Source organism: Shewanella sp. Pdp11 (assembly GCF_002838165.1).
In the GTDB taxonomy this organism is placed as follows: domain Bacteria; phylum Pseudomonadota; class Gammaproteobacteria; order Enterobacterales; family Shewanellaceae; genus Shewanella; species Shewanella hafniensis.
The window spans coordinates 3,855,954-4,086,639 of the sequence record NZ_CP015194.1 but is presented as its reverse complement, the minus strand read 5'-3'; the positions used below and the strand labels follow the sequence as shown (position 1 = coordinate 4,086,639).

Annotated in this window: 192 protein-coding genes, 1 tRNA gene, 1 other RNA gene and 1 pseudogene (2 of these 195 only partly in view); 144 read left to right on the top strand and 51 right to left on the bottom strand. The window is 44.8% G+C overall.

Annotation, left to right across the window (positions count from 1 at the left end; genetic code table 11):
• The 4 genes from AYJ58_RS18015 to darG all read left to right on the top strand — a co-directional run.
• Positions 1–410, top strand: the end of a protein-coding gene (locus AYJ58_RS18015) for a type I restriction endonuclease subunit R (protein WP_106651172.1). The gene continues 3,577 nt to the left of window position 1, outside the view; the window shows 410 of its 3,987 coding nt (coding positions 3,578–3,987); its start codon lies off the left edge, out of view; its stop codon occupies positions 408–410.
• Positions 410–1,090 carry a M48 family metallopeptidase gene (locus AYJ58_RS18010; protein WP_106651171.1) on the top strand — a complete coding sequence of 227 codons (681 nt, stop codon included), beginning with the start codon at positions 410–412 and terminating at the stop codon, positions 1,088–1,090. Before AYJ58_RS18015 ends, AYJ58_RS18010 begins: the two co-directional genes overlap by 1 nt.
• 154 nt (positions 1,091–1,244) lie before the next feature.
• Positions 1,245–1,850, top strand: a complete 606-nt coding sequence (gene darT / locus AYJ58_RS18005) for a type II toxin-antitoxin system toxin DNA ADP-ribosyl transferase DarT (protein WP_106651170.1) — start codon at positions 1,245–1,247, stop codon at positions 1,848–1,850.
• Between the two features lie 8 nt (positions 1,851–1,858).
• The gene (gene darG / locus AYJ58_RS18000) at positions 1,859–2,920 is read left to right on the top strand and encodes a type II toxin-antitoxin system antitoxin DNA ADP-ribosyl glycohydrolase DarG (protein ID WP_106651169.1); all 1,062 of its coding nucleotides are present in this window, start codon (positions 1,859–1,861) and stop codon (positions 2,918–2,920) included.
• Positions 2,921–2,971: 51 nt separating this feature from the next.
• Here darG and AYJ58_RS17995 read toward each other — a convergent pair whose 3' ends face one another.
• From AYJ58_RS17995 to smpB, 3 genes are all read right to left on the bottom strand, one after another.
• The gene (locus tag AYJ58_RS17995) at positions 2,972–4,219 is read right to left on the bottom strand and encodes an integrase domain-containing protein (protein WP_106651168.1); all 1,248 of its coding nucleotides are present in this window, start codon (positions 4,217–4,219) and stop codon (positions 2,972–2,974) included.
• Between the two features lie 268 nt (positions 4,220–4,487).
• Positions 4,488–4,843: a transfer-messenger RNA gene (gene ssrA / locus AYJ58_RS17990) on the bottom strand.
• 71 nt (positions 4,844–4,914) lie between these two features.
• Positions 4,915–5,406 (bottom strand): SsrA-binding protein SmpB, encoded by a 492-nt coding sequence (gene smpB, locus AYJ58_RS17985; RefSeq protein ID WP_011790147.1) that lies wholly within the window; start codon positions 5,404–5,406, stop codon positions 4,915–4,917.
• Between the two features lie 278 nt (positions 5,407–5,684).
• Between smpB and AYJ58_RS17980 the strand changes: the two genes are divergently transcribed.
• On the top strand, positions 5,685–6,122 hold the full coding sequence (locus tag AYJ58_RS17980; protein WP_028760728.1) for a type II toxin-antitoxin system RatA family toxin: 438 nt from the start codon (positions 5,685–5,687) through the stop codon (positions 6,120–6,122).
• Positions 6,112–6,444 (top strand): RnfH family protein, encoded by a 333-nt coding sequence (locus AYJ58_RS17975; protein ID WP_106651167.1) that lies wholly within the window; start codon positions 6,112–6,114, stop codon positions 6,442–6,444. The genes AYJ58_RS17980 and AYJ58_RS17975 overlap by 11 nt, the downstream gene beginning before the upstream one ends.
• A gap of 114 nt (positions 6,445–6,558) precedes the next feature.
• On the opposite strand, the gene AYJ58_RS17970 is transcribed toward AYJ58_RS17975, so the two are convergent.
• Positions 6,559–7,050, bottom strand: coding sequence for an outer membrane protein assembly factor BamE (locus AYJ58_RS17970; protein WP_106651861.1), 492 nt, complete (start codon positions 7,048–7,050; stop codon positions 6,559–6,561).
• 418 nt (positions 7,051–7,468) lie between these two features.
• Between AYJ58_RS17970 and AYJ58_RS17965 the strand changes: the two genes are divergently transcribed.
• The 4 genes from AYJ58_RS17965 to AYJ58_RS17950 all read left to right on the top strand — a co-directional run bounded on the left by AYJ58_RS17965 (position 7,469) and on the right by AYJ58_RS17950 (position 12,438).
• Complete coding sequence (locus AYJ58_RS17965; protein ID WP_106651166.1) at positions 7,469–8,260, top strand: SAM-dependent methyltransferase; 792 nt, start codon at positions 7,469–7,471, stop codon at positions 8,258–8,260.
• Positions 8,261–8,318: 58 nt separating this feature from the next.
• Positions 8,319–8,534, top strand: coding sequence for a hypothetical protein (locus AYJ58_RS17960; protein WP_063882706.1), 216 nt, complete (start codon positions 8,319–8,321; stop codon positions 8,532–8,534).
• 48 nt (positions 8,535–8,582) lie between these two features.
• Positions 8,583–10,328: a GGDEF domain-containing protein gene (locus AYJ58_RS17955; RefSeq protein WP_106651165.1), complete on the top strand. Its 1,746-nt coding sequence runs from the start codon at positions 8,583–8,585 to the stop codon at positions 10,326–10,328.
• Between the two features lie 340 nt (positions 10,329–10,668).
• On the top strand, positions 10,669–12,438 hold the full coding sequence (locus AYJ58_RS17950; RefSeq protein ID WP_106651164.1) for a monovalent cation:proton antiporter-2 (CPA2) family protein: 1,770 nt from the start codon (positions 10,669–10,671) through the stop codon (positions 12,436–12,438).
• Positions 12,439–12,529: 91 nt separating this feature from the next.
• Here the strand turns inward: AYJ58_RS17950 and AYJ58_RS17945 are convergent, their stop codons facing one another.
• Positions 12,530–14,971 (bottom strand): TonB-dependent receptor, encoded by a 2,442-nt coding sequence (locus AYJ58_RS17945; protein WP_106651163.1) that lies wholly within the window; start codon positions 14,969–14,971, stop codon positions 12,530–12,532.
• 860 nt (positions 14,972–15,831) lie between these two features.
• Here AYJ58_RS17945 and aceB point away from each other — a divergent pair.
• The 3 genes from aceB to AYJ58_RS17930 all read left to right on the top strand — a co-directional run bounded on the left by aceB (position 15,832) and on the right by AYJ58_RS17930 (position 19,864).
• The gene (aceB, locus tag AYJ58_RS17940; RefSeq protein WP_106651162.1) at positions 15,832–17,481 is read left to right on the top strand and encodes a malate synthase A; all 1,650 of its coding nucleotides are present in this window, start codon (positions 15,832–15,834) and stop codon (positions 17,479–17,481) included.
• 140 nt (positions 17,482–17,621) lie between these two features.
• On the top strand, positions 17,622–18,947 hold the full coding sequence (aceA, locus tag AYJ58_RS17935) for an isocitrate lyase (protein ID WP_012588215.1): 1,326 nt from the start codon (positions 17,622–17,624) through the stop codon (positions 18,945–18,947).
• A gap of 548 nt (positions 18,948–19,495) precedes the next feature.
• Entirely contained in the window at positions 19,496–19,864 is a 369-nt protein-coding gene (locus AYJ58_RS17930) for an acyl-CoA thioesterase (RefSeq protein ID WP_006080843.1), read from the top strand.
• A gap of 80 nt (positions 19,865–19,944) precedes the next feature.
• On the opposite strand, the gene AYJ58_RS17925 is transcribed toward AYJ58_RS17930, so the two are convergent.
• The 3 genes from AYJ58_RS17925 to yiaY form a co-directional block, all read right to left on the bottom strand.
• Positions 19,945–20,151 carry a hypothetical protein gene (locus AYJ58_RS17925; RefSeq protein ID WP_106651161.1) on the bottom strand — a complete coding sequence of 69 codons (207 nt, stop codon included), beginning with the start codon at positions 20,149–20,151 and terminating at the stop codon, positions 19,945–19,947.
• Between the two features lie 287 nt (positions 20,152–20,438).
• Complete coding sequence (locus tag AYJ58_RS17920) at positions 20,439–20,804, bottom strand: hypothetical protein (protein WP_028760718.1); 366 nt, start codon at positions 20,802–20,804, stop codon at positions 20,439–20,441.
• An 848-nt stretch (positions 20,805–21,652) separates the two neighbouring features.
• The gene (yiaY, locus tag AYJ58_RS17915) at positions 21,653–22,801 is read right to left on the bottom strand and encodes an L-threonine dehydrogenase (RefSeq protein WP_106651160.1); all 1,149 of its coding nucleotides are present in this window, start codon (positions 22,799–22,801) and stop codon (positions 21,653–21,655) included.
• 610 nt (positions 22,802–23,411) lie between these two features.
• Between yiaY and betI the strand changes: the two genes are divergently transcribed.
• The 6 genes from betI (at position 23,412) to AYJ58_RS17885 (ending at position 30,057) form a co-directional block, all read left to right on the top strand.
• A complete protein-coding gene (betI, locus tag AYJ58_RS17910; RefSeq protein ID WP_006080847.1) occupies positions 23,412–24,017 on the top strand; it encodes a transcriptional regulator BetI in 606 nt (201 codons plus the stop codon).
• Positions 24,008–25,471 (top strand): betaine-aldehyde dehydrogenase, encoded by a 1,464-nt coding sequence (gene betB / locus AYJ58_RS17905; RefSeq protein WP_106651159.1) that lies wholly within the window; start codon positions 24,008–24,010, stop codon positions 25,469–25,471. Before betI ends, betB begins: the two co-directional genes overlap by 10 nt.
• Before the next feature lie 9 nt (positions 25,472–25,480).
• Positions 25,481–27,166 carry a choline dehydrogenase gene (gene betA / locus AYJ58_RS17900; protein WP_106651158.1) on the top strand — a complete coding sequence of 562 codons (1,686 nt, stop codon included), beginning with the start codon at positions 25,481–25,483 and terminating at the stop codon, positions 27,164–27,166.
• 375 nt (positions 27,167–27,541) lie between these two features.
• A complete protein-coding gene (locus AYJ58_RS17895) occupies positions 27,542–28,759 on the top strand; it encodes a choline transporter (RefSeq protein ID WP_106651157.1) in 1,218 nt (405 codons plus the stop codon).
• A 14-nt stretch (positions 28,760–28,773) separates the two neighbouring features.
• The gene (locus tag AYJ58_RS17890) at positions 28,774–29,478 is read left to right on the top strand and encodes a TorF family putative porin (protein WP_106651156.1); all 705 of its coding nucleotides are present in this window, start codon (positions 28,774–28,776) and stop codon (positions 29,476–29,478) included.
• Positions 29,479–29,580: 102 nt separating this feature from the next.
• Entirely contained in the window at positions 29,581–30,057 is a 477-nt protein-coding gene (locus AYJ58_RS17885; protein ID WP_006080852.1) for a MarR family winged helix-turn-helix transcriptional regulator, read from the top strand.
• 127 nt (positions 30,058–30,184) lie between these two features.
• Here the strand turns inward: AYJ58_RS17885 and AYJ58_RS17880 are convergent, their stop codons facing one another.
• Positions 30,185–30,814 carry a peptidylprolyl isomerase gene (locus AYJ58_RS17880; RefSeq protein ID WP_106651155.1) on the bottom strand — a complete coding sequence of 210 codons (630 nt, stop codon included), beginning with the start codon at positions 30,812–30,814 and terminating at the stop codon, positions 30,185–30,187.
• Between the two features lie 565 nt (positions 30,815–31,379).
• On the opposite strand from AYJ58_RS17880, the gene malQ reads away from it, so the two are divergent.
• The 9 genes from malQ (at position 31,380) to AYJ58_RS17835 (ending at position 50,133) form a co-directional block, all read left to right on the top strand.
• Positions 31,380–33,806 (top strand): 4-alpha-glucanotransferase, encoded by a 2,427-nt coding sequence (malQ, locus tag AYJ58_RS17875; RefSeq protein ID WP_106651154.1) that lies wholly within the window; start codon positions 31,380–31,382, stop codon positions 33,804–33,806.
• A 130-nt stretch (positions 33,807–33,936) separates the two neighbouring features.
• Positions 33,937–36,168: a 1,4-alpha-glucan branching protein GlgB gene (glgB, locus tag AYJ58_RS17870; RefSeq protein WP_198555504.1), complete on the top strand. Its 2,232-nt coding sequence runs from the start codon at positions 33,937–33,939 to the stop codon at positions 36,166–36,168.
• A gap of 1 nt (position 36,169) precedes the next feature.
• Positions 36,170–38,371 (top strand): glycogen debranching protein GlgX, encoded by a 2,202-nt coding sequence (gene glgX / locus AYJ58_RS17865; RefSeq protein ID WP_198555502.1) that lies wholly within the window; start codon positions 36,170–36,172, stop codon positions 38,369–38,371.
• 11 nt (positions 38,372–38,382) lie between these two features.
• Complete coding sequence (locus tag AYJ58_RS17860; protein ID WP_106651153.1) at positions 38,383–40,914, top strand: glycogen/starch/alpha-glucan phosphorylase; 2,532 nt, start codon at positions 38,383–38,385, stop codon at positions 40,912–40,914.
• A gap of 190 nt (positions 40,915–41,104) precedes the next feature.
• Positions 41,105–42,367, top strand: coding sequence for a glucose-1-phosphate adenylyltransferase (gene glgC / locus AYJ58_RS17855; protein WP_006080859.1), 1,263 nt, complete (start codon positions 41,105–41,107; stop codon positions 42,365–42,367).
• An 86-nt stretch (positions 42,368–42,453) separates the two neighbouring features.
• The gene (locus tag AYJ58_RS17850) at positions 42,454–44,067 is read left to right on the top strand and encodes a glycogen synthase (RefSeq protein ID WP_106651152.1); all 1,614 of its coding nucleotides are present in this window, start codon (positions 42,454–42,456) and stop codon (positions 44,065–44,067) included.
• A gap of 136 nt (positions 44,068–44,203) precedes the next feature.
• Positions 44,204–47,251: an EAL domain-containing protein gene (locus AYJ58_RS17845; RefSeq protein ID WP_106651151.1), complete on the top strand. Its 3,048-nt coding sequence runs from the start codon at positions 44,204–44,206 to the stop codon at positions 47,249–47,251.
• A 129-nt stretch (positions 47,252–47,380) separates the two neighbouring features.
• Complete coding sequence (locus tag AYJ58_RS17840) at positions 47,381–48,799, top strand: DEAD/DEAH box helicase (protein WP_106651150.1); 1,419 nt, start codon at positions 47,381–47,383, stop codon at positions 48,797–48,799.
• A 227-nt stretch (positions 48,800–49,026) separates the two neighbouring features.
• A complete protein-coding gene (locus tag AYJ58_RS17835) occupies positions 49,027–50,133 on the top strand; it encodes a CobW family GTP-binding protein (protein WP_106651149.1) in 1,107 nt (368 codons plus the stop codon).
• 126 nt (positions 50,134–50,259) lie between these two features.
• On the opposite strand, the gene AYJ58_RS17830 is transcribed toward AYJ58_RS17835, so the two are convergent.
• Positions 50,260–51,021, bottom strand: coding sequence for a substrate-binding periplasmic protein (locus tag AYJ58_RS17830; protein WP_106651148.1), 762 nt, complete (start codon positions 51,019–51,021; stop codon positions 50,260–50,262).
• Between the two features lie 391 nt (positions 51,022–51,412).
• On the opposite strand from AYJ58_RS17830, the gene AYJ58_RS17825 reads away from it, so the two are divergent.
• Positions 51,413–51,937 carry a DUF3087 family protein gene (locus AYJ58_RS17825; RefSeq protein WP_106651147.1) on the top strand — a complete coding sequence of 175 codons (525 nt, stop codon included), beginning with the start codon at positions 51,413–51,415 and terminating at the stop codon, positions 51,935–51,937.
• 101 nt (positions 51,938–52,038) lie between these two features.
• Here AYJ58_RS17825 and AYJ58_RS17820 read toward each other — a convergent pair whose 3' ends face one another.
• The gene (locus tag AYJ58_RS17820; protein ID WP_106651146.1) at positions 52,039–53,580 is read right to left on the bottom strand and encodes an MFS transporter; all 1,542 of its coding nucleotides are present in this window, start codon (positions 53,578–53,580) and stop codon (positions 52,039–52,041) included.
• Positions 53,581–53,980: 400 nt separating this feature from the next.
• Here AYJ58_RS17820 and AYJ58_RS17815 point away from each other — a divergent pair, with 400 nt between their 5' ends.
• The 3 genes from AYJ58_RS17815 to AYJ58_RS17800 all read left to right on the top strand — a co-directional run bounded on the left by AYJ58_RS17815 (position 53,981) and on the right by AYJ58_RS17800 (position 58,451).
• Positions 53,981–55,336 carry an MATE family efflux transporter gene (locus tag AYJ58_RS17815; RefSeq protein WP_106651145.1) on the top strand — a complete coding sequence of 452 codons (1,356 nt, stop codon included), beginning with the start codon at positions 53,981–53,983 and terminating at the stop codon, positions 55,334–55,336.
• Between the two features lie 477 nt (positions 55,337–55,813).
• A complete protein-coding gene (gene bdpA, locus AYJ58_RS17805; protein ID WP_106651144.1) occupies positions 55,814–57,325 on the top strand; it encodes a BAR domain-like protein A BdpA in 1,512 nt (503 codons plus the stop codon).
• Positions 57,326–57,785: 460 nt separating this feature from the next.
• Entirely contained in the window at positions 57,786–58,451 is a 666-nt protein-coding gene (locus AYJ58_RS17800) for a hypothetical protein (protein WP_106651143.1), read from the top strand.
• 50 nt (positions 58,452–58,501) lie between these two features.
• Here AYJ58_RS17800 and AYJ58_RS17795 read toward each other — a convergent pair whose 3' ends face one another.
• The 8 genes from AYJ58_RS17795 to nadK all read right to left on the bottom strand — a co-directional run bounded on the left by AYJ58_RS17795 (position 58,502) and on the right by nadK (position 70,809).
• A complete protein-coding gene (locus AYJ58_RS17795; RefSeq protein ID WP_001206290.1) occupies positions 58,502–59,710 on the bottom strand; it encodes an IS4-like element IS10A family transposase in 1,209 nt (402 codons plus the stop codon).
• Positions 59,711–60,026: 316 nt separating this feature from the next.
• A complete protein-coding gene (locus AYJ58_RS17790) occupies positions 60,027–61,205 on the bottom strand; it encodes an AAA family ATPase (protein ID WP_106651142.1) in 1,179 nt (392 codons plus the stop codon).
• A gap of 349 nt (positions 61,206–61,554) precedes the next feature.
• Positions 61,555–62,124, bottom strand: coding sequence for a LutC/YkgG family protein (locus AYJ58_RS17785; protein WP_106651141.1), 570 nt, complete (start codon positions 62,122–62,124; stop codon positions 61,555–61,557).
• 1 nt (position 62,125) lies between these two features.
• Positions 62,126–63,523, bottom strand: coding sequence for a lactate utilization protein B (locus AYJ58_RS17780; RefSeq protein WP_006085147.1), 1,398 nt, complete (start codon positions 63,521–63,523; stop codon positions 62,126–62,128).
• Between the two features lie 10 nt (positions 63,524–63,533).
• On the bottom strand, positions 63,534–64,277 hold the full coding sequence (locus AYJ58_RS17775) for a (Fe-S)-binding protein (protein WP_006085148.1): 744 nt from the start codon (positions 64,275–64,277) through the stop codon (positions 63,534–63,536).
• 301 nt (positions 64,278–64,578) lie between these two features.
• A complete protein-coding gene (locus tag AYJ58_RS17770) occupies positions 64,579–67,383 on the bottom strand; it encodes an FAD-binding and (Fe-S)-binding domain-containing protein (RefSeq protein WP_106651140.1) in 2,805 nt (934 codons plus the stop codon).
• A gap of 76 nt (positions 67,384–67,459) precedes the next feature.
• Positions 67,460–69,103 carry an L-lactate permease gene (locus AYJ58_RS17765; protein WP_106651139.1) on the bottom strand — a complete coding sequence of 548 codons (1,644 nt, stop codon included), beginning with the start codon at positions 69,101–69,103 and terminating at the stop codon, positions 67,460–67,462.
• An 827-nt stretch (positions 69,104–69,930) separates the two neighbouring features.
• On the bottom strand, positions 69,931–70,809 hold the full coding sequence (gene nadK / locus AYJ58_RS17760) for an NAD(+) kinase (protein ID WP_106651138.1): 879 nt from the start codon (positions 70,807–70,809) through the stop codon (positions 69,931–69,933).
• Between the two features lie 100 nt (positions 70,810–70,909).
• On the opposite strand from nadK, the gene grpE reads away from it, so the two are divergent.
• A complete protein-coding gene (gene grpE / locus AYJ58_RS17755) occupies positions 70,910–71,530 on the top strand; it encodes a nucleotide exchange factor GrpE (RefSeq protein WP_028760692.1) in 621 nt (206 codons plus the stop codon).
• Between the two features lie 151 nt (positions 71,531–71,681).
• Here the strand turns inward: grpE and dxs are convergent, their stop codons facing one another.
• Genes dxs through xseB form a run of 3 tightly spaced genes read right to left on the bottom strand, consistent with a single transcriptional unit; the run spans position 71,682 to position 74,695 of the window.
• Positions 71,682–73,550: a 1-deoxy-D-xylulose-5-phosphate synthase gene (gene dxs / locus AYJ58_RS17750; RefSeq protein WP_106651137.1), complete on the bottom strand. Its 1,869-nt coding sequence runs from the start codon at positions 73,548–73,550 to the stop codon at positions 71,682–71,684.
• A 21-nt stretch (positions 73,551–73,571) separates the two neighbouring features.
• A complete protein-coding gene (gene ispA / locus AYJ58_RS17745) occupies positions 73,572–74,453 on the bottom strand; it encodes a (2E,6E)-farnesyl diphosphate synthase (RefSeq protein WP_106651136.1) in 882 nt (293 codons plus the stop codon).
• A gap of 2 nt (positions 74,454–74,455) precedes the next feature.
• On the bottom strand, positions 74,456–74,695 hold the full coding sequence (xseB, locus tag AYJ58_RS17740) for an exodeoxyribonuclease VII small subunit (protein ID WP_006080884.1): 240 nt from the start codon (positions 74,693–74,695) through the stop codon (positions 74,456–74,458).
• A 314-nt stretch (positions 74,696–75,009) separates the two neighbouring features.
• Here xseB and pomA point away from each other — a divergent pair, with 314 nt between their 5' ends.
• The 3 genes from pomA to thiI all read left to right on the top strand — a co-directional run bounded on the left by pomA (position 75,010) and on the right by thiI (position 78,326).
• The gene (pomA, locus tag AYJ58_RS17735; RefSeq protein WP_106651135.1) at positions 75,010–75,777 is read left to right on the top strand and encodes a flagellar motor protein PomA; all 768 of its coding nucleotides are present in this window, start codon (positions 75,010–75,012) and stop codon (positions 75,775–75,777) included.
• Between the two features lie 3 nt (positions 75,778–75,780).
• Positions 75,781–76,713, top strand: a complete 933-nt coding sequence (locus tag AYJ58_RS17730) for a flagellar motor protein MotB (RefSeq protein WP_106651134.1) — start codon at positions 75,781–75,783, stop codon at positions 76,711–76,713.
• A 158-nt stretch (positions 76,714–76,871) separates the two neighbouring features.
• Positions 76,872–78,326 carry a tRNA uracil 4-sulfurtransferase ThiI gene (gene thiI, locus AYJ58_RS17725; protein WP_106651133.1) on the top strand — a complete coding sequence of 485 codons (1,455 nt, stop codon included), beginning with the start codon at positions 76,872–76,874 and terminating at the stop codon, positions 78,324–78,326.
• A 128-nt stretch (positions 78,327–78,454) separates the two neighbouring features.
• Here the strand turns inward: thiI and AYJ58_RS17720 are convergent, their stop codons facing one another.
• Entirely contained in the window at positions 78,455–78,697 is a 243-nt protein-coding gene (locus AYJ58_RS17720; RefSeq protein ID WP_106651132.1) for a hypothetical protein, read from the bottom strand.
• 211 nt (positions 78,698–78,908) lie between these two features.
• Here AYJ58_RS17720 and AYJ58_RS17715 point away from each other — a divergent pair, with 211 nt between their 5' ends.
• From AYJ58_RS17715 to rlmM, 4 genes are all read left to right on the top strand, one after another.
• Entirely contained in the window at positions 78,909–79,820 is a 912-nt protein-coding gene (locus AYJ58_RS17715; protein ID WP_006080889.1) for a transcriptional regulator GcvA, read from the top strand.
• Entirely contained in the window at positions 79,801–80,445 is a 645-nt protein-coding gene (locus AYJ58_RS17710; RefSeq protein WP_106651131.1) for an alpha/beta family hydrolase, read from the top strand. Before AYJ58_RS17715 ends, AYJ58_RS17710 begins: the two co-directional genes overlap by 20 nt.
• A 57-nt stretch (positions 80,446–80,502) precedes the next feature.
• Complete coding sequence (locus AYJ58_RS17705) at positions 80,503–80,895, top strand: DUF423 domain-containing protein (protein ID WP_106651130.1); 393 nt, start codon at positions 80,503–80,505, stop codon at positions 80,893–80,895.
• Between the two features lie 176 nt (positions 80,896–81,071).
• The gene (gene rlmM, locus AYJ58_RS17700) at positions 81,072–82,157 is read left to right on the top strand and encodes a 23S rRNA (cytidine(2498)-2'-O)-methyltransferase RlmM (protein ID WP_106651129.1); all 1,086 of its coding nucleotides are present in this window, start codon (positions 81,072–81,074) and stop codon (positions 82,155–82,157) included.
• Positions 82,158–82,410: 253 nt separating this feature from the next.
• Here the strand turns inward: rlmM and AYJ58_RS17695 are convergent, their stop codons facing one another.
• Positions 82,411–83,418: an isocitrate dehydrogenase gene (locus tag AYJ58_RS17695; RefSeq protein ID WP_106651128.1), complete on the bottom strand. Its 1,008-nt coding sequence runs from the start codon at positions 83,416–83,418 to the stop codon at positions 82,411–82,413.
• Positions 83,419–83,673: 255 nt separating this feature from the next.
• Between AYJ58_RS17695 and AYJ58_RS17690 the strand changes: the two genes are divergently transcribed.
• Positions 83,674–86,508: a S9 family peptidase gene (locus tag AYJ58_RS17690; protein ID WP_106651127.1), complete on the top strand. Its 2,835-nt coding sequence runs from the start codon at positions 83,674–83,676 to the stop codon at positions 86,506–86,508.
• A gap of 129 nt (positions 86,509–86,637) precedes the next feature.
• On the opposite strand, the gene AYJ58_RS17685 is transcribed toward AYJ58_RS17690, so the two are convergent.
• The 5 genes from AYJ58_RS17685 to AYJ58_RS17665 all read right to left on the bottom strand — a co-directional run bounded on the left by AYJ58_RS17685 (position 86,638) and on the right by AYJ58_RS17665 (position 93,263).
• Positions 86,638–87,060: a DUF3192 domain-containing protein gene (locus AYJ58_RS17685; RefSeq protein ID WP_106651126.1), complete on the bottom strand. Its 423-nt coding sequence runs from the start codon at positions 87,058–87,060 to the stop codon at positions 86,638–86,640.
• A 110-nt stretch (positions 87,061–87,170) separates the two neighbouring features.
• Positions 87,171–87,959: a flap endonuclease Xni gene (gene xni / locus AYJ58_RS17680; protein WP_106651125.1), complete on the bottom strand. Its 789-nt coding sequence runs from the start codon at positions 87,957–87,959 to the stop codon at positions 87,171–87,173.
• Between the two features lie 21 nt (positions 87,960–87,980).
• Positions 87,981–89,336 carry a nucleotide 5'-monophosphate nucleosidase PpnN gene (gene ppnN / locus AYJ58_RS17675; RefSeq protein ID WP_106651124.1) on the bottom strand — a complete coding sequence of 452 codons (1,356 nt, stop codon included), beginning with the start codon at positions 89,334–89,336 and terminating at the stop codon, positions 87,981–87,983.
• Positions 89,337–89,392: 56 nt separating this feature from the next.
• Entirely contained in the window at positions 89,393–90,949 is a 1,557-nt protein-coding gene (locus AYJ58_RS17670) for a GGDEF domain-containing protein (protein ID WP_006080899.1), read from the bottom strand.
• Between the two features lie 151 nt (positions 90,950–91,100).
• Positions 91,101–93,263 (bottom strand): tetratricopeptide repeat protein, encoded by a 2,163-nt coding sequence (locus AYJ58_RS17665; protein ID WP_106651123.1) that lies wholly within the window; start codon positions 93,261–93,263, stop codon positions 91,101–91,103.
• Positions 93,264–93,397: 134 nt separating this feature from the next.
• Between AYJ58_RS17665 and AYJ58_RS17660 the strand changes: the two genes are divergently transcribed.
• Positions 93,398–95,215, top strand: coding sequence for a M61 family metallopeptidase (locus AYJ58_RS17660; protein WP_106651122.1), 1,818 nt, complete (start codon positions 93,398–93,400; stop codon positions 95,213–95,215).
• Between the two features lie 202 nt (positions 95,216–95,417).
• Here AYJ58_RS17660 and rdgC read toward each other — a convergent pair whose 3' ends face one another.
• Positions 95,418–96,332, bottom strand: a complete 915-nt coding sequence (gene rdgC, locus AYJ58_RS17655; protein ID WP_006085165.1) for a recombination-associated protein RdgC — start codon at positions 96,330–96,332, stop codon at positions 95,418–95,420.
• Positions 96,333–96,623: 291 nt separating this feature from the next.
• Between rdgC and AYJ58_RS17650 the strand changes: the two genes are divergently transcribed.
• From AYJ58_RS17650 to AYJ58_RS17635, 4 genes are all read left to right on the top strand, one after another.
• A complete protein-coding gene (locus AYJ58_RS17650) occupies positions 96,624–97,568 on the top strand; it encodes a porin (protein ID WP_012196809.1) in 945 nt (314 codons plus the stop codon).
• 186 nt (positions 97,569–97,754) lie between these two features.
• Positions 97,755–98,444 carry a phosphate regulon transcriptional regulator PhoB gene (gene phoB, locus AYJ58_RS17645; protein ID WP_006085167.1) on the top strand — a complete coding sequence of 230 codons (690 nt, stop codon included), beginning with the start codon at positions 97,755–97,757 and terminating at the stop codon, positions 98,442–98,444.
• Between the two features lie 80 nt (positions 98,445–98,524).
• The gene (gene phoR / locus AYJ58_RS17640; RefSeq protein WP_106651121.1) at positions 98,525–99,823 is read left to right on the top strand and encodes a phosphate regulon sensor histidine kinase PhoR; all 1,299 of its coding nucleotides are present in this window, start codon (positions 98,525–98,527) and stop codon (positions 99,821–99,823) included.
• Positions 99,824–100,054: 231 nt separating this feature from the next.
• Positions 100,055–101,026: a PstS family phosphate ABC transporter substrate-binding protein gene (locus AYJ58_RS17635; RefSeq protein ID WP_106651120.1), complete on the top strand. Its 972-nt coding sequence runs from the start codon at positions 100,055–100,057 to the stop codon at positions 101,024–101,026.
• 259 nt (positions 101,027–101,285) lie between these two features.
• Here AYJ58_RS17635 and AYJ58_RS17630 read toward each other — a convergent pair whose 3' ends face one another.
• Positions 101,286–101,483: a hypothetical protein gene (locus AYJ58_RS17630; RefSeq protein ID WP_157825786.1), complete on the bottom strand. Its 198-nt coding sequence runs from the start codon at positions 101,481–101,483 to the stop codon at positions 101,286–101,288.
• Between the two features lie 305 nt (positions 101,484–101,788).
• Between AYJ58_RS17630 and AYJ58_RS17625 the strand changes: the two genes are divergently transcribed.
• On the top strand, positions 101,789–103,648 hold the full coding sequence (locus tag AYJ58_RS17625; RefSeq protein WP_106651118.1) for a M1 family metallopeptidase: 1,860 nt from the start codon (positions 101,789–101,791) through the stop codon (positions 103,646–103,648).
• 615 nt (positions 103,649–104,263) lie between these two features.
• On the opposite strand, the gene AYJ58_RS17620 is transcribed toward AYJ58_RS17625, so the two are convergent.
• Entirely contained in the window at positions 104,264–104,749 is a 486-nt protein-coding gene (locus AYJ58_RS17620; protein ID WP_106651117.1) for a glutathione peroxidase, read from the bottom strand.
• A gap of 151 nt (positions 104,750–104,900) precedes the next feature.
• Here AYJ58_RS17620 and AYJ58_RS17615 point away from each other — a divergent pair, with 151 nt between their 5' ends.
• From AYJ58_RS17615 to AYJ58_RS17605, 3 genes are all read left to right on the top strand, one after another.
• Positions 104,901–106,271: a magnesium transporter gene (locus AYJ58_RS17615; protein ID WP_011846297.1), complete on the top strand. Its 1,371-nt coding sequence runs from the start codon at positions 104,901–104,903 to the stop codon at positions 106,269–106,271.
• Positions 106,272–106,410: 139 nt separating this feature from the next.
• Entirely contained in the window at positions 106,411–106,914 is a 504-nt protein-coding gene (locus AYJ58_RS17610; RefSeq protein WP_106651116.1) for a GNAT family N-acetyltransferase, read from the top strand.
• Positions 106,915–107,079: 165 nt separating this feature from the next.
• Positions 107,080–107,619, top strand: a complete 540-nt coding sequence (locus AYJ58_RS17605) for a YfaZ family outer membrane protein (protein ID WP_106651115.1) — start codon at positions 107,080–107,082, stop codon at positions 107,617–107,619.
• 60 nt (positions 107,620–107,679) lie between these two features.
• Here AYJ58_RS17605 and AYJ58_RS17600 read toward each other — a convergent pair whose 3' ends face one another.
• Positions 107,680–108,531 (bottom strand): DMT family transporter, encoded by an 852-nt coding sequence (locus AYJ58_RS17600; RefSeq protein ID WP_106651114.1) that lies wholly within the window; start codon positions 108,529–108,531, stop codon positions 107,680–107,682.
• 246 nt (positions 108,532–108,777) lie between these two features.
• Between AYJ58_RS17600 and AYJ58_RS17595 the strand changes: the two genes are divergently transcribed.
• A complete protein-coding gene (locus tag AYJ58_RS17595; RefSeq protein ID WP_106651113.1) occupies positions 108,778–110,451 on the top strand; it encodes a diguanylate cyclase in 1,674 nt (557 codons plus the stop codon).
• A gap of 153 nt (positions 110,452–110,604) precedes the next feature.
• On the opposite strand, the gene xseA is transcribed toward AYJ58_RS17595, so the two are convergent.
• Positions 110,605–111,951 (bottom strand): exodeoxyribonuclease VII large subunit, encoded by a 1,347-nt coding sequence (xseA, locus tag AYJ58_RS17590; RefSeq protein WP_106651112.1) that lies wholly within the window; start codon positions 111,949–111,951, stop codon positions 110,605–110,607.
• 120 nt (positions 111,952–112,071) lie between these two features.
• On the opposite strand from xseA, the gene guaB reads away from it, so the two are divergent.
• Positions 112,072–113,538 (top strand): IMP dehydrogenase, encoded by a 1,467-nt coding sequence (gene guaB, locus AYJ58_RS17585; RefSeq protein WP_106651111.1) that lies wholly within the window; start codon positions 112,072–112,074, stop codon positions 113,536–113,538.
• A gap of 119 nt (positions 113,539–113,657) precedes the next feature.
• On the top strand, positions 113,658–115,235 hold the full coding sequence (gene guaA, locus AYJ58_RS17580; RefSeq protein ID WP_106651110.1) for a glutamine-hydrolyzing GMP synthase: 1,578 nt from the start codon (positions 113,658–113,660) through the stop codon (positions 115,233–115,235).
• A 49-nt stretch (positions 115,236–115,284) separates the two neighbouring features.
• Here guaA and AYJ58_RS17575 read toward each other — a convergent pair whose 3' ends face one another.
• Positions 115,285–115,932, bottom strand: a complete 648-nt coding sequence (locus AYJ58_RS17575; RefSeq protein WP_157825785.1) for a GGDEF domain-containing protein — start codon at positions 115,930–115,932, stop codon at positions 115,285–115,287.
• Between the two features lie 393 nt (positions 115,933–116,325).
• On the opposite strand from AYJ58_RS17575, the gene tadA reads away from it, so the two are divergent.
• A complete protein-coding gene (tadA, locus tag AYJ58_RS17570) occupies positions 116,326–116,844 on the top strand; it encodes a tRNA adenosine(34) deaminase TadA (RefSeq protein ID WP_106651858.1) in 519 nt (172 codons plus the stop codon).
• A gap of 418 nt (positions 116,845–117,262) precedes the next feature.
• On the opposite strand, the gene mltF is transcribed toward tadA, so the two are convergent.
• Complete coding sequence (gene mltF, locus AYJ58_RS17565) at positions 117,263–118,693, bottom strand: membrane-bound lytic murein transglycosylase MltF (protein WP_106651108.1); 1,431 nt, start codon at positions 118,691–118,693, stop codon at positions 117,263–117,265.
• Between the two features lie 280 nt (positions 118,694–118,973).
• Between mltF and purL the strand changes: the two genes are divergently transcribed.
• From purL to cydX, 4 genes are all read left to right on the top strand, one after another.
• Entirely contained in the window at positions 118,974–122,855 is a 3,882-nt protein-coding gene (gene purL, locus AYJ58_RS17560; RefSeq protein ID WP_106651107.1) for a phosphoribosylformylglycinamidine synthase, read from the top strand.
• Between the two features lie 1,271 nt (positions 122,856–124,126).
• Positions 124,127–125,683, top strand: a complete 1,557-nt coding sequence (locus tag AYJ58_RS17555) for a cytochrome ubiquinol oxidase subunit I (protein WP_106651106.1) — start codon at positions 124,127–124,129, stop codon at positions 125,681–125,683.
• A gap of 15 nt (positions 125,684–125,698) precedes the next feature.
• A complete protein-coding gene (gene cydB / locus AYJ58_RS17550; RefSeq protein WP_106651105.1) occupies positions 125,699–126,838 on the top strand; it encodes a cytochrome d ubiquinol oxidase subunit II in 1,140 nt (379 codons plus the stop codon).
• Between the two features lie 19 nt (positions 126,839–126,857).
• Complete coding sequence (cydX, locus tag AYJ58_RS17545) at positions 126,858–126,974, top strand: cytochrome bd-I oxidase subunit CydX (RefSeq protein ID WP_006082469.1); 117 nt, start codon at positions 126,858–126,860, stop codon at positions 126,972–126,974.
• Between the two features lie 262 nt (positions 126,975–127,236).
• Here cydX and AYJ58_RS17540 read toward each other — a convergent pair whose 3' ends face one another.
• Complete coding sequence (locus tag AYJ58_RS17540; protein WP_106651104.1) at positions 127,237–129,240, bottom strand: methyl-accepting chemotaxis protein; 2,004 nt, start codon at positions 129,238–129,240, stop codon at positions 127,237–127,239.
• A gap of 259 nt (positions 129,241–129,499) precedes the next feature.
• On the opposite strand from AYJ58_RS17540, the gene AYJ58_RS17535 reads away from it, so the two are divergent.
• Positions 129,500–129,745: a YdcH family protein gene (locus tag AYJ58_RS17535; protein WP_006082467.1), complete on the top strand. Its 246-nt coding sequence runs from the start codon at positions 129,500–129,502 to the stop codon at positions 129,743–129,745.
• Here the strand turns inward: AYJ58_RS17535 and AYJ58_RS17530 are convergent.
• Together AYJ58_RS17530 and AYJ58_RS17525 are read right to left on the bottom strand one after the other, a co-directional pair.
• The gene (locus AYJ58_RS17530) at positions 129,742–132,810 is read right to left on the bottom strand and encodes an efflux RND transporter permease subunit (protein WP_106651103.1); all 3,069 of its coding nucleotides are present in this window, start codon (positions 132,808–132,810) and stop codon (positions 129,742–129,744) included. The two genes, AYJ58_RS17535 and AYJ58_RS17530, sit on opposite strands and share 4 nt — an antisense overlap.
• Before the next feature lie 2 nt (positions 132,811–132,812).
• Positions 132,813–133,919 carry an efflux RND transporter periplasmic adaptor subunit gene (locus tag AYJ58_RS17525; protein ID WP_106651102.1) on the bottom strand — a complete coding sequence of 369 codons (1,107 nt, stop codon included), beginning with the start codon at positions 133,917–133,919 and terminating at the stop codon, positions 132,813–132,815.
• Positions 133,920–134,058: 139 nt separating this feature from the next.
• Between AYJ58_RS17525 and AYJ58_RS17520 the strand changes: the two genes are divergently transcribed.
• Complete coding sequence (locus AYJ58_RS17520; RefSeq protein ID WP_106651101.1) at positions 134,059–134,688, top strand: TetR/AcrR family transcriptional regulator; 630 nt, start codon at positions 134,059–134,061, stop codon at positions 134,686–134,688.
• Between the two features lie 119 nt (positions 134,689–134,807).
• Positions 134,808–135,752 carry a DUF6268 family outer membrane beta-barrel protein gene (locus AYJ58_RS17515; protein ID WP_106651100.1) on the top strand — a complete coding sequence of 315 codons (945 nt, stop codon included), beginning with the start codon at positions 134,808–134,810 and terminating at the stop codon, positions 135,750–135,752.
• A gap of 12 nt (positions 135,753–135,764) precedes the next feature.
• Here the strand turns inward: AYJ58_RS17515 and AYJ58_RS17510 are convergent, their stop codons facing one another.
• The 4 genes from AYJ58_RS17510 to AYJ58_RS17495 all read right to left on the bottom strand — a co-directional run bounded on the left by AYJ58_RS17510 (position 135,765) and on the right by AYJ58_RS17495 (position 138,635).
• Positions 135,765–136,325 (bottom strand): chalcone isomerase family protein, encoded by a 561-nt coding sequence (locus AYJ58_RS17510; RefSeq protein ID WP_106651099.1) that lies wholly within the window; start codon positions 136,323–136,325, stop codon positions 135,765–135,767.
• A 292-nt stretch (positions 136,326–136,617) separates the two neighbouring features.
• Complete coding sequence (locus tag AYJ58_RS17505; protein WP_106651098.1) at positions 136,618–137,097, bottom strand: DUF2947 domain-containing protein; 480 nt, start codon at positions 137,095–137,097, stop codon at positions 136,618–136,620.
• A 240-nt stretch (positions 137,098–137,337) separates the two neighbouring features.
• Positions 137,338–137,413: transfer RNA gene (locus AYJ58_RS17500), tRNA-Arg, on the bottom strand.
• Between the two features lie 55 nt (positions 137,414–137,468).
• On the bottom strand, positions 137,469–138,635 hold the full coding sequence (locus tag AYJ58_RS17495; protein WP_106651097.1) for a flagellar assembly protein FlgT: 1,167 nt from the start codon (positions 138,633–138,635) through the stop codon (positions 137,469–137,471).
• Positions 138,636–138,915: 280 nt separating this feature from the next.
• Here AYJ58_RS17495 and AYJ58_RS17490 point away from each other — a divergent pair, with 280 nt between their 5' ends.
• The gene (locus AYJ58_RS17490) at positions 138,916–139,548 is read left to right on the top strand and encodes a FlgO family outer membrane protein (RefSeq protein WP_106651096.1); all 633 of its coding nucleotides are present in this window, start codon (positions 138,916–138,918) and stop codon (positions 139,546–139,548) included.
• Positions 139,545–139,994 (top strand): LPP20 family lipoprotein, encoded by a 450-nt coding sequence (locus tag AYJ58_RS17485; RefSeq protein ID WP_106651095.1) that lies wholly within the window; start codon positions 139,545–139,547, stop codon positions 139,992–139,994. The genes AYJ58_RS17490 and AYJ58_RS17485 overlap by 4 nt, the downstream gene beginning before the upstream one ends.
• Positions 139,995–140,134: 140 nt before the next feature.
• On the opposite strand, the gene AYJ58_RS17480 is transcribed toward AYJ58_RS17485, so the two are convergent.
• From AYJ58_RS17480 to flgA, 3 genes are all read right to left on the bottom strand, one after another.
• Entirely contained in the window at positions 140,135–140,560 is a 426-nt protein-coding gene (locus AYJ58_RS17480; RefSeq protein ID WP_106651094.1) for a flagella synthesis protein FlgN, read from the bottom strand.
• Positions 140,561–140,562: 2 nt separating this feature from the next.
• The gene (gene flgM, locus AYJ58_RS17475; RefSeq protein ID WP_106651093.1) at positions 140,563–140,886 is read right to left on the bottom strand and encodes a flagellar biosynthesis anti-sigma factor FlgM; all 324 of its coding nucleotides are present in this window, start codon (positions 140,884–140,886) and stop codon (positions 140,563–140,565) included.
• Positions 140,887–140,961: 75 nt separating this feature from the next.
• Entirely contained in the window at positions 140,962–141,669 is a 708-nt protein-coding gene (flgA, locus tag AYJ58_RS17470; RefSeq protein WP_106651092.1) for a flagellar basal body P-ring formation chaperone FlgA, read from the bottom strand.
• 205 nt (positions 141,670–141,874) lie between these two features.
• Between flgA and AYJ58_RS17465 the strand changes: the two genes are divergently transcribed.
• The 50 genes from AYJ58_RS17465 to AYJ58_RS17220 all read left to right on the top strand — a co-directional run bounded on the left by AYJ58_RS17465 (position 141,875) and on the right by AYJ58_RS17220 (position 192,549).
• Positions 141,875–142,795: a chemotaxis protein CheV gene (locus AYJ58_RS17465; protein ID WP_006082431.1), complete on the top strand. Its 921-nt coding sequence runs from the start codon at positions 141,875–141,877 to the stop codon at positions 142,793–142,795.
• A gap of 99 nt (positions 142,796–142,894) precedes the next feature.
• A complete protein-coding gene (locus tag AYJ58_RS17460) occupies positions 142,895–143,734 on the top strand; it encodes a CheR family methyltransferase (protein ID WP_006082430.1) in 840 nt (279 codons plus the stop codon).
• Between the two features lie 143 nt (positions 143,735–143,877).
• The gene (flgB, locus tag AYJ58_RS17455; RefSeq protein WP_011847319.1) at positions 143,878–144,282 is read left to right on the top strand and encodes a flagellar basal body rod protein FlgB; all 405 of its coding nucleotides are present in this window, start codon (positions 143,878–143,880) and stop codon (positions 144,280–144,282) included.
• Positions 144,283–144,284: 2 nt separating this feature from the next.
• Positions 144,285–144,701 (top strand): flagellar basal body rod protein FlgC, encoded by a 417-nt coding sequence (gene flgC / locus AYJ58_RS17450; protein ID WP_006085646.1) that lies wholly within the window; start codon positions 144,285–144,287, stop codon positions 144,699–144,701.
• Between the two features lie 24 nt (positions 144,702–144,725).
• Complete coding sequence (gene flgD / locus AYJ58_RS17445) at positions 144,726–145,496, top strand: flagellar hook assembly protein FlgD (protein ID WP_106651091.1); 771 nt, start codon at positions 144,726–144,728, stop codon at positions 145,494–145,496.
• Between the two features lie 81 nt (positions 145,497–145,577).
• Entirely contained in the window at positions 145,578–146,939 is a 1,362-nt protein-coding gene (gene flgE, locus AYJ58_RS17440) for a flagellar hook protein FlgE (RefSeq protein ID WP_106651090.1), read from the top strand.
• A 172-nt stretch (positions 146,940–147,111) separates the two neighbouring features.
• Positions 147,112–147,855: a flagellar basal-body rod protein FlgF gene (flgF, locus tag AYJ58_RS17435; RefSeq protein WP_106651089.1), complete on the top strand. Its 744-nt coding sequence runs from the start codon at positions 147,112–147,114 to the stop codon at positions 147,853–147,855.
• A gap of 10 nt (positions 147,856–147,865) precedes the next feature.
• Positions 147,866–148,654 carry a flagellar basal-body rod protein FlgG gene (flgG, locus tag AYJ58_RS17430; RefSeq protein ID WP_006085642.1) on the top strand — a complete coding sequence of 263 codons (789 nt, stop codon included), beginning with the start codon at positions 147,866–147,868 and terminating at the stop codon, positions 148,652–148,654.
• A gap of 11 nt (positions 148,655–148,665) precedes the next feature.
• Complete coding sequence (gene flgH, locus AYJ58_RS17425; RefSeq protein ID WP_106651088.1) at positions 148,666–149,340, top strand: flagellar basal body L-ring protein FlgH; 675 nt, start codon at positions 148,666–148,668, stop codon at positions 149,338–149,340.
• Between the two features lie 11 nt (positions 149,341–149,351).
• Entirely contained in the window at positions 149,352–150,443 is a 1,092-nt protein-coding gene (locus tag AYJ58_RS17420) for a flagellar basal body P-ring protein FlgI (RefSeq protein ID WP_106651087.1), read from the top strand.
• Positions 150,444–150,460: 17 nt separating this feature from the next.
• The gene (gene flgJ, locus AYJ58_RS17415; protein ID WP_106651086.1) at positions 150,461–151,603 is read left to right on the top strand and encodes a flagellar assembly peptidoglycan hydrolase FlgJ; all 1,143 of its coding nucleotides are present in this window, start codon (positions 150,461–150,463) and stop codon (positions 151,601–151,603) included.
• 40 nt (positions 151,604–151,643) lie between these two features.
• The gene (flgK, locus tag AYJ58_RS17410) at positions 151,644–153,569 is read left to right on the top strand and encodes a flagellar hook-associated protein FlgK (RefSeq protein WP_106651085.1); all 1,926 of its coding nucleotides are present in this window, start codon (positions 151,644–151,646) and stop codon (positions 153,567–153,569) included.
• Between the two features lie 11 nt (positions 153,570–153,580).
• A complete protein-coding gene (gene flgL / locus AYJ58_RS17405) occupies positions 153,581–154,789 on the top strand; it encodes a flagellar hook-associated protein FlgL (protein ID WP_106651084.1) in 1,209 nt (402 codons plus the stop codon).
• A 193-nt stretch (positions 154,790–154,982) separates the two neighbouring features.
• Positions 154,983–156,434: a flagellin gene (locus AYJ58_RS17400; RefSeq protein ID WP_106651083.1), complete on the top strand. Its 1,452-nt coding sequence runs from the start codon at positions 154,983–154,985 to the stop codon at positions 156,432–156,434.
• A gap of 218 nt (positions 156,435–156,652) precedes the next feature.
• Positions 156,653–158,101: a flagellin gene (locus AYJ58_RS17395; protein WP_106651082.1), complete on the top strand. Its 1,449-nt coding sequence runs from the start codon at positions 156,653–156,655 to the stop codon at positions 158,099–158,101.
• Positions 158,102–158,275: 174 nt separating this feature from the next.
• Positions 158,276–158,686 carry a flagellar protein FlaG gene (locus AYJ58_RS17390; protein ID WP_232790832.1) on the top strand — a complete coding sequence of 137 codons (411 nt, stop codon included), beginning with the start codon at positions 158,276–158,278 and terminating at the stop codon, positions 158,684–158,686.
• A gap of 68 nt (positions 158,687–158,754) precedes the next feature.
• Positions 158,755–160,122, top strand: coding sequence for a flagellar filament capping protein FliD (gene fliD / locus AYJ58_RS17385; protein ID WP_106651081.1), 1,368 nt, complete (start codon positions 158,755–158,757; stop codon positions 160,120–160,122).
• A 55-nt stretch (positions 160,123–160,177) separates the two neighbouring features.
• Positions 160,178–160,510: a hypothetical protein gene (locus AYJ58_RS17380; protein WP_106651080.1), complete on the top strand. Its 333-nt coding sequence runs from the start codon at positions 160,178–160,180 to the stop codon at positions 160,508–160,510.
• 6 nt (positions 160,511–160,516) lie between these two features.
• Complete coding sequence (gene fliS, locus AYJ58_RS17375; protein WP_106651079.1) at positions 160,517–160,921, top strand: flagellar export chaperone FliS; 405 nt, start codon at positions 160,517–160,519, stop codon at positions 160,919–160,921.
• A 295-nt stretch (positions 160,922–161,216) separates the two neighbouring features.
• The gene (locus AYJ58_RS17370; protein ID WP_106651078.1) at positions 161,217–162,650 is read left to right on the top strand and encodes a sigma-54 dependent transcriptional regulator; all 1,434 of its coding nucleotides are present in this window, start codon (positions 161,217–161,219) and stop codon (positions 162,648–162,650) included.
• Between the two features lie 109 nt (positions 162,651–162,759).
• Positions 162,760–163,842 (top strand): sensor histidine kinase, encoded by a 1,083-nt coding sequence (locus AYJ58_RS17365; protein ID WP_106651077.1) that lies wholly within the window; start codon positions 162,760–162,762, stop codon positions 163,840–163,842.
• Entirely contained in the window at positions 163,835–165,178 is a 1,344-nt protein-coding gene (locus tag AYJ58_RS17360) for a sigma-54-dependent transcriptional regulator (protein ID WP_106651076.1), read from the top strand. The genes AYJ58_RS17365 and AYJ58_RS17360 overlap by 8 nt, the downstream gene beginning before the upstream one ends.
• A gap of 229 nt (positions 165,179–165,407) precedes the next feature.
• Positions 165,408–165,743 carry a flagellar hook-basal body complex protein FliE gene (fliE, locus tag AYJ58_RS17355; RefSeq protein WP_006082407.1) on the top strand — a complete coding sequence of 112 codons (336 nt, stop codon included), beginning with the start codon at positions 165,408–165,410 and terminating at the stop codon, positions 165,741–165,743.
• A 45-nt stretch (positions 165,744–165,788) separates the two neighbouring features.
• Positions 165,789–167,471, top strand: a complete 1,683-nt coding sequence (gene fliF, locus AYJ58_RS17350; protein WP_198555691.1) for a flagellar basal-body MS-ring/collar protein FliF — start codon at positions 165,789–165,791, stop codon at positions 167,469–167,471.
• Complete coding sequence (fliG, locus tag AYJ58_RS17345) at positions 167,464–168,516, top strand: flagellar motor switch protein FliG (RefSeq protein ID WP_028761189.1); 1,053 nt, start codon at positions 167,464–167,466, stop codon at positions 168,514–168,516. Before fliF ends, fliG begins: the two co-directional genes overlap by 8 nt.
• Positions 168,503–169,519 (top strand): flagellar assembly protein FliH, encoded by a 1,017-nt coding sequence (gene fliH, locus AYJ58_RS17340; RefSeq protein ID WP_106651856.1) that lies wholly within the window; start codon positions 168,503–168,505, stop codon positions 169,517–169,519. The genes fliG and fliH overlap by 14 nt, the downstream gene beginning before the upstream one ends.
• Positions 169,488–170,825, top strand: a complete 1,338-nt coding sequence (gene fliI, locus AYJ58_RS17335; RefSeq protein WP_106651074.1) for a flagellar protein export ATPase FliI — start codon at positions 169,488–169,490, stop codon at positions 170,823–170,825. Before fliH ends, fliI begins: the two co-directional genes overlap by 32 nt.
• A 29-nt stretch (positions 170,826–170,854) precedes the next feature.
• Positions 170,855–171,301, top strand: a complete 447-nt coding sequence (gene fliJ / locus AYJ58_RS17330; RefSeq protein WP_006082402.1) for a flagellar export protein FliJ — start codon at positions 170,855–170,857, stop codon at positions 171,299–171,301.
• Between the two features lie 261 nt (positions 171,302–171,562).
• Positions 171,563–173,719, top strand: coding sequence for a flagellar hook-length control protein FliK (locus AYJ58_RS17325; RefSeq protein ID WP_106651073.1), 2,157 nt, complete (start codon positions 171,563–171,565; stop codon positions 173,717–173,719).
• An 88-nt stretch (positions 173,720–173,807) separates the two neighbouring features.
• Positions 173,808–174,335, top strand: coding sequence for a flagellar basal body-associated protein FliL (gene fliL / locus AYJ58_RS17320; protein ID WP_106651072.1), 528 nt, complete (start codon positions 173,808–173,810; stop codon positions 174,333–174,335).
• 48 nt (positions 174,336–174,383) lie between these two features.
• Entirely contained in the window at positions 174,384–175,415 is a 1,032-nt protein-coding gene (gene fliM, locus AYJ58_RS17315; protein ID WP_063884842.1) for a flagellar motor switch protein FliM, read from the top strand.
• A gap of 11 nt (positions 175,416–175,426) precedes the next feature.
• Complete coding sequence (gene fliN / locus AYJ58_RS17310) at positions 175,427–175,807, top strand: flagellar motor switch protein FliN (RefSeq protein WP_028761182.1); 381 nt, start codon at positions 175,427–175,429, stop codon at positions 175,805–175,807.
• Between the two features lie 29 nt (positions 175,808–175,836).
• Positions 175,837–176,265 carry a flagellar biosynthetic protein FliO gene (fliO, locus tag AYJ58_RS17305; protein WP_106651071.1) on the top strand — a complete coding sequence of 143 codons (429 nt, stop codon included), beginning with the start codon at positions 175,837–175,839 and terminating at the stop codon, positions 176,263–176,265.
• A complete protein-coding gene (fliP, locus tag AYJ58_RS17300) occupies positions 176,262–177,008 on the top strand; it encodes a flagellar type III secretion system pore protein FliP (RefSeq protein WP_106651070.1) in 747 nt (248 codons plus the stop codon). The genes fliO and fliP overlap by 4 nt, the downstream gene beginning before the upstream one ends.
• An 18-nt stretch (positions 177,009–177,026) precedes the next feature.
• On the top strand, positions 177,027–177,296 hold the full coding sequence (gene fliQ, locus AYJ58_RS17295) for a flagellar biosynthesis protein FliQ (protein WP_106651069.1): 270 nt from the start codon (positions 177,027–177,029) through the stop codon (positions 177,294–177,296).
• Between the two features lie 4 nt (positions 177,297–177,300).
• Positions 177,301–178,098, top strand: a complete 798-nt coding sequence (gene fliR, locus AYJ58_RS17290) for a flagellar biosynthetic protein FliR (RefSeq protein WP_106651068.1) — start codon at positions 177,301–177,303, stop codon at positions 178,096–178,098.
• Positions 178,099–178,116: 18 nt separating this feature from the next.
• Positions 178,117–179,247, top strand: coding sequence for a flagellar biosynthesis protein FlhB (flhB, locus tag AYJ58_RS17285; protein ID WP_106651067.1), 1,131 nt, complete (start codon positions 178,117–178,119; stop codon positions 179,245–179,247).
• Positions 179,248–179,355: 108 nt separating this feature from the next.
• Complete coding sequence (gene flhA / locus AYJ58_RS17280; RefSeq protein ID WP_106651066.1) at positions 179,356–181,455, top strand: flagellar biosynthesis protein FlhA; 2,100 nt, start codon at positions 179,356–179,358, stop codon at positions 181,453–181,455.
• A gap of 11 nt (positions 181,456–181,466) precedes the next feature.
• Positions 181,467–182,849, top strand: coding sequence for a flagellar biosynthesis protein FlhF (flhF, locus tag AYJ58_RS17275; RefSeq protein WP_106651065.1), 1,383 nt, complete (start codon positions 181,467–181,469; stop codon positions 182,847–182,849).
• A 4-nt stretch (positions 182,850–182,853) separates the two neighbouring features.
• On the top strand, positions 182,854–183,735 hold the full coding sequence (locus AYJ58_RS17270; protein WP_006082389.1) for a MinD/ParA family protein: 882 nt from the start codon (positions 182,854–182,856) through the stop codon (positions 183,733–183,735).
• The gene (locus AYJ58_RS17265; protein WP_028761175.1) at positions 183,728–184,441 is read left to right on the top strand and encodes an RNA polymerase sigma factor FliA; all 714 of its coding nucleotides are present in this window, start codon (positions 183,728–183,730) and stop codon (positions 184,439–184,441) included. The genes AYJ58_RS17270 and AYJ58_RS17265 overlap by 8 nt, the downstream gene beginning before the upstream one ends.
• 47 nt (positions 184,442–184,488) lie before the next feature.
• The gene (gene cheY, locus AYJ58_RS17260; RefSeq protein WP_007649667.1) at positions 184,489–184,872 is read left to right on the top strand and encodes a chemotaxis response regulator CheY; all 384 of its coding nucleotides are present in this window, start codon (positions 184,489–184,491) and stop codon (positions 184,870–184,872) included.
• Between the two features lie 13 nt (positions 184,873–184,885).
• Entirely contained in the window at positions 184,886–185,623 is a 738-nt protein-coding gene (locus AYJ58_RS17255; RefSeq protein WP_106651064.1) for a protein phosphatase CheZ, read from the top strand.
• 15 nt (positions 185,624–185,638) lie between these two features.
• A complete protein-coding gene (locus tag AYJ58_RS17250; RefSeq protein ID WP_106651063.1) occupies positions 185,639–187,870 on the top strand; it encodes a chemotaxis protein CheA in 2,232 nt (743 codons plus the stop codon).
• A gap of 20 nt (positions 187,871–187,890) precedes the next feature.
• Positions 187,891–189,018 carry a protein-glutamate methylesterase/protein-glutamine glutaminase gene (locus AYJ58_RS17245; protein ID WP_106651062.1) on the top strand — a complete coding sequence of 376 codons (1,128 nt, stop codon included), beginning with the start codon at positions 187,891–187,893 and terminating at the stop codon, positions 189,016–189,018.
• 13 nt (positions 189,019–189,031) lie between these two features.
• A complete protein-coding gene (locus tag AYJ58_RS17240) occupies positions 189,032–189,571 on the top strand; it encodes a membrane anchored protein in chemotaxis locus (protein ID WP_106651061.1) in 540 nt (179 codons plus the stop codon).
• Positions 189,572–189,637: 66 nt separating this feature from the next.
• Positions 189,638–190,429 carry a ParA family protein gene (locus tag AYJ58_RS17235; protein WP_106651060.1) on the top strand — a complete coding sequence of 264 codons (792 nt, stop codon included), beginning with the start codon at positions 189,638–189,640 and terminating at the stop codon, positions 190,427–190,429.
• Positions 190,413–191,420 (top strand): chemotaxis protein CheW, encoded by a 1,008-nt coding sequence (locus AYJ58_RS17230; protein ID WP_106651059.1) that lies wholly within the window; start codon positions 190,413–190,415, stop codon positions 191,418–191,420. Before AYJ58_RS17235 ends, AYJ58_RS17230 begins: the two co-directional genes overlap by 17 nt.
• Before the next feature lie 7 nt (positions 191,421–191,427).
• Positions 191,428–191,922, top strand: a complete 495-nt coding sequence (locus tag AYJ58_RS17225; RefSeq protein ID WP_006082380.1) for a chemotaxis protein CheW — start codon at positions 191,428–191,430, stop codon at positions 191,920–191,922.
• A gap of 228 nt (positions 191,923–192,150) precedes the next feature.
• Complete coding sequence (locus AYJ58_RS17220) at positions 192,151–192,549, top strand: DUF2802 domain-containing protein (protein ID WP_006082379.1); 399 nt, start codon at positions 192,151–192,153, stop codon at positions 192,547–192,549.
• Between the two features lie 79 nt (positions 192,550–192,628).
• On the opposite strand, the gene AYJ58_RS17215 is transcribed toward AYJ58_RS17220, so the two are convergent.
• Positions 192,629–192,937 (bottom strand): EscU/YscU/HrcU family type III secretion system export apparatus switch protein, encoded by a 309-nt coding sequence (locus AYJ58_RS17215; protein ID WP_106651058.1) that lies wholly within the window; start codon positions 192,935–192,937, stop codon positions 192,629–192,631.
• A 42-nt stretch (positions 192,938–192,979) separates the two neighbouring features.
• A complete protein-coding gene (locus AYJ58_RS22065) occupies positions 192,980–195,439 on the bottom strand; it encodes a flagellar hook-length control protein FliK (RefSeq protein WP_232790831.1) in 2,460 nt (819 codons plus the stop codon).
• 219 nt (positions 195,440–195,658) lie between these two features.
• On the opposite strand from AYJ58_RS22065, the gene AYJ58_RS17195 reads away from it, so the two are divergent.
• Positions 195,659–196,444 (top strand): MlaA family lipoprotein, encoded by a 786-nt coding sequence (locus tag AYJ58_RS17195; protein WP_106651057.1) that lies wholly within the window; start codon positions 195,659–195,661, stop codon positions 196,442–196,444.
• Positions 196,445–196,564: 120 nt separating this feature from the next.
• Positions 196,565–197,668, top strand: a complete 1,104-nt coding sequence (locus AYJ58_RS17190) for a response regulator (RefSeq protein ID WP_106651056.1) — start codon at positions 196,565–196,567, stop codon at positions 197,666–197,668.
• Between the two features lie 99 nt (positions 197,669–197,767).
• Here the strand turns inward: AYJ58_RS17190 and AYJ58_RS17185 are convergent, their stop codons facing one another.
• Positions 197,768–199,273 carry a peptide MFS transporter gene (locus AYJ58_RS17185; RefSeq protein WP_106651055.1) on the bottom strand — a complete coding sequence of 502 codons (1,506 nt, stop codon included), beginning with the start codon at positions 199,271–199,273 and terminating at the stop codon, positions 197,768–197,770.
• Positions 199,274–199,749: 476 nt separating this feature from the next.
• Between AYJ58_RS17185 and rfaH the strand changes: the two genes are divergently transcribed.
• From rfaH to AYJ58_RS17065, 25 genes and pseudogenes are all read left to right on the top strand, one after another.
• Positions 199,750–200,256, top strand: a complete 507-nt coding sequence (rfaH, locus tag AYJ58_RS17180; RefSeq protein ID WP_106651054.1) for a transcription/translation regulatory transformer protein RfaH — start codon at positions 199,750–199,752, stop codon at positions 200,254–200,256.
• A gap of 910 nt (positions 200,257–201,166) precedes the next feature.
• Positions 201,167–203,653 carry an SLBB domain-containing protein gene (locus AYJ58_RS17175; RefSeq protein ID WP_106651053.1) on the top strand — a complete coding sequence of 829 codons (2,487 nt, stop codon included), beginning with the start codon at positions 201,167–201,169 and terminating at the stop codon, positions 203,651–203,653.
• A 114-nt stretch (positions 203,654–203,767) separates the two neighbouring features.
• Positions 203,768–204,187 (top strand): type VII toxin-antitoxin system MntA family adenylyltransferase antitoxin, encoded by a 420-nt coding sequence (gene mntA / locus AYJ58_RS17170; protein WP_106651052.1) that lies wholly within the window; start codon positions 203,768–203,770, stop codon positions 204,185–204,187.
• On the top strand, positions 204,184–204,348 hold the full coding sequence (locus AYJ58_RS21885; RefSeq protein ID WP_157825784.1) for a hypothetical protein: 165 nt from the start codon (positions 204,184–204,186) through the stop codon (positions 204,346–204,348). The genes mntA and AYJ58_RS21885 overlap by 4 nt, the downstream gene beginning before the upstream one ends.
• Positions 204,345–204,524, top strand: coding sequence for a hypothetical protein (locus AYJ58_RS22165; RefSeq protein ID WP_332871447.1), 180 nt, complete (start codon positions 204,345–204,347; stop codon positions 204,522–204,524). Before AYJ58_RS21885 ends, AYJ58_RS22165 begins: the two co-directional genes overlap by 4 nt.
• Positions 204,525–204,733: 209 nt before the next feature.
• Complete coding sequence (locus tag AYJ58_RS17160; protein WP_106651050.1) at positions 204,734–205,717, top strand: Wzz/FepE/Etk N-terminal domain-containing protein; 984 nt, start codon at positions 204,734–204,736, stop codon at positions 205,715–205,717.
• Between the two features lie 177 nt (positions 205,718–205,894).
• Positions 205,895–206,974, top strand: coding sequence for a dTDP-glucose 4,6-dehydratase (rfbB, locus tag AYJ58_RS17155; protein ID WP_106651049.1), 1,080 nt, complete (start codon positions 205,895–205,897; stop codon positions 206,972–206,974).
• A 76-nt stretch (positions 206,975–207,050) separates the two neighbouring features.
• On the top strand, positions 207,051–207,920 hold the full coding sequence (gene rfbA, locus AYJ58_RS17150; RefSeq protein ID WP_106651048.1) for a glucose-1-phosphate thymidylyltransferase RfbA: 870 nt from the start codon (positions 207,051–207,053) through the stop codon (positions 207,918–207,920).
• A complete protein-coding gene (gene rfbD / locus AYJ58_RS17145) occupies positions 207,917–208,792 on the top strand; it encodes a dTDP-4-dehydrorhamnose reductase (protein WP_106651047.1) in 876 nt (291 codons plus the stop codon). The genes rfbA and rfbD overlap by 4 nt, the downstream gene beginning before the upstream one ends.
• A gap of 96 nt (positions 208,793–208,888) precedes the next feature.
• The gene (gene rfbC, locus AYJ58_RS17140; RefSeq protein ID WP_106651046.1) at positions 208,889–209,437 is read left to right on the top strand and encodes a dTDP-4-dehydrorhamnose 3,5-epimerase; all 549 of its coding nucleotides are present in this window, start codon (positions 208,889–208,891) and stop codon (positions 209,435–209,437) included.
• 8 nt (positions 209,438–209,445) lie between these two features.
• Positions 209,446–210,132 carry an acylneuraminate cytidylyltransferase family protein gene (locus AYJ58_RS17135; RefSeq protein WP_106651045.1) on the top strand — a complete coding sequence of 229 codons (687 nt, stop codon included), beginning with the start codon at positions 209,446–209,448 and terminating at the stop codon, positions 210,130–210,132.
• Entirely contained in the window at positions 210,129–211,172 is a 1,044-nt protein-coding gene (locus tag AYJ58_RS17130; protein ID WP_106651044.1) for an N-acetylneuraminate synthase family protein, read from the top strand. The genes AYJ58_RS17135 and AYJ58_RS17130 overlap by 4 nt, the downstream gene beginning before the upstream one ends.
• A 1-nt stretch (position 211,173) precedes the next feature.
• Positions 211,174–212,304 (top strand): UDP-N-acetylglucosamine 2-epimerase, encoded by a 1,131-nt coding sequence (gene neuC, locus AYJ58_RS17125; RefSeq protein ID WP_106651043.1) that lies wholly within the window; start codon positions 211,174–211,176, stop codon positions 212,302–212,304.
• A gap of 6 nt (positions 212,305–212,310) precedes the next feature.
• The gene (locus AYJ58_RS17120) at positions 212,311–212,805 is read left to right on the top strand and encodes an acyltransferase (protein ID WP_106651042.1); all 495 of its coding nucleotides are present in this window, start codon (positions 212,311–212,313) and stop codon (positions 212,803–212,805) included.
• 56 nt (positions 212,806–212,861) lie between these two features.
• The gene (locus AYJ58_RS17115; protein WP_106651041.1) at positions 212,862–214,022 is read left to right on the top strand and encodes a hypothetical protein; all 1,161 of its coding nucleotides are present in this window, start codon (positions 212,862–212,864) and stop codon (positions 214,020–214,022) included.
• The gene (locus tag AYJ58_RS17110; protein ID WP_106651040.1) at positions 214,019–215,056 is read left to right on the top strand and encodes an acyltransferase family protein; all 1,038 of its coding nucleotides are present in this window, start codon (positions 214,019–214,021) and stop codon (positions 215,054–215,056) included. Before AYJ58_RS17115 ends, AYJ58_RS17110 begins: the two co-directional genes overlap by 4 nt.
• Before the next feature lie 2 nt (positions 215,057–215,058).
• A complete protein-coding gene (locus tag AYJ58_RS17105) occupies positions 215,059–216,327 on the top strand; it encodes a hypothetical protein (protein WP_106651039.1) in 1,269 nt (422 codons plus the stop codon).
• Positions 216,324–217,535 (top strand): oligosaccharide flippase family protein, encoded by a 1,212-nt coding sequence (locus tag AYJ58_RS17100; protein WP_106651038.1) that lies wholly within the window; start codon positions 216,324–216,326, stop codon positions 217,533–217,535. The genes AYJ58_RS17105 and AYJ58_RS17100 overlap by 4 nt, the downstream gene beginning before the upstream one ends.
• A complete protein-coding gene (locus AYJ58_RS17095) occupies positions 217,519–218,601 on the top strand; it encodes a glycosyltransferase (RefSeq protein ID WP_106651037.1) in 1,083 nt (360 codons plus the stop codon). Before AYJ58_RS17100 ends, AYJ58_RS17095 begins: the two co-directional genes overlap by 17 nt.
• A gap of 14 nt (positions 218,602–218,615) precedes the next feature.
• Complete coding sequence (locus AYJ58_RS17090) at positions 218,616–219,410, top strand: glycosyltransferase family 2 protein (protein WP_106651036.1); 795 nt, start codon at positions 218,616–218,618, stop codon at positions 219,408–219,410.
• Positions 219,410–220,576 (top strand): nucleotide sugar dehydrogenase, encoded by a 1,167-nt coding sequence (locus AYJ58_RS17085; RefSeq protein WP_106651035.1) that lies wholly within the window; start codon positions 219,410–219,412, stop codon positions 220,574–220,576. The genes AYJ58_RS17090 and AYJ58_RS17085 overlap by 1 nt, the downstream gene beginning before the upstream one ends.
• Before the next feature lie 309 nt (positions 220,577–220,885).
• Positions 220,886–221,959: a UDP-N-acetylglucosamine--undecaprenyl-phosphate N-acetylglucosaminephosphotransferase gene (wecA, locus tag AYJ58_RS17080; RefSeq protein ID WP_106651034.1), complete on the top strand. Its 1,074-nt coding sequence runs from the start codon at positions 220,886–220,888 to the stop codon at positions 221,957–221,959.
• 144 nt (positions 221,960–222,103) lie between these two features.
• Complete coding sequence (gene wecA / locus AYJ58_RS17075) at positions 222,104–223,144, top strand: UDP-N-acetylglucosamine--undecaprenyl-phosphate N-acetylglucosaminephosphotransferase (RefSeq protein ID WP_106651033.1); 1,041 nt, start codon at positions 222,104–222,106, stop codon at positions 223,142–223,144.
• 83 nt (positions 223,145–223,227) lie between these two features.
• Positions 223,228–224,580, top strand: coding sequence for a phosphoglucosamine mutase (glmM, locus tag AYJ58_RS17070; protein WP_106651032.1), 1,353 nt, complete (start codon positions 223,228–223,230; stop codon positions 224,578–224,580).
• Positions 224,581–224,710: 130 nt separating this feature from the next.
• A pseudogene (locus AYJ58_RS17065) lies at positions 224,711–224,884 on the top strand (NAD-dependent epimerase/dehydratase family protein); the annotation flags it as partial.
• 37 nt (positions 224,885–224,921) lie between these two features.
• Here AYJ58_RS17065 and AYJ58_RS17060 read toward each other — a convergent pair.
• A complete protein-coding gene (locus AYJ58_RS17060; RefSeq protein WP_106651031.1) occupies positions 224,922–225,626 on the bottom strand; it encodes a HutD/Ves family protein in 705 nt (234 codons plus the stop codon).
• Positions 225,627–225,697: 71 nt separating this feature from the next.
• Positions 225,698–226,147 (bottom strand): copper resistance protein NlpE, encoded by a 450-nt coding sequence (locus tag AYJ58_RS17055; RefSeq protein ID WP_106651030.1) that lies wholly within the window; start codon positions 226,145–226,147, stop codon positions 225,698–225,700.
• A 451-nt stretch (positions 226,148–226,598) separates the two neighbouring features.
• On the opposite strand from AYJ58_RS17055, the gene istA reads away from it, so the two are divergent.
• The 4 genes from istA to AYJ58_RS17035 form a co-directional block, all read left to right on the top strand.
• Positions 226,599–228,161, top strand: a complete 1,563-nt coding sequence (gene istA, locus AYJ58_RS17050) for an IS21 family transposase (RefSeq protein WP_106650296.1) — start codon at positions 226,599–226,601, stop codon at positions 228,159–228,161.
• Between the two features lie 26 nt (positions 228,162–228,187).
• Positions 228,188–228,943, top strand: coding sequence for an IS21-like element helper ATPase IstB (gene istB / locus AYJ58_RS17045; RefSeq protein ID WP_088586649.1), 756 nt, complete (start codon positions 228,188–228,190; stop codon positions 228,941–228,943).
• A 98-nt stretch (positions 228,944–229,041) separates the two neighbouring features.
• Positions 229,042–230,583 carry a DUF3369 domain-containing protein gene (locus AYJ58_RS17040; protein WP_106651029.1) on the top strand — a complete coding sequence of 514 codons (1,542 nt, stop codon included), beginning with the start codon at positions 229,042–229,044 and terminating at the stop codon, positions 230,581–230,583.
• A protein-coding gene (locus tag AYJ58_RS17035) for a sensor histidine kinase (RefSeq protein WP_106651028.1) crosses the window boundary here: on the top strand, positions 230,580–230,686 show its 5' portion. 1,270 nt of this gene lie beyond the right edge of the window; the window shows 107 of its 1,377 coding nt (coding positions 1–107); the start codon lies at positions 230,580–230,582; its stop codon lies beyond the right edge, outside the window. The genes AYJ58_RS17040 and AYJ58_RS17035 overlap by 4 nt, the downstream gene beginning before the upstream one ends.

Genomic DNA, 230,686 nt, shown 5'->3' with positions numbered 1-230,686 from the left:
TTTTACTTAATGCTGAAGATGTTCGAGAAGCTCTTGCCGATATAATTCTATCAATTCAATCAGAGCTAACTTTCCCTGATTTTGAACATAAGCCTATAGTTGCCTTAAAAGAGACAGCAAAAGGAAGTTTGTTCATAACTGTTGTCGTGGGGCTAATGACCAATTTTATCTACGATGTCATTAAAACGACTGCCTTGCAGGGACGGCAACCGATAAAAGACATAGTTGCAAAAGGTGGTCGAGTTAAAAGTGAGTTACCTGCATTGGTTGAACGAAATCGAGCAGAGCGCGGGCTTAATGAATCAAATTATCGGATTTCTTATACCGAAGAAAGAAACTTAGTTGATGATGCACTAAAACAACTGCGTGACCGCAATTTATCAAACCAAGATAAGAATAAACATCACTAATGCAATACAAAGATATCAAATACAGCTTGAAACAAAGCAAGCGAAAGACCACCAGCATTCTTATTGAACGGGATGGGAGTGTTACCGTGCTTGCGCCTGAAAGCTACGATATTGAAAAAGTAGAGAGCATCGTTGAGGAAAAACGGAGCTGGATTTATCGCAACCTAGCAGAGTGGGAAGATCTTAACCGCACCAAAGTCGAACGTGAGTTCGTGAGCGGTGAGGGCTTCCCCTACCTGGGCTGTAATTATCGCTTAAAGCTGGTGGACGAGCAGAAAGAAGACTTGATCCTGAAAAATGGTTACTTCCTGATGCGCCGAGATAAAGCTGAATACGGTAGCGAGCTATTCAAGCACTTCTATCGCACCAAAGGGCTCTCTCGTATTAGTCATCGCGTAGAGAACTTTGCCCCAAAGCTAGGGGTGGATTATCGCGCAATCCGCGTAATGGAGCTCCAGCACCATTGGGCCTCCTGCTCACCAAAAGGTGACCTGAACTTTCACTGGCGCTGTTTGATGGCACCTCTCGCGGTTATAGATTACATCGTGGTTCATGAGTTAGCTCACCGCATTGAGCCCAATCATAGTGCTGCATTTTGGAACCTTGTTGATAAAATCATGCCTGACTACCAAAAAAATGTTTCTTGGTTGAAGCATAATGGGGCAGGGATGGATCTTTAGCTAATACAGATGAACTGACTATGAAATTAATCGCCAATGGTCTCAATAAGCAGTTTTTTAGGTCTTGGGCAACTGAGTAAATCCAAGTAAGCAGACTTATGAGTAAGAAGGCAAGAGTGCTTGTTTACGCTAATGAATTGATTTGCAGGTAAAAATGACAGTCAAAGTATCTCATATCACTCACATTGATAATCTGATCAGCATTCTCACCCAAGGATGCTTGTGGTCCGATCATAAGCGCATTGAACTTGGTTTAGTTAACCAGAATATTGGCTATAGCCACATTAAACAGCGTCGTTTAGTTCGCCCTGTGAACGTGGCGACTGGTGGGACTATTGGGCAATATGTGCCGTTTAATTTTTGCCCTCGATCCGTGATGTTATTTGTGATCCATAAAGGCCATGATGACTATCAAGGTGGACAAGAACGTGTATTACATTTGATTAGTGATATCGACACCATTCGATTGACTAACGATAATTGCTTTTTTACCGATATACATGCAGATTTGGACTATGCCGAACAAATAGATGATTTCACTCGTATTAATGAGTTGGACCTTAAACGAATCAATGAACGCTATTGGTCAGACTTTAAAGAGGAGAAGCAGGCAGAATTTTTGGCATTCGAATCTGTTGCATGGCACACTATCCGACAAATTGGGGTAAAGACCCAAGCGATAGCAGAAGAAGTGAGCGTATTACTACAAGCTGTACAGCATAAGCCTGAGGTTGTTGTACGGCCACAGTGGTATTACTAGAGGTTAAAATGATTACTTATCACAAAGGCAACATATTGCACGATCAAGCTGATGCAATCATCAATACTGTTAATACAGTAGGCGTGATGGGGAAGGGCTTGGCTTTGCAATTTAAAAAAGCCTTTCCTGACAACTTCAAAGTGTACAAAAAAGCCTGTGACGATAAGTCTTTGGTGACAGGAAAAGTGCTGCCCGTTTCACTTGATTCAATCAACTCGCCTTTTTATATTATTAATTTCCCCACTAAAGCGCACTGGAAGGGCCAATCTAAGCTCGAATACATAGAGTCAGGTTTGGAGAGCCTTAAAGCTGAAGTTCGCCGTCTTGACTTAAAGTCAGTCGCTATTCCTGCTCTAGGCAGTGGATTGGGTGGTTTGCCCTGGCATGAGGTTGAGCAAGTCATACATACTTCCCTAGCTGAGTTGCCTGATGTTGATTGGCGCATTTATCCACCACAAACAGCGCCTAGTGCTGAGCTTATGTCCAATCAAACTCGACGCCCACGAATGACCATTGGTAGAGCTGCAGTTCTAGGTTTGATCGATCGCTATGTATCTACCGGTTTTGGCTACAGATTGTCATTACTTGAAGTGCAAAAGTTAGTTTACTTTTTGACTGTGGTGGGCGAGCCATTAAATAAGGTTGTTTTTAAAAAGCATCATTATGGGCCTTACGCTGATGTACTCCGTCACGTACTTGATAAGATGGAAGGTCACTTTATTTCTGGTTATGCCGATGGTTTGAATAAGCCAGAGACACCTATTGATCTCAAAGATGATGCAGCCAAGGAGGCTTTAGGTTTCCTAGAGCAACACTCAGAGACTAAGCAACGTTTTGATAAAGTCGCTAAGCTAATTGAAGGGTATGAGTCTCAGAACGGCATGGAACTACTGTCAACGGTTCATTGGGTTGTTACACAAGAGTCAAATCCTGCACTGTCTGCTGATGAGTTGGTTCAGCGGGTTCACAGCTGGAATGCGAGAAAGGCTACAATGAAACCCGCTCATATTCTTGCAGCGTGGAACAGATTAAGTGAGCAAGACTGGTTACAGTTACGAGCCTCAGTTTAATGATTTATTAACAGATAATAAGCCTCTTAATTGAGGCTTTTTTTGCGCTTTTTATTGAGCTACAAGTCGTAAGTTTTTGGCATTATGCGCAAGACTCACGTTCCCTTTAGCTGCTTCCATAATGTATTCACTCCACCATGTCATCATCACTCGACGGCGCTCAAGGTAAATACTGCGGTTATAGGCACTACGTACTTGGTTTTTATCAGTATGGGCAAGGGCAGCTTCTATTACGTCAGGATCAAAGCCTTGCTCATTTAGTGTTGTACTGGCAAGAGATCTAAAGCCATGGGCGGTTGTTCTGTCTTTTAATCCCATTCGTTTTAAAGCGGCATTGGCGGTTTGTACATTACAGTGAGTTTTTGGGTCTCTATCTGCTGGAAAGATAAATTCCCTATGTCCGGTTATTGGTTTAATGGCTTGTAATAGGGCTAATGTTTGCTCTGTGAGCGGAATGAGGTGATCGCGTCTCATTTTCATTCTAGCAGCAGGGATAAGCCAAACACCTTCCTCAAAATTAATTTCATCCCAACGAGCGCGGGCGGCTTCATTAGGTCTAGTCATGGTGTGCAACTGCCATTCAATTAAAAAGCGAGTTACTTTTTTAATACTAGCATTTGCAACTGCTTGCATTAACTCCGGTAGCTCACTTGGTTGCATTGCTGCTAAGTGTTCTTTACGAGGCTTTTTGAAAATAGCCTTTATTCCCGATAGTGGATTAGCGTGGATAATTCCGATATTAACAGCATAAATCATCACTTCATTGAGTCGTTGCGTTAATCGTTTAACTGTCTCTAAATTACCTCTTGCTTCTATTGGCCTTAAATATTCAATGACCATAGGCGCTGTAATTTGAGTAACAGGAATATCTTCCAATGAAGGGAGTAGGTGAAGTTTGAAGGAGCGCCAAGTCGCAGCGGCATGATCCTCTGTGATAGCATCTTTTTTCTGTTCAAACCATTCCGCGGCAATTTTACCAAATGTGTGCTCGATAATTGCGACTTTAGCGGCAAGTTGCTCTTCTCTATTTGCCTTAGGGTCTGTTCCATGGGCAATAAGAGTTCGTGCTTCTTGTGTGAGCTTACGTGCAGATGCGAGTGATATATCTGGATAAGAGCCTAAGCTAAGGTTTTGACGTTTTTTAGTGATAGGGTGCGAGTAGTTTAATAACCAGAGTTTGGAACCATTTGGTTTAATTCTGATTTGCAGTCCACCACCATCAGCAAGGTTATACTCCTTGTCTTTTGGTTTAGCTGTTTTGATTTCTGTATCAGATAGAGGCTTAGCTAGTCTTGCCATAACAACACCTTAGCAGCATTACTTTGTAGACACTCAGTGTTACTAACGTAGTTATTTAGATAACGTGTTGATTTACATTAGATAACGCCATTTTTAGTAACACCGACTATCGAGAACAAGCATTGGTGTTACATCCGATGTTACTAAAAATTGTGGATGTTACCAAACACTATTAGACGTCTATAGACATGATTTGCAGCTAAGTCATTGAGTTTGATTTATTTAAGGCAATAAAAAAGACGTCCTGAGACGTCTTAGTTACTTCATTTGGTGGAGGCGGCGGGACTTGAACCCGCGTCCAGAACACCTACATCCAAGGCACTACATGCTTAGTCTCTCTTTTAATTAACCCGAATAAACTCCGAAAGACAGGATTTCATCGGGCGAGTCCGGTACTATTTCGCGGTTCACCCCCGGACGGAGTTCCCTCGCTATCAAATGTAAGATGACCATCTGTATACACTGCCCATTTGAGAGACCTGTGTCAGATGGCTAGCTAGCCTAAGCTGCTAGAGCGTAGTTATCGTCGTTTGCAACTATAACTTTGCGGCTTTTTACGAGGCCAACCGCCCCTCGGCATGCTCCCAGGGTTTCGTGAATCCTGTCGAATCCAGAATCGCCCCCAAGAATTTGATTGTAACCCGTAGCATAATGATTACCTAGCATCATTTGCTTCAAGTTCAATCGTTTGTTCATTATCCGTGCGTTTTTTCTTTTTTCATCACACGGGCTTTTTCAACTTCCCATTCACGCGCTTTAGTATCTTCGCGCTTATCGTGATCTTTCTTACCTTTACCTAGGCCAATTTCCACTTTTACCCATGCACCTTTACGCCAGTACATTGAGATAGGAATGATAGAGTAGCCTTGGCGCTCGACTAAGCCAGCCAGTTTATCTAGCTCTTTACGGCTGAGTAGCAATTTTTTTAAGCGTAGTGGGTCGCAGACAACGTGTGTCGAGGCCGTATTCAAGGGAATAATGGTGCAGCCATGCATAAAGGCTTCGCCATTTTTCAGGAATACGTAACAGTCAGACAAGTTGACTTTACCCATACGGATAGATTTAACTTCCCATCCCATGAGGGATAGGCCAGCTTCCATTTTTTCTTCGAAACGGTATTCGAAGGTTGCGCGCTTATTACGTGCGATAGTCGCAGGCGCGGCTTTGCTTGATTTTTTCTTTACCATAGTGACGCCATTATACGCACGGTTAATCAATTTGGTATTGATATAAGGTTTTATTTAGCTAATTTCAAGCCTCTATCGCGTTGTTGCTGTTTTTTTGAACGCGATTAGGCTGTTGAGTATCAACCTAAGTGCACAAGGGGTGCGTTTTTTACGTATCGTGATAAAATCCGTGCAAATTTTGATTGCTTGCCTAAGTTGTTCATCTTGCGTGCGTTCTTTTTGTGCGTACGAGTTTGTTTAGGTCGCTGTGAATACGTTAGTGAAGAGTGCTAAGTCCTATGCCGCAAATTTCTCGAAGTGTGTTAGTCCGTTTTAGTGCGATGCAAATGTATGACTTAGTGAATGATGTCGAGTCGTATAAAGAGTTTTTACCCGGTTGTGTGGGTGGCAAAGTCTTAGAATTTGACGGCAAAACTATGCTGGCATCTGTGGATGTGAGTAAAGCGGGGATCCGTAAGACCTTTACGACTCGCAACCAAGTGGTTCCTGGTAAGAGTATTGATTTAACATTGGAAAATGGACCCTTTAAGCATTTATTGGGGCAGTGGCGTTTTACTGAGCTGACTGAAGAAGCCTGCAAGGTAGAATTCGAGCTGAGTTTTGAGTTTTCAAGCTCGTTAGCCGATATGGCCTTTGGTAAAGTGTTTAATGATCTTATGGTATCAATGGTGACGGCATTTACGAGTCGCGCTAAGGTAATTTACAGTGACAAATGAGACAGATAAGTTTGTAGTTGATGTGGTTTACGCCTTACCTACACAGCAAAAAGTGATTTCGGTGAATGTGAATCCTGGCACGTCAGCGATAGAGGTGGTGCGTTTAAGTAACATAGTGAGCTTTTTCCCTGAAATCGATTTAGAGACGGTTAAGCTCGGTGTGTTTAGTAATGTGGTCAAACATGACCAAGTGATTTTACCTGGCCAAAGGGTTGAGATTTATCGTCCTTTGATTGCTGATCCTAAGGATGTGCGTCGCCGCCGTGCGGATAAAGCTAAAGATGAAGGCCGAGCGAATAAAGTGACGGGTGGACGAGCTTAATACGATTGGTATTAAGACTGATATCAGTTTGCCATCATTGCTCAATAAAAAAGCGCCCTAAGGCGCTTTTTGTATTTCATTTGACTGAAAAGAGCATAAGCAAAGTTTAGGATTTTACTTAATTGGTTTTTGAACCTGCACTTCTGCTTGGTTTTCTTTTACTAAGGGCTTGGCATCGGGACGCTGTGCAGGAATTTGTGGCACTAGCTCAGTTTTATTCCCCGTAGGTAAACTACTTTGCTCAAGTGGCGTATCAAATTCTTTGCTTAGCTCATAATCGCCATTTACTGCGGTCAGTTTATCACCCGTAAAGTGCAAAATGAGTTCTTTATGCGTAATGCTGGCATCGCGTCCACTCTTGTAGTGATACACATAGTACCAAGTATCGTCGGCGAAACTATCGCGTAATACTGGACGGCCGAGAATGTATTCGGCTTGTTCTTTGGTCATGTCAATGCGCAACTTTTCGACTTGTTGCGGTTCCATGTAGTTACCCTGTGGAATGTCGGGCTTATAAATCAACCAATCGAACACACTACAAGCACTGAGCGAAACAGAGAGCGCCACAGCGCTCAGCAGGGTAAGACTTTGCTTTTTATTGATCATTGTATGCGCTACTTCTGAAAATCTGGCGGCCATAATACCCAAGCATTCCCCCTCATGACAAGGGCAATCGGGCTTTGCTGCCGTCATAGATCGAATTGTGTGACTTTTCGACCCGCGATGTTGGCTTTAGTTCTCAATCTTTAAGGATATTTATTACTGGAAGTCATGTGGCAACTGTGGAGGTGTTTTTAGCCTCTTAAGCGTGCTGACAGGATTGTATAAAAGGAAATGAGGGCCAGATTTTTTCTTTAAAGCCAAGCAATTAGTCAGTAAGTCAATAAACAGTTTGTGTGGCGATAAACATAGTAATCTTGCTTAAATCAGATTAAAGTTGCAGATATGTTTTTATTATGTTTTTGCGCTGTGATTTTTAGCTTTAAGTTCGCAGTGTTTGAAATAAAGTATTGGGATAGATGCTTTGGAGTCATTAGTTTGTGTAGGCACGGGCTTGCAGCTGGCTGGACAAATTTGTGTGATGAGTCGCAGTTATATTGAACATGCCGATGTGGTGTTTTCACTCCTGCCCGATGGTTTTTCCCAGTGTTGGATCGAGAACATTAATCCCAATGTCATCAATTTACAGTCGTTTTATGCTCAAAATGGCGAAGTGAAAAATCGCCGAGAAACCTATGAACAAATGGTTAATGCTATATTGGAGGCTGTGAGGGCTGGCAAGAAAACTGTTTGTGCGCTTTATGGTCATCCAGGAATTTTTGCCTGTGTTTCCCATATGGCGATTACGCGGGCTAGGGCAGAAGGGTTTTCAGCGAAGATGGAGCCGGGGATTTCGGCCGAGGCGTGTTTATGGGCTGATCTGGGCATTGACCCCGGCAGCTCTGGGCATCAAAGCTTTGAAGCTAGCCAGTTTATGTTTTTTAATCATGTGCCCGATCCGACAACCCATTTATTGTTATGGCAAATTGCGATTGCTGGTGAACATACCTTAACTCAGTTTCATACTACGAGTGACAGGCTGCAGATTTTGGTTGAACAACTGAATCAATGGTATCCGCGAGATCATCAAGTGGTGATCTACGAAGCTGCTAATCTGCCAGTTCAAGCCCCTAGAATTGAGTATTTGCCGTTGAGTAAGCTGCCTGAGGCAAACTTATCTCCGATCAGTACCTTACTGATCCCGCCAGCAAAAAAACTCGAATACAACTATGCTATTTTAAGCAAATTAGGCATTAGACCTGAAGATTTAGGCTAATGGTGAGTGCTGTACTTCTGAGCTGAATTCGGGAGTCATCATATAAATAAGGAAAGGTATGTCTGCATTATCGGATTTTTTTACCCAGTTAGGCCAAGATGCACAGCTGATGGAAGCGTATCAACAGGATCCTGAGGCCGTTATGCGTGCCCATGGGTTAACTGATGAAGAAATTGCAGCCGTCATGTCGGGAGATATGGAAAAACTGAAAAGCTTGAGTGGCGATGGTGATTATCAGTCCTACTTAGTTATTTCCCATGGTAACGGTGAGTAATTGAAACTCCTGCGCGCTTTTTTGTGGTTATGTTCGGGTATATTTTGTATGCCCTTAATGGCTGCAACTATCAATTTTGATGAGGCGTTAGCAGAGCTAGAACAACTGCAACATACCGATCTATCCATTGCCATTACTAAGCTCCATGAACTTGAAGCTGATTTCGAGCATATGACGCGTTTTCAACAAGGGCGCTTATTAGTATTTAAAGGGACTTCATTTATTTATTCAGGTCAATATCAAGAAGCCCTAGATAATTTAATTCAATCAGAAAATTTAGTTCAAAATAGCGATTATTTATTTTCTGCCTATAGCTATGAGGCAACGGCGTACATCGCACTTAGGAACTTTAAAGATGCTTTTGTTGTAATGAGCAAAAGTCTAGGATTAATAGATCGAATTGATAATATAGATATCAAACGTGCTGCATATCTACGTTTAGCCAGTTTGTACTCTGCAATGGGCATAAAAGAAGAGGTGGGGACCTACGCGGCTAAGGCACTATCACTTGCTGCAGCTGATAATGTAAAAGATATTTGTACTGCAAAGTTGTATTTATCAGTTTATCAATTAGAGCTTGAAATATATGACAAGGCATTTGATGAATTCCAGAACACACACGATTTTTGTGAGTCGAATGGCTTTCCATTGATTTCGTTTATTGCATTGAAAGGAATGGGGGAGTCTAAGTTAAGGTTGCAAGAATACACCTCTGCAGTTGCTTTACTTTTGAAAGCGTTAAAGGGGTACGAGTCTTTTAACTTTCAATTAGAAATTAATAGTGCCCATTCTTTGTTAGCCGAAGCATATTTTTCACTGGAGCAATTTGCAAATGCGGTCGAGCATGCCAAGTTCGTTACGTCATTACCTAATGAAACTAGTTATACCGAGTTAAAGCATAATGTCTTTAAAGTGTTAGCTGGCTTAAATGCTGAGAATAAACAGTTTGAACAAGCCTATGAGTATTCGAAAAAAGAGCAGTATTACAATCAGCTGATGTTTGATGAAGCGAAAATGAAAACGTTAGCGTATCAGGCCGCTAAATTTAATGCCGATGAACAGGCGCGTGAGATCAATCTACTCAATAAAGAGCGAGAGCTTTATATCGCTCAGCAAACGGTAAAAGAGCGCGAATACACTAATATGCTGATGTTTATCACTATTTTAGTGGGTGGATTGTTCTTCCTCGGCATTTTGTTAGCGGTAGGCCAGATGCAGAAGCGCAAGTTTATGCGTATGGCGAGAATGGATGCATTGACAGGTATTTTGAATCGCGGGGCAGGGCAAGAGTTAGGAGAAAACCTTTTTGTGCAAGCCACGGCCCGCGGCGGGGATTTTTGTGTCATTTTATTCGATTTAGATTTCTTTAAGCGCATTAACGATTCTTTTGGCCATGGTACTGGCGATTGGGCGCTTAAAAAGGTGGTTGATTCCCTTAAATCTCATATCCGAAATGGTGATGTTTTTGCTCGTATCGGCGGTGAGGAGTTTGCGCTTTTATTACCCTATGCCGATGAAGAGAAAGGTATGGAAGTGGCAGAGCAATGTCGAGCCCGTATTGAGGCCATTGATACCCAACATTCAGGGCATAAGTTCGTCATTACGGCGAGTTTTGGCGTGAGTGGTTTAATGGCTGATGATCTGAGTTTGGATCCATTATTCCACCGAGCCGACATGGCGCTCTATGCCGCTAAGGCCAATGGTCGCAACACAGTAGTACGCTATTCTGACATATTAAAATGTGACAAGCAGGCAACAGATTTACGGCGTCATATCGCATCGCCATCAGTGTAATGCCAGTCCTGTGAGCCATGTTGTCTTATCCAGAGTTGGCAAGCCCTTAGTGGTTCTATCCTTCCTTAGTTTATTGCTCGTTTTATATTTTGCAGCCACTCAGTAACATGCAGCAACAGTCTAAGGTGTTTCTAAGTACCTAACTTCGTTTACTCAGCACTGTTGCTGCAGTTTTCTTTCACAGTGCTTAAGTGATTTCACATCAAAAATTTCTCATTTTTAATGAATTGCCTTGACCTTGTTAATAAGTAAATGGGATATCATAGCTGTTAATTTGCCGAGCTGCGGCGGGGCAAATATATATGGAACACTGCGCATTCCTTTTTCCGTTGGAGCCTTCATGGAACAGTCGAGTTTACTCACGTCGGTGCTGCTATTTTTATTGGCGGCGGTTATTTTTGTTCCTTTAGGTAAACGTTTTGGCGCTGGCCCGATCCTTTCCTATCTAGCTGCAGGCATCATTTTAGGCCCTGGTGGCATGGCCTTAGTTTCTGATCCTGCTGCTGTGTTGCATTTTGCCGAGTTAGGTGTGGTACTTATGCTGTTTGTACTTGGACTCGAATTGAATCCAAGTAAATTATGGGAACTTCGCAGTGCTATCTTTGGTTTAGGCAGTGGTCAGCTGTTGTTGTCATGGGCTGCGATTGGAGGTTTGGCTTGGGGCTTTGGCTTGTCTATTGAGGCGGCTTTAGTGGTTGGCGCCGCGCTATCTTTATCATCGACAGCCTTTGCCGTGCAGTTAATGAGTGAGCATAGGTTGCTCACAACCCCACTTGGACGTGATGCTTTTGGGGTCTTGTTAATGCAAGATCTTGCGGTTATCCCTATGTTGCTGCTGACAGCATATTTGGCGCCCAATTCTGCTCAGATTGAACATCATGCGGTGCCTTGGTACTGGACGTGTCTTGCGCTCGTTGGTTTTGTGTTAGTTGGAAAATATTTACTGCCTAAATTCCTTAAACTAGTGGCAAGCAGTGGGGTGCGTGAAGTGCTCACCGCTTTTGCATTATTGCTGGTGATGGGCAGCGCTGAGTTAATGGAGTGGTTGGGACTTTCTGCGGGCATGGGGGCATTTTTGGCGGGTATTATGCTCGCTAACTCAAGTTATCGGCACCAGCTCGAAACTGACATAGAACCTTTTAAAGGCTTATTGCTTGGGCTGTTTTTCATGGCGGTCGGTATGAGTATGGATTTGAAGTTATTACTATCAGATCCGTTACTTATCTTAGGAATTTTAATGGCGATGTTGCTGATTAAAACCTTTGTGCTGATGGTGTTGGGCCGTATTCGGCACCACAAATGGCGACCGAGTATTGCACTAGGGTTGATCCTTGCAGAAGGCGGTGAATTTGCCTTTGTGCTGTTATCTCAGGCGCAGCTATCTGGTATTGTCGGCGATAAAATTGCGCAAGTCCTTGTGCTTGCTATTGGTTTGTCTATGGCGGTGACGCCGATATTGTTTACCCTGTTTCGCGCAACTAAAGCCAAAGTGGTGGATACTCGCTTGCCAGATACGATTAATGTCACCGAATCTGAAGTGGTGATTGCTGGATTTGGTCGAGTAGGCCAGATCACCGGGCGTATTTTGGCCTCATCAGGTATCCCTTTTGTCGCCTTGGATAAGGATGCGAGTCATGTGGATGTGATTCGTAAATACGGTGGTGAAGTGTATTTTGGTGATGCCAGACGCTTAGACATGTTGATGTCGGCGGGGATTGCTCGCTCGCGTTTACTATTGCTTGCCGTGGACAGTGTTGAAGATTCTATTGAAATTGCTCAGCAAGTGAAAACGCATTTTCCCCATATCAACATAGTCGCGCGGGCGAGGGACCGTAACCATGCTTATCGTTTGATGAGCCTTGGGGTGACAGATGTCTTTCGTGAGACCTTTGGCTCGGCGCTGTCGGCCAGCGAGAAGATCCTTCAAGGTCTAGGTTTATCTCAGGTACAAGCCAACGAGCGGGTAAAAATCTTTGCTGAGCATGATAAGAAACTGGTGATTGCCAGTGCGGCTCATCAGAATGATTTAGCGACGTTAATCAATCTATCGAACAAGGGTAAGGCAGAGTTAGAATCCCTTATGCGCGGCGATAGGGAGAATGTGAGCTAATGTTGTCACTCTGATTTGGATATAAAAAGAGAGCATAAATGCTCTCTTTTTATTGGTTTAAAACATCAAATTTAACGCTGATGTTTAGGTGTTAAAAGCTATAGCTGTATTGCAGTTTGACGTTGCGTTCTTCACCCGGCATACCACCGAGGAACATGGCTTTACTGTAATAGTCTTTATTGAAAAGGTTATTGATGTTCAGCTGGATTTTCCAAGAATCCGCGTTGAAGCTCACCGCCGAGTCGACAACGGTATAGCTAGGCACATAACCGTCTGGAATACCAAATGAGCTAGAGTGTGTACTACGATCATCGACAAATTTAGCACCAAGGCTTAATTCGATTGGGCTTGATAAGCTAAACCAATCGGCGCCATAGGTCACCCAAGCACTGGCAGTGACATAAGGTACGCCTTTTTGTCGGCTATTATAGGTTAAAGTATTTGGATTTTGTTTATCCCTTGCATCTTGGTACATGCCGTTGAGGTTAACGCGCCATTGATCATTAAGATGGGCATTGAGATCGAGTTCGACCCCCTGAGTATCTTCGCTGCCATCGTAAAAGTACACGGGTACTTCTGGTCCTGATACGCCTACTTTATATTCTTCATTCGTATAAGGCACATTGGTTCGTGAGCTTTTAAAGAGCACCAATGATGCGAGCATTTGATCATCAAAGGCTTTAAAGCGCATACCCAGATCATTGCTTACCGATTCTGAATCTTCACGGTCAGTATTTTTGCCGGTCACAGAGCCTAATATACTGTAAGCCGTGCGCCCCTTTGAGTGGTTCACAAAGAAAGATAAATCGTCCGTTGGCATATAAGTTAAACCTAGATTATAGGTGATGCCGTTATCCGTAGTGTCCTCTTCCTGCGTCGCAGCAGCTTGACTTGCACTATAGCGTTCATCGACACCTAAGTGTTCATAACTTTGTTTTATCTCGTTAAAGGCAACGCCTACACGTGTGGTAAAGCCATGTCCTAAATATCCCACGTGTTGTACACCCAAACCCCAAGCGCTGACTTTTTTGTCATAGTTCGCAGTCTTGAGTGGGTCATAGTCCTCAAACTTGCCTGTACCCCAGTTAGGATTACGGATGTCGTAAATATAAGGCAGGGAACCTTGATAAGTGATTTCTCCATCCTTGTTTTTATAGATTTGATCGGCATCGAAGATAGAATATTGCTGGAAGCGAATATTACGGTCTTCATAGTTGGCATTGACCAATAATTCATTATCTATATTGCCGATTTGGAAGTCATAACGTAGATCGGCAAAGTACTGCCAAGACGTTTCGTCGGCATCGACTTTACGGTATTCCTGACGTCTTGCGGCAAAAGGATAAAGTACGCCATTTTCAACTAATGGCGCGCGGGGATCTGTGTTGATCGGGTTTTTGCCTTGTTTCCAGTAGACGTAGTTATAGGCACCAGTTTGGCGTGCAAAACCTGACGTGTAGTCACGATACTGCAACTGCTGATTAAGAAACAGATTATCGTTGAAGTAAATATTATGGGTCAGTTTAAATCTTAATTCTTCACCCTCATTGTCCTTCGCCATCGGCGAAATAAGCCCTGCATCACCAAACGAATAGGGGGTTAAGCCGTCAGCGCCCGACAACGAGGCCGCTAACTGCTGACGCTGTGCATCGGTGAGTTGTAGACCATTACCGTTGGGATCATTAACCAGATCTTGCCACGTGACCTCGCCCGCGCTCTTACCGCCGACAGATTCTGCATTGTAAATCCGAATCGGGTGACCAATTGAATCAACGGCAATAGCATCTTTGATGTAAGCGCCTGAAAGCATTACATCTTGGCTATCACTTAATACCCATTTTAAGGCGCCATAGATTTCGTCTCTGTCTGTACCTATATCGCGATACCCATCACTGCGGCCAGATTTGGCCACTAAACGGTAGGCGACATCATCACTCAGGCCGCCCGTGCTATCCAGAGCAAGGGAGTAGGTGTCCCATTGGCCCATTTCGGCGCTGAACTTATGCTTTGACTCAAACTGTGGTTTCTTTTCAATCAGATTAATCACGCCACCAGCACTTCCCATGCCATAGAGTCCGGTCGCTGGGCCTTTTAATACTTCAACGGATTCAACGTTGGTTAAAGAGCGCGTGGGGTTGAAGGTATTACCAAGGCCAGCACCGCCATACATACCGTCATAGGTGTAATTTGCGCCTAAACCACGGATGACTATGTTGTCACCAATGCCATAGTTATTTCCCGCTTGAGTTACGCCACTGATGTTACGGATCAAGTCCTGCAGATTATCAGTGCCTTGGGTTTCGATCAGCTCTTGGTCAACAATCACTACAGCTGCTGGGGTTTCCATAAGAGACATGTCGGACTTAGTTGCCAGCCCTGAATTCTTCACTACTGAGTTCTGTCTGCCATAAACCGTGATGCGCTCAACGTTGGCTTCAGCATTTGCTGATATCGAGTTGGCTTCGGCGTGTGCGGTTTGCGATAAAACAGAAAGGCAGGCGAGTGCAGTTAGCGACAAACGAAATGGTTTCATTAATGGTTCCCCCAAATAAATAGGTCGCGAATAGTAATGATTTGCATTTAAGTTGGCAACAAATGTTTCAGTTGTTATTGTCAAAATGTGCAGTGCTGCCAATAAATGCTGCGAAATGGCATCTTTGTCAGCAAACCGATAATGGGCTCTAGCAAGAGAGAAACGTCATAAATGGGCGGGTTTACGCTCCATCCCGTTGTAATTTCAAATTTGTTTCATTTTTTTTATAAAAAAGTGATTTATTTTTTGAGTTAACCATTACATCCCACCTTGTTGATCGGGAAACGCAACCTAGTGCTAAGCGGGTATTGTACTTAGCCATTGTTGCGTTTACGTAAACGTCAAAATGAAACGGTCGTTTAAATTATTGGTGATGGTCGCAGTCATTATCATTATGATTTATATGGATTTAGCTTGCTTCCCTCTAGGTTAGTTCAAAACATCGAGTATTTTCTACTTAGGTCTAATAGGATAAAAATACTGTATTTATAAGTTTACTTTTAGTTATTTAATTACGTAAATAATTACGTTGCGTATTGGTTGGTAAAGTTGTCTGACAAATTACATTCAACTTGGATTGTTAAATGTGATCCAAATGTTTAATCCTTTTTTAATTAAGTGTTTAGATTTGATTTTTGTGCTTGGTCAGACCAATTTTAGTATGAGTTTTACTAAGGCTAATGCTCGTTTTTGTCAATCTTGGACTGTTGCAAATACAAACGTTTGTCGGTAAGTTTTAGTTCGAAACAAACATTTGATGGTTTTTTGGTGAGTTTATAAGCCGTAGTGATTGGGGATGCTACTGCTTTATATGTCAGCGTTAAGCCTGTGATAGTGGAGCCTCTTGGGAGGGCATCAAGATGACGGAACACACTTTGAGTGAACAGCAATTGAATTCGACACTGGGTAAAGCTACAGCAAATGCCACCCTTAATATTGTGGGTCGTGACATTCCAGGCCAAGAAGTCATCTTTACCGAAGGGGCTGTCGCCTTACTCGAATCCCTTTGTCGTGAGTTTGCCGACGAAGTACCCGCCTTACTCGCTAAACGTAAAGATAAGCAAGCGCGTATCGATAAAGGATCATTACCTGACTTTTTGCCTGAAACCCGCGCTATTCGTGATGGTGCATGGCAAATTCGCGGTATTCCCGATGACTTACTCGATCGCCGCGTAGAAATCACAGGTCCCGTTGAACGTAAGATGGTGATTAACGCGCTCAACGCCAATGCCAAAGTGTTTATGGCCGACTTTGAAGATTCCTTAGCACCGAGCTGGGAAAAAGTTGTCGAAGGTCAAATCAACCTACGCGATGCCGTGCGTGGTGATATTGAGTACACAGCGCCGGACACGGGTAAGCACTATAAATTAGGGCCAAATCCTGCAGTGCTTATTTGCCGCGTTCGTGGTCTGCACCTTAAAGAAAAGCACGTGCAGTTTAATGGCAAAGCGATTCCTGGCTCACTGTTTGATTTCGCACTGTATTTCTACCACAACTATCGCCAACTTTTGGCCAAGGGCAGTGGCCCATACTTTTATATTCCTAAGTTAGAAAGTCATATTGAAGCGCGCTGGTGGGCAAAAGTGTTTGCTTTTGTTGAGGAAAGGTTTTGTCTGCAAGCGGGCACGATTAAATGTACTTGCTTGATTGAGACTTTGCCTGCCGTGTTCGAAATGGACGAAATTCTCTATGAACTACGTTCCAATATCGTCGCACTGAACTGTGGTCGTTGGGATTACATCTTCAGCTACATCAAAACATTAAAGCGTCATAGCGACCGAGTCTTACCGGATCGCCAAGCCGTCACTATGGATACGCCTTTCTTAAGCGCTTATTCAAGGCTCTTGATTAAGACCTGCCACAAACGCGGTGCGTTAGCGATGGGCGGCATGGCAGCCTTTATTCCAGCTAAAGATCCGGTTCAGAACGAAGCGGTATTGCAGCGGGTTCGTCGAGATAAAGAACTAGAGGCGCGTAACGGCCACGATGGTACTTGGGTGGCGCACCCAGGTCTTGCCGATACTGCTATGGGGATTTTCAACGAATACATAGGCCAAGATCACTGTAATCAATTACATATTACCCGTGATGTCGATGCGCCAATTCTGGCTAGCGAACTGCTTAAAACCTGCGACGGTGAGCGCACCGAACAGGGGATGCGCCTGAACATTCGTATCGCACTGCAGTATTTAGAGGCGTGGATCAGCGGCAACGGTTGCGTACCTATTTACGGCTTAATGGAAGATGCGGCTACGGCTGAGATTTCTAGAGCCTCAATTTGGCAATGGATCCAACACGGTAAGTCGCTATCAAACGGTAAACTCGTGACCAAGCAACTCTTTAAAGACATGTTGGTTGAAGAGCTGTCGAACGTGAAAAAAGAAGTGGGTAGCGACAGATTCACCCATGGCAAATTCACCCAAGCGGCGGTGTTGCTCGAAGACATTACCACCTCCGACGAGCTGGTCGATTTCTTAACCTTACCCGGTTACGAAATGCTGACAGCCTAGGATGAACCCATTTGCTTCACCCGTTTTAGGTAAAACAGATTTAGCCGTGGCGGGGCTACCGCCAACCAAACCATTTAGCAGAGTGAAACTGGGGGGCAGTTTCACGCTAGCTACAACATCAAAGAGAAAGGAGCGACACTATGACTAAGGCAACGACTCAGACTTCACGTCAAGAACAGATTGATGCAATCAAGCGAGATTGGGCAGAAAACCCACGTTGGAAAAACGTGCGTCGTCCTTACACCGCAGAAGAAGTGGTTGCGCTTCGCGGTTCAATCGTGCCTGAGAATACTATCGCTAAGCGTGGTGCGGCTAAGTTATGGGAACTGGTTAACGGCGGCGCTAAAAAAGGCTACGTGAATTCGCTCGGCGCGTTAACGGGCGGTCAAGCGGTACAACAGGCGAAAGCGGGTATCGAAGCGATTTACCTTTCAGGTTGGCAAGTGGCTGCCGATGCTAACTTAGCCGGCACTATGTACCCAGATCAATCTTTATACCCAGCCAACTCTGTGCCGGCTGTGGTATCACGTATCAATAACTCTTTCCGTCGTGCTGACCAAATTCAGTGGGGCAATGGCGTTAATCCAGAAGATGAAAAATTTGTTGATTACTTCCTGCCAATTATTGCTGACGCAGAAGCGGGTTTTGGCGGCGTATTAAATGCCTTCGAACTGATGAAGTCGATGATTGACGCGGGCGCTGCCGGCGTTCACTTTGAAGATCAGTTAGCTTCAGTGAAAAAATGTGGTCACATGGGCGGCAAAGTATTAGTGCCAACCCAAGAAGCGGTTCAAAAGTTGGTTGCTGCACGTTTAGCGGCGGATGTGAGCGGTGTCGATACACTGGTTATCGCCCGTACCGATGCGAACGCGGCCGATTTGTTAACTTCAGATTGCGACCCATACGACCGTGATTTCGTGACTGGCGAGCGTACCAATGAAGGTTTCTACCGTGTTAAAGCGGGTCTTGACCAAGCGATTTCTCGTGGTCTGGCCTATGCCCCGTATGCGGATTTGATTTGGTGTGAAACCGCCAAACCAGATTTGGAAGAAGCGCGTATTTTTGCTGAAGCGATTCATGCCCAATACCCAGATCAACTGCTTGCTTATAACTGCTCGCCTTCATTCAACTGGAAGAAAAATCTGGACGACGCCACTATCGCGCGCTTCCAACAAGCCTTGTCAGACATGGGCTACAAGTACCAGTTCATCACGTTAGCCGGCATTCATAACATGTGGTACAACATGTTCGACCTCGCTTACGACTATGCGCGTGGCGAAGGCATGAAGCATTATGTTGAAAAAGTTCAAGAAGTTGAGTTTGCAGCAGCGAAGAAGGGTTACACCTTCGTCGCGCATCAACAGGAAGTGGGCACAGGTTATTTCGACCAAGTGACTACGGTTATTCAAGGTGGCCATTCATCAGTGACCGCACTGACTGGTTCTACCGAAGAAGAGCAGTTTTAAGCAGTAAGCAGCGCTTAGGATGATCCATTGTGATTGTGGATCACTCCTTAGCACGCCTTATGCTGATGTATGTGGTAAGGCGTGGTTAAAAACTCGAAATAGAGGGCAAGGGCGGACTGTGATGAGTTACCGAGCTTGCAGCCTAAATCTCGAGTCGAGTATGAAAGAGTGTTACCCGTAAGCCTGTGTTTAGCTGCGTTGCAGCTGTTGTTCCCCCGTGCAGTTCGCCTACATGTGCTGTGCGGGTTTTTAAGTCAAATTTTGTGACTTAACTTCCTACCCAGTAAGTTTTTGCTTGCCTTAGCTTGGCGACTCTATGAGTCGCTATTTTTTTGCTTATTGGTTCACGATTGCGCTGATTAATATGGTGCAAGTCTGATCCAACTCTGATGCGACTTGGTGCAATAATCGGATTATTTTACAGCAGCCTATTGCTATATTATTGTTATTTAATGGCTATTAATTGTGGCCTGAAAAATGCTCTGAATACAGTGGGAAGTTATAGCGCATTAAAGCTGATTGCTGGCATTCACATTGAGGTCACCGCCATGAAATATTACAGTCGCCGTTTAGTTAAACCTGAACATTTAAATCCAGCAAATACCCTGTTTGGCGGTCAGTTGCTCAGTTGGATAGATGAGGAGGCCGCCATTTTTGCAGCTTGCCAGATGAAGAGCACTAGCCATGTGACTAAGCTGATTTCTGAAATCAACTTTATGACGCCAGCGCATCAAGGGGATGTGATTGAGTTTGGTCTGGAGCTGGTGAGTCTCGGCCACAGCTCGATTACTGTCAGCTGCCAAGTGCGCAATAAGATGACGCAGGCGCCAGTGGTGAGTATAGATAAGATGGTGTTTGTGCATGTGAATGCCCAAGGATTGCCTGTGCCCCATGGTATTCGGGCGAATGCGGCTTAGCGGCCTTAGTGCTAAAAATACATTATGCTTGAATAGGTCAGACGCTTAAAACAGACAGTGACGCCTAGGCGTCACTGTGATTAATCTTTGGTTAAATCTTCTTTGACCGATTTAACCGCATCCCGCGAGGCATGACCTATGGCTTTGGTGGTGTCTCGAGTCGCGTGGCCTATCTCTTTGGTGACATCTTTAGTGGTTGTGCCTATGGCACGGCCTGCGTCCTTTAAATCCGCACAGGCGGATGTCGCGAGTAATAAAGGAATAATAATGAGCGTCGCTTTATTCATTGTGATGCTAATCCTCAATTTAAGTTCGTAACTCAATTTACTGGGCCTGCCAATTTTACAGTGCCAAATAACATTCGGGACAATATAACAGATCTTGAGCTGAATCACGCTATGACGACATTATCTGCCGAGTCGCCGTTGCAATGCTTCAGGGTGAGTGTCAACCGAGTGAGCGAAACAAAGAGTATTAAATGACGTAGTGGATTGAGTTATCAAATTCGACAAATAAAAACGCCAGTGGCGTTTTGCGCACTGGCGTCTAAGGTCGCTAAATAATACTGCAAAGATTATTCGAGTTTGGCTAAGCGTTGTTGATAGTCTTCAATCAGGTGCTGCATGATTTCTTCTGGCGCCGCATCGTCACAGCAATCGTCTAAAAAGATTTTAAAGGTGACTAGGGCATGGCCGTCATTTTTGAGTCTGTCACTCTGCATCGAGAAGTAGGCATCTTCATTTTCGGCTTTACGAACCACAAACTTATTTGTTTCGAAGGTTTTTTCCCCAGAAAGCTCGTGCCATTTAGTGATGCGATTTAACGCGATCTCACAGGACTGGTTCATTTCAATATGATTTAACCAAGTAACGGGATGTTCAGGATCTTTGTAATGTGGACATCTAACTGTGTAGTTATATACATGGGTGATTGCAGTCATAGCGTACCTACCTGTTCGAGGATATTGTTGCCATCATAGGCATCGTTTTTGAATTCGGTCAATCATTAATTAAGTCTATTTAGCCTTGATGTTTTTTGACGGAGAAGGATAGTTACTGCATGAAAATTAACCATTTACTTAATCTGTCATGTCTCTATTTAGCATGAGTTTTACGCCAATAACTTTGTGCTAGATCTCAGTTTTGGGTGAAGTTTCGCTTTTGCTGAATTACTGATTAATAAAGCAACAACTTGGTCGTCAGTAAGTCTTATTGAGTGTAAGTGATAAAAAGAGCAAACAGCGGAGTAAATAGGTTAATTAAGCTTTGATGGGCATAATACGATTAAGTGGCAGTAAAAGTGGTTGCAGTGAAAACGCAGAAGCTAGAATGGACAGAGGCCCATTCGTTAGAACGGGCCTCTCAGCTGGCTTCATCTTTTGCAGGGAAAAAGCGAACTGGGGCAATCTTATCGGATCTGTAACAGTCTGTAACCCACAGAGATCACGTTTTTTATATCATTTTGCTATGAATATTTGAGGTTCAGATCTTTTCTTCTTGAATATGCGAATTTGTGAGTGTTTTGTCAGTGCAAAGGTGCATAGACACTGAGTTTTATGTTGGTTTTTGTTGCTCAATTTTTAAGATAGCAACCTTGTCGATACTGGTAGAAAAAAGGCCCCAATAGTGCAGTGATATTCTGTGCACTATTGGAGCCTAAAACGCATTCATTGGAGGATGAAGTCGTGTTTATGCACTAGCAGGACAATCAGTCCTTATCCAGCAAGTTAGCGCACGATTGCTGTGCGATAACTTGCGATTGATAAAGTATGTCGATTACAGCGCGCAACTACAGCGCATTAGTGAAGATCTGACAGATTTCCGCATGGGTCGCTTGTTTTGGATTGGTGAATCCACAGGCATCTTTTAACGCGTTATCCGCAAGTGTTGGAATATCTTCCGCTTTCACGCCTAATAAGGTCAGGTTTTCTGGGATCTTAACTGCCACAGACAGTTTTTTGATTGCCGCTATCGCCGCACTGGCACCTTGCTCATCTGTCATCGCAGACACATCCACACCCATAGCCTTAGCAATGTCTTTTAAGCGAGCAGGGACGACCTGAGCATTGTATTCCTGCACATGGGGCAGCAGCAGGGCGTTACACACACCGTGGGGCAGATCGTAGAAACCGCCTAACTGGTGCGCCATCGCATGCACATAACCTAAGCTGGCATTGTTAAACGCCATACCCGCTAAGAACTGAGCGTAGGCCATTTGTTCACGGGCGTTGATGTCTTGACCGTTTTCAACCGCGTTGACTAAGTTAGCCTGAATCAATTCTATGGTCTTGATCGCACAGGCGTCGGTGATCGGATTGGCTGCAATAGACACATAGGCTTCAACCGCGTGAGTGAGTGCATCCATACCGGTTGCGGCCGTGAGGCTCGCAGGTTTTTTCAGCATGAGCTCAGGGTCATTGACCGACAGCAAAGGCGTAGTGTGTTTATCGACAATCGCCATTTTAATGTGGCGGGCTTCGTCGGTAATGATACAGAAGCGCGTCATTTCACTGGCAGTACCTGCCGTCGTATTAATGGCCACTAATGGCAATTGTGGTTTTGCGGATTGATCTAACCCTTCGTAATCCTTAATGCTGCCGCCATTGGTGGCAACAAGGGCGATACCTTTGGCGCAATCATGGGGTGAGCCGCCACCGAGTGAAATCACAAAGTCACAATTGTTAGCTTTTAACAGGGCTAAACCGGCTTCGACGTTCGTCACGGTTGGGTTAGGTTGTACGCCATCATAGATGGTGGAGGTAATGCCATTTTGACCGAGTTTTTCGGCCACTTCACCGACTAAGCCAATTTTGACTAAGGGTTTGTCTGTCACTATGAGTGCGTGTTTAAAGCCTAAGGTTTTGATGTCACCGATAGCGTCATCCACTGCGCCTTGGCCTAACACGTTGACAGAAGGAATAAAAAATTTAGCAGCCATAAAATCCACCTATTTGCTTGTAAAGATTAAGTTGTGTTCTTTTCTGGTGATCAAGCTACCAATTTGGAGGTAGTGAAAGTGTGAGCTCGATCGAGTTCGGCGCTTATCTGGGGGCAATTTCCCACTAAAGTTGGAACTCGGTAACTAAACTTCGGACTTTTATGACGGGTATTAGTGTTGGCGTACGATATGGTTTTTCTGGGGGGAGCGCCCGTGGCGAGGCATCATTTCTGTGTGTTTTTTACTGGTCTTTTTATCTCACTTTTCATCCCACTTTTTAGCTAACATTTGACGGCTAAATTGTTAAATCTAACAGAGGTTAAACCTCATTAATACTCTCATTCGTAGCATTAACTCCAGTTAATTAGTTTGATATCTAATATTAATTTATGCGTACTGCTGTGGTTGTGGTAGGGCCGCAAGTCAAAGAAATCTATACATTTATCTTGTTTTTACACATTAATTCTTTTTTACATAACTAACTTGTGAGCTTTGTCACTGTGGTATTTTAGGTTGATAGTTACATCACTAATCATTATCATGATTGTTAATTGAACGTTCAATTAACGTCGTTCAGAGTATTGAGAGAGTGGTTATTCCTTGAGTATTTATGCCTAAAGCCGCAATGAAATTGATACGCAGACAGCAGCTTATCGATGCGACATTAGCATCGGTTGCCTTGCATGGATTGCAGCACACGACTATCAACAGCATTAGTCAGTTGGCGGGGATGTCGTCGGGGATCATCAGTCATTATTTCAGTGGTAAGCAGGGCTTGATCCAAGCGACGCTGCGTCACTTACTCGAGCAGTTAAAGCAGGCGTTGCTCAATCGAATCCAAGGACAAGTGTTGGCGCCAACAGAGCGCTTAATGATGATAGTTGAAGCGAATTTTACCGAGTTACAGCGCTCACGAAATGTCACTCACACTTGGCTGAGTTTTTGGGCACAGGCCGTCCACGATCCCCAGTTAGCCCGTTTGCAGAATATCAATAGTCGCCGCTTATACAGCAATTTACATTTTTCCTTTCGGCACGTGTTGCCCAAAGAGTTTGCCCTGATGGCTGCTGAGCAAACGGCGGCGATGATCGATGGATTTTGGTTACGCAGCGCTTTAAGTGAAACCCCTGAGCAGGATTTTGTTCAGGCCGAAAAATTATGCAAAACCTTTATCCACAATGTGATAAAGCAGCATGGAGTCAAAACATGTCAGTAGAAGTACAGTACAACTTTATTGCGGGTCAGTTGCTCGCTAACGATAGCGGCGAAACCTTCGACGTCGTCAATCCTGCCACTGGGCAATTGGCGTATCGAGTGCAAGTGGCCGATGAAAAAATTCAGCAAGCGGCCATCGAGAGCGCCAAAAAAGGCTTTGCGATTTGGTCTGCCATGAGTGCCACCGAACGCAGTCGTATTCTGTTAAACGCGGTTGCGTTATTGCGTGCTCGTAATGATGAACTCGCGGCAATCGAAGTGCGCGACACAGGTAAACCTTGGCAAGAAGCCTCAGTGGTTGATGTGGTCACAGGCGCCGATGCTATCGAGTTTTTCGCCCATATTGCCCCAGGGCTTGAAGGCGCGCAGCAGCAAGTCGGTGGGGATTTTTATTACACCCGCCGTGAGCCTTTAGGCATTTGTGCTGGTATTGGCGCCTGGAATTACCCATTACAAATCGCCTGTTGGAAGGCCGCTCCTGCCTTAGCCAGCGGCAATGTGATGATTTTTAAACCTTCGGAAGAAACGCCGCTTGGCGCACTGAAATTAGCGCAACTCTTAAGTGAGGCGGGTTTGCCCGATGGCGTATTTAACGTCGTGATGGGCGATGGCAAGGTTGGCGCTTGGTTAACGGGACATCCGGATATTGCCAAAGTGTCTTTCACTGGTGAAGTCGGTACTGGCAAAAAAGTCATGGCCGCGGCGGCAAGTTCATTAAAAGACGTCACTATGGAACTCGGTGGAAAATCACCGCTTATCGTGTTTGACGATGCCGATATCGACAATGCCGTTTCAGGTGCCATGCTCGGTAACTTCTACACCCAAGGTGAAATCTGCACCAATGGGACGCGAGTGTTTGTCCATGAGTCGGTTTATCAAGACTTTATCGAAAAACTGCTTATGCGTACTCAAACCAATATCGTGGTGGGCGATCCTATGGCGCCAGAGACTAACTTTGGCGCCTTGATCTCCAAAGATCACCAGCAAAAAGTGCTCGATTATATCCAGCAAGGTATCGATGACGGCGCAACGCTGCTCACAGGTGGTACAGCATTAACGCCTGATAATGCTCCCAATGGTTACTTTGTCGCCCCAACTATTTTCACCGATTGCACCGACGATATGCGTATCTGCCAAGAAGAAATCTTTGGCCCTGTGATGTCGGTACTCACCTTTAAAGATGAAGCCGAAGTGATTGCTCGGGCAAACAATACCGCTATGGGCTTGGCCGCTGGGGTGTTCACCCAAGATATCAGCCGTGCCCATCGGGTTATTCATCAGTTACAGGCGGGGATTTGCTGGATTAATGCCTATGGCGCATCGCCAGCTGAAATGCCCGTGGGTGGGTATAAGTTGTCGGGTATTGGCCGTGAAAACGGCAGCGAGACACTCAAGCATTACACCCAAGTTAAAGCCGTTTACGTGGGTCTGCAGCCCTTAGAAAGCCCATTTTAAGGAGGCATTTTGACTCAGTCATTAGAGCAAAAATATTATAACTACATCATAGTTGGCGCAGGCTCAGCGGGTTGTGTGCTCGCTAATCGTCTGTCAAAGGATCCTAAAAACGAAGTGCTGTTAATCGAGACTGGTGGCAGCGATAAGAGCATCTTTATTCAAATGCCGACGGCGTTATCCATTCCGATGAACAGCCCTAAATTTGCTTGGCAGTTTGAAACTGAGCCTGAGCCATATTTAGATAATCGCAAGATGCATTGTCCTCGGGGCAAAGTGCTTGGCGGTTCATCGTCGATCAACGGCATGGTGTATGTCCGAGGTCATGCCAGGGACTTTGATGAGTGGCAGGCACAAGGGGCGACCAACTGGGATTACAGCCATTGCTTGCCGTATTTTAAAAAGGCAGAAACCTGGGCCTTTGGTGGTGATGAGTATCGCGGCGAGTCTGGACCGTTAGGCGTGAATAACGGTAATCAGATGCAAAATCCCTTATACCAAGCCTTTGTTGATGCGGGCATAGCAGCGGGATATTTATCGACCGCCGATTATAATGCGGCGCAGCAAGAAGGTTTTGGTCCCATGCATATGACGGTCAAAAAAGGCGTGCGTTGGTCTACCGCTAATGCCTATTTACGCCCAGCGATGGCTAGACGTAACCTTACTGTGTTAACCCACACCTTAGTGCATAAAGTGTTATTGGAAGGGCAAGCTGCGGTTGGCGTGCGCATTGAGCACAAAGGTAAAGTTGAAGATATTCGTTGTAATAAAGAAGTGATTTTAGCTGCTGGTTCAATAGGTTCGCCGCATTTACTGCAATTATCAGGTATTGGCGATCCCCAAATATTGGCCGATGCAGGGGTCGAGTTACAACATGAGTTACCCGGTGTTGGTCAGAATTTACAGGATCATTTAGAGTTTTATTTCCAATTCAAATGCCTTAAACCGATTTCACTCAATGGCAAGTTAGATCCTTTCAGCAAGTTCTTAATCGGTGCCCGTTGGATTTTAGATAAGTCTGGCCTAGGGGCCACGAATCACTTTGAATCCTGTGGTTTTATTCGCTCAAAAGCGGGCCTCGAGTGGCCAGATTTGCAGTACCACTTTTTACCTGCGGCTATGCGCTACGATGGTAAAGAAGCCTTTGCGGGACATGGTTTTCAGGTGCATGTCGGCCATAACAAGCCTAAAAGCCGTGGTGCCGTGACCTTAGTGTCGGCAGATCCTAAAGCGCCGCCTAAGATCCAGTTCAATTATTTACAGCATCCCGATGATATTGAAGGCTTTAGAGCCTGCGTGCGTTTAACCCGTGAGATCATCAATCAAGCGCCATTCGATGAGTATCGCGGTGAAGAAATTCAACCCGGCACACAAGTGCAAACCGATGCGCAAATCGATGCCTTTGTGCGTCAATCGGTTGAGAGTGCTTATCATCCTTCTTGTTCGTGCAAGATGGGTACAGATGCGATGGCCGTAGTGGATCCCGAAACCCGAGTGCACGGATTGCAGAATTTACGGGTGGTGGATTCTTCTATTTTCCCGACTATCCCGAACGGCAATTTGAACGCGCCGACCATAATGTTGGCTGAGCGCGCTGCGGATATGATTTTAGAGGCTGAGATGTTAGCGCCAGCAGATTGCGCCGTTGTGGTTGCCGACGTTTGGCAAACCACACAAAGAAGCACAGCTACAAGTTAACGCCATAAGTGCACAACATGCCTGCTTGGTCCGTCCTATAGGCGGACTGACGGCTTCAATGTTAAGTGACGCATTAATTGATGACTCAAAACTCATTAATTGATTACTGAAAATAAGGCTCATGATTCATTTTATCTAAAGGGTCGGTCAGCCCGCAGTGAGTGTGCAAATGACCGCTTTCACGACTGAACATCTATCAGGGTTTAACTATCGCAGAGCGCTTTTTAAGTAGCGATATTTAAGGCTTGAGGGCAGAGTGCTGCCTTTAAAAATGATTCAGTTTTTATTATTAAATAAAAACATGGAGTTAAATTTTATGGATTCATATCCTCATGTCTACTTATATCCAGTATCGACTGGGGCGGAGTGCACCCTATGACCTGGTTATTATCCGCAGGAATACTGTTCACTTTTGCCGCGATTGCGTTTGTGATTTATCGCTGGGGTAATATTCGCTGTATCGGGGTGACGCCTGTGCGTGCGTTTACCTTTATCGCGATTCTGTTCACCTCTGGGCTTGATGTCGGCTTGATCATGTTTCCGCTGACCGAGTTTGCCGGTTATGCCAATGTGGCGGCGAGTCCTGAATACGGCTTTACCAATCCGCTGGCGATTGAGTTTGGCTTTTGGGCATTTTTGATTTGGGGTTTCTACTTTTTAACCTGTTTCTATTTTTGTGTGATTGAACCTAGGGTGAAGTTTTTCGACATTCCTTGGGTCAAGTTCATCAATAACATTGTGATAATTGGCACCTGTGCTTTTACCGCCTATTTGTTACTCAGCAATTTACCTTGGTATTTACCCGAATTAGGTGATGGTGAAACCATAATCGGTAGCTTTTATTTAATCGTATTTATGGTCATCGCTGCGGCGGTATATTCCAGTACTAGCATACGTTATGTGCGTATTTTGAGCTTATCGAGCACTTGGTTATTTTTGGGTTTAATTGCCATGATGTGGGCCAATGCATTTTTATCGGCTGACTCGAGTGTGGGCGAGTTCTTTACGACCTTTGCCATGTTGGGTGACTACTTCGGCAATATTCAACATTTTGTGTTACCCATCAACGACTACCATGAGTTTTATTTGTTCTGGTGGTTTGCGTGGAGCATTATGATTGGTCAATTTACCTCGCGCTTTGTCGGTGGAATGAAAACCTACCAAGTGCTGCTGGCCATGATGGTGTTTCCGTCTATCCCCATCGCTATCTGGTTCACTGTGCTTTATTACTACAGCGCCAATGGGTTAGAGACCTCAGGTTTCTATAATCTGGCGATGGTGATTGTAGGGGTGACCTTTGTGATTAATTCACTCGACTCACTGGTACGCCTGTATACCGACAATCTTAATCTGACGATTGAGCGCTTAGGCAAGCTTAAATATGTCAGCTTTAACTTAGTCTTGCTCTGCAGTCTGACACTACTCTTTCAATTAGACTTTCTTCAAATTCAATGGGTTGGTGCAATCGCACTGGGCCTGATCTTTAGCTGTTTTGGTTACATCATGATGACGCAATTGCAAACTGTTCGTGCCATTGAGCGCTCGCCAAAAGAGAACAAAATCGACTTTACTAAAATTGAGTTAGCGAACTAATGGAAAAATTAATAATGAAATCAAAATGTTTTTATCTTGTCGCCGGCGGATTGTTATTGATGTCGACTGCGGCGAATGCCGGATTATCGGCCACTGTGACGGCAACGTCGGATTACACTTTTAACGGTGTCAGCCAAACGGACAGCGGCCCAGCACTGCAAGGCAGTTTGGATTACGGGTTTGATTCGGGCTGGTACGTGGGCGGCTTTACCTCGAACGTCGACTTTGGTGGTAGCGATGATACTTGGTTAGAGCTCGATGCCTATGCGGGTAAGTATTATCAGCTGAATAAACAATTGAGTCTCGATGTCGGGCTGGCCTATTACACCTACCAAGGCGATTCCTTCTCCGATGAGTACAACTATCCTGAGTTGTATAGCAAACTAGGTTACGACACTTCACTTGGCCACTCTGAAGCTAAGTTAACCTATACATGGGACTACTTTGGCTTGGGCGGCGGACATTACACTATGTTGCTCGGCCATACGATTAGCGTTGCCGAGGGCCATGATATTCGCTTCAGTGTTGACCGCTCGACGTCACTCGATGAAGACAAATGGTCATGGGATGGCGGCAAATCCTTCAATCACTATCGCATTGCCTATATGACCAGTTGGAGCGGCTTTGATTTCAGCCTCGCCGCAGAAGATACCAGCATGAACTTAGATACCAGTGATGAGCGTCTAGTGTTGTCGGTATCGCGTCAATTCATGCTGTAATCTAAGGCACTTTTACCATAAAAGTGCCTCCTCTTGGTGAGTTCAGTCGCGCTTTCTGGTAAGGTGCACTCGTTGCTTAGAACGGGGAGAATGCAAAGTACGATGGAAAAATATGAACAATTGCTCATTTCGCTGCGTCGAGTGATACGCGCTATCGACATTCATTCTCGCCAGCTGAACAAACACTCAGGTTTAACTGGGCCGCAATTGATGGTGATGCAAAAAATCGCCCAATTGGATGCGCCATTGGCTAAAACCGTGGCGGAAGAAATTACGCTGAGCCCTGCGACTGTGACGACCATTATCGATCGACTCGAGGGCCGTGGTTTAGTGATCCGTTTGCGCAGTGAGACTGATAAACGTAAGGTGCATTTATACCTTAGCGATGCGGGCCGAGCGCTGTTACAGGACTCGCCTAAACCGTTACAGGATCATTTTATTAAGCGTTATCAGAATCTTGAAGAATGGGAGCAGAGTCAATTGCTCTCTGCCGTTGAGCGTATCGCGACTATGATGGACGCCGATAAAATTGATGCGGCGCCTATGCTCTTGGTCGGGAAGATCCAAGGCGACGAGTAATCGTTTAGATCATGGTTTAAATGATTAGACGTTAAAATCGATTCGTTTTTAAAATGAAAAAGCACTGAAGATTCAGTGCTTTTTTGCTTTTAACTCTATCTCGTTTGGCAGTGCATCTTTTACATGCTTAAGCAGCAGGACAGCTGGTTTGAGCCACAGAGTTAATCAGGATTTCTTGTACTGGCGTGTTGGCGAAACCACCGCTGTTTTTTGTCGGTACTATGCTGATTTGATCCGCTACATCCATACCGTCAACCACTTTGCCAAACACGGCATAACCAAATTTGCTAGCGGACGCATCCAAATGTGGATTATCTAACACATTGATAAAGAACTGTGATGTTGCAGAATTTGGATCATCCGTGCGAGCCATGGAGATTGTGCCACGTTCATTACTAATGCCGACAGCGGCTTCATTCTTTATGGGGGCATCACCAGGCTTGCTTTTGAGTCCTGTGGTAAAACCGCCGCCTTGGATCATAAAATTATTAACGGTTCTATGGAATAAGGTGCCGTTATAGAAAGACTTATCAACATACTGCTTAAAGTTTTTACCTGTGATAGGCATGTTAGTTAAGTCAATGGCGAGGGTGATATCGCCCTTTGTGGTTTTCATTAAATAACACACATCCGCAGATAAAGCTGGCGGAGTGGGATCGGGCGTCGGTGGCGTCGGCGTTAAATCACCATCTGTACTTCCTTCACAACCCGTCAAGGCTATGCAGCCGACAAATAGTAATCCTGATAACTTCTTCATTTCATATCCTTATTCTCAATCATCATTGGCGTGTTTTTGCTTTAGCGTTCCATCGAGCGAGTCTCTGGTGGAGAAGCGAGGGCAGAGCAGGTTCCATGAATTTAATGTTGTTATTATGTTTCTATGCTGTAGCGAGACGAGATGTTGACAGAGGAGAGATAGGCTGTTCAAGTTATAAAACGCAATTGATACAAAGTGTTGCACTGATATCTGTGGTTAATATGTAACTTGACGTATTTGTTAGTATTAGTCTGAACACAATGACATAAAAATGACTTACGCTTGTCATGTTATTTCTATCCCTTTGCTCTTCACTTATTGCATGCTTTAGGAGCCATGCTTGCCCTCTTGCTGAACGCATGCCCCAATTTAGTGCATTCCACTCTTTATATCCTGATAGCTACTGAGCGCCAACTTAACTGAGTGCTTCTAGTAAGTTACTGATTTTTTGAAAATGTTTTTTGTTATTTCTCTGAAATATTTATGTCATCTTCTTGTTACTTTTCGTTGGCATGGTTACTGTATATCTAAAGCTATGGATGAGCGGTCGCGGGGGCGACAAAATATGGGGCTGGAAAAGTTGCTGTATTTGCGGGGAGTTGGAGCAGAATTTACTGATTGTTTTGGCCAAAATATCCATATTTCCGAGGTAGACAGGCAAGGTATCTTGACCTGTATGTTACAGGAAAAAAACAGCGTGGCAGGGACTGCCATTGATGCTCCTGCTACAGAAGCGTTATCGAGTGATGCTGGGCTGACCTGTGTCGATGCGGTATTGAACGACGCCCTGATCGCCTCACAAATTGACTTGCTGGATGCCCGTCCTTGGACTCAGGTGTTACCCGAATTCCATTGGTGTTTTGTGGATGAACCTTGGATAAGCCTTTGTTTACCAGAAAGCTATACTTCAGATCTGAGTGTGGCGATTGAATGCGAACAGGGTGAATCCATCGTATTTGATGTGCCGTTTTCAGCGCTTAAGCCCATTGGCGATTACCGCATTGAACAAACCCTTTATCTCCATTATCGCCTCGATCTTACGCAACTGGGATTAGCACGCCTCGATTTAGCTGAGGCCAAGACCCAAGCTTCCCCTGAACACTTAATGCCCGCCGAGACTGAGGCGGTGAACTTAGCGTCCTATTTCCTGAGCAGCCAAGCGTTCACTAATAAGCCTGCCTTAATCAAAAACCAAGACTCATTTGCACATGCAGCTGACAAAAATGTGAGTGATTTCTCAGTGTTAGGTTTGGGCTTTCATCGCATAGCTTTAAGCTTAAAGCATGCTCTATCGACCAGTGCACCAGCGCCAAGCTCGGCGCTAGAGAGCAGTGCGACGGCTGAGGCTGATACCTGCACTTTGTTTTCTGGCACCTTAATGGTGGCACCGCGGGCCGCTTATCAAGGCGTACTCACGGCTGTCGCCCAAGGTAAGCGGCATAAACCTTGGGGGATCAGCGTTCAACTCTACAGTTTACGCAGCGAGAGCCAATGGGGCATTGGCGACTTTGGCGATTTAGAACAACTGATCGCGCTGGTGGCGGCGCAGGGGGCGGATTTTATTCAACTCAACCCCTTGCATGCCCTCGACATTGCGGCGCCAGAGCATCCGAGTCCCTATAGTCCGTGCGATCGCCGCAGACTTAATCCTCTTTATATACAATTACAAAGTGTTCCTGAATACCAAGCACTTACCACTGAATTTTCAAGCGCTTCTTGGGTAGAGGCTATCGCCTTACTGAATCGTGATAACTGGCTCGATTATCCTAAAGTGAGTGAGTTGAAATATCGTGCCTTTGAGCTGTTATATCGCGTCTTTTGTGAAACCCATTTAGCGAATGACACCCCCAGAGCGCAAAGATTCTATGAGTTTGTGCGTGAGCAGGGCACTGCGCTGCAAGAGTTTGCTCAGGCGGAATACTTACGTAGCCCAAAAGCGTTTGTACAAGAAGAAGGTTTCTACCTTTACTTGCAATTTGTGGCCGAAAATCAGTTACACCTCTGCCAGCTCAAAGCGAAAGAAGTGGGCATGGGGCTGGGATTGATCCGTGATTTAGCCGTTGGCGCAGCGCTTCAGGGCAGTGAAGTACAGGCCAATGCCGAGCAGTTTTGTTTGAATGCCAGTATTGGCGCACCGCCCGATCCCTTTGCGCCCCAAGGGCAAAATTGGGGCTTAACGCCCCTCGACCCTGTAAAGTTAAAACAACATAATTTCAGCCATTTTATCGCCTTGATCCGAGCCAATATGGAAAGCTGTGGTGCCTTGCGTATCGATCATGTGATGGGCTTACTGCGCCTCTGGTGGTGGCCACTGGATAAACAACTCGGCCAAGGTGCCTATGTGTATTATCCCGTCGAAACCTTGCTTGCCATCGTTTGCCTTGAGAGTCAACGCGCCCGCTGTGTGGTGATTGGTGAAGACTTAGGACTGGTGCCACCTGACATTATTCATCGTCTCTACACTTCCGGCATTTATTCCAACGAATTGTTCTATTTCTGCAAAGACCATCAAGGCTTTAAATCACCGGATCAATATAAGTCCCAAAGCTTAATGATGCTGGCGAACCATGATGTGCCGACTTTAGTGGCTTGGTGGTGCGGCAGCGATTTGCACCTGCGTCGACAGTTATCCCTGTTTGAAACTGACGAACAATTAGGCGAGGCACTGGCTGGGCGGGAGCATGAAAAGCAGCAGCTTATTTCACTGTTAGTCGCTCAAGGTCTGTTAGCCGAGGCGGCGATAGCAGAACTCGATATTCAAACCTTACTCACGGCTTGGATGACCTTAGGGGCTCGCGGAAATAGTGCGCTATACAGTGTGCAACTGTGTGATTTATTAGCCGATCGCCATGCGGTGAATATTCCCGGCACTTGGCTCGAATATCCAAATTGGCAGCGTCGCCTGCCGCTGAATTTAACGCAAGTGTCGACTTTGCCAGAGATACTGCAGCGATTACAAAATATCGCTGCGGCGAGACAGTTACCTAACTAAATCTAGCACTAGCGAAAGGCTGCCTATGTCGCACCACATTATGCCACCCTAAAGGTTCGATATTTAGGGGAGGGGATGCGGATAAAGAGTACCAATTTGCAAGTTTAATTGACTGATAAACGGAAGAAAAATGATGACTCAAGCCAATGCCTATTTTTACGATGGCGCCGACGTCGCCCTACTTAATGGTCAATACACTGATGTTTTTTCGCTCTTGGGTATGCACAGTGCCAACGAGGGTAAGGCATTAATTGTTCGTTGTTTTTTACGTAATGCAATCAGTGTGGATGTGATCAGCATTAAAGATGGCCGCAAAGTGGCGAGTCTGGACAAAGTTAACGAGCAGGGATTGTTCGCTGGTACGCTGGGGCGACGCGTCAAGCCGTTTCTCTACTTGCTACGGGTGGAATATCCCCTGTGTCAGTTAGATATAGTCGACCCTTATCAGTTTGATTCACTGCTCAATAGTGATGATATTTATCTTTTTGGTGAAGGCAGCGCCGAGCGCGCCTATGAATTTTTAGGCGCCAACTGGCGTCAGACCCAAGGCGTTGAAGGTGTGCATTTTTGTGTGTGGGCACCCAATGCCAAACGGGTGTCTGTGGTGGGGGATTTCAACCATTGGGACAATACTCGCCATGTGATGCGCCAACATATTGCCAATGGTTTATGGGAGCTATTTTTACCCAATGTGGCCGAAGGCGCCCACTATAAGTTTGATTTGGTTTATCAAAATGGTGAGCGTCATGCCAAGTCCGACCCCTTGGCGACTCAAATGGAATGCGCGCCCCATAATGCTTCTATCGTGCCTAAGAAAGCCCATCACAGCTGGAATGATACCGCTTGGATGAGTAAACGCGCGGCGACTGCTTGGCATAAAGCGCCCATGTCGGCCTACGAAGTGCACTTAGGTTCGTGGCGTCGCAAGGGAGAGCAAGGTGAGCAATATCTTGATTATCAAGACTTGATTGAGCAGCTGATTCCCTATGTGAAGGAGCAAGGTTTTACCCACATTGAACTGATGCCGATCAGCGAGTTTCCCTTCGATGGTTCGTGGGGATATCAGCCCGTGGGTCTCTATGCACCGACCCACAGATTTGGCGATGCCAATGGGTTAAAAGCCTTTGTGGATGCCTGCCATCAGGCGGGAATTGGTATTATCCTCGATTGGGTGTCGGCGCATTTTCCTAAGGATCCCCACGGCTTAGTGCGTTTCGATGGCACTTGTCTGTATGAGCATGAAGATCCTCGCAAGGGCACACATCCCGATTGGGATACCCTGATTTATAACTATGATCGCGGTGAAGTGCGCAGCTTCTTGTTGAGTAATGCCTGTTACTGGCTGCGGGAGTTTCATTTCGATGGCCTGCGTCTCGATGCCGTATCTTCTATGTTGTACCTCGATTACAGCCGCGAGCCGGGCCAATGGCTGCCCAATGCCTATGGTGGACGGGAGAATCTCGAGGCCATTAGTTTCTTACAAATTTTGAATCAACGCTTGTACCAAGCTTTCCCCGGCATTTGCATGATCGCCGAAGAGTCCACCGCCTTTGCAGGAGTGACTAAGCCGACGGATCAGCAAGGTCTTGGCTTTGGCTTTAAATGGAACATGGGCTGGATGAATGACAGCTTAAGCTACTTAGGCCGCGATCCGCTTTACCGCCAATTCCACCATCATCAATTGACCTTCAGTTTGATGTACGCCTATACCGAGCAATTTATGTTGTCCGTGAGTCACGATGAAGTGGTCCATGGAAAGGGCTCGTTGCTGCATAAAATTCCCGGTGATGATTGGCAGAAATTTGCCACCCTGCGTGCTTATTACGGTTTTATGTGGGGGCATCCCGGGAAGAAATTACTCTTTATGGGCTGCGAGTTTGGTCAGCGAAATGAGTGGAACCATAACCAGAGTTTAGATTGGCATTTATTGGCTTATGAACCGCACCAAGGTGTGCAACGTTGGCTTAAAGATCTCAATCACTTATATCAAGCCATGCCTGCTTTATCAGTTCAGGATTACGAGGGGGCAGGATTCAGTTGGCTAGATTGCGAAAATAGCCGCGACAGCATCTTTACCTTTGTGCGTTACGGCTTAGCGGGTGATGCGCCGTTAGTGTTTGTCATCAATATGACGCCCCAATTGCACACTGGATTCCGTATTGGTTTGCCCTTGGCGGGGGATTACCGCGAATACCTGAATAGCGATAGCCAGATTTATGGTGGCAGTAACCAAGGTAATGCGGGCACTGTGGTCGCTGAGTCGCTGCCGTGGCAGGGCATGGCGCAGAGCGCGCTGATCACTGTGCCGCCCTTGGGTTGCCTAGTGATAGGGCCTGCAACTGGATTGGCTGAGGCGAACTAGTATGCAAAAGCCCGCGGCCGATGATATCAAGCTCAACCCTGACGCTAAACATAACCCTTCTCAAAGTGAAAAATGGGCCTTGGGCGCCGGTGAGCCTTTTCCGCTCGGTGCGAGTGTTGAGGACGATGGCGTCAACTTTGCGTTATTTTCAGCTAACGCAACAGCGGTCGAGTTATGCCTATTTGACGACAATGGCGAGCAAGAAATCGCGCGGATTGCGTTAACTGAGCAAACCCAGCAAATCTGGCATGTGTTTGTGCAGGGGCTTAAGGCGGGGCAACTCTATGGCTATCGCGTTTATGGCTCCTATGAGCCTCAGCTTGGCCACAGATTTAACCCCAATAAGCTATTGCTCGACCCCTATGCCCGCCAGCTAGTTGGTGAATATCGCGACCATGAGTCTAACTATGGTTACGAGCTGAATCACAAGGATGAAGACTTATCTTTCAGTAAGTTAGATAACGCTGCCCATGTACCAAAATGTAAGGTTGTGGACATTCGTCCATTAATCGACATCGCCGCTAAGCAGTCGATTCAGCCTGTCGCGACCAGGTTTCAGCCCAAACCCCTAGAGCGCAGCATTATTTATGAAATGCACGTTAAAGGTTTTACGGCGGCGCATCCTGAGATTGAACCGAATAAACGTGCCACCTTTGCGGGCTTAGCGACTCGGCCGGCTATCGATTATTTAACCAAACTTGGGGTGACGTGTGTCGAGTTACTTCCTGTACAGGCCTTTTTCACTGAACCATTTTTGCTTGAGAAAAAGCTCACTAATTATTGGGGCTACAACAGTATCGGTTTTTTTGCCCCTGAGCCGAGTTATCTGTCGTCCGACGATATTGGTGAGTTTCGGACCATGGTGGATGCACTGCACGGCGCGGGTATCGAAGTGATCCTCGATGTGGTCTATAACCACAGCGCCGAGGGCAGTCGACTTGGGCCGACCTTTAGTTTTCGTGGCATAGACAATCTCAGTTATTACCGCCTGCATCCGAACGATAAACGTTTTTACATTAATGACACGGGTTGCGGAAACACCTTAAATATCAACCATCCACGCATGTTGCAACTCGTGCTGGATTCGCTGCGTTACTGGGTTGAAATCATGGGTGTCGATGGATTTCGCTTCGACTTGGCTGCTTGCCTAGGTCGCGAGGCCTATGGTTTTGATCCCGGCTCAGGTTTCTTCGATGCCCTGTTACAAGACCCTGTGTTGTGCCGAGTGAAATTGATTGCTGAGCCTTGGGATATTGGCCCTGGCGGTTATCAATTAGGTAATTTCCCCGTTGCTTTTAGCGAATGGAACGACAGATATAGGGACACTATGCGCCGCTTCTGGCGCGGCGATCACAGCATGTTGCCCGAATTTGCTCGGCGTTTTCACGGCTCGGGGGATTTCTTCGAGCATGGCGGCCGTCCGCCAGCGACCAGTCTTAATTTTCTAACCAGTCACGACGGTTTTACCCTCAAAGATTTAGTGAGTTATACCCAGCGCCACAACTTGGCGAATGGGGAAGATAATCGCGACGGTCATCAAGAAAACTTCAGTCATCATTATGGGGTTGAAGGGGAAACCGAAGATAGCGCAATTCTGGCACTTCGTGGTCGTCAACAGCGTAACTTATTGACTACGCTATTTTTATCCCAAGGTGTGCCTATGTTGTTGAGCGGCGATGAAACGGGCCGCACCCAGCAAGGTAACAATAATGCCTATTGCCAAGACAATGAACTGAACTGGTTTGATTGGTCGGCAAAGGGCATGGACACTGAACTGTTGGCTTTTACTCAGCAGCTTATCGCCCTGCGCAAACGTTTCCCGTTGTTATGCGCTAAACGCTTCATTCACGAACAGTTATTGGCCGAATCCTTAGCCGATACCGGTGCTCGCTTAGATTGGTTTAGTCGTCAAGGTGAGCAAATGACCAAGAGCCTGTGGACTGAGTCTATGTGTCGCAGTTTGTCTGTGGTGCTTTCTGGTGACTTAGAAGGCCGAGGCAAGCAGCAAGCTCTGCTGTTGATGGTCAATGCCGACGATAATCCGTTAGCTTTTACGCCGCCGACCTTTGAGCACTTGAGTCCGTGGCAATGCCTTATTCATACCCAAACTGAGCCGCTGGATGCTCAGATCTCTACGACGCGATACTTGCTGCAAGATCGCAGTCTCATGCTTTTTCATGCTGATTTGATTTTCAAGAAATGAAGGAATTAACTATGAGTGACGAAAGCGAACTGAGCCCAAATACCAGCGAAAAAACCGTACCATCCGCGCCAAAAGCGGCAAGTAAGAAGACGCCAGCTAAGCGTCAGGCCAAGCCTAAAGCCGCTGAACCCTGTGAGCCCTGCGATTCCTTGCCCGCGTCCTTTGAGCGCCATTTACGTTATGGACTCAGCCGTGGCGAAGGTGTGAGCTGCGAATTATTTCAAGCGCTGGCTTACAGCGTGAAAGAGCAGATGCTAGACAATTGGCGTCAAACCCGCATGGATGACAGGCATTTTCAGCGTAAGCAAGTGGCGTATTTATCCCTTGAGTTCTTGATGGGCAGGGCGCTGGGCAATGCCCTGCTGAGTTTAGATTTGCAACAAGATAGCCGTGATGCCTTGAGCAACTATGCGGTATCGCTAGAAGAGTTAGAAGAAGCCGAACATGATGCAGGTTTAGGTAACGGCGGCTTAGGCCGATTGGCGGCGTGTTTTCTCGATAGCTGCGCCAGCATGGACTTATCAGTGACAGGTTATGGCATACGTTACGAATATGGCATGTTCGCCCAGAAGATAGTCGACGGTTATCAGGTTGAACGCCCTGACCGTTGGCTGCGCGAAGGCAATCCGTGGGAGGTGCGCGTGCCCACCCACAACGTAATAGTGCCATTTTTTGGCCACACTGAATCCTATGTCGATAAACAGGGCCGCAGGCACATTATTTGGGTAGAAACCCAAGATGTGCTCGCCGTCGCCTATGACATGCCAGTCCCTGGTTATCGCAATGGGCGAGTCAATACCCTGAGATTGTGGAAGGCTGAAGCGACCGATGATTTTGATTTAGCTGAATTTAATCAAGGCGACTACACAGAAGCCGTGGCCCGTAAAAACTTGGCCGAGCAGATCACTATGGTGCTCTATCCTAATGATGCGAGCGAGAACGGCAAAGAGCTGCGATTACGTCAGCAATACTTTTTATCCTCCGCTAGCTTGCAGGATTTACTCAAACGTTGGGTGAGTCGCCATGGCCATGATTTCACCCAGTTTGCCGCTAAAAATGTGATGCAGCTGAACGACACTCACCCCAGCATTGCCGTACCTGAGTTGATGCGGTTATTGATCGACGAATACGGTTTGGAATGGGACAGTGCGTGGGCGATCACCAGCAAAACCATGGCGTACACTAACCATACCCTATTGCCTGAAGCACTAGAGCGTTGGCCCGTGCGTATGATGGCGCAGATGTTGCCACGTATTTTAGAAATCATTTATGAAATCAACGCCCGCTACTTAGATTTAGTCGCCCACCATTGGCCTGGAAATAGTGAAAAACTGGCGAGTATGTCAATTATTCAAGATGGCCCCGATCCCCATGTGCGCATGGCGTATCTGGCGATTGTGGCGAGTTTCTCGGTCAACGGTGTCGCGGGTTTACACACGCAACTGCTTAAGTCTGGGTTGTTTAAGGATTTCTATGAGTTGTGGCCGCACAAGTTTAATAACCGCACCAATGGCGTGACCCCAAGGCGTTGGCTCGCCCATTGTAACCCTGCTTTAGCTAAGTTGCTGACCGCCCATTTAGGTAAAGAGTGGGTGACAGACTTAAGCCAGTTAACGGCGCTCAATGCCCTTACGCAGGACACAGCGTTTATCCAAAAATGGCGTGATGTGAAGCAAGCCAACAAGGCTTTGCTGGCGAAGATGATTGCTAAGGAATGCGGCGTCGAGTTCGATCCATCTATGTTGTTTGATGTGCAAGTGAAGCGTATTCACGAATATAAACGTCAGTTACTCAATATCTTACATGTAGTCCATCTCTATCATCAGATCCAACAAGGCCACACAGAAAACATGGTGCCGCGCTGCGTGTTGATCGGCGGTAAAGCGGCGCCCGGTTACTTTATGGCTAAGTTGATCATCAAGCTCGCCAGCAATGTCGCCCACATGGTCAATTCCGATCCTTTAGTCACGCCTTACCTACGTTTTGCTTTCTTACCCAATTACAACGTCAGCGCCATGGAAAAAATCTGCCCGGGAACGGATTTGTCCGAGCAGATATCGACCGCAGGTAAAGAAGCATCGGGCACGGGCAATATGAAGTTCATGATGAACGGCGCACTGACGATTGGCACTATGGATGGCGCCAATATCGAGATGTTAGAGGAAGTGGGTTCAGAGAACTTCTTCCTGTTCGGGCTCAATGCGGAGCAGGTTGCTGAGGTACGTAACCACTATCATCCGCGCAGCATTATTGACGATTCACCGGCGTTATCTGAGGTGATGAAGTTACTCAAGAGTGGTCATTTCAATCTGCTAGAACCGGGGATTTTCGATCCTATTATTGCCGCCATCGAAAGCAGCGACGATCAATGGATGACGGCCGCCGACTTTGACAGTTACCGAGTCGTGCAAGAAGCCGTAGCGCGGGCCTATAAAGATCCGCAGGTGTGGACGCAAATGAGTATTCGCAATACCGCCGCCAGTGGACGTTTTTCGAGTGATGTGACGATCGCGGGTTATCGCGATGAAATTTGGAAACTGTAAGGGCTGGGCTCTGGGTAATAAGCCTTGTTATAGCGGTTGAGTATAAGCGTTAAGTGTTTGAAAGGAATGCAGCAATCAATGGAAGGAATGGGGAATGCAAGTGAGAAATACTCAGGGGAATACGGCCGTTTCTGCCGTATCGAGAAGCCATTTATGGGCAATAAGTTTGCCGATTTCGGAGTAAGAGCCTATGTCTAATGTTCGTTATATCAGTAATTTAACTCGTGAAACCTATGCGTTGATTTTAGCTGGTGGGCGCGGGTCTCGCTTGCATGAACTCACGGATTGGCGTGCTAAACCGGCGCTGTATTTCGGTGGTAAGTTTCGTATTATCGATTTTCCGCTGTCTAACTGCATTAACTCAGGTATTCGCCGTGTGGGTGTGGTCACTCAGTACAAGTCGCATTCCTTGATCCGCCATGTGATGCGCGGTTGGGGCCATTTTAAAAAGGAGCTCGGCGAGTCGGTGGAGATTTTACCTGCCTCACAACGCTATTCGGAAAACTGGTATCAAGGCACCGCCGATGCGGTATTCCAAAACATCGACATCATTCGCCATGAGCTGCCTAAATACGTAATGGTATTGTCGGGCGATCACGTGTATCGCATGGATTATGCGGGGTTATTAGCCGCCCATGCCGAGTCGGGTGCAGATATGACAGTCTCATGCCTTGAGGTGCCGATTGCCGAAGCGGCGGGTTCGTTTGGAGTGATGGAAGTCGACGACGAGATGCGCATCTTAGGCTTTGAAGAAAAGCCGCTGCAGCCTAAACATTCTCCGGGCAATCCTGAAATGTGTTTAGCATCTATGGGCAACTATGTGTTTAACACTGAGTTTTTGTTTGACCAGCTCAAGAAAGATGCCTTAAACGAAAGCTCAGATCGGGATTTTGGTAAGGATATTATTCCTGCGATCATCGAAAAACATAATGTGTTTGCCTATCCCTTTAAGAGCGCTTTCCCGAACGAGCAAGCCTATTGGCGCGATGTGGGTACGCTAGACTCTTTCTGGCAAGCGAATATGGAACTGTTATCGCCCACGCCAGCACTGAATTTGTACGATGCCAAATGGCCAATTTGGACTTTCCAAGAACAATTGCCACCCGCTAAATTTGTGTTTGATGACGATGACAGACGCGGTATGGCGCTGGACTCGATTGTTTCGGGCGGTTGTATTATTTCGGGTGCGACCGTGCGCCGTAGCGTATTGTTTAACGAAGTACGTGTCTGTTCTTATTCGTTGGTTGAAGATTCAGTTGTGCTACCCGATGTGGTCGTGCTGCGTCATTGCAAAATCAAGAATGCGATACTCGACCGTGGCTGCATTATTCCCGAAGGCATGGTGATAGGTTATAACCATGATCACGACAGAGCTAAAGGCTTTAGGGTGTCGGAAAAAGGCGTGACTTTAGTGACCCGTGACATGCTAGGTTTGCCTGTAGGCTATGAATAGTGCTTTGATCATTAAAGTAAAAATGGCTTAGGTATAGGCAGCTTAATAAAAGCTGCACAGTTGAAGTAGCGGGAGTATCCAATTAATTGAAACAACGCATTTTGATGGTCGCGGCTGAAAACGGTGCCCTTGCGGGCGCCAAGGTTGGCGGTATGGCGGATGTCATCCGTGATTTACCTGACGCTTTGGCGGGGGTGGATTTGTGCGCCGATGTGATTATGCCAAGCTATGGCTTTTTGACTGCGGTCGCGAATCAACCCCAAGATCTGGGTGAGTTAACTGTGGCCTTTGGCGGTCGATTAGAGCGGGTGCACGTGTTTGCCATGCCCCATCCTCAAGTGCCAGAGGCGATGATTTATCTGCTCGAACATGCATTATGGCAATCCGTTCCTGGGCAAATTTACAGCCAAGGCAGCGCCGAGCGTCCTTTTGCCGACGATGCGACTAAGTTTGCTTTCCTTTGCGCGAGCGTCGCGACAGCATTAGTTACTGGCCGAGTGCCAATGCCCGCTGTGCTGCATTTACATGACTGGCATGCGGGCTGCTTAGCCATGTTAAGAGCATTCGTGCCTGAGTTTAGTGTCCTCAAAGAAATTGAGTGTGTGTTCTCCATCCACAATCTTGCACTGCAGGGGATACGCCCGTTAAGCCAAGACTCATCCTCGTTTGCAGCATGGTTTCCCGAGCTATTTGCCTCTTTAACACTGGGGCAAAAACAGCTGATCACCGATCCCCGTTATCCCCACTGCGTTAACCCAATGCGCATGGGGATAGTGCTGAGCGATAAAGTGCATTTAGTCTCACCCAGTTACGCTAAAGAAGTGTTACAGCCCTCCAAACCTGAGGCGGGATTCTTTGGGGGCGAAGGGCTAGAACATGACTTACAAGTCAAGGCTAATGACGGCAAAGTGGTGGGGATTTTAAATGGCTGTGTCTATTCGTCAGTATCGGATTTACCCGCTAAGCCACCTGCGCGTATTCAAGTACCCGAGTTCAAGCAATTGCTCAGTGCGATTGAAACTGCGTTAGTGCAATGGCAGGGACATCAAGCGCAAGTGAGCGGCGTGGACATGATTGCCTCTGCGCGCACGCAAGCCCATTGGCGCCAAGCGATGGCGGAGCAAGTACCGAGTCTGTTACTCACTTCGGTGGGCCGTTTGACCGACCAAAAAGTCTTACTGCTGCGCCATCAATTATCCTCGGGCTTATCTGTGCTTGAGACCTTACTTAAAGCGTTGAAGCAGATAAAACCGACGGCGCTACTGATTTTACTCGGCAGTGGCGACGCATCGATTGCTAAATCCTTCCAAGCCTTAGGGGCTAAATACGATAACCTATTATTTTTGCAAGGATACAACGAGGCCTTATCCGAAGTGCTGTATCAGCATGGCGATCTCTTCTTGATGCCGAGCTCATTCGAGCCCTGTGGCATTAGTCAAATGCTTGCTATGCGCGCTGGACAGCCTTGCTTAGTGCATGGTGTGGGCGGATTGAAGGATACCGTTGAGGATGGCGTGACTGGCTTTGCTTTTAACGGCAATAGTTTAGACGAGCAAGCCGAAGCGTTTTTGCAAAGGTTGATGCAAGCCATTGCTTGTTTCGAGGGGAAAACATGGTCAAAGGTGCGTGCGGCGGCCATGGCGCAGCGTTTTGACTGGCATTCCATTGCTGAACAATATCGTCAACAACTCTATTGCTAAGTGTGATGCAGCAGATACAAAGTGTGATGTGGCAAAGGGAATTAACGCATGATTTCTAAGTGATTCTGCTACACTAGTGAGGGGAATGTTAAAATTGTATCAAGCCCCCTCATTTATTGGAGTCGCTCTCTGAGTCATGGATAAAGGTATTCTCTTTCCGTTAGTGCAAAATGCGGCTTTGCTGCTGGCGTTGGTCTTTTTGTACGACGTGATCCCTAAAAAGCATCAGCGGCAGTATTTCTTGCTGTGGCGCATCATTATTGGGATGCTCATCGGTGGTATTGGTATCACCATCATGAGCACGCCTTGGATATACCAACCGGGCGTTTTCTTCGATACTCGCTCGGTTATCCTCTGTATTTCTGGCCTCTTTTTCGGTGGTTTGCCTACCTTAGTTGCTGTGGTAATGACGTCGCTATATCGCATCAGTATCGGTGGCGCTGGGATGTGGATTGGCGTCGGCGTGATAGTGTCATCTGGGTTAATCGGGGTGATCTGGCGTCAATATCGTAAATCTTATCTCGCGAACATTTCAGGTGGAGAAACCTTTCTCTTTGCCTATATAGTCCACATTGTGATGTTGTTGTGGTTTATATTTTTACCCAATGGCATAGGAATGCCCTTACTCGAGCAAGTCACCCTACCTGTGCTCACTATTTTCCCTATTGCGACTTGGCTGCTGAGCCGCCTGTTGTCACGGCGTTTTGAGTTAGAACGTGATGAACAAATTCGTCTACAGGACGATTTTCTATTTCGCAGCCAATTCAACGCGGGCAACATTGGTATTGCGATAACGGGGATTGACCAAAAGTGGATAAAGGTGAATCCACGTTTATGCCAAATGCTCAAATATTCAGAGGCTGAATTGCTGCGGATGACGTGGGCGCAAATCACCCATCCCGATGATTTAGAAACCGATGCGCTGAAATTTGAGCTTATGCTGCAAGGCGATATCGATAATTACGAGATGGATAAGCGTTTTATCGTTAAAGACGGCAGCGTGGTTTACACCCATATGACAGTCGCCTGCAAACGGGGTGGCAATAACGCCGTGTTGCTTGTTATTGCTGGATATTTAGATATAACTGCCCAAGCCTTTGCCGACCAAGAGGTACTTGCTAGTCGTGAGCAACTCGAACTGGTACTGAGCAGTAGCGATCTTGGGGTATGGGATTGGGATATTCGTAATGATCGTATCGAACGTAACGCCCGCAGCGCCGATATTCTCGGCTGCGATGTGGATATGCTCAACGCCAACAGTCGCCAATGGATGGATGCGATAGTCGCCGAAGATAGGCCTAAAGTGTTGCACTCGATTGAGGCCCATATTCGCGGTGAAACGGCGCAACATAAGATGGAATATCGCCTAAATACACTCAATCGCAAAGTGCGCTGGATTTTAGACACAGGTAAAGTGGTGAGCCGCGACGCCAACGATAATGCCCTACGGATGTGCGGAACCTATACCGATATTACCGACGCAAAACTTATCGAAGAGTCGTTGAAATTGTCGGCGCTGGTATACGACAACAGCTCAGAAGCCATGAGTGTACTCGATGAAAAGGGCGTGATCATTACCGTTAATGCCGCCTTTAGTGTGATGACCGGCTATCGTGAATTTGAAGTACGGGATCAACATATTCGGCTGCTTTATTGCGACCTCAATGGCCGTGATTTTTACACCAAAATGAACAATGAGATCCGTGAAAAGGGCCAGTGGCAAGGGGAAATGTGGCAACGGCGTAAAAATGGCGAGGAATATGTCATCTGGTTAACCATCAATACCATCAATGATAAAGAAGGCAATCCCTATCGGCGGGTGGCGCTGTTTTCTGACATCACCGACAAGAAGCAAAATGAGCATCTGATTTGGAAACAAGCCAACTACGATACGCTGACGGGTTTGCCCAATCGGCGCATGTTATTGGAGTATTTAAGCAGCGAAGTGAAGAACGCCGACCGCAATCGTAATCACTTTGCCTTATTGTTCTTAGACTTAGATTTCTTTAAAGAAGTGAATGACACCTTAGGCCATGCCATGGGCGATTTACTATTGATAGAAACTGCTAGCCGCCTAAAATCCTGCGTGCGTGATGCCGACGTCGTGGCGCGCCTTGGCGGTGATGAATTTACTGTAGTGTTAAGTTCGATGGACGATCATAAGGGCATTGAGCGCGTTGCCGAGAATATTCTGCGGCGAATTGCTGAGCCCTATGTGCTGGGGGAAGAAACGGCTTACATCAGCGCCAGTATTGGAATAACTTTGTATCCCGATGATTCGACTAGTATTGAAGGCTTACTTAAGCATGCAGATCAGGCTATGTATGCGGCGAAAGATCAAGGGCGTAATCGCTTCAACTATTTCACCCCGTCGATGCAGGAATACGCCAAATACCGCATGCGCTTGATCCAAGATTTACGTCAAGCGGTCGTGAATAAAGAATTTGAACTGCATTATCAACCGATTGTTGCCTTAGCGACGGGGGATGTGACTAAGGCCGAGGCATTGATCCGTTGGCAGCATGCAGAGCGTGGCGCAGTGTCACCTGCCGAGTTTATTCCGGTGGCAGAAGACACGGGCTTGATTGTCGATATCGGCAATTGGGTGTTTGAGCAAGCCGCGCGTCAAAGTGCGGCGTGGCGTCACGAGTTAGGGGTTGAAATCCAAATCAGCGTCAACAAATCCCCAATCCAATTTCGCGATGAAGGCACGCTGCTCAATGATTGGCTGAAGTTGTTGCAAGATCTCAATATCACAGGCGCGGGCGTGTGCGTTGAAATTACCGAGGGCTTGCTATTGGACGCCAGTATGGGCGTGACCGAAAAACTACTTGCCTACCGTGATGCGGGCGTGCAAGTGTCTCTGGACGATTTTGGTACTGGCTACTCGTCACTCGCCTATCTGAAAAAGTTTGATATCGACTATCTTAAAATTGATCAATCTTTTACCCGCCATATTGATACCGATTCAAACGATCAAATTCTCTGTGAGGCGATAATAGTAATGGCCCACAAATTGGGAATGAAGGTGATTGCCGAAGGTGTCGAAACCGAGGCGCAGCGCCAAGTGTTGTTGGCAGCAGGTTGTGACTACGGCCAAGGTTACTTGTTCTCAAGACCTGTGCCTGCCGCTGAATTCACCCAAAAATACCTGCAAGCTTCGGCTCTAGTTTCCCGTGTCTAAGAGGATATTGACCGCGGGATGATAATTGCCTATAAAAACGCCGCGGATTTTGCTAGACTCCGCGGCCCCGCGTTGGGGCATTGAGTATCACCTCGCATCAAAGTTTTACTACTTAGCTAAAGAGTCCCTATGAAATTTGAAACACTCGGTTTATCTTCTCCTATTTTGAATGCGATAACTGAGTGTGGCTATCAGCAACTCACTCAAGTGCAAGAGAAAGTGATCCCGCTTGCCTTTGAAGGCAAAGACATTATGGCCTGCGCCCAAACGGGTACAGGTAAGACGGCTTCCTTTGCTCTGCCTGTACTTGAAAAGTTGGCGGCTGAGTCTTTAACAAGCGACAGCAATGATAAACCGATTTTACGCGCGTTGGTTATGACGCCCACCCGCGAACTTGCGATTCAAGTCTGCGAAAATATCCAGAAATACAGCCAGTTCCTGCCACTGAAAACCTTAGCCGTTTACGGCGGCGCCAACATGAATCCCCAGCGTAAAGGGGTAGAGCAGGGCGTTGATATTTTGGTGGCAACCCCAGGTCGTTTATTCGATATTATCGGCCAATTCCAGTTAGATTTATCGAGCGTCACGACCTTAGTGATCGACGAAGCCGACCGCATGCTAGACATGGGCTTTGTGCGCGACATTGAAAAAGTGAAACGCTTAATTGCGCCGCAGCATCAAACCATGTTGTTTTCAGCGACCTATAGCGATGCGGTCAAACAACTCGCCGAGAAAATGCTGAATGAACCTCAGTGGGTGAATGTTGCCGATACCACGACGGCTTCTACAGTAGTGCAGGAAGTGTATCGCGTTGATAAACGTCGCAAAGCCGAGCTGTTGTCAGAACTCGTTGGCCGCAACAATTGGCGCCAAGTACTGGTGTTTGCCAGCACGAAAGAAAGCGCCGAGCATTTATTGCAAGAATTAAAGCTCGATGGCATAGCCGCAGGCGTGTTCCATGGCGATAAAACTCAAGGCGCCCGTAATCGGGTGTTAGAAGAGTTTAAAGCCAGTAAATTACGGGTGCTGGTGGCAACCGATGTGGCTGCACGTGGGTTAGACATTCAAGCCTTGCCTATGGTGATCAACCTTGAATTGCCTTTCCTTGCCGAAGATTATATCCATCGCATTGGCCGTACAGGCCGTGCTGGATTAACCGGTCGCGCGATTTCGTTCGTGTCACCTTCTGACGATGAAATGCTTGCTGAAATTGAAGCCTTGATCGAGCAAAAACTGCCCGTGTCGGTACAACCGGGTTATGAAGAAGGCACGCCTTTACCTGCCCGCTACCGTGATGCGCCCGCGGCACCGATTAAGCCGATTGGAAAGTGGAGCCATAAGGCGCCGCAGGATCGCACTATTGGTCAGTCTCGTCAGGGCAAGTACGCCAAAGGCAAAGCGCAGGACAGCAAAGCAGGTGGCGATAAATCCTCTAGCCGTGCTAAGCCTGCGTCAGGCTCAGGTAAGCCGTTTAATGCGACTAAACCTAAGTCGAATTTGGTGAGCAATAAGTCAGGTTTTGGCTCTCGCGCAAACAAGTCTAAATAAGTTAAGCCAAAATAAGCTAAGTCTAAATAAGTTAAGCCAAAATAAGCTAAGCCCAACAATCAAGGCTAATAAGCGCCTGTTAGCCTCGCTGTTTGACGGTTGCTTAGTTGGTTAAATTGCTCGTCGCCATTCTAAAAGCGCATCCTCACCGATGCGCTTTTTGTTGAGCTTCAAAGCCAATACTTCTACACTCGAGCGCCAAGCTTTCTATTCGAGCGAGTTTCCTTATGATTATCAAAGCGATTCCCACTAATATCATCACAGGTTTTTTAGGTGTAGGTAAAACCTCTTTGATTAAACAATTGCTGGCGACTAAACCCGCGGATGAGACTTGGGCTGTGCTGGTCAATGAGTTTGGTGAGGTCGGCATTGATGCGGGGTTACTGAACTCCTCCGATAACGGCATACAAATTCGTGAGGTGGCGGGTGGCTGTATGTGCTGTGCCGCGGGCGTGCCGACGCAAGTGGCGATCAATCAGTTGATTGCGAAAGCAAAACCTGATCGCTTATTGATAGAACCGACTGGGCTTGGGCATCCTAATGAAATCATTAAAGTATTGAGTGCACCCCATTATCAGAATGTGATTTCACTGCGCAGTACTTTATGTTTGGTGGACGCGCGTAAAATCCACGATCCCCGCTATCGCGAACATGCAAACTTCATCCAACAGCTGCAAGTGGCCGATGTGATTATCGCGACTAAGTCGGATTTATATGACGCTGAAAATACTAAGTTACTCTATGAGTTACAGACCTATTTAAGTCATATCGAGCGCACTGATATTCCTGTTGTGAGCCACACTAACCAGCAACCTTTACCTAGCGCGCTGCTGGATTATTTAAACCAACCAAGGCGCGTGTCACTCAATATAAATGGGCATGCTAGCGTGGGCTTAAAGCTGGGCAGCCTACCGACGACAGCGCCAAGCCTGTTCCGCACGGGTGGTTCGCGTTTGAGTGAGCTAAGCCTTTTTGCCGAAGGCGCAATCGAAGTCGCTCTCGAATTCGATGCACGTGGCATAGTGCGCAAGCAGAATCAAGGCGAAGGCTGTTTTAGCTGCGGCTGGGTGTTTGAACCAAGACAAGAGTTTGATTTCGATAAATTAATGGCGTTAATTCAGCGTTACACTCAGTCATCAGACGTCGGGCAAGTCTTGCTGAGGTTAAAGGCTGTAATGATCACCTCTGAGGGGATCGCTGGATTTAACTGGATTGATCATGAGTTTACTGTGGTTGAACTCGATGACACCTTAGATTCCAGACTTGAGATGATTACAGTGAATGACGTCAATTGGGACGAGATAGAGCAGCAGTTGCTCGCCTGTCTTTGTTAACGATTAACTGCTCATTGACTTTCCCATCGCCCTTTATTACACATGTGAGCATAGGTTAGGCGGGTGCTAATAAAGTTGCAGCGGTCGTACATGAAGGAACAGTCGTGCATGATCAGTCGCGCCGGCTCAGTAAGGTAAGGTTACACGATATTCTTGGCCGAGTGTCGTAAAGGTGCCATTTTGGATCATGTCCTCGAAAAAACGGTCAAACCTTTGTCTTAAGGGATCGAATTTCGCCTGCTTCGGAAATGCCATATACCCGTCTTGGAGATCGATTATCGGTGTGATTGGGGTAATCGCCTTAGGGATTTTGATTTGGGCGAGCACGGCATCGGTATTGCGGCTGTTTGTGGCGAGTAAATCTAAATCCCCCCGAGAGAGGCGTTCTATTCCGCTTTTAATATCGACAAATTCATTGATATTAAAAGATTTAGTTTGTTCATTAAACGTCGGGCCATAACTCCACCCCTGCATCTTACCAATCCGTTGACCTTTAATGCTGGCATAGTCGCCATTCCAGACAATTTCATGGCCTACACGGGCATAGAACACCATATTATCGCGGTAAAAGGCTTTCGTCGCAAAAGCCAAGTTTGCTTCACGCTCTGGGGTATCGTAGGGACCAATCAGAATATCCGCTTGGCCACGTTCGACCATAGAAATGGCACGGCGCCAAGGGGTAATTTGGTAGTGAATGTTCACACTTTGCTGCTGGGCGAAGCGATTTAAAATATCGACACCTAAGCCGGTATATTCGCCATTGGGCTGTAGTTCGAAAATTTGGCTGAAGCTCGCACCCACCGCGAGCAGGTCTTTGGCCTGCGCAGTCAAGCAAAGGCTGCTGAGCGCCAAAAGGACGACTTGTGCAAAGGCTTTGCTGAGTATCATGGCATTCCTTGTGTGGTTTGAATGCGGGAGCTTAAGGCTAGGTATCTCGTAAAAGGTGGCGATACCATGATGAAATTCACTGAGATTAAGGTTAGCAAATTTTACCTTGATTGGGGCGCACGTTAACATTTTTATGTTTTGAGATAAACGTGAGATTAGTGAGAATCGTAAGGGTATTAAGCCGTTGATCTTCAATTGATACATCATCCTATTCTTCAGACCGTTTAATGATACCTAAAGGTGTCAATTTGTATCGCTTGCGGGTGAGGATGAGAAATGTATTTTCGTTATGCGTTTAAATCAGTTAAGGCCGAATAAAGGGGATTGGGGTATGCTCTGCCACTAATTGATTGATACGCCAACGCTAGGCGGCCTATTTAAGCGGGATGTTATGAAGCTGCAGGAAATAGATAAAACCTTGTATCGTAAAAACATGAATTTATTCATCGTAATTTTAGTTGTTAGCTTAGTCGTGCTGTCATTGCTTTTGGGTGCAGGGCTGATTGCGCTGTTTGGGACAACGCCTGTGCCGGGCGAGCCTACAGGTAATTTCCATTTGAATCTCTTAGGGGTGATTTTCAGTCTGGGTCTGTGTAGCGCAGTGATTTATAACTTGAAGGACAAACCCTTCTTCAGCGAAATTTATTATGTGTGGCAATTAAAGCAGCTCCATAATCGTATTTATCGCAAGTTGATAAAGATTAAAGCCGCTGCGGCGCAAAATGATGTGAATGCTTTGATTATACTGCTGTTTTATTACACAAGTTTAAGGCAAGTGTATGAGCTCGATGACAATACCCTGACCTTGCCTGCGCTGACTCAAGATCTCAATCGTTTGAATGCACAAATCGAGAGCTTAGGTTTATTGCTGTCGCCTGAACAATTTACGCCTGAGCTGCTGACGCGTCCTTTTTGATACTGATAAGGCAAGATGAAGATCGCTCCTCACCTTGCCCTTTATTTAGCCCTTATATTGTCTTTATCGCCCTTACCTCGAATGAGGTTAGCGAGTCCCGCTTAGGCTGCTTGTTGGGCTCTTTGCAGTGTGAGTAACCACTTACCATAGATAAAAATCCCCACCGCTGAGATAGTCCCTATGGCGGCGATGATGTACCACGCCATGCCAATGTTATGGCTGTGGTACAGCAGTTGGGTGAGTTCCTGGGCGCTTTCACCTGTGTAGCTCACCAAGGTAGTAAAGGCTTCACCTTGAGGAATGGCGCTAACCTCAGTGCTGTTCATGCCGCGCTCTAACAATAAATCCCGCGAAAACAATTCTTTCGATGCATAAATTTCATAGAGTTTAGGGCCAAAGTAGCCTTCTAATCCCCAGCCGATCCCTTGGGGTAACATCACAAAGCCCAAGTACATGGCTTTTTTACCTTCGGGAGCAATATTACCCATAAACTCGTTTTTCTTCGGGCTAATCATCATTTCGCCAATGGAGAACATGGCAATCGCGAAAACGATAAACCATGCCGCATGGAAAGCACCGATAAACACAAAAGCTAAAATACTCAGCAAACAACCAATAAACATGGCGGTAGTGATACGGTATTTAGCCGTCAGTGCCGCGACGATAAAACAGCAGGTCATGATCAGGCCCGCATTAAGGTTGAGCATGCCTTCTGGCATCACCTTAGTGCCTTCGTTATTGAGGCCAAGCCAAAATTGCAGAATGCCGTTACTGGTGCCTTCGCTGCCAAAGAGGGAGGTGACGATTACGCTGGTATCGACCCATTCGGAAATATGGATAGGCAGTACATCGAATAAGGCATTGAACAAGAACCAAAATCCTGAAAAAACGAGCATATAGTAGATTACAATCGGCTTTTTCAGCTCGCGCCAAGCATCACGCCACAGGGATTCTTGTTCGACTTCACCCGATTTTATTTGCTTATTGCGTTCCAGTCGCTCGGCTTTACCAGGCTCGGTATAGGTGAGTAAGAATAAGAAGTTGAGTGAGATAATTGCGGCGCAGGCGAAAAATACATTGTCCCACGACAATTGGCGCATATGTACGGCAACTAAGGGTCCGAGGAAACCGCCAATGTTTACAACTTGGTAAAAAATGCCCCAAGCCATTGAAGTGTTATTGCGATTAGTGGACAGCACTAAGGTGCCTTGAATGCCCGGTTTAAATATCCCTGTGCCAATGGCAAGGAGTAATGCACCGACAAGGAAGCCCCAAAAGCTGGGGAAGAATGCCATGACGAGATAGCCAAAGATTTTAATGATGGTGGAGCCGAAGATGGTTTCTTTGTAGCCCACTCGGTCAGACATGCCACCGGTGAACACGGGCACAAAGGTTTGCATGATCGCCCAGAGGGAAATAATAATGCCGTAGTCACTCAGGCTGATACCAAGGCCGCCCGCAGACTCTGGCGCTTTAGCGTACAGCCCTGCACTGGCTTTAACACCGTAGTAGGCGATACGCTCGACTAACTCCATCCCGCCAACTAACCAAAACACATAACCTAAGCTAGTAATGGAGGCCCACATGCCGAGCTGTTTGACTTCTCGCAGATCGTTGCCTGCATTTGGACTATTCTGACTCATGTCCTTCCCTTATTATTGTTATTGAATTTATTTCTGTTTAACCCATTAATTATCAAAAACTTAAATTTATGAAGTTAATGATTTCATCTTGTTTAAATACGATAATGGGCTTGCTTGAGCTAATACTTTACCTAATTCGGCCTTAAACACCAAAAAAGTAGCAGAAAATGATGAATTAACCCACATCTGTTATTGAACTGTACTGAGTTTGTCATTTGGCTGAAATTGGACTGTTTCTGCTTAAGTCATTGTGATGATTAATCTTTATTGTTAATTATTCACAATGAACATGCTTTGAGTTCTCGCTATTTTTAGGTACAATCCATTGTCGCATTTTTGTTCACCCGATCATTTTTCTAGATAGATACGACTCTAGCTCCCCTTTTTGTGAGAAACGCTAATGACAGCAACAACATCTAATCATGCTCCTGCGGATATGAGCTTGCTCGAGGAGCCGATTGCGAAGCTTTTTTGGCGCTATACCATACCCACCATAGCTTCTATGTTGGTGACGGGCGTATATGTGACAATTGATGGCATCTTTGTTGGCCACTATTTAGGTGAAACAGGGCTGGCGGGGATGATGTTAGCTTACCCTGTGGGCGCGATTTTATACGCTATTGGCGCCATGATAGGTATGGGTAGCGCAGCATTAGTGTCGATCAATCTTGGTCAAGGTAATGTAGTCAAGGCCCGTAAACTACTGGGTAATGCCTTTACGTTATGTTTATTAACCGGATGCTTTTTTGCCCTTGTTGGCGGGATATTCTCGCGAGATATTTTGGTCGCCCTTGGGGCGCAAGGGGAGATGCTCGAAAATGCTAATGAATACTTATTCTGGTATTTTGCACTGTGTCATTTTCCCATAATTTCAATGACCTTCACCACACTGCTGCGTAATGATGGCAGGCCATCCATGGTGACTTGGGTGCTGATTTTGGGTGGTGTATTAAACACTTTCTTAGACTGGCTGTTTATTGTGGTTTTCCCCTTTGGTTTAGCGGGCGCAGCGATTGCGACTATGATGTCGCAGGCGGTGACAGGGCTTTTGTGTTTGCAGCATTTTTTTAGTCCTCGTACTCAGTTGAGGATCGACCTTGAGCAGATGAAGCTTAAGCTCGACAATTGTTTGAACATAGCCCGTGTCGGTTTCCCCAGCTTTTTGATGAACCTGTATTTGTCGATAGTGTTAACTCTGCACAACACGGCTTTTTTGTGGGTGGGCGGGCCTTTACACGTGGCAGCCTATGGCGTAGTCAGTTACACAGAAGCATTCTTCTATTTGATTTTTGAAGGTATTGCCCTCGGCACGCAGCCTATTTACAGCTTCAATGCGGGTGCTGGGCGTTTCGATAGGGTTAAGCAAGCACGCAATATTGCCTTTGGCATGACGCTACTCACCGCAGCCTTGGGCTTAGCATTGATTTATTCTCGCCCTGATTGGTTAGTGTATTTGTTTGCCGGTGATAATCAGAACCTAACGCCCGTGGCGATTGAAGGGATGCGCTGGTATTTCTGGGGCTTACCTATGGAAGGCTTAATCTTAGTCGGTGCGAGTTTCTTCCAAGCGATTAATTGCTCGAGACAAGCCTCTATGCTGACGGGCGCGAAACTTATCCTGATCGCGGCGATTATCTATTGCTTCGCTTGGATGTTTGGCGTGATTGGCGTGTGGATATCGCTCGCAACCTGTAGCACTATTCTGACGATATGGATGTTCTACGCTATGAAGCGAGTCGAGACGCGGCTGCAATAATTCTGCTTAGCTTAGGTCTTGCTGGTGTCTGCTTTTAGCGTGAGTTTATGATGAGGGAAGAGGGCAAAGCAAGGCTAAGGCGGCCAGATAAGCAGGAAGGGCGGTGATAGATCAGGGCAATAAGTGGTTAGTTTTGCCTGAGTTTCATAATCGATTTTACAATTGATTTCACCATTAATTTCACTATTGTTTTCAGTATCGGGGCGATTCATGGCCCCGATTGCCATTCAACGACTATCTTTGTGCGCCAAACATGACTTAGGGCTAGCGTGGGATGATGGCCTCTGATACATTTCGCTGGTTTAATCTGCTATCAAAAATGACGCCTTCAAGCGGGCGGTTTTTTCGAGGTCACAATCCTCAGAAAACAAGTCTAATTCGCTTTGAAGCTTAGGTCAGTTGATCGTCGATATAACTGGGTATTGAGCCGAATGACTCGCTCGTTGATTTTAGTAATTTATGTTTTATGAGGCCCTTATGCGCACCACTGCAGTCATTTCTATGCTGTTGCTTGGCGTGTTAACCAATGTTAATGCCAGTGCCAAAGAGAATGAGTTAGTGTTTGCCAGCGACTTTGAAGGTAATCGTTTATCTCAACCTTGGTCGTGGATCATGGGTTGTCAATTTGAAGGCGCGGAACCCCACAGTGGCGAAAGTGCGTTGTTATGTGCCGAAGGCAATAGCAGCATAGTCAGCAAGTATCCCATTTCTGAAGCGGGTCTATTGGAGTTTTGGGTTAAAACTCAAAATACTCAAACCCAGTATCGGATCAATGTATTAACCTCACCAGTATTAAAACTCGATGCCCAGTGGCAGCATGTTGCCTTAATCGATATCACTCCGGGTGCGAACGAATATTTAGCGCACCGAGTCTCTATCGACGATCCGAGCCGCCAGTATATTCGCCTCGACATTGAGTCCATTAATGGTCCCATCAGTCTTGATGATTTGAGCTTAGATAAAATTCGCCTCGATATGGCCCTGCAAAAAAATGAGCAGAAAATTATCGGCGGGATTTTAGATAAGCTTAAAGCTGACAAGAACTACGAAGTGCAGTCTGAGTCATTCCGCACCTTAGGCAAAAACTACGCCGCCCAGCTTGAGAGCCAAAGACAATACCTCGAATACTCGAATGCCATCTATTCCAGTATCACCTTTGTGTTGGCAACCTCTGAGCGCAACAAGATGTCTAACCCTATGGGATATAACACCTTTAGGTCGGTGCTTTCCGACACTAAACGTGTGGCATCACCTATCCAGCAGGCACGCTTGGGCTCTATGGTGAAACCCTTTGGCGATTTAGCCACCGCGACCTTAAATGTGGTCAGTGCCGGTGCTTATTCCGCCTTTGCCGAACCTTTTAAATCATTCTTGGCCGCGACCTTTGATCGCTCCAACTATGACAACAGCGACCTGAGCCGTAGCGATAAAAAGTTTGCCGAAGAAAATGGCCTGAAAATTTATCAGCAGGCCGAACGCTTTATGTCTGAAATCGAAAAAGAGCTGCAACAAGTCACGGCACTAGACAATGATTTAGTTAGCATGCAGAAGAACTTAGATACGTTTCGTAAGGATCTCGATAAGCATCTACGTGGCTATTTGCAGCATGCCGGCATTGCCCGCACGCCTGAAAACTACAGCCGAGTGATGAGTAAAGACGAGCAAACCCGAGCACTTGTGATTACTGAGGCCAGTGCCAATATCAGCGCCAAAGCCGAAGCTTTATTGGCTTCGAATAGCAATGCTGAACTGGTGCAGTACATGATTAAAACCACTGAAAAAATTGATGAATTTCAAGAATTCAAGGAGCGTTTTAACCAGATCACTTCGGCCATGCTAACCTTCTACGACAAATTTGAGCGCTCAATTGCCACTGAGCAAAACCCCTTCACCGACCCAAGCGATCGCGCCGTATGGGAGCAACACGCCCAAAGCGCCCGTAACTATATTCGCCAGTCGAAGGAAGCGTTCACTAAAGCCTTTATGTAAAGGATTGTTGTAACAACATCGACTGAGCTTTTTTCACCGAAATGGCAGCGCAAATCTTTTTCGCTGCCATTTTTATATCCTCAATTTACCAAAGCGATTGTTAAATAAGTCTCTATGGGAGCACTGTCCTCGTCTGAAATGCACCTATTTTTAATTAGCTAGAACGTTTTTTGCCTCAAATGAAGTCTCGTTGCTTTTGAACACTCTTATTCAAGTCATTTTAGCCAGAGCAGGTTGTAGGCAAACTGAAAGTGCATTATGTTGTTGATCTAAAATTGATGGCTAGATTTTTTTGTTAGCATGTCTTAAATACACTAATTTTTTAATGACTCTAGTTTAAGCTATTTTAGCTCGTACAAGTTGTAGATAAACCAAAAGTGCATTATGTTTTTGATCTAAAATGGATAGCTATATTTTTGTTTTGGTACAATGTAATTAATAATCTTTTAACGAGGCGTATATGAATAAAAATTTTTACTCCAAGCTTTCTGATAATTTAAGTGGTTTGTTTTTTGTTTCTAAGTTTAAATTGGCAAAAATATTTGTTTCAAAGAGCTCAGATGACGAACTCTTGAAAGGTGTTTTTCTTATCAAAGCTCGCGCAGGTATTTTAGTTTGTACTTGGTTTTGCCCGTTGATTCATTTTTCTTACCCTAGTGAACCACTAACGTTTTGGGTTTTTGATGGATGGGAACTTGGAGGAAGACGTAGTGGACTAATTTCATATAATGTAAATTCTGAATTATTATCGCCTAAAAAAGATGAGGATACATTGATAAATGAGGTGGCTGATTATATTACCCAAAGAGTAAAAGACTTTGATGATGTAAAAACACAAAATGATTTTATTAAACTGTTAAGTTTATTTCCATCATCAGTTTCTGGTGTATATAGTCAGTTGAATTTAGGCCTGTTGCATTACTGTGTTGGTGATAAGTTGCTTGGAGAAAAGATAATTAGAAATGCAATAGAATCAAAGGGGGGATATCCATTAATAGAAGGCGATGTGGTTGAGTTTTTATCTTGTCTAGATATGGGGGAAGATAAAACAAATGAATATATAGAAAAAATAAAAATACGTAATAGACAATATCTTGAAAAGTTTGGATTTTATTTGCATAAATAAATTTATCTATGGAAAAAGAATACAGTGACACCCAGCGCTGAAGGATCCCCTCATAAATCAGCCATAGCATAGCCATATTTGAGCAACTGATTGGCGAATAATACCCAGGCCGCCAGCAATTCTTTCTCCGTGATTTGATAATCAGGCCGCCTGAGTACCTCCAATCCCAAGCGAATCGTTGAGAGTACCGTTCGATGCCCAATGGTATTGGCCTGAAAATGCTTATCCCAGCCCTGTTGCTGTGCGTGTAAACCAACTAGCCACAACAGGCATTGAACCATCAACGCTATCAGTAGGATGATGTCGAATCGCTCTGGACTGTTGGTACGACTTTGGCGTAAGCCAAAGCCGTATGCCGGGCTTTTGAGGTCACGAAAGGTTTCCTCTATTTGCATACGTTTGGCGTACAGGTTTACCAGCTGCTTTGGGCTCCGAGATTCTGGTGGTAAATTGCTGGCTAACACCCAAGGCTCTTTCGCCGATGTTGAGTACGTTTTTGCCGATGGATGGTGGCAATTAGTCCTCGTTGAACGCTGATTTGTACGCCCCTTAGGTTTGCTACGATAAAGCGTGAGATGGCAATTGATAGGGTTAGTTTTGGTCAAGGTCTTACAACCCAGGCTCTTCGCTTGACCGTTGGCCAAGTCATGTGTACTGCGAACTGCACGCCAATTTTCAGCGCCAATATCTGCAAATTGAACTGTACCGCGAATACGGCTTAGCCAAAACCAACCATGCGCCTCAACCTCTTTGTACCAAGGCACTTTGAACCCCGCGTCAGTCACGATGAGAGGGGTAACATGCAAAGGTAAAATCTTGGCTAAGTCCGCTAAAAAACCGTTGTGGGAGGCCTTAGAGCATTGTTCTGATAGGGGATAGGACTTCTCATACAGGGTAATAGAGCGGCCATTGAAGGCTATTGAGGCGCGCAGGGCCATGATGCGTTTATGCTCTCGGATGTCTGACCAATCGACGAGCACAATCGGCATAGGGTTACCAGAACAGATGAGGCTGGCATGCCATTGGTAGACAGCTAACCGTTCTTGATGCAGATGCGTGTTGCCGAGCAAACGATCAATGCGCTTGATGTTGTGCTTGGTTCGGGCCGTGGTTGGTAAATTTCGACCTAACTCAGTCAAGGTCAGTGTCTTACATTCAATCAGTGCCTTAGAGGCCAGCATCAAGCTGTTTAATCGTTTTAGGTGAAGTTCTGGGCAGTATTGGTGTAAAGAATGTTGTAGGATATTGGCTTCGCGCATCTTGTTGTCCAAGTGTAGTTTTTGGCGAAACCATTTGATCATGCAACAAGATGCGCTTCCACCCTAATTTGATGATTTATTTGTAAATCATCAGGGGATTCTTCAGCACCCAGCGCTGAATAGCGCAGTTGTTAACCTCCGACTATGCTTGGGTTAAGCATTAAACAAGGAGGTTTGTAGAGGCTGTACATAATTCTGTGTCAGGTTAATTTCACAGAACGATATGGTTTTCTAAGCGCCCCTCAAAATGAGGCCGCGCCCTCGCAGAACTCAGATAAGTGTTGAAGACACTCCCGTCTATTACAGAGGAAGAGGGTTACACTGGCTTACAACACACTCCATATCTTAACTTCGCTCTGCGATGGAGTTCATAGACTTCACAACCTAACAATGGCTCAGTTCTATTAAGCACTGCGCCAAAACGTTCAAAGTAGTCTTCATTAACTTGTTTTGCACTGATAAGTGGTACTTCAATACTGACATCTACACGACCTTTACGTATTAACGCTGGATCAAGATTATCAAGATGATTTGTGGTCATTATGACAAGGCAGTCATCAAGAGGAATGACGCCGTCTAACGCGTTTAGCACGCCGCCTAAAGTGAGTGGTGGGTTATCTACATTGCTTTCAGCAGTACGTGATACCGTAGCCTTTACACAGTCACAATCCTCTATTAACAACATAGCTCCGGGCGCTACCTTTCTAATCGCCTTATGAATAGTGGCATCATTGACAGTCGATAGATTCAATATGTATAGATCGCGATGATACTCAACCGCTAAGACCCTCGCTATACCCGTCTTACCTGTGCCCGTTTTTCCATGTAGTAATATGGTTAGCTTACTGACAACCGATTTTCCCCGACTGGCGAAGTTATCAACTTCCCTCATCAACTCCTGCTTAAACCCTTCATCTAGCACTAAGTCACTAAACCCCGATGATTTCAATGTGCCGTAGCGACACCATTCGGTTTCCTCGAAAATATTCACTTTTGGCTCAGTAGAGATGTCCCCACGAGTATCTTCTAAAAAACTATGTAGTTTATCTTTTGCCCACCAGGGTGCACTTACAGTAATAGAATCGTATGCCATAGTACTATCGACCTTAGTACGGCTAGCCAACATGTAACAACCAGCGTATTTAAACAGGTGCATACCGTAGCCAATAGACTTAACACTGACACGCCCGTCGTAACTCGCACTATAGTCAAAGTACACAGCCTCAGAGATAGAGCGTGAAAAAAACGGAATGGTAGTATTACTGATCAAAAAGGACAGCTTATTGAATATCTCTGTGCGCGCCTGATGGCTATCGTCTATAGTGAGCCGCACAAACAGCAGGCTACTGAGCCAACTTAACAGTTTCGCGGGGACATCTTTTAGCATGTAGCCTACGAGTCCAATTAACGTAAATGTTAATACTCCAACAATGACAGCCGTCAACAAAGGATCACCATTGGTGAGCGCCTTTATTTGTAGTAATACTTCGTTCATTTACTCACCTTTACTATAAATGCCTCATGGAGATAGTCGAGAATACGACCAGCCGCGTCGAGGAGACTCGCAAGGCATCCTCAGCATTGTGCTATCGCACCAGGTTAAAGCGACTTGATAAAGATCCTCTACTTATCACTATCTATTGCTTTAGGCCGCGGCGCTCATCAAAGAGTAGGACGGCGCGGCCTTGCATCCACTGATTGACTTGCACAACATCCGTGTTTAACAGCCCGTTCGCCATCTGATGCTAACGTTTAAATAAGAAAGCCGCCAATAAAGGTCGGCTTTCGTGTTTCGATTGCCCCGTAACTTTTGTGTTTTCTTGGTTACATTAAATCTTGAGGCATCAGAGCAAATACACGTTCAAGCTGCAGGCGCCGTGAGCACCGACGACGAGGGCTTGTTCGATATCGGCGGTTTTTGAGGGGCCCGCGATAAACACCCCGAACTCACCTGAGGCTAGCGTGATTTCTTTTGCCGCCTGATGCATGTTCGGCACAATTTTATCGGTTGGTAGGGCTAAGATCAGGTTTTCGCAGATAAAAGGTGTCACTCTGTGGCCTAGATTCTTATTGTTCACCCAGATGGCACCGTTTTCGGCAACGCCAATTTCACCTGGAATTACCGCATAATCTATGTCTTTTAGCTCATGGGCGGTGGGGGGAACTTCGCGGTTTGCCGTTACGCCATCAACTAAAGAGATCACCTGCAACCCTTGGGCGATGAGTTCATCGACTTTGGCTTGTAGGGCTTGGATGCCACCATCTTTATGTAGTGTGCCCGCCACCGTATTTAGGTTAGTCTCAAACTGGCCGACGAGGTTTTCGAGCCTTGGCGCCACTTCTATGCTTGGCATAGGATGATTGGTTAAGGCCGACAGTTTGAGCGCATTGAGAATTTCAAGTTTACTAGACATCTTATAGGCTCCTATGTTTCTTAAACCAAGCTTCGAAGCTGGAGTTCGGGGCGACGGGCAGTTCACGGTATTTACCCCATGCACCGCTAAAGGGTTTTAACAGACTGCCCGGTAGAATGCGCAGCGCGGTTCTCGCCACACTCATAGAGCAATTCAGCATGGTTTCACTTGCCATAAATTTACCCACTAATGGCATATAACTATTTTTGCCATAAGGGAGTTTTCCGGCTTCGGCCTTAAGGCGTCTGTGGTGGAAAATAATCTTATCGAGCGGCACTTTTGTTGGGCAGACATAGGTACAGCTGCCACACAAGGTACAGGCCCAGGCAATCGAGTTAGTGTCATCAATCTTAGCGCCTACAGCGATACCAATGGGGCCTGGAATGGTGTAGTTGTAGCTGTAACCGCCGGAGCGACGATACACAGGGCAGGTATTGAGGCAACCACCACAACGGATACACTTCAATGATTCTGCAAGGATTTTATCCTTAAGCATCTCAGTGCGACCATTGTCGACAATAATAATATGCATCTCGCCAGCAGGCTGTGGACCACGGTAAAAGGCGCTATAAGTCGTAACAGGTTGACCCGTAGCGTTACGTGCTAAGGTACGCAGCAAAACGGCGGCACTGTCCACATCGGGCACCACTTTGTCGATCCCCATTGAATGCAACTGCAGTTTAGGCAAGTTAGCACCCATGTCGGCGTTGCCTTCGTTGGTACAAACCACCACGGCGCCTTTGTCAGCAATCGCCATGTTCACGCCTGTCATCGCGGCATCGGCAGTAAGGAATTTTTCTCGTAAATGTGCGCGGGCGGCACGGGTTAAATACAAGGGATCGGCTGCCCCTGCTTTAGTGCCGAGTTTCTCATGGAAGAGGTCGCCAACTTCTTCTTTTTTCATGTGAATAGCGGGCACCACTATGTGTGATGGCGGCATTTTGGCGAGCTGAATAATCCGCTCTCCTAAGTCAGTATCTATGACTTCAATACCACGTTGTTCTAAGTACGGATTGAGGTGACATTCCTCGGTCAGCATTGACTTAGACTTCACTAATTTTTTGACATTATGGCGCGATAAAATGTCATGGACGATACGATTATGTTCGGCGCCATCTTTTGCCCAATGGACTTGTATGCCGTTGGCGATACAGTTTTGCTCAAAGGTTTCGAGGTATTGGGCAAGATTTGTGAGCGTATGGAGCTTAATTTCTGAGCCTAACTGACGCAGCTGTTCCCACTCTGGGATACTACCCGCAGCGCGGTCGCGTTTTTCTCTGAGCATCCACAGCGCTTTTGAATGCCAGTCGACACGGGTTTCGTCGCGGCAGAAAATATCGGCTTTATGGGCATGGACCTGTGAGCCTTGACTAGCATCGTGATTATGGTTGTAAGCCATGGTGAGTCTCCTAAAGCGCGGCGTTCAGCACTTGCGCTATGTGGCGAATTTCAATCGGCAATTGCTGTCTGCGGATCATGCCATCGAGGTGCAACAGGCATGAAGGATCAAAACCTACGACATACTCTGCACCCGTTGCCGCGTGGGCTTGGGCCTTGTCTTTGCCCATTTTGGCTGACACAGCGCCCTCATCGACGGCGAACGTACCGCCAAAGCCACAGCATTCGTCACGGCGGTCGGGATAGACTATGTCTATACCCGCAATATTGGCGAGCACGGCTTCGACTTTGTTGAATCTTGGCCCCATCTGCTCGCTTGGTGTCGCAAGGCTTAACATGCGAATACCATGGCAACTCAGTTGCAGGCTTACCTTGTGCGCGAAGGGCTTGGTAAAGGCGGGGATCGGCGCGATATCGTGTAAAAACTCTGTCAGTTCATAGAGCTTGTTGATCACAGCTTGCGCTTCAGGGCTGCTATCAAACTCGTGGAAGTTTTCTTTGGCGGCCACTAAGCAAGAGGCGGCTGGGCAAACAATAGCGTCGCATTCCACTCCCTTAAAGGCGTTGAGCAATTTAAGGGTGGTACTGCGCGCTGCATCGAAGCAACCTGAGTTTGTCATCGGCTGGCCACAGCATGTTTGACCCGCAGGTAGAATCACTTGGTGCCCAAGTTTCTCTAATAATTCCAAGGTGGCAATAGCAACCTCTGGCATCATTTGATTGACTAGACACGGGATGAAAAGGGCGATTTTCATTGTGTTTTCTCTTTCTTGTTAGTGAACGACATTGCCTTGCACTGTGCCCCCAAAGTCCACACAAATGCTAAGGTAGTTGATCAAATATAGGCCTATCTAAAGTAAATAAGTAGCCCTAATTTAGTAAATGAGCTTGTAGATTTTTGCAAAAATGAGAATATTTTAAGTTTATGATTTTAATTGTTTTATTATGGTTTTATTTTGTAATTTAACTACAAGTTGAAGCGTGTCGGCCGATAAATGAGAATAGTTGTCTTATAAAGAAAAACGGGGCTACTTTGAGCCCCGTTTAGTCAGTGTTTTAGCGGCTGCACTCTTCGAGTAGATAAGCCAAATGGCGATAGGAAATGCCACTGTGTTGAGTCAAACCGACCTCACACATACGGTTGGCGTAATAGCCTTCCTTAATCTCGACAGGAATGAGCTTTTTGATATTACGCAGTGCACTGGCGTTGATTTCTGGTTTATACAAGCCTTTTTCACCCGCGTAACCACAGCAGTCAATTCCCGCAGGTTTAAGCACTTGGGCTGAGCACGCATCGGCAATAGCCTGCATCTTAGGCTCAAGTTTCATCTTGCGGGCGCTACAACCTAAGTGCAGTGCTACATTGACTTTTTTGCTGATGTTGAGCTTAGTTAGCAAGTTGTCGTGCATAAACTCAACTAAGTCGATAATTTGTACTTTGGGGTTACCCGTGAGGGTGCGATAGGTACAAGACAGTGCATCGACGACCACAGGCAACTTGCCGCCGTTGGTCATTTTGCTCACCGCATCGATAAGCTCTTGGCGTTTGGCATCGGCATTTTTAAAGTCGCCCTTAGACTCCCACATTTGACCACAGCACAAATCGCGGGTCTTTTCAGGGGTAATCACGTTATAACCCGCGCGTTCCAGTAGCGTGACGACGACTTCTGGCAGAGTGCGATTATCGGGATCTTTTGGTGTTGGACCAAAGGTTCTGCCGCCACAAGCAGGGAAGTAGACCACAGTTTCTTGGCCCACTTTTGCAGGGGAGGGTTTTGGCAGTTTGCCGCCTTTGGGGAAATCCGGATTCCAATACGGCACTTCTTTTGAAATCAAACGGCCGGTTTTCATTAGCGCATTGGTGATGCCATCGCCGGTGATTTTATGGATAACCCCGAGCATGTCAAAACCTGAGCTGATCACTTGGTTGACCGCGCCAAAATGTTTGGCTTGGAAATCTAAGACTTTTTGCTCAGTGGTCGTGATGTATGGCGTGCGCAACTTACGCACCAATTGGCCCATGCTGTTGTCAACCGGGCAGGCAATAGTACAAAGCTGACAGGCGGCGCAGGTATCAACCACATCGTACTTAGCGGCGGCGCGCATTTCGGCTGCGGCGGCTTTATCACCGGATTGCTCTAAGCGCTCGATTTCACGCAAAGTGGCGATACGCTGGCGCGGCGAGAAGTTCAGTGCCGATGTTGGACAGGTTTTTTCGCAGAAACCACATTCGATGCACTTATCGACAAAATCATCGACCACAGGGCAGGGCTTGATGTTTTTAACGTGGACATTGCTATCATCGTTGAGGATAACACCTGGGTTTAAGATACCCTTAGGATCAAACACTTGCTTGATACTTTTCATCAGGGTGTAGGCATCTTGCCCCCATTCTTTTTCGACAAACGGCGCCACAGCACGGCCAGTGCCATGCTCGGCTTTCATTGAACCGTCGTACTTATTAATCACCATATCGGCAATATCGTCCATAAAGGCATGGAAGCGGTCGATATCGGCTTGGGTAGAGAAAGTCGGCGTAATAATAAAATGGAAGTTACCCGCTAGGGCATGGCCATAGATACAGCCTTCAGGGTAACCATGTTTATGGAAAAGCTCAGTAATATCGTGTGCTGCTGCCGCTAGATGCTCGAGTTCGAAGGCTACGTCTTCGATAATGACCGAGGTGCCCTTTGGACGCTCGCCACCCACAATGGGGAATAAGCCTTTACGCATTGCCCAATACTTGTCACAAACTGCTGGGTTAGTACTAAATTCCATTGGGCGAATAAAGTCAAAGCCGGCGAGTTTCGCGGTGACATCTTGGGTATAAGCCTCGAGGGTTTGCGCGTCATCGGCACGGGATTCGATAAGCAAAATAGCGGATAATGCGGGCAATTCCGATAACCAGTCCGGCATACCAGGCTTACCCGTTACCGCTTTGATGGATGGCCAGTCGAGGAGCTCAGCCGCAGCAACGCTCTCACCGTTGATCAATGGAATCGCGCGGGCGGCATCTTCCATATTGTGGAATACAGCCATGGCCGAGGCTTTAAATTTAGCCTCATTGACTGTGTTGTAGGTGACTTCGTTAATGAAGGCGAGGGTGCCTTCCATACCCACCATTAAATGATTAATGATGTCGAAGGGATCGGTAAAATCGAGTAACGAGTTGATACCATAGCCAGTGGTATTCTTGATCGAATATTTTTTACGAATACGGTCCGCCAATAGCGCATTATGGCGAGTCATGTGTGACAGCTCTTTGATCGCATCGAGTAGTTTGCCGTGGGTTTTAGCAAATTCAGCCTTTGATTTCTCACAGCCAGTATCTAGCTCTGTACCATCGACAAAAAGCAGCTTTGCAGAGGCGATCGTTTGGTAACTGTTTTGGGCAGTGCCGCAGCACATACCTGAAGCATTATTGGCAACAATACCGCCAATCTTAGCCGAGGCAATGGTCGCAGGATCGGGACCAATTTTGCGGTTAAGTGGCGCCAATACGGCATTGGCATCGGAACCAATGACAGCGGCACCTAAGGTAATTTGTTTGGCATCGCTACTGACTTCAATCTTTCTAAAACCATCATGACCAAGAATGAGCAGTATGCCCTCACCGATAGCTTGGCCCGATAAACTGGTGCCCGCTGCTCTAAAAGTCACGGGCGCATTATGCTTCCTGGCTACCGCTAAGGTCTGTTTAACTTGCTCTAGGGTCTCGGCATGGACTACGACTTCTGGGACGATTCTGAAGTAACTCGCATCGGTGGACCAAGCAAAACGACGGACGGGATCATCCGTGACAGGGTGGTCGCCTAATTGCACTCTTAGATCATCGATGACCAATTTGTAGTTAATCGACATTGCATTGCTCTCTTTGTAAACTGACAGAAGTCGAAGTCATAGGTAGTGACTTCGACTGCTCAATTAAATCAATGAATTAGAAACCACCCCATAGGGTTGCAATAGTTCCTGCCAATAGGGCATAACCGATGGCAACCGGCATAGTCTTACGGATAATTTCTGATTCTCTACCCGCCATACCCACCACAGTGGCAGCGGCTACCACGTTCATTACGCACATCATGTTACCGGCGTTCGCACCTATACCTTGTAGTGCCAAAACCAATGTGTGGTTCATGCCAACATTGTCAGCCACACTGTATTGCAGACTGGAGAACATCATGTTCGAGAAAGTGGCTGAACCCGATAAGAAGGCACCAAAAATCCCTACTATAGGCGCCACCCATGCCCATACCGCCCCCATTGACTGGCCAAGCATATCGGCTAGGGCAACTGGCATAGAGGCAAGACCTGCACCATTAGCACCTGAGTTTAAGAAGATTTTCACCATAGGCACCGAAGCACCTAATGAAATAATGGTGGGTAACATGGACTTACATGACACACCGACCGTTTGCTTAATCGCAGGGCTTTTCATTTTGAACAGGAAGAAACCGAGAATACACACGGCGACGAAGAAGGCGCCTGGGGCGTATAGCGTCGCGAAGCTGGCCTTAAGTTCGGTGCCCATTAAACCTGTCCAGCTGATATTGAAGCTTGATAACCAGGCTTTAAGCGGCATAACTGTACGAGATAACACCAACAGCGCAGCCATGATGATATAGGGCGTCCAAGCGGCTATTTGTGAGAATTTGGCTGTGGCTTCAACCTTGACTCCCTCTTGACTGTCATTTTCGGCAAAATCATTCCAAGGAGTTTTAGGAAGCAAATAACCTTTGCGCGCAACAGGGATCACCAGTGCCATACCGATTAATGCACCGATAACCGCTGGGAATTCAGGGCCTGCGAGGTAGTTGATGATCCATGCGGGGACAGTAAACGCAAGGCCTGCAAAAATCGCAAATTTCCAAATCGCTAAGCCTTCCTTAAAGGATTTATTACGACCAAAGAATCCGGTCAGCATAGTCACCATGACCAGCGGGATTAATGAACCTGTGATTAAGTCGATAGTGATCATATGCATGACGATATATTGCGCGTAACCAGCATAGTTACCGCCATGTGCCGCAAATTGCTCCGCAGCCATGCTTACGCCACCTTGGATCAGACCCTGTTCCATCCCAAAGAGCACAGGTAAGCCAATCGCTCCAAATGATACGCAGGCTGAGTCGGCAATCAAAGCAACAACCGCAGCGGCAACCGGTGGTACGCCTAGCAGTACAAGCAGTGGTGCACCAATCGCGGCGGGTGTACCAAAGCCTGCACTGCCTTCGATAAAGGCGCCAAATAACCAACAAATGATAATGACCTGCACACGGGCATCGGCACTGATGTTAGTAAAGCCCGCACGGATGGTATCCATCGCACCTGAGTATTTCAGGGTATTGAGCAGGAATACCGCGCCGAAGATGATGGTTAATGGAGTGATGGCTGATAGCAGTCCCTCGAGGACCGATGCCGCCAGTAATGTGGTATCCATTTGCCAAATAAACACAGCGGCGAGCGCAGTGACTACCATGGATATGGGCATAGCCTTTGATGCAGGCATTCTGAGTAACACTAAAAATAGCATTACGCTGAGCACTGGCGTCAAGCTGGCGAGGAGTTGAAGTATTGTCATGCTTGCCTCTTCATAAAGTGGTCTGTCTTATTATTGATATTAGGATTTATCATCTGCCTTCATGTCGACTTCCCAGACCAATAAATCAGCAGTTAATACTGCAAGTACTTACGGTCTCGACATTCTGTGTTGTGTACTAGACGCTATTGTGAGCTTGACTAATATGATCTAGATCATCTTGGCTGTTATATGAAATGCTAATTTACAGTGCTGCGGGGTGCTTCTCTCAGGGGATTTTCTTATATGTGACAATGATCACTTAGACTCTTGGATGTATATCTACTTTGGTTATATAAAATTGTGTTTGTTGTTTTTCTGGTTATTAAAAGTAGAGCTATCACTCATATTTATCGTCATTATTGCAATTAACTGATCCATTTATTTCATTAATAGACTCTTAATGATTTTTTAAGACATTTTTAAGGTGTGATTAAGATCACGCAAGGCGACGCCGTTGAATTAGGGAAATTGCACTGAAGTTTATCAAATGATTATTTTTATTGATTAAATTTATGGTTTGCTGATGTTTTTTTATAGTGATGCAGATCACGCTTTTTAAAATCGAAATTTTATTGTGATGTAAGTCACTTAATTAAAATTACTTTAATCTGAAATTAAATAACCGTTATTTAAGTCACTTTCAGTTTTTTGAACAGCGGGATAATTCTCTTTCTACGAACTCAAAAAGAGCTTCTCGTCTTTAGCCGCCATTTTTATGGGAATATTTACAAAATAAAAAAGAGACGGAATACGTCTCTTTAATAGGGTAATTGGATAAGTTATAGAAATAGGACCCATTATGGGAAATAGGACAAATATGCGCAGGCTTAAAACAACTTACTGCCCCAGCCTAATTTTGTTCGCAGCACGTGGAAATAATTGTGACCTTTAGGATGAATTAAACGTAAACGTTCAGAGCTGCGGCGCACTATGATTTCATCGCCCGGTAACACGGCTAAATGCACATGGCCATCACAGCTGACTTCGAGGTTCTCGCCATTTTCGGGTGACACAACCATTTTTATCGTGCTGCAGGCATCGACGACAATCGGGCGACACGACAAAGTGTGCGGGAACATAGGCACTAAAATCAGGGCCTGTAAATTAGGCGTCAGGATAGCGCCGCCAGCGGAGAGGGCATAAGCCGTCGAACCGGTAGGCGTTGAGACTATCATGCCGTCGGCACGCTGGCTGTACATAAATTGATCGTCAATGTAGACCTCAAACTCAATCATGTGGGCAATTTTACCCGGATGGAGTACGGCTTCGTTGACGGCGGTATTGCTCGCCTTGAGCATACCGTGGCGATAGACTTCGGCTTCGAGTAAGAATCTGTGCTCGGTATCGAACTCACCGTCGAGTACCTTAGCGAGGGCTTCTTCAAAGGCATCGGGCGGCAGGTCGGTTAAAAAGCCTAAATTGCCGCGGTTAACGCCAATCACGCCTAAATCGAAGCGGGCTAATACCCGAGCGGCGCCAAGCATGTTACCGTCACCACCGACGACTATGGCTAAGTCGCAGCGCGCGCCAATTTCTAGCAAATCGACCGCCTCGATATTGGGCCCTAGTTCGGTAGCAACACGCTCTTCCACTAAGACTTCAAAGCCTTGCATTGTCAGCCAATGATGCAGACGTTTTAAGGTTTGGTTGGTCCCTTGGTGATGAGGTTTGCCGATAAGGCCGATAGTATGAAACTTTGTGGTCATATTTATGCTAGATCTGGCCTTAGGCCTTGAAACGTCAAAATTGATCCCCATAATATGCCCAGAGTATTTCAGAAACAAAGCATTTTTAGCTGGAGTGAAAATGAGCAACGAATCGATTAAAGCAGAACAGGATCTGATCCAAGAGGGTGTAGAGTCTGAAGTATCTACCGCAGAAGCAAGTCTGATCGATGAGCTTACCCAGGCCAATTTCCGTATTGAAGAGCTGGAACAGTTACTCGCTGAAGCTTTGGCGAAAGTTGAAGAGCAGAAGGATTCAGTTATCCGCGCCGCAGCCGAAGTCGACAATATTCGTCGTCGTGCCGCAATGGATGTGGAAAAGGCGAACAAGTTTGCCTTGGAAAAGTTCGCCAATGAACTTTTGCCAGTGCTTGATAACATGGAGCGCGCATTGATGGGGACTAACCCTGAAGATGAAGCGACGAAAGCGATTTATCAAGGTGTTGAGTTAACTCAAAAAAGCTTACTCACTGCGGTGGCTAAATTTGGTGTTAAGCAGATTGATCCACAAGGTCAGTCATTTAACCCTGATCAACATCAAGCGATTGGTATGCAGCCAAGTGCCGAGTTCCCTGCGAACACTGTGATGTTGGTGATGCAAAAGGGTTATGAGCTGAACAGTCGCTTGCTGCGCCCTGCTATGGTAATGGTGTCACAGGGTGGCCCTAACCAAGAAAGCGCAACGATAGATATCGAAGCTTAAGCTTTATTGGTTAGGCCGCTGTTCTAATCAGACAGCAACAAAAAAGGACTGCAATAGCAGTCCTTTTTTATGGGCGAAATCTGAATCGGCAAACAGAATCGGTCAGCAGTACTTGACCGAGTTCTCGCTCTTACGCCATCTATTAAATCACTTATTGCGCTAGATAAGCATTGATTTGCGCCAGTATGCCTTCGGCATCCAGTTGCAAGTCATGGGTAACTTCCTCGGGTGAGCCATGTTTGATAAATTCATCAGGCAAACCAATCTGAAGCACGTCCTTGGGCATTCGCAGCTTTTGAAGCTGTTCAAGTACGCCAGCACCTGCGCCGCCCATGATGGCATTTTCTTCCACAGTGACGAGCACTCCGTGGGTTTGCGCCATCTCTTTGACTAAATCAACATCGAGCGGTTTTACAAAGCGCATATCGACAACCGTTGCATCTAAGTTTTCGGCAGCGGTTAACGCCGAGGCTAACAAGGTGCCAAAGTTGAGAATGGCAATGCGCTTGCCTACACGTTTGATCACGCCTTTACCAATCGGTAATGCCGTCATCGCTTCGACTTGCATCGCTCCTGTCGCGCTGCCCCTTGGATAACGCACTGCACTTGGACCCGCATCATAGCAATAGCCAGTGTAGAGCATTTGACGACATTCGTTTTCGTCCGACGGCGCCATGATCACCATGTTGGGGATGCAACGCATAAAGCTTAAATCGAATGCACCTTGGTGAGTTGGACCATCGGCACCGACAATACCGCCGCGATCGATAGCGAACAATACCGGTAATTGCTGTAGCGCCACATCATGAATAAGTTGATCGTAGGCGCGTTGCAGGAAGGTCGAGTAAATCGCCACCACAGGCTTAAAACCTTCACAGGCAAAACCTGCGGCTAAAGTCACTGCATGCTGCTCGGCAATCGCCGCATCGAAATATTGTTTCGGGAAACGCTGGGAAAACTCAACCATACCCGAGCCTTCGCGCATCGCAGGAGTTATGGCTAATACTTTCTCATCTTGCTCAGCGATGTCGCACAACCATTTGCCGAAGACTTGGGAAAAGGTCGGTAAACCGGGTTTGGTGGCCGGCTTTTTAAACAGCGACGGGTCAAACTTAGGTACGGCATGCCAACCGATAGGATCTTTTTCAGCAGGTTCATAACCACGACCTTTCTTCGTCATGATGTGCAGCACCTGTGGACCTTTCAGATTGCGCATATTACGCATGGTCTCGACCAGAGCATCAACATCGTGGCCGTCGATAGGACCGATATAGTTGAAACCTAACTCCTCAAATAGCGTGCCAGGAACGACCATGCCCTTGAGGTGTTCCTCAGTGCGTTTGGCCATTTCTTTGATGACGGGCATGCCTTTCAATACTTTCTTGCCGCCTTCGCGCAGCGTAGTGTAGAAACGGCCTGACATCAGTTGGGCTAAATGGTTATTGAGGGCGCCGACATTTTCAGAGATCGACATTTCGTTGTCGTTCAGTACCACGAGCATGTCATTGTGTAAGTCGCCTGCGTGGTTCATGGCTTCAAACACCATACCACCAGTCATGGCGCCATCACCGATCACGGCAACGACTTTACGACCCGCTTGTTCTTTTTCTGCGGCAATCGCCATCGCCAGTGCGGCGCTGATAGACGTGCCTGAATGCCCAACGCTGAAAGTGTCGTATTCACTTTCTTCACGCCATGGGAAAGGATGCAAGCCATCTTTTTGGCGAATGGTGTGCATCTTGTCGCGACGACCCGTGAGAATTTTATGGGGATAAGCCTGATGGCCCACATCCCAAATCAGCCGATCAAAAGGGGTGTTGTAGACATAGTGCAACGCAACAGTGAGTTCCACTGTGCCGAGCCCAGAGGCAAAATGTCCGCTGGACATGCCAACAGACTTTAGAAGGAACTCGCGCAGTTCGTCGGCTACTTGTGGTAAAAGTGCCTGAGGAAGCTGGCGGAGTTCATTGGGGGTGTTGGCCTGCGCCAACACGGGAAACTGAGAAATGTCCAAACTCATAGCGAGATACTTCGACTCTTATTATATTCTTCGCTCAATGATATAGCGGGCGAAGTCTGCAATTAACTGGCTATTGTATGGCAATTTAGCCAGCGCTGATAGTGCCTCTTGGATCAGTTGTTTGGCGGTGTCTTGTGCACCTTGTAGTCCAAGTAGTTGTGGAAACGTACTCTTATTCGATTCAGTATCAGAGCCTTGCGGCTTACCGAGTTCTTCGGTGGTGGCTACTATGTCAAGGATATCGTCTTGTACTTGGAAGGCGAGTCCGACCGCACGGGCAAAATCCATCATAGCAGCATACTGATCTTTTGGCGCGTTTGCGGCGATTAATGCTAACTCAACGGCGCAACTGATAAGGGCGCCAGTTTTCATATTATGTAGCTGAGTTAATGCTTTAAGATCAATATGTTTATCGGTTGAGGCTAAGTCTATCGCTTGGCCGCCACACATGCCACGATAACCTGAGGCTTTTGCTAATACTCTGACCATAGCGATATGTTGCTCGCTGCTGATCCCAGCAACCGCTTCGGTGACAATTTCAAAGGCTAAGGTCTGCAGTGCATCCCCCGCTAAAATGGCGGTCGCTTCATCAAAGGCGATATGCACAGTGGGCTGACCACGGCGCAGCTCATCATCATCCATGGCGGGTAAATCATCGTGGATCAATGAATAAGCATGGATACATTCAATGGCTGCGGCGCAGGCATCTAATTTTTCGAGCTCGACCCCAAACATGCGTCCGACACTGTATACGAGGAAAGGTCGAATGCGTTTGCCACCCAATAATGCGCCGTAAGTCATGGCGGCTTTTAATTGGGGAGCGGTATCTTCAAGCGTACTAAAACGCTGTTTTAATTGATTATCAACCCGTTGTTGATATTCTTGAATGGCACTGACTAACACGCTTATTCGCCCTCAACGGCATAGGGGGATAGGGGCGCATTTTCATCTTGTTTCAGTAAAATGGCCACTTTTTGTTGGGCTTGTTCGAGTTTTGCTTGGCTATTTCGAACCAGATTGATGCCACGTTCAAATTGTTTTAACGCGTCATCGAGCGAAATATCGCCTTGTTCTAGATCGGCAACAATGCGCTCAAGTTCGCCAAGGGATTCTTCAAAACTGAGATTTTCGGGTTTCTTCGCCACGTTTATGCTTCCTTTGATTTAGCGGACACAAGGTATATCAGGGCGGCTTAAGGGTCAAATTCAGACTAAAGATATTTGCTCAATAGCACGCTTTGTTACTGAAATTTTTTCAGAAAATATAAATTGTCGCTAAACTTGCTTAGTGTGTGTCCGATAACTGACAATAGTATCATCATTTGTATGGTAATTTTTAACTTGATAGACAAGGCTCGCATGTGTGTCGTTGGGATTATCTTACTCAGTGGAACTGCTGAGTCTTATTGCTTACCTAGGGTGAGTATTATGTCGTTTATTACGAAAAGTGAGGAGCCGTTGTGGATTTAGCAACAGTAATTGGAATTGTGGGTGCCTTTGGTTTCATCTTAGGGGCAATGGCCACCAGCGGCGGTTTAATGATTTTCGTTGATGTACCTTCGATTCTTATTGTTTTCGGTGGGTCCTTCTTCGTGGTGATGATGAAGTTCAATCTTAAACAGTTTTTTAGCGCGGTAAAAATCGCCGCCAAAGCGTTTATTTTTAAGATTGATAAGCCAGAAGATTTGATTGAACAGTCCGTGACTATGGCTGATGCCGCCCGTAAAGGCGGTTTTTTAGCTTTAGAAGAAGCGCAAATTACCAACAGTTTCATGCAAAAAGCCGTCGACATGCTTGTTGATGGTCACGATGGTGAAGTGGTGCGCGCTGCCTTAGAAAAGGATATTGCGCTGACTGAAGAGCGCCATCGTACTGGGATCGGCATTTTTAGAGCTTTTGGTGACGTAGGTCCGGCAATGGGCATGATAGGTACGTTGGTGGGTCTTGTGGCCATGCTGTCAAACATGTCAGATCCTAAATCCATTGGCCCCTCGATGGCGGTAGCCTTGTTAACGACTTTATATGGCGCTATGGCCGCTAACATGGTTTGTCTTCCTATCGCGGATAAGTTAACGCTTAGGATGGGCGAAGAAATGCTGAACCGTAACTTGATTATGGATGCGGTATTGGCGATTCAAGACGGACAAAACCCACGGGTGATTGAAGGCTTCTTGAAAAATTATCTGGCTGAGAAAAATCGCAAAATAGATACAACGGACGGAGAGTAGCCCATGGCTAAGGCTAAGTGCAACTGTCCACCGGCCGGAGCACCGATGTGGTTGGCGACCTTTGCTGACTTGATGTCGTTGTTGATGTGTTTCTTCGTGTTGTTATTGTCATTTTCCGAAATGGACGTAATGAAGTTTAAGCAGATCGCGGGCTCAATGAAGTATGCCTTTGGTGTGCAAAATAAGGTGGAAGTCAAAGATATCCCGAAGGGGACGTCAGTGATTGCCTTAGAATTTAGACCAGGACGTCCCGATCCCACCCCGATTGAAATAATCAACCAGCAAACCAATGAAATGACGGAACCTGTATTGGATTACCAAGCAGGTGAAGACGACAGTGCGGGCGGCGTGCAGCAGCAAAGTGGTTCCCAGCGTGGCGGCGAAGCCACTGCAACGGCGCAGGAAGTGGCTGATGCGGTTAAGGCCGAAGCGGCAGCTGCACAGGATAAGATCAATCAAGAAGTGAAGAAGATGGCGCAGGAACTCAATAAAGAAATCACCGATGGTGCGATAGAAATTGAGTCCTTAGGTCAGCAGATTATTATCCGTATCCGTGAGAAGGGCTCATTTGCCTCTGGTTCTGGCTTCCTTCAGCCTCGATTTAAACCTGTGGTGCGCTCTGTTGGCGAACTGCTAAAAGATGTGCCAGGGATTATTACGGTATCGGGTTACACGGATGATATGCAAATCAGCGATGAGCTTTATAGCTCTAACTGGGATTTATCCAGTAAACGTGCTGTGGCTGTGGCCCACGAGTTAGTACAAGTTAAAGGCTTTGATTCTAAAAGGATGAAAGTGGTTGGCATGGCGTCTAACAATCCGATAGTGCCAAATGATTCACCGGAGAATCGTGCCCGTAACCGCAGGGTGGAAATTGCCATTGAGCAAGGTAAAGCCAAGGAATCTGATGAAATTCAGGTTGGCAATTCGCCTTAGGTAAGCTCAATACGCGCTGTATCTAAAGCCGCAATTCTGTTGCGGCTTTTTTTATTGGACTAATGCAGACTTTTCCCTTTTTAGGTCGCTTGGGTATATAATCCCCCGATTATTCTTTTAACCAATTTTGCTGTTTTAAAATTGCCCGCGGAAATCCCATGAAGTTTATTGTAAAGCTGTACCCAGAAATCATGATGAAGAGCAAGCCTGTACGCATGCGCTTCACCAAAATGCTCGAAACCAACATACGTAATGTGCTCAAAAAAGTCGACGAAGACGCTAAAGTTCAACGTCAGTGGGACCGCATTATGGTGATGGTACCAAAGGATAAGCCAGAATTGGCCCAAGCCTTCGGTGAGCGTTTGGCGTGTATTCCTGGTATTGCCCACGTAGTACAAGTGGACGAGTACAGCTTTGAATCTGTAGATGATATTTATCAGCAAGTCTTGCCTGTTTACCGTGACCAACTCGCGGGTAAAACCTTCTGCGTGCGAGTTAAGCGCTCAGGCGATCACGATTTTAATTCTATCGAAGTGGAGCGTTACGTCGGCGGCGGCTTAAATCAGTTTACCGATGCTTTAGGCGTACGTTTAAAGAATCCCGATATTACCGTTAACCTTGAAATTGACCGCGATAATCTTTACATGGTCACTAAGCGTATTGAAGGCTTAGGTGGCTTCCCGATGGCGACGCAGGAAGATGTGTTGTCTTTGATTTCAGGTGGTTTTGACTCAGGTGTGTCAAGCTATCAGTTTATCAAAAAGGGCGCGCGTACCCATTATTGCTTCTTTAATCTGGGCGGCGCGCAGCACGAAATTGGCGTTAAACAAGTGGCCTACCATTTGTGGAAAACCTACGGCGAATCCCACAAGGTGAAGTTTATCTCTGTGCCTTTTGAGCCTGTGGTTGCTGAGATTTTAGAGCGTATTGATAATGGCCAAATGGGCGTAGTGCTCAAGCGTATGATGATGCGCACTGCGGCGCGCATTGCAGAACGTATGGGCATTCAAGCCTTGGTAACCGGTGAAAGTTTAGGTCAAGTATCTAGCCAAACGCTGACCAATTTAAACGTGATTGACCGCTGTACTGAGCTGCTGATTTTACGTCCGCTGATCGCCATGGATAAACAAGACATTATCAACGAGAGTCGTAAAATCGGCACCGAAGATTTTGCCAAGTCTATGCCTGAATATTGCGGCGTGATTTCGCAAAAGCCAACGGTTAAAGCGGTATTAGCGAAAGTTGAAGCGGAAGAGAAGAAGTTCTCTGAAGATTTGATTGATCAAATCATCGCCCAGTCTGTCACTATTGATATCAGGGAGATCGCAGAACAAATGGATACTCGGATTACTGAAACTGAAACGGTTGCCAGTATCGATAGCAACCAAGTGGTCATTGATATTCGCGCCCCAGAAGAAGAGGAAAGCAAACCGCTGCACATTGAAGGTATTGAGATCAAACGTATCCCATTCTTCAAGTTAGCGACTCAATTTGCCGATCTCGATAAGCAAAAGACTTATTTGCTGTATTGTGAGCGTGGGGTGATGAGTAAATTGCAGGCATTGTATTTAATCGAGCAAGGCTACACGAACGTCAAAGTGTATCGCCCATAAATCCAGGCAAACTTGCCCACTGACACGTCTTGTCAGTGGGAAGTGCCATAGGTCTAGGATACAAAAAAGCCGCATATTAATGCGGCTTTTTGTTAGGTCTTGGGTTGAAAACCTGAATTAGTGTTGTCTTATAAGCTATTAGGCTTAACGACCTGCTGATTTGATGCGACATCATCTGTGGCAATCAATAGCGTGGCTTCTTGCAGCACTTCTTGGTGCATTTTATTCATTGCAGCGGTTAAATCTGCAGTGATACTGGCTTGTAAGTCGCTAGTATCGATGACGATTTCGTCAACGAGTACATTAGCACTGGCATTTAAGCTGAGTGCTGAAATTATCGCTAACGCAAACGCTGATTTTAAATTAAACATAGTCGCCTCCGGGCTGACAAATTAACGCTGTCAGACATTCCCATCACCAACTTTGAGATTGTCCAACTAGGGTGTTTCATAGATATAAGTGTTTCGTGGATACCGCTGTTTCAATGGCGCAAAATTTAACCAAAATCACTGGCCTTTACAAACGATTAAATGTAACAATACGGATTAGAAAAACTAATTAAAAAACGAGACTGAGATCACTATGTCGAGACGATTACCACCGCTTAATGCGGTTAAAGCATTTGAGGCTGCCGCGCGGCATTTGAGCTTTACGCGGGCAGCAGAAGAATTGTTTGTTACGCAAGCTGCGGTGAGCCATCAAATAAAGGCATTAGAAGATTTCCTCGGATTAAAATTATTTCGCCGAAAAAACCGTTCTTTGCTTTTAACTGAAGAAGGGCAGAGCTACTTTCTCGACATCAAAGACATCTTTATTCAACTCGCCGATGCTACCGACCGATTACTCGCCCGCAGTGCGATTGGCTCGCTGACGGTCAGTATGTCGCCCAGTTTTGCGATTCAATGGTTAGTGCCGCGTTTGGCAAAGTTCAGTGAGAAAAACCCCGATATCGACGTGCGTATTAAAGCTGTCGATACCGAAGCCAGCTCACTAACCGATGATGTGGATGTGGCGATTTATTATGGTTTAGGCAATTGGCCTGGCTTGCGTGCCGATAAGCTCAGAAACGAAGTGCTCATTCCTGTGTGTTCGCCCATGTTACTCAATGGCCCTAAGCCACTGTCAAAACCGAGCGATTTAAAATATCACACGCTATTACATGATATGAATCGTCACGATTGGCAGGCGTGGTTTAGACAATGTGGGATTAACGATATTAATGTGAACCAAGGCCCCATCTTCAGTCATTCGTCCTTGGTATTGCAGGCGGCGGCCCATGGTCAAGGCGTGGCTTTAGGTTACAGCGTACTGGCGCGTCCCGATATAAAAGCGGGGCGTCTTGTGTGCCCATTCCAAGAAGTCTTGGTCAGTAAAGATGCTTACTACTTGGTTTGCCAGCAGAATCACGCTGAACTTGGTAAGGTCGTCGCGTTTCGTGAATGGATGTTAGATATGTTTGCTGAGGAGTCGCGTAGTGAGTTGTTGCCCGGATAAGCCAAGTTTTGTGTTAGAGGGTGAGCCTGCGAGCACTGTGGTTTTATTGGCCCACGGCGCGGGCGCTAACATGGACTCTGAGTTTATGCAGGCCATGTCGGTGGGGCTGGTGGCTAAAGGCTGCCAAGTGATGCGCTTTAATTTTCCCTATATGCAGGCCAATGCCGTCGATGGCAAACGGCGTCCACCGGACCGCGCGCCTAAATTGCTCGCGTGTTTTACTCAGATGCTCGATATCGCTCATTCACAACCTAAGGTCGAGCGCGTCGTACTGATGGGCAAATCTATGGGCGGGCGTATGGCGGCGTTATTAGCCTGCGATCCTGCGCTAGCTTCGCGCATCGATAGAGTGATTTGTTTAGGTTATCCCTTTGTGCCACTTAAAGGCGGTGAGCCTAGATTGGAACCTTTGAATGAATGCCAAGTCCCAGTATTAGTCGTACAGGGCGAGCGGGATAAGTTTGGTGGCAAAGCGCAGATCCCAAGTTGGCCCTTGAAAGCTGGTATAGGATTAGCTTGGATAACCGACGGCGATCATAGTTTTGTCCCAAGAAAGTCGTCAGGTACCACTGAAGCGGCTAACCTTGCACGTGCCATTGATTTATCTAGCGATTTTATTGGTTAGCTTAATGTTGAGTGATGAATGTTGAATGAGTTAAGCCCATTCCAGCAGGAGAGTTAAATGCGTAAAGGTCTATTGTTACTCGCCGCCGTGAGCGGATTTTTAGCCGTCGCCTTAGGGGCTTTTGGTGCCCATGGTTTAAAAGCAGTCGCACCACCGGATTTGATTGAGGTGTTTAATCTTGGGGTGCAATACCATTTCTACCATACCTTCGCCTTAATCATGGTTGCCTTTTCGGGCCAATGGTTAACCTCACGTTTATTGGATTGGTCAGCCTATTTGTTTATTGCAGGCATAGTGTTGTTTTCTGGCTCGTTATACGGACTGGCATTGTTTGGCACTAAGTGGCTTGGCCCTATTACGCCGATGGGTGGCGGTTGTTTCTTACTCGGCTGGTTATTATTTGCCGCTGCGGTATGGCGCCATAAAGTCATTGACGGTCACGAGTCTTAATCTCGAACGTTAAGTGTGAGTTAACAGGCTTAGGGCGCACCTAAGCCTTTTTTATTTCTCCAATCGCATTCAAGGTCCGCAGTAGGCAAATAGGGCATTTATGGATTGAAATTGGTATACTGACGCCCAAATCGATAGTCAGCCAAAGCTTTGGCTTGGATTTCTCAGGGATCCCCATGAAAAACCTATTTTTATTTTGCCGCGCAGGCTTTGAAAAAGAATGCGCTGCAGAAATCCAACAGCGAGCCGGTGAGCTCAATGTGGGTGGCTTTGTTAAGGCCAACAATAACGATGCTTATGTCGTGTACCAATGTTTTGAAGATGACGCCGCAGATACCTTAGTCAAACAACTGCCTTTAGATTCGCTCATTTTTGCTCGCCAGATGTTTGCTGCCAGCGACTTGTTAGTCGATTTGCCTGAAAGCGACAGAGTCAGCCCAATCGTGGCGGCGCTCAGTGACGTCAGCAAGGCGGGTGAAGTGCGGGTTGAAACGCCTGACACTAACGAAGCGAAAGAGCTATCGGCTTTTTGCCGTAAGTTTACTGTGCCTTTACGCCAGCATTTGAAAAAATCTGGCAGTTTGCTCGCGCAGGAAAATCCAAAACGTCCGATTATCCACGTGTGTTTTATCGGACCCGGCCGTGCCTATGTGGGTTATTCCTACAGCAATAACAGCTCGCCACACTTTATGGGGATTCCACGTCTGAAAATGGCGGCGGATGCTCCGAGTCGTTCTAGCCTAAAACTCGATGAGGCCTTTGGCCAATTCGTGCCTAAGGAAGAGCAAGAAGAGCGTATTCGCAGTGGGATGAACTCAGTAGATTTGGGCGCTTGCCCGGGTGGCTGGACTTATCAACTGGTGCGTCGCGGCATGTTTGTGTCGGCTGTCGATAATGGTCCCATGGATGAGAAACTCATGGAAACGGGCCAAGTGAAGCATTACCGTGAAGATGGTTTCCGTTTCGAGCCACAGCGCAAAAATATCTATTGGTTAGTGTGCGACATGGTTGAGAAACCAGCGCGCGTTGCCGAACTGATTGAAGCTTGGGCGATTAACGGTTGGTTTAAGGAAGCGATTTTCAACCTTAAATTACCGATGAAAAGCCGCTATAAAGAAGTCACTGCCATTCTTGAGACCATGCAGACCATTCTTAAAGAGAACGGCGTGACCGATTTTAAAGTGCAGTGTAAGCATCTTTATCACGATCGTGATGAAGTGACAGTGCATTTATGGCTACGTCCTAATACCGCATGGAATTAATTCCTGCGATAACCTGCGTTGATCTTGCTGTCGCAATCACGGTAATCGTTAGGCGGCTTTAAAAACTACGCAAGTTTAAAGCTACGCAGTTTTAAAGTCATGCAGGTTTAAAAGCCAGATAACAAAAAGCCCCAAAGGAAACTTTGGGGCTTTTTCGTGTTTACTCATTTGAGTTTCAAGCGCTTACTTCTTATGAAGCTTAAGCTTGAACAAGCGAGTTATAGACTCGTCTTAAACGCGCTCAGTATTGAGATCACAGACGCTCAAGCACCGCTTGAGTGAAGTCAGTCGTGCCGTGAGTGCCGCCTAAATCGCGAGTGGTACGGTCGCCTTCTTCGATCACTGCTGATACTGCTTTACGGATTTGCTCAGCTTTGTCAGCCATACCTAAATATTCCAGCATCTGGATAGAGGCTAAAATCACTGAGGTTGGGTTCGCGAGGTTTTTGCCAGCGATATCCGGTGCACTACCGTGAACGGCTTCGAAAATCGCAGCATCACGGCCAATGTTTGCACCTGGTGCCATACCTAAACCGCCGACTAAACCGGCACACAGATCCGATAAAATGTCACCGAACAGGTTGGTCGTCACGATCACATCGAAGTTTTCTGGGTTCATTACTAGCTTCATGCACGTTGCATCGACGATCATTTCTTCTGTCTTGATGTCTGGGTAACGTAGGCTCACTTCACGGGCCACTTTGAGGAACAGGCCTGACGTTGACTTCATGATGTTAGCTTTGTGCACGATAGTGACTTTCTTGCGGTTTTCTTTGCGGGCCAGTTCGTAGGCGAAAGTGGCGATTTGCTCGGCACCTTGGCGAGTCACGATACTGGTCGCTTCAGCCGTTAAACCATCGTCAGATACTTTTTGGCCGTGGCCAGAATACATGCCTTCGGTGTTTTCACGTACTGTGATGATGTCGATGTTCTCGTAACGCGCTTGTGTACCTTTAAAAGACAGTACTGGGCGCACGTTAGCGTACAGACCGAATTTTTTACGTAAAGTTACGTTGATAGAGGTAAAGCCTTCACCTACTGGCGTCGTCAATGGACCTTTTAGCGTGATACGATTTTTTTCGATTAATTCTAAGGTGCGTTGTGGCAGTAATTCGCCTTGCTTTTCGAGTGCAGTCAGGCCAGCATCGGCAAATTCATATTCAAAATCACAGCCTGCTTTATCGAGAATTTTTAAGGCTGAATCAATAATACTTGGGCCAATTCCATCACCTGGAATTACGGTTATCGTTCTTTTTGACATGGAGAAGTCCTTCCACGGTTCGTCGTTACTGCAATTGTCTGCCCCCAGCGTTAACTGGGTAGCAGGACTATGAATTTGGTATTTTTTCTGTCTATTATTTTAACCATCTTTAGTCAAACTTCACAGGAAATAGTGAGCAATATCACGATTTTTTATGTGGTATAACTTGTAAAAATACTGGGTTCTCACCATGATGGAGAGCCAATGGTTAAAAAAGTCTACTTTAGTCTAACAAATATATAAAAGAGGAAGACATTGAAGTTAATCCCTATCACATCTCTGGTGCTGTTATCCCTTGGAATATTGCCTGCCGTGCAGGCTGAAACCAGCACTAAACCGCTCATCCTCACAGACATAATGCACTTTGAGTCCCTTGAAAAACCGGTTATCGCAGATAAGGGCCAAGTTATCGCGGTCGAGTCTGCGCCCGATCGCGGGGATAGTCACGTCATTGTGAAAAATGTGCTGTCGCAGCAAAGTTATCAAATTGCGGGTGGGTCAGATCCTTTAGTGAGTCACGATGGACGCTTTGTGGCTGTGGTGGTCAAACCGAGTTTGCTCACGCGCGAAACGAGTGATGCCAAGGCGAAGAAAAAACTCAAATCTGACATGGTATTACTCGATACCCAAACGGGCACTCAAACCCGCTTTGAGCGCGTGAAGGAATTCGTGTTCAGTGATGACGGTAAACATTTGGCAATGTGGTTTGATGCCGATGAAGAGTCTAAAAAAGATGCTGAGCCTAAAACCATCGAAAAACTCGCTGAAGCAGGCATACAAACTCCTGCTAAAGCGGATAAGCCAAAGGTTGATAAGTTTGACCAAGGCCGCCGTTTTACTTTGCTTAGTTTAGACGGTCAAACCCAGCGCATCGATGTTGAGCAAGTGACAGGTTATGTGTTTGATAAGGGGAGCCATCGACTTGCGTTAGCGGTGAACGATATCGCCAATAAACAGCATCAATTGCAGTTAGTGGATTTACGTACCCACCAAAAAACCGTTGCTTTTGACTCGCCTAGCCAACAGGTTGGCGCGTTAGCGCTGGCTAAAAATGGTCGTTGGCTAGCGTTTACGCAGGGCAAAGATAGCGAGTTGCCCTATGGTCGCAGCTATCAGTTATCGCTGGTCGATTTGCAATCGGGTAAAATCAGTAAAACTCCTGAGTCACCTGAGTGGAAACTTAATCGCCACACAAGTTTACGCTTCTCATTGGACAGCGAACGCCTGTTCTTCGGCCGCGTGCCAGAGGTGAGCCAGCAGCTTAGTTTGCAGAAAATCACCGAAGAAAAAGACCTGTTCGATGCCGATATTGTTACTGGACAGCGCGGGCTTAAGGTGTGGCATGGTGACGACCCACGGATTAAACCTCACGAAATCAAGCAATATGAGGATGAGCAAAAACGCACTTACCTTGCGGTATTGCATTTAGGCTCAAATAACGTGGTGCAGCTTGGCGATAAAACCGTGCCAGATGTGACGATTTCACAGCATAAGCGCTTTATGTTGGCGAGTTCAGATTTGCCCTATCGCAAGATGGCGACGTGGGCGGGTTTCTATCAAGACTATTATCTGGTCGACATTAACACTGGTAGTAAGGTGCCTTTTTTGACTCAGCAGCCGAGCGATGCCGAGCCAAGTTTGTCGGGTAACGGCAAGTATGTGGCTTATTATCAGCAAGGTAATGTGTATCTTTACGATATTGCTGAGGCTCATCGCACTAATCTGACAAGATCATTAAAGGTCAGCTTTGCCGATGAAGACCATGACTATCCATCGAGCGCGCCGGGATACGGTTTTGGTCCTTGGCTTAAAGATGACGCAGGGTTCTTAGTTTACGATAAATACGATGTCTGGCAGTTTAATACTGAATCTAAGGCAGGTTTTGCGCTAACCGCAGGCAAAGGGCGCACCCAGAAAATCCAATATCGTCTCGAGGGCTTAGTCGATAATCCCGATGAGCCGACCGAACTTGCCTATAACGCCACTGTGTTACTCCACGGTTATAGCGATAAAACCAAGGCCGATGGTTTCTACCAAGCGACGCTCGGCGCAGCAGGCGTGAAGACGCTGATGAAAGGCGAGTATAAATTGACTGTGTTAGACCGCAGCAAAGACGCTGATACTATCGTGTTTTCTAAGGAGCGTTTCGACTTATTCCCTGACTTGTATACAGCTAACTATAGCGCCCCGCAAAATGCGCTTAAGCAAACGGATTTAGACAAGCAGCGTCAAGCCTTCAACTGGAGCCAATCTGAGTTAGTTCACTGGACGAATGGCGATGGTAAGCCGTTAGATGGGGTGCTGATCAAGCCGACCAATTATAAAGCGGGTAAGCGCTATCCTGTACTGGTTTATTACTATCGTTTTATGACGGATAGACTGCACGCCTTCCCGCAGATGAAAATTAACCACAGACCTAATTTTGCTTGGTATATCAATAATGGCTATGCGGTGTTCCTACCGGATATTCGTTTTGAAATTGGTTACCCAGGTGCGAGTTCGGTGCAAGCGCTCACCTCTGGCGTGCAAAAGCTGATTGAGATGGGCATTGCCGATCCCGATGCTATTGGGCTGCAAGGTCATTCTTGGAGTGGTTATCAAACGGCGTTTGCCATCACTCAGACTAAGATGTTTAAGGCGGCGGCCGCGGGTGCGCCGGTATCGAACATGACCAGCGCCTACAGTGGTATTCGCCATGGTACGGGTATTGCGCGTCAGTTCCAGTATGAAACTGGCCAAAGTCGCATTGGCGCGAGTTTGTTTGCCGCGCCACAAAAGTACATTGAAAACTCGCCAGTATTTTACGCTGACCGAATTCAAACGCCTTTGATGATCATGTTTGGTGATAAGGACGATGCGGTGCCTTGGGAACAAGGTGTTGAAATGTATTTGGCCATGCGTCGTGCGGGTAAAGATGTGGTGTTCTTACAATACGAGGATGAGCCGCATCACTTGAAAAAGTATCCGAACAAGCTCGATTACAGCATTCGTATGATGCAGTATTTCGACCATTATCTGAAGGGTAAACCCGCGCCAGAATGGCTCAGCAAAGGCGAAGCCTATGTCGAGTACAAGGCCGATGATGAATAAGCGACTGGTTTAGCTTATTGGTATTGCGCTGAGTGACCTAGGTATGCTGTCACTAAGACGTTCAGTTGGTAATTATGAAAATAAAAACGCCACCGATTAGGTGGCGTTTTTATTCACAGTCGGCCGTATTTATTTACTGCTCAATGTCTCGTGGGCGGAAGTGAGCACAGTGTCTGTGCCCGCATCGAGGTATTGCTTATAGGTATCTTGGCCCCAAGCAATCAACTTATCATTTTCAAAAATAAGCGGGGTACATTCCTCTTTGGTCGTCACACCGTCTGATTTCTCATGGTGAGTGCGATAAAAGAGCACCTGTAACTTAGTTTCTTTGACGGCTTTGGCCTCTGAAAAGTCGGCTTTACCGAGCAATTCTTTTACCGAACCGATATTTTGCCCTAAGGTCAAATCGTTCATCTTCTGGCTGTTATAGGCCTGTCTGTCTTCCCAATTCATGTCTTCTGGCGTTGGTTCATAAACCAGTACAACCACGGCAACAAAGACGACGTAGGCGGCAAAAATACTACCGATAATTACTGAAACTTTTGATTTCATTTATAGTTATTCCTTTACCTCATTAAATGAGTCACTTGAGCACGTCCATAAAATACGCTTTTGTTGCGCTAAGGTAAATGCGTTAATTGCAACTTTGTATTAACAGAAGTTTAGTCTTGATTGGTGGTTTTTTCAGGTGGGGAGTCAATCACGCGAAAGTCTTTCAAGTTGATATTGAGTGGTAGGTCCGTTTGTAACTGCGCCAGCTTATAACTCAGCCTCGCCATCTCTTTGCCCTCGGCGAGCTTCTTCGCTTGCTTAGCGCCTAGGTTGGATAAGGATGAAAACAAGGTCGGTAAGCTTCTAAAGGTTTTCAATAACTCGGCGGCCGACTTAGGGCCTATGCCTGCAATACCGGGTATTTTATTACCGCTGTCGCCCGCTAATGCCATCAAGTCGAGAAATTGGCTGCGCTCAACGCCAAGTTTTTGTTCCAATGCCGCAATATCGAGGTATTGCTGATTAAAGTGATCCCATTGACTGATTTGGCGATGATTAAGCTGACTAAAACCTTTGTCTGTGGACACAATTATGGCTTCACCTTGCGCTTTGGCGGTTTTTATCGCCAGTGTCGCAATCACATCATCGGCTTCAGCCGCCGCATAAATAGAGGCAATATGCATTGCGGTTAAATGGTCTTGCAGCGCAACTAAACCCTGTGCCAGTGGTTCTGGCATAGGTTTACGGCCTTTTTTGTAATCGGGATAAAGCTGTTTACGCCATGAGATTTCATCACCGTCCCACACGATAGCCACATGGGTAGGGCGATGTACCCGCAACAGTTTAGTGCACGCCGAACTGACGCGCTCTGTGAGGCTTTGCATATCTGTTTCATCGGGGATCGCCGCATAGATGCGGCGAACCAAGTTGAGACCATCGATGATTAAAAACTTGTTCATGGGGTGTCGTTGTTTCGCTCTCTATTTCACTATTTGGTAGCAAGGAATATAGGCGCTTCCGGGAAGCTTCATTCTTTGTTGTTGTACAAATGCACTCAAGAGTTTATCCATCATATCCATGAGCTTGGGATCGCCTTTTAATTGGAAGGGTCCATCACGCTCTATGTGCTTGATTGTTTCCGACTTGACGTTACCCGCCACTATACCCGAAAACGCTTTGCGCAGGTTGGCGGCAAGCTCGGCTTTATTGGTTTGGAAGTGCAAGTCCAAGTTTGCCATCACCTCGTGGCTCGGGATAAAAGGTAACTGGAATTCAGATTCAATCTTCAGTGCCCACTGATATTGGTAAGCATCACCCGTTGAGCGGCGATAGGCTTTCACTTGCTCCATGCTTTTCTTCATGATACGCGCTACTTCAGTGGGATTATCTATGATGATTTGATACTTTTTCTGAGCTTCTGGGCCTAAAGTTGAGGCAATAAACTCATCAATTTTGATGAAGTAATCAGCGCTTTCCGTGGGGCCAGTGAGGATCAGCGGGAAAGGGGTTTCTTGATTTTCTTCGTTGAGTAAGATACCTAAGATATAGAGTAATTCTTCCGCCGTGCCAGCACCTCCTGGGAAAATAATAATGCCGTGGCCTAAGCGCACGAAGGCTTCGAGGCGTTTTTCAATATCGGGTAAGATCACCAGTTCATTGACGATTTGATTTGGTGGTTCGGCGGCAATAATACTTGGCTCAGTCAAACCAATATAGCGGGCATTTTTGATCCTTTGTTTGGCATGACCTATAGCCGCGCCTTTCATCGGGCCTTCCATCGCGCCAGGACCGCAGCCAGTGCAAATATCTAATTCCCTTAGGCCAAGTTGATAACCGACCTCGCGGGTATACTGGTATTCGATGGCATTGATGCTGTGTCCGCCCCAACAGACGATGACGTTAGGGTCTTTCATGGGGGCAATCGCCCGCGCGTTACGCAAAATATCAAACACCACATTGGTGATATGGTGGGCGTTGGTCAGATTAATGTGTTTGAGTGAGTCGTATCTGTCGCTGATATAGAGGATGTCGCGTAAAACTGAGAACAGATGTTCTTGAATGCCGGTGATAATCTGGCCATCGACAAAGGCTTGTTCAGGGGGATTGACCAGTTCTAATTTAACTCCGCGTTCACGTTGTAGGACGTGGATATCAAAATCATGGTATTGCTCGAATAGGGCTTTAGAGTTGTCGGTTTTTAAACCCGCAGCAAGTACTGCTAAGGAGCAGTTGCGGTACAGTTGATATAGTGCGCTTTTGGCACTTTTTTTGAGGCGATCAACTTCAAGTTGCGAAAGCTGATCCATGCTGCCCTTAGGGCTGACTTTTACTATCATTTATCACTCCTTCGTCATGACAGGAGTGATTAGAGAAGACGTATAGTGGGGCTCAATTATACGTCAATCACAACCCTGTCTCTGCTTTCGTGTTTTGCTTTATAGAGTGCTGCATCGGCGCGTTCGAAGGTCTCATGTATGAGCTCACTTCCCATAACTTGCGCAGCCCCTATAGATACTGTAACTGTAATTCTCTGATTTTTAAATTTAAATGGAATATTTTTTACTTTCTCGCGCACTCTGTTTAAAAGTTGAGCGATATCAGCAGGTGCGACATCAGGTAATAACAGGACAAATTCTTCGCCGCCATAACGGGCCACAAATTCGGTATCTCGTAGTGAATTTTTCAATGCCATTGCAATCACCTGCAAGGTTTTATCACCCGTGCTGTGGCCAAAGCTGTCGTTGATGGTTTTAAAGTGGTCAATATCGGCAACCGCCACCCAAAGTGGAGATTTATGCCGTTGATAGTTGCGGTATTCCAAATCCATGCGCTCTTCTAACGCGGCACGGTTAGGCAATTGAGTTAAGCTATCGAGCAAGTTGAGTTTTTGTTGTTCAAACAATCGCTCTTTGTAGGTATTTGCCTCGTTACTTAACTCATTAAGCTCTTTGCGCATTGTTTCCATTGATTTACGCAGTAAGGCCTGTTCTCTTTGCTCTAAGGCTTCTTTACGGGCTAATGCCGAGCGAATGGAGTTAAGTTGCTCAGTTAATTGGGCTTTAAGATCGACGACATCTTCGACATCGATAATGATTTCACCGGCGTTATCGACACGGGTATTAATCTCACGATTCAACTGGGTCTTGAGCTGGAAGCTGCGTTGATTGTGGTTGTAAGACTCACTGACTACTTCGCGCACTGCGGCTAAGGCATCGTTGAGGGCAAACAAAAACTCTTGCGATGCCGATTTCTCGCGGGCGATGTTATCAAGCAATAAGGCTAAAATGGTTTGGTAGGCTTCGAGCAAACTGTCAACTTCAATCTCAGAAGAGAGCACTTCTTTGATCACTAGGACTTGGTCACGCTGATCTTTACGGAACTCGATTTCTGAAATCATTTGTGCCAGCTCATGGGCTAGCTGCCTGTGCTTAGGCAAGACATCGAGTTTTTCTGATTCGTTAAATTGTAGCTGTAATATGGTTTCGTAGAAGCCGATGATTTGCTTAACTTTAGGAATATATTCCCAAACCGTGTGGAAAGGTTTAGCCAGATCTTGTTTGAAGTAATTAACTTCTTTTTTGAGTTTTTCAGGTGCAGAGTTAACGCGTTGGATTTGACGGATCACCTGTGACAAACCAGTACGACTCTCTTCGAGTTGTACCATCACATGGTGATATTGGCCTTTTAGCAGGCGCTCGACATCAACTAATTCTGGCAATGCCTCATCGACTCGCTCAAACGTATTTAAGTTATGGCGAAGTTTGGCGAGTTTATTATCCAGCTCAAGATTTTGCCCTTTACAGGCGAGACTTAAGTGACCAATAAATTGGAGTAATGTCTGTAACTTTGCATTTCTATCTTCATTAACTTCATCAAGGGCAAGTTTGGCCGAATGGAGTTTCTGTTGCAGCAAGGCAAGTTGTGAAACTGTAGCGCTTGAATCCTTCATCCTGAGTATTGTCCTAACTCTGCAAGGCTAAAAAACATGACAATCCTATGTCCAGATTAGCTGTTAACTCATATGATACTAATGTTATAACACTGGGCGTAGAGTGCAAATGCGATTTGCCTGTGACTCTGTGATTAATTACCGATATTGATCAAATATTTTCCAATAATTGCCTATCTTGGTTATTTTCCCAGCAAGGCCAGCGAACATCCTCTTTATTGCCGTTGGTCTCTAATCTGATTAATCCACGCTCAATGCCTTTTTCAAGGTGTAAAAATAGTGGATTGGCAAACAAGCTCAGAGGGACAAAATCGAGCGCTCTAAGGGCAACATAATAATCGTCACTTCCCTCTAAACTGCGGGCACAGGCGAGCGCCATCTGCACGGTTTCAAACTTTAATTTCGCGGCCATTTTAATTTCAGATTTCGCCAGCAGTGGCAAGTTGGCAAAACCAAGGCGGAAATGATGGACTATGTGCTGTTGGTCGAGTTTCTGGCGTATTTGGCTGATCACGTTTGTCGGCTCAACGGCTTGGGTGAAGCGCACTGCAAATACCCCTTGGCGTATCACATAGACAGGGGATGCGAGCGCATCGGTTAGATGCGTGGCCAGTTGCGCGGTTACTGCATCACTAAAATATTGGCCATAATCTAGATCGGTCGATAGCTGGGCGGGGAAGGCGATAATCCCTAAAGCTGTTGTAGACGCTTGATGTTGATTATGGCCCAAGTGGGCTAATAGTGCCGCATAGCCTAAGTTATGGGTGAATGGCTCCTGTAGGCTCAATTGGGTTAATGCGGCGTTTTTTGCCATGATTTTACGGCGATGATGCAGCATATATGCAATCACTAGCAGCAAGAGTCCAGCAATCAAGCTGCAGATGAGCAGTTGGGTGCGAGTGTTGTTACTTTCCTTAACTGTCTCGGCAAGTTTTCCCTGTACCATGTTGAGCTCAAGTTTGAGCTGCTGCTCCGCAAGGGCCGAGGCCGATACTGGGGAGTCTTTCTCTTTCTCTGCAAGTGTGTTGCTTAGCGCTATGATGCGGGTTTGGGCGTCGATGGTTTTGGTTAATTCACCGAGTTTTTGTGACGCAGTGGCAATCAGTGTGAGCGCGGCTTTTTGTTCATTGACCAGTTTTAAGTCGGTGGCTAGCGCCAATGCGATGTCGGCATGGGTCATCATCAGTGGCCAATCTTGATTGGTTTGCGCGGTTTCGCCAATTAAGAGTTCGTTATAAACCTGATAGTGATGGCTTTGTTTTTCTTTAAATATTTGATTCGCCATCAGTAAATATTTTAGGGCGTTAACATTGTCATTAATATTTGAGTAAGCTTGGCCAAGATTATGGAAATTAAGGCCTTGGGCAATATAGTTACCGCGTTTGGCATCTAATTGCTGGGCATTAAGGTAGTAATCAATCGCTTTATTCCAATCCCCTTGTTCGCCATAGACCATGGCGATTACTGTCATACAGCTTGAAAGATAGGTGTCATTGCCCATTTTTTTAAAGCCTGCCGCGGCTTCATGAGCATTTTTAAGCGCTTCATCCCACTGCTTTAAGTCACGGTATACCTTAGAAAGTTGCAATTGCAGATTGGTTTTCATTGAAGGGTAATTAGAACGATTGGAGATCCGAATTGCTTCACTGTAATGCTGTAATGATTTGGTCAGCTGCTGATTAAAATTGTAATAAAAGCCAAGTCTAGCTTCTGCCGCCGCGATTAAATAATCGTTTCTGAGCTTATAGGCAATGTCGCGGTACGTGTGGAAGTGCATCAGGGCTGGCACTTCTTGGCGGATCAATAAATGTAAGCCGCCTAAGTGCTCATGAATATTGTGCTTAAGAATCAATGCTTCGATGTCATAGCTGTCGTTGATGCGGGTGAGCGCTTCATTATATAGGCCAATCGCTTCTTGATATTTTTGCTCGGTACGGCCAAGGTAACGCCCATTCAACATGGCGACCATTGCAAGTTCATAGGGCGATTGCGCCGCAGTGGATAAAACTGCAATCAAGCTTTTTGCGTCTTGAAAACCGACCTTGGTTTTCACGTTCGGCTCCATATTCAGCCGAGTCAGCAGATACAAAATCTGTTCAAATTCGGTTGGACTGTAGCCTTGCTCTTGGGCTGCACGTTCAAATTGGTCACGGTTTTGAAACGAAAGGGGGAAGGAAATGGATTGGTTGAGCGCATCATACATTTGCTGTGGCGATTCTCTTAACTCAACTTCATCAGCTTCGATATCTCGGCTTTGAACGCTAAAAGGCAGTGACAGCAACAGAGTAAATAAAATAACCGTGAGTTTTTGCATTTGAACTGTGATTCCTCATTCCTTAAGTCAAGGAACTTATTTTGTTAGCTTTTGTTAGCGCCTAATGAGGATGCTACATCGACTTGTTATACTTGGAAAAATCATAAGAAGCATAATAACAGAAGGAAGCAAGAGTGAAACCCAACAGATTATCAATCTTGATATTAAGTGCGTTATTTTCGGGCCAAGTATTAGCCGATGTGAAATATCAAATTGACCTCGTTAAACCCGAGCATCATATTGCCCAAGTGAGTGTCACTTTTCCTGAAGTGAAGACCACAGATTTTACTGTCAATTTGCCTGTGTGGCGTACGGGAAAATATCAAGTATTGCCTTTGGCCGATGGCGTGCGTTTATTTAGCGCCAAAGACAATCAAGGTCAGGAACTCCCTTGGAAACGTACCGCGAGCGGTGAATGGCAAGTCGCGCTCACGCAGCCAACCAGCGTAACGGTTAGTTATCAGTTGTATGCCAATGAATTAGGCCAAAGGGTGCGCCATATTGATGCGAGCCATGCCTACTTAGATGCCAGCGGCGTGTTCATGTATAGCCCGCAATTTCGCTCTGAGCCGGTATCGGTTCAATTGAACGTTCCTGAAGCGTGGCAAAGTTACTCAGGTATGGCATCAGGCACACCAGCGCATTCTTTCATCGCACCGAATTACGATGTGTTAATTGATTCCCCTATCGAAACCGGTGTCAGCACCCATAAGCAATTCAGCGCTAATGGCAAAAGTTATGAGTTGGTATTTTGGGGTGAAGGTAACTATGACGCCGATAAAGTCGTTAAGGATTTAACGGCATTAAGTGGTCAAGCAAAGGCGATTTGGGATGATTATCCCTTTGATCGTTATGTGTATATGGTGCACGCCACTAGCGGCGCCAGTGGCGCGACAGAACATTTAAATTCTACGGTTATCCAATTGCCGCGTTTTAGTTTTCGTGAACGCAAGGATTACCTGCGTTTTATTAGCACTGCATCCCATGAGTTTATCCATACTTGGAACGTAAAGGCTTATCGTCCTGCGGGACTCGTGCCATACGATTATCAACATGAAAACATGACGGAATTACTGTGGATGGCCGAAGGCTCTACCAGTTATTTCCAAGGTCAGTTACTGCTGCGTGCTGGGGTGATGACGCCTAAAGAGTTCCTCGAAGACTTAGCTAAACGTGTGGAGAAAAACCAGCTTACTCCAGGGCGTGAAACCCAATCAGTCGCCGAGGCGAGTGCTGGAGAGTGGAGCAGTACGGGCGGCGATTATGCGATTAATCACAGTGTGAATATTTATTCTGAGGGTTACTTAACCTCTTTGGCGTTAGATTTCTCGTTGCTGCAGGATACGAAACTTAAGCATTCATATCGCGATGTGCATCGCCGTTTATATCAAGATCACCGTGTGCCAAAGGGCTATGGTGTTAGCGATGTGCAGCATATCCTCAAAGACTTATCTGGCAAAGATTATGCGCCTTGGTGGCAGGCAAACGTGAATAGCCCGATGAGTTTAGATTTCCCTGAGTTGTTATCGCAGGCTGGGTTAGTTTTGTCCTATGGTAAAGATTCAAAAGCCAAGGCATTTGCCGGCATGACGTTAAGCAGCGTCCATGGCTCTTTAGTGTTAGACCAAGTGCTGCGTAATGGCCCTGCATGGCAAGCGGGGATTGTTGCGGGGGATGAAGTATTAGCGATTAATGGTCTTAAGGTGACGGCTGCAGGTTTTGATAAGCGCATCAACGACTTTAAGGCTGGCGATAGTATTGAAGTAACATTATTCAGCAACGATAAAATCAAGCAAGTTAAGCTCACCCTTAGTGAACAGCAAAGCGGTAAGCTAGTGCTTAAGGGCGATGCGAAAGCGACTAAACAGCAAAAAGCCTTCTTTAAGGCTTGGTTAGGCATTGATTGGCCGTTTGATAATAAAGGTGAGTTAGTGTCTAAAACCAATGACTAAAGCTAAGGGGATTCGACTTGCGATTAAGCCGAATGCCTTAATCTTAGGCGTTTAGTAGATATAAAAAAGGCGCACCCTCATTTAGAAGTTGCGCCTTTTGTTATTTCAACTCGCTCATCCGAGAAGAATATGAGTGAGTCGCTAATTTAGTTTACCTAACTCACTCACTTGGGTTACTCACTTAGCTTAAATTTAGTTCAGCTTAAACTTGCGCTTCTTCGAGTCCACCAAGTGCTGCAACGAGTGCATGCATCAAGGCGACTAACTCGCTGCCCATTAAGGCAAAGTCTGCATCTAAACGTGCCATAGGGTCATCAGTGCCGACTTCATCGTTACCTGCTCTAAATTCTTCTGAGAATTTAAGGCGTTTAACGCTGGCATCCGATTGCAATAATAGTGCAATCGATTGGCCGAAATGCAGTGCTAACTTGTGGACTTGCTTGCCTGTTGCGAGGTGAGCTAATACTTCGTCTTCTTTTAAATCCTGCTGCTTGAAACGCACAATGCCACCTTCATCCGCTTCGGATTTAAGTTCAGCTTCATCTTGCATTTCAAAAGGTAATGGAGCGCTGCCAAGTTTTAACCATTCGGTTAAATTGGATTCGACTGGCGCTTTAAAGCTCAATGGGATCACTGGCAGACTACCGAGTGCTTTGCGTAGGAGTGCTAACAATTCTTCGGCCTTAGTGGCGCTTGAACTGTCGACAAGGATCATTTCCAGTTCTGGCAAAATCAGTGCGTGAGTCTGGCTGCGGCGTGAAAAAGCGCGTGGCAGTAAACTTGTGATGATTTCATCTTTTAGCGCATCTTTTTCTTTTTTCGCCATCTTACGATTTTCTTCATCTTCAATGAGGGCGACTTTTTCTTCTAGGGCTTCTTTGACGACTTGGCCTGGGAGGATTTTCTCTTCTTTAGTCACACAGATCAGATGGCGATTGTCGGCGCTGTGTACCAAAGAACTGCCTTTTTTGCCTAACGCATTTGAGAAACCAAATTTACTGACATCTTGGCTTGAGCACGGGGAGAAAGTGAAATCGGCCAACGCAGTTTCTAGCGCTTCGGTTTCGACGGCAAAAGGTTTATTGAAACGATAAAGAGTAAGATTTTTAAACCACATAAGAGGCGCTCATTGAAAATTAAAGTGGCAGTTTACGGCATAGTTTGGGCGGGGTAAACCTGTGTTCGACAGCTAATTTCTAGTGGCTAATCAGAATTCATTAAACTGTAACATAAGAATTAACTCAGCTGCAGACCGCATCTTTACTGGGTTTAGCACCAAGCTTAGCGTCAGCTTTTTTACCTTGCGCACTAAATGGTCACAATTGAAATAAAACTGAAACACATTCATTGCACACTTTCGGTCGTTCCAAACCAATAACCAAGACGAACATAACGTCGAAAGGATTAAATGATGAACGTTTTTTGTAAAACTCTACTTGCTTCTGCGCTAGCTTCTGCAACTCTGGCTTCAGCTTATGCCGCTGAGCCACTGACTGTTTATGGTAAGTTGAATGTCACCGCTCAATCAAATGATGAGAAAGGTGATGCTACAACAACTATTCAAAGTAATGCTTCTCGTTTTGGTGTGAAGGGTAATTTCGAACTGTCTAGCTCGCTGGAAGCCTTCTACACAGTTGAATACGAAGTTGATACAGGTGCTGCGACTAGCGACAACTTTAAAGCTCGTAACCAATTTGTTGGCCTAAAAGGCGCATTCGGTTCGTTCTCAGTTGGTCGTAACGACACGCTGTTAAAAATCTCTCAAGGTAACGTTGACCAATTCAACGATTTATCTGGCGACTTAAAAAGCCTGTTCAAAGGCGACAACCGTTTAGGTCAAACTGCGACTTACTTATCTCCATCAATCAGCGGTTTTGTATTCGGTGCGACTTATGCTGCTGAAGGTGATGCTGACCAACAGGGTCAAGATGGTTTCAGCTTAGCCGCTATGTACGGTGACGCTAAACTGAAAAAATCACCTATCTATGCTGCTATTGCTTATGACTCAGATGTGAAAGGTTATGAAATCCTGCGTGCATCGGTTCAAGGTAAAATCGCTAATTTAACTTTAGGCGGTATGTACCAACAACAGGAAGAAACTTATAAAAACGCGCTGCCTGTAACGACCGATAGCGTTAATGGTTACCTGTTCAGTGCCGCTTACGATATCGATGCTGTTACTTTAAAAGCACAATATCAAGACATGGAAGATAAAGGTGATTCATGGTCAGTAGGTGCTGATTATGCACTGGCTAAACCGACTAAAGTCTTCGCTTTCTACACCAATCGTTCGTTAGAAGCGTCTGCTGATGATGACAAATATATCGGTGTTGGCTTAGAACACAAATTCTAAATCCAGTATTAAGATTCAATTAAGGAGGCATATAGCCTCCTTTTTTATTGCTATAAACAAACAGTTATATAAACTTATTATGACAAATATCGCTACTATATGGCTCGAGCGGCGTGCTTATTCATAAATCTGTAATAAAAATGACTAATAATAGCCGTGTTGACATTCACTGACAGAAAATCACTTATGACTGCAAGGATATTGATAGTAGAAGACGAGTTAGCCATCCGCGAGATGCTGACTTTTGTAATGGAACAGCACGGGTTTACCACCTCTGCGGCGGAAGATTTTGATTCGGCCATTGCGCTGCTAAAGGAGCCTTACCCCGATCTGATTTTATTGGATTGGATGTTTCCTGGCGGAAGTGGTATTCAATTGGCGAAACGCTTGAAGCAAGATGAGTTCACGCGCCAAATTCCGATCATCATGTTAACTGCCCGCGGTGAAGAGGAAGATAAAGTCAAAGGTCTCGAAGTCGGCGCCGATGATTACATCACTAAACCTTTTTCCCCTAAAGAACTTGTCGCACGTATTAAGGCTGTATTGCGTCGCAGTGCACCGACTCGTTTAGAAGAAACCATTGATGTGCAGGGCTTAATGCTCGATCCTGTGAGCCACAGGGTGAGCGTAGGCGAGACTGTATTAGATATGGGCCCAACCGAATTTCGTTTATTACACTTTTTCATGACCCACCCAGAACGTGTCTACAGCCGCGAACAGCTGCTCGACAATGTGTGGGGAACTAATGTGTATGTTGAAGACAGAACCGTTGACGTGCATATCAGACGCCTTCGTAAAGCCGTTGAAGAGTCTGGTCACGACCGCTTGATCCAAACGGTTCGTGGCGCAGGTTATCGTTTCTCTACACGCATTTAGTGCCGAATAAGTGTTAGGCACAAGTTAGCTTTTAGGCTATCTTGTGCTCCTCTTATTTAGCCTGATGTTTGGGTTTATTTATGTCTGACTCTTATTCAGGGTACCGGTTGTTTACGCGCTTAGCTTTATATCTACTGCTTTGTGCGCTAATAGGTTTATTGGTAGGGAAACTTCTCTGGATACTCTTTATCGGCATGCTAGTGCTGGTTTGCTGGCATTATCGACAATTATCACGGCTTAACTTTTGGTTATGGCGCGATAGGAAACTCACGCCGCCGCAGGGCAGTGGGAGTTGGGAAGGGGTGTTTAACGGCATTTATCGCCTTCAAGGGAAAAATCGTCGACGTGTCGGTCAATTAGCCGCATTGTTGGCGCGATTCCGCCAAGGTGCAGAGGCGTTACCCGATGCCGCTGTGGTGCTCGATTCAGAGCATAATATTTTATGGTGCAACAAGTTAGCGCAGCTTATTCTCGGTTTTGTTTGGCCGCAGGATAATGGCCAGCGTATTGATAACTTGATCCGCCATCCTGATTTTTCCGCTTATATTAAATCCGCACAATACAAAGAGCCGCTGGAGTTACCTTCGCCAGTATCGGATAGGCGTTTGCTTGAGATCCGTATCATGGCCTACGGCGATAGGCAGCTATTGTTAATTGCGCGGGATATCACTCGTATACGTCAGCTTGAGGGCATGCGTAAAGAGTTTGTCGCCAATGTGTCACATGAGCTGAAAACGCCGCTCACTGTGCTACAGGGTTACCTTGAAATGATGCAAAGCATGGCGGAACCCGATTCGATGAACGTCAAGCCGCTGGCCTTAATGCAGCAGCAGACGCGGCGAATGCAATCTATGGTCGAACAGCTATTGATATTATCGCGGATTGAAGATGCGGCCGATATCAACCTCGAACATACAGTGAACATGACGCAACTGATGGAGGTGCTGAAGGAAGAAGCTAAAGCGCTGGCACAAGACAGATACGAGCTGAGCTTCTATTGCGAACCTGGGCTTGATTCCCATGGGAATGAATTGCAGCTTCGAAGCGCTTGTTCTAATTTGATTTCTAATGCGATTCGTTACACTGAACCCGGCGGCAAAATCACAGTGCAGTGGCGCAGTATGGCCACGGGAGCCATTTTTAGCGTAACGGATACGGGCGAAGGCATTGCGCCCCAGCACATAGGTCGATTAACTGAACGTTTTTATCGGGTAGACAGTGCGCGTTCAAGGCAAACTGGTGGCAGTGGTTTAGGTCTTGCGATTGTAAAGCATGCACTTAACCATCATCACAGTGAGCTTAAAATCAGCAGTGAAGTGGGTAAAGGCAGTACCTTTAGCTTTGTTATTCCCTTGCATCTTATCGAGCGTAAGAAATAAATTGCTTGATTGAAATATTCGCAATTAATAATAAAAACAGGTCACTATGGCCTGTTTTTTTTATTTCTAGGGCTACTGAGTTCATTATTAATGACAGAAAAAATCGATATATAACGCATTGTCATCTAAGTGTCACATCACGGACATAGAATTGTCATTGTAGCGATTGATACTGGCTGCGTCTGAAGAAACTTAAGTTACGAATTAGTTAGCTTACTACTGGAGCACATAATGAAACTGAAAAAGCTTGTCGGCGCGATTACCCTAACAGCCGCTGGTGTATTCTCTGCAACTGCGATGGCATCGATTGATCAATCTCTGCCAACCTATGAAAAAGCAAGTGGCGTGTCAGGCAACTTATCATCTGTAGGTTCAGATACGTTAGCCAACATGATGACACTTTGGGCTGAAGAATTTAAACAAATGTACCCTAACGTCAATATCCAAATCCAAGCGGCAGGTTCTTCTACTGCGCCACCAGCGTTGACTGAAGGCACTTCACAATTCGGCCCAATGAGCCGTAAGATGAAGCCTAACGAAATCGAAGCGTTTGAAAAACATTATGGTTATAAGCCAACTGAAATTCGTGTAGCTATCGATGCTTTAGCGGTATTTGTTCACAAAGATAACCCAATCAAAGGGTTAACCGTTGAGCAAGTTGATGGTATTTTCTCTTCTACTCACAAATGTGGTAGCAGCGATATCCAACGTTGGGGTGAGTTGGGTTTAGACGGTAACTGGTCTGCTAAAGACGTACAACTTTACGGTCGTAACTCTGTATCAGGTACTTATGGTTACTTTAAAGAGCACGCACTGTGTAAAGGTGACTTTAAAGCCAACGTGAACGAGCAGCCTGGTTCTGCATCTGTCGTGCAATCAGTTTCTCAATCTCTAAACGCGGTTGGTTACTCAGGTATTGGCTACAAAACCGCTGGTGTTAAAGCAGTGGCAATTGCTAAAAAAGGTAATGAGTTTATCGAAGCAACGGCAGAAAACGCAGCTAACGGTACTTATCCATTATCACGTTACCTATATGTTTACGTGAACAAGCAACCAAATAAAGACTTAGCACCAATGGAAAAAGAATTTATCCGTTACGTGTTGTCTAAGCAAGGCCAGCAAGTAGTTGAAAAAGATGGTTATGTTACTATTCCGAAAAGTGTTGTAGCCAAAGATTTAGAAAAAGTGGGTATCCGCTTGTAAGTTAAACGGCTTGTGACTCAAGGACCTCCTCGGAGGTCCTTTTTGTTTTTTGGGTTTTATCTGAACTGTGTTGTTTGGTCATTTTGTCTGGTAAATGCCAAATCAAAGACATAAAAAAAGCAACCTAAATAGGTTGCTGTAAATTCCAAATCGGAATCTTGGGACGGTCGCGCTAGAAACCATCTAAAGGAGAATGATGATGAACGAAGAAACTCATTGCAAAGATTCGGTTCATAATATCTGACTCAGCATCTTTAAATTAGTTCAGAGAAAGTGCGAAATATTTTAAATAATTTTGCATATGTTTTTTTAAAGAGGTGTGAGCCTCGATTTTTTGCTCAGTTTGCTCAGTTTGCTCAGTTTGCTCAGTTTGCTCAGTTTGCTCAGTTTGCTCAGTTTGCTCAGTTTGCTCAGTTTGCACATCGCTATTGGCGCTGTTGGTCAAATCTTGCATCACGAAAGAAAACCTATTGCTGTTCTGCGATCGCCGCCAAAGATGAACTGTTACAAAAAACTCGCCTATAAGCTGACTTAAAGCTCAGTTACGATTTGCCTATGAGCAAATGTGCGGTCGATAATAACGACTAGCAATCCGTGATGAGTTATGACAGTGGCAAGTCATGAAGCGCTGCACCACAGCAGTGCGCCACACGGCATACGACTCACGATTAAGTATTCAAACTTACCCTATCCATTAAGAGCCAGAGCTTAGGGGGCTAGCGCCCATCGCCCTGTGCCCATAACTTGAATATTGAGGCGACAGTGTTACAACCAACTAAGACTAAGAATACCTTAGCGGATGCCACGACTTGGGATTTCACCCGAGATTACCATTCTTTTGCTAATACCGAACAAGTGCAAGTGACCCATGTCTCTTTGGATTTGCTGGTGGATTTTGACGCGAAGCGTCTTATTGGCAAAGCGACACTGTCCTTGGATTACCTTGAGCTTGATGTAACAGAGCTTTGGCTCGATAGCCGCGATCTCACCATACTCGCGGTTACTGCCGTGTATGCTGCTGATACAACGAGTGTTTCGACACCAGAAAATGAAGCGCCGCTCGATTTTATACTAAGTGAAGCCAATTCTATTCTCGGGCAAAAAATATGCATCAGTTTGCCAACGTCACCTTGCAAGCAGGTTTGCATTCACTATCACACCTCTCCAGCCGCCCAAGGATTACAGTGGTTAGCGCCTGAGCAAACTGCGGGTAAACAGTTACCTTATCTCTTCAGTCAATCGCAACCGATCAATGCTCGTAGCTGGATCCCACTGCAGGACACGCCTAAGGCGCGGATAACCTTTGATGCTAAAGTGCAAGTGCCCAAAGGCATGCGAGCCGTTATGAGCGCGATGAATCATCCCGACACGCCGCTTAATGGTGTATTTCACTTTGAGATGGAACGACCTATTCCGACCCATTTGATGGCGCTGGCAGTCGGTGATATTGACTTTCAAGTGATAGGCCCAAGATGCGGGGTGTATACTGAGCCAAGTATGTTGGCGGCCGCCGCAAAAGAGTTTGAAGACACCGAACATATGCTCGAGGTTGCCGAGTCATTGTTAGGTCCTTATGTGTGGGACTGTTACGACATGATTATCCTGCCGCCGAGTTTCCCCTTTGGCGGGATGGAAAATCCACGTTTAGCCTTTCTAACGCCCACACTTATCGCCGGCGATAAAAGCTTGGTTTCCACCGTTGCCCATGAGTTAGCGCATTCGTGGACGGGCAATTTAGTCAGTAATGCAACCTGGCGAGATCTCTGGTTAAACGAAGGTTTTACGACTTACTTTACTAACCGTATTGTGGAAGCGGTTTACGGCAAAGAACAAGCAGAGTTGGAGTGGGTGATAGAGTTTGGTCGCTTAACAGAAGAAATGGCGTCTTTGCCTAAAGATAAACAAACCTTGCCCGCCAATGTGCAGCAGGGCGATCCTAACCTTGCCTTTAATCGTTTTACCTATGATAAAGCCTCGATGTTTGTCCATGATCTCGAGCGCAGACTAGGGCGAGTGGCGTTTGATAAATTTTTACGCAACTATGTGGACCATTTTGCCTTTAAGGCGATTACCACCGAAGTGTTTGTAGAATACGCGCAGCAAACCTTACTGCCATTACACTCAGATAAGATCACCGAAGCCGAGCTGTTAACGTGGATTTATGGCGAAGGTTTGCCCGAGGGATATTGCGGACCAACATCCATGAGTTTAGATAAAGTGGATGATGCGCTGGCGTGCTTTATACAGGGAACGGCCGCGAGCCGATTAAGCGTAAAAGATTGGCGAGTACATCATTGGCAGTATTTTTTGACCCAATTACCGGAAGTCGTCAGCCAAGTACAACTGATGGATCTGGATGAAACCTTCCAATTTACCCAATCGACTAACGCAGAAATTGCCTGTGATTGGTTTAGGGTGGCGATTCGCAATCATTACGACCCAGTGTTGTCGGCTTTAAGTGCTTATTTAGTGCGTATTGGCCGCGGCAAATTTGTGCGGCCACTTTATGCGGAGCTGCAAATCGCGGGGTATCACACTGAATTAAAAGATATCTATACAAAGGCTCGCGCAGGCTATCATCCTTCAATTCAAGTTCAATTAGACAAGTCGTTAATATTATAGACATTTAGGCGATTATAGATATTTAGGCATGATAGAAATTTAAGTAAAAAAAATGGCAACCTAAGGTTGCCACAAGGAAATCAGTGCGGGATACAAATAGAATTCAGTGCGCTAGCGTGTTTTCTATTGTGTCCCAAAAGGGAGATGATGATGAACGACCAACTAATTAGACTCAATGCGATAAAACAGAAACTGTGTCATTTGAGTAGATGAAACTGTGACTCCACATATTTCATTCCCAAGCTGCATTTAATCTTATCCGTTAATCCTTACCTATACTCAGAGTCGCCATTTTTAATTAAGTTCATCGATATCGCAAAAAAATTCCAAAAAGTTTGAAAAAGATTTTCTGAGGGATAAAAAGCAGTTGAAATGAGCTGCTACATTTATTTTACATATATATCATTGGAATAAAAAAAGGCAACCCAATGGTTGCCTAGTGACCTATTCCTAGGTCAAGGGGGCCGCGCTAAAAGCCCCAGGGAGATGATGAACATGAAAAAGACATTCACTGTTCAATATATTTGAGGGGCTTGTACGGTTAAAGTTCCATAAAAAGTTAAAATAAATCTAAATTTTTATAAAACGCAAAATTTCAAATAGATAGCGAGTAAATTATTTTAGCAAAGCGGCAATTTTACTTTCTAACGCTTCGGGTTTCGTGGTCGATGCAAATCGTTCAATCGCTTCGCCTTGGCGATTAACTAAAAATTTGGTGAAATTCCATTTGATACCTTGAGTACCTAATACACCGGGAGCGGCTTTCTTAAGGTATTGATAAAGTGGATGGGTATGTTCGCCATTCACTTCTATTTTAGAAAATAGTGGAAATGTCACGCCAAAATTCAATTCACAAAAGGCTTGAATACCTTGCTCATCGGCTTTTTCTTGGGCGCCAAATTGATTGCAAGGAAAGCCCAAAATCACTAATCCTTGGTCTTTATATTTTTGATATAACGCTTCTAATCCCTTGTATTGCGGTGTAAATCCACATTCACTGGCGGTATTGACGATTAAGAGAACTTTGCCTCGATACTGCTCTAAACTTACCGCGTTGCCTTGAATGTCTGTCGCTGATTGGCTGTATATGTTCGTAGTCATGTTCACCTCCATAGGATCTAAGTCAAACAGCATAAACCTAAAAAAGGTTTTCAGCAATATAGTTGTGCACAATTTACTTTGTGAGTTTGCTAATTTACTTGATTATCAATATAGTTACAGCAATTTTGTAGCTAAAGAAAAGGGCATCTGTGTGACAGAAAATGACGCAGAATACGAAACAAACATGCAAGCGGACGTGGGGCAGGTTGTTCAACAACTCACCGAAGTTGAAGGCGAAGAACAAGCTGAAGTGTTTAGCGAAATTTTGAATGACTCAGAACCTGGAACTATAGCCTTAGCGCTTGAATCCTTGCCCTTGGATGAGCGTTACGAGCGTTGGCAGCAAGTTGAATTTGCTGACCGAGTGACAGTGTTGAGCTTAATGCGTGCCGATCCGCGCATGGGGATCCTCAAACGGATGCCCGACAATGAAGTGGACTTGCTATTTGCCCAGTTAAGCCCAGAAGATTTAATTGAGTGGAGTGACTATCTCCCTGAAAGTTTTACCGATCGCGCCTTGGCTCAGATGGGCGAGCGTCAGCGACAACGATTCGAGCTTTACGATCAGTACTCTGAGAATGAAATCGGCCGTTATACCGATCATCAAATGTTGGTGCTCAGTGATAAGGCGAGCGTTGCGCAGGCGCAGCGCTTTTTCCGCCGTATCGAACTCGATTGTAACGACAATTTGTTTATCGTTGATGATCAAGATAAGTATCAAGGTACAGTGCGTCGGTATGACATTTTTAAGCATAATCCCGATGAGTTATTGATTTCACTTTTGTCCGAGGATAGCCGTGCGTTATCCGCTGACACGAGTTTATTGGAAGCGGCCGAAGCGATAGAGCACAGCCGCGAAATTGAATTGCCTGTGATCGATGAGTCTGGCGAGTTAATTGGTCGCGTGACGCTGCGAACCGCGACCGCTTTAGTGCGTGAACATTATGAAGCGCAGTTGATGGCAACAGCGGGTATGGATGAGTCCGACGACTTGTTCGCGCCGATTATGAAGGGCGCCCAGCGCCGCGCTGTCTGGCTCGGGATTAATTTGCTGACGGCTTTTCTCGCTTCGGCGACGATTGGCTTATTTGAAAATGTGTTATCCCAAGTGGTCGCGTTAGCAGTGTTAATGCCGATTGTCGCTTCTATGGGCGGTATTGCGGGTAGTCAGTCGTTGACGCTGATGATCCGCGGTATGGCCATGGGACAGATTTCAGCAGGTAACTTGTTTTCGTTAATGAAGAACGAACTCGGCATTGGCATAGTTAATGGATTTTTGTGGGCAATAGTCATAGGTTTAGTCGCTGGCTGGTGGTTCGGTGAAGCGACCATAGGCATAGTGATTGGCTGCGCAATTTTGATTAACATGGCCGTGGCGGCAATTGCTGGTGTGGTCGTGCCTATGGTGCTGCAGAAGTTTAATCAAGATGCGGCGCTGTCGGGGTCAGTGATCTTGACCACAGTAACGGATGTGGTGGGCTTCTTTACTTTCTTAGGTATGGCGACCCTCTTATATCTGTAGTGCATTGGTATATAAACAGTTATATCAATAGTGTTCTGTTAGATTTGTAGTGTGAGTGATAGCAAAGTGGGATAGTGAGTGCACTGCTAAGTGGCGTTCATTCCCCGTATGTTGGCAACATTAACGGTTTAATCTGGATATGAGTGACATTCAGTTTGTAATAAGTGAACAGCCAGAGGAATTAGCGCAGGCGGCCCAATTGATTGATGGGCGTGATGATAACGCCCATCCGCTGGATCATCAGGTATTTTTCGATTCTCGTGCGGTGATCTTAGCGAAAACCTTTGAGGGTGAGATAGTCGGTTGCGCTGCGATAAAAGCCGGTAAAGGTACAGTGGGTGAGCTAGGTTATTTGGTGGTGTCGCCCCATTATCGGCGTCAAGGTATTGCCCAAGGTTTAACGCAAAAACGTATCGAAGTGGCTAAGGCTTTAGGGATCATGATTTTATACGCCACTATTCGCGCCGAGAACACCTCGAGCCAAGCCAATTTGTTGAAGGCTGGCTTTCAGTTTTGGCGTGATTACTTGAGTATCCGCGGCACGGGCAACACTGTGGGTTGGTATTACTTAGCCTTAAGTGCCAATGTCGACGCTGAAGCGATAATGCTGTCTTTAGTGGGTGATCGCATTCAAGCGGTATAATTGTGCTGTAAGTGAAAAGGCTTAGATCTTCAGCTGTTTCGAGTTTGTTTTACATTTGTATATCCATCGCAAAAAATCCCCATTTATACGTAAATAGGCTGATTTTCTTTATTTATTCGGTATGATCCGCGGCTATTACCCACAGTCATTTATTGAGGTGTTTTTATGGCTAAGTTCAGAGTAGCAAGTGTTTTATTATTGAGTGCAGCAGCGCTGCAAGTGAATGCGTCAGAATTTAATCTTGGGTTGAACAACGATGTGGTTTCTACTGAGTTAGAGCTGCAATTGAACAAAGATACTAACGCAGTGTTAGGTTATATCTATGCCGACGAGGGCGGCCATATTGCCCAAGGTGCAATGCACATGACCCATGATGTGGGTGTGCATCACTTTGAAGTTGGCGCTAAGTTAAGTCAGCTTTGGTCTGACTATTCTCCAAATGGTAGCGCCATTTCTGTTGGTGGCCGTTATGCGTTATCTATGGGGCCTAATATTTCATTACACGCCGCCGCTTACTATGCGCCGTCAGTCTTGTCGTTTGGCAATGTTGATGGTCAATATGAGCTCGATTCAAAAGTGCAATATCGCGTAACGCCAAACATGGCATTTTATGTCGGTTATCGCAAAATTGCCTATGAGTACGATGACGCCCGCGATTTCACTTTCGAAGATGGCGTGTATATTGGCGGCAAATTCCGTTTCTAAAACCAATCGTTTTGATCTCGCTGCGTTAACTTAGCAGTCGATGACAAGAGCCGGCCAAGGTCAACTTCGCCGGCTTTTCCATTTTGCTTTTAGCTCGCTGTAGCTGGGCAATATGGATGAGAAAATGACTAATCCAATGCCGATTAGCATCACTAGGCCGAGTTCTTCACCGAGTATCCACCAGCCGAACAAGGCTGCAAAAATCAATCCGGTATATTCAACAGGCGCCATTTGGCTCGCATCAGCACGTCGATAGGCATGGATGATGAGATAAGTCATACCAATATAAAATAGTCCCAACGTTAATCCCACCTGTGCTACTGGCAAACTAAAATCCGCGCCTTCGTATAAGGTTGCTGGTATCAGAAATATCATCGCAAAGGCATTAGACCAAAAGAGCATAGAGAAAGGATGTTCATGGGTCGAATAGGCCTTTAAAATCAAACTATTCAACGCCGACGTCATAGCGCCGAAAAAGGCTAAACCTATATACAGGTTAAACTCTGTTGGTTGGCTGATGAGTAAAATGCCAGTAAAGCCAATGATCCCCGCAACTGAGCGTCGATAGCCGATGCGTTCATGTAAAAATAACGCAGAAAGCACCAGAAGTAACAAAGGTGAGGTATAAATCACGGCGGTTACTGTTGCGAGGGGAAGATGCAAAATGGCGAGCATAAAAATGGCGTTGCCGAGCCCAATCAATAGGGCGCGGGCAAGATGCACTTTATAATAAGGGCTCAGCTTGAGGTTACCCTGTAAGCGCCATACGAAAGGCAGCACTAGCAAGGTGGCAAAGAGTTGTCTGTAGAGCACCAGTTGGAACACGGGTACATCATTTTCAAGCAACTTCACTAACAGGTTGCCACTGGCAATCAGTAATTGTGCGGCTAAAATCATCAATAGAGGCAGCATAGGAACCCAGCAAAAAATAAGTCAGTATTAAGTTGTATTTTTGATTTCAGGCCACGGTTTGGATTTTGAGACTAAAATACCTCCATACGACATGGGATATTCGACTAATTTAGCCTAATTGATTGTAAAAAACTAAATGTAGCCATAAAGTTAACCTACAATTCCAACTATCGACTAAGATTGACAGCATTAGCATTTACTTCATAGCTGTTTAAATGATCTATGGCCCTTTAACTTAATAAGCCGATGAACAAACTTAAACAAACCCTATTTTGGTGTTTTTTACTTTTTATATGGACATTAAGTCCCTCTGTATTAAGCGCTGAAATTGCGTTCGATTCGCCGTATTTGTTCCATGCTCAAGCGGATCAACAGCCCCCAAAACAGTTTGATGCCGTGCCCAATTGGATGGGCCAACTCGATGAAGCTAATTCTGTGAGTTTAACTGGCGGTGATTATTGGATGATCACGCCTGTGATGGTTAATCAGCGTCAGTCGAATTGGGTAGTGGATGCGAGTAATTCAATTATCGAATCTGTTGATTACTGGATACTCGGTAGTGACGGCAGTACACAACATGCCCACAGCGGTTACACCGCCCCCTACGAATTTTTATTCGATTATGGCCGTAAGGTTACCTTAAATATGGGTACGGATTATTGGCTGTTAGTTAAGCTGAGTAGCCGTTATTATTCATCGCCTCCCGAGATTGCCCTACAAAGCGTGACGGATCATCAGTTGATGTCTGATCGCCTCGCCATGGCTGTGCTGCTGTGCCTAGGCGGCTTATTATTTATCGCCTTATATAATATTCTGATTTATATCTCTATTCTCGATAAAGCTTTTCTTTATTATGGCCTTTATGTCTTCGCGTATTTTGGTGGCTGGGCACTGACCTTCCATTTGCCAGCGCACTTGTTTAATTTCCATTATCTTGAGTTGCATCATCTGTTTTTCATCAGTTTGCCTATTTTTAATATCATGTTTTACAAGCACTTCTTGCAGTTACCTAGCTACTCACCGCGATTGTGGCGCCTTAGTCAGTATTTAATGTTTGCTTGTATTGTGGCTTTGCCGACCAGTATTTGGTTGTTGTCCTATACGGCGATTATTGCCTCTGTGCTAATTATGCTGTGGATTGCCCTAGCGATTACCTGCGGTAATGTATGCTTGATGAAAGGCTTTGCTCCTGCGCGTTATTTTATTCTCGCCTTTACTTGTTTACTCTTGCCTGCGGTAATTATTTTACCCGGTAATATGGGGCTAACCCCTGATTTCATTGAACATGCTGAGCTGGCGACGCTGATGGGCGGCACGGCCGATGCGTTACTGCTGTCCCTGGCGTTAGCCAATAAGCTCAAGTTACTGGCGGAGGAACGTAAGGCGCATATTGAAGAGTTAGCGATTGCATGGGAAAAGGCACGTTTAGATGGTTTGACCCGAGTAGGTAATCGCTATGCCTTTGATGAGTATATGAATTCGCAACTAGGCTTCGCCGATAAAGTGGTGCAGCCTATGGCGTTAGCGCTATTGAATATCGATAGCCTGAAAAGTGTTAACGAAACGCTCGGCCATCAAGAGGGCGATAGGCTATTGCAAATGATAGTGAAATTATTGCAAGCAACGGATCTCGCGCATTTAAAGCTTTATCGTATTAGTGGTGATGAGTTTGTCGTTGTGACACCTTCAGTGGGTATCCCACTATTACTGATTACATTGAATGGGTTAGGTGAACAATTAGCTAGCCAAGGCTTTAAGGATTGTCAGTGTAGTTTCGGAATATCGTTAAATTCTGAGGTGGCCGATCCCCATGAATGGCTGCGTTCTGCTGATACTCATTTGTACCAATCGCGAATGGATAAGCGTCGCCAAGAGTATGCCGATACCCGTGGTGTCGATGTGAGACTGCATTTAAGCTAGCCAATTCAGCATTCAATAAAACTATTTGCATGGGATGCTAGAACAAAACTAGACAACATAGAAAGGCGCAGATAAATTCTGCGCCTTATTGTTTTTACCTTAAGTATAAAATTGCTTATCTAAGCTATAAATATCAGTATTCTAACTATCAACTTATTCAAGCAAATTTATCTGAGTGACGGTTGATATCACTTGCCCATGGCGAAAGCGGGTTTGCAGGCTATCACCGATTGTCAGTTTATCGGCAGAGTCGACCACTTGATTGTGGATGTCAGTGGTGATGCTGTAACCACGGCTCAATGTCGCAAGCGGACTGACGGTTTCAAGCTGATGGGCCGCGTATTTTATCCGTTGCTCACTTTGGCTGAGTTTGTCCTGTAATGCATCCTGTAAGCGACTCGCAAGATAACTTAGGCGGTTCCCCTCAATGGCTAGCTTATGATTGGGAGATTGCTGTTCAAGGCGACTTGCGAGCAACTGCTGACGACGGCTGAGCAGGTGTAAGCGATTCGACAGCGCCGACTCCAGTCTTAATTGCATCTCATCGAATCTTTGTTCGAACTGCTGCAAGGTCCGTTTGGGATCTTGGCGTTGCAGCCTGTGCTCAAGCAAGCTGAGCCGTCTTTCTTGTTTAAGCTGATAATGTTTCGCACTTTGTTGCAGGCGCGATAAAGCTGTTGCGAGTTTTTGCGCCTTATTGTCGCTATCTTGGGATAACAACTCTGCACCTGCAGATGGTGTTGGGGCGCGAATATCGGCAACGTAATCACTGATGGTGGTGTCGACTTCGTGGCCTACGGCGCTGACCACGGGCAGGGCGCTGTTATAAATTGTGTGGGCGAGGGCTTCGCTGTTAAAACACCACAAATCTTCAAGCGAACCGCCACCACGGGTGAGCAGTAATACGTCGACCTCTAAACGTTGGTTGGCGATATTGATTGCCTGACAAATACTCTGTGCCGCGGTTTCACCTTGAACTTGAGTCGGATAGATAATGACTTCGATTGAAGGGTCGCGCCTTGCGAGTACGTGTAAGACATCGCGAATCGCTGCGCCGGTTGGCGAAGTAATAACGCCAATGCGTTGGATGTTTTTTGGCAGCAATCTTTTGGTATCGGCGGCAAATAACCCTTCGGCGGCGAGCTTCATCTTGAGTGCATCGAACTGCTGGGCGAGTAGTCCATCCCCTGCTGGCAGCATGGACTCAATCAATAATTGATAGTCGCCTCTGGGTTCATACACGCTGATCGCGCCTTTGACTAACACTTGCTGACCATTGATGGGCTTAAAGCTGACCGTTTGGTTACGGCTTTTAAACATGGCACAACGGATCTGGGAAGAGTGGTCTTTTAAGGTGAGATACCAATGACCTGAGCTGGGGGAGGAAAAGTTGGATATTTCGCCATTGAGCCAAATTTTACCCAGTTGTCCCTCGAGAATTTGTCTGACTTCACCATTTAGTCGCGAGACAGTATAAATATTGTTTTTGGCGCCTTGCATCGAATTACTCAATTAAATGGGGATATTTGCTATTTTCCATTTACCAGTGCCGATATGCAAGGTATAATCCCGCCGCAATATTTCACCTCTAAATCCTACTCAACTGGGGAGATGTTGCATATGCTACGTTTAATTAAAGAAGCGCTTACTTTTGACGATGTGTTGCTTGTTCCTGCGCATTCGACTGTACTCCCAAATACCGCCATTCTTAAAACTCGCCTGACCAATACCATTGAATTGAATATCCCACTTGTGTCTGCCGCTATGGACACAGTTACCGAAGCTCGTCTTGCGATCGCTATGGCGCAGGAAGGCGGTTTAGGTTTTATTCATAAAAACATGAGCATTGAAAAACAAGCCGAAGAAGTGCGTAAAGTAAAAATTTACGAAGCGGGCGTGGTTCAACAACCTGTGACTGTGACGCCATCTACGACCTTAGCCGATCTGAAAGTATTGACACTGAAGAATGGTTTTGCTGGTTATCCCGTGGTTAACGAAGCAAACGAGTTGGTTGGTATCATTACTGGCCGTGACGTACGTTTCGTCACAGATTGGAGCAAAACGGTAGAAGAAGTGATGACGCCTAAAGCGCGTTTAGTCACAGTTGCCGAAGGCACTAAATTAGATGAAGTGCAAAAATTGATGCACTCACACCGTATCGAAAAAGTCCTTGTTGTTGATGATAACTTTAAACTGAAAGGTTTGATCACAGTTAAAGACTTCGAGAAAGCCGAACGTAAACCTAACGCCTGTAAAGATGAGTTAGGCCGTCTACGTGTTGGCGCCGCCGTTGGCGCGGGTGCTGGTAACGAAGAGCGCGTTGATGCACTGGTTAAAGCTGGCGTTGACGTATTACTTATCGATTCTTCCCACGGCCATTCTGAAGGCGTTTTGCAACGCATTCGTGAAACGCGTGCTAAACACCCAACATTGCAAATTATTGGTGGTAACGTAGCTACGGCTGAAGGTGCATTAGCACTGGTTGAAGCTGGCGTTAACGCAGTTAAAGTGGGTATTGGCCCTGGCTCAATTTGTACGACGCGTATTGTAACCGGTGTTGGCGTGCCACAAATCACAGCAGTTTCAGATGCAGCCGCAGCCGTAAAAGGCTTAGGTATTCCGGTTATTGCCGACGGTGGCGTACGTTTTTCTGGCGACTTAGCTAAAGCATTAGCGGCCGGTGCATCTTGCATCATGGCAGGCTCAATGTTCGCTGGTACCGATGAAGCGCCGGGCGAAACTGAACTTTATCAAGGCCGTGCGTATAAATCTTATCGCGGCATGGGTTCTTTAGGCGCTATGTCTCAAGGTTCATCTGACCGTTATTTCCAATCTGACAATGCTGCCGACAAACTCGTGCCAGAAGGCATTGAAGGTCGCGTACCTTACAAAGGTAAGTTGAAGGAAATCATCCATCAGCATATGGGTGGCCTACGTTCATGCATGGGCTTAACCGGTTGTGCCACCATTCAAGAACTGAATGAAAAAGCCCAATTTGTGAAAGTAACTTCAGCTGGTATGGGTGAGTCCCACGTGCACGATGTGACTATCACTAAAGAAGCGCCGAACTATCGTTCAGGTTCTTAATCGTTTGATAAAAGGGGCGGCGATAAGCCGCCTCTTTGTAAAGCGTGTGATCCAATACTCAAGGCTGGCTATCGCCGCGTTGAGCAATGTTAAAACAATAGATGAGATAAAGGTTACCCATGAGCGATATTCATGAGCACAAGATACTGATCCTCGATTTTGGATCCCAGTACACTCAACTGATTGCCCGTCGTATCCGTGAAATCGGCGTTTACTGTGAATTATGGGCTTGGGATGTCACCGAGGCCCAAATCCGCGAATTTGCCCCGAACGGCATTATTCTTGCGGGCGGACCAGAAAGTGTCACGGCTGAAAACTCGCCGCGTGCGCCTGAATACGTCTTTACCGCAGGCGTGCCGGTACTGGGCATTTGTTACGGCATGCAAACCATGTCTGAGCAGCTGGGCGGTAAAGTGATCCAAGGTGTGGGCGAAGGTGAATTCGGCTACGCGCAAATTGAAATGCTGACAGATTCGTTGCTATTCAAAGGCATCGAAGATGCGGTTAGCAGCGAAGGTAAACCCTTACTCGACGTATGGATGAGCCACGGCGATAAAGTGTCGGCGATTCCTGAAGGATTTGTGGCGGTCGCTAAAACGGATACTTGTCCCTTTGCCGCTATGGCAAATGAAGCCAAACAATTCTATGGCGTACAGTTCCACCCAGAAGTGACCCACACTCGCCAAGGTATGCGCATGTTATCGCACTTTGCCTTAAACATTTGTGGCTGTGCGGCCAACTGGAAACCTTCTTCTATCATCGAAGATGCAATTGAGCGCTTGAAGAAGCAAATTGGTGATGATGAAGTGATTTTAGGCTTGTCGGGCGGTGTCGATTCTTCGGTTGTAGCTATGTTGCTGCACCGCGCTATCGGCAAAAAACTGACCTGCGTATTCGTTGATAACGGTTTATTACGTTTGAATGAAGCCGAGCAAGTGATGGAAATGTTTGGCGATCATTTCGGCCTGAATATCATTCATGTTGATGCGGAAAATCGCTTCCTCGATGCGATGAAAGGCGAAGCCGATCCAGAAGCTAAGCGTAAGATCATCGGCCGCGTATTTGTGGAAATTTTCGATGAAGAATCGAAAAAATGCGCTAATGCAAAATGGCTAGCGCAAGGCACGATTTATCCAGACGTGATTGAATCTGCTGGCAGCGCCACAGGTAAAGCACATGTGATCAAGTCGCACCATAACGTTGGCGGTTTGCCAGACGATATGGAACTGGGTTTAGTTGAGCCACTGCGCGAACTGTTCAAAGATGAAGTGCGCAAAATTGGTTTAGAGTTAGGTCTGCCATACAACATGCTTTATCGTCACCCGTTCCCAGGACCAGGTCTTGGTGTGCGTGTATTAGGTGAAGTGAAGAAAGAATACTGTGACTTACTGCGCCGCGCCGATGCCATCTTCATCGAAGAACTGCATAAAGCCGACTTATACAATAAAGTCAGCCAAGCCTTTACCGTGTTCTTACCTGTACGCTCAGTTGGCGTGATGGGTGATGGCCGTAAATATGACTGGGTTGTGTCACTGCGTGCCGTAGAAACCATTGATTTTATGACAGCCCATTGGGCACATCTGCCGTATGATTTCTTAGGTCGTGTATCAAACCGCATCATCAACGAAGTCGATGGCATTTCCCGCGTGGTTTACGATATCTCTGGCAAGCCGCCAGCGACTATCGAATGGGAATAAGTTAATTATCTGAATTAACGATTTAAAGGCGCCTAGTGCGCCTTTTTTGTTATTCATTCTGTTTGAGATCACTAGCAAGAACCACTCGATTTCTCCCGCCGTTTTTGGCCTGATATAGCGCTTTATCAGCAAGGTTAATGATCTCATCTCTATTTAGGTGTTGATTTGCAACGGTTGCGATACCAATACTGACTGTGACGCTTAGATACTGACCTGAAAAGTGATAATCACTTCTTTCAATTAGCGCTCTGAGTTGTTCGGCTTTGAGTTGGGCCGTATGACTATCGCAGTGTTTAAGCTCAATGAGAAACTCTTCACCTCCCCAGCGGGCAACTCTATCTTGTTTACGTAGACTCTTGCTGATGTGTTTTGCAAGCTTTGTTAATACATAATCACCCGCTGCATGGCCATAGGTGTCATTGATTTGTTTGAAGTGATCTATGTCGAGGATTAAGTAAGCACTGGGATTATTGTCGGTACTGTTTTCGACATTTTGATTGAAACTGCGTCGATTTAGCAGCCCTGTTAGCGGGTCGGTATTTGCGGCAATATTGAGTATTTGGTTTTTGGTGATTTGTTGTTGGATTAATTGATAGAGGCCGAACCAAGCGCAGAGAATGCCAAAGGTAAAGAGTAAGTCTTCGACTTCTTGATAGTAACTGGCTTCGAAGGTAGATAATTCATCCAGTATATTCATATTGTTACCTATGAATAGGCTCCCACAGCCAATTAACAGCCAAAGATAGATTTGACGGTTATGTCGCGTGTAGCTGATATAGAACATCATAAATAACCAAATGATAGAACGGATCAATTCAAGGCTGAGTTCGTAATAATTGATTTCGTTATTAATGGACTTGCCGTGCAGCATAATGCAAGAAAAGCCTGCACTTATGATCAGAATTAACCACTGCCAAAAGTATCGAGTCATTGGAGTATCGATGATAAAACCATAGGTAAAGTATAGTGTGATGGCAGTGTTATGCTGGGGGCTTGCATTGGAAATGCTGACTTTGTGATATGTAGGCGATTGGCTGTTATAATCCGGTTTTATTTTCAGGCTAATTAAATGAGCGTGTGAGTGGAGCAAATGCAGCAAGTTGAACAATCGCAGCAGGACGAACACTGGATGCAAGTGGCTATGTTGATGGCCGAGAAAGCCGAGGCCGAGGGCGAAGTACCTGTCGGGGCGGTTCTGGTCAAAGACGGTCAGCAAATTGCGACGGGTTACAACTTATCCATTAGCCAACATGATCCTAGCGCCCATGCGGAAATTTTATGTTTGCGGGAAGCGGGGCGCTTGGTCGAAAACTATCGCCTGTTAGACGCGACTTTATATGTCACCCTTGAACCTTGTGCTATGTGTGCAGGTGCCATGGTGCACAGCCGGATCGCGCGGGTGGTTTATGGTGCTCGGGATGAAAAAACCGGTGCTGCGGGGACGGTAGTGAATTTACTGCAACACCCAGCATTTAATCATCAAGTTGAAGTCACATCGGGTGTATTAGCCGATGCCTGTAGCGCGCAATTGAGTCGTTTTTTTAAACGGCGTAGAGAGGAGAAAAAAGCCCTGAAACAGGCTCAAAAGGCGCTGCAAGCAATTGAGTAAACAGTGGTAAAAGCGACAGGATTAATCCTGAGACTGAATAAAAGTAAAGAACAGTTTCTGACGATTCAAAATACGACGATGGCGAACTTTGAGTAAAGTACGACGACGCGCGACAGTATTGCTGATGGTTTTTCTTCTCATATTGACCCCATTCATTGTTATTATTGATGCCCTGCAGTGATGTATCGCAGGTCATAACTCCAAGACAGTAGCAGTTGCACTTGAGCGCAGCAATAGCACTGGTCAGATAAGCTGAACTAAGCGATGTTTTTAAGCGTAAACCTAAGTTGGTAAAGCCTGCTTGGTTCTGGCACTGAGTTTCAGATGCTGAGCTCACAGAGCTTTGGTTTAGCAGTTTGGCTTTTTGATTTAAGTTTCTAGAAACCCAGATCTAAAGACTGGGCTCAGGCAATGCGGATTATTGAGGTTGTTCTGGGCTCAATGTTCCAGCGGGAATGGCGGGTTCTTCCGACGCAAGATCGCTCGGTTCTTCCTCGGGGTTTTGCTGTTTCGACTGATTATCTACCCAGACTAACGTGTCGTAGTAGCGGCGAATACTGTCAACGTAATGGACTGCTTCACTGCCTCTGGCGTAGCCGTAGCGGGTTTTTTGATAGTATTTACGCTTTTGCAGCAGTGGCAGCACTTTCTTTAAATCTCGCCACGCATTGGGATTTAACTCCATCGATTCAGCCAGCTTTCGCGCATCTTCAACATGGGCATACCCTATGTTGTAGGACGCCAGTGCAAACCACATGCGTTGACTCTCGGGAATGGATTCCGGCAGACGATTGATCATGTCGTTCAAATAGGCTGCGCCGCCGCGGATACTTTCTTCCGCATCCAAACGGTTGGTGATGCCAATTTCTTTTGCCGTAGGCTGAGTCAACATCATCATGCCACGTACTCCCGTTGCCGAGCGGGCATGGGGATTCCAATGGGACTCTTGATAGCTAGTCGCCGCAAGCTTACGCCAATCTAAATTGCCCGCATGGGTTTCAAATAACTGACGATAGCGGGGCAAAACGGTTTCGATAGCGCGGATAAATGCCCGAGTATCGACATAATCGAAGCGCTTCACATGGCCAAAGTATTTCTCGTTGAGATGATCGAGCGTGCCAGCCAGTTTTTCTTGGTGCCAAAAAGCCAGTAATTGGCTCATGAGTTCATCACTGCGGGTCGGCGGTAACAGCCAGACCACATCGAGCTTTTCTTCAAGTACGGGGCCTGAGCGCAGATCGGGCAAGTAGCGGCGATTGATTTGTACGCTGCTGGAGTCTGCTATGGTGTAGTCAATTTCTTTGTTGGCGATCATGGCCAGTAATTCTTCGCTGTCTTTGTCGGTAATTTGATCCCACACCAGCGTCGGATAATGCTTTTGCAATTGAGTTAATGTCTCGACGAAGGAAGAGTCGGCGATGACAGTGATCTTACCTTTTAAGTCGCTGATGTCTTTGGGCGCTGGCATGCCTTCGCGATACACCAATACTTGATTAACGCGGTACAACGGCGGCCCTAGGCGGAACTGTTCACGCCTTGCGGGTGTTTCTGTCATGCCCGCAGCAATCAGGTCGATTTCATTCTTTTTAAGGGCTTCGTACAGCTCGGTGCGGTTAGTGTAGGGCACCATTTTTAAGGGCACATCTAAGTACTCGGCGAACAATACCGCCATATCGTAATCGAAACCGCTATCACCTTGACCCGATGTCATATAAATCTGTGGGCCGTAAAGTGTCCCGACTCTTAACTCAGTTAATTTTTTCGGCACGAATTCTGTGTCGTCCACGGTCACCTGCTGACAGGCAGTCAGTAAGAAACCTAAGATAAGAGCGAACAGGAATCGAGTCATTAAATGTACTTATAGTAAATAAAATCAATATTATAGATAGCAAGTTAACAGTGGGGCATATGGGGTGAACTGGCCGACATTGGTGGGATTATATCCGTTTGTCTGCGATAACGTAAAAAAATCATTCGTGGGGGAAAATGGCGGCTTAAAATGGTCGCGTTTTTTATATCACAGGAAACACTGTTTTGCGTAAGGTCACAGGTGATTTGTGGCAGACATTTCCTTATAATAGCGCCACCTCTGACCCCTGCAATAATAAATAATAAGGTGAATAGACGTGATGGAGATCATCCGCGGAGCCCCTGCACTCTCGACGTTTAGGGTGCAAAAGCTGATGGAGGCCTGCGAAAACGCTGCGCTTCCGGTACGCCAAATTTATGCTGAGTATGTTCATTTAGCGGATTTGAGCGAGTTGCTCGACACAAATGAACGCCAGCAACTTGAAAAAATTCTCACCTATGGACCTGCGATAGAAGCTCATATCCCCCAAGGTTCACTCCTGTTTGTCACTCCTCGCCCCGGTACTATTTCTCCTTGGTCTTCAAAAGCCACTGACATCGCACACAATTGTGGCCTTGGTAAAGTGAAGCGTTTGGAGCGAGGCGTTGCGTATTATGTCGAGTCAGATGCACTGACAGCGCCTCAGCAACAAGCCCTGAATGCGTTGCTGCACGATCGCATGGTGGAAATTATCCTCGATGATTTTACCAAAGCCGATGTGCTGTTTAAGCGCACTGAGCCTGCGCCGTTTAAGAGCGTCAATATTCTTGGGGAAGGTCGCCGCGCACTTGAAGTGGCTAACACAGCATTGGGCCTTGCCTTAGCCGAAGATGAAATCGACTATTTAGTCGAGAACTTCGTCCGTTTAGGCCGTAATCCCCACGACATCGAATTGATGATGTTTGCCCAGGCGAACTCTGAGCATTGTCGTCATAAGATTTTTAACGCAGATTGGACCATTGACGGTGAAGTTCAGCCTAAGTCACTGTTCAAGATGATCAAGAACACCTTTGAAACCACGCCTGATCACGTGTTATCTGCCTACAAAGATAACGCTGCTGTGATGGAAGGCTCGGTTGCCGGTCGTTTCTTCCCCGATCCTGATGGGGTATACAACTACCACACTGAACCAATGCACATCCTGATGAAAGTGGAAACCCACAACCATCCAACCGCCATCAGCCCCTATCCTGGCGCTGCAACCGGTTCAGGTGGTGAAATTCGTGATGAAGGCGCGACGGGCCGTGGTTCTAAACCTAAAGCGGGTTTAACAGGCTTTAGTGTATCCAATTTAAAAATCCCGGGTTTTGTTCAACCATGGGAAGGCAACTATGGCAAGCCAGAACGTATCGTGAGCGCGCTGGACATTATGACCGAAGGCCCACTGGGCGGCGCGGCATTTAACAACGAGTTTGGTCGTCCGGCACTGGTCGGTTATTTCCGTACCTACGAGCAGGAAGTCAGCAGCCATAACGGCGTAGAAGTCCGTGGTTACCATAAGCCGATTATGTTAGCCGGTGGTTTGGGTAACATTCGCGAAGAGCATGTACAGAAGGGCGAAATCACCGTCGGCGCTAAGCTGATTGTGCTGGGTGGCCCTGCGATGAACATTGGTTTGGGCGGCGGCGCTGCTTCATCTATGGCATCGGGTCAATCGAGTGAAGATCTCGACTTTGCTTCTGTGCAACGTGAAAACCCCGAAATGGAACGTCGATGTCAGGAAGTGATTGACCGCTGTTGGCAGCTTGGCGATAAAAACCCTATCCAATTTATCCACGATGTGGGCGCGGGCGGTTTGTCGAACGCTTTCCCTGAACTTGTGAATGACGGCGAGCGCGGCGGTTTATTCAATCTGCGTAACGTGCCTTCAGATGAGCCTGGCATGAGCCCGCTGGAAATCTGGTGTAACGAATCACAAGAACGTTATGTGATGTCCGTTGCCCCTGAAAACCTCGCACTATTTACTGCAATTTGTGAGCGTGAGCGTGCCCCGTTTGCGGTTGTGGGTGAAGCAACAGCTGAAAAACATTTAACGCTTAGCGACAGCCATTTCGATAATAATCCTATCGATTTACCGCTTGAAGTCTTATTAGGCAAAGCGCCTAAGATGAGCCGCGATGTGGTATCGGCTAAAGCGGTATCACCCGCGTTAGCGCAAGATAATATTGAAGTTAAAGAAGCGGTTAAACGCGTACTGAGCTTGCCTACCGTTGCGGATAAAACCTTCCTTATCACCATTGGTGACCGCACTGTTACGGGTTTAGTTAACCGTGACCAAATGGTGGGTCCATGGCAAGTACCTGTGGCCGATTGCGCGGTCACAGCGGCAAGCTTTGATACCTACGCCGGTGAAGCTATGTCTCTGGGCGAGCGTACACCGCTGGCACTGCTTGATTTTGGCGCCTCTGCCCGTATGGCGGTGGCTGAATCCATCATGAACATCGCCGGTGCCGATATCGGTTCATTTAAGCGTATCAAGCTTTCTGCCAACTGGATGTCTGCCGCGGGTCACCCTGGCGAAGATGCGGGTCTTTATGAAGCGGTGAAAGCCGTGGGTGAAGAACTGTGTCCAGAGCTCAGCCTGACTATTCCGGTCGGTAAAGACTCTATGTCGATGAAGACCGCATGGCAGCAAGATGGCGCGGATAAAACCGTGACATCGCCTATGTCATTGGTCATCACCGCCTTTGGTGTGGTGCAAGATATTCGCAATACAGTAACGCCAGAACTGCGCACAGATAAGGGCGAAACGTCTTTACTGTTAGTGGATTTAGGCGCGGGCAAAAATCGTTTAGGCGGTTCTTGTTTAGCCCAAGTGTTTGGTGAGCTGGGTGATGTTGCGCCGGATCTTGACGATGCTGCACTGCTGCGCGGTTTCTTCGAAACCATGCAAAATCTAGTTGCTAAGAAATCGGTTATCGCTTACCACGACCGTAGCGACGGCGGTTTATTCACTACCTTAGTGGAAATGGCCTTTGCGGGTAATACAGGTCTGAATATCGATTTAGAAGATCTACAGGGCACGGATTTAGAGCGACTCTTTAATGAAGAGCTCGGCGCTGTGCTGCAAGTGAGCCGCGACAATGCGGCGAAAATTGCCGCTCAGTTTGCTATCGCAGGCGTACCTTGCCACGTGATCGGCACGTTAGCTGACGATCAACGCATCACCATTAATGATGGCGCGCGTGAAATCTTCAGTGATAGCCGTGTAGCGCTGCGCACTGTGTGGTCAGAAACCACCTATCGTATGCAAGCACTGCGTGATAACCCAGCCTGCGCACTTGAAGAGTTCAAACTTAAGCAAGACGGAACCGATTTAGGCTTAACCGTTAACTTAAGTTTTGATCCAAGTGCTGACGTTGCCGCACCTTATATCCTTAAGGGCGCTGCACCTAAGATGGCGATTTTGCGTGAGCAGGGCGTTAACTCCCACGTTGAAATGGCCGCTGCTTTTGACCGCGCTGGATTTGAAAGCCGCGACGTACACATGTCGGACATTTTATCTGGCCGTATTAGCCTAGAGGATTTCCAAGGTCTTGTGGCCTGTGGTGGCTTCTCTTATGGTGACGTATTAGGCGCAGGTGAAGGTTGGGCTAAGTCGATTCTGTTTAACGAGCGTGCCCGCAATGAGTTTTCACGTTTCTTCGAACGTGACTCAAGTTTTGCCCTTGGCGTGTGTAACGGTTGCCAAATGCTGTCAAACCTGAAAAAAATTATTCCAGGAAGCGAACATTGGCCGCGTTTTGTGCGTAACCGCTCAGAGCGTTTCGAAGCGCGTTTCAGCTTAGTTGAAGTGCAACAGAGCCCGTCGTTATTCTTCCAAGGTATGGTGGGTTCGCGTATGCCTATCGCCGTATCACACGGTGAAGGTTTGGCTGAGTTTGCCAGCGCTGAAGCGCTGGCGATGGCCGAAGCGTCTGGCACAATTGCCCTGCGCTTTGTCAATGGCAAGGGCGATATCGCAACTCAGTATCCACAAAACCCGAACGGTTCTCCAAATGGCCTAACGGGCATTTGTACCACTGACGGACGCGTTACTTTGATGATGCCGCATCCTGAACGTGTGTTCAGAACGGTCGCTAACTCTTGGCATCCAGATGCTTGGGGTGAAGATAGCCCTTGGATGCGTATGTTCCGTAATGCGCGAGTGACCTTAGGTTAAGCGAGTAAACTCAGCGGCTTTTACCTGTATTGATGGGTAAAAGTGGGTTTAGTTAATCGTAAAAAAGGAGCGATAATTTCGCTCCTTTTTTTATATTTAAAATGCACTTTTATGAAATATCTTGGATTTCAAATCATTAACACTTATTGCAAATAATCTAATAGACCAAAGTGAAAAAATAGCTTCTTTCATCGGTAAATACCTATTAATAGGTATGTTGCATACTTGATACTGGAAGCGACGTTTTATGGGGTTCTAGAGTTGAAGGCAGATGTTGCGGCTTTAGAATAGAAAAAGCCCCCACTCTCAAAGAGATGGGGGCTCGTTTTGCGCTAACAAAACTTCAAATTAATGCAATAAATTTCACGAGTAATTCTGGGGATTATTTCAGCTCATTAGCTGTATAAAGTTCAACAAAAACACGCTTGTAGCTGTTAACCAGACGTTCAAATAATTTAGTCATATCGATATCTCCACACCAAAAGTTAATACCTATGTGCGCGAAGTTGGCATTGACTGGGCTACGACACCAGTTCTACCAAATTGTCTCCTTAACACAGGATATATATTAAACAACTCAGGTTAGCTTCTCAAACGAGAAAAAATACAATTATTCATTATTAAAACTAATGAATTTTGATGCTGTTTTTATGTGCTAATTTCTATGTATGGATTTATATATTGATTTTAAAGGTTTTAAATTAATTTCCGCTGAAAATATTTTTATGTTTTCTTAGTTAATTTGTTGCAACATTATTTGTTTGTTAGTTTTTTGGCAGCTGGAGCTGATTTGTGGCGGCTAATAAATAAAAGTAGGGGTTTACACTAATTAATGCGTGCTCACTACTCCTGTTTTATGTGGTTGTCAATCCCTCTCAGTGGGGAAGTGTGTGCCTCACCGCAAAACCCACCTAAACCACTGAGTTTGATTGATTTGCATCAAAGCGAGGTGGTATAAAATAGCCACAAATGAAAGCGAATAAATATCTTAACTATCTGATATTTATATCGATGAGATCATTTGATTGATTAAGTGGTAGGGTGTTGGTCTCAGTTACTTGCGATAGTGTGACTCGCGTCTCAATATGCGACGGATATTGGTACTTTTTAACCCTTGCTGCTTCGAACTAATGAAAAAGATTAAATTTAACGGTTTATACTGATGTTCAGATATAAACACAAAATGAAAACTCACTATCCTACAAAGGCACTTGCTGTGATTGACGCGGGTTTTGTCATAGCAATTGGACGCACCAAGTAAGGAGTCACCGATGATTGTTGAAGAGGTTGTTGAGCTATCGCGGTTGCAGTTTGCGCTGACAGCCATGTATCACTTCCTGTTTGTTCCCTTGACCTTGGGGTTGGCATTTTTGCTGGCTATCATGGAATCACTGTATGTGATGACAGATAAACAAATTTATAAAGATATGACTAAGTTCTGGGGTAAGTTATTTGGTATTAACTTTGCCTTGGGGGTTACCACAGGTTTGGCAATGGAATTCCAGTTTGGTACTAACTGGTCTTACTATTCGCATTACGTAGGGGACATCTTTGGTGCGCCTCTAGCTATTGAAGGTTTAATGGCCTTTTTCCTCGAATCTACCTTCGTCGGTATGTTCTTCTTCGGTTGGGATCGTTTCACTAAACGTCAGCATTTAGTGGTGACTTGGTTAGTGGCCTTTGGCTCTAACATGTCGGCATTGTGGATTTTAGTGGCAAACGGTTGGATGCAAAACCCTGTGGGTTCTGTGTTCAACTACGAAACCATGCGTATGGAAATGACCAGCTTCGCCGAAGTGGTGTTTAACCCTGTTGCGCAGGTGAAGTTTGTTCACACTGTGGCTTCGGGTTATGTGGCGGGTGCCATGTTTGTGCTGGCGATCAGTGCTTATTACATCCTCAAGAAACGTGACTTACCTTTTGCCCGTCGCTCATTTGCGATTGCGGCAAGCTTTGGTATGGCGGCGATTTTATCGGTTATCGTCTTAGGTGATGAATCTGGTTATAAAGTCGGTGAAGCACAGCGTGTTAAGTTAGCGGCAATTGAAGCTGAATGGCACACAGAACCTGCTCCTGCGGCCTTTACTGCGGTTGGTTTCCCAAATCAAGAAACCATGCACACGGATTATGCGATCAAAATTCCTTATGCGATGGGCATTGTGGCAACACGTTCATTGGATGAAGAAGTCACGGGGATCCGTGATTTGATTGCTGAGCATGAAGTGCGTATCCGTAACGGTATGAAAGCTTATGCTATGTTAGTGAAGCTGCGTGCGGGTGAAGAAACCCCTGAACTGCGTGCGGCCTTTGAAGAAGCAAAAGTCGACTTAGGCTATGGTTTCTTACTGAAACGCTACACAGACAAAGTGGTTGATGCCACTGAAGAGCAAATTAAAGCAGCAGCTAAAGATTCTATCCCGAACGTAGCACCGATTTTCTGGAGCTTCCGTGTGATGGTGGGTCTAGGCTTTATCATGTTGTTCGTATTTGCTGCGGCATTCTGGCAAAGCACACGTCATCAAATCGCTGAGAAGAAATGGGTACTTAAAGCTGCACTTTATAGCTTGCCATTACCTTGGATCGCGATTGAGTGTGGTTGGTTTGTGGCTGAGTATGGTCGTCAACCTTGGACGATTTCTGAGGTACTACCGACCTTTATGTCTGCATCAAGCTTAACGACTGGCGACTTATGGTTCAGTATCCTTTCTATCACCCTGTTCTACACTGTGTTGCTGGTGATTGAGATGTTCTTGATGTTTAAGTTTGCCCGCATTGGTCCGAGCAGTTTAAAAACTGGTCGTTATCATTTCGAGAACCTAGAAGCCTAAGCAGAGGATTTCATTATGTTTGATTATGAAATATTAAGAGTTATCTGGTGGGCTCTGATCGGCGTACTGTTCATCGGATTTGCGGTTACTGACGGTTTTGACATGGGTGTCGGTGCGTTACTGCCAATCATAGGCAAAGACGATACTGAACGCCGTATCATGGTCAACACTATTGCTCCCCATTGGGACGGCAACCAAGTGTGGTTAATCACAGCAGGTGGTGCGTTATTTGCCGCTTGGCCTATGGTGTATGCAGTGTCTTTCTCTGGCTTCTATGTCGCCATGATGTTAGTGCTGTTTGCCCTTTACATGCGTCCAGTCGGATTCGATTACCGTTCTAAAATTGAAAATCCAAAGTGGCGTAAGTCATGGGACTGGGCCTTGTTTGCCGGCGGTTTTGTACCTCCACTGATCATAGGCGTAGCCTTTGGTAACTTGTTACAAGGCGTACCGTTTGAATTCGACGAGTTCCTTCGTGCGACTTACCACGGTGGTCTATTCGGTCTGTTGAATCCTTTCGGTCTACTGGCAGGTCTTGTGAGCGTGAGCATGTTTATGATGCAAGGCGCTTCTTGGCTACAAATGAAGACTGATAGTGAGCTGCGAGTTCGTGCTGCGAAAGCCACGCAATTCTTCGCACTATTAGTGGCTGTGTTGTTTGCAGCAGCAGGCGTGTGGTTAGCCAATGGTATTGATGGTTATGTCGTGACATCAGTCCTTGACCATAATGCGGTGTCTAACCCAGCAATGAAAACAGTCGCGATTGAAGCGGGTGCTTGGCTTGCCAACTATGACAAATACCCCATCACTATGTTGTTCCCTTTCTTAGGTGTGCTATTGCCGCTGTTAGTGATTCTGGTGAGCCGCTTTAACCGTTCAGGTTTTGCGTTCCTATTCAGTTCGCTGACTGTCGCTATGGTGATTTTGACGTGCGGTGCAGCTATGTTCCCATTCGTCATGCCATCATCATTAGACCCTAACGTTAGTTTGACTATGTGGGATGCAACAGCCAGTAAAACTACCTTAGGGGTGATGACTGCTGCCGCTGCGATTTTCGTCCCTATAGTATTGAGCTACACTGTTTGGACTTATTTCAAAATGTTTGGCCGTATCGGTCGTAAACATATTGAAGATAACAAAGCCTCTCTCTATTAGGCATTAAGGAGCATCTGCTATGTGGTATTTTACGTGGATATTAGGGGTTTTGTTGGCCTGTTCTTTCGGGATTATCAATGCCCTGTGGCTTGAGAATACTGAGAACATGGACAGATCGGCTGATGATGCCGAGTAACGTCTAAACTCGATTTAAAAAACCTCGCACTAGCGGGGTTTTTTACTGGGATTTATTTGCTGGATAAGGCAAGGTTTAACCTGTGTTGGGTTCATCTAAAAGCTATCCTCAATAATGGTCTCCTATCACTTTCTTAAATAATGCCTCAAAACTCCCGTGCCTCGCTCCCATAAAAATGCCACCCAGTGTGGGTGGCATTTGATACATAACTCATTAGACATTTGCGCTAGTGGTGTTAATTGAACCTGTCGAGCGAGTCTATCTAGGCCTTAAATTGGCTTATTTGGCGTTTTAAGGCCGCAGCTAAGGATGACAGTTCATTGGCTGACTGCACGGTTTCAGTGGCGCGATGTTCGCCTTCATTTGCCAGTTCACTGATCTGATGCAGATTATGAGTAATTTCCTCTGCAACACTGCTTTGCTGCTCGGTAGCTGAGGCGATATTGCGTGAACTAATGGCAAGTTCGCCAATTCGGCGGGTGATTTCCTTAAGCTGCTCGCCAGTAGCTTCACCCTGTGCTGCGGATTCCATGCCTAATTGATGACTCTGGCCCATTTGTTCTGTGGTACTTTTCACTTGCGTTTGCAGCTTTCCAATGGTTTGGCCAATTTCTAAAATGGATGATTGGGTGCGCTGGGCTAGGGTTCTCACCTCATCGGCTACGACCGCAAAGCCTCTACCTTGATCGCCTGCACGCGCCGCTTCAATCGCCGCGTTAAGTGCCAGTAAATTTGTTTGCTCGGCAATACTGTTAATCACTTCGGTAACTTTACTGATGGCTTCACTTTCGTGACTCACTTTTTCAACCGACTGATGACTATTACTAAGCTGTTCACTGAGTTTGAGTAAATCCTGCACCACTTTAGTTTGCTGACCTTGGCCTTCTTTGGCTGCGGCATCCACCTGTTGGCTCTGCACTGCGCCATCTTGGGCATGATTCGCCACATCGCGAATAGAGGTCGACATTTCTTCAATGGCAGTGGCAATTTGATCCGTTTGTAGCATTAAGGCCTGAGCTTCTTCGCCATTCTGTTTGGCGATACTTTGTGCCTTAGAAGCCTGCTGCTCTAAACTCATCACCGAATCCTGCAGGGCAATGATTAACTGTCTTAACTCTGAGGACATGGTCGATACGCTGGTGGTGATGCGATCAACTTCGTTTTGGCTCTGTGGTTCTGATGGCGCTAAGTGATGACTAAAATCACCACTGCCTAGGCTTTCCATATGCACTTGCAGGGCATGTAACGGTTTAAGTGCACGGATTAATACCACAGATAGCAGTGCTGTGATCAGCGCAATCCCTGTGAGTGCAACGATAGCGTTGATAGTGAGTAACTGCATACTTTCTTCATTGAGCTCACTCGCCTTAACTTGGCCTACCAACATCCAATTCCAGCCGGTTACGGTTTGGCTATAGGCAAACATAGGCTCATTTTTACTATTGCTATAACTGTACTCAGAATCATCTTTCGTGGCCTCAGCCACACTTAACCCATCGAGCATACTCTCGGTGATAACGTCGCCCGCATTAAACTGAGGATGCGCGACAAGTACATTGTCCGCTTTGCGGACTAACAGAAAACGGCCGCTTTCTTCTAGGGTGAGTCGGTTTACTGCATCTTGTAATTGTTTTAACGAGCTGGTGATGTCAAAGCCAATATATAAGATACCAATGACTTGGCCTTGGACGTCCTTAATTGGGCGATAGACTGTCATATAGTCTTTGCCGAAGAGTTTGGCGTAGCCTTCGTATTCTTGGCCGCTGATCAGCGCTTGATAGCCTGGATGGGTTTTACCAAGGAAGGTGCCTAGTGCACGGCTACCATCGGCTTTTTTGAGTGAGGTCGACACCCGCATAAAATCATCGCCATCGTGCACGAATACCGTTGCCGTGCCGCCTGTCAGGTTAGCAAAACGATCGACTTTACTTTTTGAGGAGTTAATTTGTTCTTGTTCGTGCATGAGGGCGGGGGAGCTGACTCCCATCACATTGACGGTTTTATTTGGTTTACTAAATTGCCCTGGATACATTTCCTTAAACACGTCGGCGTTGCGCCTTGCAAGCTGCAAAAGGCTATCGTATTGCAGTTCTAACATGTCTGAAACGGCACGCATTTCGGACTTCATGGCACTCATGCCTTTATCTTCTAATACATTTGAAGCGGCTTTGTAGGAAACGGTACTGAGTATGCCAAAAATGGTGAGTGTGAGAATAAACGCGAGGGCACCTATTTGTTTTGCAATAGGCCAATTTTTATAATTCATCGTACGATCCTATAGGTAACGGTTACATCAATGTAGCCTAAGTCTCACTCCATGGTCTTGATATGGGTCTAGTATTTAAGCAATTGTATAGTCACTTCGTTGATATTTTACCAGTTTTAGACTTGAGTTAATGGATTCATTCCACAGACATGTCGGCAGATAAAAAGTCCTGCTAACTGGCCGTATTGTGATGGCATGGACTAAGCTGCTTAAGGTGAATGGAGTTCATTGAGTCAGAACCATTATAGGGGAAGTGTATATGCTAGGTGAGAATCATGCGTTAGTTTATGAGTTTCCAGATTTTGTTGATCAAATTAAGCATCTAAAAGTCAATAATAGCGCTTTTGCTACCATGGCCAGTCGTTACCATGAGCTCGACAATAAAATCAGGGCATTGGAGTTAACAAAAGTGCCCACTGCCGATGAGCACTTTTTAGCGTTAAAATTAGAGCGGTTAAACCTTAAAGATAAACTGTATCAATACCTAGTCCACGATGCGATTTAAGCAGGAATGGCGGACTGATTGTTCGCCTTACGGGTTTTCATCAACAGTAAATACATAGTCGGTACCCAAACCAGAGAGAGCAACGTCGTCAGCAGCGTGCCGCCCGCGATAGCAATGGCAAAGGGAGGCCAAAATCCGCCGCCAGCAATGATAAGCGGGATAAACCCGCCCACTGTGGTGATGGTTGTCGAGCTGATATGGCGGCCACAACTGCTGACGGTTGAGACTATGGTTTCCATATCGCCGAGTCTGGCACTTGGCATATCCTCAAGTTCAGCCAAGATCACTATGGCAGCGTTAATGGCCAGTCCCATCAAGCCTAGTAAACCTATGATGACCGGGAATCCAAAGGGATAGCCGAACACATACACGGCTAATAGGCCAAGCCCTGCCGATTGTATCGCGCTCAACAAAATGATGGCCGTGAGCCTGAAGGAGTTGAACGACAGCACCACAGTGGCCAATAACAAGGTGACGACTAACATCACATTGGAGAGCAAATTGCCGACCGCTTCGTTACGTTTTGCGCTTTCACCTCCGATTTCAATGCGATAACCCGATGGCAGCGCGAGTTGTGCCACTTTATCTTTGACATCGTTCAGCACCTGGGCGGGTAACACGCCACTGACAATATAGGCTTCTATGGTATTCACCCTTTGGCCGTTACGTCTTGGAATGGCGCCGCGGCTCACTTGCACTTCGTTGTGGGCGAGGGCTGAGAGCGCGACCGACTCACCCGAAGGTGTCACTAATTGGATTTCTGAAAGGCGGGTGACTTGTTCGCGACTGCCATCACCGAGTCGCACTCGAACGGGTAATGACTCCGTTTGCTCAAGTACGCTGCCACCGATAACGCCCGTGGTCGACATTTGGATTTGCTTGGCAATATCCGTCAGACTTAACCCACTCATTAAGCTGGCATCTTCATTCACTTGCAGCCAAAGCTTAGGCGCACCGGCACTTAAGGTGGCTCGGGTATGGAGCACGTCCGGTGTTTGCGCGAGGATATTGCGGACTTCATCGCCCAGCGTCCGTAACGTATCGAGATTCGGACCGAAGATCATCAACTCTACCGGCGCATTAAAGGGCGGACCTTGCTCGAGTTTGCGAACTAGCACTTGTGCCTCGGGGAAAGCGCTATCGAATTGCTGTTGTAATTCGGGGATCAGCTCATTGGCGCGCTCAAAGTCGGTCACTTTCACCATGGCCTGCGCATAGTTAGTCGCGCCCTGTTGGCGTTGTGTCAGGTTGTAATAAAATGAGGGCGTATTGCCGCCCACCACCCAATCGACTTGAGTGATCCCATTGACGGCATGGAGCTTTTTATCCATGAGCTGCACTTGATTCAAGCTGTTGTCTAAACTCACATGGGGCGCAAGATAGACTTCAATTTGGAACATGTCCCTGTCCGATGGCGGAAAGAATTGCTCTGTCATCTTACCCGAGGCGTAAAAACCTAATACTGGCGTAATACCAATAAGCAGCGCACTGAGAATAGGGCGCTTAAGGGCGATTCTGAGGCTGGCTTGAAAATATTGGCTCACCAGTGGGAGATTTATTCCGTGTTGATACCAGACATCATGTTTGCCTTCATGGCTAAATCGTCCCGCAAGCCCCGCAATTATTGTGTGGGAAATTAGGTAAGAGCCCAGCAGCGCAAACATTACTGACATGGCAATGCCACCGACAAACTCCCCAGCGGCACCGGGCATCAGCACTATGGGCGCAAAGGCTAAAATAGTGGTAATTGTTGAACCTGCTAAGGGCAGCCAAAGGTGGTGTATGGTTTCACTCACTGCGGCTAGGCGGCTCATCCCTTGTTGGCGCCGTTGTGAGATGGCATCAACAATCACAATCGCATTATCCACCATGATCCCAAGGGCGACGACGAGTCCTGTCACCGACATTTGATGTATGGGCAGGCCGATATATTTCATGCAGGCCAAGGTAAACAGTGCCGTGAGGGGTAATGAAATCGCCACTATGATGGCGTTTCTTAGTCCTAGGGTGAGTAGCAATACCAGCAAGATGATCACAAACCCTTGCAGCAGGTTTACCACGAGTCCGCCAAGGCGATCGCTGGTGTAACTGTTTTGCTCGAATAGCCATTGGATCTGGATATTGGCGGGCATTTCGCGATTAAGTTCATCGACGATGCGATTCACTTGTGCTTGCCAGAGATCGACACGGCTATTGTTCAGCATGCGCGCGGCGACAAAAACGCCTTGTTCACCATCGACTAAGGCTATGCTGTCAGCAGGTGTTTTAGCTTGGCGCGTGACAGTGGCGATGTCGCCAAGGCGAATGACTTGGCCTTGACTATCAATTTTAAGTGGCACTTGGCGAATGCGAGTTAAAGAGTCGAGTTCGCCCGAGACTTCGACTAAGGCGCGAAACTCGTGGTTGTTGATTTCACCTGCGGCAATTTTACTGTCGGCGCCGCTGAGAATATGGGCGATGGCAGCGGGAGTAAGTTCTAACTGGCTCATCTTGTTGCCATCGAGCTGCACTAGCATTTCTTCGGTCGGTGCGCCGTAGAGTTTGACAAAATCTGTGCCAGACAACAGCCTAAGCCTGCTCTGTAATTCCTTCGCATAGCGGTTGAGCATATCGACCCTGACGGGCGTATTGCTATTCCACACTAAGCTTAAAATAGCGGTGTAGGCATAACCAATTTGATCATCGAGTGTCGGGGATGGTATGCCCTCGGGCAGATTGACTTTCGCATCGGCTAATAAATCCCGCGCCCGAGACCACACGGGGTCGGTCTCCATAACTGTGTCTTTCAATTCTAACTGTATGACTGAAATCCCCGGCCGAGAGGTCGATTGGATTAGCTTGATTTCTTCTAAACGCCTGAGCTGATTTTCGAGCACTTCAGTGACTAAGGCTTCGACCCGCTCAGCTGAGGCCCCAGGGTACGGGGTGATCACAGAGGCGAAACGGTTGGTTATGTGTGGATCTTCGGTACGTGGAAGGCTAGAGATAGCGCCAAAGCCCGCGACCAGTAATAGTGCAATAACGAGGCTGACTAAGCGGCCGTTTTCAACAAAGGCTTTAATCATAACTACCTCGTGGTTGCGGCAATGGGAGATACAGCTTGGCCTACAACCAGCTTATGGAGCCCTTGGCTGACATAGATTTCATTGGGCTCAATCGCGCCTTGAATGTAGGCCATGTCTTGGGTGGTGTAGAGGATTTCCACATCTCGGCGCTCTATGATGGATTGCTGTTCATCCTTTGCGATGACATACAGATTCCATAATCCACGAATGCCATCCGTTAATGCCGAAATCGGCACCCAATACCCAGCTTGTTCTATTTGCTGCTGTTGATGCAGATACACAATTTCACCGTTAATTACACGGGCATCTTGGGGTAGGCTTATCCTAAGTTGTAGGGTGCGACTGACGGGATTCACTTCGGCGCTAATACCGGCAATTTCGGCGGTAAAGATTTGATCTTGCACGCTGACTTGCACTTGTTGTTTTGGGTGAAACTGATCCGCTAACGCGACAGGTACGCCTATGTAGGCTTCAGGATTGATATTGCCCACTAAGCTGAAAATGGGGCTGCCCGCAGCAACCACTTCGCCTAAGTTATGTAGCCTTTGACTGATGGTGCCGTCAAACGGCGCCACTAAGATGGATTTATCGAGCTTAAGTTGGTTGGCATGCTGCGAGGCAAGTAGACGGTTTTTCGCTGCGGCTAAGCTATTTAATTGTGAGCGGTTTTCATCTAATAGCTGCTCAGAGACATAGCCCGATTTTTTCAATTCTTGATTACGTTTTAGAGTGCTGGTGGCCAGATCAACATCGGCTTGGGTTTGCGCCAGACTCGCTTGGATCTCCTGACGCTCGGCTTCGAGTAGTCGGGTATCGAGGATTGCCAGTATTTGATCTTGCTTCACTTTGATGCCGGAATCGGCCTGTAGCTCGTTTAACTTACCAGCCAGTTCAAAGCCGACGCCAGTTGTGTTGCCCGCACGGATAGTCCCCGTGAAGGTTTGCTCGTGCTGATAGCTTAGTGTCAGGATCAACGCTTGGCTCGTGACTGTGGGCAGTACGGTTGTCGTGGCGTGTTCAGTTACTTCCTTTTGACAGGCGGATAATGTGACTAAAGCAAACACGCAGACGCTGATAGTGCGCCAAGAACGTCGGGCAGTTCGATCCATTTTAAGTGCTTCCGCTGTAAGTTAAACGTTAATGCAATGTAACTAGACTTGCTAGTCTAGTTGTGTGGAACTAGACTGTCTAGTCTATTTTGTGCTTAACTAATGCCAATTTATTAGGTCTACCTATTCGAGAGTCGATATGACGCATTCCTCTGAGACGCAGTTACCTCTGAGCCGTAGCGAACAAAAACGTCAGCAAGTGCTTGCGGCTGCTATTGATTTATTTTGTCGTCAAGGGTTCCCTCATACCAGTATGGATGAGGTTGCCAAGCTTGCGGGTGTGTCGAAACAAACCGTCTATTCCCATTACGGCAGTAAAGATGAATTATTTGTTGCGGCAATCGAATCTAAGTGTGTTGGCCATAATCTTAATGATGATTTGTTAAGCGATCCCACTAAGCCGGAATTCGCATTAACCCAATTTGCCCTGCAATTTGGGGAGATGATCGTCAGCCCAGAAGCTATTACGGTATTCAAAGCCTGTGTGGCGCAATCCGAAAGCCATCCCGAAGTGTCGCAGTTATTCTTCGATGCGGGCCCGAAACATATAGTGGGATTGCTGGCTGACTATTTAGTGAAAGTAGAGGCGTTAGGGCAATATCGATTTGGTAACGCTCACCACAGTGCGGTGCGTTTATGTTTAATGTTGTTTGGTGAGCTAAAACTCAAATTAGAATTGGGCTTGGCAGCCGATGAACTTGCTAACGATAGAAATGATTATATTTTGGGTTGTGCCGACATGTTTCTGAGGGCGCATAGGGTTAAATAAAACGTGTACGTTAAAAAGGTATCATTTCGTATCTCTATATCGAAAGCTTGAACCTTTTAGCTAGATAGTGCGTATTATGCGCGAAAGTCTTTTAATCATTTTAAATGCAAGGAGCTGACGTGGCTAATCGAGAACTTTCACCATCGAGCACAAAACTGTGCCCGCTGAAAAGCGCTGTATTACTGTTGCCGTTAATGAGTTGTGCTGCGATTGCAGCGGATAAACCTTCGAAGGAATACAAGCCATTTAGATTAAGTGTCGCGCAGATCAGCACCCAGAGTGCCGATGTGGCCAATGGTAATACTGAGCTACAAAGGGACAGTTTATTACTGAGTGCAGGGATGAATGTTCCGTTAAATCAGCAATGGTCTTTAGGCTTTCGTGTAGGTTATGACAGGCTAGACTACGACTGGCGTAATATCACCCTTACTGGCGCTAACAGTGTCGCCCCGCTGTTCGGCACCGACGGGCAGAATTGGGATCATATCAATCGTTACCGCGCCGGAGTGTCGTTAAATTATCGCATGGATAAACATTGGACCTTCTTTCTCGCGCCGCAGATCCAATATGCCTACGCCGATACTGCATCGGCCAGCGAAGCCCAGAGTTACGGTGTTGTGGCATCTGCAATGTATGCATTTGATTCGGGGAATATGATTGGTGTTGGTGTCGCGTATCTTAATGATATCGATGAAGTTCGTACTGTGCCTTATCTCGCCATGCGCTGGCAGATAGATGAACATTGGGCACTCGCTAATCCTTTCCAAGCCGGGTTTAGTGGTCCCGCTGGATTAGAGCTGAGTTATCGATTTAATTCCGATTGGAATGTCGGCTTTGGTAGTTCGCGTCGTACTGAGCGATTCCTTATCGAAGATGATGACACTGTGGTAGAAACGAACGAGTGGGTGAGTTATTTACGTGGCGGTTGGCAAGCAACCCCAGCATTAACAGTGAATCTTTACGCCGGATATTACTTTGATGGGGAGTTAGAAGTGACTGACCAAACCGCGCTTGATATGGATAGCCAAGGCGCTGCGGCCTTGGATATCGAATTCAAATTCTAACGTTAATGATAGTTATTTGCCCAGCATGGCCTCTTTGAGGCTTTTTTGGGCAGGCTTATCACCTAGCCAAATTTTTAACAGTGCTTGACGGAACATTTCACCTTCGATGGTGGCTTGTTCCTGGCCATTTTTATAGGCCGTCACGCCGCGGGCTTTATTGGCGACTAAGGTAAATTGGTCACCTTCTTTAATTTCTTCGTTAAACAGCGCCATAAAAGCATCGATTTGCGGTTGAATATCGGCGGTATTATCTGCCGTCGCGTGCTCAAAACCTTCGGTGATCGCATCGCGCATTTTTTCTGAGGTGATCATGCCAGAGGTAATATTAAGGCGGATCGCCGCAATTGGAGCATCGATAACCGCAGTCGTATTACTCAAGGTTGCTGGCAAATACAAACTGCCCACATATAAATCCATAAAGAACTTACTGCGAACCCCCGCGCCATTAAGCTGTAATACTTGACTATCTAATGTCACAGTATCGGCGACTTGCACACCTGAGACTTCTTTGGCCATTAATGTGTGGGGTAATAACAGCGCGCTGGCTAGGGTAAGAGTGGAGAGTAACTTCATAATACACCTCATTTTTCTATTTTAATTATTGGGTTTTAAGTAAAGCTTTATGAGTATTCACAGCAGAAAGTTGACCCCAACTTCTCAAATACTCGGCATCGGAAATGGATGTTAATCTAAAGAAGAGGGGAGAGATAGGCTAATTGTGCTTAAGTATCTTCCGAATATGGCATACTCATCATTAAGTATGAGCATGCCAACAAGATGACTCATCGCGTTAAAATACTGACGTAAAAGTATTGGTGTAAAACTATTGGCGGGGAAATTATCAGCGTTAAGCAACTGGTATAAATTATCCGCGAGTGCCCAGCTTGTACTGTCCACTCTGTTCGAACATCACGGCTTGCTTCTGTTTTGGTGAGATCAAAATTGGACCGTCGTCGAAGAAGAGAAAACACTTCCAATTACGGACGAACACATCCCAACGAGTTTCAATAATCTGATATTTTTCATAGCAAAAATACACAGGCGTCTCATCTGGCCATTGTATAAACTCGGCTAACATGGCGGGTAAACTGCTCTCTTCACTATCCCAAGCACTCTGCCAATGATCTGTTTCCACCCAAGCATCAGCCTTCGCCGCCCAATCTCCCTTAGTGAATTGCTCCGCACGACTACTCTTGTTGCTAATCCATTGGTTCCAGATTTCCATCGCACTTTTATCTGTTAACGGCAGGATATGCGCCTTGTCCTCGTCAGTGACAGGTAAGTCCTTGTGGTTGAAAATCCACTTACGGCGGTATTGATCTAGCGGTATATAAGTGTTGGCCAAGCAAGCTCTCCTAGGTTGAGCTCTGAAGGCTCATCAAACATCAGTGTGTTGGATTATACTGACTTAGCCAAGTTTAGGGCAATGCCGCAATGTAGCTTTATCCTGGTATTGGATTTTATAGTAACGATTAACAGAGCTGTTTTTTAAGGGATATAGACTGAGGAAGTTTTAAATGTGTTTTTGAAAATTATTCTTATCAGAAAAATCTTCAAGTGAAGTTGAAATCACACAAGCATTATCTGGTCTCTCCACAGGGACTCGAACCCCGATCGGCCGCTTAGGAGGCGGCTGCTCTATCCTGTTGAGCTATAGAGAGACGACAGTGATTATACTGGTTTTATCTCTGATTAAAAGGCTTATGATTTAGTTGCTTAAATCTTAAGCGCTATGTCGTTTATCTGCACATTGTAGGCTGCATTTTGGTCTAAAAGTACTGCTGTTGAGCTTTCTTCACTCACTTGTTCGATTTTTACCGTGGCTCGACTTTTGGTTGCGACTGCGCGCATTTCATTGAGTCTATCCGGTAGGTTTTGCTGTAATACGACTTGGAATTTATCCCCGACACGAATGCCATGTTTACGGCCGAGATTTAAAATGATCCTGTCCGCTTGGCGGCTCACGACTTGGCCGAGTAAGGGTCTGCAATTGAGTGTGCTGTCTAAATCATGGGTAGCCTGTTGCATTAACTTAGTAAGATTTTTGCCATAGGATGATCGCCAGAATCTGTCCGTATTCGGGGCAATAATGGCTTGTTCTTCAAATTCCCATGGCGCCGATGTGCTGTAGCTTTTACTCCAAACTTCTTCGCCACTGATCCCATGATAGAGGCTAAGTTTGAACTGGAATTGCCTGAGTGGAGCTTCATCCCAGAATCCTAGGAAGGTTGGCGGCACTGGCTCTATTGAGATATCCATAATTTGTGGTTGGAGGATATATTGGCTGTCGGTAATTTCACTGAGCCAGCTTGGGAGTCGATAACCGCGGATATCCACTAGATCTTGTTTAATATCGAGCAGTTCTTTAGCGTGAGTGTGGCTAAAGCCTGTGGCGGAGTAATCGTCTATAACACTACCAAGTTTTTCTGAAATAACTTCTTCAAAACCTGAAAGCTGCCCATATCTGAGCTGAGTACGATCTTTGATTTGTGCTTGAGGGATTAAAATCGCAGCCTTTAATTGTCCATTTGGACACTGCTGCGTAGGATCATCATTTAGATCGAGTCGTAAGGATACATAAATTTTGTTTCCTTGGATCCGTTCACTCACAAGTTGAATACTAATGGCTTGGGCGTTGCGATTAATCGCAAAATTATTTTGAGTAAGGTTACCGTTTGTCGTTTGTTGTTCACTGGATATTTGAATGCCAGTGCTTAATGTAGCGTAGCTAACGGCTTGATTAATCGCTTCTTCTCTTGCTTGAGCCGTATTACCATTGAGAATAGTCGCTTCACCACTGGCTTCTATCCATTCGGCCTGAGTAGGCAAAGACAAGAGTGCAAGGCTCAAAATGATGAGCGAAGCTGAACCTGGTATATGCATCAATACAATCCTTATCGCTAAGCTATTGGCGAGCTTGCTAATCGAGCCAGTTTCCTGACACTTAATCTAATATACCGACAAAGCAAATTCCATGCCTGAGTAACGAGAGTTTTCGATAAAGTTTCCATTGGTGCAGTCGATATACAGCATATGAGAATAATATTGTCGGGCTGGAGTCAATTTTGGTCCGAAGATTGCTGGCTTTTGTTACTCACAAAAATGAGACGCGTAGAGTGTGAGTGATTTAATGGCCTGTACACCCACAAATGAGGTAACTCCAATGCTAAAGCGTGTGATTATTCCCTTAACATTACTGATGTTAGGTGGATGTGTGGCTAAATCGGTTACACCGCCCAAGCCGAGTTTAGTGGATGGCAATGGGTTGCCGCCAACGGCAGTGATCAACCATTTAGCACAGCGAATAGTGACAGAGCTCGTTAAGCAAAATGATGCTCTGCGTTCTGATCAACCAATTGTCGTCGCAACCCCAGTATTAGTAGGTGACATGAATGGTACAAATGCGTTGGCGCAGCAGTTACAGCAAGGATTAATGACGTCGCTCCATAGCTTTCAGTTTAATGTGGTTGATTTAAATTTAGCTGATGGCTTGAGAGTGACGGCTAATGGGGATTTTATTTTGACGCGAGATTGGCAACAATTGTCGAAAAATCTTCCCGTTGAGCATCTTGTCGTTTCGACTATGAGCCCAGTTACCAATGGTATGGCGATCAATACTCGGATTGTGAATATAAGTAACAATCGCGTGGTATCGGCCTCTCAAACTTTTGTGACTCAAAAAGAGTTGGCAAACTACATGCAGCCATCGGAGCAAATTGTGTCACAAAATGGCGTCTTATATCGTCAGGCGAGTCCAGGCATGAATGAAGTGCGTGTTTTAGGAGATGGAAAATGAAACGCTACCTGTTATTTATTGCGGCGCTAATGCTAACTGGCTGCGCGGCTAAAGATAGATATGTGCAATGGGAAGATGTGCCGCCGCCGAGTTTTCCTAAGTTAACGGCCATAGGATATGCGCCTTTAGCGACTCAACCGGCTAAAGAGCAATCACAAAGAGTGTTGATGGCCATGCAAGCATCAAAAATTGTGGCCTACCGTGAATTAGCGGAACAAGTATATGGGCAGAAAATAACGGCAAACAGCAGTGTCAGTGATTGGATGTTGACGGACGATAATGTTAAAGCATCGGTTTCTGGCGTGATCCGTGGGGCGCGGGTCGTTAAGAGTTATCCGGCTGGCGATCATTATGTTACTGAGTTAGAACTGGATTTTTCACGGGTATGGGCACTGTATCAACAACAGAGCCGTCCACAGCGAGTGAAAGAAGTCACGTATTTCTAGTCATTTCTACATGACTCTATTGAGCCGCGAACTATACGAGTAGTATGCGGCTTTTCTATTTCTGCAAAGTACTAAAGTTTAATCTTTAATCAGAGCAGAGCTTAGAAGCTGGAAATACAGAGTAGGAATTGATGCGCCTGTTAGGCTTTTAAATCATTACCTAAACTTGAGATAGTTGAGGTCTTGCCTTTATCGTTATACGTAAGGCTGGAGGCGTTTCTGCTGGCTTGTAAAGCTTGAGCGAAGCGATTGAGACTGGCTAAATTCATCTCAATTAAACTGGCATTTTGATCGTTCAATGCTTTGCATTCAGTTAATGCGTCTTTGACAACGGCCATTTTATGTACGAGTTCGGTTTGCTGAGTGAGTTGAGACTTATCAGTGTGGTTTGCCAAAATGTCATCATTAGTTTTGAGTTCTTTCAGACATTGTGATTTTTCGTTAGCAAGAGAAAGCAGTAAATCGGCGTTTTGGTCAACCAAAGCGCCTTTTTCCTTGAGTATGATTTGCTTAAGAACAGCCAAATGGGCGTGTTGTAGATCTACCAGTTTAGCTATTTCAGTCATAGTTACTCTTTATTCAAGTCATTAAGTTCGGCTTCAAAACTTGCAATATTGGCAGCCAACTTTTCAGGGTCAATTTTATAGCGGCCTTCGGCGATAGCCTGTTTAATTTCGGCCACTTTCTTTTGATCAACTTCAGGAAGGCTCGCCATTTTAGTCTGAGCTCCTTGCAGTTGTTGCGCTTGCGCTGTAATCACCACTGAGTCGGTTCTTTGTGGTGTTGTCGATTTTGTGGCAACTTGAGCAGATTGATCGCTGCTAGTTTTAGTTGCACCTGAACGAACTTGTGCGGTCGTTGCAGTGTTGAGTTTGCTAATATCAATTGCCATTTTCGGCTCCAGCGTCGTGTGTACGGGATTTCTTAACTGGGGTATCGGCAGCTTATAAAAAAGCTTTAGATTATTTTACATTCTTACTTCAACTTCGCCAATGCCCGTGACTATAGCATCTAGTTCTTTGTTTGAACTGCTATTTTTGACTCTGATCCGATCGCCTTTATTGCCATCTTGTAGGGCTTCGCCTACTGTTTTGAGTTCGAATGAGTTAGAACGAACATAAATAGATACCGAGTCGTTTTTACACACGAAGCATAAGTTATTGCTCAATATAGGATAATCCTTCGAGACGCGTCGTTTGACTCGCACACCAGCTAATTTACTTGGGTCATCAAATTCAGCGCCCCGTAAACTATTTTGCTCAATGTAACGGATTTCAACTTGGCTAGGGGAGATGAGTTCGCCAGGCGCTAAGGTTTCAGTTGAGACAACAACGGGGAATAAAATATCCACTCTAACCGAGATATAAATTTGCCAAGGGTAAGCGAGCTCTTGCGTATCGCAGCTGACTTTTAGGGTGTTATTACGGCTAATTTCCCTGTCACTCGCCAATTCAACCTTAATCGGCGACGAGCATTGTGACGGCAGCATTCTTGCGTCAACTAATTGCGGCGAAATATCGACTTTGGCATTAGTTGGCACAGATATTTTTTCTGAAATAAGCGCTTTAGCTAATTCTGAGATGGCCGATACGGTGGGAACAATAGGCTCTGCACTCGCAAAAGCGGGCATGAAGAGGGTGAAAACACTAAAAAAACAGACTAAATTTACTTTCATAATGAAGAGACTAGCTTGTAACGCCAGAATGCACCTATACTTTTATCAAGTTCGAAGCTGACCACTGTAATAATAATTTGCATCACTGTCAGAAGATTGACTCAGTTTCGACTATGTTTATCGATAGATAAGACGTAAGCAATTAATATGCCTATACTCAAACGAGTCATAGGGCCGTACATAAACAGAACAACAAGGCAGAGTTATGTCGAGTATTCTTGATTCAGTCAACAAACGAACCCAGCTCGTTGGTCAAAACCGTTTAGAATTGCTGCTTTTTAAGTTAAACGGTCGTCAACGGTTTGGGATTAACGTGTTTAAGGTGAAAGAAGTACTGCAGTGCCCACCACTGACCACTTTGCCTAAACTTAATCCTTATGTAAAAGGTGTCGCGCATATTCGCGGTACGACTATTTCAGTTATTGATTTGAGTGCGGCAACAGGCGGTAGACCTTTAGCGAGTACTGAAAACTGCTTCATCATTATTTCTGAATATAACCGCAGCGTTCAAGGCTTCTTAGTCAGTTCGGTTGAGCGGATTATCAACATGAATTGGGAAGCGATTATGCCTCCTCCTCAAGGTGCGGGTCGTTATTCTTATCTAACGGCTGTGACTGAGATTGAAGGTGAATTGGTTGAAATTCTCGACGTTGAAAAAATCTTAGATGAGATTTCACCGGTTAAAACTGCCATCAGTGAAGAAGCTAATGAAAAGCTGACCCTCGACAGAACCCAGCATTATCATATTATGGTTATCGATGATTCTGCCGTGGCGCGTAAGCAGATTATTCGTTCACTCGAGTCATTGAACTTACAAATTGATACCGCAAAAGATGGCCGAGAAGCATTAGATAAGCTCAAAGAAATCGCCAAAGAAATGGACAATGTTGCTGATGAAATCCCTCTTATTATCTCAGACATTGAGATGCCTGAGATGGATGGTTATACCCTGACCGCGGAGATCCGAGATGATCCTAAGCTCAAGCATATTAAAGTGGTACTGCATACGTCGTTAAGTGGAGTATTCAATCAGGCAATGGTTCAAAAAGTGGGGGCCAATGACTTTATCGCTAAGTTTAATCCCGACGAACTGGCTGCTGCAGTGAATAAGCACTTAAGTTTGTAAGTTCAGTAGTTAGTACCTATATATGCTTTACGCTATAATCTCGACTTTGTAACATGATGGTTTCGCACTGATTTTGGTGCTTGCAATAGGATTTAGGATGTGAATGTGCCAAATAAATCACTCGCTGAGGCTGAATATAATCAATTTAGATTGTTCTTAGAGCAACACAGCGGCATCGTACTGGGTGAAAATAAGCAATATCTGGTGCGCAGTCGTCTTGCTCCTTTAATGGGGAAATATAACCTGCCATCCTTATCCGATGTGGTTAAGCATTCGATGAAGCCAACGGAACGTGCGCTTCGGGCAGAAGTGATTGATGCTATGACGACCAATGAAACCCTGTGGTTTCGTGATCGTTATCCATTTGAGTTATTGCATAACGTTTTGTTACCTGAGTATAGTCGTTTAGGTCGTCCACTTAAGATTTGGTCGGCCGCGTGTTCGTCTGGGCAAGAACCCTATTCACTGGCGATGACGATTCTTGAGTATCAACAAAAGAAGCCTGGTGCACTTGCTGGTAGTGCTTCGATTCAAGCTACGGATTTATCGCCTTCCATGTTGGAACGCTGCAAAAATGCTGAGTACGATAGCTTGGCATTAGCACGCGGTTTATCCGAAGAGCGTAAGCGTCAGTTTTTTGATGCTTTGCCTTCAGGCAATATGAAGTTAAAGGATAATGTTAAGCGTTTAGTGAACTTTAGAGCACATAATCTGCTTGAAAGTTATAGCTTACTTGGTAAGTTCGACATTATTTTTTGCCGCAATGTGCTGATTTATTTTGCGCCTGAGGCAAAGGCAAAAATTTTGCGGCAATTCGCTGCCGCTCTTAATCCAAAAGGCATTCTATTTCTTGGTGCTTCCGAATCTATCGCTGGTTTAACGGACGAGTTTGATATGGTCCGTTGTAACCCAGGGATTTATTACCAGAAAAAGACTTAAGTCTACAGCTTTAAAGAAAATTACCGACATTTGTCGGTAATTTTTTACCCATCACTTGCTTATCCTAATTGTTATTTTCATTGTCTCCTGATGTTGGCACATGAATTGCTTTGTTTCCGTGAGTAACACGAGGAGGCAATTTTATGGCGATCAATTTTGATAATGCACTGGGTGTGCATCAGTACACTCTCGGTATTAGAGCGCAGCGAGCTGAAGTCATTTCGAGCAATATCGCTAACGCCGATACGCCACATTATAAAGCCCGCGATGTTGATTTTTCTGCGGCAATGCAGGCCGCACGAGGCCAACAGCAGCAGCGTAATAGTCTTGAAATGCAAGAGACAGACAAGCATTTTGGACTTGCTGAGTTGACGGGGCAATTTGTTAAGTTCCGCGTGCCAAATCAACCTGATACCGGTGATGGCAATACCGTTGATATCCAACAGGAACAATCGGCATTCATGCAAAATGCTCTTGAATATCAAATGTCATTAGGTTTTTTAGACAGTAAGTTTAGTGGCATGAAGAAAGCGTTGAGAGGGGATTAATCATGAGTTTATTTAGCATATTTGATGTTGCTGGCTCGGGAATGTCGGCTCAATCGGTCAGGTTGAACACCACTGCGAGTAACATAGCTAACGCTGATTCCGTCTCGAGTAGCGTAGATAAGACCTATCGTTCCCGTCATCCTATTTTCGAAGCTGAAATGGCCAAAGCGCAAAGTCAGCAACAAGCCTCTCAAGGTGTGGCGGTAAAAGGCATTGTTGAAAGTGATAAACCACTACTAAAAGAATACTCGCCCGATCATCCGATGGCGGATGCGGACGGCTTTATTTATAAACCGAATGTTAATGTCATGGAAGAAATGGCAGATATGATTTCTGCTTCGCGCTCATATCAAATGAATGTTCAAGTCGCTGAAGCAGCTAAGTCTATGCTGCAACAAACACTTGGGATGGGTAAATAACATGTGTTACTTAGGAGGTAAGCTGTGAGCCTCATTAATCAAATTAACCAAGCATCGGCGCAGACGGCTCAAAATAAGAGTCAATCAAATGCTGTGACGACCAACTCATCAACCAGTTCAACGGGTAATCCGTTTCTTGATGGCATACGACTGCCAAAAGATTCGATAGTACCGGAAGCGAAAAGCCAACAATTAACTCAAGATGATTTTTTCTCGTTATTAAGCCAACAGTTATCGATGCAGGACCCTTTTAAGCCCGTCGACAACGACCAAATGATTGCGCAGATGGCATCATTTTCGACAGTTGATGGTATCAGTAAGTTAAATGATGAAATAGTTAACTTAAACAGTGTTATGACGTCGAGCCAAGCACTGCAGGCATCGGGACTCGTTGGTCGCAAGGTGTTGATCCCAACTGATACTGGCAATATTTCAGCTGAAAGCCCAACGATGAAAGGTGTGGTCAGTACCCCTAATAAAATTCCAGAGATTACTGTGCGTGTTGAAGATGAGAAGGGCCAAGTTGTGACCACCTTTAAAGTCGATGGCAGTGACGGTGGTAACGTCGATGTGAACTGGGATGGTTTAGATAAAGATGGAAAACCTGTGACCGCAGGCAACTATACGATTAAGGCGAGTGGGTTAGTTGATGGAAAATCCCAAGAACTGCCTGTTTCAACTTATGCCCATGTGACCAGTGTCTCTCTTGGTACGGCCAGTACTGGCGCCATTCTCAACTTGAGAGGCGGTATGGGGATCAAGTTAACCGATGTGTTAGCTGTGTCTGAAACTTAAATTTATACAAGATAATTTTTTAGAATCCGAATTGGGCGTTAGTTGTCCGCAATTGAATAGAGTCAAAAGTAGAGGTGAATTATGTCGTTTAACATTGCATTGAGTGGCATTTCTGCCGCACAGAAAGATTTAAACACCACGGCGAACAACATTGCGAATGCGAATACCATTGGCTTTAAAGAGTCGCGTGCTGAATTTGCGGATGTTTACGCTAATTCTATCTTTTCAAATTCTAAAACTGCTGTCGGTGGTGGTGTTGCAACGAGTCAAGTCGCCCAGCAATTCCATCAAGGCAGCTTACAGTTGACAAGTAATTCACTCGATATGGCAATTAAAGGTGGTGGTTTTTTTGTCACTGCTTCTGAAATAGGCAGTCTTGACCATTCATTTACTCGAGCAGGGGCATTTAAAGTCGATTCAAATAACTACATGGTTGATTCTGCTGGTAATTTTTTGCAGACATTCCCTGTGGATAAAGATGGTAATTCGACATCGGTAAGTTTGACTACAGCGAAACCAGTGCAGATCCCGGATACTGCAGGTAGCCCTGTAAAAACTGAAAATGTCAGTTTACAAATGAATCTAAATGCTAAGGAAAGTACCCTTGACCCTGCTGCATTCGATCCTCTAGACCCTAAGACGTACAATAATGTTACTTCAATGACAATGTATGACTCACTCGGTGAGCCACATATCATGACAACCTATTTTGTTAAGCCTAATGATGCCTCTTATAATGGAGAGAGCAATTGGGTGGCTTATTACGCTATTGATGGTAAACAAGTCGATTTAGCTGGTGCTGCTGGTACTTATCAAACGGATACTACGGGCGATGGTAACCCTGACTCAACCGGTACAGCGCAAACAACTAGCGGTTGGAAGGGCTCTGTACTTAAGTTCAATTCTGTTGGTGTCTATACCGGTAGTGATCCAGCGGTCGTTAAGACTGAGACTTTAGGTGTGGGTGGTGCAGGCGTTTTAGGTGCTGGAGCGGATGGAACTCAAGACTTAACTATTAAGTTTAATGCGCCAACGCAATATGCTGCTCCTTTTGCGGCAACAGAGTTAACACAAGACGGTACTACTGTTGGTCGTTTAACTAACGTTGAAATTGGTGCTGATGGTTTAATTACTGCAAGTTACTCGAACGGTTCAACTGTGCCTTTAGCACGGGTTGCCTTGGTTCGATTTGCTAACGAACAAGGTTTAACACAAGTGGGTAATACGTCGTGGAAAGCCAGTTTGAATTCTGGCCCGGCTCTTGCTGGTGAGGCAAACAGTGGTACTTTTGGTAGCATAAGTTCATCGGCGTTAGAGCAATCGAATATCGATTTGACCACTGAACTGGTCGATTTGATTTCGGCGCAGCGTAACTTCCAAGCGAACTCTCGTACCCTTGAAGTGAACAACACACTGCAACAAACCGTATTACAAATCCGCTAATCATTACATTGTTTGACTAAGTGTTGCCGCCAGTGGCAACACTTAGCCTTTATCCTGCTATCAATTCACTTCATTTCCTTATTCTTCAATTCTATCAGTAAATTAAATGTCAATTTTATTGGCACGATGCTTGCTTTGCTATTGTCATGTAGAAAATTTGACGGAGCAGTCTGTGGACAAATTCCTTTATGTCGCCATGAGTGGCGCCAAGCAAAATATGAATGAGCTGGCGCTCCGTGCGAACAACTTAGCCAATGCTAATACCGACGGTTTTAAATCCGATATGGCACAAGCTCGCTCGATGCAGGCCTTCGGTGAAGGATTGCCTTCCAGGGTGTTTGCGATGACAGAATCTCCGTCAGCTAATTTTCGCTCTGGTCCCATAAAAACCACTGGACGAGATCTCGATGTTGCCATTAAAGGCGACGGCTGGTTTGCCGTGCAGGCAAAAGATGGCAGTGAAGCCTATACCCGCTCAGGCAGTTTAAGTTTCGACTCTACGGGTTTACTACACAATGACAGGGGAAATCCTGTTATGGGAGATGCGGGCCCCATAGTGTTGCCGCTCCCTATTGAGAAGGTTTCAATTTCTCAGGATGGCATTATTTCTGTTCGACCTCAGGGCGCTACCGCTGAAGTGGTGGAAGAAGTTGGTCGCTTGAAACTCGTTAATCCCGGCAATGCGCAGATGATGCGTGGTGAAGATGGATTATTTCGACAAATGTCAGGAGAACCAGCACCAGCCGATCCTAGCGTAGGTATTGAAAGTGGTGCAGTGGAAGGCAGTAACGTAAACCCTGTCGATGAAATGGTGTCTTTGATTGACCTTCAGCGTCAGTTTGAATTGCAAGTCAAGATGATGAAAACCGCGGAAGAAAATGATCGCGCTTCATCCTCATTAATGCGTATTAGTTAGGAGATAGATTATGCATCCGGCGTTATGGATTAGTAAAACTGGCTTAGACGCACAGCAAACTGACATTGCGGTGATCTCAAACAACGTGGCGAACGCCAGCACTGTGGGCTACAAGAAAAGTCGTGCAGTATTTGAAGATTTGCTTTACCAAACAGTTAACCAAGCGGGCGGTGTCAGCGCTTCTAACACTAAGTTACCTAATGGGTTAAACATAGGTGCGGGTACCAAAGTCGTCGCCACACAGAAAATGTTTACCCAAGGCAACATGCTGACTACAGATAACTCATTGGATTTGATGATTGAAGGCCCAGGCTTTTTTGAAATCCAGCTACCTGATGGTACTGCAGCCTATACCCGAAATGGTCAGTTTACCTTAGACGATACGGGCCAGATTGTGACACCCGGTTCTGGCTACTTGTTGCAACCCGCGATCACTATTCCTGACAATGCGACCAGTATTACCGTTTCCGCGGAGGGTGAAGTTTCAGTGAAAACCCCTGGTACTGCTGAGAACCAAGTTGTGGGTCAGTTGACTATGACGGATTTTATTAATCCATCGGGTCTAGATCCCATGGGGCAAAACTTATACACGGAAACTGGTGCGAGCGGCACGCCAATTCAAGGTACCGCTTCGTTAGATGGTATGGGAGCGATTCGTCAAGGCGCCTTAGAAACCTCTAACGTTAACGTGACCGAAGAACTGGTGAACCTTATCGAAAGTCAGCGCATTTACGAGATGAACTCAAAAGTGATTTCAGCGGTAGATCAAATGCTGTCTTATGTGACTCAGAATTTATAGAGGCAAACATCATGGCTAGATATCTTGTGGTGGCCGTCGCGTTATTGCTTGCAGCCTGTAGCTCGACGCAAAAGAAACCCCTTGCGGATGATCCCTTTTACGCGCCGGTATACCCAGAGGCTCCGCCAACAAAAATTGCCGCGACTGGCTCTATTTATCAAGACAGTCAAGCATCTAGCTTGTATTCGGATATTCGTGCTCACAAAGTGGGTGACATTATCACTATCGTTTTGAAAGAGTCGACTCAAGCTAAGAAGAGTGCAGGCAATCAGATTAAAAAAGGCTCCGACATGACTTTAGACCCCATTTTTGCCGGTGGCAGTAACGTGTCTATTGGCGGAGTGCCAATTGATTTACGTTATAAAGATAGCATGAACACTAAACGTGAATCGGATGCGGATCAGAGCAACAGTTTAGATGGCAGCATCTCGGCAAACGTGATGCAAGTGTTGAATAACGGCAGCTTAGTGATCCGCGGCGAAAAATGGATCTCAATCAATAACGGTGATGAGTTTATTCGTGTCACTGGTCTCGTTCGCTCGCAGGACATTAAACCCGATAACACTATCGATTCAACGCGAATGGCCAATGCCCGTATTCAATACAGTGGCACAGGCACTTTTGCAGATGCTCAAAAAGTAGGCTGGTTAAGCCAGTTCTTTATGAGCGACTGGTGGCCCTTCTAAGGAGTCGTATCATGAAATATAAGCTGATGTTAACTATTGCCGTGCTAGTGTTTTCTCTACCTAGTCAGGCTGAACGAATTAAAGATATTGCCAATGTGCAGGGCGTACGCAGTAACCAGTTGATCGGTTATGGCTTAGTGGTTGGTTTGCCGGGAACGGGTGAAAAAACCAGTTATACCGAGCAAACCTTTATGACTATGCTCAAAAATTTCGGCATTAATCTTCCTGACAACGTCAAACCAAAGATTAAAAACGTTGCTGTGGTTGCCGTACACGCCGATATGCCAGCTTTTATAAAACCGGGTCAAGATCTTGACGTGACCGTATCTAGCTTAGGCGAAGCCAAAAGTTTACGCGGTGGCACCTTATTACAGACCTTTTTGAAAGGGGTAGACGGTAATGTGTATGCCATAGCCCAAGGTAGTTTAGTGGTGAGTGGTTTTAGTGCCGATGGTTTAGATGGTTCAAAGGTGATTCAAAATACGCCAACTGTAGGTCGTATACCCAATGGCGCGATTGTTGAGCGTAGTGTAGCAAGCCCATTTTCAACTGGCGATTATTTGACGTTTAACCTACGTCGTTCGGATTTCTCTACTGCGCAGCGAATGGCCGATGCGATCAATGATCTATTAGGTCCAGATATGGCGCGTCCTTTAGATGCGACGTCTGTTCAGGTAACAGCTCCACGAGATGTATCACAACGGGTCTCCTTTTTAGCAACGCTTGAAAACCTTGATGTTGTACCCGCAGAGGAATCTGCCAAAGTGATCGTCAATTCTCGAACTGGAACCATAGTGGTTGGACAAAACGTGCGCTTACTCCCTGCGGCGATTACCCATGGCGGCATGACTGTCACTATTGCTGAGGCAACACAGGTTTCGCAGCCTAACGCGTTGGCAAATGGCCAAACTGTCGTGACGGCGAATACAACAATTGGTGTAGAGGAAAGTGACCGCCGTATGTTTATGTTTAATCCAGGCACTACGCTGGATGAGCTGGTTAGAGCGGTTAACTTAGTCGGTGCAGCCCCTTCAGATGTGTTAGCAATACTTGAAGCGTTAAAAGTGGCAGGAGCTTTGCATGGTGAACTTATCATCATCTAATTTCTGTCGGGAAAATCATGGAAAAGCTTTCAAGTTCATCACATTTTCTTGACCTGGGCGGGCTAGATTCACTCCGCGCCCAGGCTCAGAAAGATGAGAAGGGCGCCTTGAAAAAGGTTGCCCAACAATTTGAAGGTATTTTCGTGCAAATGCTGATGAAAAGTATGCGCGATGCCAATGCGGTTTTTCAGTCTGATAGTCCACTCAATAGCCAATACACTCAGTTTTACGAGCAGATGCGCGATCAGCAGTTATCGGTCGATTTATCTGACAAAGGTGTATTGGGCCTTGCCGATATGATGGTGCAGCAACTCTCTCCCGAAACAAGTCATTTCACGCCTGCATCGGTATTGCGTGACGATGGTGGCATGAAAATGCTCCACGACGATAAAGCGCTTAATGTACCTATGCAGAGTTCAGCTGCTCCAGTAGTTGAACCCACAGTTGTAAATCATGGTGTGCCGGCTGCTATCGCTCGGCCTGTATTTGAACCGGATAGAGCTGAAGATGCAAATTCATCAATGGACATTGATGCGCCTAATCGTTCACTGGCGATTGATACGCCTAAGCCGAGCTGGAGTGAACAATCACTTTCAGTGGTAGAACCTGTGATTAGCGGCCAAGTTTTGCCGACGGCAGCATTTAGGGAAACCCAAAAAATTGTCAGGTTTGGTAGTCGAGAAGAATTTTTAGCGACCTTATATCCACATGCTGAAAAAGCGGCAAAAGCATTAGGTACTCAACCAGAAGTATTGTTGGCGCAATCGGCGCTTGAAACTGGCTGGGGACAAAAAATTGTTCGCGGCAATAACGGCGCACCGAGCCATAACCTATTCAATATTAAAGCTGATCGCCGTTGGCAGGGCGATAAAGCGAACGTCAGCACCTTAGAATTCGAACACGGTGTGGCAGTGCAGCAAAAAGCTGACTTCCGTGTTTACAGTGACTTTGAACATAGCTTTAACGATTTTGTGTCCTTCATTGCTAATGGTGATCGTTATCAAGATGCGAAGAAAGTGGCAGCGTCCCCAACTCAGTTCATTCGAGCTTTGCAGGATGCGGGTTATGCCACAGATCCTCGATATGCTGAAAAAGTCATTAAAGTGATGCAGTCCATCAGTGAAGAGCTGAAATCAATTCTGCCAGGAGAAGACAAATGATGAACCTTACAACCCTGTTTGTTCATAGGAGTGTCAACTAATGGCCGTTGATCTGCTGAATATTGCGCGAACTGGGGTGCTTGCCTCCCAGTCGCAACTGGGTGTCACCAGTAATAACATTGCTAACGCCAATACCGCGGGTTACCACAGACAAGTGGCAACTCAGTCGACTCTTGAATCGCAGCGTTTAGGTAGTAGTTTTTATGGCACAGGAACTTACGTAAATGACGTTAAGCGAATCTACAATGACTATGCCGCAAGAGAGTTGCGCATTGGCCAAACAACGCTCAGTGCCGCCGAAGCCAGCTATGGTAAATTGAGCGAACTCGATCAACTGTTTTCTCAGATAGGCAAAGTGGTGCCACAAAGCTTGAATGACCTGTTTTCAGGGCTGAATAGCGTGGCGGACTTACCCGCCGATTTGGGCATCCGTAGCTCGACCTTAACGAATGCGCAGCAAGTTGCCAGCAGCCTGAATCAGATGCAGTCGTATTTGAATGGCCAGCTCGATCAGACTAATGACCAGATAACTGGCATGACTAAACGTATTAATGAGATAGGTACAGAACTCGCCAACTTAAACCTAGAGTTGATGAAGTCGCCGAATCAAGATGCGCAGTTGCTCGATAAGCAAGATGCACTCGTTCAAGAGCTGAGCCAGTACGCCCAAGTGAATGTCATCCCGCAAGAAAATGGCGCCAAGAGTATTATGCTCGGTGGCTCTGTGATGCTGGTTTCCGGTGAGATTGCCATGAGTATGGGAACTCAAGCGGGTAACCCATTTCCTAAAGAGTTACAGCTTAACTCAAGTATTGGCTCGCAAAGCGTTACAGTCGACCCAAGTAAACTTGGCGGTCAGCTAGGAGCCATGTTTGATTATCGTGACCAGACGTTAATTCCCGCAGGTCATGAGCTTGACCAATTAGCGTTGGGCGTGGCGGATAACTTCAACAAAATGCAAGCGCAAGGCATTGACCTCAATGGGCAAGTCGGTGCCAATATCTTTAAAGATATCAACGATCCTATGATGTCCTTGGGTCGTGTAGCAGGTTTTTCTGATAATGCGGGTAATGCAACGTTAGGCGTTACCATAGATGACACCAGTTTATTAACTGGCGGTGCCTATGAACTGTCATTTACTGCGCCTGCAACTTATGAGTTGAGAGATACGGAAACGGGGGCGATAACACCGCTGACGTTAACTGGCTCGACGTTATCGGGTGGTGCTGGATTTTCAATTGACATAAAAGCAGGCGCTATGGCGTCTGGCGATCGTTTTGCCATTCGCCCAACAGCGGGCGCCTCAAATGGCATTGAAGTGGTCATGAAAGACCCTAAAGGCATTGCCGCCGCATCCCCAAAGATTACCGCTGATGCCGCTAACTCGGGTAATACCCAAGTTAAGTTGACTCAAATTGGCAATCGCAATGCCGCAAATTTTCCTGTGACGGGCAGTGAATTGACGATAAAGCTCGACACTACTGCTGTACCTCCAACCTATGAAGCATTCGACGCCGCGGGAACATCCCTTGGGGCTGCAGCCCCTTATACGCCTCCGAGTATTAGCGCTTTTGGTTTTACCTTTGAAGTTGACAGCAAAGCAGCTGCAGGCAATGACAGATTTACCTTCGATTTATCCTTCGCAGAGGGGGATAACTCTAATGCTGTCGCTATGGCTAAGTTGAGCGAAAGTAAAGTGATGAATAATGGTAAATCGACCTTAGCGGATGTGTTCGAGAACACTAAGCTCGACATTGGCAGTAAAACGAAAGCGGCCGAAGTGCGTACAGGTTCGGCAGAGGCCGTGTATCAGCAAGCTTATGCGCGAGTAGAGAGTGAGTCGGGCGTGAACTTAGATGAAGAAGCCGCAAATTTAATGCGTTTTCAACAAGCTTATCAAGCCTCTGCGCGGATCATGACGACCGCACAGCAGATTTTTGACACCTTATTATCCTCAGTGCGTTAGGAGATTTAACTATGCGATTATCATCCGCGCAGATCTTTAATCAAAGCATTACCAGTGTGCTGCAAAAGCAAACTGCGACCAGCAAAATTCTTGACCAATTGAGTAGTGGTAAGAAAGTCAACACTGCTGGTGACGATCCTGTGGCGTCGCAGGGTATCGATAATCTGAATCAGAAAAATGCACTCGTCGATCAGTTCATTAAGAACATTGATTATGCAACGAATCACTTACAACAAACCGAAAGTCAACTTGGCCAAGCGGATACATTAGTATCTAGCATGAAAGATATGATGCTAAGGGGGTCAAACGGCAGTATGACTGAGGCAGAGCGGCAAACAATTGCCGATGATATGCGTAAAAGTCTGGATCAATTACTGACGATTGCGAATACCAAAGATGAATCGGGAAATTATCTCTTTGCAGGTAATAAAACGGACACCCAACCATTCGAATTCGATAACAATGGTCAAATTATTTACTCAGGCGACTCAGGCGTTCGTAATAGCATGATTGCTACAGGTATTCAGCTTAATACTAATGTGGCTGGAGATACCGCTTTTATGAAGTCACCCAATGCAATGGGCGATTATAGCGTCAATTATTTGCCGTCCCAACAAGGTAATTTTAGTGTATCTAGCGCTAAGCTAGCTAACGCGACACCTTCTCTCTCTGATTACACTGTTTCATTTCTAGATGATGGTGCTGGTGGCATTAATGTCGAAGTCACCGACAACGCTATTCCCGCTAATATCATCTCCCCCGCAGCGGCGTTCGATCCCGCTGTGCCAGTCACTTTTGACGGTGTTGAACTAAAAATTGCCGGCGAGCCGAAGATAGGTGACAGCTTTACCCTTCACCAAGAACCAGAGGTTAGCATTTTCAATACCTTAAATAAGGCGATTGCTCTTTTTGAAAATGCTAACCAAGTGCAGACGCCTGCGGGACAGTCTGAGTTGGCACAGTTATTGAATAATGTTGGCAGTGGTGTCAAACAAATGAGTCAGCAGCAAGGCTTAGCAGGTAACAGTTTAAAGATACTGGAAAAATATACTGATAAGCACACTGATGAGAAATTGATTAACACCTCGGCATTATCCAAATTGGAAGATGTTGATTATGCCACTGCGATAACTGAATTTGAGAAGCAACAACTCGCACTCAATGCCGTATCCAGTGTGTTTAGTAAAGTGGGTTCTGTATCGCTGTTTGATTACATCTAGATCGAATGCCTTCTGAACCGAAAGCGCTAAAACAAGACGGTCTTCAATGATGAAGGCATCAAGGTCTAAAAGTTAAGTCATTAAAGTTAAGCAAATAGAGTTAAGCACGTTAAGTAAAGTTGCAGCAATTGATGGCAACAAGATTTAGCCAGGCTTCCACGTCTTGGCACCCAACTTAGAAGAGGAATGTAACATGGCTATTTCAGTAAACACCAACGTCACATCAATGAAGGCACAAAACCAATTAAATGGTGCCAATTCGAGGTTATCGACGTCAATGGAGCGTTTATCATCGGGCATGCGTATTAACAGCGCCAAAGATGATGCAGCAGGTTTGCAAATTTCTAACCGCATGAGCAGCCAGATTAACGGTATCGGTGTTGCCATGCGTAACGCTAACGACGGTATATCCATTGCGCAAACCGCCGAAGGTGCAATGCAGGAGTCAACCAATATTCTGCAGCGGATGCGTGACTTATCTTTACAATCGGCTAACGGTTCTAATTCTGGTGATGATCGTGCAGCAATGCAAAAAGAATTAAGTGCGTTACAATCTGAACTCACCCGAATTTCAGATACCACATCATTTGGTGGGCAAAAATTACTTGATGGCTCTTACGGGACGCAATCTTTTCAGGTAGGTGCGCAAGCAAATGAGACTATTGATGTGTCATTAAAGTCTGTTGGTGCAGCAGATATTGGTAATTACAAGGCAAAAGCTTTGGGCACAGCTGCTGGGGATTATGGTAACGGCTTTTCTAATACAGCTGATAATGGTGTAGCAGGGGGGACAATGATCCTCACGAAAGGAAGCAAGTCGACAACTGTAACTGCACTAGCAGGGGATACCGCTTTAGAAACGGCAAGTAGGATAAACAAAGCTGGAACCAGTGTTAAAGCCACTGCTCAGACAGTTGTACAAGCTGATGTGACTACGGCTTTCGCTACTGGCACTTTGACAATGAATGTTAATGATGGGACTACAACATCTGCACTCGACTTATCTGGTGTTTCAGATAATGAACAGCTTACCAAATTAATAAACGAGTTTTCAGGCGAAAGTGGAGTTTCCGCAAAGTTAGAGGATGGTAAGGTAACAATTACGAGTTCAACAGGTAAGGATATTAGTTTTGCTGGTGGTGCTACGGGGACTGGAGGACTATCTGTTTCAAATATGTCATCAGGAGTTTTGACTGGTACTGATACCATTGTTGGTGGTACTGCAAAAGTGGTTACTGCAGCAGGTTCGGTTTCGTTAAGTTCATCATCAGATTTTACCTTAGGTGGAACAGGTGCTGGTGAGTTATCGACTGATACTGGCGGCAATTTTACTGGTGTGAACTTGGTTGATATTTCAACTGCTGCCGGTGCTCAAGCTGCAATTGATATTATTGATGGTGCTATTAGCGGTATTGATGGTTCTCGATCTGATTTGGGCGCGGTGCAGAATCGCATGAGTTTTACCATCAGTAACTTGAGTAATATTCAGTCTAACGTGACTGATGCCCGTAGCCGTATTCAGGATGTAGACTTTGCCTCTGAAACAGCACAGCTAACTAAGCAGCAGATTTTGTCTCAGACCTCTTCTGCAATGTTAGCTCAGGCTAACCAGATCCCGCAAACAGCATTGTCATTGTTGGGTTAATCAAGCTTACCAGCTAAGCGTTACTATAAAACAGGCCTCTGGCCTGTTTTTTGTTTGTTGATTTTAAAGTGTTTTTATATTTAAAAACCGTAGTTCTAAATTATTTAAAACTTTCCCTAAAGGTTTTTTCTGCAGCGCCGTTACAGTGTATGTAGAAAATAAACTTTGCCTGACACAACTGACAGGCACTATATCAAGTTAGGTAGAGGGCAATAATTATGGCTATTTCAGTAAACACCAACGTCACCTCAATGAAGGCGCAAAACCAGTTAAATGGCGCTAATTCTAAGCTATCGACTTCGATGGAGCGTTTATCATCGGGCATGCGCATTAACAGCGCCAAAGATGATGCGGCAGGGTTACAAATTTCAAACCGCTTTACCAGTCAAATTAATGGTATTGGTGTAGCGATGCGTAATGCTAATGACGGTATATCTATTGCGCAAACCGCCGAAGGTGCAATGAGCGAATCGACTAATATTTTACAGCGCATGCGTGATTTATCGCTGCAATCGGCTAACGGTTCTAATTCGGCGGATGATCGTGCTTCAATGCAAAAGGAAGTAATTGCATTGCAGTCTGAACTTACCCGTATTTCTGATACCACATCTTTTGGTGGACAGAAGTTACTTAACGGCTCTTTTGGAACACAATCTTTTCAGGTAGGTGCGCAAGCAAATGAGACTATTGATGTGTCATTAAAGTCTGTTGGTGCAGCAGATATTGGTAATTACAAGGCAAAAGCTTTGGGCACAGCTGCTGGGGATTATGGTAACGGCTTTTCTAATACAGCTGATAATGGTGTAGCAGGGGGGACAATGATCCTCACGAAAGGAAGCAAGTCGACAACTGTAACTGCACTAGCAGGGGATACCGCTTTAGAAACGGCAAGTAGGATAAACAAAGCTGGAACCAGTGTTAAAGCCACTGCTCAGACAGTTGTACAAGCTGATGTGACTACGGCTTTCGCTACTGGCACTTTGACAATGAATGTTAATGATGGGACTACAACATCTGCACTCGACTTATCTGGTGTTTCAGATAATGAACAGCTTACCAAATTAATAAACGAGTTTTCAGGCGAAAGTGGAGTTTCCGCAAAGTTAGAGGATGGTAAGGTAACAATTACGAGTTCAACAGGTAAGGATATTAGTTTTGCTGGTGGTGCTACGGGGACTGGAGGACTATCTGTTTCAAATATGTCATCAGGAGTTTTGACTGGTACTGATACCATTGTTGGTGGTACTGCAAAAGTGGTTACTGCAGCAGGTTCGGTTTCGTTAAGTTCATCATCAGATTTTACCTTAGGTGGAACAGGTGCTGGTGAGTTATCGACTGATACTGGCGGCAATTTTACTGGTGTGAACTTGGTTGATATTTCAACTGCCGCAGGTGCTCAAGCTGCGTTAGCAACTATTGATGGTGCTATTAGCGGTATTGATAGTTCTCGTGCAGACCTAGGTGCGGTACAAAACCGTATGAACTTCACCATCAGTAACTTGAATAATATTCAGTCTAATGTAACCGATGCCCGTAGCCGTATTCAGGATGTAGACTTTGCCTCAGAAACCGCTCAGCTAACTAAGCAGCAGATTTTATCGCAAACGTCTTCAGCTATGTTGGCACAGGCTAATCAGATCCCACAAACTGCCTTATCTTTACTATAATAAACTTTAGGGCTTAAGTTGATTAATCAAAGGGAGATTCGGCAGCGATTCTCCCTTTTTGTCTTAATTATGGGCGATAACGCGATATCTGTATTTAGCTTCTAAAATAATTTGTCAGAATGTGTGAGATTGGCCTGTAAATTGCTGCTCTGATTAGCGTTGATGAGGTGTACCATGGATGTAAATAACCTAGCTGTGCCAGTTTTTTCGAATGTGACGATGAAACCGGAAAACAGTTCGACAATGTTACATAAACAAATACAAACCGATGCCGGTGTACCAGCGGTTGCCAGTGGAAATAAGCCCACATCAAACCGTGATGTTAATTCCTCAGATAAGGTCGCGGCAGTGGCTGATGTTTCCCCTGAAGAGTTGCAGCAAGCGATTGACGATATTTCTGCCAATATGGAAATGATGCAAAAAGGCTTAGCATTCAACATCGATGAAGAGTCTGGTGTGCAAGTGGTTAGGGTGGTTGATATTAAAACGGGTGACTTGATCCGGCAAATCCCCAATCAGGAAGCCTTAGATATCGCTCGTAAATTAAGTGAGATAACTGGCGTGTTAATGAAAACGGAAGTTTAAGATTTTTCTCGTGATAGTGTTTAAGTGTGATTAACGTAGGTGAGTAGCGTAGCTAAGTAGAGGTTAATATGGGCTTGACATCGGTAGGTATTGGTTCCGGCATGGATATTGGCGGCATAGTTACTGCGTTAGTTAACGCAGAAAGTGCTGGGAAAATCGCCAAATTTGATGTCAGTGAAGGCAAACTTAATGCGCAAATTTCCGGTATTGGTGCGTTAAAAAGTGCCATGTCTGAATTTAATGATAAGTTGAAAACATTAACCAAATCAGAAACCTTTGGCAGCCAAAAAGTTGCTATATCTACTAAAGATTACCTCTCCGCCACCGTTGATAAAACCGCAGTGTCGGGCAGTTATCAAGTTAAAGTGGATCAACTTGCCCAAAGTCAAAAAGTGGGTTCTGCTGTTGCTACAAACGCAACCTCACCGATAGGTGAAGGTTCGTTATCTATCGGCGTGGGCAGCGGCACAGCGTTTAATATCGATGTGTCTGCAACAGATTCTCTCACTGATATCATGAATAAGATTAATAAATCTGACGATAATACCGATGTTACGGCAACTATTGTCAATGGTGAATTGGGGCCTCAGCTTGTGTTAGGGTCTAAAAAGACAGGTGAAGATAACCTAATATCCGTTACTGCAACGAATACTGGTGCCGGTACTGGCTTATCGGAGACATTTACCATGAGTGAACTGACACCCGCGAAAAATGCCATAGTGCATATCGATGGGGTAAAAGTGGTCGCTCAATCAAATAGCCTAAAGGAAGCCATTACTGGGGTATCTTTAACGCTTACTGCTGCCGATATAGACAAAACAACGACTCTTACAGTGAGTAAAGATACTGAGACATCTAAAACAGCCATTGAAGGCTTTGTCGAGTCTTACAATAGTTTGATGAAAACAGTAAAAGATCTCACGGGATATAACCCTGATACTAAAAAAGCGGGAATATTGCAGGGTGATACCCTGCCTCGCAGCATTCAAAGCCAGTTGCGCAGTATGTTATCGAGTGGTTTTGAGACTTCAGATGGCACTCAAATGCTGGCAAACTTAGGTGTAAAAACTACCCGCGAGGGCTTATTAGAAGTTGACTCGACTAAATTAACTGAAGCTATTAAAAACGACAAAGGAACTATTGCAGAGCTGTTTGCAACAGAAGACACAGGCCTTGCGTCAAAAATGTCGAGTTTGGTTGATACCTATATTAAATCTGGTGGTGCAATTGATGGCCGTGATAGCTCACTCGATGAACAATTATCTCGTATTGCCGACAGTCGTGTGCAATTGAATACTCGTATGACAGCGTATAGTGATCGTTTATATAAGCAGTATAATGCTATGGATTTAATGGTTGCTAACCTAAATTCCCAATCAAGCTCGCTATTATCAAGAATCGATTCTCTTCCTGGTGTTGTTAGACAAAGTAAATAAATAGAGTCGAAATTTTGGCATAGTCGCTATTACTAGATATGTAAACGAGGGTAATTTGGATAAGATCATTCAGCAGCTAACAGATGTTAATAGCAACATATTGTTAAAGCTGGGAAAAATTGATAACTCTAACCCTGCTGATGAAATTTTTTATGTTTTGGTATTAGAATTGCAAAGCCTTATTGAGCAGCGCGAAGTATGTTTGAAAACCTTAGTGTCTAATAGCGAGTTTATCGATCGACAGTTCTTAGTAGACCAGTTTAATTTGAGTCAAACTTTAATTTTACGGTCAACGAAAGTGATGGAGGATTGTCGAGCACTCGCGCAGGTAGATAATAATGCTAAGCGCCATATTAAAGCTTATAAAGCAATAGAATCAAATAGGTAGGTATTTATGCGCGGATCAATGCAATCATATCGAAAAATCTCTGTGGAAAGTGATCTGAGCGTGGCTTCTCCGCATCGTGTCATTCAAATGTTATTTGCGGGCGCATTAGAGCGTCTAGCCCAAGCCAAATGCGCGATAGAGCAAGGTGATATTGCTAAGCGTGGCCTATTCATGGGGAAAGCTATTGGTATTGTCTCCGGTTTGAATGGCAGTTTAAATATGGATGCTGAAGGTGATGTCGCAAGTAATCTAACAAGATTATACGATTTCATGTTACGAAGAATGTCAGAAGCTAATATCAACAATGATGCTCAAGCGATTGATGAGGTTGTCGTCATTCTTAAAACAATTAAAGAAGGATGGGATGCTATTCCCACCGACAAACATAATTTGTCATCTTATCCCGAATAGACTTAAATTATGTTCTAGAAATAATGCATTAGAGACGCACTGGTTGCGTCTTTTTTTTGGCTCAAAGTCAAATGTTTGACGTTTTTAACTAGAATCATGGCATAAATGAACTAAAATCAATTCAGTTTGGCATAAACCTCATCTGAGGCTTGCTTCTCGTCTGCTGATAATACAATATTCATCACAGTAGTGATGGTGGCACAGATTGTTACATTGAATTTGTTAAGCTTTTACAGCAACTAATCATAAATAATTAATGCGAATTAATACATATTAGAGCTTTACGGCCTACTGAATGATGCAAACAGATCAACGAATTTTACTTATCGGCCCCCCATCAGAGCGATTAAATCGCCTGTGTTGCATTTTTGATTTTTTAGGTGAGCAAATTGTACAAATTGACGCCGAAAAATTAAGTGCTAGCCTCCAAGATACCCGTTTTAGAGCTTTAGTTATCCTAACTGATGTTATGGATGCAGAGATGCTTAAAAACATCGCGGGTCAACATCCATGGCAACCTATGCTGTTGCTTGGTAACGTTGACGATCTGCAAGTATCTAACATTCTCGGAAATATTGAGGAACCTTTAACCTATCCTCAACTCACTGAACTATTACACTTCTGCCAAGTATTTGGCCAAGTTAAGCGTCCTCAAGTCCCCACAAGTGCGAATCAAACTAAGTTATTCCGAAGCTTGGTGGGACGCAGTGATGGTATTGCTAATGTTAGGCATTTGATTAATCAAGTAGCGACATCTGAGGCAACCGTGCTTGTACTGGGTCAATCGGGTACAGGTAAAGAAGTGGTTGCTCGTAATATCCATTATTTGTCTGAACGCCGTGATGGCCCTTTTATTCCAGTCAACTGTGGTGCTATACCACCAGAGTTGTTAGAGAGTGAACTTTTTGGCCATGAGAAGGGATCATTTACTGGGGCAATATCCTCTCGTAAAGGCCGTTTCGAATTGGCTGAAGGCGGCACACTATTTCTCGATGAAATTGGTGACATGCCATTGCAGATGCAAGTTAAATTGCTTCGTGTACTGCAAGAACGGGTATTTGAGCGTGTTGGCGGCACTAAGACCATCAATGCCGATGTGCGCGTTGTAGCAGCGACACATAGAGATTTAGAAACCATGATCAGCGTGAATGAGTTCCGCGAGGATCTCTATTACCGCCTAAACGTATTCCCGATTGAAATGCCTGCGCTATGTGATCGCAAGGACGATGTGCCTTTGCTATTACAAGAGTTGGTTAGCCGAGTCTACAACGAAGGCCGTGGCAAGGTGCGTTTTACGCAGCGTGCGATAGAGTCGTTAAAAGAACATGCTTGGTCGGGTAACGTGCGTGAGCTGTCTAATTTAGTCGAACGCCTCACCATTTTATATCCGGGTGGATTGGTTGATGTTAACGACTTACCCGTTAAGTATCGCCATATCGATGTGCCCGAATATTGTGTTGAGATGAGCGAAGAGCAACAGGAACGTGATGCTTTGGCTTCTATCTTTAGTGATGAAGAGCCGGTTGAAATCCCTGAGACGCGTTTCCCTAGTGAGCTACCACCTGAAGGCGTGAACCTTAAGGATTTATTAGCAGAACTGGAAATCGACATGATACGTCAGGCGCTAGAGCTGCAAGATAACGTTGTTGCTCGCGCGGCTGAGATGCTCGGAATACGTCGTACAACGCTAGTAGAAAAAATGCGTAAGTACGGAATGACCAAAGATTAGTTTTCTATTTTATTGTTATATAAGTAGTTTTAACCTCTAAAGTTCAATTTCTAATTTGGCATAGATACTGCAGTCACTCCGTCATAAGCAATTTTTTGACGGAGTGACTATGTCAGCCAAACCACTAGCGCAAATTGAGTCATTCAAGCACACTAGCAAACAATGGAACCAACTGCGTGAGGCCGCTAATATGTCCAATCGAATGGAGCATATTTTACAGGCTATGCCATCCGGCGTGGTGATTATCAATGGCGACGGTATAGTCACGGATGCCAATCCGGTTGCAGTTGAATTACTAGAGCGCTCCTTGTGTGGCGTTCGCTGGATTGATGTGATCCACAGTGCCTTTGCGCCACAGGATGATGATGGCCACGAAGTGTCACTGCGTAATGGCCGCCGCGTTAAATTAGCCATTACGCCACTGACGCCAGAGCCTGGTCAATTAATTGTGTTAACTGATCTGACTGAAACTCGATTATTACAGAAAAATCTATCCCATCTACAACGCTTATCTGCACTGGGTAAAATGGTTGCGACCTTGGCACATCAAGTGCGCACGCCTTTATCTGCCGCTTTGCTATATGCCTCTAATCTTGCAAGTCCTAAGTTATCCGATGCCGCTAAAGCAAAATTCCAGCAAAAGCTTGTTGATAGACTCAATGAACTGGAGCGTCAGGTTAACGACATGCTATTGATGGCGAAAGGCCGTCAGGATGAACTCGGAGATTTGATTACGCTTGCTGAGGTTATCGACAATGTATTGGCAAATTGTGAGCCGATAGCGGCTAAGCAAGGTTGTGACTTGTCATTTGATGATGCATCAAGCAGTTCAATGTTAGCCAATTCAAATGCATTAAGCTCGGCAATCAACAATTTAGTGATGAACAGTATCGAAGCTGGCGCCACTGAGATTCGTATTCAAGCGGCAGAAGAGGGCGAACAGTTGCTACTGAATGTCATCGACAATGGCAAAGGTTTAGATGCCAATATGCAGCAGAAGGTACTTGAACCTTTCTTTACAACTAAGTCGCAGGGAACTGGGCTCGGGTTAGCGGTTGTGCAATCTGTGGTGCGTAATCATGGAGGACAACTGCAATTAAGTTGCTTACCGAATAAAGGTTGCACTGTGTCTTTAGTCTTCCCAAGGGCTAAATCTGCGGTGATATTACCTTTGGAGATTACCCATGTCTGAAGCAAAGTTATTGCTCGTTGAAGATGATGCCTCATTGCGTGAAGCCTTGTTGGATACCTTAATGTTGGCTCAGTATGAGTGCATTGATGTTGCCTCCGGTGAAGACGCTATCTTAGCCTTGAAACAACATCAATTTGATTTAGTCATTAGTGATGTGCAGATGCAAGGCATTGGTGGGTTAGGATTATTAAACTTCCTACAGCAACATCATCCTAAGTTGCCAGTGTTGTTGATGACAGCTTATGCCACGATTGGTAGTGCGGTGGATGCCATTAAATTAGGCGCTGTCGATTACTTAGCGAAACCTTTTGCGCCAGAAGTCTTGCTCAATCAAGTGTCCCGCTATTTGCCGTTAAAACAAAATGTGGATCAGCCAGTTGTTGCCGATGAGAAGAGTTTAGCTTTATTAGCACTGGCTCAGCGGGTTGCTGCATCCGATGCTTCGGTCATGATCTTAGGCCCAAGCGGCTCGGGTAAAGAAGTCTTGGCCCGTTATATTCATCAACACAGTAGCCGTGCCGATCAAGCTTTTGTGGCCATTAACTGTGCTGCAATTCCCGAGAATATGCTTGAAGCTACCCTTTTTGGTTATGAAAAGGGCGCATTTACTGGCGCCTATCAAGCGTGTCCGGGGAAATTTGAGCAGGCTCAAGGTGGCACTTTGCTGCTAGATGAAATCTCTGAGATGGATTTAGGCTTACAAGCTAAGTTATTGCGGGTATTGCAAGAGCGTGAAGTTGAGCGTTTAGGCGGCCGTAAAACCATTAAGCTCGATGTACGCGTGCTTGCCACATCCAATCGCGACTTAAAAGCCGTGGTAGCCGCCGGTGGATTTAGGGAAGATCTCTACTATCGAATCAACGTGTTCCCCTTAGCTTGGCCCGCATTAAGTCAACGTCCTGCGGATATTCTGCCTCTTGCGCGTCATTTACTGGTTAAGCATGCCAAGGCATTGAATGTCGCCGATGTGCCTGAGTTGGATGAAAATGCACGTCGACGTTTATTGAGTCATCGCTGGCCGGGGAACGTACGTGAACTCGATAATGTTATACAGCGGGCTTTGATATTAAGAGCCGGTCAAGTGATCACCGCCAATGACATTATTATCGATGCGCAGGATGTGATTTTAGGCGGCGAAGACCTAGATCAATTTGCTGCCGAGCCAGACGGTTTAGGGGAAGAGCTTAAAGCGCAGGAGCATGTGATTATTTTAGAAACCCTTAATCAATGCCAAGGAAGCCGCAAACTGGTCGCTGAAAAACTGGGGATAAGCGCCCGAACCCTAAGATACAAGATGGCAAGAATGCGTGATATGGGCATTCAACTGCCAAATTAGTCTTTAAATTCAAGTGATAATCTTGCAGCCTCCCCATGAGTGTGAGGCTGCATTTATTAAGATATACCACCGCAAAAGTGACCTACTTTATCCAGAATCCTTAGTTTTAACTTCTTCTTATCCCGTCAATTTGTTATCAATCACGACCATTTGAAAACTTGGCCGTTATTTTGCATTGTCCCATTATCGGTATTTTGATCGTCAAGAACTCGACGACTGGGAGCTCAGCATGCAAATAGGCGCAAATTCATTCCTGCAGGAAATGCAGAAACTCCAAGGCGAGATTACGCCGTCTTTTGGCGTTCAGCCAAATATCATGCAGCAAGTGAATAACACCAGTGGTGCAGACTTCGGTCAGTTACTCTCGCAAGCCGTCGGCAATGTCAGCGGCTTACAGTCGACATCATCAAACCTCGCGACGCGCTTAGAAATGGGAGATACTACCGTCACTTTGTCGGATACTGTTATCGCCCGTGAGAAAGCCAGTGTCGCCTTCGAGGCAACGGTACAAGTACGAAATAAACTTGTCGAAGCCTATAAAGAAATAATGAGTATGCCTGTCTAGGCCAGTGAATAACCCAATTAGCAGGTACGAATCGTGAGCACAGAAATGATTGTCGGATCCAATTCCGGCTTAGCTGACCAAGGTGTCCAGCAAGAACATAAGTCAGGAATGATGGGAAACCTTGGCGGTGTCGATATGATGCGTCAAGTAACTATGATTTTAGCCTTGGCGATTTGTTTGGCCTTGGCCGTATTTGTTATGCTTTGGGCACAGGAGCCTGAGTATCGTCCATTGGGAAAAATGGAAACTCAGGAAATGGTTCAAGTATTAGATGTGCTTGATAAAAATAAAGTTAAGTATCAAATCGACGTGGACGTGATTAAAGTCCCCGAAGATAAATATCAAGAAGTGAAAATGATGCTGAGCCGCGCAGGCGTCGACAGCCCTGCAGCTAGTCAAGATTTCTTGAATCAAGACAGCGGCTTTGGTGTTAGCCAACGTATGGAGCAAGCCCGTCTTAAGCACAGCCAAGAAGAAAACCTTGCCCGTGCAATTGAGCAACTACAAAGTGTTAGCCGCGCCAAAGTGATCCTCGCGTTACCTAAAGAAAACGTCTTTGCTCGCAATGCCTCAAAACCAAGTGCGACTGTGGTCATCAATACCCGCCGTGGCGGTTTAGGCCAAGGTGAAGTCGACGCTATCGTTGATATCGTTGCCTCTGCTGTGCAAGGTTTAGAGCCATCACGGGTGACGGTAACTGACTCGAACGGCCGCTTATTAAACTCAGGCAGCCAAGATGGCGCGTCTGCGACTGCCCGTCGCGAGCTTGAATTAGTACAGCAAAAAGAAGCAGAGTATCGCACTAAGATTGAATCGATTTTGGTACCTATCTTAGGTCCTGATAATTTCACCTCTCAAGTCGATGTTAGCATGGACTTTACTGCGGTCGAACAAACCTCTAAGCGTTACAACCCTGATTTACCAGCCCTGCGCAGCGAAATGACCGTTGAAAATAATACCACTGGCGGCTCTTCGGGTGGGATCCCTGGTGCGCTATCGAATCAGCCACCAATGGAGTCAAATATTCCGCAAGATGCGACTAAAGCGACCGAGTCTGTCACTGCGGGTAATTCACACCGTGAGGCGACACGTAATTTTGAGTTAGATACCACCATTAGCCATACCCGTCAGCAAGTTGGCGCCGTTCGCCGCATTAGTGTGTCGGTTGCTGTGGACTTTAAACCCGGTGCTGCCGGAGAAAATGGTCAAGTGGCGCGTGTTGCCCGTACTGAACAAGAGCTGACCAACATTCGTCGTTTACTCGAAGGGGCAGTCGGTTTTAGCTCGCAACGGGGTGATGTGTTAGAAGTGGTAACGGTTCCCTTTATGGATCAATTAGTTGAAGACTTGCCAGCACTAGAACTGTGGGAGCAACCTTGGTTCTGGCGCGCGATTAAGCTCGGTATTGGTGCGCTAGTGATTCTGGTACTGATTTTAGCTGTGGTACGGCCTATGCTGAAACGCTTAATCTATCCTGACAGTGTGAATATGCCTGAGGATGGCAGATTAGGTAACGAACTGGCCGAAATTGAGGACCAGTACGCGGCAGATACGCTAGGGATGCTCAATACCCAAGAGGCGGAATACAGTTATGCCGATGATGGTTCAATTCATATCCCTAATTTGCACAAAGATGATGATATGATTAAAGCTATCCGTGCGCTCGTGGCTAATGAGCCTGAGCTCTCTACTCAAGTCGTGAAAAACTGGTTACAAGACAATGGCTGAGAATAAAACGAAAGAAGTGGCTCCAGCGGCCGCACCTGCCTTTAACATTAAGGATATTAGCGGTGTTGAAAAGACCGCGATCTTACTCCTCAGTTTGAGTGAGGCCGATGCTGCATCCATTTTAAAACACTTAGAGCCGAAGCAAGTGCAAAAAGTGGGTATGGCGATGGCGGCAATGGATGAGTTCGGTCAAGAAAAAGTCATCGGGGTACATAAGCTGTTTCTCGATGACATTCAAAAGTATTCTTCTATTGGTTTCAACAGCGAAGAGTTCGTTCGTAAAGCCTTAACCGCCGCGCTGGGTGAAGATAAAGCGGGTAATTTGATTGAACAGATTATCATGGGCAGCGGTGCTAAAGGTTTGGATTCGTTGAAATGGATGGATGCACGCCAAGTAGCGACCATTATTCAAAACGAACATCCTCAGATCCAAACGATCGTGTTGTCCTATTTAGAACCCGATCAGGCGGCGGAAATTTTTGGTCAATTCCCTGAAAATACTCGCTTAGACTTGATGATGCGGATTGCGAATCTTGAAGAGGTACAGCCCGCTGCACTGCAAGAGCTGAACGACATCATGGAGAAACAGTTTGCCGGTCAAGGTGGCGCACAGGCCGCGAAAATGGGCGGCCTAAAAGCGGCTGCCAACATCATGAACTATTTAGATACGGGTATCGAAAGTCAGTTGATGGAAACCATGCGCGAGTCTGACGAAGAAATGGCGCAGCAAATCCAAGACTTGATGTTCGTGTTTGAAAACTTAATTGATGTTGATGACCGTGGTATTCAAGCACTGCTCCGTGAAGTACAGCAAGATGTACTGATGAAGGCGCTCAAAGGCACTGATGATCAGCTGAAAGAAAAAATCTTGGGCAACATGTCAAAACGTGCCGCTGAATTGCTGCGTGACGATCTTGAGGCCATGGGCCCAATCCGTATCAGTGAAGTGGAAGTCGCCCAAAAAGAAATCCTGTCTATTGCCCGTCGCTTAAGCGACAGTGGCGAAATCATGTTAGGCGGCGGTGGTGGCGATGAGTTCCTCTAATCCGAGCGACAATAAACCGTCAAATAAGGTCTTGAGCGACGGTGATATTGAGTTTAGTCACTGGGCACTGCCAGATGTGACTGAAGCCGATGACGATTCTATCTCGAATTTGTTCGGCCATTCTAATCATCAAGCCGCTAAGCCTACGACAGTTGAGAGTGTTTCTCCGCCGACGATGGCCGAGATTGAGGACATTCGCGCCCAAGCTGAAGAAGAAGGGTTTGCCGAAGGTAAACAACAAGGTTACGAGCAAGGGCTAGAAAAAGGTCGCTTAGAAGGCTTAGAGCAAGGCCATACTGAGGGGCTCGCCCAAGGGCATGAGCAAGGATTAGAAACCGGTTTAGCTCAAGCCAAAGTTTTACTTTCGCGGTTTGAAGCCTTATTAACTCAATTTGAAAAGCCATTGCAATTACTCGATGGTGATATTGAGCTCTCCCTACTGAACTTGAGTATGACATTAGCTAAATCTGTCATAGGTCACGAATTAAAAACCCATCCAGAACAAGTGCTTTCGGCATTGCGCTTAGGCATAGAGTCGCTACCCATCAAGGAGCAAGCGGTTACTATTCGGCTGCACCCCGATGATGTGATCCTTGTCGAACAACTTTATTCCACCGCCCAACTGACCCGCAGTAAATGGGAACTTGAAGTCGATCCGACGTTAAGTGCAGGCGATTGTATTCTGAGCAGTCATCGCTCATTAGTCGATTTAACGCTTTCATCGCGTATCGATACAGTGTTTGAGTCATTACGAAATCAACATGCGCATTTGAATGATAAACAGCATCAACTGCAAGAGACGATTGAAGCTGAAGATACTGCCAAACAAGTTGCTGTGTCGCTTGAGTCTGAGCTTGATGATCAAACGGCGGATAACCAAGCTGTCGATACGGTTAACCAAGACGCTGAGGATATGCAATCTGCCTCAAATACAGGTGAGCACTTAGATACCCAATCGGATGCCAGAACAGATGCAAAATCGCCAACACCAACTGCTGAATAGGCTTAATCATCATCAGGATAAAGTGCCGCCATTTCGTGCTGTGGCCAGTGGTCAGCTGGTGCGTGTTGTTGGCTTAACCTTAGAGGCGAGCGGTTGCCGTGCGCCTGTGGGCAGCTTATGTTCCATCGAAACCATGGCGGGCGAGTTAATTGCCGAAGTCGTCGGCTTTGATGGCGAACTCCTTTATTTAATGCCTATCGAAGAATTACGTGGGGTATTACCCGGTGCCCGGGTGGTGCCTTTAGGGGAACAAACTGGACTCAATGTCGGCTTGTCGTTGTTAGGACGTGTGCTCGATGGTAACGGCGTGCCTTTAGATGGTTTAGGTGCGTTGCAGACCGATCAACAAGCGCCAAGACATAGCGCTGCCATTAATCCTTTATCTCGCCGTGCTATTACTGAGCCGCTGGACGTTGGCGTGCGCGCCATTAATGCCATGCTGACTGTGGGTAAAGGCCAACGTATGGGCTTGTTTGCCGGTTCTGGTGTGGGTAAGAGTGTGCTCTTAGGCATGATGACCCGCGGTACCACTGCCGACATTATTGTGGTTGGGCTGGTGGGCGAGCGTGGCCGTGAAGTAAAAGAGTTTATTGAAGAGATTCTTGGGGATAAAGGTCGAGCGCGTTCTGTTGTTGTTGCCGCGCCTGCAGATACCTCGCCGCTGATGCGCCTTCGCGCTTGTGAAACCTCGACTCGTATTGCCGAATACTTTCGCGATTTAGGCTATAATGTCTTGTTATTAATGGATAGTTTGACGCGCTACGCCCAAGCGCAGCGGGAAATTGCTTTGGCTGTGGGTGAGCCGCCTGCCACCAAAGGCTATCCGCCTTCAGTGTTTGCCAAGCTGCCGCGTTTAGTTGAGCGCGCCGGCAACGGTGGCCCTGGTCAAGGTTCAATTACGGCATTTTATACTGTGCTGACGGAAGGGGATGATCAACAGGATCCGATTGCCGATGCATCGCGGGCGATTCTTGATGGTCACATAGTCTTGTCGCGTTCGCTTGCGGACTCTGGGCATTATCCCGCCATTGATATTGAAGCCTCTATTAGCCGGGTAGCACCTATGGTGATCTCCAATGAACACTTGGAAGCGATGCGCCGCGTGAAACAAACTTATTCCTTGTATCAGCAAAATCGTGATTTGATTTCCATTGGCGCTTATGCCCAAGGCAGCGATCCTCGAATCGACAATGCGATACGATTGCAGCCGGCGATGAATGCTTTTTTACGCCAAACCATGCTTGATGCATTCAGTTTTACCGATAGCCAAGTCATGCTCGGGCAACTTGCCGCTCAGTGCAAATGATGGCGTCATCGAATTAATCGAGGTCTAGTATGGCTAACGCCGATCCCTTGTTGTTAGTGTTAAAGCTCGCCAATGATGCCGAAGAACAAGCGGCGTTATTGTTAAAGTCGGCGCAGTTAGAGTGTCAAAAACGGCTGAATCAACTCAGTGCACTCAATAACTATCGCTTAGAATACATGAAGCAAATGCAATCCCAGCAAGGCCAAGCCATTAGTGCCAGTCACTATCACCAGTTTCATCGCTTTATTCGTCAGATTGATGATGCTATTACTCAGCAAAATCGCGTTGTGGCCGACGGTGAAAAACAAAAAGAATATCGACAACAGCATTGGTTGGAAAAACAGAAAAAACGTAAGGCAGTGGAATTACTCTTAGCGAGTAAAGAGAAGAAGCGCCAAGTTGTTGAACAAAAACGAGAGCAGAAAATGACCGATGAATTTGCTTCTCAGCAGTTTTATCGCCGCCATCAGCGTTAGTGAAATAGCGCGTTAAATGCTCGGTATCTTCACCATTCACAAGTCCGATATGAGTTCAGTTTTCTGCTGTCGCTCTATGGCGCTGAACATTTGTTCGACTTCTTCCTTTGGGTTTTATTCTTTTCAATATGCTGTAGTAAAAAACTGAAGTTTTGGCACCTTATTTGCTTTGATTTAGTCCATGACCCTGCAACCGCAGTGTTTAATTGACGTTTTTACCTAGCCATTTTCTCTTCTGCTGGGTGATGTTTGGGAGCACTTATGCAACAAATGACCAATATCCTGTTGAGTAAAACAGGCAACTCTGCGGCCAATTCCGCTAAGACATCTTCCCAAGAGTCTAATAATGAAGACTTTTCATCTACACTTGCGTCTGTCTCCGCTAGCTCATTTTCTATTTCCGCGCCTAAAAAGGCTACAGCGAATACTGACGATAAAGTGCAGATCGCTTCTACTGATAAAGTAAAAGATAAAGACATATCAACGGATGACGCTGACGTAAATCTCATCTTCGCCCAGATCAGCATGGCAAATGACATGAAGAAAACGGCATCAGATGGAGAGAGTTTGCCGTCTGACTTTTCCCAAGGGGAAAATAATGAGTCTGCTGACCCTTTATTGAAAAGTGATGCATTCAGTACCGTTGAGCTGTCGGGTGTACAAGCTTCAATGAAAGCGATAAACACTGAGCTTCCTATTGTCGACATCTCAGGCTCAGCGCAAGGTAAGGCTGATATTTTAACGTCAAGTGAAGTTAACCTGGCAACTGAGAAAAGTAATAGCAAGTCCTCAAACGGCGATCTATTGAGTATCCAAAAGGTATTGGACACTGATACTTCTTTTTCCTCTGAACTCAAAAAGCTAACTGGCCAACTTCAACTAGATACAGGGGCTTTAAATGAGACTGATGCCACTAATAAAGTCTCTGCTGATAAAGAATCGGTAGAGATAATGCAAAAAAATACTCTAGTAGCCTCCAGTGGAACATCAGCAGAGATATTACCTGTTGAAGCAATCCAGGGTAAGAAAGTATTACTTGATGACACTTTAGATGCATTGAAGTCACAGTTATCTACGGATAAAAGCGTTGAATCTCATTCTGCATTTTTAAAGGGACAAGTCATTCCGCCGAACAGTAAAACATCTGAAAATTTGGATTTATCTGAATTTGTAGATACAGCAGAGACCGCGGCAAAGGCATCATCAAAAAATCTAGAAAGCGTGTTATTGAAAGAAGTAGATGTGACTGAACTTAAAGGCGATAAATCATTTTCAACGGATAAATATGCGCATCAAGTTGCGAGTCTAAACGCTGAACAGCGTGGTACAAGGTTGGATCTTAATTCTGAGGCACTTGTAACCTCAGACGACGTAGACGAATCAACGTTGAAGCCTAATACAGCAAGCCAAACCTTGAAGTCAGAAACGCTAGCGACATCGACGATTAAGAATGAAATGGCTGCAACATCTATAATCGCTGATGAAAGAGTGGATACATTGGACTTGGCAAGTCCCAAGGTGGCTGATACCTCTAACTTGGGTGAGAACGATGCGGATGACGTTACTGCCGAGAGCAATAAACCAACAGTGCGCAATGCTGAGATTGCAATACCTCAGCAGGTGAGCAGAAATGCGAATGTTGATGTCGCGGTTAGTAAAGTAGAAGTTCAGCCTATAGTTACAACACTGGATACACAGAATATCTTAGGTAACGCAGTTGATCCGAAGGATAGCGCAATGACTGATACCGAGATCAATGTTGATGTTTCAAAAGTAGCAATGGATGCGGGTAATTTGCTAAAGGATGCGAAATACAGTGTGACACTCGATGCTCAAAGAGACGTTAAGCCATTCATTATGGGGGATGAAGACAAGGGATCAACGACTGACATTAAGTCATTTTCTGCTTTAGCTCAGTCATCGACGCCACTACAAGTCAATCGTCAGGAAACGATGCAAGTTCAGTTGTCATTACGCCAAGGTGTCGAACAACAAAACCAAATGCAAGAGATGATCCAACGGTTTTCACCTGTGATGAAGCAACAGTTGATCACTATGGTGAGTCAAGGTATTCAACATGCTGAAATTAGGCTCGATCCCCCTGAGCTTGGACATATGCTGGTAAAAATTCAAGTGCATGGCGATCAGACCCAAGTACAGTTCCATGTCACTCAGACACAGACGCGTGATTTAGTTGAACAAGCTATGCCAAGATTACGCGAGTTACTGCAAGAGCAAGGGATGCAATTAGCGGATAGCCATGTGTCTCAAGGTGGCCAAGGTGAACGTCGAGAGGGAAGTTTTGGCGACGGTGGCGGTTCAAGTGGGGCTGATGTGGATGAAATCTCGGCAGAAGAGCTACATTTAGGTTTAAATCAAGCTTCTAGTGTAAATTCAGGTATAGATTATTACGCTTAAGTAGGTAACCTATAGCGATGACTTATATAGTTACGTTTTCATATTAATAAAACGTAAGAGTTTCTGCCTAAATTAAAGAGAATAGTGAATGGCTAAGGAAGAATCGTTAGAACTTGAGAACACCGAAGCTCCCAAAAGTAAAAAAAAGCTCTTTATTTTTATTGGAGTGGGGGTTTTAGTTGCACTGCTTATTGCCGGTGTCCTATGGTTTTTCCTTGGTAGTAGTTCTGAGGACGCCACGACGTCAACTGACGGAGCCGTACAAACAGAAACTCCTGCTGAAAGTGGTGCGCTGACTACCGCATCCTATGTGCCTATGCCACGTCCTTTTTTGTTTAACCTGCCTGGCCCTGATCGCGCTCGTTTAGTTGAGATTAAAGTACAGTTAATGGTACGTGGCACAGATGATGATGTGCTGACACAAAAACACATTCCGCTGATTGAAGATGCGCTTTTAACGACTTTCAGTGGCGCAGATGTGCAAAAACTCAGTACGCAAGCGGGTAAAGATGAATTACGCCAGTTAGCACTCTTAAGTGTGCAAAATACCCTGCAGTCGGTCACTGGCCGTAAAGTTGTCGAGAAAGTGCTGTTTACTGGTTTTGTGATGCAATAACCCTTTACTGATAGTGGGTAAGTAATCTAAAGAGGCGAAGGCAATATAGTGAGTGATTTATTAAGCCAAGACGAGATTGATGCACTCTTGCACGGGGTTGATGACGTCGATGATGATGACGAAATTGATTCCGCTGGTCATGATGCGCGTTCCTACGATTTCTCTTCCCAAGATCGCATCGTTCGTGGGCGTATGCCGACGCTGGAAATTGTGAATGAGCGTTTTGCACGTCATTTGCGGATCAGTATGTTCAATATGATGCGTCGCGCTGCTGAAGTGTCGATCAACGGTGTACAGATGCTCAAGTTTGGAGAGTATGTACATACGCTATTCGTTCCTACTAGTTTGAATATGGTACGTTTTAGTCCGCTCAAAGGTACAGCATTGATCACCATGGAAGCCAGATTGGTGTTCATCCTAGTGGATAACTTCTTTGGGGGAGATGGCCGTTTCCATGCCAAGATCGAAGGGCGGGAATTTACGCCTACTGAGAGACGTATCGTACAGCTATTGCTTAAAATAATTTTTGAAGATTATAAAGATGCGTGGGCACCTGTGATGGATGTGGAGTTCGACTATTTGGACTCAGAAGTCAATCCGGCAATGGCCAACATTGTCAGTCCTACTGAAGTTGTCGTGATTAACTCATTCCATATTGAAGTTGATGGTGGTGGCGGTGATTTCCATATCACTATGCCGTATTCCATGATTGAGCCGATTCGCGAGTTGCTCGATGCGGGTGTTCAAAGTGATAAGCAAGATACTGACATGCGTTGGTCGCAGGCATTGCATGATGAAATCATGGATGTGAAGGTCGGGTTCGATGCCAACATTGTGGAACATGAATTAACGCTCAAAGATGTGATGAATTTTAAAGCGGGCGATATTATTCCGATTGAGTTACCGGAATATATTATGATGAAAATCGAGGATTTACCGACATATCGTTGTAAAATGGGCCGTTCTAGAGATAACCTAGCACTTAAAATATATGAAAAGATCCCTCGGCCAGAAACCGTTAAATCCGAGCTACAATTAGTGACGCGCAAGGGTAAATCTCGCGATATATCAGAATTATAAGGTGAAGTAAGATGAGCACAGACGATACGGATGATTGGGCTGCAGCAATGGCAGAACAAGCTTTAGAAGAAGCTAACGCGATTGAGCTCGATGAATTAGTTGATGATTCGAGACCTATCTCTAAAGCTGAAGCGGCGAAATTAGACACTATTTTAGATATCCCAGTCACTATCTCTATGGAAGTGGGCCGTAGCTATATCAGTATTCGTAACTTGTTGCAGTTAAACCAAGGTTCTGTGGTTGAGCTCGACAGAGTTGCGGGTGAACCTTTAGATGTGATGGTTAACGGTACGCTGATTGCGCATGGTGAGGTTGTGGTTGTAAACGATAAATTCGGTATTCGTTTAACCGATGTGATCAGTCAAACCGAGCGAATTAAAAAGCTTAAATAATTGTCTCATCAACGAAAGTTGGAACCAGAATGACCATATCGGTAATACTCAGTTTAGCTGCAGTATCTCAAGCAAAAACTGAGAGTCTTGTAGGCGATAGTACTCAAGGCGTAACAGCTGTGACATCTTCGGCCGCAAAAATGGCTGAACCTTCTCAAGTCGCAACCCTAGCGAGTATGTTAGGTGGCTTAATTCTGGTTTTACTCTTAATTTTTGCGTTAGCTTATTTATTAAGACGGTTCAATTTAGTTCCCACGACCAACGGTGTTTTAAAAACCATAGCCGTGACTTCGCTCGGTCAAAAAGAGCGTTTAGTCTTAGTGCAGGTGGGGGAGCAGCAATATTTACTTGGCGTTAGCTCGCAGCAGGTGAGTTTGATTGATAAGTTAGTTGAACCTATTCATATAGAGTCTGATTCCTTTGCGAGTCGGCTACGTCAGGCGAAATCAAAACAATGACAACACGTATCCTCGCGTTAGTTGGGTTCGTTATTCTGTTATGCATGCCGTCGGCATGGGCCGCTGATGGTGTTTTGCCTGCAGTGACTGTAACAACAGGACCAGACGGCTCCACAGAATACTCAGTCACAATGCAGATTTTACTGCTGATGACATCGCTGAGTTTTTTACCTGCGATGCTCATCATGTTGACCTCTTTCACGCGGATCATCATTGTTCTGTCTATATTACGTCAAGCTATTGGCTTACAACAAACACCTTCCAATCAAGTATTAATTGGCATGAGTTTATTCATGACCTTTTTTATTATGGCGCCGGTATTTGACCGGATTTATGACGAAGGGGTTAAGCCTTACATTGAGGAGCAGTTAACCCTGCAGCAAGCGTTCGAAAAAGGTAAAGAACCAATAAGAAGCTTTATGTTAGGGCAAGTCAGGACCACAGACTTAAAAACCTTCATTGAGATTTCAGGCTACAAAAACATTAAGTCGCCCGAAGAAGCCCCGATGAGCGTGCTTATTCCCGCTTTTATTACCAGCGAGCTGAAAACAGCTTTTCAAATAGGCTTTATGTTGTTCGTGCCGTTTTTAGTGTTAGATCTAGTGGTGGCCAGTATCTTAATGGCCATGGGTATGATGATGTTATCTCCTATGATAGTGTCGCTACCGTTTAAGATCATGTTGTTTGTGCTCGTCGATGGTTGGAGCTTAGTTCTAGGGACATTAGCGAATAGTTTCGGGTAGCCAAGGGAGAGTACTTACATGAGTCCAGAGGCGCTAATTGATATTTTTCGTGAAGCTCTATCCGTGATTGTTATTATGGTGTCAGCTATTGTATTACCAGGGCTGGGTATTGGTTTGATTGTCGCCGTGTTTCAAGCCGCGACTTCGATTAACGAGCAAACCTTAAGTTTTCTTCCGCGTTTAATCATAACGCTGCTTGCGCTAATGTTTATGGGGCATTGGTTGGTTGAAACTTTGATGGACTTTTTTGTCGAGATGGTTAATCGCATTCCGCAAGTAATAGGCTAACCCAATGGAGCTGCTGCTCGATACGTTAGTGCAGACCATTGCCGCTTATATGTGGCCGCTGTTTCGGGTCGCGAGTATGCTAATGGTTATGGTGGTGTTTGGGGCCGCAACCACTCCAACTCGTGTGCGTCTATTATTGGCCATGGCGATTACCTTTGCGATCGCGCCAGTCCTTCCTCCGGTTCAAAATGCCGATCTATTTTCACTCAGTGCAGTATTTATTACTGCGCAGCAAATCATTATTGGTGTTGCCATGGGGTTTGTGACTCAAATGGTGATGCAAGTTTTTGTATTAACCGGCCAGATTATTGGTATGCAAACCAGTCTCGGGTTTGCTTCTATGGTTGATCCTGGTTCGGGTCAGCAAACACCCGTTATTGGTAACTTTTTTCTATTATTGGCGACATTAATCTTCTTAGCCGTCGATGGACATCTATTAATGATCCGCATGTTGGTGGTGAGTTTTGAGACCTTACCCATTTCTAATCAAGGATTAACTCTTACTAGCTACCGCGCTTTAGCTGATTGGGGCTCGTATATGTTTGGTGCGGCATTAACTATGTCAATATCCGCGATTATTGCCTTGTTATTAGTTAACTTGTCCTTCGGTGTGATGACTCGCGCCGCGCCGCAATTAAACATTTTCTCTATTGGTTTTCCGATCACTATGATTGGCGGGTTATTTATTCTTTGGTTAACCTTAACGCCTGTTATGGCCCATTTCGATGAAGTGTGGGCTGCGGCTCAAGTGCTGCTTTGCGATATGTTAGCGCTTCAATGTAACGCCGATGGTTTGATATGACGGTATTAGGAGCTGCCCATGGCTGAAGAATCAAGCGGTGAACGCAGTGAGGAACCCACAGGGAGGCGTCTTGAACAGGCGCGGGAAAAAGGACAGATTGCGCGTTCGAAAGAACTAGGTACAGCAGCGGTATTAATTTCTGCTGCGTGTGGTTTTTATATGCTAGGTCCAAGTCTAGCCAAGAGTTTAACTCGGGTGTTTGAGACTGTTTTCACCATGGACAGGGCGCAAGTTTTTGATACTGAAGAAATGTTTAATGTTTGGGGTGTTGTCGCGGGTGAAATCGTCTGGCCCATGGCAAAAATAATGCTGTTAATTGTGGTTGTTGCTTTTATTGGCAACGTGGCTTTAGGTGGAATGAATTTCTCGACCCAAGCTATGATGCCTAAGGCCAGTAAAATGAGCCCTGCAGCAGGTTTGAAGCGTATGTTCGGTGTGCAGGCGCTAGTTGAGCTGACGAAGGGGATTGCCAAGTTTTCTGTGGTGGCATTTTCTGCATATTTATTACTGAGCTTTTATTTCAATGAAATTCTGTTGTTGTCTAGTGATCATCTTCCTGGCAATGTTTACCACGCATTAGATTTGCTCGTGTGGATGTTTATTTTGTTATGTTCCTCTATTTTGTTGATTGTCGTCATCGATGTTCCATTTCAACTTTGGAATCACAATAAGCAACTCAAGATGACCAAACAAGAAGTAAAGGATGAGTATAAAGATACTGAAGGGAAGCCTGAAGTTAAAGGACGGGTACGGCAGATGCAACGCGAGTTGGCTCAGCGTCGAATGATGGCTGAAGTACCCAATGCCGATGTCATCGTCGTTAACCCTGAGCATTTTGCGGTAGCGATTAAATATGACGTGCAGCGTTCAGTCGCGCCTTTTGTTGTTGCCAAAGGTGTTGATGATGTCGCATTTAAAATTCGTGAGATTGCCCGCGCTCATAATGTGACAATCGTCTCTGCTCCGCCATTAGCAAGAGCTATATACCATACAACTAAGTTGGATCAACAAATCCCTGAAGGACTGTTTACTGCTGTGGCGCAGATTTTGGCCTATGTGTTCCAGTTGCGCCAATACCAAAAAGGTCGAGGTCGAAAGCCTATTCCTATCCCTCTTAATCAACCCATTCCTGATGAGTTAAAATATTAAGGTCTAAGCGAAAAATTCTTTTAAGTCGTGATATTATTGTGCGCCAATAAGCTATTGGCCTACTTTTTGCTTTTATGCTGCCATACGTCAAAGTTTAGGTAATTATGAATGGATGTTAGAGCGACCTTAGGTCAGGTAAAACAAATGCGCTTGAGTACGTTTAAAGGTATAGGCACTCCTATACTCGTACTCGCAGCATTGGCCATGATAGTTTTACCTATCCCTCCATTCTTACTAGACATACTTTTTTCATTCAACATAGCTTTAGCGCTCATCGTATTATTAGTCGCTATTTATACCGATAGACCGTTGGATTTTGCCGCTTTCCCGAGCGTCTTGTTAGTGGCGACTCTACTTCGCCTTGCTCTGAACGTCGCTTCAACTCGTGTGGTTTTACTCGAGGGCCATAATGGTGGCGATGCGGCAGGTAAGGTGATTGAAGCCTTCGGTTCAGTGGTGATTGGCGGTAACTATGCCGTTGGCTTGGTTGTCTTTATCATTTTGATTATTATCAACTTTGCGGTAGTGACTAAAGGTGCTGGTCGTATCGCTGAAGTGAGCGCCCGCTTTACCTTAGATGCTATGCCTGGCAAGCAAATGGCAATTGATGCCGACCTAAATGCTGGTACTTTGAATCAAGAACAAGCAAGATTACGTCGAGCAGAAGTGACACGTGAAGCGGATTTCTATGGTGCGATGGACGGTGCTTCAAAGTTCGTAAAAGGTGATGCTATTGCGGGTATCATGATTTTAGTGATCAACATCTTAGGTGGTTTCATCATAGGTATTGTTCAACATGGCTTAAGTTTCTCAGAAGCGGTTGAAATTTATACCTTGCTGACTATCGGTGATGGTCTGGTGGCGCAGATCCCTGGGTTGTTATTGTCAATCGCAGCAGCATTGATGGTGACCCGTCAAAATGAATCCGGTGATATGGGCCAAATGATGATGAGTCAGATGTTTGACAGTCATAAGTCATTGGGTATCGCTGCTGGAGTCCTATTTATCATGGGAATCGTTCCTGGCATGCCGCATATGGCGTTCTTAAGTTTTGCTTTTATGACGGCAGGAGCCGCCTATTTTGTCTATAAACGTAATGAATCAAAACGCATTAAAGCCCTAGAACTTGTTAAGTCTGGTCCTGTAGAGAGGCAAGATAAAGAGCCTAAAGAGTTGGGCTGGGATGATGTGCATCATGTTGATACTATTGGGCTTGAGGTGGGATATCGTCTAATTCCGCTGGTCGATAAAGGTCAAGGTGGCGAGTTATTAAGCCGTATCAAAGGCGTACGTAAAAAGTTATCCCAAGAACTGGGCTTCTTAGTGCCAGCAGTGCATATTCGCGATAACTTAGATTTGTCGCCTAATGCCTATCGCATTTCATTAATGGGCGTAGTTGTTGGTGAGGCGGATATTCGACACGACTGCGAATTGGCGATTAACCCTGGCCAAGTCTATGGCAAGCTCGATGGTATTGAAACGCGTGACCCAGCTTTTGGTCTTGAAGCGGTATGGATTGCCCCTGAATTACGTGAGCATGCCCAAACATTAGGGTATACGGTTGTTGATGCCGCTACGGTTGTAGCAACCCATATTAGCCAATTGCTGACCAATAATGCAGCTAAGTTGTTAGGTTACGAAGAAGTGCAACAACTGATGGATATGCTTGCGAAACACTCGCCTAAACTGGTGGATGGCTTTATTCCTGATGTCATGCCACTCGGACATGTCGTAAAAGTGATGCAGAACCTGTTAAATGAAGGGGTTTCAGTCAGAGACTTGCGTACAATAGTGCAAACTTTGTTAGAATACGGCACTAAGAGTAATGACACTGAAGTTTTGACCGCTGCAGTACGTATCGCATTGAAACGTATGATAGTCCAAGAGATCTCTGGTCCAGAGTTAGAAATCCCCGTCATTACATTGGCACCAGAGTTGGAACAGATGTTGCATCAATCAATGCAAGCAACCGGTGGTGATGGTCCAAATATTGAACCCGGTCTTGCAGAACGCATGCAGCAGTCCCTTGCCGATGCGGCTCAGAAGCAAGAAATGGTCGGACAACCCGCCATATTGTTGACGTCAGGTATGTTACGCGCGACGCTGTCACGCTTTGTTAAACATACTATTCCTAATCTCAGAGTCATTTCGTATCAAGAAATACCTGATGAGAAGCAAATACGTATCGTATCTGCAGTCGGCCAGTAGAGGACGCATAAGTGAAGATTAAACGATTTTTTGCCAAAGACATGCGCGCCGCACTGGCCCAAGTGAAAGAAACACTCGGCTCAGATGCCGTCATTATGTCAAATAAGAAAGTGAATGGTGGCATCGAAATTGTCGCCGCCGTTGACTATGATGAGCCTAAAGCAAAAACCGCAGCTACTGCGCCAGCGCCAACCTTTATGGACGTGAGTGACGACCTCGTATCCCTAGGGGCTAAGCAGCCTATACGAGTTGAAACCCGTGCAAAGCCTGCGGCACCTGCTGACTCATTACAAGCCTTGTTAGAGAAGCAGCAAAGTCGTTTGAATCAACAGATGTCGCATCAGCAAGTTGATGCAGATTTACCTGCATGGGCTAAGGGCTTACAAGCGCCGGCTGCTGCCAAAGTAGAGCGTCGCGAAGCGCCTGCTGCTTTTGATAAGAAGCCACAAACATCACAGAAACAAAATGCCGATATTGAGGCAATGCGTGATGAGCTAGCTTCATTGCGTAATTTGTTAACACATCAAGTGTCCTCTTTGATGACAGAACATAAAAAACGTATCGACCCTGTCGGAGCTATGCTCGAAGCCAAGTTACTTGAGGCAGAATTTTCCCCTGCGGTTGCCAATAAATTAGCGGCGCTGAGCCAACATTATACGCCTGCAGAATTAGTCAGAGCTTTACCTCAAAGTCTAGCTAACTTGCTTGATAATCAAGGTGACGACATTGTTAAGCAGGGCGGTGTGGTGGCCTTAGTTGGCCCAACCGGTGTCGGCAAAACCACGTCATTAGCTAAACTTGCGGCCCGTTTTGCCGCTCATCATGGTGCAGAGCATGTTGCTTTGATAACGACAGACCATTATCGCATCGGAGCCTATGAGCAATTAGCAACCTATGGCAAAATAATGGGCTGCCCTGTAAAGCAAGCTCATGATCTGAATGAATTAGAGCAAATTCTTTATCAGTTTAGAAATCGCAAGCTAGTATTGATAGATACGGCTGGCATGGGACAGCGAGATATGCGTCTTTACCAGCAACTTGATAATTTAACTGCAAATAGCAGGATACCTATCCGCAGTTATCTGGTACTGTCTGCGACAGGACAGCGCCGTGTATTGCAAGATGCAGTCAATCATTTTAAACGCATTCCCCTATCTGGTGTCGTTCTTACAAAACTCGATGAATCTGTGTCGTTAGCAGGGGCATTAAGTGTGTTGATCCAAAACGGATTACCATTAAGTTATGTTACTGATGGACAAAGAGTTCCTGAAGATATGAAAGTTGCGGATACCTTAGATTTAGCCCAACAGGCACTCGCAGCGTTAGATAGTACAGAACAACAATCATTACAAGACACAGCGTGGTCAGATAATATGGCCTGTGCATTTGAGTAGATTTATGACCCTGGATCAAGCAAGTGGTTTACGTATGATGAATCAACCCTATAACGAAAAAGTGAAAGTAATCGCGGTCACAGGTGGTAAAGGTGGCGTTGGCAAAACCAGCGTTTCCATTAATACAGCTGTGGCATTAGCCGAAAAAGGCAAGCGTGTCTTGGTACTTGATGCTGACCTTGGCTTAGCAAACGTCGATGTCATGCTGGGTATTCGTGCCGAGCGTAACCTCTCCCATGTTCTCTCTGGTGATGCAGAGCTTGACGATATTATCGTTCGCGGCCCTAAGGGAATTGGCATAGTGCCAGCCACTTCAGGGACGCAAGGTATGGTGGAATTAAGCCCAGCGCAGCATGCAGGGTTAATTCGCGCTTTCAGTGAGATGCGGACTCAGTTTGATATTCTAGTCGTAGATACTGCTGCTGGGATTTCAGATATGGTGCTCAGTTTCTCACGTGCATCGCAGGATGTGCTGGTCGTTGTTTGTGATGAACCCACATCGATAACTGATGCCTACGCCCTGATAAAAATCCTCAGCCGTGAGCATGGCGTGTTCCGTTTTAAAATAGTTGCCAATATGGTGCGTAGTTTACGCGAAGGTATGGAATTATTTGCTAAACTCAGTAAAGTGACCGACAGATTTTTAGATGTCGCCCTTGAATTAGTTGCAACTATTCCATTTGACGAAAACTTACGTAAATCAGTTCGTAAGCAAAAACTGGTAGTTGAAGCTTATCCTAAATCACCAGCGGCGATTGCGTATCAAGGATTGGCAAATAAAATTCTGAGCTGGCCTGTACCGCAGCAACCTGGTGGGCATTTGGAGTTTTTCGTTGAGCGTTTAGTGCAACGACCAGATTTTCAAGAGGAAAAAACGAGTGAATAAAGCCGCTGCGTATACTTGTTTAGACAATAAATCGTCGATCGTTGAACAGTATGCTCCGTTGGTGAAAAGAATTGCGCATCATTTACTCGCCAGACTACCTGCCTCAGTGCAGCTAGATGATTTACTCCAAGCTGGGATGATGGGGTTATTAGAAGCATCATCCAAGTTTGATGGTGGCAAGGGGGCGAAATTTGAAACCTTCGCCGGCATACGTATACGAGGGGCGATGTTAGATGAAATTCGCCGTGGTGATTGGGTGCCTCGTTCCGTTCATCGTAATAACCGCAAGGTTGCACATGCTATTGATGAGTTAGAGCAAGAACTGGGCCGTGATGCACGCGACACAGAAATTGCAGAAAAACTTGATATGACGCTCGATGAGTACCATCATATTCTTAACGATGTTTCTGTCGGAAAAATCATAGGGATAGAAGACTTAGGCGTATCTCAGGATATACTTACAGTGAGTGATCGGTCCGATGATGACTCATTTGAAGCATTAGCTGAGAACCAATTTCATTCTGCGCTGGTTGAGGCAATTAAATTATTGCCTGAAAGAGATGCATTAGTGTTATCCCTGTACTACGATGAAGCATTGAATTTAAAAGAGATTGGCGCCATTCTTGAGGTCAGTGAATCGCGTGTTAGCCAGATATTAAGTCAGGCAATGTTGCGATTGAAAGCTAAACTCAAGCACTGGACATAAGTATAATTATTAATCGAGCACAGAATGTCAGCTCACCGGAGGAAACCTTGGACAAGAATATGAAGATTCTCATTGTTGACGATTTTTCGACAATGAGGCGTATCATCAAGAACTTGTTGCGAGACTTGGGGTTTAACAATACCCAAGAAGCAGACGATGGCTCAACAGCCCTGCCGATGTTGCAAAAGGGGGATTTTGATTTTGTTGTTACAGATTGGAATATGCCCGGTATGCAAGGCATCGATCTGTTAAAAGCAATTCGCGCAGATGATTCGCTAAAGCATTTACCCGTATTAATGGTGACAGCTGAAGCAAAACGTGAACAGATTATCGCTGCCGCTCAAGCGGGAGTGAATGGATATGTGGTTAAGCCTTTTACCGCTGCAACGCTGAAAGAGAAGCTAGATAAAATATTCGAACGACTCGCTTGAGCAAGGATGAGCTATGAAGTCACAAACATCAGGGCTCATCACGCTCGAACAAGCTCAGCACTTGGTTGAATTATTAAGTGTCGGTGAGCAACGTCAGGCAGATGATTTATTTCGGGAGCTTGCTGCTCCACTGCAACGAGAATTATTTGAAGAGGTAGGGAAATTAACTCGGCAACTTCATAGCGCTTTAATGGATTTTCAAGTTGATAATCGTCTAGCTGAATTAGCCAATACAGAAATTCCCGATGCCAAACAACGTTTAAATTACGTTATTGACATGACTGAACAAGCGGCAAATAAAACCATGGATGCGGTAGAAGAATGTTTACCTTTGGCCAATGCCGTAACGGTAAATATTCAAAAAGTCATGCCATCTTGGGACAAATTAATGCGCCGAGAAATAGAACTCAGCGAGTTTAAGGTTCTTTGCCACGATGTCCAAGATCTTATGTCCCGTAGTTCAAATGACTCGACTCGACTGCGTGAATTGTTAAATCAAATATTGATGGCGCAAGATTTTCAAGACTTAACAGGACAAATGATACGTCGTGTTATTGATCTGGTTATGGAAGTAGAAAGTAATCTGGTTTCTATGCTGACGGTATTTGGTGAGCAGCCTATGATTGAAAGTCAGATTGCTCAGAAAAATAATATTGAAGCGGAAGGGCCGATAATGAATGCCGAGCTTCGTCAAGATGTAGTAACGGGTCAAGACGAAGTGGATGATCTTCTATCGAGTCTGGGTTTCTAACTGGGAGTCAATTTGATGGCCTTTGATGTAGATGAAGAGATACTCCAGGACTTTTTAATCGAAGCCGGTGAAATTTTAGAGCTTCTGCAAGAGCAACTCGTTGCGCTTGAAAATAATCCTGATGACACTAACTTGCTAAACGCCATTTTTAGAGGGTTCCACACCGTTAAAGGTGGCGCAGGCTTTCTTAGCTTAACTCCCATGGTCGATGTGTGTCATGAGGCTGAAAATACCTTCGATCTATTACGGACAGGCAAACGTAGCGTCAATGCAGAGCTGATGGATATTATTTTGCAGGCTGTTGATGCAATTAATACCATGTTTGCTCAAACGCAGCAGGGCGAGCAGCAAGATCCTGCCGATTCGGGTTTGTTGGCTAGACTTAAAATGCTGAGTTCAGGTGCGCCATTGCCATCTGAAGTTGCGTCTGCAGAGGTGGTCGAAATTGTCGAACCTGAGCCTGTCGTTGAAACCATTGTTGAAACACCCGTCCCACAAGACATCCCTATAGAGATAAGTCATAGCTCATCTTCAAGTATTGATGATATCAACGACGCTGAATTTGAAGCTTTGTTAGATGCGCTTCATGGCTCAGGAAAAGGTCCTGCGGCGGCTACCGCCGTGGTCTCTGAACCTGTCGTCGCTAAGCCTGCGGCACAGGTTAAAGCGTCTCCTGCATCGGGCGATGATATCACTGATGACGAGTTTGAAGCATTGCTTGATGAACTTCATGGTTCAGGCAAGTTTAAAGCTGAGGCAGAAGTGCCGGCTAAACCAAAGGTTATTGCCGCACCTGCGCCTCAACCTATAGTCGATGCCGATGAAATTACTGATGATGAGTTTGAAAGATTACTTGATGAACTCCATGGTAAAGGCGGAGCACCTGCGAAAGCTGACGTAAAAGCGTCGCCAGTCACGCCAGCTGTGACAGCTGCACCTAAAGCCGCTGTGACTCCTGAGCCTGCGAAAGTTGCAGCGCCAGCCCCCGTTGTTGCCGCAAAACCGAAAGTAGACATCGCGGTTGTAGAGAAAGCGCCTGCTAAAGCAAGTTCAGCAAATGTGCCTCAAGGTGAAACCACGGTTCGTGTTGATACTGCACGACTCGACCAAATAATGAATATGGTCGGTGAGTTAGTGTTAGTGCGTAATCGATTAGTGAGCTTAGGCATCAGTCGTGATGATGAGGAAATGTCTAAAGCCCTTGCGAATTTAGATCTCGTGACAGCCGATTTACAGGGCGCTGTGATGAAAACCCGTATGCAACCGATCAAAAAAGTATTTGGTCGGTTCCCTCGGGTAGTCCGTGATCTTGCGCGTACACTCAATAAAGAAATTGATTTGATTATGGTCGGTGAAGAAACTGACCTAGATAAAAACTTAGTTGAAGCGCTTGCCGATCCACTCGTCCACTTAGTGCGTAACTCGGTAGATCACGGTATTGAAATGCCAAATGAGCGCGAAGCCAGTGGCAAGCCGAGAACGGGTACAATTACCTTATCTGCAAGTCAGGAAGGTGACCATATACTGCTGAAAATTGAAGACGATGGCGCAGGTATGGACCCTGAAAAACTGAAAAAAATCGCGATAACACGTGGTGTACTTGATGAAGATTCAGCTTCGCGGATGACTGACAGCGAAGCTTATAATTTAATTTTTGCGCCAGGTTTTTCAACTAAAGTCGAAATTTCAGATATTTCTGGTCGTGGCGTTGGGATGGACGTGGTAAAAACCCGTATCACTCAACTTAACGGCACAGTGCATATTGATTCTATGAAAGGTAAGGGCACGATACTTGAGATTAAAGTACCGTTAACGTTAGCAATTATGCCGACCTTAATGGTCGATGTCGCTAAACAAGTGTTTGCATTACCTTTGTCTAGTGTGAATGAGATATTCCATCTTGATCTCACTAAGACCAATATTGTTGATGGACAACTCACTGTCATAGTGCGTAACAAGGCTGTACCTCTGTTTTATTTGGAGCACTGGCTACATAGAAATAAAACGACCTTTAGACATGGCGATAAAAAGCATGGTCATGTAGTGATCGTGCAATTAGGTATGATGCAAATTGGTTTTGTTGTGGATGCCTTAATAGGTCAAGAAGAGGTAGTGATTAAACCCCTTGGCGCTATGTTACATGGCACTCCTGGGATGGCTGGCGCGACGATTACATCGGATGGTGGTATCGCACTGATTTTAGATGTCCCTGGATTGTTAAAGCATTATGCGAAAAGTAAGAATTAGTTTCCAAGCTAAGGAATGGAATGGCCATTAAAGTATTAGTCGTTGATGACTCAAGTTTTTTCAGACGACGTGTTAGTGAAATAGTCAATCAAGATCCTGAACTGGAAGTTATCGCGACGGCCTCAAATGGGGCCGAAGCGGTGAAGATGGCTGCTGAGCTTAATCCTCAAGTTATCACTATGGATATTGAGATGCCCGTGATGGATGGTATTACTGCCGTCCGTGAAATCATGGCTAAATGTCCGACGCCGATCTTGATGTTTTCTTCTTTAACCCATGATGGCGCTAAAGCTACGCTAGATGCTTTAGATGCTGGTGCGTTAGATTTTCTACCTAAACGTTTTGAAGACATTGCTACCAATAAAGATGATGCTATTTTATTGTTGCAGCAGAGAGTGAAGGCATTGGGACGCCGCAGAATGTTTCGTCCTATTGCACGTCCTGTCGTCACTTCAACACCTAGCGTGCGCCCAACCAGTAGCGTTTTAGGGACAACGAGTATAGCGTCGCATACTCCAGCCACGGCTCCTGTGAGGACCTCAACAGCAGCGTCGATTCGTGCAAGTGGTAAGCAGTATAAAATACTGCTGATCGGCACATCTACTGGTGGTCCAGTTGCCTTGCAAAAAATTCTTACCCAATTCCCGGCAAACTATCCGCATCCGATTTTATTAATCCAGCATATGCCAGCAGCTTTTACGCCAGCATTTGCAAGTCGTTTGAATGGTTTATGTAAGATTGAAGTAAAAGAAGCCGCGAATGGCGATCTTCTTAGACCTGGCTGTGCGTATTTAGCGCCAGGCGGAATGCAAATGATGGTTGAACGTACTGGCGCAAGTGGCCGATTAAAGGTCATTGCTGGCAGTGCAGACATGAACTATAAGCCTTGCGTTGATATCACCTTTGCTTCTGCATCCAAAGCCTTTAGCGGTGACGTCCTTGCCGTTGTGCTAACTGGTATGGGCGCGGATGGCAGAGAAGGTGCCCGCATGTTGAAAGCAGTCGGTGCGACCATTTGGGCGCAGGATGAAGCCAGTTGTGTGGTTTATGGCATGCCGCAGGCTGTCGCTAGTGCTGGTATTGCCACTCAGTCGATTGCGTTAGACAACATGGCTGAATGCATTTTAAAAGAGTCTGTTCGTGTCTAAGAGTCTGCATCCGATGAGCACGAATAGTGTGCTCATCATTTTGCTGATGGCGATTGCTATTTTATGTCTTGGCGCCTTGAGTCTCGATTATCGGCATAAAAATAGTTTGTTGAGAGAAGAGATAAAACGTTTGGAATCGACTCAGGTACTGTTAATGGTCCCTGACGAACAAGCTGAAGCAATTGCTGCTTGGTTAGCGTCTCATCCTGATCAAACTAAAGCTATGCTGCAATTGGCTACTCCTGGTGAACAAAAGGCTGTGACAATTGGTCCTGAATCTACCCAGATTAGTGTTCCGCCTTTGCTGAATAAGCAGAATTCTGGGGTGGATACGACGAAGGATAACGCGAATCAGCAACCTTTAGTTCCTACGCTGCTCCAGACGCCAAAAAAGGATGTCGAGACTGCGACTTCGCCTATTGAATCTAATCAGTCAATTGAACCGAAAAATGCACAGATGCTGCCAGTGGTGATTTCTGAAAATGCCGATGGAGTTAAAGTGATTAGTTTACCCAATGGTGGTATCCGAGTTACGACGAGAGAAGAGCAATAACCTTTGGAATGCGTGTTAAATATTCTCATTTATTAGCATTGAATCAATTTATGTGGGGGTCACTTCTTGAAAGTCTGGACCATAGCGAATCAAAAAGGTGGTGTAGGCAAAACCACGACGGTTGCGAGTTTAGCGGGAACCTTAGCTAAGCGTGGCAAGCGTGTGCTTATGATTGACACCGATCCACACGCTTCGCTAGGTTATTATTTAGGCATTGATTCTGAAGAGGTTCCTGGCTCTTTATTTGATGTGTTTCTGGCCCATAAAAGCCTCTCCAAAGAACTCGTTTTATCCCATGTCGTACCAACCTTAGTCGATGGTCTCGACTTGTTGCCGGCCACTATGGCATTGGCAACATTAGACCGAGCCTTAGGTCATCAAGAGGGGATGGGGCTAGTTTTACGTAATTTATTAGCGTTAGTTGCTGATGAATATGATGTGGCTATCGTTGATTGTCCACCCGTACTTGGTGTTTTAATGGTCAATGCCCTTGCGGCAAGTCAGCATATTATTATTCCCGTGCAGACTGAGTTTCTTGCCATTAAAGGGCTAGAGCGGATGATAAAAACGATGGAGTTGATGGGGCGATCTAAAAAGACGCGTTACAGCTATACTGTCGTGCCAACCATGTACGATAAACGTACTAAGGCATCACCCGCTGCTTTGCAAGTGCTGGGCACAGAATACACTGAAACCCTATGGAAGGACGTTATTCCAGTCGATACTAAGTTTAGAGATGCCAGTTTGGCACATTTACCTGCATCGCATTATGCGAGTGGATGTCGTGGCGTAAAAGCCTATGAAAGATTATTAGATTTTTTATTAGTTGGGGAGTTTGGCCATGTCAAAATCGGTTGATGAAACTGTTTTTGATTTTTTCGCATTATTGCTGCAGGAAGATGACGCTCCAAGTCAGGCAGTTTCTCCTCAAAGCATAGTAAAAGCTGACTCAAATCAAAATGTTGCCACTAATCAGACGGAGGCGGCATTACTTGATGCAGCCATCTTGGCTGAAAATGGTCGTACGGCTGCATCACAAGCTCATGAGAGGGCGATAACACCAACGGTACAGCTACAACCAAAAGCGACGCCAAGACAGAATGAGTTTGTTGAACCTGTAAGTAAGATTGCTTCTCAGGTGGATAAGCAAGCGCTAGAAAAATTGCTGGCGCCTGTACTTAAGGCTAAAACAGTAGAACCGACACCATCTTTTGTCGAAGTTACGCCTGCTGTTGATGTTCAACCTGTGGTGGAAGTACCACAAGCACAGCCTGCTCTTGAAGAGCCAGTTAATGATGAAATAATTGCTGAAGAAGTCGTTGAGCCAGTGGTTGTGCCAGAAACACAAGTCGGTATTACGCCTCCTAGTGTGACAAAAGATTTGCAAGAAGTGCTCGATGATGAGTTTCAGGTACTATTCTTTAAAGTAGCAGGGCTGACATTGGCTGTGCCTTTGGTCAGTTTAGGCGGAATAGTTAAAATTGAGCGGATAAACCATATCTTTGGCAGACCCGCATGGTTTCTCGGTGTACAAACGCATAGGGAAGAGCAATTAAATATTGTCGACACTTGTGCGTGGGTTATGCCAGAAAAATATTCAGATAAACTGGCGCAATCGGTAAATTATCAATATCTTGTACTACTAGAAGGCAGTAACTGGGGATTAACTTGTGAGTCCTTGGTCAATGCGGTAAAAATTAATAAATCGCAAGTCAACTGGCGTAGTCAAGCGGGTAAGCGCCCTTGGTTAGCGGGTGTAGTGAAAGAGCAGATGTGTGGCATTTTGCACGTACAAGCCTTAGTTGAAATGCTTAATGCGGGTTTAGGTTGTCAGGACTCAATTGGTTGAGGTAAACATGAAAGATACAAGAAATGTAGCAGCAGTCGCTGCAAGTAAAGATGATGCAGTATTACAATGGGTTACCTTTAAGTTAGACCATGAAACTTACGGTATCAACGTAATGCAAGTGCAGGAAGTATTGCGTTACACTGAAATCGCCCCCGTGCCCGGTGCACCTTATTACGTATTAGGCATCATTAACTTACGTGGTAACGTTGTCACAGTTATTGATACTCGCTCACGTTTTGGATTGCAGTCTGCCGAAGTTGATGACTCAACTCGAATCGTTATCATTGAAGCTGAAAAGCAAGTCATTGGCATCTTAGTGGATAGTGTTGCAGAAGTGGTTTATCTACGCCGCTCTGAAATCGACAATGCGCCTAATGTTGGGACTGAAGAGAGTGCTAAATTTATTCAAGGTGTGAGTAATCGCGATAATGAGTTACTGATCTTAGTCGATCTTGACAAGTTATTATCCGATGAAGAATGGGCCGAACTGACTCAGATTTAATCAATTAGCGAGATAAGGCTGAATGATATCAATTCATTCAGCTATTTTGTATATTTGCGAATAAATCGATGATGCTAATACTTTACAATTTACGGATAGGCAAAGTATTTTATCGCGGCTTGAACAGTGGCTAATGATATTAAGTCATTTAAGTGCAGCACTTTGGAATAGATAACTCAGTTGGAATGCCTACTAGTTTATGGCTATGAGTGAGTATAAGGATTTTTAATGGGCGATGAATTTTTGATCGCAGCGTTAGTCTATGTCATCGCATGCTTAGGATTAGTACTCTTTTTACAAAAACAATTGAGCAAACTAAGAAGCAAGGTCGAAGCCTTAACCGTTTTGGTCAAAGAAGGTGATCGTCAGCGAGAGTCGTTTAAGCGTGAGTTACAAGAGTTACGCAGTGGCACTATTGGAGTCGGTCGGCGTGTGATTGAGTTAGAAAAACGCCTACTTCAGCAGTCAGAACGGATAGAAGAGACGACTCAACAGGACCCACAGGCTAAACTTTATACTCGAGCCATGAAAATGGTGGCGCTTGGTGCTGGTGTAGATGAGTTGATTAAAGAATGCGAATTACCCAAAGCTGAAGCCGAGTTATTGATCCGACTTCATCGTAAATGATCGCGTAGTATCGCAAATGATTGATATTGATACTCTGTTTAACTCTTAAAGCTAATTTGCCAAAATTAGCTTTTTTATTTTATGCCTTCTCAACAATTTTTTGATGCATATTATTCCATTGCTCGGGAAACTTACCGTCGAGCATATACACAAATGCGATCAGTTCGGCGATAAGCAGATAAAGCTCCTTAGGTATTTCATCCCCTAGTTCAAGCAACTGTAAAAAATGGCTTAGATGGGGATCTTGATGGATATAAACGCCGTTAGCCTTGGCTAAAGCAATAATCTCTTCTGCGATAAGCCCTTCACCTGTTGCCACAATTTTAGGCGCGTTATGACCATCATAGCTCAGCGCGACAGCTTGTTTAGGTTCTCTCTCTTCGCTCATTGGGTTATTCCTAAAGTATTCAAATTTAGTATCCTACCCTAGCTAAGCCTTCGTCTTGACGAGGAAATGATCACCAGGTAATAAGGTTGCAGGTACTTGCGCTATTTGTGTCGTGAGCTCGCCTGGCGTAAACCCAAGCTGTGACAGTTTGTGGCTTAAGGGCGTTAAAAAGTTATTGACCTTATTGAGTAGCATTTGGCTATTGCCTTTAAACTGGATATCTAACTGTTGATTGTGCTGTTGAGCTGCAACCAGCAGTGGACCTTGTGCTAAATTAAACTTGAGCTGTAAACGCCATCCTGCTTTTTTCTCTGAATCAACTTCTTGCTCAAATTTACCTTCCAACTGCTCGTGGCGTTGATTAATGCCATAGGGTAGGGCAAAGAACCAGACTAAATTGCCTGCATTCTCATTGCTTGCCTGTTGGTATAAATGTAAGTTTGAGGCCAATTGCCCCATGCTATCAAGACCGCCAGCTTTACTTAGTTGGCCAAGTTGTTTAGTGGAAAAGCCGACTTTGGCTTGCAGTTGTTCAAGATAATCGGCCAATTTCTTACTCATTGAATTCGAACTATTATTAGCCTTAAAGCCTAGTAGTAGTTGAAATAGTGAGGTAATCGCACTGGCATTCATAAACATTGAGGCTTGATTTGACAGAGGTGTGGCAAGGTTAAGACTCGTTAGCCCGAGGATATTGGCCTTGAGCTCATCTAAATCATTTAACTGACTGAGTGGCGGTAAACCTATATGCGGTAAGTGCTTTAACAACTCTGATGCTAAATTTGAGCTGTTGTTAGAACGGGACAACTCAATAGGAAGTGCCCCAGCTTTATTAAACGCTTTTTGCAAAACATCAGCCACCTTCATAGGGCTGTCGGTTTTTGTGTCATTGCCATGTAGATCATTTTTTTGCGTATTGAGCCCTAAAATATTTTTTTGACTCACAGCAGGCACTACTTCCACCGCTTCAGCACTTTGAGCACCAATATTAGTACTAGTGATTACATTGGCAAGCTTAGGCGTTGGAGCCAAACTCTTAGGGTTTTGTATTATCTGGTTATTATTCGTTTTAGGGTCTTGATGCGAGGTATCAGCCGATTTCTTTACAAGTCCAGCATCCAATGAGGATGAATTCCTTGTTATTTGCTCGAAAGTCGCAGTCGAAGAGCTAGGTTGAATTGCTTGTGATGGCGATGAATGACTCACAACGGATGGCGTAGCGAGTACCTGACTTGAATCTCGGGTGCTCATTATCGTTGACATTGTTACTTTGACAGGCATTGCATCAGTTGTTTTAGTTGCCTGCGTTGCCTGCGTTGCCTGCGTTGCCTGCGTTGCCTGCGTTGCCTGCGTTGCCTGCGTTGCCTGCGTTGCCTGCGTTGCCTGCGTTGCCTGCGTTGCCTGCGTTGCCTGCGTTGCCTGCGTTGCCTGCGTTGCCTGCGTTGCCTGCGTTGCCTGCGTTGCCTGCGTTGCCTGCGTTGCCTGCGTTGCCTGCGTTGCCTGCGTTGCCTGCGTTGCCTGCGTTGCCTGCGTTGCCTGCGTTGCCTGCGTTGCCTGCGTTGCCTGCGTTGCCTGCGTTGCCTGCGTTTGTGAATTGAGTGAACTTGAAGAGCCTAATGAGCTGTTAAGGTTTGTGGCAAGTCCTTTATTAGTATTCGAAAGCGGTAAGCCAACATCGTTTATGCTTTTGTTTTTGATGCCTTCGGTACTTGTATCTAATGTTTGTGGTTGAGCTGTTCTACCGCTTACCTTAGTTTCCGGTGCATCTACCTTTGCTGTAGTCGTTTGTTTTGTTGGTTCAGGTAAAGAAACGATAGCTTCAAGTTTTTTTAAAAAGGAAGCGATGATCTGAACCGGTTCAACTTTGGCTATCACAATTTCAGAAGACAATTTATTTGTGGGAACCTGAGTTTCATTTACTGGCGCCCCAATAACGATTTCGAGTTTGCTCTGTATTGGGGTGAGTAATAAAATAGGTCGCCCTTGCTGAAAGGTTATTTTTGCTAAGAATTCTCCTTGATTCAGCTGAGGTCCAGAATCTTGTGCTACAACAGTACCATTAGCAAATTGAAACGCTTTGTTAATAATTGTGACGTTCGGTAACGGGTAGCCTTGAGTTCGAGCCGCAAGAGCCGAAAGCTGCGCCTGAGATATGCCATTTTGTTGCGCCAGATTGATAACAGCCTCAGGAACTTTCAGCGCAATAGGCGTGGCTAGAGCAAGCAGTTGGCTGATGGGATTTTGAGTCACTGCGGTTGTTGGTGGCGTGTTGTGCGTAATAGGTGTGACTAGAAAAGTATTAGCTGTCAATAATATTTGCCGCTGCTGAGCGTTAACAAGCTTTAAATTATATTCTGTACCGTTTAGAATAATACTATCTCCTTCAGGCGAGGTTTGCACCTGAGCTGGAATAGGGCGCGGAGAAGTATTGAGAGCATCAGCTTGGGTCGTCGCAGTATGTAACTGCGGGTTTTGACTGCTAACAAGTGGAATCGACTCCATTTATAGACCTTATGTAGTTTATTCGGCGATACATTCGTTTTGTAAAATTAACAATTGACCAATTTTTTTTGCCAAGTATGCTTATGCGCCTTGTGACAACGGAACTGTCATACTGGATAGTATGCCACTAAGACGAATTATCTTTATATCGTCATTTTTGTATCGTCACTTTAGCGAAAACTTGCTGCCTAAGCTGTACATTTATATTAAGAGAGCGATATGAAGTTAAAATGGATGGGATTATCTTTGGGGTTATTGCTGTTGCCTAAAGTGCAAGCGGCTGAAGTACCCGTATCAGATACCATTCAGCAGGAAACACCTGCTAAGGTACAAATCACCTATGATGATCCCCGCGACCCGTTCGAAGGCTTTAACCGTGCGATGTGGGATTTTAACTATCTCTATTTAGATAGATATTTATATCGTCCTGTTGCCCATGGTTACAACGATTACGTTCCTATGCCTGCTAAAACGGGCATCAATAATTTTGTACAGAATTTAGAAGAACCGAGCAGCTTAGTAAACAACGTGCTGCAGGGAAAGTGGGGCTGGGCGGCGAATGCGGGTGGACGCTTTACGATTAACACAACTGTTGGTCTATTAGGTGTCATTGACGTCGCGGATATGATGGGCATGAGCCGTAAGCAAGATGAGTTTAACGAAGTGCTTGGTTACTATGGCGTACCCAATGGGCCTTATTTCATGGCACCGTTTGCGGGCCCTTATGTCGTGCGAGAACTCGCGTCTGATTGGGTTGATGGTCTATACTTTCCCTTGTCTGAGCTAACAATGTGGCAAACCATTGTTAAATGGGGACTTAAAAATCTTCACTCCAGAGCATCTGCGATCGATCAAGAGCGACTCGTTGATAATGCACTCGATCCCTATGCCTTTGTCAAAGATGCGTATTTACAACACATGGACTATAAAGTCTATGATGGTAATGTTCCTCAAAAACAAGATGATGATGAGTTACTCGAACAGTATATGCAGGAGCTAGAGTAACCAATAGGCCGTACTTGACAGCATTTGTCTTTAGTATGCAAGTGTTCGCCTTATCGAATAACGTTATCGGTATGTTCACTTGAGTAATGGCAATGCGATGAATTCTATTCAGGAACTTTTATGGCGTTAAATGGTGTTGCGGTTCTTTTAGTTGAAGATGATCCTGTGTTTAGGCAGATTGTTGCAAGCTTTCTTGATAGTAGAGGCGCGCAAGTTACACAAGCCTGTGACGGTGAAGAAGGATTATCATTTTTCAAATCGCAGCACTTTGATGTTGTTCTTGCAGACTTAAGCATGCCTAAGCTTGGTGGGCTCGATATGCTTAAGGAAATGACAAGGTTAGCGCCACTAGTTCCTTCAGTTGTGATCTCAGGTAATAATGTCATGGCTGACGTTGTTGAAGCCCTAAGGATTGGCGCCAGTGATTATCTCGTTAAGCCAGTATCCGATTTATTCATCATCGAACAAGCCATTAAGCAAAGCCTACATAATTCCTACATTGATGATACCCAAGCCGCGGATTTTGAAGCCCTATCTCATCAAGAGTTAAGTGATAACCTCGCTTTGCTCGAGCAAAGTGTTGCCGCAGCCAAGCAAGTGCAGCAACAATTATTCCCCGCTTCTAACATCAGTTACCCTGCCGCCAAAGTTGACTACAGTTTGTATAAAAACAGTGACATTAGCAGTTACTTTATTGATTCAGCAATGGTCGGCACTGATCACTTGATCATGTATATGGCGCATTTATATCCCGAAGATAATCGAGCCGCTTTTGCCTGTGTTCTGCTGAGAAGTTTTGTTAATCAGAAACTTAAAGATTTTCGAAATGGCCAAAGCCAAAGCATTATTGAACCATTCAATATGATGAGCTATTTGAACGAGCGTCTAGTTAAATCGGGACTCGATATCAAAGCGGATATGATTTATGTCTCTATTGAGCTAACTAAGTACCGTGCTGCTATCGCACAGGCTGGGAAGGGACTGCGTTGTTATCTGCGTAATGACGAGGGATTAAGCCCGCTAGCGCTTTCAGAGAGCCTACAGCTGGGCGTATTGGATTGGGGTAAGCCGAGCATTCAGTTCCGCAGTATTTTACCGCAAGAGCAGTTATGTATTGCGACCAGTGAGCCTGAACATAAACAGGCTTTGCTTGATAATAAATTTAAGGGGTTGGTTTACGATGCCACAATCCCCGAAGGTGGCTTCCTACAGTTGAGCCTCTAGTTCGTCTTAAATGAAATCAGTATTCAGTCCAAATTCGACATAAAAAAACGCCTTACTAATGCTAGTAAGGCGTTTTTGTTTTTACAGTAGCAGAGCTTATTAGCGTTTTATTGCTTCATGCTCAGCGGTAACGGCTATTTCGTCTTCTAAGGCTTCAGCTTCAGTATGATGCTTAGTCTCAGCGCCATGCATCCAATCCACTAACTTATCAGCCATAAAATACAGGATAATGCCTGACAGAGCTGCTGTGATGGCAATACCAGAGAAAATCGCCATTGCATTGGCCAGTTGTTCTTCTTTTTCTCCGCCATGGCCGATGAAGGATCCGACAACACCACCAATCTTGTTGGCGGCTGCAACGAATAGGAACCAAGCACCCATCATCAAAGAGGCAATACGCAGTGGAGCCAGTTTAGTCACCATAGACAGACCGATAGGTGATAGACACAGTTCACCCATAGTATGGAAGAAATAAGCGCCCACTAACCACCACATGCTCGATTTAACTGATGCATCACCGCCCATCTGCATTACAGCGCCTATCATGAATAGGAAACCGATCGCGAGTAAAAACAGACCAAGGGCAAATTTCACTGGCGAATTAGGCTCATTCTTACCTAAGCGGATCCAGATAGAAGCAATCACAGGGGCAAATAATACGATAAAGATAGCGTTTAACGATTGGAACCAAGTTGTCGGAACTTCAAAGGTACCGACCATACGATCGGTGAACTCGTTAGTGAACAAGTTCATTAAACCGCCCGCTTGTTCAAAACCAGCCCAGAAGATAATAGTAAATAAACCCATCACCATGATGACCTTAATACGGTCACGCTCGACTTTTGTGAGTGGTTCTTTACGTATTTCGCCTTTTTCTTCCGCTTTTTGTTTTTCAAGCTTAGCGGCTGGTACTCTGCCTATATCGCCTAAATACTTCTGTGCAAACAAGAATTGGATAATTAGAGAGAAGATCATACCAACACCGGCACAGAAGAAACCTGCTTGCCAGTTGTTAACAAATACTTCTTGTCCGTCAACGATAGCCGCGTGTCCGAAGCTAGTGTAAGCCCAAGCCACAATAAAGCCTGAAAGTGCAGCACCTAAGTTGATGCCCATGTAGAAAATTGTAAATGCGCCATCACGACGGTGGTCGCCTTCTTCGTATAGATCACCCACCATAGTGGAGATGTTTGGCTTAAATAAACCGTTACCTAAGATAAGAGTGCCTAGACCGATATAGAACACCGTTGTTTCTAAACCTGGGATCCAGCTATGCGGCGCGGCAAGTAAGAATTGGCCGGCTGCCATTAAAGCACCACCCAAATAAATGGCTTTACGTTGGCCCAAAATGTTATCGGCTAACCAGCCGCCGATAAGTGGCGTTAAGTAAACTAAACCTGTGAAGGTTCCATAAAGTGATAATGCTTCAGCTTGAGTCCAACCTAGACCATGCCCGCCGTCACTCTGTACTTTATCAACTAAATACAGCACCAAAATGGCGCGCATTGCATAATAACTAAAACGTTCCCAAAGTTCTGTTGTAAACAGCAGGAACAATCCCTTAGGATGCCCAAGCATCGTTCCTTGTGGTTTTGCTACGCTCATGAAGTCTTCCACCTTAAGCTCGTGATTGCCTGTGGGCCCCTGAAACAGGATGATGTCACCACAGAAAAATGGTTGTTGCTCGTCCCCATATCGCCTGCAGGTTTAATCAGCAATCAATTCATACTAATGCATTCATTAATTGTTGAATAACCGCTAGTTACGTATGGGTTATTGTTACGTTTTTATAATAAAAGTAATATTTTTAGCTGTGAAATGAGTATTTTCGCTAAAATCCCACCTTATATACCCCTTAAAAGCAACCAAAGTCAATTTTGGTAAACCAAGTGGTGACATTATCAGCAATATAGTATTGCCGTGCTTTTAGATGTGAGTTCGCTAATCTAAGTGCGCGTTGTATGTATACCGAGCGAGATGTCGGAGAACGGCGAAAAACTGCTTCCATCCACTTAAGCATCTTTGCTATGATTGCCGCCCGTGAATGGACGTCACTTAAAATAGGGTAGTGAGATTAGCGTATGAAGGCATGGTACCTTTTGTATTGTAAGCCTCGTAGTGAAGCGAGAGCACAACAGAACTTAGCACTTCAAAATTTAGAGACCTATTTACCTATGGTCTCTGAAGAGAAATCTCAACGCGGGCGGAAACAAGTCTGTCGTGTACCATTATTCCCTAATTATTTATTCATCAATTTCGACCCAAGCCAAACAAGTGTTAGGCAGGTCCACTCTACTCGTGGTGTGAATCGAATCGTTAATTGTCAAGAAAAAATGACGCCCATTGACGACAGAATTATCCATACCATTCGCATGAAAGAATTAACGCCTTCCCAAACGGTATTAGCCGAAGTACCAGAGCTAAAAACTGGGGAAAAAATTCGTTTTACAGATGGACCATTTGTTGATTTAGAAGGTATTTTTCAAGAAAAATGCCCGAACAAGCGTTGTCATGTTCTATTCAACATAATGGGACAAATAAAGACAGTTACAGTGCCAGAACAAACTGTTGAGCGGGTTAGTATTTAGCGAGTTGGATCACACTTCATTGTCAGACTTAAGATGAAGTTTTTGTAGGATATTAGCTATTTTAGTGATTATTGCTCTTTGCCTACAATAAATAAAAATCATTGAAGAACTTATAAATCAATGACTTATGTTTCACCTGGAGTAGTTGGTTGGTTTGGCAACAAACTGTCGTTTAAAATTCGAACAAACGCCTTGTGTTTGCTTGTTAATTAACCAGCTAAAACTGAAAGTTTACAGTAAACTTGTAAAACTCAATGTTGTGATAATGTTTTAATAATCTGGTCGTCCATAGTGGAGGCTAGCTAAGTGTTAAAAGTGAATATTGAGGCAAAGACGACAATTAGCCTAGTTAAGCTATTTGTTTTTGCTTACCCAAAGTAGAAATTGCTCGGCGTGTTTTCTCACAAGTTTGATGATGTTACTCGCTAGGAATACTAAAGGATCAGAGCCTTGCCATTCTTTATATCAAAGAATGTTATAGTTTTAATGCTTGAAAAATATGAATTTTCGCGTCGCGAAGGGCAATATAGAAGCCGCAATCTATGGGCGGTAGCGTGCCTGAAGGGCATCGAATGAATAGTTTCATTCGTTAAGCGGACGCCGAAGGCCTATGGCCGCCACGCGGATCGGTAGCGTGCCTGAAAGGTGAGAAACCGAAGGTTGAGCCCTCGAACGAGAGGTACGGATACCGAACTGGCAGTTATATAGGGATATATTTATCGAATGAATAGTTTCATTCGTTAAGCGAACGCCGAAGGCCTCTGGCCGCCACGCGGATCGGTAGCGTGCCTGAAAAGGCTCAGGTTCTGTAAAGACATCAAGCTGTTTACTGCTCAAACGTAGAACGAATTGTGCTACATCTAAATTCTAAAAATAAGTTTTGCCCCCATTTTATAAACGGAGATATCTGGTGCTACGACAAGTCAAAAAATTCATCATACTAGGCATAAGTGCCGCGATTTTGATGGGCGCGCAGGCTAATGCCATTACGCCATCTCCGCAGATGATCGAGCAGTTCAAAGCATTACCTAAGTCTGAACAAGAAAGATTAGCACGCCAATATGGTGTTGACCCTTCAATGATAACTGGGGCAGGTGCTACAGCGACAGTTGTTGAAAATCCTACAGTAGTGACTCCGCGCGCGGCGAAAAATAATGTGGTTGATCAATCGGAGAGCGACCAGTTAAATCAAGCGACTAAGTCAGAATCTACAGTTGAAGCAATTGAAGACAAGAAAGAAAATCAACTCAAACGTTTTGGCTACGAGCTCTTTGCGGGTTCACCAAGTACATTTGCGCCAGTTAGCGATGTACCTGTACCTGCTGAGTATATGATTGGTCCTGGTGATAGTCTGAATGTTCAGTTGTTCGGTAAAGAAAATAACCAATACACATTAACAGTGGGCCGTGATGGTGCAATTCAGTTCCCTAATTTAGGGCCTATATCGCTAGTTGGTTTGAGTTTTGCTGAGGTGCGCGAATTATTACAGCAAAAGATTAGCCAAAGCATGATCGGCATTGAATCAAATATCACTATGGGCGAATTACGCTCAATCCGTATTTTCGTTGCTGGTGATGCTTTCCAACCAGGCTCTTACACAGTTTCAAGTTTATCGACAATTACTCAAGCCCTATTTATCTCTGGTGGCGTGAACCAAATTGGTAGTTTACGCAACATTCAAATTAAGCGTGCTGGTAAAACGGTAGGCCACTTAGACTTATATGATCTTCTGCTTCGCGGGGATGCCTCTGGGGATATTCGTTTACAATCTGGTGATGTCGTATTCATTCCATCTTCAGGTGGTTCGGTGAGTGTGATGGGGGAGGTTCGTCGTCCCGCTATTTATGAACTCAAAAATAATGAAACAATGGCCGATGTTATTCGCATGGCGAGTGGTCTAAACCCAGGCGCTTATCCTAAAGCAAGTACGGTTGAACGTTTCAGTAACGAATCAGTTAAAACCGTAATCAGCGTAGATTTAACCGAAAATGCGGGTTTAAACACCTTAGTTAAAAATGGTGACCTTTTAAATGTAAGATCGGCCTCAAGCCGTATCGATAATGCGATTACTGTCGCTGGTGCTGTCGTTCGACCTGGTAAGTATCAATGGACGAAAGGTCTGACCGTTGCGGATTTACTTCCTTCAATTTGGGGTGACCTCACCATTTCAGCTGATTTGGATTATGCCTTACTAGTACGTGAGATAAATCAGCGCGGCGATATTCAAGTTGAGCGTATTGCCCTCGGACGCGCAATAGGTGAGCCTAAATCACACTATAATCCTCAATTGAATCCGCGTGATTCAATCATAGTGTTTGATTATGCAGACCGCGAAGCGTTACTAAAGCCAATAATTCAAAAGCTGAGAGAGCAAAGCCGTTTTGGCGACGCTGCTAAGTTGGTCAGTATTAATGGAAATGTACGTTTTCCTGGCCAATATCCCATCACGATTAATGCTGATGTTAAAGAGCTACTTATCGCTGCCGGTGGTTTAGAGGAAGGCGCTTATACCCTTGCAGCGGAATTAACTCGGCAACAAGTATCAGAGCAAAATGGGGTGTCAGTTGAGCATGTGCAGCTGAGCTTAGACCGCGTAATGCAAAATGATCCATCTGCAAATATTAAGCTACAAAGCCGCGATATTCTAACGGTTCGCACCCTTCCAGATTGGCAAGATACTCGTTGGGTAACCATTAAAGGGGAAGTCAAGTTCCCGGGTACCTATAGTATTCAACGCGGTGAAAGCTTAAAGGATGTTCTTGCTCGTGCTGGCGGTTTGACGAGCGATGCGGCTCCTCGCAGTGCTGTATTTTTACGTAAATCAGTAAAAGATAAAGAGCAACTTGAGTTATCAAAACTCGCTGATGAATTACGCCGAGAGATTGCCGCGAAAGCGTTGACCAAAGATACCCCAACTATTGGTTATAACGATTCACAGCAAATGCTCAATGAGCTCGAGAATGTCAAAACGGTAGGTCGATTAGTTGTTGATATTAATGCCATTGAATTAGGGATTGATAGCGCAAACCTTATGCTTGAGGATGCCGATGCCTTGTACATTCCAGCGACGAATCAAACGATTTCAGTCATGGGCCAAGTGCAACACCCAAGTACACACAGATACAAGCAAGGTATGACTTTCGATCAATATCTGGCTTTATCAGGCGGAACGCGTAAACGTGCCGATGAATCTCGCTCTTATGTACTGAAAGCTGATGGTTCAGTCCAAATGCCTGAATCATCTTTTTGGTTTAATGGTGGAAGTGCCATGGAACCAGGCGATACCATAGTTGTACCACTAGATACTGAATACAAAGATAACCTAACACTTTGGAGCCAAGTCACTGGGATTATCTACAACACCGCTGTTGCAGTGTCTGTAATCTCAGGGCTGTAGCAGCAAAGTTTGAGGGCGCAGCTCCGCAACTTCTAGGGCGCAGCACAAAACGCTGCTGCTAGCAGCGAAGCGCCCTTGCTTCTCGCAGTCGCTCTGCTTTTCCACGGAGGTACCATGACTGAGCAAGAATTTAACCGTTGCAAGTTGCAGTTGTTGAAATTGGCTGATGCAGATAAGCAAATAAACGCGCTTTGGCTATACGGTTCACACGCTAAGGGATTGGCTCATGAGCACAGTGATTTAGATTTAGCTGTGCAGTTTACCTCCTTTGAGCCAGATATTTTTGCTCGGCGTATGCGCCCCGAGATGCTTTTACTGGATTGGCAGCAAAGTTTACAGCTACGTGATGGTCAATTGTCGGTGATTGACCTTATGCAAGCACCTATACTGCTTGGTATCGAAGTCCTTCAAGCCAATACCCTTTGGTATTGCCGCGAGCGAGGTTTAATGCTCCAAGGTGTGGGTAAAATCATGTCGCGATATGAAACTGACTATCTACAGCAGGTAAAAACTACAGCAGTGAGTGATACATGAGCGATAACATAAAACATGACGGGTATTTAGCGGCTATGCGTGTCCATGTGCAGCAGTGCCAAAGTGATTTAGAAGAACTGCGTAACCACTTTTTGCAGGCACCACTTGATAAATATCAGCGTTTAAAAATTGCCGAGATTATGGGCTCAGAGATCAGATGACCAGAGCGGCAGTTTCTATTCCCTCAAACATTGCAGACAAAAGTGCAGGAGCAACTTTTGAACGATGTGACTTTAGCATCGGCCTCGAAGAGGTGAGGTACATGGATGTACCGAGTAAGGCGAGGAACGTGAGTCGAATGCAGAGTCCGCAGATTATAAAAGTACTTAAAAACTAGGACGGCCTTCGGCCTCTAGGACGCAGCAAAAAGCGCTGCTGCTAGAACGCTCGCAAGCTCGCTCTAGGCCCTAGCAACTAGCACTTAGGACGCTTCGCTCTCGGTGCTAGCCCCTAGAAGCGCAGCGCTCTGCTTTTCCTAACACCTTCTTTAAATATCTTTAAGCTTTCCTAGGGCCTAGCACCTAGGGCCTAGAACCTGAAGAACAAATGAACACACAAATTACTCAAAATCCAAATACATACCAATCCGACGCAAGGTTTCCTCAAGCACAAGATGATGAAATCGATTTACGTGAGCTATTTGCCGTCATCTGGCAAGGCAAATGGCTCGTCATTGCTATTACTGCCGTTTTTGCTATTGGTTCTGTGGCACTTGCACTTTATTTACCCAATATCTATAAATCTGAGGCGTTACTGGCCCCAGCAGCCGAAGAGCAAGGTGGAGGTTTGAGTGCGTTAGCCTCTCAATTTGGTGGTTTAGCCAGTCTTGCAGGGGTCAATTTAGGTGGTAAAGGGGGCACGGATAAAACCCAACTTGCTATTGAAGTATTAAAATCCCGTCAATTTACTAGCGAGTTTATCCAAAAGCACAATATCCTTGCTGATTTAATGGCGGCTGAAAAGTGGGATAGGGATGCAAATAAAATTATCTATGATCCTGAGTTTTACAATGAGCAAACCAATGCTTGGGTACGCGATGTAGAACCACCTTTCAAACCTGAACCCTCCATGCAGGAAGCTTATAAAGAATTTAGCAAAATCTTTTCAGCAAATACGGATAAGGAAACTGGAATGGTGACGATATCCGTAGAGCATTTATCGCCAACGGTTGCAGAGCAATGGGTCACTTGGCTTGTTCAAGATATCAATAAGGTGATGAAGGATCGCGATGTAGCAGAAGCTAATCGCAGTAGCGAGTTTTTAAATAAGCAAATCGCCCTAACCAATGTAGCTGATATTAAGACAATTCTTTATAAGTTGGTTGAAGAGCAAGCTAAAACCATTATGTTTGCCGAAGTGCGTGATGAATATGTATTTAAAACCATAGACCCAGCCTTTGCACCCGAAGAAAAGGCTAAACCTAAACGCGCATTGATTTGCGTATTAGGCACAATACTTGGCGGTATGTTAGGTGTGATGTTGGTATTGTTAAGGCATTATATGAGAAAAGAGCCTATTCAGACTGTTTGAAGAAAAGCAGTAAAACCTAGGTTTTACAACGGATGGCGAAGAACAGCTGTCTCAAAATGGATAATAATCGTCTCAGGTGATTGCAAGTAGCTGAGATGGAAAAGTAAAAATTTCTACATTTTTCCCCTTTCATTGACCATTTTAATGGTTACGTTAAGCAATTATTGGTAGTAAAAAATGAAAATACTCGTTACTGGCGGCGCTGGTTTTATTGGTTCTGCGGTCGTTCGTCATATTATCAGCAATACTCAAGATAGCGTAATTAACGTTGATAAGCTGACTTATGCAGGCAATTTAGAATCACTTGTAAGCGTGGCGGCGAGTGAGCGTTATGCATTTGAGCAAGTCGATATTTGTGATCGTTCTGAACTCTATAGAGTCTTTTCACAACACCAACCTGATGCAGTAATGCATTTAGCGGCAGAGTCACATGTAGATCGTTCAATCACCGGCCCAAGCGACTTTATCCAAACCAATATAGTAGGGACTTACACGCTACTCGAAGCTGCCCGCAATTATTGGAACGAGCTTGATGCTGAGCGTAAATCAGCATTTCGTTTTCATCATATTTCAACTGATGAAGTTTATGGCGATTTACCTCATCCAGATGAGCATGAAGGACAAGTGGTCAATCAAGAGCTGCCTTTATTTACTGAGACCACGCCTTATGCACCTAGCAGCCCATATTCTGCCTCTAAAGCGTCAAGCGATCATTTAGTACGCGCATGGCTTCGTACTTATGGATTACCGACGATTGTGACTAACTGCTCAAATAACTATGGACCTTATCACTTTCCGGAAAAACTGATTCCGCTGGTGATCCTTAATGCATTAGAAGGCAAGCCTTTACCTATTTATGGTAAAGGTGACCAAATTCGTGACTGGCTATATGTAGAAGACCATGCTCGCGCACTATATAAAGTGGTTACAGAAGGCAAAATTGGCGAAACCTACAATATCGGTGGTCATAATGAAAAGCAGAACTTAGAAGTGGTACAAACTATTTGTAGCATATTGGATTCATTAGTCCCTAGAGCTACGCCTTATGCTGAGCAAATTACCTTTGTAACTGATAGACCTGGTCATGATCGTCGCTATGCTATCGATGCGAGCAAAATGAGTGCTGAACTTGGTTGGCAACCACAAGAAACTTTTGAAACAGGCCTGCGTAAAACCATTGAATGGTATTTAGCTAACCAAGAATGGTGTCAGCATGTCCAAGATGGTAGCTATCAGCGAGAGCGTTTAGGCATTTAATCACTTTTATTATTTTGTTTTATGTCCTAGTTTTTCTTTAAACGTAGGATCTACATATCTAGGAACTGATTTTACTATGAAAGGAATTATTCTTGCTGGCGGTTCTGGTACACGGTTGTATCCACTTACCCGAGGTGTATCAAAACAACTATTACCAATTTATGATAAACCAATGATTTACTATCCTTTATCTACGCTTATGCTAGCCGGAATTCGAGATATATTGGTTATTACCACTCCTGAAGATAACGATAGCTTTAAACGGTTATTAGGTAATGGGTCAGATTTTGGCATCAACTTGAGTTATGCAGTTCAACCTTCTCCCGATGGGTTAGCCCAAGCTTTTATCATCGGTGAAGAGTTTATCGATGATTCTAATGTGTGTTTGGTGCTTGGCGATAATATTTTCTACGGTCAATCTTTTTCCAAGACACTTAAAAATGCTGCTAGTCGCTCGATTGGCGCTACTGTTTTTGGTTATCAAGTGAAAGATCCCGAACGTTTTGGCGTTGTTGAATTTGATGCTGATATGAAGGCGATTTCTATTGAGGAAAAACCACTACATCCCAAATCATCCTATGCTGTGACAGGACTCTATTTTTTTGACAATAAAGTGGTGGAATTAGCGAAACAGGTTAAGCCTTCACACCGCGGTGAGCTTGAGATCACTACGCTTAATGAAATGTATCTCAAAGCTGGTGAGTTAAATGTCGAGCTACTTGGACGTGGTTTTGCTTGGCTAGACACTGGTACACACGAGAGTCTGCATGAAGCATCTTCTTTTGTGCAAACCATTGAGCACGTTCAGGGTTTAAAAGTGGCTTGTTTAGAAGAAATTGCCTACCGCAATGGCTGGTTAACTAGTGAAGAACTCCGAAACATCGCAAAACCAATGCTGAAAAATGAATACGGACAATATTTAATTCGCTTGGTAGGTAACGCATGAAAATATTAGTTACCGGAAGTAAGGGGCAGGTAGGATCTTCTCTTGTAAAGCAATTAAGCAAGATGTCAGAGATTAGCTTTTTGGCAGTTGATCGCGACCAGCTTGATATTACTGACTGTGAAGCAGTAGACAAACTGGTTAAAGAATTTAAGCCAAACATGATTATTAACTGTGCGGCACATACTGCTGTTGATAAAGCAGAGCAAGAAGTCGAACTTTCTTATGCCATTAACTGTGATGGCCCACAATTTTTAGCCCAAGCGGCTAACAGTGTTGGTGCAACTATACTGCATATCTCAACTGACTATGTATTTGCAGGCAATAAAGTTGGTGAGTATGTTGAAACTGATGATGTTGCCCCGCAAGGAATATATGGTAAAAGCAAACTTGCTGGCGAACTTGCTGTTGCTGAAGCTTGCCCGCATCATATTATTATGCGTACAGCTTGGGTATTTTGCGAAACTGGCAATAACTTTGTAAAAACCATGCTTCGATTAGCGCAATCTCGTGATGAACTTGGTGTTGTAGCAGATCAATTTGGTGGCCCAACCTACGCTGGTGATATTGCTGCTACACTGCTCACAATCGCACAATCATTACATAAAGGTAATTGTTACTACGGTACTTACCATTTTGCTGGTTTGCCACATGTAAGTTGGTACCAATTTGCCACTAAAATGTTTAGCAAGGCAAATGAGCAAGGTATCTTAAATAGAGTGATACAGGTCAATCCTATCACAACCGACCAATACCCAACCCTTGCTAAACGCCCTGCAAACTCTACACTGGCTTGTCGTAAGGTTGAGCAAGTTTTTGGCATCAAGCCCAGCGATTGGCAAACTGCTTTAAATAACTTAAATGATTATATTTGAATGATGTCGTGACTAGTTATTGCACTCGCAATTAACCAATCACCAATAACGACTCGTGACTAACTATCCACCATTCACAACTTACGAATTAAGATAATGAAAATCATCGATACTAAAATCCCCGATGTAAAAATCATTGAGCCAACAGTGTTTGGTGATGCACGTGGTTTCTTTATGGAAACTTGGAACCAAAAGCGATTTGAAGAGCTAGTAACTGGCAAGCCAACTACTTTCGTTCAAGATAATCACTCAAAGTCGAAAAAAGGTATTTTGCGAGGTCTGCATTATCAAACTGAAAATACTCAAGGTAAACTGGTTCGTGTAGTTTCTGGAGAGGTTTTTGATGTCGCGGTAGATATTCGTAAAAATTCACCTACATTTGGGCAATGGGTTGGTGAGTTCTTATCTGCTGATAATAAACGCCAGTTATGGATACCAGAAGGGTTTGCGCATGGTTTTTATGTTACAAGTCAAGAAGCTGAATTTGTTTATAAATGTACAGATTTTTATAATCCTAAATCTGAGATATCTATTTGTTGGAATGATAAATCCATCGGAATAAACTGGCCAATACATGCAGAACCAATTTTATCTGAAAAAGATAGAAAAGGTATTGAATTTGAAAAAGTAAATTGGTATGAGTAACAAACTATATGAATATAGGATTAATTACGGCAAGAGGTGGTTCTAAAGGTCTGCCTAGAAAAAATGTACTTGAACTAAATGGCTTACCTTTAATAGCATGGACAATTAAAGCTGCTATAGAATCCAGAGTTATTGACAAAATTTACGTATCTACTGAAGATGCAGAAATCGCTCAAATAAGTAAAGAATATGGCGCTGAAATTATTGAGCGGCCCATCCATCTAGCCTCAGATACGGCGAGTAGCATTGAAGTTGTTTCTCATGCAATTACTTGGCTAGATGAACAAAATATATCTTGTAAATCAATATGCTTGCTTCAACCAACATCACCTTTAAGAACGGCAAAACACTTAAATGAAGCTGTTAATTTGTTTAATAGCAGAAGCGCAGACTTTGTTATAAGTGTTTTTGAACCTGCTCATACTCCTATTAAATCATATATAGAATGTGAAGATAGTACAATTGTCGGACTATTTAGCAATGATGCACCTTATTTAAGACGACAAGACTTACCACGAGCCTTTCAACCTAATGGTGCAATATATGTGTTTTTAGTCGATGAATTTAAACGTAATAATCACTTTCCGCGAAAAAATACATTTCCGTATCTTATGTCAGAATTTGACTCTACTGATATTGATACACTTGAAGACCTAATTGTTGTTGGGAATAAGTTAAAGGAATTTAATAAATGAAAAAACCCGTATTTGAAATATCTGGCCGGAAGATAGGCTTGGACTATGACCCTCTAGTTATTGCCGAAATAGGAATTAACCATGAGGGGTCTTTAAAAGTAGCATTCGAAATGGTCGATGCAGCAATAGCTGGGGGCGCAGAAGTTATTAAACACCAGACTCATGTTGTTGAAGATGAAATGAGTGGTGAAGCAAAAAGTGTTGTGCCAGGAAATGCAGACGTTTCTATCTATGAAATCATGGAACGCTGTGCACTAAGCGAAGAGGATGAAACAAAGCTAAAAGTTTATGTAGAATCAAAGGGAGCGATCTTTATTAGTACTCCCTTTTCACGAGCTGCAGCTTTACGTTTGGAACGTATGAATGTCCCAGCATATAAAATTGGTTCTGGCGAATGCAACAATTATCCACTACTTGAGCTTATCGCAAGTTTCAACAAGCCTGTCATACTAAGTACGGGGATGAATAATATTTCATCAATAGAAAAAGCGGTGAATATTTTTCGAAAACACTGCACGCCATTCTGTTTGCTTCATACAACTAATCTATACCCCACTCCAGATCATCTAATCCGCTTGGGTGCTATGGAGCAATTACAAGAAGCATTCCCTGATGCCGTCGTAGGTTTATCTGATCATAGCATTGATAATATTGCGTGTCTTGGTGCTGTTGCTTTAGGTGCCTCAGTGCTAGAACGCCACTTCACCGATAGCAAAGAACGCCCTGGTCCCGATATCATTTGTTCAATGGACAGTAAAGAATGTGCTGAGTTGATCGCACAGTCAAAGCGTATGGCTAGGATGCGAGGAGGTAATAAAGAAGCTGCAAAAGAGGAACAAGTAACTATAGATTTTGCTTATGCAAGTGTTGTTACTATTGCTGAAATCAAAGAAGGTGAAGAATTGTCTCGTGATAACTTATGGGTTAAGCGTCCAGGTACTGGAGATTTTCTTGCAGAAGATTATGACTCGTTATTAGGAAAAATTGCAAAAAGCAATATACCTGCAAACGTCCAGTTAAAGAAAGGGCATGTAGAATAAAATGAAAAAGATATTGTTTTTGACAGGCACAAGAGCCGATTTTGGTAAGCTTAAAAGTTTAATTAATAAAGTCGAAAATCATCCTAACATGGAAAGCTATATATTTATAACTGGTATGCATATGATTGCTAAATATGGCATGACTGCAAATGAAGTGAAAAAAAATGGTTATACAAACACTTACAGTTATATTAATCAGAATGGACATGATTCAATGGATGTTATCCTGTCAAAGACAATACAAGGTCTCTCCGATTATGTTAAAGAATTGAAACCTGACATGCTGGTTATTCATGGCGATAGAGTAGAGGCATTAGCAGGGGCAATTGTTGGTTCACTTAACAATATACTTGTTTCCCATATAGAAGGTGGGGAAAAATCAGGAACAATAGATGATTTGATTCGGCATTCTGTCTCTAAGATGTCGCACATTCATTTTGTTTCAAATGACTCAGCTAAAATAAGATTAATGCAATTAGGTGAATTAGAAGAAAGTATATATGTAATTGGCTCGCCTGATTTAGATGTGATGAAGTCTAATGATTTGCCAAGTATCGAGAGTGTCAAAAATTACTATGGCATAGATTTTGATGAATATTCAATAGTAATGTTTCATCCTGTAACTACAGAATTAGATTCTATACAGACACAAGCAAGAGAATTAAGGTTTGCATTAGAAAAAAGTGGAAAGAAATTTGTCGTTATATACCCCAATAATGATCATGGTTCATCTGAAATATTATCTGAGATTAATTTGCTAAATCATTCGCCTAACTTTAAAGTTTTTCCAAGTATAAGATTTGAGAGTTTTTTAACTTTATTAAAAAATGCTAAATGTATTATAGGTAATTCAAGTGCTGGTGTCAGAGAGGCCCCTTTTTACGGTCTACCATCAATTAATATAGGTACTAGGCAGAATAATAGGGCATTTGCGGCGTCCATAATTAACGTTAAGAGTGAACAACGCGAAATTTTTGATAGTATTATGAACATTTATAATAAACAGATAAGCATTTATGCAATTGAAAAGGAGTTTGGCGATGGGAATAGTGATGATAAATTTATAGATGTATTATCTGGGGTGAATGTTTGGCAAACTAAAAAACAAAAAATATTTATGGATAGAGGGTAGTCTTCTATGCGAAATATGATTAAGTATGTTAAAAGAAAGATATTTGGCTATTTAGTTAATAGAAAGCTAAAAAAACCTTGTGAAACGCTATATGTAAATAGATTCAGCGTGGTTAATAAAAACACAACGTTGGGAAATAATGTTCATTTTAATGGAATAAAAATCAGAGGTACTGGAAGAGTCTTTATTGGAGATAATTTTCATTCAGGCGAAGAGTGCCTATTGTTAACCGATATGCACAATTATAGAGGAAAAGCTCTACCATATGATGAAACTCTAATAGAAAAACCTATTGTTATTGAAAATAACGTGTGGTTGGGTAGCAGAGTTATAATAATTGGAAGGGTAACGATTGGTGAGGGAGCAATTGTACAAGCCGGTTCTGTAGTTGTAAGAGATGTCCAACCTTTGTCGATTGTTGGTGGTAATCCTGCAATAGAAATAAAAAAAAGACCTGCGGAAGAGTATTATAAATTATTATCAATGAAGAGTTTTTATTGATGTTTTGGTTAGTTGTATGTGTTTTTATATTGAGCTCATTCTTAGGCGTCTTTTTCATGGAGCAAGGCGCGTACAGTATAACTTTAAAAGGTAATGGTTATGCTAATAATGTTACGAATGCTTATATAATTCATGTGATATTTTTTTTTGCTGGAGTTTATTTATGTTCTAAAATTAAATTTCTAAAATTAGAACATAGGAGTCCCAATACAATAGCAATTAAAAGAATAGTTTACTCTAGGTTTTTTTTGATAATACTATTTTCTCTTATCATTGTATGGTTTGGTTTTGGTGGAATAAAAGTAATGCTCGGAGGGATAGATAAAGCACAATTTAGAACTAGCTTAGGTCCCTTTGGTGCATTAATGTATTTACTAGTTAAGTCTATTGTGCCAACGTTGCTAGCTTACTACGCCTGTTTAGTTAAAAATAATAATAATGGATACTATAGATTATACCTTATATGCATAATATCATCATTCCTCGCACTAGGTTTAGGATTTAAAGCTTTATCTATTACAATTGTTTTACCGGCTTTTTTTATATTAAAAAATAAGCTTAATTTACTTAGTATGATGAAGTATATTTTTATTTCAGTTGGAGTTCTTTTTAGTACAGCTTATATCTTTAAAGATGAAAATACGGATATTTTAGGGGTCTTAGAATTTGTATTCGAAAGAGCAACTATAATCCAAGGTGATGTAGCTTGGTATGTTTGGAATAGTACTGAAAAAGCGATTAAAAATTTTGAATTATTCAAGACTCTTTATCCTGCAATCGGGGAGAGTAATTTTGCATTATTAACTGGAGTTACACAAAGTAATTATGATGTTTGGGTTGATTATCATTTTGCTCAAAGTTTGACAAGGTTTGTAGGGTATGATAATAACGCTTTGCAATATGGTTTTACTGTGACTGGAAATGTTTTTTCCACAGCAGTTTTTGCATTGGGCAAGCAGTTTTTTTGGATATACTCATTTTTTGTCGGCAGTGTATCTGCTATCGTATATAAAATTTTTATCGAACTTTTAAATAAAAAGTACTACAAGCTAGCATCTGTAATTGCAAGCTTTATGGCTTTTAGTGTTATAGGTTGGATAAATAGTGGAGAAATTATTAAATTATTTCATATTTCCACAATTTTTTATTTAATTTTCTCATATTTGTTACTATGCTTTTTAGAGAAAAGGCTTACATGGAATAATGAATTAAAATGATAATTTCTGTTCAATACTTGAGAGCGTTAGCATCTATATTAGTAGTAATTGTTCATGCCTTTGAATTGCATAGAATATATTTTAAAAAATCAATAGGTATATCCGAAAAGATATATATGTTTGGTGGGATTGGAGTTGATATATTTTTCGTAATTAGTGGTTTTATTATGATGTATATTTGTTCAAAAAAACCACTTGTTTCATTTAGTCAATTTTTAAAATTTTTCGAAAACAGAGTTATACGTATTGCACCATTATACTTATTAATTACTTTTTTTCTTGCACTATCCCTATTTATTTTTCCATCATTATTCAATCGTACTAAGTTTGATTTTATTCATCTTATATACTCTATTTTTTTTATCCCTTATTTTAATTCAGCAGAAACTTGGCATCCTATACTAGCACAGGGCTGGACATTGACATATGAGTTTCTTTTTTATCTTTTAATGGGTATATCGTGTTGGCTCTTTGGTAAGCGAGGTGTTTATGTTTGTGCCTTCTTTTTATTGATAAATTATTTCTTTAATGCAAGCTTAGATTATTCTACATCTTTAGAAAGAATATTTTTTGAACCTAGATTAATACAGTTTTCTTTTGGTATATTTTTGGGCGCGCTTTTTCTATCAAACAAAATCCTAGCCGGAGTTCTACCGAATTTGCTTGTTTCTTTTTTGTGTATAATTTTGGTTATGTATTGGGTGATAAATTTTGAATTAGTTGATGACATTCAACGCGCTTTCTTATGGGGTGTTATTTCCTTTTTGATCTGTTATTTTTTCATTTCTAATGAAAATTTTTTAAATAAATTTAAATCTAACTTTTTTTTATCCCTTGGTGACTCATCATATTCGCTGTATTTAACCCATAATATTGTTTTAGCTGTTGCCTTTAAATTATTAGTGTTTTCTAAAGTCCATTTATCATTTTATTTTGTGATCCCTTTAGTAATATCGTTGTGTCTTTTTGTTGGCCATTATACGTATACATTTATTGAAAGGCCAATCACCTTAATTTTTAAGAAAAAGGCGTAAAGATGTTAAGTTTTATAAAGCAAATATTAAAATTCGACCCTGTAATAAATAACTATGCTTGGTCTTCAATGACTCTAAATAGAGTTGGTAATTTCGAACTCTTTGTACCTAAAGGAAGGGCTGGATTATTTATAAGATTATTTCTTTACATTTATAAAGGTATTAGATCTGTATCTGATTATAAGTTTTTTAGTGGATACGAAATATCAAACGAAAATAATAGTAAACTCCTATTTTATTATGGTTCTCTAAATCAATTTAAAGCGTTGAACCCTATAGTCTCAAAAGTCCGTGGAATGACTATCAGCGAAAACAGATGTGCAGATTTTAAATTGCAATATTTTAATTGTTTTTTATTTTCTTTTTTGTTTTTGCCTATTACGGTATTGAAATTGATTTCTGTTAATCAATATGTGTTTAATTCGTTTAGATTTAATTTAGATGGTTATTTAATGTCTATTGGTTATTATGTGGAATGGTTAAGGGTGCTAAATAAATTATCACCAAGGGCGGTTATTGTATCTAATGACCATAACCCGTCTAACAGAGCACTAATCAGCGCATGCAAGTCATTAGGTATAAAAACTTGTTTTATTCAACATGCTCCTGCTGTCTGTGGTTTTCCTGCTTTAGATTACAATTTAGCTCTTCTGGAAGGGAAGCATGCAATAGCATGTTATGATGTTGCACCTGAATGCAACGTAAAGTTTGTAGGTAGCTATATATCTTCCCATGTAAATAATAATTTATCTGAAGCAGACAATGTGCTTTTTTCTACAGGTTTAGTGAGTAATATAAATGAATCAAGTTTAGTAATAAAAAATATTTTAGAATTAAATAAGAGAATTATTCTTCGCCCACATCCTGCAGATCCACGACTAGAACTCTGGAAGCAAATAAGTAATAACCATAATATAAGTTTTAGCGATCCTAAGCTTGAGTCACCCATTACAGCGCTTCAATCTTGTAATGTTGTAATAGGAGCTATGTCAGGTTTGTTGTTAGAGTCGGCAGTGCGCAGTAAAGCAGTTTATTGTTTTAATGGGCAGAATACTGTTCCAGATTGGTATGGATTAATTGAAAATAAGGTTTGTGGAACTTTATCGTTAGATAACTTAAAATCTCTGGCCAATATTTTTGATTTTGAAAATTTGGTTATTCATAGTGCTCAGTGTTTTAAATCGGCATCTTACTATTACGAAAATATTGGTGTTGGTCAAGATGAATATTTAAATCAAGTACATAATGCTATCCATGAGTGTTTACTATGAATCGAAATTTAATTTTTACATTAGGTGCAGAACTAATTGGTAAGATAGCTCCATTTATTCTAATTCCAGTTTTAACACATTATATACTGCCTGAAGATTTTGCTATTTTATCTTATCTTATGATCAGTATTCCTTTTTTAGTGATAATCATATCTTTCGGAACAATTGGAAGTATACCTGTTTGGTTTTATAAATATAGTGATGAGTTCAAACTACATTTTTCATCTTTGCTTATATTCTATTTTGTAATTGGGTTGTTGATAGTTTTATTTACTTTTTTATTTTCCTATATATATAGTCAACCTTTATTTTTGTTAGGCAGTATAATCGGTTCTTTGAGTGTTTTTTTTCAAGTTTTTACTGTTTATTTTCAGTCATGTAAAGATTTTAAAACCCTTTTCCTATTTCAATTGACCTATGCATTTTTTACGTTATTTATCACATTGTATTTTTTGAGTTACTTTGAATCTGGAATGTATGGAAGAATTTATGCGTGGTTAATTTCATTGCTTTTGTCATGCAGTATTTTTTATGTTTTTTTAAAAAAAGATATTGAATTATTAAGTGGCTTTTCATTTAGAGCAGTGAAAGCTGCACTTGTTTTTGGCTTACCGCTAATTTTGCATCAAGTATCCGCTTGGTTACTAAATTCAATAGATAGGTTTTGGATAGGTGAGTTAGTTGGGAAAACTGAGCTAGGGATTTATTCTGTAGCTACACAATTTGGTATTATTGTTAATATTTTGGCAGTTGCTTTAAATCGGTACTTTCAACCCATTTCTTTTGAAGAATTCAAATTAAATGGGTGTACAATTAAACAATATGTTAAAAACTTTAAGTCTTTTTCAATGATATTTGTTCCGCTCAGCACTATAAGTGTGTTATTCGTATATTTAGTCCTTCCATACATTTTAGGTTCTGATTATTCGGGGGTTGATTTCATTTTTTTATTTATGTCGTTAGGTTTTTTGTTCAATGGTTTATATTTGGTTTCCGCAAATGCGCTTTTTTTCTTGGAAAACACAAAATCTTTATCATTAATGACTTTTGCAATGGCGAGTTTCCATATTGTTTCTAGTTATATTTTTATCTATTTTTTTAAAATTAATGGTGCGTTATTTTCGATGGTTTTAACTTGGTTTTTGATGTTGTTTTTTTCTATTCTACTGTCTATAAATAAAATTGGTGAACATGAAAGTAATATATAATTCAATTAATACCAATAGTGCTGGTACATCTAATGTTTCTAAAGTTATTTTAAGGGACGATGAGTTACGTGCAAAAATTTCAAAGTTTATTGTAGAGGATAATGCCTTCTTTGATGATGTAAATTACAGTGAGGTCCTAAAAGTTAATTTTAATAATTTCAAATTATTTAAAAGATTTTTTTATGATTTTTTTGTATTTCATCAGTTTATCAATGAGTTAGATGCTGATGTGGTTGTCATAATGGCTAATTATAGCCCTAGAAAAATAAAATCTAAAAAGATTGTAATTATGAGACATCCCTACCTTGTTGATAAGGAAGCCTGGAGGCAAATTAAATCTATAAAACACTACTTAATAGAAATAATTAGAAAGTTAATGTTTAAGCTAACTTTGAAAAGCACTCAGGTCTTAGTTTTGCAAACCAATGCCATGAAAGACATGTTTCTCGTTTCTTATCCAGAATATACTGGTTTAATTAAGGTTCTTGGTAATCCTGTGTCAAAACGCATTTTAAAATTAAGAGACTTACCAATATCTTCATTTTCTTCTCGCCAGAAAGCTTTTTTTTACCCTAGCCGTTATTATGCGCACAAAAACCATGAGCTTATTATTAGCCTTGTACTTGCATATCGCGATTGGTTTGAATCTAGTGGGTATTTTTTTATTATAACTCTCGATGTCAATGGAGAGGGTAAACACATCCTTGAACAGATAGATAAAAACAATTTATCTGGTTTAATTGTTAATATAGGTGAAGTTCCACAAGAAGTTATTGTTGATTGGTATCAAAAATCTTTGATTTTATTTTTTCCATCGCAAGCAGAAACTTTTGGTAATTCATTAGTAGAGTCTATGTGCACAGGGCTTCCAATTGTAGTTGCGGATAAGCCATATTCACATACCCTATGTGGTTCTGACGCAGTTTATTTTTCAAATGATGCTATATCTGCATTCGAGGCAATTAATACTTCTATAGATAATTGGAATAAGTTTTCGGAGGGCTCTCGAAGGCTTTCATCTTCATTGAAGAATCCCAGTGAGTGGAACTTTGAGTTACTTTCTTAACCTTTAGGTGTTTTATGTCTGTCTTTATCTCCGTTGTATCTCATAATCATGCGAATTTGATTAATCGAATCAAATGTTTAGAAGGTTTGTGCCTAAAGTTTCATGTTATAGTTAAGTCTAACATTGAAGGTGATGATTTTTCTGAACTCAATATGAATAAGAACTTTCATTGGATAAATGAATCATATGGGTTAGGTTTTGGTGCAAATAACAATTATATTTATAATTATGCTAAAAATTACTTATCTATGAGTGATGACGATATTTTTATTGTTCTCAATCCTGATGTGATAATTGAATCATCTGCTATAGAAAACCTATCTTATACCATGTTTTATAATGGTTTAAAACTTTGTGCGGTTAACCTTTTTCGTGACTATGATTTTTCAAATTATGACAATTCAATTAGAAGTTTTCCAAGTTTGTTAGATTTCATATCTTCTTTTTTGTTTAAAAGAAATAACTCAGTTTTAGATAAATCACATATTGTTGAACAGTCAACAGTTGATTGGGCTGCAGGTTCTTTCTTAGCATTTAAAGCCTCTCATTATAAATCTTTAATGGGATTTGATGAATCATATTTTATGTATTGTGAGGATATAGATATTTGTTATCGAAGTAAGGCGAACGGAGTTCCTTTAATTTACCTTCCTTATATTAAAGCCGTTCACTTAGCTATGCACAACAATAGGCGTATTTTTTCAAAGCATTTCTATTGGCATTTACGAAGTGTTGTAAGGTTTGAATTGGTTAAGCACAAATTAGTAAAACCAAGCTCAACTGTTAATGAATTTTTTTGGAAGAATTAATGAAAATCTCTATTGCAGGAACAGGCTATGTGGGCCTCTCCAATGCTGTTTTATTAGCTCAGCACCATCAAGTTACTGCGGTTGATGTTATCGCGCATAAAGTGGCGTTAATCAACGCTCGCAAATCACCGATTGTTGATGCTGAGATTGAAGACTTTTTAGTACATCGCGAGCTTAATTTAACGGCGACATTAGATAAGCAACTTGCATATCAAGATGCTGAGTTTGTGATCATTGCAACTCCAACGGATTACGACGCAAAAACCAATTACTTTAATACTTCTTCAGTTGAGTCGGTTATTCAAGATGTGTTAGCGATTAACCCTCAAGCGGTGATGGTAATTAAAAGCACAGTACCAGTAGGCTTTACTGCTAAGGTCAAGCAAAAATATAACAGCGATAATATTTTATTCTCGCCTGAGTTTTTGCGTGAGGGGAAAGCTCTTTATGATAATTTGCATCCTTCACGGATTATTGTGGGTGAACGCAGCGAGCGCGCTAAAGTCTTTGCTGATTTATTAGTGCAAGGCGCAGTGAAAAAAGATATTGAAGTGTTATTTACCGATTCGACCGAGGCCGAAGCGGTTAAATTATTCTCTAATACTTATCTTGCGATGCGTGTAGCTTACTTTAATGAGCTTGATACTTATGCTGAGACTCATGATTTAGATTCGCGCCAAATTATTGAAGGGGTGTGTTTAGATCCGCGTATTGGTAATCACTACAATAATCCATCCTTTGGTTACGGCGGTTACTGTTTACCGAAAGATACTAAACAACTGCGGGCCAACTATGCCGATGTGCCTAATAGCATTATTGGTGCAATCGTTGAATCAAACACTACCCGTAAAGACTTTATTGCTGAATCTATTTTAAGACGTAATCCAAAGGTCGTGGGCATTTATCGCCTAATTATGAAATCTGGTTCGGATAACTTTCGCGCGTCCAGCATTCAAGGCATTATGAAGCGCCTTAAAGCTAAAGGGATTGAGGTCATTGTTTATGAGCCAGTGCTCAATGAGAAAGAGTTCTTCCATTCCCGCGTAGTTACCGATTTAACAGCCTTTAAAGCGGTTGCTGATGTTATTGTGTCAAATCGTATGGCTAAGGAACTGGCAGATGTGGCAGATAAAGTCTATACCCGCGATCTGTTTGGAAGCGATTGAGGCTCAACTGCATAGTTGTGAGTGTTTTTAGTGTGATATCTATTGTTATAGTTATTTTGTGGCTACTGGTTTAAAGGCCAAAAGCTGGATCCCCGCCTTCGCGGGGATGACGGTTACTATTTAGTGGTGTAGCATTCACCTGTTACCTTAAGTGAAGCGCTGAGCTTTTAACTTTTACTGCATACCGCGAACTAAGTGTTCTGTTAGTGTGTCTGAAAACTTCCAATTTTCTCGAATCTAGTAGTTGTATAGTACCTCTCCAGAACGGTAAAGCCCGCTCTCTTTTCTGCATTATTATTGAGTCGTTTTATGTCAACAAACATCGCTGTTTTATTTGTGTTTTTTATCTCTTTTATCAGTTTGTTTGTGTTTCGCAAGATTGCAAAAAAAACGGGATTAGTGGATAAGCCTAATGATCGCAAGCATCATACTGGGCAGATTCCGTTAGTTGGTGGGATCTCGGTTTTTTTTACCATGATGCTTACATTGCTCTTAGCACCTGAATTATTGCTGGCGCCGCAATTGTATGCCGGATGTGCCTTTATTCTTGTGGCCATAGGTGTGATTGATGATCGTTATGATATTAGTTTCAAGTTTCGCCTTGTTGTACAAGCAATTATTTCATTGTTGATGATTATGTTGGGCGAACGTAGTTTGCATAATCTCGGCTATTTGATGGGCAGTGAGGCGTTGCAAATACCTGAAGTTGCCAGTTATGTGTTAACTGTGGTGGCGGTTATCGGTGCAATCAATGCCTTTAATATGGTGGATGGTATTGATGGATTGCTTGGTGGTTTAGCATCAGTCACCTTTGGTGGTTTGGGTATCTTGTTTTATTTACATGGTATGCATAGTTTTGCCACTTTCTGTGCACTGCTTGTGACTGCTATGCTGCCTTACATCATGCTCAATTTAGGCTTTCCATTTGGTAAGCGTTTTAAAGTATTTATGGGTGATGCAGGCAGTATTTTCATCGGCTTTACCGTGATATGGCTTTTGATTGTGGCAAGTCAAGGTGAACGAGCAACTGCAATTAGGCCTGTAACCGCACTTTGGCTTATTGCGCTGCCGCTGATGGATATGGTGTGCATCATGATCCGTCGTATTCGTAAAGGCCAATCGCCTTTTAAGCCAGATCGAGAACATTTGCACCATATCTGTCAACGTGTGGGGTTATCATCCCACATGTCATTATTAGTTATTTGTGCCGCTGCAAGTATGATGGCTGCAATTGGAATTTGGTCCGAGCTTGCTAAAGTGAATGAAAATATAATGTTTTTTGCATTTTTGGCTACTTTTACTTTGTATTTTATCGTTATGAATAATATATGGCGGATTACTGCATTTTTGCGTAGAGATTTTAAATTTAATAAGTCTATTTAATGGCTTAAACCGAGCAGTGCATTTTCTGTTGCTTCATGGCTTATCTGTTTCATCTGTTACTGCTATAATTCTGTGTCATTTTTCTGAAATAAAATGTTAGTAAAGTCATTTTTATAATGATGTATTTGGCTTAAGGAAGAGATTATGGAATACCTCATACCACTTATTACTGTGTTTTGCTTAACCTGTGTTGCAATTAAAGTGTTTAACCCTATTGCTCAACGGGTCGGTTTAGTAGATTTACCGAATGAACGTAAGTTACATGTAGGTGCTATCCCCTTGATTGGTGGCATATCTATCTATTTTAGTGTGCTACTTGTTTCGAGCATCGTGATAGAGCAGAGTCAAGTTTTTAACCTATACCTGATTTCAGCTGCCTTAATTCTTTTTCTGGGTGTCCTTGACGATAAATATGATCTTTCTGTACGGGTGAGAATGGCTGCACAGGTGATTACGGCATCAATATTGATCTTTGGTGCAGGACTATATTTAACATCATTTGGTCACATTCTACATTTTTTTGAGTTCAAATTAGGCTATGTAGGTATTGTTGTTACAGTTTTAGCCGTCATAGGTGCAATCAACGCTTTCAACATGGTAGATGGTATCGATGGTTTGGCTGGCATGCTGAGTTTAGTTACCTTTTCATCTTTAGCTTTTTTGTTTTATTGGGCTGATAACAGCTGGTTTATGTTACCTTTGTTGTTTATTGGAGCAATTGTTGGGTACTTGCTTTTCAATTTGAAATGGCCGTTTCCTTCTTTTGAAAAAATCTTCATGGGTGACGCCGGTAGTATGCTAATCGGTTTGACTGTCGTATGGATGCTTGTTATTGGTACTCAACCTGATACGAGTGTGTTTAGCCCTGTCACTGCGTTATATTTAATCGCTATTCCGCTCATGGATATGACCGCAATTATGTATAGACGTGTAAAAAAGGGCATGTCGCCATTTAAGCCCGACCGTGATCATTTGCACCATATCTTTGAGCGTGCTGGCTACAATCGTAAGCAAACATTGATCCGAATTTCATTAGCGTCTTTATTGCTTGCTGTTATCGGTGTAGCAGCTGAGATTGCACATGTTCCTGACTCAATTATGTTTATTACTTTTTTGGCTATTTTTGCAGCGTACAATTGGGCTCTATCTAATGTATGGCAATTATTGACTTGGATTCGTAAGTAATCGCTCTTATAAATAGTTAGTTTCAAAATGCCAATTCATTTGAATTGGCATTTTGCTTTTTATCATTCGTTGAAGGATTTTTTATGTCTAGGAAGTATTTTGGAACTGACGGTGTGCGTGGCAAAGTTGGCTCTTTCCCTATTACGCCTGATTTTGCGATGAAGTTAGGTTGGGCAGCGGGTACTGTGCTGGCGTCCACGGGCACTAAAGAAGTACTGATTGGTAAAGATACTCGTAGCAGTGGCTATATGCTTGAGTCGGCAATGGAAGCGGGGTTTTCTGCTGCGGGCGTGAATGTTGCGCTCATTGGCCCTATGCCTACACCCGCGGTGGCGTATTTAGCCTCGACCTTTAGGGCTGACGCAGGGTTGGTGATCAGCGCATCACACAATCCATTTTATGATAATGGCATTAAGTTCTTTTCTAATTCCGGTACTAAGTTAAATGATGCGCAGGAACTGGAAATCGAAGCCTTGTTAGAAAAGGCGCTGAACCAGAATGCAATGGAGTGTGTTGCCTCGGAAAAACTGGGAAAAGTACGCCGTATTGATGATGCTGCCGGTCGTTATATTGAGTTCTGCAAAGGCACTTTTCCAAATCATTTGTCTCTAGCGGGATTGAAGATTGTTGTCGATAGTGCCCATGGTGCTGCATACCATATCGCGCCTAATGTTTACCGTGAACTCGGTGCTGAAGTGATTAGCATCAATGACAAACCTAACGGCGTGAATATTAATGATCACTGCGGCGCGACACATTTAGACAGTTTGCAAACTGCGGTTATGGTGCATGAAGCTGATTTAGGGATTGCGCTCGATGGTGATGCTGACCGTGTTATGTTTGTCGATCACAATGGCCATGTAGTGGATGGTGATGAGATTTTATTTATCCTTGCTCATGCTGCTCACTGCAAAGGCGAAATGGTGGGGGGCGTGGTTGGTACCTTAATGTCAAATCTTGGCTTAGAGCTTGCGCTTAAGCAGATGGAAATTCCTTTTGTTCGCGCAAAAGTAGGCGACCGTTATGTAGTTGAACAGCTTAAAGCGACTGGCTGGCAATTGGGCGGTGAGGGTTCAGGACATATATTGAGTTTGCAGCATGCTTCAACGGGTGATGGTATTGTTGCATCCTTACAGGTACTTAAAGCTGTATTAGAGTCAGGTAAACGTTTAGCCGATATTAAAGCGGGGATGACTAAGTTCCCGCAGGTACTTATAAATGTACGTTTAGCTACGGCTAATGCCGACAGCATTTTAGCGACGACGAGTGTTCAGCAAGCCGTGATTAAAGCAGAAGAGATTTTAGGTGACCAAGGGCGAGTGCTGTTGCGCAAATCCGGAACAGAGCCGCTTATTCGCGTAATGGTCGAATCCACGGATACTATAATGACGCAGACTCAAGCAGAATATATCGCGGATGCGGTTCGAGCGGCTTAAACCTTAGAGCTATTTAAGCTAACGGTTATACGTGTTCATTCAGGTATTGATATGCTGAATTTTGAAGCCAGAAAGTTGTATGCTTTCTGGCTTTTTTATTTTAATGCTTTTTATTTTTGGGGTAGGCGATATGCGAGTGCTAGTTACTGGTGGTGCAGGCTTTATCGGTTTAGCCTTGGTGCGGATACTGATCCAACAAACAGACTGTCATGTACTTAATCTTGATAAGTTAACCTATGCGAGCCACTCTGATGCTTTCGCCGATATTGCTGCTAATGAGCGCTATCATTTTATTCAGGCTGATTTTGGGTTGCCTTAGAAGCAAGAACTGCTTTTTATGGTTAACAGGCCGTAATGGTGACGCTAAGTAATTGACTTGGCGCTGTCGTGACTAATTTTATATCTTGGTCTGGTTTAATGATAAGTATGTCGTATGGCATGATCTTGATGCTCTCCCCATTATGCTCCCATGTCATTGTATCTAAACAGCAGAGTAGTTGAACGATAGGCGCTTCTGTCTTGTTATGGTGTGCATCGATGGCGGTGTTCGATATGGCCGCATGTTTTTCGATAAATATGCCATTAACGTTGAGCCTTTGAGTCAGCGCTTTAAATGCTGCGCGTTTGGTCATAACATTAAAATCAATAACATCACTACCTAATAGTTTGCTTGTTATTGAGGTTTCACCTGCAAAGCAGAATGGGTTATCTGCGGGTGTAAGCCTCTTATATTCAGTTGTATCTGCGTCTCCCTGTATTCTTTCTTCTCCCCTAAGGTCAATCAGCTGTTTTGCCTCTTCACGACTATTGATGTTGAGTTCGACACCATCGCCTTCAAGGATAACCAGTTGTCTGTCTATGCCAATAAATGAGGAAAAGGGTCCGTTGCTACTAATGCTGGCTATGCTTATTCGATAATCAAAGTTGGATAAATCCGCATTACTTGGGGAAATAAGTAACTGTTTGGTACTGCCGCCGCCATTTTTCCATGGTGTTGATGGGCAATCTTGGTAGCGGATCAGTTGCGTGTGTTTATCTGAAGTCATTCCTTTGTCTCTGTATTTACCTTGAGGTTTATTAATGATGCTCGCTCAACCTTGAGCGTATATTTGTTCTGCTATTGTTTCTTTTCCAATACATAATTAGCGGCCAGATCGCCGGTAATTCTTTTGCCTTCAGTATCTAACATGATCAGTTGATTTTCGCCGACCAGATATTGTGTGCCATCATCCAAGGTGATTTTTTGGCCTTTCTCATCCCACACCGCTTTGCCTATCAATTTAAAAATCTTCTCATCTTTACCCAAATAAACCGTTTCTTGAACAAAGCTATTATCAGATTGTAATGTGATTAGGGTTTGAATACCTTCGCAACTGGCGCATGGCAACACACCTTCATAGCTGCCTGCCCAATCGAGTGAATTTTGACTGGTATCGCCGACAGGGACGGTTGTAGCGGCTTCTGTTTGAACTTGGGCTGTATTAACCGCAGTGCTTTCTTTTGAGGCTTCTGAGCAAGCCGTGGTAAATAAGGCCAGCAGCGCGATGTAACATAGTGATTTGTTCATAGTGGCTCCAATAGCATTTCAGGGTGTTATGGATTAAGTGTATTCATCATACCCGTCAAGGTTGGCAGAGCCTAACTTTGACTATTCCTAATTTATAACAATAGGTTAAGTTTTGTGTCTTTGTATTCCACGTGGCGAGAGTGTTAGTGATTAGCCTAAAGTCTGTAACTAATAAGATGATAATTTATCCTTTGAAACTAGTCACTTTCGAGATTGAATCTATACTAAAGCTTAACTATTCATCGTATGCGTATTACCATGCATGGCGATCGCCTAATAACATTCATGCCGATCATCCAATAACATTCATGTCGATCGCTCAATAACATCGCAAACCGATCACTTTTGCTTCTTTATGGTAAACCCTGATCGACATGCATGTTATTGCGTGACTTTTTCTCCTCGCTTCGTTAAACCCGCACTTTCTGCTCATTTAATCTGAGGAAAGTGCATGTCTGCGAGGCCTATTACTGTGAGAAAACTGAAAGAAATTCTGCGCCTAAAATATCAGGCTCGCCTATCACACAGGCAGATTGCGCTTAGCCTTCATGTCTCCCCTAGCACGGTATCCTATTATGCTAACCGTGCTGCACACCTCGGGATCCATGACTGGCCACTCAGTGATATCTGGGACGATGTCACTTTGGAACGTGCCTTTCTCAACACTCAAACTGTGCATAAAAAACAGTACAAACCCCTGCCTAACTGGGCCATGTTGCATCAGGAGTTAAAACGACCGGACCAAAAAGGCATGACACTTGAGCGATTATGGCAAGAGTATGCTGAGCGTAACGGCCAAACACATTACAGCTATAACCACTTTTGTCGCTTGTATAAAGAGTGGGCTAGCGTGTTGCAACCGTCGATGCGTCAGACCCATATCGCCGGAGAAAAACTGTTTGTCGATTATTGTGGGCAAACGGTGCCCATCATTGATCCGCACACTGGGGAACTGCTTTACAAGGCTCAAATCTTTGTCGCGGTATTGGGTGCATCTAACTACACCTTCGCCGAAGCGACTCGCTCACAACAGCTCGAAGACTGGGTAATGAGCCACAAACGGGCATTTGAGTTCTTCGGCGGTGTGCCGCAATTAGTGGTACCCGATTGCCTCAAAAGTGCCGTCAGTGTGGCACGCAATACCGATCCAGACTTGAATCCGACCTATCAAATGTTAGCCGCCCATTTCGGCACAGCGATCATGCCGGCGCGTCCCCGTAAGCCCAAAGATAAATCCAAGGCTGAAGTCGGCGTACAAATCGTCACCCGCTGGATTTTGGCGGTGCTGCGCCATGAAGTGTTCCATAGCCTAGCACAGCTCAACCAGCGCATTGGTGAGTTGTTGACGCGCCTCAATCAAAAGCCCTTCCAAAAGCTCCCCGGTAGTCGTGCATCTTTGTTTACCGAGTTGGATGCGCCTGCGCTAAAGCCCTTACCCAGTTACCGTTATCAGTACACCAAAGTGCAACAGGTACTCGTGGGCAAGGATTACCATGTTGATATAGAAAAACACTATTACTCAGTCCCTTACGCCTTACAGGGTAAGCGATTAACGGTACAAATCACGGAGCATACCCTGGTGTTTTATCACCATGGCAAGGTAGTCGCCGAGCATGTACGCAGTCAGCGTAAAGGTCAACACACGAGCCTGAGCGAGCATATGCCCGCACATCACCAGGCACTGCTCGAATGGTCGCCCGAACGCTTGCACCACTGGGCTGCCTCGATAGGGCCCTATACCGCACATTGGGTGCATGAGTTTATCCGGCAAGCCGAGCATCCGGCCCAAGCGGTAAGGCCCTGCTTGGCACTGTTAGGGCAAAGCAAAACCTACGGTAAAGACCGGCTAGAAGCGGCCTGTTTACGGGGCCAGCTGACAGGGGCTAACCGCCTGCACAACATTCGCGCCATGCTTAAAAATGGCTTAGAGCAGCAGCCAATCTACACCAACAAGCACGACCCACTGCAAGCCATCAGCCACGACAACGTGCATGGTGAGAGCTACTTCCACTAACGTCAATAAATAACAAGGAGACAAAGATGCAATTACGCGTCGAAGAACAACTTAGCCAACTGCATTTAGGTGGCGTGAAGCAAGCGCTCGCACAACAACAAGAGCAAGCCATGCTTTATCAAGACATGAGTTTTGAAGAGCGGCTACAACTGCTGCTCAGTCACGAACTGCTACAAAGAGAGCAACGCAAAATCAATCGGTTAGAAAAACAAGCCTGTTTTAGGCTGATGGGGCAAATCGAGCAACTGGACTATCGTGCCAGTCGAGGGTTTACCCCCGCACAGATCCGCCAGTTGCTAGAAGGTCACTGGCTGAGGCATCAACAAAACCTACTGCTAACCGGCGCGGCAGGGTGTGGCAAAAGCTATCTGGCCTGCGCTCTGGGACGTTACTTCATCCGCCAAGGCATGGGTGTGCGCTACTATCGCTTAAAAACGTTGCTTGAGGAAATGCGACTCGCCCAAGCCGATGGCAGTTACCCTAAGTTGATAACACAACTGACTCAAGTTGCGATCTTGATTTTAGATGACTGGGGCATGGAAATGCTGGATGCGAGCGAACGCAGTAATCTACTGGAGATCATCGATACCCGTCATGGCAAGGTATCCACCTTGGTAGCGAGCCAGCTGCCAGTGGATAAATGGTACGCCATGATAGGTGAAGCAACTTTTGCCGAAGCCATCTTAGACAGGCTGATCCATCGTGCTGTGAGAGTGACGTTAACGGGTGAATCGATGCGAAAACAGGGCACAAACTTGACGCATGCCGATCAAGCAGAGTAAAACAAAGATGTTGTAAATGCGGGAAGAAAAATCGTGATCGGCATGATGTTATTGACTGATCGAAATGATGTTATTAGCCAATCGTAGACGGTGGTTCTGTGGCGTTATTTAAGAAAAGTGCTGATGTTATCGAGGATACACCCCATAAGCCTAAACAAGGCATTTGGAAAGTTGCCATTATTGATGATGAGCCTGGGATCCATGAGGTGACTCGATTTGCTCTGAAAAATCTGACCTTAGATAATCGGGTATTACAGTTTTATTCCTGTTACAGCGCTGCGGAAGGCTTAGCGTTACTTCAAACCGAAACAGATATCGCATTGGCTTTTATTGATGTGGTCATGGAAACCGACCATGCCGGATTAGAACTGGTTCAAAAAATCCGTACTGAATTAAATAATCACAGCACCCGCATCATTTTACGCACAGGTCAGCCGGGACAGGCACCAGAAGAACAAGTAATTCGGGATTTTGATATCAATGATTACAAGGCCAAAACAGAACTTACCGCGGCTCGGCTTAAGTCTTGTGTCTACACTTCGCTGCGTTCCTATCGCGATATTAAAATTATCGAGCAAAGCCAAAAGGGGATGGAGAAAGTCATTGCCGCCTCTACCTCTGTGCTTAAAAGCCATACATTGCATAATTTTGGCAGTGCGGTGCTCGAACAGACCCTGCAGTTACTCAATCTTGAAAGCTCAGCCCTGTATCTCACGAGTTACCATCAAGACCTTTACCTCGATACCCAAATGAACCTACTGGCCGCCACGGGCGATATGGTCAGTTACTGTGAAGGTGGCAGCGTTGAGACGCTACCAGGGGATGTACGTGAGTATATTATTGAGGCCATTGCGCTAAGAACTTCGCTCGTTCGTGACAATATTTACGTTGGATTTTATGAGCTAAGTGGCCATGTCACCAGTATTTTATATTTGCAACACGACACTAAGTTAACGGATTTTCAAGTCAGTATTCTTGAGTTATTTGCGGCGAATGTGAGCTTAACCTTCGAGAATTTGTCGGGCCGTGAAAATGTACAGCAAACACAAAGGGAGCTGATTTTAATCATAGGCGATGCCATTGAGCAGCGCAGTAAAGAGACCGGAGCCCATGTACGCCGGGTTGCGCGCATGACTGAAATGCTCGCGATTGCCATTGGCATGAACGCCGACTTTATTGAAACGATTCGTTACGCCGCGCCTTTGCACGATGTAGGTAAAATAGGTATCCCTGAGAGTATCTTACATAAGCCAGGCAAGCTTGATGCCGAGGAATGGGCGATCATGCAAACCCATGCTGAGAAAGGCTATAACTTGCTCGCAGGCTCAAATCGTATTATTGCCAAAATGGGTGCCCGAATCGCTTATACCCACCATGAGCGTTGGGATGGGCAAGGTTATCCCCGTGGAATTGCTAAGGAAGATATTCCCATTGAAGGCCGACTCATGGCGATTGTCGATGTAATTGATGCCTTGCTTTCCAAGCGCAGTTACAAAGAGGCGTGGTCAGTCGATGCGGTGCGAGAGTATATTTTGGCGCAATCGGGTAAGCAGTTTGACCCCGTATTGTGTGAAGCTAGCCTAAAACTGTTAGATGCGTTTGCCTCCCTACATATCCATATTCCGGATGAACCGCTATGACCCGAATGCTTGATCGAATCCTATTTGATGTTAGTAAATCTCAGGTTATTGATGAGGGCGATCTCATTCAAGCCTCGCAACTTATTGTGAGTTCAATCTGTAA

Excerpts from the sequence above, each read along its gene's own strand:
- grpE (WP_028760692.1), top strand. The coding sequence starts at position 70,910 with ATGAGCAACGAATCGATTAAAGCAGAACAGGATCTGATCCAAGAGGGT.
- AYJ58_RS17840 (WP_106651150.1), top strand. The coding sequence starts at position 47,381 with ATGAAATTTGAAACACTCGGTTTATCTTCTCCTATTTTGAATGCGATA.
- cydB (WP_106651105.1), top strand. The coding sequence starts at position 125,699 with ATGTTTGATTATGAAATATTAAGAGTTATCTGGTGGGCTCTGATCGGC.
- AYJ58_RS17670 (WP_006080899.1), bottom strand. The coding sequence starts at position 90,949 with ATGAAGGATTCAAGCGCTACAGTTTCACAACTTGCCTTGCTGCAACAG.
- flgC (WP_006085646.1), top strand. The coding sequence starts at position 144,285 with ATGAGTTTATTTAGCATATTTGATGTTGCTGGCTCGGGAATGTCGGCT.
- AYJ58_RS17325 (WP_106651073.1), top strand. The coding sequence starts at position 171,563 with ATGCAACAAATGACCAATATCCTGTTGAGTAAAACAGGCAACTCTGCG.
- aceB (WP_106651162.1), top strand. The coding sequence starts at position 15,832 with ATGACGGAACACACTTTGAGTGAACAGCAATTGAATTCGACACTGGGT.
- flgB (WP_011847319.1), top strand. The coding sequence starts at position 143,878 with ATGGCGATCAATTTTGATAATGCACTGGGTGTGCATCAGTACACTCTC.
- fliN (WP_028761182.1), top strand. The coding sequence starts at position 175,427 with ATGAGCACAGACGATACGGATGATTGGGCTGCAGCAATGGCAGAACAA.
- AYJ58_RS17185 (WP_106651055.1), bottom strand. The coding sequence starts at position 199,273 with ATGAGCGTAGCAAAACCACAAGGAACGATGCTTGGGCATCCTAAGGGA.
- glgX (WP_198555502.1), top strand. The coding sequence starts at position 36,170 with ATGCAAAAGCCCGCGGCCGATGATATCAAGCTCAACCCTGACGCTAAA.
- AYJ58_RS17160 (WP_106651050.1), top strand. The coding sequence starts at position 204,734 with ATGAACACACAAATTACTCAAAATCCAAATACATACCAATCCGACGCA.
- rfbA (WP_106651048.1), top strand. The coding sequence starts at position 207,051 with ATGAAAGGAATTATTCTTGCTGGCGGTTCTGGTACACGGTTGTATCCA.
- AYJ58_RS17845 (WP_106651151.1), top strand. The coding sequence starts at position 44,204 with ATGGATAAAGGTATTCTCTTTCCGTTAGTGCAAAATGCGGCTTTGCTG.
- AYJ58_RS17695 (WP_106651128.1), bottom strand. The coding sequence starts at position 83,418 with ATGTCAAAAAGAACGATAACCGTAATTCCAGGTGATGGAATTGGCCCA.
- AYJ58_RS17090 (WP_106651036.1), top strand. The coding sequence starts at position 218,616 with ATGTCTGTCTTTATCTCCGTTGTATCTCATAATCATGCGAATTTGATT.
- AYJ58_RS17825 (WP_106651147.1), top strand. The coding sequence starts at position 51,413 with ATGAAGCTGCAGGAAATAGATAAAACCTTGTATCGTAAAAACATGAAT.
- AYJ58_RS17530 (WP_106651103.1), bottom strand. The coding sequence starts at position 132,810 with ATGATTAAAGCCTTTGTTGAAAACGGCCGCTTAGTCAGCCTCGTTATT.
- AYJ58_RS17665 (WP_106651123.1), bottom strand. The coding sequence starts at position 93,263 with ATGCAAAAACTCACGGTTATTTTATTTACTCTGTTGCTGTCACTGCCT.
- AYJ58_RS17465 (WP_006082431.1), top strand. The coding sequence starts at position 141,875 with ATGTCGAGTATTCTTGATTCAGTCAACAAACGAACCCAGCTCGTTGGT.
- AYJ58_RS17650 (WP_012196809.1), top strand. The coding sequence starts at position 96,624 with ATGATGAACGTTTTTTGTAAAACTCTACTTGCTTCTGCGCTAGCTTCT.
- AYJ58_RS17885 (WP_006080852.1), top strand. The coding sequence starts at position 29,581 with ATGGAAAAATATGAACAATTGCTCATTTCGCTGCGTCGAGTGATACGC.
- AYJ58_RS17060 (WP_106651031.1), bottom strand. The coding sequence starts at position 225,626 with ATGACTTCAGATAAACACACGCAACTGATCCGCTACCAAGATTGCCCA.
- AYJ58_RS17130 (WP_106651044.1), top strand. The coding sequence starts at position 210,129 with ATGAAAAAACCCGTATTTGAAATATCTGGCCGGAAGATAGGCTTGGAC.
- AYJ58_RS17995 (WP_106651168.1), bottom strand. The coding sequence starts at position 4,219 with ATGGCAAGACTAGCTAAGCCTCTATCTGATACAGAAATCAAAACAGCT.
- flgM (WP_106651093.1), bottom strand. The coding sequence starts at position 140,886 with ATGGCAATTGATATTAGCAAACTCAACACTGCAACGACCGCACAAGTT.
- glgB (WP_198555504.1), top strand. The coding sequence starts at position 33,937 with ATGATGACTCAAGCCAATGCCTATTTTTACGATGGCGCCGACGTCGCC.
- AYJ58_RS17510 (WP_106651099.1), bottom strand. The coding sequence starts at position 136,325 with ATGAAGTTACTCTCCACTCTTACCCTAGCCAGCGCGCTGTTATTACCC.
- glmM (WP_106651032.1), top strand. The coding sequence starts at position 223,228 with ATGTCTAGGAAGTATTTTGGAACTGACGGTGTGCGTGGCAAAGTTGGC.
- rfbB (WP_106651049.1), top strand. The coding sequence starts at position 205,895 with ATGAAAATACTCGTTACTGGCGGCGCTGGTTTTATTGGTTCTGCGGTC.
- AYJ58_RS17890 (WP_106651156.1), top strand. The coding sequence starts at position 28,774 with ATGAAATCAAAATGTTTTTATCTTGTCGCCGGCGGATTGTTATTGATG.
- flgE (WP_106651090.1), top strand. The coding sequence starts at position 145,578 with ATGTCGTTTAACATTGCATTGAGTGGCATTTCTGCCGCACAGAAAGAT.
- glgC (WP_006080859.1), top strand. The coding sequence starts at position 41,105 with ATGTCTAATGTTCGTTATATCAGTAATTTAACTCGTGAAACCTATGCG.
- AYJ58_RS17685 (WP_106651126.1), bottom strand. The coding sequence starts at position 87,060 with ATGAAATCAAAAGTTTCAGTAATTATCGGTAGTATTTTTGCCGCCTAC.
- AYJ58_RS21885 (WP_157825784.1), top strand. The coding sequence starts at position 204,184 with ATGAGCGATAACATAAAACATGACGGGTATTTAGCGGCTATGCGTGTC.
- AYJ58_RS22065 (WP_232790831.1), bottom strand. The coding sequence starts at position 195,439 with ATGGAGTCGATTCCACTTGTTAGCAGTCAAAACCCGCAGTTACATACT.
- AYJ58_RS17795 (WP_001206290.1), bottom strand. The coding sequence starts at position 59,710 with ATGCGCGAAGCCAATATCCTACAACATTCTTTACACCAATACTGCCCA.
- flgK (WP_106651085.1), top strand. The coding sequence starts at position 151,644 with ATGGCCGTTGATCTGCTGAATATTGCGCGAACTGGGGTGCTTGCCTCC.
- cydX (WP_006082469.1), top strand. The coding sequence starts at position 126,858 with ATGTGGTATTTTACGTGGATATTAGGGGTTTTGTTGGCCTGTTCTTTC.
- AYJ58_RS17960 (WP_063882706.1), top strand. The coding sequence starts at position 8,319 with ATGTCTGCATTATCGGATTTTTTTACCCAGTTAGGCCAAGATGCACAG.
- fliE (WP_006082407.1), top strand. The coding sequence starts at position 165,408 with ATGCAAATAGGCGCAAATTCATTCCTGCAGGAAATGCAGAAACTCCAA.
- AYJ58_RS17120 (WP_106651042.1), top strand. The coding sequence starts at position 212,311 with ATGCGAAATATGATTAAGTATGTTAAAAGAAAGATATTTGGCTATTTA.
- AYJ58_RS17215 (WP_106651058.1), bottom strand. The coding sequence starts at position 192,937 with ATGAGCGAAGAGAGAGAACCTAAACAAGCTGTCGCGCTGAGCTATGAT.
- AYJ58_RS17620 (WP_106651117.1), bottom strand. The coding sequence starts at position 104,749 with ATGACTACGAACATATACAGCCAATCAGCGACAGACATTCAAGGCAAC.
- rlmM (WP_106651129.1), top strand. The coding sequence starts at position 81,072 with ATGAAAAACCTATTTTTATTTTGCCGCGCAGGCTTTGAAAAAGAATGC.
- AYJ58_RS17555 (WP_106651106.1), top strand. The coding sequence starts at position 124,127 with ATGATTGTTGAAGAGGTTGTTGAGCTATCGCGGTTGCAGTTTGCGCTG.
- AYJ58_RS17605 (WP_106651115.1), top strand. The coding sequence starts at position 107,080 with ATGGCTAAGTTCAGAGTAGCAAGTGTTTTATTATTGAGTGCAGCAGCG.
- AYJ58_RS17480 (WP_106651094.1), bottom strand. The coding sequence starts at position 140,560 with ATGACTGAAATAGCTAAACTGGTAGATCTACAACACGCCCATTTGGCT.
- xni (WP_106651125.1), bottom strand. The coding sequence starts at position 87,959 with ATGAACAAGTTTTTAATCATCGATGGTCTCAACTTGGTTCGCCGCATC.
- AYJ58_RS17525 (WP_106651102.1), bottom strand. The coding sequence starts at position 133,919 with ATGGATCGAACTGCCCGACGTTCTTGGCGCACTATCAGCGTCTGCGTG.
- AYJ58_RS17225 (WP_006082380.1), top strand. The coding sequence starts at position 191,428 with ATGAAAGATACAAGAAATGTAGCAGCAGTCGCTGCAAGTAAAGATGAT.
- AYJ58_RS17535 (WP_006082467.1), top strand. The coding sequence starts at position 129,500 with ATGCTAGGTGAGAATCATGCGTTAGTTTATGAGTTTCCAGATTTTGTT.
- AYJ58_RS17765 (WP_106651139.1), bottom strand. The coding sequence starts at position 69,103 with ATGACAATACTTCAACTCCTCGCCAGCTTGACGCCAGTGCTCAGCGTA.
- fliI (WP_106651074.1), top strand. The coding sequence starts at position 169,488 with ATGCAAAATCGCCAACACCAACTGCTGAATAGGCTTAATCATCATCAG.
- flgA (WP_106651092.1), bottom strand. The coding sequence starts at position 141,669 with ATGAAAGTAAATTTAGTCTGTTTTTTTAGTGTTTTCACCCTCTTCATG.
- AYJ58_RS22165 (WP_332871447.1), top strand. The coding sequence starts at position 204,345 with ATGACCAGAGCGGCAGTTTCTATTCCCTCAAACATTGCAGACAAAAGT.
- AYJ58_RS17835 (WP_106651149.1), top strand. The coding sequence starts at position 49,027 with ATGATTATCAAAGCGATTCCCACTAATATCATCACAGGTTTTTTAGGT.
- AYJ58_RS17970 (WP_106651861.1), bottom strand. The coding sequence starts at position 7,050 with ATGATCAATAAAAAGCAAAGTCTTACCCTGCTGAGCGCTGTGGCGCTC.
- betI (WP_006080847.1), top strand. The coding sequence starts at position 23,412 with ATGCCTAAAGCCGCAATGAAATTGATACGCAGACAGCAGCTTATCGAT.
- AYJ58_RS17955 (WP_106651165.1), top strand. The coding sequence starts at position 8,583 with ATGCCCTTAATGGCTGCAACTATCAATTTTGATGAGGCGTTAGCAGAG.
- AYJ58_RS17595 (WP_106651113.1), top strand. The coding sequence starts at position 108,778 with ATGAACAAACTTAAACAAACCCTATTTTGGTGTTTTTTACTTTTTATA.
- xseA (WP_106651112.1), bottom strand. The coding sequence starts at position 111,951 with ATGCAAGGCGCCAAAAACAATATTTATACTGTCTCGCGACTAAATGGT.
- flhA (WP_106651066.1), top strand. The coding sequence starts at position 179,356 with ATGGATGTTAGAGCGACCTTAGGTCAGGTAAAACAAATGCGCTTGAGT.
- bdpA (WP_106651144.1), top strand. The coding sequence starts at position 55,814 with ATGCGCACCACTGCAGTCATTTCTATGCTGTTGCTTGGCGTGTTAACC.
- flgJ (WP_106651086.1), top strand. The coding sequence starts at position 150,461 with ATGGAAAAGCTTTCAAGTTCATCACATTTTCTTGACCTGGGCGGGCTA.
- AYJ58_RS17370 (WP_106651078.1), top strand. The coding sequence starts at position 161,217 with ATGATGCAAACAGATCAACGAATTTTACTTATCGGCCCCCCATCAGAG.
- nadK (WP_106651138.1), bottom strand. The coding sequence starts at position 70,809 with ATGACCACAAAGTTTCATACTATCGGCCTTATCGGCAAACCTCATCAC.
- AYJ58_RS17780 (WP_006085147.1), bottom strand. The coding sequence starts at position 63,523 with ATGGCTTACAACCATAATCACGATGCTAGTCAAGGCTCACAGGTCCAT.
- AYJ58_RS17135 (WP_106651045.1), top strand. The coding sequence starts at position 209,446 with ATGAATATAGGATTAATTACGGCAAGAGGTGGTTCTAAAGGTCTGCCT.
- guaA (WP_106651110.1), top strand. The coding sequence starts at position 113,658 with ATGAGCGATATTCATGAGCACAAGATACTGATCCTCGATTTTGGATCC.
- AYJ58_RS17390 (WP_232790832.1), top strand. The coding sequence starts at position 158,276 with ATGGATGTAAATAACCTAGCTGTGCCAGTTTTTTCGAATGTGACGATG.
- AYJ58_RS17815 (WP_106651145.1), top strand. The coding sequence starts at position 53,981 with ATGACAGCAACAACATCTAATCATGCTCCTGCGGATATGAGCTTGCTC.
- flgG (WP_006085642.1), top strand. The coding sequence starts at position 147,866 with ATGCATCCGGCGTTATGGATTAGTAAAACTGGCTTAGACGCACAGCAA.
- flgL (WP_106651084.1), top strand. The coding sequence starts at position 153,581 with ATGCGATTATCATCCGCGCAGATCTTTAATCAAAGCATTACCAGTGTG.
- AYJ58_RS17495 (WP_106651097.1), bottom strand. The coding sequence starts at position 138,635 with ATGCATATACCAGGTTCAGCTTCGCTCATCATTTTGAGCCTTGCACTC.
- AYJ58_RS17575 (WP_157825785.1), bottom strand. The coding sequence starts at position 115,932 with ATGAATATACTGGATGAATTATCTACCTTCGAAGCCAGTTACTATCAA.
- dxs (WP_106651137.1), bottom strand. The coding sequence starts at position 73,550 with ATGAGTTTGGACATTTCTCAGTTTCCCGTGTTGGCGCAGGCCAACACC.
- neuC (WP_106651043.1), top strand. The coding sequence starts at position 211,174 with ATGAAAAAGATATTGTTTTTGACAGGCACAAGAGCCGATTTTGGTAAG.
- AYJ58_RS17110 (WP_106651040.1), top strand. The coding sequence starts at position 214,019 with ATGATAATTTCTGTTCAATACTTGAGAGCGTTAGCATCTATATTAGTA.
- AYJ58_RS17055 (WP_106651030.1), bottom strand. The coding sequence starts at position 226,147 with ATGAACAAATCACTATGTTACATCGCGCTGCTGGCCTTATTTACCACG.
- tadA (WP_106651858.1), top strand. The coding sequence starts at position 116,326 with ATGCAGCAAGTTGAACAATCGCAGCAGGACGAACACTGGATGCAAGTG.
- flhB (WP_106651067.1), top strand. The coding sequence starts at position 178,117 with ATGGCTGAAGAATCAAGCGGTGAACGCAGTGAGGAACCCACAGGGAGG.
- fliJ (WP_006082402.1), top strand. The coding sequence starts at position 170,855 with ATGGCTAACGCCGATCCCTTGTTGTTAGTGTTAAAGCTCGCCAATGAT.
- malQ (WP_106651154.1), top strand. The coding sequence starts at position 31,380 with ATGGGGCTGGAAAAGTTGCTGTATTTGCGGGGAGTTGGAGCAGAATTT.
- AYJ58_RS17945 (WP_106651163.1), bottom strand. The coding sequence starts at position 14,971 with ATGAAACCATTTCGTTTGTCGCTAACTGCACTCGCCTGCCTTTCTGTT.
- fliL (WP_106651072.1), top strand. The coding sequence starts at position 173,808 with ATGGCTAAGGAAGAATCGTTAGAACTTGAGAACACCGAAGCTCCCAAA.
- phoR (WP_106651121.1), top strand. The coding sequence starts at position 98,525 with ATGTCTGACTCTTATTCAGGGTACCGGTTGTTTACGCGCTTAGCTTTA.
- yiaY (WP_106651160.1), bottom strand. The coding sequence starts at position 22,801 with ATGGCTGCTAAATTTTTTATTCCTTCTGTCAACGTGTTAGGCCAAGGC.
- AYJ58_RS17925 (WP_106651161.1), bottom strand. The coding sequence starts at position 20,151 with ATGAATAAAGCGACGCTCATTATTATTCCTTTATTACTCGCGACATCC.
- AYJ58_RS17775 (WP_006085148.1), bottom strand. The coding sequence starts at position 64,277 with ATGAAAATCGCCCTTTTCATCCCGTGTCTAGTCAATCAAATGATGCCA.
- AYJ58_RS17790 (WP_106651142.1), bottom strand. The coding sequence starts at position 61,205 with ATGAACGAAGTATTACTACAAATAAAGGCGCTCACCAATGGTGATCCT.
- fliF (WP_198555691.1), top strand. The coding sequence starts at position 165,789 with ATGATTGTCGGATCCAATTCCGGCTTAGCTGACCAAGGTGTCCAGCAA.
- AYJ58_RS17785 (WP_106651141.1), bottom strand. The coding sequence starts at position 62,124 with ATGTCTAGTAAACTTGAAATTCTCAATGCGCTCAAACTGTCGGCCTTA.
- phoB (WP_006085167.1), top strand. The coding sequence starts at position 97,755 with ATGACTGCAAGGATATTGATAGTAGAAGACGAGTTAGCCATCCGCGAG.
- smpB (WP_011790147.1), bottom strand. The coding sequence starts at position 5,406 with ATGGTAAAGAAAAAATCAAGCAAAGCCGCGCCTGCGACTATCGCACGT.
- ppnN (WP_106651124.1), bottom strand. The coding sequence starts at position 89,336 with ATGATAGTAAAAGTCAGCCCTAAGGGCAGCATGGATCAGCTTTCGCAA.
- fliO (WP_106651071.1), top strand. The coding sequence starts at position 175,837 with ATGACCATATCGGTAATACTCAGTTTAGCTGCAGTATCTCAAGCAAAA.
- AYJ58_RS17220 (WP_006082379.1), top strand. The coding sequence starts at position 192,151 with ATGGGCGATGAATTTTTGATCGCAGCGTTAGTCTATGTCATCGCATGC.
- rdgC (WP_006085165.1), bottom strand. The coding sequence starts at position 96,332 with ATGTGGTTTAAAAATCTTACTCTTTATCGTTTCAATAAACCTTTTGCC.
- AYJ58_RS17195 (WP_106651057.1), top strand. The coding sequence starts at position 195,659 with ATGAAGTTAAAATGGATGGGATTATCTTTGGGGTTATTGCTGTTGCCT.
- AYJ58_RS17085 (WP_106651035.1), top strand. The coding sequence starts at position 219,410 with ATGAAAATCTCTATTGCAGGAACAGGCTATGTGGGCCTCTCCAATGCT.
- AYJ58_RS17980 (WP_028760728.1), top strand. The coding sequence starts at position 5,685 with ATGCCGCAAATTTCTCGAAGTGTGTTAGTCCGTTTTAGTGCGATGCAA.
- wecA (WP_106651034.1), top strand. The coding sequence starts at position 220,886 with ATGTCAACAAACATCGCTGTTTTATTTGTGTTTTTTATCTCTTTTATC.
- AYJ58_RS17360 (WP_106651076.1), top strand. The coding sequence starts at position 163,835 with ATGTCTGAAGCAAAGTTATTGCTCGTTGAAGATGATGCCTCATTGCGT.
- rfaH (WP_106651054.1), top strand. The coding sequence starts at position 199,750 with ATGAAGGCATGGTACCTTTTGTATTGTAAGCCTCGTAGTGAAGCGAGA.
- fliR (WP_106651068.1), top strand. The coding sequence starts at position 177,301 with ATGGAGCTGCTGCTCGATACGTTAGTGCAGACCATTGCCGCTTATATG.
- AYJ58_RS17100 (WP_106651038.1), top strand. The coding sequence starts at position 216,324 with ATGAATCGAAATTTAATTTTTACATTAGGTGCAGAACTAATTGGTAAG.
- AYJ58_RS17635 (WP_106651120.1), top strand. The coding sequence starts at position 100,055 with ATGAAACTGAAAAAGCTTGTCGGCGCGATTACCCTAACAGCCGCTGGT.
- istA (WP_106650296.1), top strand. The coding sequence starts at position 226,599 with ATGTCTGCGAGGCCTATTACTGTGAGAAAACTGAAAGAAATTCTGCGC.
- AYJ58_RS17720 (WP_106651132.1), bottom strand. The coding sequence starts at position 78,697 with ATGTTTAATTTAAAATCAGCGTTTGCGTTAGCGATAATTTCAGCACTC.
- AYJ58_RS17105 (WP_106651039.1), top strand. The coding sequence starts at position 215,059 with ATGTTAAGTTTTATAAAGCAAATATTAAAATTCGACCCTGTAATAAAT.
- AYJ58_RS17395 (WP_106651082.1), top strand. The coding sequence starts at position 156,653 with ATGGCTATTTCAGTAAACACCAACGTCACCTCAATGAAGGCGCAAAAC.
- AYJ58_RS17400 (WP_106651083.1), top strand. The coding sequence starts at position 154,983 with ATGGCTATTTCAGTAAACACCAACGTCACATCAATGAAGGCACAAAAC.
- AYJ58_RS17115 (WP_106651041.1), top strand. The coding sequence starts at position 212,862 with ATGGAGCAAGGCGCGTACAGTATAACTTTAAAAGGTAATGGTTATGCT.
- AYJ58_RS17820 (WP_106651146.1), bottom strand. The coding sequence starts at position 53,580 with ATGAGTCAGAATAGTCCAAATGCAGGCAACGATCTGCGAGAAGTCAAA.
- AYJ58_RS17250 (WP_106651063.1), top strand. The coding sequence starts at position 185,639 with ATGGCCTTTGATGTAGATGAAGAGATACTCCAGGACTTTTTAATCGAA.
- rfbC (WP_106651046.1), top strand. The coding sequence starts at position 208,889 with ATGAAAATCATCGATACTAAAATCCCCGATGTAAAAATCATTGAGCCA.
- AYJ58_RS17860 (WP_106651153.1), top strand. The coding sequence starts at position 38,383 with ATGAGTGACGAAAGCGAACTGAGCCCAAATACCAGCGAAAAAACCGTA.
- fliS (WP_106651079.1), top strand. The coding sequence starts at position 160,517 with ATGCGCGGATCAATGCAATCATATCGAAAAATCTCTGTGGAAAGTGAT.
- flgH (WP_106651088.1), top strand. The coding sequence starts at position 148,666 with ATGGCTAGATATCTTGTGGTGGCCGTCGCGTTATTGCTTGCAGCCTGT.
- wecA (WP_106651033.1), top strand. The coding sequence starts at position 222,104 with ATGGAATACCTCATACCACTTATTACTGTGTTTTGCTTAACCTGTGTT.
- aceA (WP_012588215.1), top strand. The coding sequence starts at position 17,622 with ATGACTAAGGCAACGACTCAGACTTCACGTCAAGAACAGATTGATGCA.
- AYJ58_RS18010 (WP_106651171.1), top strand. The coding sequence starts at position 410 with ATGCAATACAAAGATATCAAATACAGCTTGAAACAAAGCAAGCGAAAG.
- istB (WP_088586649.1), top strand. The coding sequence starts at position 228,188 with ATGCAATTACGCGTCGAAGAACAACTTAGCCAACTGCATTTAGGTGGC.
- AYJ58_RS17190 (WP_106651056.1), top strand. The coding sequence starts at position 196,565 with ATGGCGTTAAATGGTGTTGCGGTTCTTTTAGTTGAAGATGATCCTGTG.
- AYJ58_RS17095 (WP_106651037.1), top strand. The coding sequence starts at position 217,519 with ATGAAAGTAATATATAATTCAATTAATACCAATAGTGCTGGTACATCT.
- AYJ58_RS17420 (WP_106651087.1), top strand. The coding sequence starts at position 149,352 with ATGAAATATAAGCTGATGTTAACTATTGCCGTGCTAGTGTTTTCTCTA.
- AYJ58_RS17270 (WP_006082389.1), top strand. The coding sequence starts at position 182,854 with ATGACCCTGGATCAAGCAAGTGGTTTACGTATGATGAATCAACCCTAT.
- rfbD (WP_106651047.1), top strand. The coding sequence starts at position 207,917 with ATGAAAATATTAGTTACCGGAAGTAAGGGGCAGGTAGGATCTTCTCTT.
- AYJ58_RS17365 (WP_106651077.1), top strand. The coding sequence starts at position 162,760 with ATGTCAGCCAAACCACTAGCGCAAATTGAGTCATTCAAGCACACTAGC.
- AYJ58_RS17880 (WP_106651155.1), bottom strand. The coding sequence starts at position 30,814 with ATGAAGAAGTTATCAGGATTACTATTTGTCGGCTGCATAGCCTTGACG.
- AYJ58_RS17715 (WP_006080889.1), top strand. The coding sequence starts at position 78,909 with ATGTCGAGACGATTACCACCGCTTAATGCGGTTAAAGCATTTGAGGCT.
- thiI (WP_106651133.1), top strand. The coding sequence starts at position 76,872 with ATGAAGTTTATTGTAAAGCTGTACCCAGAAATCATGATGAAGAGCAAG.
- darG (WP_106651169.1), top strand. The coding sequence starts at position 1,859 with ATGATTACTTATCACAAAGGCAACATATTGCACGATCAAGCTGATGCA.
- guaB (WP_106651111.1), top strand. The coding sequence starts at position 112,072 with ATGCTACGTTTAATTAAAGAAGCGCTTACTTTTGACGATGTGTTGCTT.
- fliH (WP_106651856.1), top strand. The coding sequence starts at position 168,503 with ATGAGTTCCTCTAATCCGAGCGACAATAAACCGTCAAATAAGGTCTTG.
- darT (WP_106651170.1), top strand. The coding sequence starts at position 1,245 with ATGACAGTCAAAGTATCTCATATCACTCACATTGATAATCTGATCAGC.
- AYJ58_RS17240 (WP_106651061.1), top strand. The coding sequence starts at position 189,032 with ATGAGCACGAATAGTGTGCTCATCATTTTGCTGATGGCGATTGCTATT.
- AYJ58_RS17730 (WP_106651134.1), top strand. The coding sequence starts at position 75,781 with ATGGCTAAGGCTAAGTGCAACTGTCCACCGGCCGGAGCACCGATGTGG.
- AYJ58_RS17950 (WP_106651164.1), top strand. The coding sequence starts at position 10,669 with ATGGAACAGTCGAGTTTACTCACGTCGGTGCTGCTATTTTTATTGGCG.
- AYJ58_RS17490 (WP_106651096.1), top strand. The coding sequence starts at position 138,916 with ATGCTAAAGCGTGTGATTATTCCCTTAACATTACTGATGTTAGGTGGA.
- AYJ58_RS17520 (WP_106651101.1), top strand. The coding sequence starts at position 134,059 with ATGACGCATTCCTCTGAGACGCAGTTACCTCTGAGCCGTAGCGAACAA.
- fliG (WP_028761189.1), top strand. The coding sequence starts at position 167,464 with ATGGCTGAGAATAAAACGAAAGAAGTGGCTCCAGCGGCCGCACCTGCC.
- purL (WP_106651107.1), top strand. The coding sequence starts at position 118,974 with ATGGAGATCATCCGCGGAGCCCCTGCACTCTCGACGTTTAGGGTGCAA.
- mltF (WP_106651108.1), bottom strand. The coding sequence starts at position 118,693 with ATGACTCGATTCCTGTTCGCTCTTATCTTAGGTTTCTTACTGACTGCC.
- AYJ58_RS17610 (WP_106651116.1), top strand. The coding sequence starts at position 106,411 with ATGAGTGACATTCAGTTTGTAATAAGTGAACAGCCAGAGGAATTAGCG.
- AYJ58_RS17920 (WP_028760718.1), bottom strand. The coding sequence starts at position 20,804 with ATGACTGCAATCACCCATGTATATAACTACACAGTTAGATGTCCACAT.
- AYJ58_RS17705 (WP_106651130.1), top strand. The coding sequence starts at position 80,503 with ATGCGTAAAGGTCTATTGTTACTCGCCGCCGTGAGCGGATTTTTAGCC.
- AYJ58_RS17485 (WP_106651095.1), top strand. The coding sequence starts at position 139,545 with ATGAAACGCTACCTGTTATTTATTGCGGCGCTAATGCTAACTGGCTGC.
- AYJ58_RS17770 (WP_106651140.1), bottom strand. The coding sequence starts at position 67,383 with ATGTCGATTAACTACAAATTGGTCATCGATGATCTAAGAGTGCAATTA.
- AYJ58_RS17830 (WP_106651148.1), bottom strand. The coding sequence starts at position 51,021 with ATGATACTCAGCAAAGCCTTTGCACAAGTCGTCCTTTTGGCGCTCAGC.
- fliQ (WP_106651069.1), top strand. The coding sequence starts at position 177,027 with ATGAGTCCAGAGGCGCTAATTGATATTTTTCGTGAAGCTCTATCCGTG.
- AYJ58_RS17255 (WP_106651064.1), top strand. The coding sequence starts at position 184,886 with ATGAAGTCACAAACATCAGGGCTCATCACGCTCGAACAAGCTCAGCAC.
- fliD (WP_106651081.1), top strand. The coding sequence starts at position 158,755 with ATGGGCTTGACATCGGTAGGTATTGGTTCCGGCATGGATATTGGCGGC.
- fliP (WP_106651070.1), top strand. The coding sequence starts at position 176,262 with ATGACAACACGTATCCTCGCGTTAGTTGGGTTCGTTATTCTGTTATGC.
- AYJ58_RS17540 (WP_106651104.1), bottom strand. The coding sequence starts at position 129,240 with ATGAATTATAAAAATTGGCCTATTGCAAAACAAATAGGTGCCCTCGCG.
- AYJ58_RS17930 (WP_006080843.1), top strand. The coding sequence starts at position 19,496 with ATGAAATATTACAGTCGCCGTTTAGTTAAACCTGAACATTTAAATCCA.
- betB (WP_106651159.1), top strand. The coding sequence starts at position 24,008 with ATGTCAGTAGAAGTACAGTACAACTTTATTGCGGGTCAGTTGCTCGCT.
- mntA (WP_106651052.1), top strand. The coding sequence starts at position 203,768 with ATGACTGAGCAAGAATTTAACCGTTGCAAGTTGCAGTTGTTGAAATTG.
- AYJ58_RS17230 (WP_106651059.1), top strand. The coding sequence starts at position 190,413 with ATGTCAAAATCGGTTGATGAAACTGTTTTTGATTTTTTCGCATTATTG.
- AYJ58_RS17600 (WP_106651114.1), bottom strand. The coding sequence starts at position 108,531 with ATGCTGCCTCTATTGATGATTTTAGCCGCACAATTACTGATTGCCAGT.
- AYJ58_RS17800 (WP_106651143.1), top strand. The coding sequence starts at position 57,786 with ATGAATAAAAATTTTTACTCCAAGCTTTCTGATAATTTAAGTGGTTTG.
- AYJ58_RS17895 (WP_106651157.1), top strand. The coding sequence starts at position 27,542 with ATGACCTGGTTATTATCCGCAGGAATACTGTTCACTTTTGCCGCGATT.
- AYJ58_RS17245 (WP_106651062.1), top strand. The coding sequence starts at position 187,891 with ATGGCCATTAAAGTATTAGTCGTTGATGACTCAAGTTTTTTCAGACGA.